We start from the raw sequence: 229,655 nt of genomic DNA on the forward strand, positions 1-229,655 counted from the left end.
TGAGGGTGCCGTCGATGGCGGCGCGAATGTACTCCGGCCGGCCATTGACCCCGCGCGCGGTCGGATTCGCCGGATCGCGGACGATGCCGAACTTGCTCGCCAGGAACACCTGGTCGCGTTTGCCGGCGATGGCCTTGCCGATCAGTTCTTCGTTGGTGTGCGGGCCGTACATGTCGGCGGTGTCGAGCAGGTCGATGCCCAGTTCCAGCGCCCGGTGCAGGGTGGCGGTGGCTTCGCGGGTGTCGACCCCGGTGGTGTAGAAATCGGTCATGCCCATGCAGCCCAGGCCGATAGCGCTGACCTGCGGACCGTTCTTGCCCAGTTGACGTGTTTGCATGAAATCAGCTCCCTGTGAATTGAGCGTTCATTGTTCGCCTCGACAGAAACGAGATAAACCGGCTAAAACTGCTATCACTGTTCACAATTTCTAAATAATCAGTCGGTGCGAAAAGCAATGGACCGTTTCAACGCCATGCGCGTGTTCACCCGAATCGTCGAGCTGGGCGGCTTTGCCAAAGCGGCGGACAGCCTGCAAATCCCCCGGGCGTCGGTGACCATTCTGATCAAGCAACTGGAAGCCCATCTGGGGGTGCAATTGCTGCAACGCACCACCCGCCAGATCAGCCTGACTCTCGATGGCGCCGCGTATTACCCGCGTTGCGTGCGCTTGCTCGCGGACCTTGAGGAAACCGAAGCGGTGTTTTCCGCCGCGCGGCACAACCCCAAAGGCTTGTTGCGCGTGGACATGCCCGGCGGGGTCGGGCGCCTGGTCGTGATTCCGGCATTGCCGCAGTTCACCGCCCGTTATCCCTTGATCGAACTGGAGATCGGCTTGAATGACCGGCCCGTCGACCTGATTCGCGAGGGTGTGGATTGCGTGCTGCGCGGTGGTGCTTCGCTGGATGATTCGCTGGTGGCGCGGCCATTGGTCATGCTCGACCAGGTCACCTGCGTCAGCCCCGGTTATCTGCAACGCCACGGCACGCCGCAGGGGCTGGCGGACCTGTCGGGGCATCAAATGGTCGAGTACGTCGCCAGCAACGGTAAACGCTACGGGCTGGAGTTTGTCGTCGATGGCCAGGTGCGAACGGTCGATCTGCCCAAGCATGTGTCGGTCAACAGCGCCGATGGTTATCTGGCAGCCTGCGAAGCCGGGTATGGGTTGGTGCAGGCGCCTTACTATCACGTGGCGCGGCGTTTGAAGGAGGGGAGTCTGGTCGAGGTGCTGAGGGAAATGCCGCCACCGGTCATGCCGTTGACGGCGCTCTATCCTCCTCACCGTCAGTTGTCGCGACGGGTGCGGGTGTTCGTCGACTGGATGGTTGAGCTGTGTTCACAACCGGGCAATGATTTTTTCAGGGATCAGTCAGGCCGCTGAAAACGCCTTAGCGATGTTGGTAGTAACCCGGTCCGCCACGGCCTTCGTAATGGTGGTCGCCGTGCCAGCCGCCGTGGGGGAAAATAATGCAGCCGCTCAGGGACAGAAGGGCGAGCAGGGGAATCAGCATTGTGATTCGACGTAACATTTGAAAATCCTCATGGTTAACGCCGTGAAGCTAAAACTCTTCATCGGCTGTAACATGAGACCCCGATCGCAGCGTCCCATCCCCGGAAAACGGTAGGGGCTTGGCATGCATCCGGATACAAGGCGGATACAATTTTCTGCTGCAGGCTTACGTTCCAGCTTTTTGTTTGAGGAAAAGGGCAATGACCCAGTCGCAACGTTTGAAATACTCGATCCTGATCTCCCTGGTGGTGCTGGGGATCATGTTTGGCCTTTCGTATTTGCAGAATGCCGGGGTCATCAGCGAAAAGCTGTTCCAGTACATCGCCATTGGCGTGGCGGTGATCGTGGTGGTGATCAATGGCGTGATGCGCCGCAAGGTCAAACCCTGAACGACGCCCGCGGGCAGGCTTATTCGCCGTGCAAAACGGCGGCAGCCTGCGGGTGCAGGCTGTAGCTCTTGTCCGGGTTCAGTACGATCACGCCTTCGCTGCACAACCGTTTCAACACTTCGCGCACACTGAGGAAGGACAGGGGAATATCCAGGTCCAGCAGCTGACTGTGCACGCCGCGCACGCCCAGGCTGCGGTCGTTTTCAGCGGCGGTCAGCAGCGCGTCGATGACTTTCAGGCGAATCAGGCTGGTGCGCAGGCCGAAGCTCTTGAGCAGAATTCTGATGCGGTCGTTGGCGTGACGTTCGGACCGTTGGCTGAACAGCCCCGAGTTTAGAGAAGTGCCCATTGGTGCAGTGCTACCGTCCGTTGGCAGTTGCGAGTTGTACATGCAAAAACTCCTTATTCAGAGCCTGAACCGGGAAGATGTGTTGGGTGCTCTTAATCTATAAGACGTATGAGCCACGCAAATCATGAAGCCCCGAATGTAGAAATTTTGTCGCCGTCACGTCACAAACCCGTCAATCCCCCGCAAAAACGGCCTCCAGCCCGCTAAATTTTTTTGGTGAAATTCGTTCCTGTAGGAGCGAGCTTGCTCGCGAAGAACCGGAGAGCGGCGCATTCATCCAGACAGTACGCGTCATCGTTGACGTTCTTCGCGAGCAAGCTCGCTCCTACCGTTTTATTCGACTCTGGAGCGAGCGTGATTATTACCAGGCAATTAACCCGATTGAGCCTTGCCGCCGTGTTGGTGGGCTTGAGTCTTGCGGCCAACGCGCTTAGCCAACCCGACCCGGCGACGGCCGATATCCGCCGCACCAGCTTCGGCGTGCCGCACATTCGGGCCGACAACGAGCGGGGCCTCGGCTACGGCATCGGCTACGCCTACGCTCAGGACAATCTGTGCCTGCTGGCGAACGAAATCACCACGGTGAACGGCGAACGTTCACGGTATTTCGGTCCGGAACAGTTCACGGTCGAAGAGCGGGAAAACCAGGTCAGCGACGTGTTTTTCAACTGGTTGAACACGCCGCAGTCCGTCTCGGCGTTCTGGCAGGCGCAGCCCCCGGAAGTCCGCGACCTCATTGACGGTTACGTGGCGGGTTACAACCGTTCGCTGGCGGAACGTCGCGCGCAAGGTTTGCCACAGCAATGCCAGGGCGAATGGGTGCGGGACATTACCGCGCAGGATCTGGTCAAGCTGACCCGGCGCCTACTGGTCGAAGGTGGCGTTGGGCAGTTTGCCGAAGCGCTGGCCGGCGCCACGCCACCCCAAGCCGCTGCTACCAACGCAGGCGCCACGGCGGCGTTCCAGGTGGCGGATACGCGTCGGCAACGCTTCGCCCTTGATCGCGGCAGCAACGCGGTCGCCGTGGGCAGCGAGCGCTCATTCAACGGGCGAGGCATGTTGCTGGCGAACCCGCATTTTCCGTGGGTCGGCGGGATGCGTTTCTACCAGATGCACCTGACCATTCCCGGCAAACTGGACGTGATGGGCGCCGCGCTGCCCGGCCTGCCGGTGATCAACATCGGTTTCAACCAGCACCTGGCCTGGACCCACACCGTGGACTCGTCCAAGCATTTCACCCTCTATCGCCTGCAACTCGATCCGAAGGATCCGACCCGCTACCTGCTCGACGGCCAGTCATTGCCGATGAAGCAGCAGACCGTCACCGTGAACGTGAAACAGCCTGACGGCCAGACCCGGGCGGTTTCCCATGTGGTCTACAGTTCGCAATTCGGCCCGATCGTGCAGTGGCCCGGCAAGCTGGACTGGGACAACCAGTTCGCCTACAGCCTTCGCGACGCCAACCTGGAAAACGACCGGGTGCTGCAGCAGTGGTACGCGATGAACCACGCGGTCAGCCTCAAGGAACTGCAGGCCTCGGTCCACAAGATCCAGGGCATCCCGTGGGTCAACACACTGGCGGCGGACGATCAGGGGCAGACGCTTTACATGAACCTGTCGGTGGTGCCGAACGTCACGACCGACAAACTGGCCCAATGCAGCGATCCGCGGATCGGACTGGAACTGATCGTGCTCGACGGTTCCAACAGCGCCTGTGCCTGGGACATCGACCCGGCGGCGGCGCAGAAGGGCATCTATGCCTCGGACAACCTGCCGCAATTGTTGCGCAAGGACTTCGTGCAGCACTCCAACGATTCGGCGTGGATGGCCAACCCGGCGCAGCCGCTGACCGGATTTTCGCCGCTGATCAGCCAGGAAGGCCAGCCGCTGGGCCTGCGTTCACGCTTTGCCCTGGATCGCCTGGGCACGTTGAACAAGGCCGGGCCGATTGCGGCGGCGGATCTGCAACGGATGGTGATGGACGACCAGGTGTATCAGGCGGCGCAAGTCATGCCGGACCTGCTGCAATTCTGCGCGCAAGACCTGGGCAGCGATGCGCCGACGCTCACGCCGCTCTGTGCGAGTCTGAAAGCATGGGATCGCAGCGCCAATCTGGACAGCGGTCTGGGCTTCGTGCATTTCCAGAATCTCATGGCGTCGTTGCAGGAAGCGCCGGATGTCTGGCGGGTCGCGTTCGATCCGAAAGACCCGCAGCACACCCCGCGCGGTCTGGCGGTTGATCGTCCGGAGGTGGCCAAGGCTTTGCGCGAGGCGATGCTGGCGTCGGTGGAGCAGGTCAACACATCTGGCCTCAAGACCGACAGTCGCTGGGGCGATATCCAGGTGGTCAGCAGTGGCGGGCAGCAGACACCGATTCACGGCGGGCCAGGCACGCTGGGCGTCTACAACGCGATTCAGAGCGTGCCGAGAAGCGATGGCAAGCGTGAAGTGGTCAGTGGCACCAGCTACCTGCAAATAGTCACCTTCGATGACAAGGGGCCGCAAGCCAAAGGGCTGCTGGCGTTCTCCTTGTCCAGCGACCCGACGTCGAAACATGCCAATGACCAGACCTTGGCGTTTTCGCAGAAACAGCTGAGCGTGTTGCCGTTCACCGAGCAGCAGATCACTGCCGATCCGCAATATCAGGTGCAGACGATCCGCGAGCAGGATGCCAAGGCAGGGAAGGTGGCCAAGCAGTAAAAGAAGTGTGTTTGAGCGATAAAGGAAGGCCGCACCCCGCAAGGGCTGCGGCCTTTCAGCTTTTTGGCGGTTGGCGCGGAATGGAGTTGAGGACCGGGTTGCCTTCCTTGTTGCGGGTCAGGTAAACCGGCAGCACGCGCGGCAGTGTGCCCACGAGATTGTTGAGTTCCTTGATGTTGTAGATCCCGCCGAGGCGGATCGCGCCGGTGCTGTTGTCGGCGACCATCACCGGCTTTTCCAGGTAGCGATTGATCAGGGGCAGGGCTTCGGACAGCGCCAGGTCATCGAGCACCAGTTTGCCGTGGCGCCACGCGAGCGAGTTGTCATTGGCGTAGGTCTGGCTGATCTGCGGCGTGAAGTCACCGTGCTTGTAGCGCGCCTGCATCGATGGCTCAAGGCGCAAGCCGTCACCTGGCAAATCTTCGTTGCTGCTGACCAGTACCGAGCCCTCGATCAGGTTCACGCGCACCTGGTCTTCGTACATCCAGACGTTGAACTTGGTCCCGGTGACCCGGATCCTGCCGTCCGCGGCCTTGACGATGAACGGGTGAGTGGCGTCGTGGCTGACACTGAAGAAGGCTTCACCCTTGTCGAGGGTGACCCGGCGCTGGTCCTTGTAATTGCTGAAGGTCAGCTCGGTGCCGAGGTTAAGTTCGACCTGACTGCCATCGCTCAGGGTGACCTGGCGAGTGGCATTGCTCGATTCGAAATGCTGATACGAATTGGGCAGCCAGCCCAGGTTCCAGCCGCTGTAGGCGGCCAGTGGCAACGCTAACGCGCACACTGCGGCGGCGATGCCGAAGCTGCGCCACGGCGTGGCAGGTTTGGCGCGAGCGATGGGTACGACATTCTCAAGGCGCGGCAGATCTTCGGCAACGTCCCAGATCTCCAGCATGGCTTCGTACTCGAACGCATGCAGCGGATCAGCGTTCAACCACTGCTCGAACGCCTGGCGCTCCTGCGCGGTGCAGTCGGTGGCGTGCAAACGCATGCACCAGTGCGCAGCGGCATCGGTGATGGCATCGTAGTCGGCTTGGGAAAGAGGGCTGTCGGTCATTGACTCATCCTGATTTCCCGCATTCTAACCTTCTGAGGAAGTGGCGAGAACAGCCGTCATGGCATTTACCCATCAAACGGCTGTTTATTTTTAACCGTCGGGCTGTCAGAAAACAGCCCGCGCTCGGTCGTCAGCATAAACGTCTTTGGCCGAAGGGCTGAGCAGACTGGGGGCCTGCGCCGGAATTTCAGTTTTTTGATGTAGACGCCACGGAGACCGGATCCAGCTGTCGGCCCATTTCACCGATCAACAATGCGAGCGAGTCGGCATTGCGCAAAATGACGTTGATCCGGACGGCGGGGTTCACGGGGTCCAGAAACGCAGTCTTGGCCTCAGCTATTGTCCGGGCGCCGGTGACCTCAAGAATTTTCTCGCTGATTCGCTCCATGCCTTCAATCTCGTCCACGTCGACCCACTCGTCCTCATTTCCGTCCCACCGTGCGAACAACTTTTCCTCAGGCGTCAACAGCGATAGCGCCTCACGCTGAAAGGTCAGCTGGTTGGATTTGAGGTTTGCCCCGAATGAAGTGAGGGAACTGATGAGGTCAGTAAAGGGCCGCCTGGCTTCAAGCGTCGCAAAATCCACAGTCTTCGAGTTGATGTGCCCGAGCTCGTGCAACACGGTGGACGCCCGTGCATGACCGCCAATGTTAAAGCCTGAGGGCACATACGAACTGTAGTGTCCGAGCTGCTGTTCAAAAAAATCTTCGGTGAAATGCACGTTCCTGCGATTGTCCTGATCCATCACGAACGCAATGATGCCGGACTCGGCATCACGGTTTCGACCCACGACAAAACGAGCGGTATCGAGCAGTTCATCGCTCGGGTCCGCCAACGCATTGCAGACGGGGAGAATCGCCTTTTTGAGTTCCTTGAGAAGGGTTTCGTCAACACTTTCGACATCGAAAAAGCGCCTCAAAAACGTATCCAGCCGTGTGCCAGGGGCGCCTTCCCCCAGTTGCACCAGGTTGTGCAGGCAGTTGGCCGCGTACTCGCGCGCGATTGCGATGGACTCCTCGATCATCAGGGCCCGGAACGGGAACAGGTTGCGAATCTGCTGCATCCCCCTGGCTTCAATGTTGATCACCCTTTGGGTTCGGAAATTGTAGACATACTGATTGCGCAGGTCCGACAAGGTCCTGCTGAAATGCACGGTGTGCACGTCCGGGTCGATCACCAATTGTCCGGAGGGTGCACTCAATAATGATGGTCCCGCCTCCTTGCCATTCTGGATCCGCCACACCAAGCCGGGTTTGGTGACGGGATAGACTTTCCCGGCGATCGGCGCGTAGCGCTTTTTGCTGATTGACTCGAGATAAGTGCCAGGCTTGGCGCTCTTTGCCAGATCTGTCAGCGCCACGCCTGTCGATTCGAAGCGCTGGAGCGACGTGCGCGCCGGCGCGGTCATGTGCATGTCTGACCATTTCGGGCTGACCACTGGCGTCGGAACCGGCTCGGCTTCGGAGGCAGCCTGGGGGGGCAGCGATTCAGCTTCCAGCGACAGTCTGCCCAGCGTCACCATTTGTACGCCACCGGCAATGAACGATTGCAGGGCGCGCTTCCAGTGGTGATCTTGCAGGGCTTCTGCGGAGGCCTTGAAATTTTTGTAGGCTTGCCACAGAAACCGGCCATACGCGAGTTTGCCGGGCAGGAGCCCGGAAATCAGTTTGATCCCCGTGCTGAACAGCGACTTGACTGCCTCCCAGTCCGGTTGGCGGGTAGCTTCGCCCTGGCTGCCGAGCAGGTGTGAAATCACGCCGGTGTTGTCACTGAACAATCGCGACAGCAAGTTGCCGCTGATCGCCTTGTTCCCCAAGGTGATTTCACTGAGCTGGCCTGCGCTGGACTTGAACAGGTTGCTGAACGTATTCCGCTCGTTGTCCGGCAAGCGGCGAACGATCAGCTCTTGCAGTGCGCCGGGTGTATTGATGGCAGCGACAAGGCTGGCCTCATCCGCAAACTCGCTGAAAATCTCACCGGTGTGATAGGGCGCATACAGTACGTGTGAACCCTTTTCTGCGGCGCCAGGACTGATCAGGTACAGGCCCGAAGCCTTGACGGCGGCGGCACCGGCTGTCTTGATCAGCTCCAGCGGTCGGACGATGGCATGCGCGCCGGCCACCGTTGCGCGGGCAATGGCATCCGGCAGATCCAGGACCTGGGTGATCAGGTCGAAGGCGTTGTGGGACAGATGTTGTTGCAGCTTCAGGGCATGGGCGTGTTGCAGCAGTTGCCAGGGCAGTTGTTTGACGAAACGCAACTTTCGCGTGGCGGTGTCGCTCCCTGTCAGGGCTTCGGTGACCTTGTTGCCAAATTCCCGAGCAATGTCCAGCGACAGTAAAAGCTGTCTGACGGCGGCCTGGTTCAGGCCTTCAGGCAGTGCTTGCGTGGTGCCGGACGCCACCTTGAATCCGGTGCCTTGCGCGATGTTGACATGGTTCAGAGCGAAACCGGTCAGGCTTTGAGCTGGCCCGGCCAGCGCCAGGTTGGGAGTGATTTCGATGACGTCGGGATCCAGTGCCTTTCCCGGGAATCGTGCAGTGAGCAACGCCTTGAGTTTTTCTCGAACGTAATCTTCGAGCGTCTGTATCCCGTGCAGGTAGTCCTTGTCGTCGGTGACGTTGTTGCGGTACTGCTCCAACAGCTCGACATGCAGTTGTTGTTCCTCGACGGGCGCCATGCCCAGCCAGGCGGGGAGAGACTGCTGGTGGCTGATCGCCTGGGCAATCTCGCTGGCTCGGCGCAGGTTGGTATCGATGAGTGTTTGCGTCAGCGCTTTCAGGGCCTTGTCCTGTTGAGCCGTTTTCAGCTTCAGCGAGCGCACTTGCTCGCAGCGAGCCAGAAACAGCTCGATGGCGGATTGCGCGAGGTGGTGCAACACGTTGCCTGTGATCAATCGCAGGGTGTTCAGCGAGTAGCGCCTGTGCAATTTGCGTTGAGCAGGGGTCAGGTTCTCCAGCAGCGCCAGGCGATGATCAGGATCCAGCAGGCGCAGGTTCAGCTGTTGCCGTGCGCTCCCGACCGTCGCGAACACTTCCAGGCCAGTCGCTGGCGTCCACAAAATGGCCCGCCCGGAATGCTGGATGTCGATACCGCCGCGCTCGGTCAACAATACGCAATTGGCCAAGGGCAACACCTGGGTCTCGCCGGAGCATTCGAGCACCAGCGAATAGGCATCCGGGTAGAACCCCCTGACGGCCGTTCGGCTTTTGCGATCTGCCCGATCATGGTTGAACACCGTATCGACAACGTGCCAGTCGGCATTTTTCAATGAGGCGCTCAGTTCGCGAAGGGCGGCTTCGCCCCGCAGGGCAACGGAAAAGGCATGGGCGAGGTTCGCTTTCATCTCCTCCAGGTACGCTCTCTGTGCTGTCAACGTGGCCACAGGTTGCGCCTCGAATTGGCTGCGCATCGGCACCTCCACCGCGCGGAACCTTTTGACATAGCCCGCGGCGGTATCCGCCAGGACTATCGAAGGATGCTTGCCTGACAGGACGGGCCGGGTGCTCCAGCGCCCCTGTACATCAATCGTCAGCAGGCTTTCGTTGATCAGCGAACGGATATCCAGGGCTTTGTCGAAAAACGCATGGATGTCCAGCGCTTCATCGCTGAAGCGGAACACCTGCAAGGTGTATTCGAGGTTTTGCTGTTGCTTGCTGATGATCGCCTCGAAAAGCGTCTTGAACACTGTGCCGGTGATCACTGAGCCGGACACCTGCGGCTGATGAAACCCGATGAAACGGTTGCGTTCTTCCAGGCTCATGAGGTCATACAGCTCATCGTCGTGACCGGCCTGCGTGGATTTTTTCTCGAGCGTGTCTTTCAGGTCCTGATAGTCCTCCAGCACCTGCAATCCCTGGGCCGGGGTGTAAAGAAAGGCTTTGGAACTGTCCTGGCTGATCATCAGCGAACCCGCCAGCTCCACGTAGTTGGGCTGATACTCCCAGAGGCGAACGGTTTCGAGGGTCAGTGTCGAAGAGGCTGTCGAGGCGGATTCAACCAGCGCTTGCAAGTCGCGGCTTTGTTCCTCGGTGATGATCCCGGATTCGCGCTTGAGCAACAGTTCGGCCCGGGCTTTTTCACGGACTGCCCGAAAGAAGAACGCGCGGCGCGTGGCACCGTCGGCGCTTGCTTCGTTCCAGAATTGTTGCAACAGCTCGCCCATTCGACTGCTCAGGTTTTGCGCCGCGGCCTTGATCGCGGTTTCCCAGGTTGTCTGGTCGTTGGTCTGTGCCGTCCTTTGCGGGTGAGAAAATTCGGGACGTTTTCCCTTTGGCCACCCTTTGTGGCGGTAATACGAGAGCAGCGCCTGGCTCAGCGACATGGAATCGGTCCAGCGCCGGGCCGCGGGGCTGCTCGCGACCGCAGTGTCGTCCACGTTGTCGGCGTAAAAAGCGACCCGTGTCTTGCGCTGGTCCAACGCTGGAAACCCGGTTTTCAACAGTCCCTCAAGCACGGTATCGAGCAGCGTCGCCAGGGTCGGCAGCTTTTGAAGCTCGTCGACCATGGCCTGGTCGTTGATGTGCTGATTGATGTTGATGACGGCACGTTGATCTTCGAATACGTCACCCTCGATCGTTTCGAAGGTCAGCGTGATGTCGGTCGCCGCTGCCAGGGTTTTGCGCGCGGACAATGAGAGAAAGGCCACGGGTTCGTCATCTTCGTTCGCATCGTCGAGCTGGCTTTTGACTTGCTCGGACAGGGCCGTGCGGCTGTCGAACTTCTTGATCCCTCCATAGGGCGTGTAAAGAATCACCCCTTGGTCATCCGGAGCAGGGCTCAACACAAAGCTGCCCGCCAGGGGGAAAGACAAGCCGTCGGCGCCGATCATGATTTTTTCGGCGTGCATCGGCGGTTTCTGTTGATTGCGCAAGGCATGACTGGACAGCTTCAGATGGGCGAACCACTCGAAGTCCTTTTTCGCCAGGCCATGTGTTTTGCCAAGCTCAGTCCAAAGGCCCGGTGAATTCAGGGCCTGGGGGAAAAACAGGGGAAGGGCAGGTGTAGACATTGTTGAATCTCGTGATCGGCAGCGCCGGAAAATTGAGATTCGAGACTAAAAGCCGCCGCCACCTCGAAGGCGGTAGATAGTTAACGCACGGACTGAGGGTGTCTGTGCGCACGGGCCCATTCCAAAGGTTGACAGGCTACGGGTCGCGCGTGGTTAATCAGCGAGTCTTCATACGCTGTTGCCCCCTCCAATAATTAGTCTGGAGCTTCAGATGTCTGCGCCACACGATCACGCGTCTCCTGTTGTCTCGCAAAACCTGTCCCTCGATGAGCTGACGGCGTTGCTTGAGAGGATCTTCCTGCGTCATGGCACCTCGGCCGATGTCGCGCGGGTGCTGGCTGAAAACTGTGCCGGCGCCGAACGCGACGGTGCTCACAGCCATGGCGTGTTTCGCATTCCCGGTTACGTGTCGACGCTCAAGAGCGGCTGGGTGAATGGCCAGGCCGTGCCGGTGGTCGAGGACGTGGCGTCGGGGTTTGTCCGGGTCGATGCCGGCAACGGTTTTGCCCAACCTGCACTGGCCGCCGCTCGCGCCTTGCTGGTGGAAAAGGCTCGCAGTGCCGGGATTGCGGTGCTGGCGATTCGTAACTCCCATCATTTCGCGGCGCTGTGGCCGGACGTCGAACCGTTTGCCTATGAAGGGCTGGTGGCGTTGAGCGTGGTCAACAGCATGACCTGCGTGGTGCCGCACGGCGCCGATCGTCCACTGTTCGGCACCAACCCGATTGCGTTCGCCGCACCGCGGGCCGACGGCGATCCGATTGTCTTTGATCTCGCCACCAGCGCCATTGCCCACGGCGATGTGCAAATCGCCGCGCGCAAGGGTGAACGTCTGCCAGCGGGCATGGGTGTGGACAGCCTCGGCCAACCGACCCAGGACCCGAAAGCGATTCTGGAAGGCGGTGCGCTGTTGCCGTTTGGCGGCCATAAGGGTTCGGCGCTGTCGATGATGGTGGAGCTGTTGGCGGCAGCGTTGACCGGCGGCAACTTCTCGTTCGAGTTCGACTGGAAGAACCATCCCGGGGCCAAGACGCCCTGGACCGGGCAACTGCTGATTGTCATCGACCCGAGCAAAGCGGCGGGGCAGAGCTTCGCCGAGCGCAGCCAGGAACTGGTGCGGCAGATGCACGGTGTGGGGCTCAAGCGTTTGCCGGGGGATCGACGTCACTCTCAGCGTGCCAAATCCAGCACCGCTGGCATCGAGCTTGATGCGGATACGCTGGCTAACCTGCGCGAATTGGCCGATTAAACACACACCCTGTAGGAGCCGGCTTGCCGGCGATGGTCGTTAACGAAAACGCGTAATGCCTGGATAAACCCGATTCGTCGGACGCCATACGTGTAGGAGCCGGCTTGCCGGCGATAGCGATCTCAATGACGCCATCGCCGGCAAACCGGCTCCTACAGTAGGTTGCATTTAGCCTGCGCTTAACGACGGCCCAACAACAAACCGACCACCAGCCCAAACCCGGCGGAAATCGCCACGGTCTGCCACGGATGACCGCCAATGTAGGTCTCGGTAGCCTCGACCGCCGGCAGGGTCCGGTCGCGAACGCTGGTGACCGAATCCCGAGCCTGCTGGAGTTTCTGGGCGATTTGCCCACGCAGCGTGTCGGCTTCTTCACCGACCAGTGACGCACTGCTCTTGAGCAGTTTTTCCGATTCCTCGATCAGCGACTGAAGCTCGCTGAATGCCTGATCCTTGATTTGGTCTTCCGCGACTTGGGCGGCGGTTTTGCGGGCCATTGGGTAACTCCTTGCAGGTGAATGGGCAGTGAACAATGGAGTCCGCGGCGACGGGAAAAGTTGCAGCGATTTTGCCTGCGGGCTCAATCCTGTAGAAAAATCCAGCGCAGGACATTTCTTCCTACAGTGTAAGATGTCGCCTATTTACGCAGCAGGTAACTCCCCATGAGCTTCAATCTGGCCGACAAACCCCTCGCCGAGCGCGCAGCGCTGGAAGACGAAAAATCCCGTCTGTTCGAACTCTGGCAGAACAACCTCGGCAAGGCCAAGGGCGAAGCTGCCCGCTTGTTCGGCGAGCGCGCCAAACGCAAGGGCAAATGGGCCGAATGGGTCCGCTCCGAACTCGACGGCATGTCGCCGCCGGAATTCGCGAACATGGTGCGCAGTGAAGTCAATCGGCTGATGGCCGCCAAGTAAGGCGCTCAGGCAAAGATTGCGACAATCGCCTCACGCACTTTCAACACCACCGGGTCGAGTTGCGCGCTGGTGCGCCAGCCCAGCTCGATCGGGTAGCGCGGCAACGCCAACGGACAGGGCAGCAGCGCCAGGCCGCAGAGCGCTGCAATACTTCGGGCGGCATGCGCCGGAATGGTCGCCACCGCCTGGCTGCCCTTGAGCAAATGCGGCAACGCCGCAAAATGCGTGGTCGACGCGCACACCCGCCGGCTCATTCCCAACGCCGCCAGCCCCTCGTCAGTGATCCCGATGAAGCCGCCCGATGACACCAGAATGTGCTCGCGGCTGACGAACTCCTCCAGTTCGATGGTTTGTTGTCCGGCGGCCAGACTCATCGGGTCAACCAGACACAGATAATCACCTTCGCCCAACACCTGACGACTAAGCAATCGTTCGGCAAACCCGCCGGCCGTGATCGCCAGGTCGATGCTGCGCTCCAGCAGTGCATGCGCGACGATCTGGCTGTGGGTCTGACGGAAGATCAGCCGCAGCTTCGGCGCACGCTGGGCGATTTCTTCGATCAGGCGCCGCCCGTAGGCAATTTCAAAATCATCCGACAACCCGAGCGTCACCGAGCGACCGTCGTACTCGTGGGCCGCCGGATTGATCATCGCCAGGCTCTGTCGGCATTTGTTCAGTGCATCGCTGACCACCGGCTTCAACTGATTGGCCTTGAGCGTCGGCGCCAGGCCTCGACCGGTACGCACGAACAATTGATCGTCATACACCTCGCGCAACCGGCGCAACGCCGCACTCACCGCCGATTGCGTCACGCCCAGACGCAACGCCGCACGGCTAGCGCTGGATTCGTCGTGCAAGGCTTCGAAGACTTTGAGCAGGTTGAGGTCGAGGGTGGCGATATTCATTTGGTTCATATCATTCAGCAGCGAGGAGGGCTTTATTCATGATCCGGTGGAGACAGAGAATGAGCAACACCTGATGTGAACGGAGTGACCGCGATGCCCAAGTCAATTGTTGCTGCACTGCAAATCGGCGCTTTGCCCGGCGGCAAGGCCGAGACCCTGGAACAGATCCTTTCCTATGAAAACGCCATCGTTGAATCTGGCGCGGCGCTGGTGGTCATGCCCGAGGCGTTGCTGGGCGGTTACCCGAAAGGCGAGGCATTCGGTACGCAACTGGGTTATCGCCTGCCGGAAGGTCGCGAGGCGTTTGCCCGCTATTTCGCCAACGCTATCGATGTGCCGGGCGTGGAAACCGAAGCCCTGGCAGGGCTGGCGGCACGCACCGGCGCCAACCTCGTCATCGGGGTCATCGAGCGCGCGGGCAGTACGTTGTATTGCACCGCGCTGTATTTCGACCCGCAGGCCGGGTTGGTGGCGAAGCATCGCAAGTTGATGCCGACCGGCACCGAACGGCTGATCTGGGGCAAGGGTGATGGCTCGACGTTGCCGGTGATCGACAGCCCGGTCGGGCGCCTCGGCGCGGTGGTGTGCTGGGAAAACATGATGCCGCTGCTGCGCACCGCGATGTACGCCAAAGGCGTGGAAGTCTGGTGCGCGCCGACGGTGGACGAGCGCGAGATGTGGCAGGTGAGCATGCGTCACATTGCCCATGAAGGCCGCTGCTTTGTGGTCAGCGCCTGTCAGGTCCAGGATTCCCCGCAAGCGCTGGGGGTGGAGATCGCCAACTGGCCGGCGGATCGGCCGCTGATTGCCGGTGGCAGTGTGATCGTCGGGCCGATGGGCGACATTCTGGCCGGCCCGCTGCGCGGCGTTGCCGGGCTGCTGACGGCGCAAATCGACACTGACGACCTGATCCGCGCGCGTTACGACTACGACGTCGTCGGCCATTACGCGCGCCCGGACGTTTTCGAGCTGACCGTGGATGAGCGCGCCAAACCCGGCGTCCTCTTCCACACATAACCCCCTTTGTAGGAGCCGGCTTGCTGCGGGCGGCGTTCCAACGATGGCGGCCTTGTATTCAATGCAAGTCTCAAGGCCGCCATCGCTGGCAAGCCAGCTCCTACAGGTTTTGGCGTTGCCACTCTTTCCGGGTAATTTCCCAGATTTCCCTGGGGAATCGTCCGCCGACAAAATCGTCCTCATCGGTGCGGATCAATCGCATGCCGGTCCGCTCCGAGAGTTTTCGCGAGCCGATATTGGGTGCGGCTTTAGGCACACGCAAAACGGTGCGATCAAGCGTTTCAAACCAGTATGCAGTCACCGCCGCACTGGCTTCACTCATCAACCCCAGGCCTTGCCATGGCGGGCCGAGCCAGAATCCGCGGTGGTTGTCCTGTTCGTCCATGAGGCTGACGTTGCCGATCAGTTGCTCCGGCGCTGACTTCAAGCGGATCGACCAGTGCCATTCCTTGCCCGCAGCCATGGCCGGCAGAGCGTGATCACGTAAATAAGTCAGCGCGCCGTCTGCGGGATACGGCCAAGGCACCAGGGCGTTCAGGTATTGCACCACTTCCCAGTGTGGAAACTGCTGCTGAATGCCTTCGGCATCGGCCAGCTCCAGCGGGCGCAGGATGAGGCGTTCGGTGTATAGCGTGGGGATGGCGTCCATGTGATGTGTCACTCCTTGAACTGAGCAGTTAGCGGATGCCGGTCATCGCTCCCGGCAAACTGAGCTTGCCGGTGTCGGTGAAGCGCATCGTGCCGAACAAGCCCCCGGCGAGTTTTCCGCGCAACACATAAGGCAGGTTGTTCAGGGTCTGAATCTCGCTCAGGCCCAGCGTCTGGCGCAACACCGAAAACGCCGAGACGCTCACCGGTACGGTCAGCACCGTCTCGGAAAAGCGCGCAATCGAGCCCGACTGATCGCTGACCCCGGACGCGAGCGGCTGGCCGTTGACCTCCAGGTCGAGGGCTACGCCGTTGTAGTCGATTGCGGTGTCATTCGGATTTTGCACGCGGATCTTCACCGCGAAACGCACTTCCATGTCCTGGCTTTGCAGCGGTTCGAAGCCGACCACGTTGATGTTCAGCGGGTCGCGATTGGGCAACAGCGCGCAGGCACTCAGGGACAGTAAAAGGAGGGAAAGGACAACGGCGTGGAGACTGCGCATGGACATGCTCTCTTGGAGAAAAGGCCGAACCGCTCGCGGCTCGGCCTTGAGCCTGCTTAGCGGTTCAACTGTGCGACCACCGCTGGCGTGGCGGGTTCACCTTTGGCCGGCACATCCGGGTTTTCCATGACCTGAAGGATCGAGGCTTCGGGATCGAAATCGTCTTCTTCCAGCTCGATGAATTCTTCGGGCAGGAAGATATTCAGCACGATAGCGCACAACGCGCCGACGGTGATCGGCGATTCGAAGATGTTGTGCAGCGCTTTCGGCAACTCGCGCAACACTTCCGGCACCGCCGCGACGCCCAGGCCCATGCCGAGGGAAATCGCCACGATCAGCATGTTGCGTCGATGCAGGCCCGCTTCGGCGAGGATCTTGATCCCGGCCACCGCCACGGTGCCGAACATCACCAGCTCGGCGCCGCCGAGCACCGGTTTCGGCATCAGTTGCAGCACCGCGCCAATCATCGGGAACAACCCCAGCACCACCAGCAGGCCGGCGATGAAAAACGCGACGTAGCGGCTGGCCACGCCGGTCAGCTGGATCACGCCGTTGTTCTGGGCGAAGGTGACCATCGGCATGCTGTTGAACACCGCTGCCATCGCCGAGTTGAGGCCGTCGGCGAGCAAGCCGGATTTGATCCGGCGAATGTAGACCGGGCCTTTGACCGGCTGCCGGGAAATCATCGAGTTGGCCGTCAGGTCGCCAGCCGCCTCCAGTGGCGACACCAGGAAAATAACCGCCACCGGCACGAACGCGACCCAGTCGAAGTTGAAACCGTACTTGAACGGCACCGGCACGCTCATCAGTGGCACGGCGGGCATGTTGCTGAAATCCACGTGGCCCATGAGCCAGGCGACGACATAACCGAAGGTCAGGCCGATCACGATGGCGCCGAGGCGCAGGAACGGCACGTCCACCCGGTTCAACACCACGATGGTGCCCAGCACGAGTGCGGCCAACGCCAGGTGACTGGCGGCGCCAAGGTCCGTCGCGCCGAAACCGCCGGCGATGTCGGTCATGGCCACCTTGATCAGCGACAGGCCCATCAAGGTGATGATGGTCCCGGTCACCACCGGGGTGATCAGCATCCGCAGCTTGCCGATGAACTGGCTCAACACCACTTCGATGAACGCGGCAAAAAAACAAACGCCGAAGATGGTCGAGAGGATTTCATCGGTGCCGCCGCCGCGCGCCTTGACCATGAAACCGGCACTGAGAATCACGCTGATGAACGAGAAGCTGGTGCCTTGCAGGCACAGCAAACCGGAACCGACCGGGCCGAACCGCCGCGCCTGGACAAAAGTGCCCAGCCCCGAGACGAACAGCGCCATGCTGATCAGGTAGGGGATTTCACTTTGCAGGCCGAGGGCGCTGCCCATGATCAGCGTCGGGGTGATGATGCCGACGAAACTGGCGAGTACGTGTTGCAGGGCGGCGAACACGGTGGCGGTCAAATGCGGGCGGTCGTCGAGGCCGTAGATCAGGTCGTTGTGGCGCGGGGCAGGGGCTTTTTCAGAGGCGGTCATGGTGGTTTGCGTGCCGAAAGGCGGGCCGGGTCAGAAAATGGAGGCGCAGGATGCCAGAAAATTCATCGACTGACACAAATCCCTGTGGGAGCGAGCCTGCTCGCGAAGCGGTGTATCAGTCGACATTTGTATCGCCTGACTCAACGCTTCGCGAGCAGGCTCGCTCCCACAGGGGACTTGCGGTGTTCTGTTCAGGTAAACGCTGCCAACAGGTCCTCTTCAAACGCTTTCTGCGCATCCCCCGGCACCTGCGCCCGATGGCGGGCGAGGTGGAAGGCCACGTCGAAACTCATATCGCTACGCCGCACCGCCCTCAGCAACCCCTTGTCTTCCCAGCTCCGCGCAAAGTGGCTGGGCAGGTAGCCGACATGTTTACCGGACAAGATGAAGGCGAGGGTGCCTTCGACCTGTTCCGAGCGCGCCGAGCACAGCTTGCCCTGGAACGGCTCGTCGCTGCGCAGGAAGCGGTAGGGGTGATCGACCCGGTCGCACGCCTGCAAGGCGTTGTCGTCCGGCGCCTCGTCGCTGAACAGCGGGTGGCCGGGGGCACAGTACAAATGCTGGGTTTCGCTGAACAGCTCGCGGTAATCGAAGGCGCTCTGCACCTGGGAGAAATAACCGATCGCCAGGTCCAGCCGCTGTTGCAGCAGCAGGCGCTCCATTTCACCGGGCATGGCGCTGATCAGCTCGATGCGCACCGACTCATCGCGCTCGCGAAAGCGCCGGATCGCATCGGCCACCTGCTGCAGGACTGATTGATCCAGCGCTTCGGAAAGCCCCAGGCGCACCTCGCCGATCAATCGACCGGCCACGCCGTTGGATTGATGGCGGAAGGCTTCAATGGATTCAAACAGTCCGCGGGTCGCGGTGAGCAGTTGTTCACCTTTGGGCGTAACACGAAATCCACCCTTGCCACGGCTGCACAACCGATAGCCGAGTCGGGTTTCGAGCCTGGCCATTTGCTGGCTGATGCTCGACTGGCTCAGGCCCAGTTCACCCTGGGCGGCGCTGAAGCCGCCGCATTCGACCACGCTGACGAACAGACGCAGCAATTGCAGATCCACATCGTGAAGCTGGCCGAGCATCAAACATTACTCCGCAATAAAGTCAGGGTAACTGACTTGGTATTTTTCCAATGTATCCGACGACGCATGCTGGGGCCACTTCCTCTGGTCAGGTGTTCGTCATGGCTCCTCTTTTCAAGCTGTGTTTACCCGCGCTGTTCCTTGCCGTCTCCGTGTCGGCCCACGCCGAGGACAAGGTCGTCAACCTTTACAGTTGGGCCGATTACGTGGCGCCGGAAACCTTGCAGCGTTTCGAGCAGGAAACCGGCATCCATGTGCGCTACGACACGTTCGATTCTTCGGAGGTTCTGGAAACCAAGCTGCTCACCGGCGGCAGCGGCTACGACGTGGTTGTGCCGTCGTCCAGCGTGCTGGCGCGCGGGTTAGCGGCCGGTGCGCTGAAGGCGATTCCCCACGAGGGCCTCAAGGGCTACGCCAACCTCGATCCGGATCTGCTGGAAAAACTCGCGGCCGTCGACCCCGGCAACCGCTACGGCGTGCCGTACACCTGGGGCACGCTGGGGCTCGGGATGAATGTGGCGGCGGTGAAAAAGCGTCTGCCGGATGCGCCGCTCAACAGTCTCGACCTGCTGTTCAAACCCGAATACGCCAGCAAGCTGAAAGACTGCGGCGTGGCGATCATCGATTCGCCGCAGGAAGTGATCGGCCTGGCGCTGCACTACCTCGGTAAAGATCCCTACAGCACCGACAAGGCTGATCTGTCAGCCGCCGAGGCGTTGTTGCATCAGTTGCAGCCGAATGTGCTGTACGTCGCCAGCGGTCGGCAGATCAACGACCTGGCCAACGGCAGCGTGTGCCTGGCGCTGACCTACAACGGTGACGCGAGCATGGCCGCCGACCAGGCGCGCAAGGCCAACAAGCCGTACGAAGTGGCGTACCGGATACCCAAGGAAGGCACGCTGGTCTGGCAGGACAACCTGGCCATTCCCAAGGACGCGCCGCATCCGGAAGCCGCGCGGGTCTTCATCGAATTCATGTTGCGCCCAGAATCCGTGGCGGCGCTGACCAATACGCTGTTCTTTGCCACCGCCAACCAGGCCGCCACGCCGCTGGTGGACGAGGCGGTACGCAGCGATCCGGACATTTACCCCCTCGCCGATGTGCGTGAGCGGCTGTACGCCGACCGCAGCATGAGCCTCAAGGACATGCGTCAGCGCACCCGCGTGTGGACCACTTTCCGTAGCCGCCAATAAACCAATAAGAAGGAGCACCTGATGGACGTCCCCGTGCAAAACGATCAGGCCATGACCCGCGACAGCCTCTACGGGACTGCCGCCGAAAGTACCTACGCCGGCATCACCAGTTTCATGCGTCGTCGTTACAGCCGCGACTTGCGCGGTGTCGACGTGGCCGTCAGCGGCGTGCCGTTCGATACCGCCACCAGCAACCGCCCCGGCGCGCGTTTCGGACCGCGCGGCATTCGGGCGGCATCGACCGGGATTGCCTGGGAGCGTCACTGGCCCTGGACATTCGACCCGTTCGACCATCTGGCAGTGATCGACTACGGCGATTGCGACTTTGATTACGGTTCGCCGCACTCGGTGCCGGAAAGTATCGAGGCCCACGCCGAGCACATTCTGAATGCCGGTTGCGCGATGCTGACGTTCGGCGGCGATCACTTCATCAGTTACCCGCTGCTCAAGGCCCACGCCCGTAAACACGGGGCACTGTCGTTGATTCACTTCGATGCACACAGCGACACCTGGCCAGACGAAGAGGGCAAGCGCGTCGACCACGGCACGATGTTCTGGCACGCGGCCAAGGAAGGTCTGGTGGACCCGTCGCGCTCGGTGCAGATCGGCTTGCGCACCACCAATGACGATCATCAGGGGTTTCAGGTGCTGGATGCGCGGCAGGTGCACCGGCGTGGGGTGGACGCGATTGTCGAGGCGATTCGGGCGCGCGTCGGCGACAACCCGGTGTACTTGACGTTCGACATCGACTGCCTCGATCCGGCCTTTGCCCCCGGCACCGGAACGCCGGTGTGTGGTGGTTTGAGCACGGTGCAGGCGCTGGAAATCCTCGGCGGGTTGCGCGGGATCAATCTGGTGGGGATGGACGTGGTGGAAGTGGCGCCGGCCTACGACAGTGCGGACATTACCTCACTGGCGGCGGCGACGTTGGCGATGGAGATGCTGTGTCTGTATGCGGCCAAGCATAAGGTCGATCAGTAATACCCCGACCCGTGTAGGAGCGAGCCTGCTCGCGATAGCGGTGTGTCAGCCGGTACAAATGTTGTCTGACACGCCGTCATCGCGAGCAGGCTCGCTCCTACAGTTTGATTGGTGTCAGGCCACTGGGATGATCGGTTGATCCAGGGCCACACCCCCGCTGAACCGCGCAGCAGACCCGGCAATGGATTCATGCGGCACACCCTTCGCCACTTCGCTGATGCCATCCAGCCGCGACACCTGCTCCGCACTCAATTGCACCTTCAACGCGCCCAGCGTCGCATCCAGCTGCTCACGGGTGCGCGAACCCAGAATCGGAATCAGCGCCGTCGTCGAGCGTTGGGCTTTTTCCCGTAGCCAGGCAATGGCCACGTGCGTCGGGCTGGCGTTCAACTCCGCTGCGACCGCGAGCAAAGTGTCGAGCAGGGCGGTTTCGCGGGCACTTTTCTCGGCGTGAATCAGCATGCCGAGTTTGGCTGCGCGGTTGTCCCCATCGTTGTTGCGGTATTTGCCCGTGAGGAACCCGCCTCCCAGCGGCGACCACAGCGTCGCAGCCAACCCCAGCGCTTCGGCCATCGGCAGTTGTTCGCGTTCGGCGGTGCGCTCGGCGAGGCTGTACTCGACCTGAATGGCGGCAATCGGCGCAAAACCGCGAACTTCCGCCAGCAGGTCGGCGCGGGCGATGCGCCAGGCCGGGAAGTTCGACAGCCCGGCGTAGTGAATCTTGCCGGCCCGCACCAGATCATCAAAACCCCGCAGGATTTCTTCCATGGGCGTGACACCGTCGCTCATGTGCGCCCAGAACAGGTCGATGTGATCAGTCTTGAGCCGTTTCAGGCTCTCTTCCACGGCGCGAACCATGTTTTTGCGGTTGTTGCCGGTGTGGGAAATGCCTGCAGCGGGCGTAGTCCCCAGGGTGTATTTGGTGGCGATGACCAGACGATCACGTTCGGCTGCGATGAACTCGCTGAGCATGCCTTCCGACTGGCCGCCCTGATAGCCGTTGGCGGTGTCGATGAAATTGCCGCCGGCTTCCACGTAGCCATCAAAGATGCGCTTGGCTTCATCGCGTTCGGCGCCATGGCCCCAACCCGTACCAAAGTTGCCGGCGCCCAGCGCCAGTTCCGAAACACGCAAGCCGGTTTTTCGGCCGAACACTTTGTAATGCATGGGATGACTCCTGAAGGAAAGACACGGCAATCGAATATAAATGTCGAGCGACATGATTAAAAGATGATGCCAGTCATTTATTTAGTCAAGATCCTTTTCAGGGATGGCAAAAGGGAAGGGCATCGCTACTGCCACTTTCTGACAGGGCGCTCTGCTAAGCTCCGGCGAATTTTCCGCACAGAGTTCGCCCATCGTGTCTCGCACCACGCGTTTACTGACTTTGCTGCAAGTACTGCGTGGCAAGAGTCGCCCGGTCACGGCGGCGACGCTTGCCAGCGAACTCGAGATCTCCGAGCGTACGCTCTACCGCGACATCGCGGAACTCACCGCACTCGGCGCGCCGATCTACGGCGAAGCGGGGATCGGCTACGTGCTGCGCAGCGGGCTGTTCCTGCCGCCGCTGATGCTCAACGCCGACGAAACCGAAGCCATCGTGCTGGGATTGCGTTATGTGGACCAGCGCGGCGACGACGTGTTGAGCAAAGCTGCGGCCAATGCGCTGGCCAAGATCGCGGCGGTCCTGGCGCCCGAAGCGTTGGATGCCTTGCACAACCCGACGGTGCTGCCGGGCCCGCCCGGTTATGGCTTTGCCCCCGACGCCGTGCCGCTGACGGTGTTCCGCCAGGCGATCCGCGAGCAGGCGAAACTGCATATCGACTATGCCGATGCCAAACAAGTCCCCAGTCAACGGCTGATCTGGCCGCTGGCGCTGGGCTTTCTCAACGAGGTGCGAATCATCGTCGCCTGGTGTGAATTGCGCGGCGCTTACCGGACGTTTCGTACCGACCGGATTGTGGCCGCGAGCGAGCAGGGCGAGCGTTATCCCGGGCGGCGAGGCGACCTGTTGCGCACCTGGCGCAAGCAGATGCAACTGGATGAAGCCGGGCGTTTCACTCCTGACAAGAACTGACACAGGCCTGTTCTAGCATGGCGGCAGAATCAATCAACAAGGAGCCGTAACCATGTCCAGTCCCGCCTCTTCACTGGCCCCCGCCATCGCCGCGTACATTGCCGCAGCCAATGCCCGTGACACCTCGAGGGTCGCCAGTTTCTTCGCCGAGGATGCCAATGTGTTCGATGAAGGCCAGCACCGGATCGGCGCCCCGGCGATCGCGCAATGGATGCAAGACACCGCCCAGCGCTATCAGCCCAGGGTCGAAGTGCTCGACGTGCAACTGCGCACCGGCAAAGTGCTGGTGCACAACCGGGTGTCCGGCTCGTTTCCCGGCAGCCCGCTGGAATTGCGCTACATGTTTCGTCTGAACGAGCAGGGCAAGATCGCCCGACTGGACATTTCACTGTAGCCGTCGTCGAGCGATGGCATACTGCCGCGCATGAATGTCGACTCCCCGTTAAGCGCCTGGCAACACGCCATTGAACAGAAGGGCTTCGTCCAGGACGAAGCCCAGGAACATGCCGTCTGGGCCCTGCAAAAATGCTACGAAGCGCTGCATGCCGGTCGCACGCCGGTAACGGGCGTTTACCTGTGGGGGCCGGTCGGGCGGGGCAAGACCTGGTTGATGGACCAGTTCTACCAAAGCCTGCAAGTCCCGGCCCGACGCCAGCACTTTCATCACTTCATGGGCTGGGTGCATCAGCGTTCGTTTCAGCTCACCGGCACCGCCGACCCGTTGAAAGCGCTGGCTCGGGAATTGAGCGAAGAAGTTCGCGTGCTCTGTTTCGATGAACTGTTCGTCAACGATATCGGCGACGCGATCATTCTCGGGCGCCTGTTTCAGGTGATGTTCGATCAGGGCGTGGTGGTTGTTTGCACCTCCAATCAGCCGCCGGACATGCTGTATGCCGATGGTTTCAACCGCGACCGCTTCGTGCCCGCCATCGAGGCGATCAAGCGGCATATGCAGGTGATTGCGGTGGACGGCGGCGAAGATCATCGTCTGCATCCCGGTGCCGGTTTGCAACGTTACTGGGTCGCCGAGCCCGGCCAGCCGGGTGCGCTGGGGGACGTGTTCAAGGCGTTGACCGCCGGGCAATCCGTCTCCAGCGAACCGATCAAGGTCGGTTACCGTTCGCTGAATGTGGTGCGAGCCAGTGAAACCGTGCTCTGGAGCCGTTACGCCGACCTCTGCGAACAACCCTTTGCCGCCATGGATTTCATGGCCCTGTGCGACACCTTCAAGGCTATTCTGTTGAGTGACGTGCCCAACCTCAGCGCACAAAAACGCGCGGGGCGAATCGCCCGTGGCACCGAAGACGGTGTTGAGCGGGTGGTGGCGGGAGATCGTGAATTGCCGCAATTGTCGGTGCATGACGACGGTGTGCGGCGTTTCATCGCGTTGGTGGACGAATGTTACGACCGCAAAGTGCCGTTGTACCTCGAGGCGCAGGTGCCGATGGAATCGCTCTACACCGAAGGCTATCTGGAATTCCCGTTCCGCCGCACCCTCAGCCGATTACAGGAAATGCAGCTGCAACGTTTCGCCGACGCTTGAATTCAAGGAGCCGTGAACATGAATCAGCCCTTGTCCCATCATTTGCTGACCATGGCCTACCAGAACGCCTGGGCCAATCATCGACTGGCCAAAGCCTGGAGCCAATTGAGTGCGCAGGAGCTGGTGGCGCCACGGGTCAGTTTCTTCCCCAGCTTGCGTGCGACGCTCAACCATATCCTGACCTGCGACTGGTTTTACGTGGATGCCCTGGAGCGGGAGTTGCGTGGCGATGCGCCGCATCCTGAGTGCTACGTGTTTTTCGCGAAAGACGAGCCCTGTAGCGACGCGGAGGAACTCAAGCACGAACAGGCCCAGGTCGACCGGCGCCTGATCGCCTATTGCGAACAGATGCGCGACGCCGACCTCGGCAAGATCGTGACGATCGCCCGTGATACACCGCAACATGACAGCCGGTTGCGCCTGCTGTCACACCTGTTCGAGCACCAGATTCATCACCGTGGGCAGGTTCACGGGATGCTCAGCGGTACGTCGATCGCGCCGCCGCAACTGGACGAATTTTTCTGTGCCGGGGAGGCGGGTTTGCGGGCCGAGGATTTTGCCGAACTGGGGTGGACCGAAGCACTGATCTGGGGCACTCCGGTTTAAAGATTGCGGGATCGATGGCACTCGCGATAGGGTCGCTGTGCCCAGCGGCGCGGTCTGCGCGCCGGGGCTATTTCAGGTGTTATCGAGGATGGAAATGGAATCCGCAGAAATTCTTGTGCTTCAGGCCAGCTACACCAACCCGGTGCATGCCGAGGCGCTACGTTTAGTGTTGAATCATTACGCCGAAGACCCGATGGGCGGCGGGCACTCCTTGCCGGCCGAGGTGCTGGAGCACCTGCCAGTGGAACTGGCCAAGCGTCCCCACGCGTTCAGCGTGCTGGCTTTCGTCGATGGTGAGCCGGCCGGGCTGGTCAATTGCTTTGAAGGGTTTTCGACGTTTGCCTGTCGCCCGTTGGTCAACGTGCACGACGTGGTCGTGTCGGAGGCGTTTCGCGGCCTGGGCCTGAGCCAGAAGATGCTGCAAAAGGTCGAGGAAATCGCCCGTCAGCGCGGCTGCTGCAAAATCACCCTGGAAGTGCTGGAAGGCAATGCCGTGGCCCAGTCGTCCTACGCCAAGTTCGGTTTCAGTGCCGGCATGTTCGATCCGGCGCACGGGCGGATGCTGTTCTGGACCAAACCCCTGTAGACGCCGCGGAAAAACTGTAGGAGCGAGCCTGCTCGCGATGGACTTCAAGGCACCGCGTTTATCCAGGAAACACGCGTTTTCGTTAACGTCCATCGCGAGCAAGCTCGCTCCTACAATGGATAGGCGTCAGCCCATCAAGGTTTGTAATGCTCGGTCACTTGCGCCGTCTGATCGTCCGGGACCCGGAGCTCGGCGGTTTGCTGGCTTTGATTCTCCTGCTGACTGAGCCGCAGGGTTTCGTAGTAGTAGCGCATGCGTTCAGCGCCGCCTTCGGCAAATGCGCTGACTGAAACGAAGGTCATCAGACCGGCAATGATCAAGGGTGTACGGTTCATGGTTCGCCTCCCACAGTGGATATCGGGTGCCTTCCATCCATGAAGCAATGTCACGGGGACATTATCTGCCGATTCCGTTAAATGGGAATTACCTGTACTTCAAACCCGTCAGCAAGAAAAAGGGGCCTGAATCGGCCCCTTAACGGTTTACTTCTGAACCACTTCCGGCGGCTTCGCCTTGGGCTTGATCAGGCTGAAGTCGATCAACGCCTTCTGCTCACGTTCATAAGGGTTGCCGATCATCAGCGGGCGCGGCTTGAAGCTGTCGCTGACCAGACTCTTGCTGCGATCGAGCTCATCGAAACTCAGGCCCGCCAGATCGGCCCAGGTGTGGATCAGGTGCGAACTGCTGTACGGCCGCCCGAGATCCGCGGCGAAGCTCCAGTCATGGCTTTCGCGCCATTTCGGCGAAGCCCAGGCCATGAACGGAATGGTGTACATCGGCGCGGTCGGCTTGGCTTCGTTACGGCCCAGAGTGTTATGGCCAGCCGAGTCGAAAACATCTTCGCCGTGGTCGGAGAGGTACAGCAGGAAGCCGTTCGGATCGGACTTGGCGTAGTCCTTGATCAGGCTCGACACCACGAAGTCGTTGTACAGCACCGCGTTGTCATAGCTGTTGTACGTCGGCAGCTGATCGTCACGCACGCCGGCCGGAACGCCGTTGCGGTCCTTGAACTTGTCGAAGGTCGAAGGGTAGCGGTACTGATAGCTCATGTGCGTGCCGAGCAAATGCACGACGATCAGTTTGCGCGGCGCCGCGTCGGCCAGGGCCTTGTTGAACGGCTCGATCACATCGCCGTCGTACTGGGCGGCGTTCTGGTTGCGGTTGTTGTTCAGGTACACCTGCTCGTCGGCCTGTTCGGAGAAGGTCGTGAGCATGGTGTTGCGTTTGGTCATGGTCTGCTGGTTGGTGATCCAGAAGGTCTTGTAGCCGGCCTGTTTCATCATGCTGACCAGGGACGGGGTCGACAGGTAAAGGTCCGGATTTTCTTCGTCGGCGAACGTCAATACCTGTTGCAACGCCTCAATGGTGTAAGGGCGCGGGGTGATGACATTATCGAAGACCGCCAGTTGGTCCTTGAGCTTGTCCAGCTCCGGCGTGGTTTCACGCGGGTAGCCGTAGAGGCTCATGCGCTGACGGTTGGTGGATTCGCCGATGACCAGCACCAGGGTGGCCGGCTGATTGGCCATCGAGTCCTTGAGGTTGTGCAGCGGCGGGATCTTGCTCGCGCTGTCGAGCATGTCCTGCATGCCGGCCAGGGTGTCGAGGTAGCGGTGATAGGCCACGGCCATCTGCCATGGCACGGCTGGCTCGATGCGAGTCTCGAATTTTTCGAAACCGCCGGCGAGGCTGCCGGTGCGCGCGGTCTGCTTGATCAGCGGATAGCCGACCACGGCCACCAGAATCGCCGTCGCCGCCACCAGTGCACGGCCACGGGGCATGTACACCGGGCGCAAGCGGGTCCACAGGAAATACGCGAACAACGTGTGGGCGAGGAACGCCGCCACCATCCACCAGGCGAAATACTGGGTCATGTATTCGCCAGCTTCAGAGATGTTCGACTCGAACATGATGAAGATGACGCTCTGGGAAAATTCCTGCTGATAAATGAAGAAATAACCCAGGCTGGCCATGGAACAGGCCCACAGCACCACGCCGATCACGGCGGACAATACGCGGGTTTGGCGGGGGAACAGCAGCATCGGCGCCAGCCAGACGGCGCTCATCACGAAGGCCTGACGGAATCCGGTGAACCCGGAAGTGCCGGTCAACTGGATCAGCAGTTGGGTAATGCCGGAAAAGTACCAGAAGAACAGGAACAGCCAGAGAAACCCGGCCCAATCAAAACCTTTCGCAGTCGAACTACTGCTGCGTCTAAACAAAGCCATTGCGCGCTCCAGCCTGAATCACACTTTCCAGCGTCGGGACAGGAAAGTCGCCGACGAACGGGCACCGCGCGGATACCGGGCGGCCATTAATGAACCGGAGTATCAACAAGGGCGTGTGAAAGTTTTGTGAGCTGGGAGTGCGGGGGAATCGTGATGACGTGTCGGAAACAGCGCAGGGCTGTTTCCGATTCTGGCGAGGGATCAGGCGTGGGGAGCGCGCAGTGTGACGGGCATTGGCTGAACCTGAATTCCTTGCGTCAACAGGCGCAATTGCTCGACTTCCTGTTTCAGCTGGTCGCGCTCGTCTTTCAACTGGCGCAATTCATCGCGACGGATCGTGACGTAAAGGGTTTGTGCTGGCCGTGCTGCTTGTACTGTGCCCATTGCTCACCTCGCAAATGGCTTGCCTCAACTGTAAATCCGCCCCGGAATCGGGTGCTGACTTACTATCGGCGCTGATTTTGATTTCTTTTGCCCCGGAAGGGAACTTTTTTATTTTTCATGGTCGTTGTGTCTTCGGCACGATTCCCGACGTTATCAATCAGGATCGGGCACAATGCCCGGAAACTTCACGCCAGCGCTCTGGACTAACCCACATTAGTCGCGTTGGGCTATAACCTTTGACACACATTTATTTGTAGTAGGGAGCATCAGCACATGCAACTCGGGATTATTGGACTGGGCCGCATGGGCGGCAATATTGCGCGGCGCCTGATGCTCAACGGGCACACCACCGTTGTTTACGACCGCAATACCGCCTTCGTCGATACCCTGGCCGCCGACGGCGCCAAGGGCGTCATCGACCTGCCGGCCCTGGTCGCCGGCCTGGCCAAGCCACGAGCGGTCTGGGTCATGCTGCCGGCCGGCGCACCGACCGAAGACACCATCGACACCCTGAGCACCTTGCTCGAAGCCGGCGATACCATCATCGACGGTGGCAACACCTTCTATAAGGACGACATCCGCCGGGCGAAAACCCTGTCGGAAAAAGGCCTGCACTACATCGACGTCGGCACTTCCGGTGGCGTCTGGGGCCTGGAACGCGGCTACTGCATGATGATCGGCGGCGAAGCCGAGGTGGTTAAACGCCTTGATCCGCTGTTCGACAGCCTGGCGCCAGGCATGGGCGACATCCCGCGCACCAAGGACCGCCAGTCGGACGACGATCGCGCCGAGCGCGGTTACATCCACGCCGGTCCCGCAGGCGCCGGCCACTTCGTGAAGATGATCCACAACGGCATCGAATACGGAATGATGCAGGCCTTCGCCGAAGGCTTCGACATCCTCAAGACCAAGTCCAGCACCCACCTGCCGGAAGACCAGCGTTTCAACCTGAACGTCGGCGATATCGCTGAAGTCTGGCGTCGCGGCAGTGTGGTTTCGTCGTGGTTGCTCGACTTGACCGCCGATGCCCTGGCTGCCGATCCGCAGCTCGATAATTTCTCCGGCTCGGTAGCGGACAGCGGCGAAGGTCAATGGACCATCGAAGCGGCCATGGAACAAGCGGTGCCGGTGCCGGTGCTGTCGAACTCGCTGTTCGCCCGCTATCGCTCGCGCGGGCAGGGCACCTTTGGCGACAAGATTCTTTCGGCCCAGCGCTTCGGCTTCGGCGGCCACGTGGAGACTTCGAAAAAATGACCCGTTTGATCCGCAACAAATCCAAGGCAGAACCCGCACCACCGACCACGCTGTTCCTGTTCGGTGCCCACGGTGACCTGGTCAAGCGCCTGCTGATGCCGGCGCTGTACAACCTGAGTCGCGACGGTCTGCTTGGGGATGGACTGCGGATCATCGGCGTTGACCACAACGCCATCACTGACGAAGCCTTTGCGCAGAAGCTCGAAGATTTTATTCGGGCCGAAGTGGCAAGCAAGGTCGGCAAGGGCGATCAAGCCCTTGATCCGGCGTTGTGGGCCAACCTGGCCAAGGGCATCAGCTACGTCCAGGGCGACTTCCTGGACGACAGCACGTATCAGGCGCTGGCGGCGAAAATCGCCGCCAGCGGCACCGGCAACGCGGTGTTCTACCTGGCCACCGCGCCACGTTTCTTCAGCGAAGTGGTGCGCCGACTTGGCGCCGCCGGTTTGCTGCAAGAGACACCGGAAGCGTTCAGAAGGGTGGTGATCGAAAAGCCGTTCGGCTCCGACCTGCACACCGCCGAGGCGTTGAACGCCTGCCTGCTCAAGGTGATGACGGAAAACCAGATCTACCGGATCGATCACTATCTGGGCAAGGAAACCGTGCAGAACATTCTGATCAGCCGGTTCTCCAACAGCCTGTTCGAAGCGTTCTGGAACAACCATTACATCGACCACGTGCAGATCACTGCCGCCGAAACCGTCGGCGTGGAAACCCGTGGCAGTTTTTATGAGCACACCGGCGCCTTGCGGGACATGGTGCCCAATCACCTGTTCCAGCTGCTGGCGATGGTGGCGATGGAACCGCCGGCCGCCTTTGGCGCCGATGCGGTGCGTGGCGAGAAAGCCAAGGTGGTGGGGGCGATTCGCCCCTGGACCACGGAAGAGGCGCGGGCCAATTCGGTGCGCGGTCAATACGCGCCCGGCGAAGTCGACGGCAAGTTGTTGCCGGGGTATCGCGAGGAAAACAACGTGGCGCCCGACAGCTCCACTGAAACCTACGTGGCGCTCAAAGTCATGATCGACAACTGGCGATGGGTCGGCGTGCCGTTCTACCTGCGCACCGGCAAGCGCATGAGCGTGCGCGACACCGAGATCGTCATCTGCTTCAAACCGGCGCCTTACGCGCAGTTCCGCGATACCGAGGTCGACGAGCTGCAACCGACCTACCTGCGGATCCAGATTCAGCCCAACGAAGGCATGTGGTTCGACCTGTTGGCCAAACGACCTGGCCCGGCGTTGAAAATGGCCAATATCGAACTGGGGTTTGCCTACAAGGATTTCTTTGAAATGCAGCCGTCCACTGGCTACGAAACCTTGATCTACGATTGCCTGACCGGCGATCAGACGCTGTTCCAGCGGGCCGACAACATCGAAAACGGCTGGCGCGCGGTGCAGCCATTCCTCGACGCCTGGCAACAGGACGCGAGCGTGCAACTTTACGCGGCCGGTGAAGACGGACCGGCAGCGGCAGAAGATCTCCTGACCCGCGATGGTCGCGTCTGGCACAGCCTCGGATGAGCGACGCCACGCAACAACCCATCCGTTTTCTTCTGAGTGACATGGACGGCACCTTGTTGCTGCCGGATCACAGCCTGAGCCAGCGTACCATCGACGCCGTGCGCTCGTTGCGCGAGGCCGGCGTGTCGTTCAGCCTTGCCACGGGCCGGCCACCGAAAGCCATGCTGCAGCAGATCGAAGCCCTGGGCGTCGACTTGCCGACCGCGGCGTTCAATGGCGGCACGATCGTCAATCCCGATGGCAGTCTGCTGGTCGCGCATTACCTGCCAGCCACGGCGGCGTTGACCACGTTGACGCTGTTTGCTGACGTGCCGGACATCGAAGTATGGGTGTTCAGCGGCGGCGACTGGCTGGTGAAAGACCCGAACGGACCGATGGTTCCGAGGGAACAACATGGCCTGGGCTATCCGCCGGTGACGGTAGAGAGTTTCGAGCCGTATCTGGAGCGCATCGACAAGATCGTCGCGACGAGCAACAACACACAGTTGCTGATCGAGCTGGAGGCGCAGTTGTTGGCCAAGATCGAGGGCCAAGCGCAGGTGTCGCGTTCGCAGCCGGTGTACCTCGACGTGACCGCGATGCTCGCCAACAAAGGAGCGGCGCTGGCGACACTGGCCGAATTCCTCGGCGTGCCGCTGGAGCAGACGGCCGCCATGGGCGATGGCGGCAATGACCCGGCGATGTTTCATTGCGCCGGGTTGTCGATCGCCATGGGGCAGGCGGAGGAGGCGGTGAAGCGTCAGGCCGACGTGGTGACGGGCGCCAACACCGAAGACGGTGCGGCGCAGGCGATCGAGCGGTACATCCTTTCCCGCTAGCAACACAAAACCAAATGTAGGAGCGAGCCTGCTCGCGATGACGGTGTGTCAGACAACTCAAGTGTTGAATGTCACACCGTCATCGCGAGGAGGCTCGCTCCTACAGTTTTAATCGGTGTTTACAGCCAGAAACTTACGGCGTACCACCCCAGCACGCCCATCACCACCGTATACGGCAACGCCATCCACACCATCCGCCCATACGACAGGCGAATCAGCGGGGCAATCGCCGACGTCAGCAGAAACAGAAACGCTGCCTGACCATTCGGTGTCGCCACGCTCGGCAGGTTGGTGCCGGTGTTGATCGCAATCGCCAGCGTCTCGAAATGCTCACGGCTCATGTGGCCGGCGACGAAGGCCCGTTTCACTTCGGTGATGTAGATGGTCGCGACAAACACGTTGTCGCTGATCGCCGACAACAAGCCGTTGGCGATGAACAGCATGCCCGGTTGCTGGTCTGTCGGTAGCGCCAGCACCCACTGGATCAGTGGCGTGAACAGCTGTTGATCGTGAATCACCGCCACCACCGCAAAAAACACCACCAACAGCGCCGTGAACGGCATGGCGTCCTTGAATGCATTGCCAATCCGGTGCTCGTCGGTGATTCCGGTGAACGCGGTGATCAGCACGATCACCATCAAGCCGATCAGACCGACCTCCGCGATGTGAAACGCCAGACCGGCAATCAAGATCAGCGCCGCCAGCCCCTGAACGATCAGTGCCGCGCGCTGGCGCGAGGTGCGTTCTGCGTTGTCTTCGGCGGCATAGTTGGCCAGCACGGTGCGCACGTTGTCCGGGAGCAGGGTGCCGTAGCCGAACCAGTGCAACTTCTCCAGAAGTACGCACGTCACCAGGCCAGCGACGAGTACCGGCAATGAAACCGGCGCGATTTTCAGAAAGAACTCAGCGAAGTGCCAACCCATTTCGTGGCCGATCAGCAGGTTCTGCGGCTCGCCGACCAATGTGCAGACACCGCCCAGTGCCGTGCCCACCGCGCCGTGCATCAGAAGGCTGCGCAGGAAGGCACGGAATTGTTCGAGGTCTTCATGATGGAGTTGGGGCAGGTGTCGATCGTCGCTGAACTCGCTGTCCTGGCGCGGATCGTTGCCCGAGGCGACGCGGTGATACACCGAGTAAAACCCCACGGCGGCGCTGATGATCACCGCTGTCACGGTCAAGGCGTCGAGAAAGGCCGAGAGAAACGCCGACAGGAAGCAGAACATCAACGCCAGCATGGCTTTGGAGCGAACCCCGAGCAGCAGGCGCGAGAACAGAAACAGCAGCAGGTCTTTCATGAAGTAGATGCCGGCCACCATGAACATCAGCAGCAGGATCACCGGGAAGTTGTGCACCAACTCGTCGTAGAGCGCCTGGGGTGTGGTCATCTTCAACAGCAGCGCTTCGACCAGCAGCAGACCGCCGGGCATCAGCGGATAGCATTTGAGCGCCATGGCGAGGGTGAAAATGAATTCCAGCACCAGCAGCCATCCGGCCGCCACCGGGCCAACGGTCCAGAGCACCAGGGCGTTGAGGATCAGGAATCCGACAATGCTGGCCTTGTACCAGCGGGGTGAATGCCCGAGAAAATTATGCGCGAACGCCTGGGCCAGTGAAGCGGACATCGGCAACTCCTTGTATTAAGAAGCGCGCAAGTTGCCGTAAGCCGCGATCAAGATCAAGCGTAGGAAAGATCGGAAGGCCTACCCCAGATACCGCGCGACAATGGCCCGGTAGTTGCCGTCCAGTGAATAACCGCAGACGACAACGCTGCCGTCGGGCTGTACCGCCACGGACGTCGCGGTATCCGGGCCGCGACTCAGGCGGGTGCGGACCCAGCCGCTGCCATCGCCATAGCTGTGATCAAACTGTCCGTCGGGCAGATGGCGGGCCCGAATGAAATCGGCCTCGATACCGCCGACCGTGGCGCCAACGGTCAGGACGCTGCCATCTGGCAGAACGTGCGCGGCGGTCCATTGGCAGCCGCTGTGGCCAATTTCCAGTAATTGCGGCTGGCCGCCGTTGCAATGAATGTCCGGTCGGCCATTGCCATGGACTTTCAGCGCCATGCACTGCATGGGGTCACGGCTGCTGCCGAAGCATTGCAAATCGCCGTTGTCCTGCTGGACGATCTGGCTGACCTGAGCGTGACGCCCCTGTGCCATGAAACTCATGAAACCGTCCACGGCAAAGCGCTCATCGAGACGGCCGTCCGGGTGATAGCGCGCGAGCAAGCCTTCTTCAGGGAAATTGATCGAACCGCCCACCAGAATCCGGCCGTCGCGTTGAACCAGCAGCGTGCTGAGCCAGGTGTTCATCAGCAAGTGTCTGACCAGTACGAAGCCACGGCTGTTGAAACTGTCATCCAGTGAGCCATCGGGATTGAGCCGAATCAGCACGCCGACGTGATCCGCCAGTTCGAAGTGATGATTGGCCAGCAGCAGGATCTTGCCGTCTTCCTGTACATGGACGTCGCAAGCTTCGGCGCCCGGTACGCCAGGCGGCAACCAGGTGTCACGCACGCCCTGGGAAAGATTGCCTGGCAGACGCACGACATAGCGTCCGTTGTTGCCGAATGAGCGAACCGGCTCACCTGATTCTTCGAACAGCGCGAGGGCAGGGAGTGTCCGGTGCGCATCTTCATAGTGCAGGCCGGCCACCAGGATGCGCCCATCGGCCAGCAAGCGGACTTTCCCGGCCATGGCCTCGAAGCCGGGCTCGAACTGGCTGATGACGCTGCCTTGTCGGCCGAAGGCGAGGTCGGCCGAGCCGTCTCCCAGCATGCGAGCCAGGCCAAAACGGCTGCCGCCCGGCGTGCCGACTTTTGCCGCGATCAACATCCGCCCGGCGGCATCGATCACGAGGTCATTGGCCATGCTGGAAAGGCTGCCGGCGAAATACACCTGGGTTTTACCCGCGCTGGCAAAGGTTTTATCGAGTGCCCCGGCGTCGCTCAACGTCGCGGGCAGGGCTAGAGCGTTCTGGACTGACATGCACGCATCTCCTTGCGAGTCGTCGGGATCCAGGAATGGGAGGTGGCGACTGGGGAGTCATTCAACGCCTGAATGGTCGACTGCACAACTGACAGAACTAACAGGCGGAGGGTCGCTGTGTGCCAGAACGATGTCTTTTCGAACCAATGAAAAGCCAGCCAATTAATTAGCGTCGTGAAAGTTCGAATAAGAGCATGTCGAAAGTGCCACTAGCCGTGCGGGCCAGCGAACTAACGATCGAGGAAAGGTGCGGATTACCGCGAAGTAATCCGCAATAAGCTTAGTGCGGCATCGACCAGGATTGCAGTGTGTAACCTTCCTGGCTCAGCTCTTTGCGGGCTTCTTCCAGAACATGTTCAAGTTGTGCAGGATCGGTATAGGCGCTGCTTGGGATCTGCTTGCGGCCGATGCAGGTATTGGTGCGGTCGATGACAGTCAGGCTGAGTTCGCCGTTGCCGTCTTGTGGGGCCCAGGCCACGCATTGAAATGGCTGGAATGCGCGGTCGGCAATCAAAAGAGCTTCGTTGATACGGAGCGGGGCGGTCATGGGGTCTTCTCTCTGTATGCCCAATCAAGTGATGTGCCGTCGGTTGGGCTTACCGTTCGGCTGGTTACTTGTACTGATGCCCGCAACCCATGAGTGGGTCACATACAATTAAAAGAAATTTCAACTTTCTTTTCTCCGTTCAGGATTCCGACGGTTTTTGAAAGCTGGATGAAAGGTTCGACCCGTTAGGTAACTACCGAAGTTTTTTTTATAACTGGATACACCCCAAGGCTATAGTCAAACGATACAAGGCAGCGTCAAATTCTTGCTAATGTTACAGCCAGATCCGCCAAATGATTGTTTTTAATAATATTTCAGATAATTTGGCGTCAAGGAACAGTCATGATCGAAACGCCTGCGTTGCGACGTCTGCTCGTAGTGGACCCTTGCGACGACTGCCATCGCCTTCTGCCAGGTCTGCGTTCTGTCGGTTGGGACGTTGATAGCTGCAAGCTTGAAAATGCCGCCGACCGAACCTGTGACGTGGGTCTGTTGCGTCTGCAGCCGTTTCATCTGGAGCGCCCCGAAGCGGTCAAAGAACTGATCACCCGCAGCGGTACGGAATGGATCGCCGTGCTCAACCAGGAAGTGTTGCGCCTGCAGAACGTCGGCGACTTCGTATGCGAGTGGTTTTTCGATTTCCACACTTTGCCGTTCGATGTGTCACGGGTCCAGGTGACGCTGGGCCGGGCGTTCGGCATGGCGCGTTTGCGCGGCCAGGGCACGGTTCATATCGATCAGCCCGAGCACGAGCTGCTCGGCGACAGCAAGTCGATACGCGAACTGCGCAAACTGCTGAGCAAACTGGCGCCCACCGAGTCTCCGGTGTTGATTCGCGGCGAGAGCGGGACCGGGAAAGAACTGGTGGCCCGCACCCTCCATCGGCAATCCCAGCGCCATAGCAAACCCTTTGTCGCGATCAATTGCGGCGCGATTCCCGAACACTTGATCCAGTCCGAGCTGTTTGGCCACGAGAAGGGCGCCTTTACCGGCGCTCACCAGCGCAAGGTCGGGCGGATCGAAGCAGCCAATGGCGGGACCCTGTTTCTCGACGAAATCGGTGATTTGCCCCTGGAGCTGCAAGCCAACCTGCTGCGTTTTCTCCAGGAAAAACACATCGAGCGGGTGGGCGGCAGTCAGCCGATTCCCGTTGATGTGCGGGTGTTGGCCGCGACCCACGTCGATCTTGAAGCGGCTATCGAGAAGAAAACCTTTCGCGAAGACCTGTATTACCGCCTGAACGTGTTGCAGGTCGCGACCGCACCCTTGCGTGAGCGTAATGGCGATCTGTCGATGCTGGCCAACCACTTTTCCCATTTCTACAGCCATGAAACCGGCCGCCGTCCGCGCAGCTTCAGCGAAGATGCCTTGATTGCGATGGGCAAGCACGACTGGCCCGGCAATGTTCGTGAGCTGGCCAACCGGGTACGCCGCGGGCTGGTACTGGCCGAGGGCCGGCAGATCGAAGCACGGGACCTGGGGTTGATCAGCCATCACACCGTGGTCGCGCCGATGGGCACGCTGGAAGATTACAAGCACCGGGCCGAGCGCCAGGCTTTGTGCGACGTGTTGAACCGGCACAGCGACAACCTGAGCGTTGCCGCCCGTGTCCTCGGCGTGTCGCGGCCAACGTTCTATCGATTACTGCACAAACACCAGATTCGTTAAGCGATTCAAACAGTGAAAAGCCCCGCTGCGATGGGCATCGCAGCGGGGCTTTTGTTTGCGGCTCAGAAGTAGTACGGGAATTTCAGGCTGAAGGAGAAGTCTGGCGCGTCGTCGGTCAGGCCGATGGCCAGGTTGGGCACGATCGTCAGGTTATCGGTGGCGGCCAGGGTCATGCCGATGTTGAAGTTGGCCGCGTTGTAGTCGCTGTTGGAGATCGATTGCCAATCACCGCCGTCAGGTTTGATCTTGCTTTTGCGGGCGAACTGATCGGTGAAGGAGAACGACATACTCATCTTCTCGTTCAGGGCGAACGCAATGCCGGCGCCGACCTGCCAGGAATCGCCGAGTTTGACGTCCCCTTTGACCTTCGAGCCGACCTGCGGGCTGATGTCGCTGAAAGAGTCCTGCACGTTGTAGGTGTAGGCCAGGGTGCCGAACAGTACGGCCGGGTCGAAGGACTTGACCAGCGAAATACCCGGGGTGATCGACCAGACACCGTTACCGGTAGGCAAGTCCTCGGGTACCGCGAGGTTGTCGTTGTTCGGGTCTTCGACCAGCTTGATGCCGTAAGGGTCCTTGCCGGTGGGTGCCTTGATACGCAAGGTAGCGACCGCGTCGGGCAGGTTGGCCGACTCATCCAGAAACTTGTAGGCAACGCCGACGTTCACATCGCCGATGGTCGGGTCACGAGTGACGGTCGCGTCCGACGTCACCGGGCCTGCGCCGCCGGCGCCTCCGGAGGAATACGTCGATTCGCGGTAAACCACGGGAACGTTAATGTCGAACTGCCAGCGTTGTGCCACGTTGTAGCGGGCGGTCAGGTCCAGCGTCCAGTTGTCGGCCTTGATGCGGTCGAGGTTGATGTTGCCGAGGAAAATCGAGTCCAGGGCCAGAAAGCCGTTGAGTGTCAGCGCACGCGTATCGTAGTGCGTGTAGGTCAGGCCGGTTTCGACGCTGAACTTGCCACCACCGAAGAAACCGCTGGCTTCGTCATACAGGTTGGAAACGCTTTGCGCGGGCTCGGAATCATCCTTGAGCGATTGGCCGTATGAACTGCCGGTGGTTCCAGGTGCACCGGCGGCCACCGTCTGACCACTCCTGACCGGTTCGGCAGGGGATTTGGTCAGACGTTTGGGGGGCGGCGTCACCGGTGTTTCTTCTACCTGGCGAACGCGCTGCTCCAGTACCATCAGCGCGTTCTGTTGTGCTTCGTAACGCTGTTTCAACTCCATGAGTTCTTGTTTTAGTGCTTCGACCTGGGGATCCGGTGCTGCGTATAGCAAGGTGGCCGGGGCCAGGCTGCTCAAACAAACGATAAGTCTGAACGTGGTAGATCGTTGCATAGGTTTGCCGTCCCTTCTGACAACATCGATGAGACTGAGCGTAGATCAATATCCGAGCGCGCGAAGACCTTTGAGCTGGTCCAGGTTGCCGTTATACGCTGCGGTTGTCGCTGCATTGTCACGCAGCACGACATTGAGGGACGTGAGGTTGCGCACCTCGTTGCTGCCACCCAGTAAAGTCGTGTTCTGCATCAGCCCACCCTGGGCCAGGCGTTGGAAAGTGCTGCCCTGATTGTTGTTGGCCACGATGTTGAGTTGTACACCCGATCCCGTCGAGGACACGCTCAGCGAGCCTGCGCCGTTGGCGCCGCCAATCGACGAGCCTGGGGCCAGAACCTGGCCCTGCTGTTGCGTTGAGGGCCCTTGATTGCCTCTTGAGACGTTGATGTCAACGTTGTTATAGGCCGTGTTGTTGTCGCCGGCAGCGCGTACCACTTGGGTGACGCCTTCGGTACTGTTGAGGCCGTTGCCGCCGGTGACGGAGCCGGTGCCTTGCTTGATGGTCGAGCTGCCGCCGGACTGGTCGATCAACGACACATAGAACTGTGGCTTGATGGTCGACTGTTGAACCTGCATCGAGGACGTGGCCCCGATCACTTCACCGTTGGCGTTTTGCCAGGTGCTTGTCATGACGATCCCGAAACTGACGATCCGTCCGGGCATGACATAACGACCTCGCAAGTTGGCCAGTTCCGAATCCTTCAGTTCAATGGGTTTAAATATTTCTGCCTGGGTTGGCAGGCTGGCGGCCAGGCAAACCACGGCCAGCCAGATTGGAGTCTTCATGGGATGCTCCCGGAGCTTCGTGCTCCCTTGTTATTAGAAGAAGTCGCTTCGGATGAATCCGAAATCCAGCAGTTCTGAGTCCTGCACCGGGCTGAAGGTGTCGAGGTGGCTCTTGGCAGTCAGTGGTACGGGAGGGTCGAGCAACGCATTGGTTTTGTCGTAGCCCTGGCCGATGACGGCGAAGATGATGCCGTTCCAGCCTTTGACAAAATCGTCGACTTTGTAGCGTTTATGGCCGAGTACCGGATCGCCGATGTAAACCCAGCCCTGATGAACTTTTTGCAAGACCACAAAGTGCTTGTAGCCACGGATATCCATCAGCACCACAACCGGAATTTTGATGTCGTTCAATGTTTCCGGTGCTACCCGGTAGCCACGGGCGCGCATGCCGAGACTTTCCACGTAGCGTTTCATGTCGAGCATGGAGAAGCCCTGGACACGGACAAGGTCGTGGTCGGAGTGGGCCAGCATGCCTTCGATGATCTGTTCTTCGTTCACGTCCAGCCAGTAGGCCTGACGCAAGATGGTTGCCAGCGCAGCGGCGCCGCAACTGAAATCGGTTTTTTGTTGCACCAGGTCGGCAAATTTGCGCTCGCGAATGCTCTGGATCGGCTTGTACACCACCGCGCCACCCGGCAGGACGGAAAGCGGCATTTGTGCGGCCTCGATCACGCTGGCAAAGCAGAGCAGAAATGCCAAGGCGATTATGCGCATGATAGGAAGCCCTCTGGTTGGGTTGAAAAAGGCCCCCGTGAGGGGGCCTCCAGAGCCAGCAATCAGAACGATTGGTTGGAAATGGCCAGCGAGTTGCTTTGTTGGTTGCCCACACCCGCAGCTACGTTGACGCCGAGGTTGCCGCTGCCGCCATTCACCGAACCACTCAGGGTTGCAGTGTTGGTCACAGGGTTAGCCCAGCCGGTTGGTGTCAGAACTTGATAGGAGTAGGTGTTGCTCAACTCCCAAGAACTGCTCTCGCTGTAGCTTTTGGTCACGTCTTTCGAAGACTCGTGCGCTTTCTCGCCAGACTTGTCGTAGGACGAATCAAACGACTTGGTGAACGAGGAATCGTAGGCTTTCGCGAACGACGAGTCGGTCGAGTTTGTGTGCTCGGTGTCGACAGACGCATTGAGCGACGCGTTAAGCGATCCTTCTGCACTCGCGCTGCGGGTGCGATCGCCATTGCCATTGTTGCGAGTGAAGCTAACGGCAGCATCTGCGGAGGCGGCCAGAGTAGCGTCTATAGAAGCGTGGCTGGTAGCGCTCGAGTCGGTGCTGTGCGAGCCACTGGCATCAACCGATTTGGACCCGCTTGCATCGAAGCTATTGGAACCGCTTGCAGACCAGCTGCTGGAAGAGCTCTTATCAACACTCAGACTGGAATCCTTGTTGAAAGAGGAACTGCCGCTTTTGGTTGTAGTAAGCGTGATCGTATCCAGGCTGTAAGTCCGATCCGCATAGTTGTTCACAACCAGGCCTGGCCCATTTTGATCGGCAGAGGCGGTGGCTGTTGCGCTACCCAGTGGCGAATTGGAGTTGGCAATCGCCATGGTGTTTTTCTGTTGGTTAAGGTCGCCACCGGCAATGTTAATACCCATGTTGCCGCTGCCGCCGTTGCCCGATCCACTCATCACAGCAGAGTTGGTAACGGAAATGTTGTCGACTTTGTTGTTGTTGCTGTACTGAGTGACTTTCGCGGTAGCAGTAGCCGTGCCGAACACGAAGCTGTTATCGAGGCTGGAGTCGGACTGAGCGTTTGCAATGGCAGCCGCGTTGTCTTGTTGGTTGCCATTGCCCGCTGCCACGTTGATGCCGACGTTGCCGCTGGCGCCTCCGGCAGAGCTGCTCATCTCAGCGTTATTCTGAGTCCCTTGGTTCAGAATGCGGTTGCCGGTACTGCTCTGCTTGTCGTTAGCATTCGCAGTAGCGTAGACAGGGATTTTCGTTGGAGGAGGGGTATGGTTGTGGCCGCCGTTATGATGGCCATTACGATTGTCTTGAGCTTGTACAGCAACAGCCATGAGCGCAGCAATTGCGAAAACCAGAGGCTTTAGTGCCATCGAAGGTTTCATGGTGATTCTCCGTACTTATTTTAGGTTAAGTGTTGTTATTACCTGTTTGGGTCAATCCGCGACCCGTATGCTCAGGGTGTTGGCCGTTCGGTTTCCCACCCCGGCACTCTGATTCAACTGAATCACCCCACGGCTAGCGGTGAAAGCCTGGTCGCTGGTAGTGACCTGGCGAAAGCCTGGTGCAGAGTCAGTCGGATCGGAGTTGTTGAGCAGCGCCACGTTCTGTTGCATGAGGACGCTGTCGTCGATGCTTTGCGGCTGGTTGCTGATGCTTATCCGCAGGGCATTGGCTTGCTGGTTGCTGGCACCCGCGCTCTGGTTCACGCCCAGTACGCCGTTGCCTTGGCTGAAAGAGTTGCCTTGGATGTTCGCGCTTGCATCCATTCTTGGATCGACCTGCGTATGCAGCCGTTGGCGGATCTGCGTGGTTGCGCTGGCTGCAGGGCCATTGGCGATGGCCCGGGCATTCGCCTGTTGCTGCTGATCGCCTGCCGCTTGGTTGACCGCGAAGTTACCGTCGTACCGTGTGCCAGAATTGTTGATGTCGGCGTTATTGATGAAGGGAGGTTGAGCAAAGGTCGATGCACTGCAAAACATCGCTGCAATCAGCAGTGAGCGATTCATCTTATTGGCCTCCCGTTATGATTTTCAAAGCACCCAGACCTTGCTGGACGTTTGAATTGACCATGTTGGAGATACCGTTACCTCCGCTCGATCGTCCGGCTGGGAGGTTGGAAAGCTGGTTTTGCGTGGTGATATTGCCGCCCAGGTTGGTGTTGCCCATCGTGACCAGGCGTGTGATACCTGCACCACTGGCGACGTTTGCGATGTCGCCGTCGTTCAGCTCGTTGGTCTGATCGATCACATATCTGGACGGGTTGGCATTGGCGGTCGTTGGGTTGGGATCGGGAATCACCGGTGCCTGCACGGCGTTTCGCACCTGGACATCACGCTTGATAATGATGATGCCGTTGTCTGCCTGGACGGGCAGGCAAACAGTTGAGCCCAGTGTGCAGCCGGTCAGCAGGAGGATATAAATGTTCTTATTGAGTTTCCCCACAGCGGCAATTCCTTCTGTAAGTGGAACGCTGGCCCTGTTAGCGTTGCGAGGTAGAGAGCAGAAGGTGTGCCGCTTTTAGCTTTTCTTTTAAAAACAATGGGTTGAATTTAATTGTCGTGACGGTCAGAAAAATTTGTAAAGCCTCTGAAACAGACCCACGCAAAAACGCCGCCTGGATAGGCGGCGTTGCTTGTCAGAGGCGCTGAGGGCGGGTTGTATCAATGGCTTAACATTTTCTTGCAGACGTGCACGAGCCGCTTTAGATCAAGGGTTTGCACAGGCGCGAGTGTTTCAGGAATGGACATTTCGGCAGGGCGGGGAGCCCTGTCAGGGGTTCAGCAAGCGAATCACGGCTTCGAATGCCGCCTCCTTGCGTTGTTTCCAGTCACCTTGCAGCACCTGGAAAGGCTGGTGGTGTCGCTCAAGCCAGTAGCGGCTGGCCTGGAAAAACGCCTGGCGTTCTGCCAATTCCGGTTGGCAACGCTGCCCGTCGTCATGCCAGGCCACGGCTTCAGGACTCAGCAACAAGTGCAGGTCGTAGTGCCTTTCCAGCAATGCTTGCTCGATCCAGGTCGGGCAGGCGCCAAACAAGGTGCGGCTCCACAGGATATTACTCAAGAGATGCGTATCGAGAATCAACAGGGGCGGTTGATTGGCTCGTGCTTCATCTTCCCAGGCAAGCTGGCCACGTGCTATCGGCGTAATGTCCTGATAGCAAGTTACACGGGCTTCGGTGTCGATGAAATGCCGAACATACTCGCCGACCAATATGCCGCCAAAATTGGCGTGAATCTCATTCGACAGCCAACTCTTGCCGCTGGACTCGGGCCCGGTGAGAACCAGGACTTTCATGTGCGCAGCGCCGGATCGGCCCGCCATTCCCGCCAGCCTTCCACGGCAATCACGGTAAATAGCGCATAGAGCCCGGCGGTCAGGTACATGCCCTTATAAATGAAGAGCCCGACGAAGATCACATCGAGGGTGATCCATAGCGGCCAGCATTGAACACGTTTTTGCGCCATCCAGACCTGCGCGACCAGGCTGAAACCCGTCAATGCGGCGTCGAGCCAAGGTTGGGCGGCATCAGTCCAGTGCGCCATGGCCGCGCCGAGCAACAGGCTGCCGAGGGCGCCGATGGCCAGGCCTGAAGCAATCGATTGTCCCTTGAGCCGGGTGACTTGCCGGCCCTTTCGCTCAGTCCCCGAGCGCGTCCACTGCCACCAGCCATAGAGTTGCAGCGCGGCGTAAATCACTTGCAGCAGCATGTCCGAATACAGCTTCACTTCAAAAAACACCCAGCTGTAAAGCGACACCATGACCAGACCGATCGGCCAGCACCAGGGGTTCTGTTTGACCGTCAACCAGACGGCAATGACACCGAGGGCGGCGGCAAACAGTTCAAGCCCGGACATGGAGGTTCCTTGGAGGAAAGCAGAGGGGGGGGCAGATTGTACCGGTTAGGCGGGCGTTTTGAAGATCAAAAGATCGCCGCGATGTGACTTTGCGGATGGCGGCTACCACCGGCGAGGGCGATCTCATGGGCGCCATCGCCGGCAAGCCGACTCCTACGGATTGGGGGTGTGTTCGGGATAGAGGGCTTACACAAAACCTGTAGGAGCAAGCTTGCTGGCGATGGCGATTTCGCGGACGCCATCGCCAGCAAGCTGGCTCTACAGGTATGCGGTCGGTGTCGGGCCGGGGTTACACGCGGAACTGCTTGAGAAGCCCGTTCAACTGCTCGCTCAAACCCTTCAACCGTACACTGGCCACGCTTGATTGTTCCGCCGCCAACGCGGTGCTGTGGGACAGGCCGGCAGCCTGGGTAACGTTCTGGTTAATGTCCTCGACCACATGCGCCTGTTGCAGCGTCGCACTGGCGATCGAGGCGTTCAGGCCGTTGAGGTTGCGCAGGGCCTGGCCAATGGCATTCAAACTCTCTCCAGCGAGGCCGGCCTGCTCGATGGTCAGCTGGGACGCGCGACTGCTGTCGCCGATGACTTTAACGGCCGCTTCCGAGTGAGTTTGCAGACGCTCGATCATCGATTGAATCTCGGCGGTGGATTTCTGCGTGCGCTGGGCCAACAGGCGGACTTCATCCGCGACCACGGCAAACCCGCGACCTTGCTCGCCAGCGCGGGCGGCCTCGATCGCAGCGTTGAGCGCCAGCAGGTTGGTTTGTTCGGCGATGGAGCGGATCACTTCCAGCACGCTGCCAATCTGCGTGCTTTCGGTAGCCAGGGTGCGAATGACCTCCACGGCCTGATCGATGGTGGAGGACAGCTTGTCGATCTGCTGCAGGCTGCTGTCAATGTTGACCTGGCCCTGTTGCGCCTGAGATTCGGCGTTGCGCATTTCGCTGGCGGCGTGCTCGGCGTTCTTCGCCACATCCTGTACGCCGTACGTCACTTCATTGATGGCGGTGGCCACCAGTTCCATTTGCTGGGATTGCTGTTGGCTGCGCTGCTGGGCCTGGGTAGCGTCGTTGCCCAGCTCGCTGGACGACTGGCCGAGGGCGCTGGCGGACACCTGCAACTCGCCGATCACCAGGCGCAGTTTGGCGGTGAAGGCATTGAAGTGGCGGGCCAGCTGCGTGACTTCATCCTGGCCGTGGGTATCGAGGCTGCGGGTCAGGTCGCTTTCGCCGCTGGCAATGTTGGCCATGGCGTTCACGGTTTCCTGGAGCGGGCGAACGATGCTGCGGGCGATCAGGATCACCAGCAACGCCATGATGGCGGCAATAAACAGCCCGACGCCGGTCGCTTTCCAGACCTGGCCCTTGAATTCGGCCTGCATGTCATCGATGTACACACCCGAACCGATCACCCAGCCCCAAGGCTCGAACAGTTTGACGTAGGAGGTTTTTTCCACCGGGTCGCTGGCGCCCGGTTTTGGCCAGCGATAGTCGATCGGGCCGGCGCCCTTGGCTTTGGCCAGGGCAACCATTTCATTGAACACCGCAAAGCCGTCTGGATCGCGGATCGCCGAAAGGTTCTGGCCATCGAGTTTCGGGTTGGCCGGGTGCATGATCATCACCGGCGTCAGGTCGTTGATCCAGAAGTAGTCGTTCTGGTCATAGCGCAGCCCGCGAACGGCGGTCAGCGCCTGTTTCTGCGCCGCTTCGCGCGTCAGGGTGCCGGCCGTTTCCAGGTCGTGGTAGTAGCTGAGGATGCCACTGGCGGTCTGCACCACGTGCTGGGTTTTCTGCGCCTTGGCGTGATACAGGTCTTCATGGATCTGCTTGAGCATCAACACGCCCAAGGTCAGGAGCATCATGACGGCCACGATCAAAATGAGCCACAAACGGCGGCTGATCGACATATTGCGCAAGCTGTTCATAACGCGGTCACTCCGGTTTCTTGTTCTTGTAATAATTGATCGCCAGCATCCAACCACACTTTGCCGATCGGGCCTATCAGACCCAGGTCCTATAACGCGGCAGCGTTATTCTGGCATGTCTGATAGGATTTCGGCCCCGCACGGAAAAACCTGAATCCACGTCGATGTTTCACGGAATTTTTACGGTTCCGTCCGGATTCTGTGCGCGCGGGACTTTTGGCTACGCTAGTCGCAGTGAACGTTTTGAAAAAATATTAACGGGGCATGCCGTCGCGCATCGCTTCTTGGGGGATTGATGGATCTTTGGACCGCGTTGCAGGCATTGATACTTGGCGTTGTAGAAGGGCTGACGGAGTTTTTGCCCATTTCCAGTACCGGACACCAGATTATTGTGGCCGACTTGCTCAACTTCGGTGGTGAGCGCGCCATGGCGTTCAACATCATTATCCAGCTCGGTGCGATTCTCGCGGTGGTGTGGGAGTTTCGGCGCAAGATCTTCGACGTGGTCGTTGGCTTGCCGACGCAGCCCGGCGCTCGACGTTTTACTGCCAACCTGTTGATTGCGTTCCTGCCGGCCGTGGTATTGGGCGTGATTTTCGCCGACCTGATCCATGAATACCTGTTCAACCCGATCACCGTGGCCACGGCCCTGGTCGTGGGCGGCATCGTGATGTTGTGGGCCGAGCGCCGCCAGCATGAGGTGCATGCCGAGACCGTCGACGAGATGACCTGGAAAGACGCCCTGAAAGTCGGCCTGGCCCAGTGCCTGGCGATGATTCCGGGCACGTCGCGTTCAGGCTCGACGATCATCGGTGGTCTGCTGTTCGGTCTGTCGCGCAAGACGGCCACCGAGTTTTCGTTTTTCCTGGCGATGCCGACCATGGTCGGTGCAGCGGTGTACTCGGGCTACAAGTACCGCAACCTGTTCGTGCCGGCGGATTTTCCGGTGTTCGCCATCGGCTTCGTTACCGCGTTCATCTTCGCGATGATTGCCGTCAGAGGCCTGCTCAAGTTCATCGCCAGCCACAGCTACGCAGCGTTTGCCTGGTATCGCATTGTCTTCGGCCTGGTCATCCTGGCCACCTGGCAATTTGGCTGGGTCGACTGGACCGCAGTGAAGCCATGAATGACGCCAGCGCGCGCAACAATCCCGGACGCAACTCCGGAGGGCGGACCCAGAATCCAAGGCTGAAACTGCTGGTGTTCGCGATCGTGTGCGCGCTGCCGTTGACCGGCTCGCTGTCGTTCTGGCTGCGCGGGATTTCGCTGATTCCGCTGGCGGCCTACGGGCTCGTCAGCGTGCTGGCGTTCTTCCTTTACTGGAGCGACAAGCACAAGGCCCGTACTGACCGCTGGCGCACCCCCGAAAACGTGTTGCACGCGGTCGAGCTCGCAGGCGGCTGGCCGGGCGCTTTGCTCGCTCAGCAGGTGTTTCGGCACAAGACGCGCAAGGTGTCGTTCCAAGTGCTGTTCTGGCTGATCGTGTTGTTGCACCAGGTGTTCTGGATCGATCAACTGTTCCTGGGGGCGAACCTGCTAGCGCTGTTCTAAAGCAGCAGGCTCACCTGGGTGCGCTTGGGCAACTTGCTCACCACCAGTTGATGGGAGCGTTGCAACAGGCCTTGCAGTTCCTCGGCGCCGAGCGGGTAGGGCGTTTCCATGATGATCCACTGGGCCCGCGCCAGGTACGGCGCCGGGTGTATGCCCGGACGGTCGCAATGCCCCAGAAACAGATCCTTGTCGACCTTGAAGGCAAGGGAATCACCGCGCAGGCCCTGCAGGGCGAACATCTTGTTCCCGGCAATCGAAAACACCCGCACGCCACCCCACTTGTAGTCTTCCCGCACACCCGGCAGCGCCAGGCAGAATTGCGCGACATCCTCTTCGCTCATGCGTCCAGCCTTCATATCAGTCGGTCCCCACAGGCATTGAATGATTCGATCAAATGGTCGAGCCAGGCACGCACCGCCGGCATTACTCCGCGCCGGTGCGGATAGACCGCTTGCAGCCAGCCACCCGGCAATGACCACTCGGGAAGCAGCTGCACCAGTGCGCCGCTTTCCAGCGCCTGTTCGCAATACATCATCGGCAGCATGGTAAAGCCCTGGCCGGCGAGGGTGCAGGCCCGGCGTACGATGAAATCGTCGATGCCCAGCCGTGCTTCGAGGGCGAGTTCATGACTTTTGCCCTGCTTGTCCAGCATGCGGATGTGTACCATGCGGTCAGCCTCGAGTGCGCCGAGTACTGGCAAGCCCTTGAGTTCTTCGGGGTGATTGATCGTCCGGCCATGAAGGAAGTCGGGGCTGGCGACCATCAACATCTGCGCCTGACGCAGGCGCCGGGTGACCAGCAACGGATCTTCATCACCCGGCTCGCGAACCCGTAGCGCGACGTCGACGCCCTCGGTCACCAGGTCGACGCGGCGGTTGACCAGCATGACCTCCAGTTGAACATGCGGGTATTTCTCGAGAAATCGGCTGATCACCGATGGCAGCATTTCATGCGCCAGGCCAACGGGGGCGGACACCCGCAAGCGACCGCGCGGCTCGCTGGACATGCTCGCCACCGCTTCGTCAGCCATCTCGGCTTCCAGCAACATGGCCTGACAATGCCGCAGGTAACGTTCACCCACGGCCGTCAGCTTCAGTTGCCGCGTCGTTCGCTGCAGCAGGCGCGCGCCCAGGCGTTCTTCCAGTTCGGCGATGCGACGCGACAGCCGCGACTTGGGAATCCCCAGCAAACGCCCGGCCGCCGCGAAACCACCGGCTTCGACCACCTTGGCGAAGTAGTACAGGTCATTAAGGTCTTGCATGGTTGAAACCCGATTGTTCTATCAGTGGGACGAACTATCGCATTGTCGCAGTCTAATCAGCTATTGGTTTCGTCTGTAGGATTGTCCCCATCAGATCGCCTCGTGGCGGTCCTCACCTGGAGATCCCACATGAAACTGCTGCATATCGATTCGAGCATTCTCGGTGACAACTCGGCTTCCCGTCAGCTGAGCGGCGAAGTCGTCAAAGCCTGGCAGGCCGCTGCACCGGCTGCCGTGGTCACTTACCGCGACCTGGCCAGCGACGCCATCAGCCACTTCTCCGCCACGACCCTGGTCGCCGCCGGCACCACCGCAGAACTGCGCAACGCTGCCCAGCAGCACGAAGCCGAGCTGAGCGCCTCCACGCTGGCCGAATTCCTCGCCGCCGATGCCGTTGTCATCGCCGCGCCGATGTACAACTTCACCATCCCGACCCAACTCAAGGCTTGGATCGACCGCATCGCCGTTGCCGGCCAGACCTTCCGCTACACCGAAGCCGGCCCTGAAGGCCTGTGCGGTGGCAAGAAAGTCGTGATCGTTTCGACTTCCGGCGGTTTGCATGCCGGTCAGGCATCCGGTGTGGCCCACGAAGAGTACTTGAAACTGCTGTTCGGCTTCCTCGGCATCACCGACATCGAATTCGTCCGTGCCGAAGGCCTGGCCTACGGCGACGAAGTGCGTAACAAAGCCATGAGCGATGCGCGTACCCAGATCAGCGAGCAACTGTTCGCCGCTGCGTAAGACTTGCGTAAAGATGTAAATCTGCTCAGGCAACACCTTAAAAAACTCTGTATTCTGATCTCGCAAGGGTCAGGTACGGAGTTTTTTGTTTCTGATCATTACTTATTGTTTCATGTTGTGGCCCAGGTTATGCAGTCGAGGGTTTAACGTCCCCGTTCTGTAACGACCTTGGTGGCCGCAATTGCTGGTACAAGGCCGCTTCCTCGCTGTATTGCAGGAGAACGGGCTTTCCGGTCAAGTAACAAAGGTGGGGCATCCCATGGTGCGTCTTTGTGCAACGTTACTGATTTGCCTGCTCAGCAGCCTGAATTCAGTGCACGCCGCGCCTGCGCCGCATCCTCACTGGAGCGTCGGCTTCCACGAAATGACCTTTCTCGATCCGCTGGACCTGCAGCCGATGCGCGCCATCGCGTTCTACCCCTCAAGCGATCGGGAACACTCCAGCAAACTCGAGGGTTACACGGTCGAGGCGGGCGAAGACACCCGCGTCGCCATTGGTCGCTTCCCGATGCTGATGCTGTCCCACGGCAACACTGGAACCCCGTTGGCCCTTCACGATCTGGCTACCTCGCTGGCGCGCAAAGGGTTTGTGGTGGTGGCGGTGATCCATCCTGGCGACAACTCCAAAGATCACAGTCGTCTGGGCACCTTGAGCAACCTGTACGGCCGGCCGATCCAGATTTCCGAAGCCATCACCGCCACCCTCGGCGACCGCATGCTTGCGCCATTCGTCAACGCCGATCAGGTGGGCGTGATCGGTTATTCAGCGGGTGGGGAAACTGCGTTGATCCTGTCCGGCGCAACACCTGACCTGGACCGTCTGCGTCGCTATTGCGAAGAGCGTCCGGACGACCGCGACGCCTGCAACACCCATGGCGAGCTGATTGTCGACCGGGATGACCTGCAACCGGTGGCGGATCCACGGGTTGGCGCCTTGTTGTTGATGGCGCCGCTGAGCCTGAAATTCGGCCGCCATACACTGGCCGACGTGCACGTACCGGTGCTGCTTTACAGTGGCGACGGCGACAAACTCGTGGCCTTCGACAAGAATGCCGCGGCACTGGCGCGCAAACTGCCGATCGCGCCGGACTTCAAGTTGCTGGCCGGGGCAGGGCACTTCGTGTTCATGGCACCGTGCAATGAAGAGCAGATCGCGGCCATGCCGGCGCTGTGCACCGATGCCGATGGCGTCGACCGCGAGGACATTCACCGCAACATGATTTCCGAGGCCGGGCGATTCTTCTCCCATGCGCTGGGTAAACCGACGCGGGCGGGGATGCAAACCGCCGATCAATAACTAATGATCGGCGATTCAACTATTTGTTACTTATTAGCCAAGGCTGCTTCCAATGTCTGGACGCGGGCGTTTAGTTCGCGAACCGACTCGATAAGAGGCGCCACCAGTTTCTGATAATCAACTTGCAGAAGGTCGCCTTCAGTGCGCACTAATTGTGGGTAGACTTTCTGAACGTCCTGAGCAATCAAACCAATGTCGGCCTGGTCATTCTTTTTCCAGTTGAATGTTACACCGTGCAGTTTCAGCAGGTTTTCCGTTGGATTTTTCAGGTGTTGAACGTTGGTTTTCAGTCGTTCATCGCTCCAGGGGCAGCAAGGGTTGCCACCACCGCCGGGATCGCCGATAGGCCAGCACACGCCGTTATGGCAGACTTCATCGGGAGGGCTCGCCTGGGCAGTAGCGTTAAGTGAAAACATTAGCGTCGGGGTGAGAAATGCTAAGAGCAAAGTGCGCAACTTGATTTTCCTGTTGTTGATTTCGATAAAAGCAGCGCGCGCATTTTGTCGAAACAGGCAGTTAAAACAACGATGGCATTTTGCATTAATCCATTCGAGATGTTGCACTTTGGTCAGGTTGCAATATTTATCTTGTTACTTGTTCAATTGATTGCGCGGGCTGCCCGTCTTGAGAGCATTAATGTCAGGCCAAGACCAGTCACCGATAACAACGCTGCACTAAAAAAAATCCATGAGTAACCGAAGTTCAGCGCCACAGCCCCCATCAACGGTCCGGCAATTGCCAGCGCCAGATCAAAAAACACCGCATAAGCGCTCAAGCCCGCACCACGGCTGGAGTTGGGCACCTGCTTGATGGCCTCGACCCCCAGCGCCGGGTAGACGAGCGACAAACCGAACCCGGCCAGGCCGGCGCCCACCAGGGCGAAGCTGGTCGAAGGGGCGAGCCACAGCAGCACCAGGCCCGCCGTTTCAATGCTCATGCAGGCAATCGCCGAGGTGAAGCCACCGAAGCGGCTGATACTCGAAATAAACAACAGTCGGGCGAGGATGAAGCAGACACCGAAGACGGTCAGGCAATAGGCCGCGCCAGTCCAGTCACGGCTGAGGTAATACAAGGTAATAAAAGTAGTCAGCGTGCCGTAGCCGATCGACGCCAGGCTGAGGCTGGCGCCGAAGGGCGCAATGCGCCCGAATACTGCCCAGAATGGCAGGCGTTCGCCGCGAACCACCGGCACCGAGGGTTTATTACGGATCAGCACCAGCGCCAGTGCGGCCAGCGCCGACAGCGCGATCCCGAGGCTGGCGAAGCCATATTCGGCCACCATCACCACACCCAGCGGCGCGCCAATGGCAATGGCGCCATAGGACGCAATGCCGTTCCAGGAGATCGAACGCGCGGTGTGTTCGGCACCCACCTGGCCCATGCACCAACTGATGGTGCCGACGCCGATCAAGCCCTGTGCGATCCCCAGCAACAGGCGACCGGCAATCAGGATCAACAGGCTTGTCAGCGGGAAGCTTTGCAGCAACGTCGACAGCAAGGTCAACGCGCCGCTCAGGACGATCCCCGACAACCCGTAAACAATCGAGCGCTTGGTGCCGATGCTGTCCGACATGCGCCCGGCCATTGGCCGGCTGAGCAGGGTGGCGAGGTATTGGGAGCCGATGGTCAGTCCTGCCACGACTGCGCTGAAACCCAGTTGCTCATGCACGTAACCCGGCAACACCGCAATCGGCAGACCGATGCACAGGAAGGCAATAAAGGTATAGAAAACGATGGAGACGATCTGCAGGGTGATCGCCATGGAGCTTTGCGGTGGCAGTTGCTGCACAGACATGAGGGCTCGTTCGCGGGCGGCGGTGGGAGAGCTGCATCATGGCGCGGGTGCAATAGAAAAGAAAGCAGGCTAACTATATCGGTGGTGTTTTTCAGGGCCTCTTCGCGAGCAGGCTCGCTCCCACACTGGAGCGCGGTCCTTTGTAGGAGCGAGCCTGCTCGCGATGGTCTTGGCATCTCAACATTCCTTGGCCATGTAATGCAAAAAGCCCCGTCACAGGGACGGGGCTTTCAGTTGCGGCAAGGCGTGTTTTAGAACACAACGCCCTGGCTACGCAGGTAGTCATCGTAGGTGCCGCTGAAGTCGATCACGCCGCTAGGGCTCAACTCGATGATGCGGGTGGCCAGGGACGATACGAACTCACGGTCGTGGCTGACGAAGATCAGCGTGCCCGGGTAGTTTTCCAGCGCCAGGTTCAGCGCTTCGATGGATTCCATGTCCAAGTGGTTGGTCGGTTCGTCCATGATCAGCACGTTCGGCTTTTGCAGGATCAGCTTGCCGAACAGCATGCGACCTTGCTCACCACCGGAGATGACCTTGACCGACTTCAGAATCTCGTCGTTGGAGAACAGCATGCGACCGAGGGTGCCGCGCACCAGTTGCTCGCCGCCCTGGGTCCACTGGCCCATCCAGTCGAACAGGTTGCAGTCGTCTTCGAAGTCGTGCGCATGGTCCTGGGCGTAGTAGCCCAGTTCCGCAGCGTCGGTCCACTTCACGGTGCCGGCGTCCGGGGTCAGTTCGTTGACCAGGGTGCGCAGCAGGGTGGTTTTACCGATACCGTTCGGGCCGATGATCGCTACACGCTCGCCAGCTTCAACCTGGAAGCTGAAGTCCTTGAACAGTGTCTTGCCGTCGAAACCTTTGGCCATGCCTTCGACGATGACTGCTTGACGGTGCAGCTTCTTGGTTTGTTCGAAACGGATGAACGGGCTCACACGGCTCGAAGGCTTGACCTCGGCCAGCTGGATCTTGTCGATCGCCTTGGCGCGGGAAGTGGCCTGCTTGGCTTTCGAGGCGTTGGCCGAGAAGCGGCTGACGAACGATTGCAGTTCCGAAATCTGTGCCTTCTTCTTGGCGTTGTCCGACAGCAATTGCTCGCGGGACTGGGTCGCCACGGTCATGTACTCGTCGTAGTTGCCCGGGAACAGGCGCAGCTCGCCGTAATCCAGGTCAGCCATGTGGGTGCACACGCTGTTCAGGAAGTGACGGTCGTGAGAGATGATGATCATCAGGCTGGAGCGCTGGGTCAGCACGTTTTCCAGCCAGCGGATGGTGTTGATGTCCAGGTGGTTGGTCGGTTCGTCGAGCAACAGCACTTCCGGATCGGAGAACAGCGCTTGAGCCAGCAATACGCGCAGTTTCCAGCCAGGGGAGACTTCGCTCATCGGGCCGAAGTGCTGCTCGATACCGATACCCAGGCCCAGCAACAGTTCACCGGCGCGGGATTCGGCGGTGTAGCCGTCCATTTCGGCGAATTCGGTTTCCAGTTCGGCCACAGCCATGCCGTCTTCTTCGGTCATTTCCGGCAGCGAGTAGATACGGTCGCGCTCGGCCTTGACCTTCCACAGCTCTTCGTGACCCATGATCACGGTGTCGATCACGGTGAATTCTTCGTAGGCGAACTGGTCCTGGCGCAATTTACCCAGGCGCACGTTCGGTTCGAGCATGACCTGACCGCCGGACGGATCGAGGTCGCCGCCGAGGATTTTCATGAACGTCGACTTGCCGCAGCCGTTGGCACCGATCAGGCCGTAGCGGTTGCCCGCGCCGAATTTGACCGAAACGTTTTCGAATAGCGGCTTGGCGCCGAACTGCATCGTGATGTTAGCTGTAGAGATCAAAGGTTTTTCCTGCGAAGCATTCAGAGTAGCTAGGGTTGCGGCAGTACCGAATCAGTACCCGGTTCCGGTTTTCCAACCACGGGAAATTCATCCCAGTCAGAAGCGGAAGGTCCATCTGGCAATAAGTGGACAGCAGCATATGGAGCGCTTGGCCCGAGTCGAAGTGCGCTGAGACGGGGTTCATTCCCGTCGTCAACCAAGGGGGGCGCGTAATGTTTGGCGGCGATTGTACTGGTCTGGCTCTTTAAACGATAGGGCGTTGAGGCCGCAAGGGTCCTTTGGCGGTATCAGCGGACAGATTTTCACATCTTCAAGTTAACTATTGGTTACAAATCGTGGCTAAAATGCCATCTCCGACCTGATGCCAGCAGGCGTGGACGCAGTTTGTTCAATTCTGACGTGTGACGATTTCCGTGAAACTCATCATTGCCGCTATTTATGTTGTCTCGATTGCGTACGTGCACCTGCGCGGTCGCGTGCGCCACAAGCTGGGCCGCCAACTGAGCGACCACTCGACGTTTCTCGCACCGATCAATTGCTTCCTTTACCTGTTTTCGAAGATTCCCAACAAGCCTTACCTTAATCCGGCCGACTTTCCCGACCTGAGCCCGTTGCAGGCTCATTGGGAAGAAATCCGTGAAGAAGGCCAGAACTTGCTGAGAGCGGGTGAGATCAAGCGTTCCAACCAGTACGACGACGTCGGCTTCAACTCGTTCTTCAAGACCGGCTGGAAGCGTTTTTACCTGAAGTGGTACGGCGACAGCCATCCTTCGGCGATGAAACTCTGCCCGCGCACTACCGAACTGGTGCAGAGCATAGGTTCGATCAAGGCCGCGATGTTCGCCGAGTTGCCACCGGGTTCGAAACTGGTGCGTCATCGCGATCCGTATGCCGGTTCCTACCGTTACCACCTGGGCCTTGAGACGCCGAACGACGCCGGTTGCTACATCAACGTCGATGGCGAGAACTATCACTGGCGCGACGGCGAAGCGGTGATGTTCGATGAAACCTTCATTCATTACGCGGAAAACACCACGGATCAGAACCGCATCATTCTGTTCTGCGACATTGAGCGGCCGATGAAGTATCGCTGGGCGGCGGCGTTCAATGGCTGGTTCAGCCGGAATGTGATGTCGGCGGCGGGTGCGCCTAATGATGTGGGCGACAAGACCGGGGGCATCAATCGGCTGTTCGCCAAAATCTACAAGATTCGTTTGCGCGGCAAGGCACTCAAGAAACGCAACCGTAAGCTTTATTACCTGGAGAAATGGGCGATATTTGGCGGCTTGCTGGCGTTTTTTGTCTGGATCTGATTTTTGTGTTGATGCTTCTTACGCCTTCGCGAGCAGGCTCGCTCCCACATTGAAGTGCATTCCAACTGTGGGAGCGAGCCTGCTCGCGAGAGGGCGTGACATTCACCGAACAAACCTGAATCAGCCACTCGACCGCTTGGTTGCTTTTTTCGCCGCCGACGCCGGTTTTGCCTTCGCGGCAGCCTTGCCAGCCGCCTTACCCCCCAAACTGCGTTTAAGCAGCTCGGTCAAATCGATAACGTCCGCAGTTTTCCGCTCCTCTTCTCCCGTCGCTGTCTCGACATCCTCGATCTTGCCCTCATTCGCCTTCTTCTCGACCAGCGCCATGATCTTGTCTTCAAAGCTGTCGCGATAATCCTCGGGGTTCCAGTCGCCGCTCATGTCCTGCACCAGCCGTTTGGCCATGTCCAGCTCACCTTTGGCCAATTCCGGTTTGGTCACTTCACTGCCCAGTTCCAGTGTGTCGAGGCTGCGCACTTCCGCCGGCCAGCGCAGCATCACCAGGACCATCGCCGAATCCAGCGGCATCAGCGCGGCCAGGTGCTGGCGAGTATGCAAAACCACGTGGGCGAGGGCGACCTTGTTGGTTTTGCTCAATGTTTCCCGTAACAACGCGTAAACCTTACCGCCCCGTTTGTCCGGCGCGAGGTAGTAGGGCGTGTCGATGTTTTGCAGGGGGATTTGCTCGCTGTCGACAAAGGAAAAGATGTCGATGGTCTGCGTGGACAGCGGGTGCGCCGATTTGATTTCCTCTTCACTGAGCACCACGTAGCGACCTTTCTCGTATTGCACACCTTTGACGATGTTCTCCTTGGTCACTTCTTTGCCGGTTACCTTGTTGACGCGCTTGTAGCCCACCGGCTCCATGCTGCGACTGTCCAGCCAGTCGAAATCCACCCCTTGGGACGACGTCGCCGAGACCAGCGCCACCGGGATATGGACCAGACCGAAACTGATTGCGCCCTTCCAGATTGCCCGTGCCATGGTCGTCTACTCGCGAGTGATGATCAGGTGACCTGCGGCCCGGCGCAAAAGTTTCAGTGGCGTGCGAGCCAGGCCTGGCGGGGGCTCAACTTCGTGTTACATGGTTTTGGTTAACAAATCCGAACCCTCGGCGTAGCGTGCTATCGAAGGCTGTATCACCTGAAGAGGCAGGCCATGAACCGATTAGCGCTTGGCATCATCGCAATGGCATTGACGGGCGTACTGAGCCAACTGGCCCAGGCCGACACCCGATTGCCCGCATTCCCGATGCTGCTGGCCCAGAGCCCGACGGGCGCCGCCAGCAATCCTTACAACAGTCCGATTCGCCGGGCAAACCCCAACAGCATGCAAGGCACGCAACCGAGCGCTCCGGCCATTCGCGGGCCCAACACCGTACCTGTTCCGCGGCCGCCAACTCTGGATAACGGTGGTATCGGCAACCGCTATCCCCAGGACCGTTCGGCACCTTCCAGCCCGCCGAAATTCATTCCCAATCCGCCCCCTCGCGACGCGGGTAGCAACAACCGTTGAGCGGCAAATCCTGCTCGCCATTCAGACGACAAAAGGAATCGTGCATGTTGCGTAAAACCCTCCTGGCCACGTTGTGTGCCAGCGCACTTATCACCGCCGCTCCGGTTTTCGCCGCGTCCACTCAAGAGCTGAACAGTGAGCAGGGCACTCTTGAGGTGACGACGATCACCAAGGGGCTGGACCATCCCTGGGCCCTGGCGTTTTTGCCGGACCGACAAGGCATGCTGATCACCGAACGGCCTGGCAACCTGCGCGTGATCAGTGCCGATGGCAAACTCTCGGCGCCGCTCAGCGGCGTGCCCAAAGTCTGGGCCAAGGACCAGGGCGGTTTGCTGGATGTGGTGTTATCGCCTGACTTCAAGCAAGACCGCACCGTGTATCTCTCTTATGCCGAGGGCGGTGGCGCGGGCGACAAGGCCGGTACCGCAGTCGGTCGCGGGCAGCTATCGGCAGATCTGACGGCAATCAATAATTTCAAGGTGATTTTCCGCCAGGAGCCCAAGCTCTCGGTCGGTAAACACTTCGGTTCGCGGTTGGTATTCGACCGTGACGGCTATCTGTTCATTACCCTCGGTGAGAACAACGACCGCTCCACCGCACAGGATCTGGACAAGTTGCAAGGCAAGGTCGTGCGCATTTACCCCGACGGCAAGGTGCCTGACGACAACCCCTTTGTCGGCCAGTCCGGCGTGCGTCCGGAAATCTGGTCCTACGGCCAGCGCAACCCGCAGGGCGCGGCGCTCAATCCGTGGACCGGCGTGCTCTGGGAGAACGAGCACGGCCCGCAAGGCGGGGACGAACTCAACATCATCGAACGCGGCAAGAATTACGGCTGGCCGCTGGCGACCCATGGCATCAACTATTCCGGCCAGCCTATTCCGGAAGCCAAGGGCAAGACTGCCGAGGGCACCATTGCGCCGCATCATGTCTGGGAAAAGTCCCCCGGCCTGAGCGGCATGGCGTTCTACGACGCGGACCGTTTCAAGTCCTGGCAGCACAACGTGTTTATTGGTGCGTTGGCGAGTCAGGAGCTTATTCGCCTGCAGTTCGACGGTGACCGGGTGGTTCATGAAGAGCGCTTGATGGGGGAACTCAATAAACGAATTCGCGATGTACGGCAGGGGCCGGATGGGTATTTGTATGTGCTGACCGATGATGACGGGACCCTGTACCGAGTCGGGTTGAAATGAATGGCATACGCCGCCATCGTCGGATCGCCGTCCAGAGCCGGCTCGCTTCCCACATGGGATTGCGCTCAAATGTGGGAGCGAGCCTGCTCGCGATGGGGCCGGATGACTCACTAAAAATGTAGGTCGCTAACCCCGACCATAAAGAATGACCGCAGCCCGAAGCTTGCCACGCCCAAAACTGCACATCTTCTCGAACTCTCCATGACTCACCGGCAAATGCTGGCAGTCCATCGGCTGACGATGCTGGCTGTGATCGACATCCGGATCGTGCAGGTACACAAACTCTTCATCGCAATCGGTGACGATCACCCAATGCGGTGATTTGGAGCGGGTCAGCCGATAACTGCTGATCAGCACCAGCGGCTGTCCGCCATCGGCGAGCAATCGAGGCAGGTCCAGTGGCCCGCCGAGCACTTGCTCCACGTCCGTGGCCTTCAGCTGTGTCGCGAACTCGTCGTGCACCAATCGCATGACATCTTTTTTATGCGCGTCGCGTACGCCATCGAGAAACAACGGCCCGGCCATGCTCACTTGCAATCGCACGCGAAACCCGCGTCGCGCAGCGGCCAGCGCCAGGCCTTGAGGGCTGCAACCGCCGTGGCCCGAGGTCATGAACACGGTGGTCGCCTCGCGCCAGATCTGCAGTTCTTCCCGGCGTTCCAGCATACGGTCCGCTTGCAACGCGCCCATCGCCATCAGCAGGCAGGCCGGGCCGCAGGTGAAGTCCGTGGTCTGTGCATACCAGGGCACATTGATGTTGCGTGAATCGCGATGCTGCAGGATGCGTTTCTCCAGGCGCAGCGCGTCGGCGTGGTCCTGGTAGTAATCGTGAATCAGCGCAAAGCGCCGATAGCCATTGCGCTCGTAAAGCGCAATCGCCGCGGGGTTGTCGATGCGCACCTCCAGCCGCAGGTACGCGCAATCATGCTCAAGGGCACAGGCTTCGATGCGTTCGAGTAATTGCTTGCCCAGCCCGCTGCCGCGTGCCTCTTCGGCGATCGCAATCGAGTACAGCCGCGCCAGCGACGTGCCACGATGAAACAGCACCACGGCGTAACCGAGCAATTGGCCGTCGCGCTCTGCCACCAGCAACTGCCCATGAGCGCGGTTGATCATCCATTGGAAGCTGCGGCTGGTCAGCCGGTCCGTGGTGAAGCATTGTTGTTCGAGTGCCAGTAACGCGGGTAAATCCTCAACTCCCGCCAAGCGAAAGACAGTATTCATATGACCGCCGTAAAAGTTGCGTAACGAAACGGGACTTTCGAAAAAGTTCGTGCTTAATAGGAAAGGTCTTGTTCTCCAACGGATCAATCACTATGTCAGCGGTACAGGGTCATTGGCGCGAATTATCCGAGCAAAGTTTGCCGGCGGCAACTTATTTAAATGACACGATTAGAACTTCCAGTCAGTTGATTATTATCGTCGAGCGCAAGGAGGATTGGGCTTCCTACTTCCCCAGCGAAGACATCGTCACGGCTCAGGAATACCTCGAGCAGACTCGCGACAACGAGCAGGGAAAACGGGTTCAGGTGATCAACCTGTGCCGCAGCTACAAGTACCTGGGGCACGGCTATTACTGCTCGCTGCTGGCCGAAGCGCGGGGGCACAAGGTCATCCCGTCGGTGCGCACCATCAGCGAACTGACCAAAAAATCCCTGTACGGCCTGGCCCTGGACGATCTGGAAAAACCGCTGGAAAAAGCCCTCAGCAATCATCTTTACAGCGACACCGAAGGCTTTACGCTGACGCTTTATTTCGGCAGGACCAATATCGAACCGTTGCAGGATCTGGCACGACAGTTATTTGAAGTGTTTCCATGCCCGATATTGTTGGTAGAGTTTCGTCGAACTAACGGTTGGCACATTGAAGGGGTAAAGTCGGGCGCGCTGCACAAGTTGCGCGAAGATCAGGAAGATCAATTCGCCAACTCTCTGGACAGTTTCAGTCGCAAGATCTGGCGCATGCCACGTTCGCGGCGCCTGGCCCGTTATGACCTGGCCATCCTGCACGATCCGCAGGAAGCCTTGCCGCCGTCCAATCCCAAGGCATTGGACAATTTCGTACGCGTCGGCAAGACATTGGGCATCGATGTCGAGCTGATCGAGCGCAAGGACTACGCGCGCATCGCCGAATACGACGGCCTGCTGATCCGTGAGACTACCAGCGTCGACAACCACACCTACCGCTTCGCCAAGAAAGCCGAGAGCGAAGGGCTGGTGGTGATGGACGATCCGGCCTCGATCCTGCGTTGCACCAACAAGGTCTACCTGACTGACCTGCTGAAAAGTCATCAGCTCGGTATGCCCGCCACCGAAATCCTCTACAAGGAGCGACCGGAAGATTTCGAGCGGGTCGGTGAGCGCCTGGGTTTCCCGCTGGTGTTGAAAATCCCCGACGGCTGTTTCTCCCGTGGCGTGATCAAGGTCGAAAGCCAGCAGGCCTTGCTCGAAGCGACCGCCGAACTGTTCGAACATTCGGTGCTGTTGCTGGCCCAGGAGTTCTTCTACACCGAGTACGACTGGCGCATCGGCGTGCTCAACCGCAAACCGATCTTCGCCTGCCAGTACTTCATGTCCAAGGGCCACTGGCAGATCTACAACCACAAGGCCAAAGGTCAGGACATCAACGGCGAATGCCGCACCCTGGCGGTACACGAAGCCCCGCGGGCGGTGGTGGAGCTGGCGGTGAAAACCGCAAACCTCATCGGCGACGGCCTCTACGGCGTCGACCTCAAGCAGTCCGGCGACAAGGTGGTGGTGATCGAAGTCAACGACAACCCGAACATGGACGCCGGCATCGAAGACGCCTACTTGCAGGACGATTTGTATTCTTTGGTGCTGGAAGAATTCGTCCGCCGCCTGGAACTGAAACGCCGCGGCCAGGCCTGGTGACCGGCCGATGATCGAGAGCTTTCAACTCACCCACGGCGCGTTGCACAAGGTCGAGCGACTGGACGCCGAGGTGATGCTGTTCAGCAACCCCGATGCGGCCGAACGCGACTTGCTGCACAGCCACTTCAAGCTCGATGAACATGCACTGGCGTCGGCGCTGGACCCGGACGAGGTGTCGCGCATCGAGTTTCACCCCGACAACCTGTTCCTGATCTGGAAACGCCCGGAAAATTATTCCGGCGCCGGCAGCCTTGCCTTCGAGGTCTCGTCCTGCGGCTTGCTGTTTTGCGCGCAGCGCTTGCTGGTGATCGCCACCGACGATTCGCCGCTGCATGGGCTCGGCACCCGACAGAAGCTGAACACGCCGCTGGATGTGTTGCTCGATTTACTGTTCAACAACATCCATCACTACCTGGGCCACCTCAAGGTGATCAAACTGGTCGCGCGGGAGTTGCAGCAGAAATTCAACGCGTCGATGCAAAACCAGCACCTGATCCAGATGTTCAACCTCAGCGAAAGCCTGATCTATTACATCAACGCGATTCACAGCAACGGCGCGGTCCTGACCCGGCTGCGCAACCACGCGGAAAAACAGCATTTCAGCGCCGAAGCCATCAGCCTGATCGACGACCTGATCATCGAGAACAACCAGTGCTACAAACAGGCGGAAATCTACTCCACAGTGTTTTCCGGGCTGATCGACGCCCGGGGCAACCTGATGAACAACAGCATGAACAACCTGCTGCGCAAACTGACGCTGATCAACGTGGTGTTTCTGCCGCTGAACCTGATCGCGAGCATCGGCGGCATGTCCGAGTTCAGCATGATGACGGCGGGGACGCCGTGGTGGGTGTCGTATCCGTTGTTTTTGACGGCGATGATGCTGGGGGCGGGCGTGATGGTGTTGGGGTTGCGGCGGTTGGCGAAGTAACTTTGGCGCCAGTGATATCGCCTTCGCGGGCAAGCCCGCTCCCACAGGGATTTGCGGCGTGGACTCAATTTGAGTCTGGCCCGAAAACCTGTGGGAGCGGGCTTGCCCGCGAAGGCAATCTCAACTCCACAGCACATTCCGAATCAGGCCGCTTGTTCCGCGTCCACTGGCTTTTTCCGATCCCGCAACCCGCGAACCACCAGATACAACAACGGCCCAATCGACACAAAAACCGCCGTAACCACCAGATAAGGCACCACCGACCACCCCGACTGTCCACGCTTGCGCGCATCCGTGACCATCCACACCCCGGCCAGCGTCGCCAGCAGGTACAGATCAATCACCACCTGCGCCGTATCAGGCCGCGACATCAGGCTGATGCCAAACTCAATCAACGATTGCTCAGCCTGCAGCATCACCGAAACGGTGTAGCCAGCAAAAGCGAGCAGGGCAATCAGGGGCAGGGCGACAGACTTCATGGTTTCCTTCCTTGGGACAATGAGCGGAATCCCGAGCCTACAGAAGCCGCCGAACATTGGCCATTGACTTGCCCTTGAAGCCCCGCTAATTTCCAGTCATGACTTCCACCGTATTGCGCTGCCAGCCAAGCATTATTACCGCCATTCCTCATTTGGCGGGCTAGCTCACGACTGCAGCACCCAACCCGCCCTAGAGGCGGGTTTTTACTTTCTGTCTCCTGGGTTCTGATCAACGTCAGGAGACGACCATGAGCAGCACGCCCGCCCAGCAAACCTTGCTTGAGCACTACGTCAAAAAGATCCTCGCCGCGCCGGTTTACGAACTGGCGGTGCGTACGCCGTTGCAAGTGGCACCGGCGCTGTCCGACGCCTTGGGTAATCAGATCCTGCTCAAGCGCGAGGATTTGCAACCGACCTTTTCCTTCAAGATCCGTGGCGCCTACAACAAGCTGGTGCAGCTCGGCGATGAACAAAAGGCGCGCGGCGTGATCACCGCTTCGGCGGGCAACCATGCCCAAGGCGTGGCGCTGGCGGCGCGGGAACTGGGGATTGCCGCAACCATCGTCATGCCAGCCACCACACCGGAATTGAAGGTGCTCGGCGTACGCAGCCGGGGCGCCGAAGCCGTGCTGCAGGGCGAGAGTTTCCCGTTTGCCCTCGAATTCGCGTTGAACCTGGCGGCGCAAACCGGCCGAACATTCGTTTCGCCCTTCGACGACCCTGATGTTATCGCGGGGCAGGGCACCGTCGCGATGGAAATCCTGCGCCAGCATCAGGGGCCGCTCGACGCGATCTTCGTGCCAGTGGGCGGTGGAGGCCTGATCGCGGGCATTGCGGCGTACGTCAAATACCTGCGGCCTGAAGTCCGCATCATCGGCGTCGAGTCGGAACATTCCGCCTGTCTGTCCGCCGCCCTACAGGCTGACGAGCGCGTCATCCTGCCGAGCGTAGGAACCTTCGCCGATGGCGTAGCCGTGGCCCAGATCGGTGCCTATGGATTCGAGGTCTGCCGGTTTTGCGTTGATGAGGTGCTGACGGTCAGCAATGACGAACTCTGCGCTGCCATCAAGAATATCTACGACGATACCCGCTCGATCACCGAGCCTTCCGGTGCGTTGGCCGTAGCGGGTATCAAGAAGTACGTGGCGCAGAACGGTGTGCGTGGCCAGACCCTGGTGGCCATCGACTCCGGCGCCAATATCAATTTCGACAGCCTGCGCCATGTCGCCGAACGCGCCGCACTGAGCGGCGCCACGGCGTGAGCAGTTCTCCAGTGCCCTGTGGGAGCGAGCCTGCTCGCGATAGCGGCGTGTCAGTTAACAGAGATGCCGTCTGACACACCGCCATCGCGAGCAGGCTCGCTCCCACAGGTTTTGTATCTGGCCTATTCCTGAACGGCTTTCTCAACCTTGCTCGACGCCGACCAGATCCGATACCGGACTTCCACATCCTTGGGCACATAAAGCACGATCGGCAGCTTGCTGTTGTAACGTAGCATGAAACCGTCACCGACCACCGGAACAAAGTCCTGCCTGCTTTTGCCATCGGGGCAGGCCATCAACGTGCTCATCGGCCCGATCACTTTCTCCAGGCGGTAGAACGGGTAGCCCCAGCCTTCAAGGTTCTTTTCCTCGAGGATGCCTCCCAGCCGCTGGCGATTGCAGTCCACGGCCAGGGTTTTGCCGGCGAGGATTTCAACCTGGAAGCTGTCTTCCGATGTTTGCGGGGCGAGGTGGATGACCTGGCGAGTAAACCCGCTCTCGGCCTTGGGGAAGGGCGCGACGTCTTCAAGTTTCGCGGCGTGGGCGAGGGTCGACAGCCCGGCGATGAGCAGTCCGACGGTGGTGTTGAGGGTGATTGAGCCCATGTTGCCTCCTTGCGGGGTGAGTTCAGCGGATACCGAATTCGTGTCTGTCGGCATTCTTGCTGGCGAGCAAGCCGAATGCAAACCCGACGCTGGGTGAATGCAAATTGCAGGGCTACGGCAGGCCATTCTTGCAAATTGCATGGGCCCATTTACTTGAAGACACACTAAACCCTTGAATTGCCGATGAGCTGCAGGGCGAAATCCGGGGCATGTTTTATGCTGTAGCTGGTCCTGAAGCTGACCAGAAAAATTCAGAGTCGGCATTGATCGCTGATTTGGCAATCTCACAATAAGGAGAGGGTCGCCATGTTTCTTTCTGCCTTGGAACTTCGCAACATCATCGAAAGCAGTTTTCTACCGAAACGTTGTCAATGCACGCTCTCACCCGACCTGTCGATGACCATCAAGGTCTATGCTGACGGTCAAACCGATCAAGTGGATCTACTGGTCACCGGCATCGATGCCAGCACACTCAACGGCTGCCGGGAAATCAACGACCTGATCGCCGAACTGCGCACCGAGATCCAGCATCGGGCAGAACTCCAGACACTGCACCCCGACCGCCAGGCGCTTTAATCCCTCTCCTGTAGGAGCGAGCTTGCTCGCGATGGACGTAAACGATAACGCGTGCTTTCTGAATCAACGCATTGTCCGAACGTTTCTCGCGAGCAAGCTCGCTCCTACAGTATCGCGTCATCAATTCTGATAACTGCACGCATCCGACATTTTGCGATACGTGATCTCGGCGGGTTTGCCCGAGGTATCGATGTACTTCATGTCAGCAGTAATGACTTTGCAGTCCAGGGTCGAAGGTTCGGTGAGCGCAACGACCTTGGCCACATGCAGCGGCATGCCGTACTCATAAGGGACAGCCTGTGAAGGCGTCGTGTCGTTGGCCTGGGCGAGACCGGCAAACCCGGTGCAGGCGAGGGCGGCGGTAACCAGCAAAGTGCGGATGTTCATGAGCGATCTCCAGTGCGACGGAAGTCAGCTCGACGTAAAGGCGTCGAGCCTGCCGCACTGGGCGTCAGAGGAACCTGAGGGCGTGCGGTCCAGTAAAGTCTTGGACCGCAGGGTTAAGCGATGGTTAACCCGGCTGAATGCCGCCTGTCGTGAGAGGCGATTCTGTCAGGCGTTTCGCTGGGGGAATAATCCGGGAAAGCTTCGGCTTCTTCCTACAGGGAGGGATGCTTTGTCGACTTTCGCGGGCTGGGTTGCAGCGATTAGTGTTTGGGCTCGCTGCAAAATCAGCGAGCAGGTTTGGTCACCTGATACCGCCCCACATGTGCCCTCAATCGCACTACGGACTTCTACGTCCTCGTATTGCGTTGAAATGGCGGCTGTGTGCGGGACGCCTAAGGGCGAGCCGATTTGGGCATTATCGGTTGACCAAGCCTGCACACAGCCGCCTCCCATCGTTTGGTCACGGTGCTGGCGATTACCAACGAATGTCCGAGTAATTACTATGCCAACGCTAAATCCATTCCCGGAACGCTACCGTTCAATCAAAACCAGCGTCACCGACTCAAACCCTCTGGTCATCGACACCGAAGCCAACCCCCAAGACATCCTCGAAGCCGCTCTCCAGCGCATCCGCGCCTCCAGCGAGTTACTGGAAACGCTCCACCTTCAATCTTTCAAAGACGGTGACATCCAGGACATCCCGAACATCACCCATGCGCTTTACCTGCTGGCCCAAGATGGATGCGACTTGTTGAAGGTTGCTCAACAACGGATGCTGAGATGGAAAGCGCCGGCCTGATTCCGTAGCTTGCAACGTGAGCCTGCCTTTCGTGGGCAGGCTTGGAATGCCTCAGTGGTTGCCAGTGTCATCGTCTATTCAAGCGCATGAATCGGCGGATCCTGATAAGACTCGTCGATTTCAATCCCGGCAGCGCGGGCCTTTTCCTCAATTTTTAATCTTGTCGCATGAAAACTTTCAATTCTGGCTGGCAATAGCTCTTTCCAATTGAGCCTGTCCGTCTTGTCTGTAATTCCATCTTTCCAGAATTCTCGCTCTGACTTGAATTCCAGGCTGATTAAATAAGTACCAGTCTTTGTAGGGTTGTCATTTGAGTCGCGGCGCCACGCTTTTAAACTCAAATATGCCCCGTTGTTATAAAAATTCCAGTAGTAGAACGGGCTGATTTTTAGCCAGTGGTCGATATCAAGGGGGTAGTGAGGGTCTAACCAAGGGTGGCTAGATACAGAGTGGCCCACAACATTGTCTGGGGATTTTATCTTGTTGGCTTGCGATCCCGAAATTCGGGGGTCTTCTACAAAATAGTAATGCTTCCAACCAGACGTTTTAATATCTTCGATTATTTGGTAGGTAAACGTCTTTTGTTGCTCGTGAGTGCTGTTGTCAGGGAGCCCGCGAAGTGTAATGTTCAGGTTTTCTATCTGATTTCCGACCCTTTCATCAACAAAAATTGTGATGTTAGTGATTTGTTTTAGATTAAGTGAGCTGGATCCGTTTTTTACCACTGCATTAGGCAGGTTTTTATCATTTGCAGACTTTTCTATTTTGTACCAGCACAGTTCGAGGTCCTTCATGCATTGTGGGGAGAATTCGTTATCGCTGGTGTCTAGTAGGTTTTTTATTGGAGAGTTGAACACTATTTCTACGGGTGTTGTGATATTGGTCATATTCGATTCGCTGTCATTACATGCTGTAAGGAGAAGACAGAAGATGATGAGCCACAGGGGTTTCATTGTGCATTATTCCAAGTGGAAATCGTGCGTATTTCTCCTTCCATATACGCTTCTCGAGTGCCCATCAATAGATGATACTGATTTGCGATGGAATCGATGAATTTCATACGGTCACTTTCATCGTATAAGTCACCCTCTGACATTTGCACTCTTAACTCTGATCTTTGACGTCGCAGGCAGTACTGAATGCAGCCACTCTTACTGGTACGAAAGACATTACGTTCAGGTGCACACTCGTCAAATTGATCTTTATATTTACTGTAAAACCAATGCCAGACAAAAATATCCTGAAATAGCCAAAAATTACCTTTGCTCAATTCGTTTTTGCCAATGCGTAAAGGCGGTTGATCGGCGAGCGGCGTCAGCTTGAGGTAGGGTTCTTTAGGAGTGAAATCCAATCTCCACTTCTGCGCGTGTTCGGTCAGGGTCATGATGCGGCCGCTAAGCGAAAGTCGCAGGTTTGTCTACTCTGCACCTGACCAATACCAAAGTGTGTCGCCCCAACTCGAACCACTGAAGCTCGGCAGGATCTCTCCTTGATTGAAGTAGCGTCGAGAGTCGGCATGAGCAGGGCTGAACCAGTAACCCGCCACGCTGCATGGCTGACCGGCTTCAAGTCGTGCTGGAGTTTTTGACGGGTTATCTTCCTGATCAAAACGCGCGTACCAACGAGCCGTGCTGTCCTCTTCGAAACCATCACCGTAGGGTGAATATGGATGCAGCTGGTCGGGGTTAGGAATACGAATCTGTTTGACTATATTGTTTACAGCGACGTAAGAGGAGGGCAGTCCATCTTCTAGCTTTCCGAGTTCCGGGTATTCACCCGCACGGATGATAAGTCCATTGTTGTACGGGATAATTTCAACATCGCCTCGTCCACTGAAAGCGTGGCGAAGTGACGATTCTCCGCCGAGAAGACCGACAAAATCTTCGCCTATGACGGTGAGCCAATTGACACCTTTGACTGTATCAAGCAATTCAATGGACGAGGCGTGAGGCATGGAGTCAACTTCCAGCCCCGAATATTGCTGAGCCAGTTGATACTCGGTCGGGATATAGCCATGGTAGTCATAAGGCAAAATGCTCGATAAGCCGCCGTAACCATGCTCTGCTTTGACTTGATTGCACAAGTAAACTGCCCAATCCTGGAACCGTGAACGGCCGTCAGGCTCTTTGAGAATGCTCCAAGGCATCACAAGTTTGATGTAGGAGCGCAGTTTATCGCCATGGATCTCAAACGAGTTCATCGCGGATAGGGAGTATTCGTCCGCTTCTGCCTCATCGGGAGCACTGCCTAAAAACAAACTGAATTCGTCATTGCCACCGCTTTTTGAAATGGTTTGTTGAGCTTTTTCAAAATTAGCGAAGGTCAGTTTTTGATGGCGGCCATACACCAGGCATTTGAGCTGAGTCTGATACTCCTCGTAAAATCGACGAAAACACGCCAAAACATTTTCTTTGGTGTCGCTTGTGTACCCGCGTTTGAAATAAAGCGTGAGGATCAGCCCCAGCCTGACGACAGGCTTTCCATCCGGCAATTCGAAGGCAAGGGCAGGTGCTTGTTGTTCCAGTTTTTCCAATGTGTTCATGTGCTTTCTCGTTTATCCGGCTGTGCCTGCCTCGATTGAGAAAAACTCATTTTAGTTGTATGAACTTGAACCCACGTTTACTTGGGACAGCATCAACGCCAGTCGCTTCGTCAGGTTGGCCTTTTTCCGAGAGATAGTCATAAACCACAAATTTTGTGGAAACCTCATTCCCGATATTTGGAATGAGTAGTCGCATGCGCGTTCGCCCCAAATACAAGTAGCTGGGCAGCGACTTTTCGGCGAAATTTATTCTCTCGATTTTATAAGTGGCTGGGTTTTTACGTATGACAGCGCCCTTTAAATAGGGTGAGCCATAATTTATAGCGAATACCAAGCTGGATTGGGCGCACTTAGCTAAAGCTACTTCTCCCAAGAAATCAGAGTCAGGCATGTCGCTGAACGCTGTCTCAATTTTATGATCAAGCTCGAGAAGTAAGCGCTGGCCCTCAGCGGTGGGTTCAGCCAGTAACGATATCTTTGTTCCATCAGCCAAGGGGCAACTGAGAATCGATTTTCTCGGTTGCACCGCATAAGCAGAAGTTCCGAACAAAACTATGATTAAACAGAACAATGCCTTGTTCACTTTAATGTATCCCTTAGTACTTGCATTGAGTCGGGGTTGGCTGCGAGTTTCTTTGCGCAAGCGCTTATTTTGTTGTAGTAAATCCCGTTGGATAGGCCACGATATTTTTTATAAGCCTCTTCTATCGAACTGGATATGTCGATCCAGTACTGCATGTATTCAGTGCCAAGTTGAATGTTTTTGGCTTCGTTGAAGATGTCGGCGCTGGCATGGAATACCTTTCCATCAGCAAATGCTGCTTTGGTTTGGTCATCAGTTGGCATGCGGCCAAGCTCTTTCTTTTTTCGATATTTGTAGACCTGTTGTACTGCCTGCATCTGCATTTGCATCAGTCCGCGAGCATTGTGCCCTTTTCCGGCGTTAGCATCGAAACGCGACTCCATGTAAATCTGACAAATGACTGTGTTGGTATCAATCGTGGACTTGTTGTTGGCTTCAACGAGTTTTCTGATTTCTTTCAATCGTAAGCTGTCATCTACCATCACTACGGCTGGCTTTTTATCAGCTACCGGCGTCAACGCTTTTTGACTCGTGGTCAAAGGTTTGTGCTTAGGCATCTCAGGCGTCCCAATTCGGATTAATGGGAGGAATGTCGTCATAAACCTCAATGACGGCCATTTCAGCCTCCGTGCTTTTGATTTTTGCTGTCCGTCCTTCTTCGTTGGTGCGTCCGGCCAGACTTTTTCCTGAAGATGTTTTGATAACGTAAGGAAAATTTCTCAACGGTAAGCCGGTGTTCTGATCGGTAATCAGAAAATCCAGGTCGTGTTCTGTTTTTTCCGAAACTGTTTTTCGCTCCAGAAGTTGGCCTGCACTGGCGATTGCGGCTGCTACTGGAATGGATGGAATTAATGCTTGTGCTCCTGTCCCCACCCCCGGCGCCCCCCCCGAGTTGGCTTTCACCTCAGCCCCACTAATCGTCACCCCACCCGCATCGACCTTGACGAAACTCCCCCCAGCCTTCGCCGTCAGTTCCATCCCGCCTTCAATCACCACCTTGTTACCCGCGTGGTAATGAATCTCCTCACCGGCCTCAACAAACTGCGCCGTGCCGACTTTGACGTGCCGGGTCACGCCGACAGTGAGGTGATCATCAGCCCGCGTTTCAGTCTTGCGATCCAGATGGGTAATTCGGTGTTCCTCTACCTTGAACTCACTGAACACCTTGGCTTCGACCGTGTCATGCCGCTCGTTGCCGATGCGGATTTTCTGGTCGTGCTCGATGTTTTCGTCCCAATCGCGCTGGGCGTGCAGGTAGATCTGTTCCGCGCCTTTTTTGTCTTCGATGCGAAATTCGTTGTAGCCCTTGCCGCCCGGTGAGCTGAGGGTCTTGAAGGTGCTGCGGGTCTTGTTGGCCGGCAGGTCGTAGGGGACGACGTTTTCCTTGTGGTACAGGCAGCCGGTGACCAGCGGCTGGTCGGGGTCGCCCTCGAGGAAGGTGACGAGCACTTCCATGCCGACGCGGGGGATGGCGATGCCGCCGTAGGCACTGCCGGCCCAGCCGGTGGCGACGCGCAGCCAGCAGCTGGTGTTGTCGTTGGCCTGGCCTTCACGGTCCCAGTGGAATTGCACTTTGACGCGGCCGTACTCGTCGCAGTGGATTTCTTCGCCGGGCGGGCCGGTGACGATGGCGGTCTGGCTGCCGAGGATTTGCGGTTTCGGATGTTCGAGGGCAGGGCGGTAGTGCGCTTCCCACGGCGTGGCGAGGAAACGGTTGCGGTAGCCCTGGTGGAAATCGTCTTTGTTCTGGGTGACATCGCTGGTGACGTTTTCGCCGAGCACTTGCGGTTGTTTGCCTTCGTGGACCACTTCCAGCAGCAGCCAGAGGTCGTTCCATTCGGCGCGCGGGTGTTCGCTCAGGGCCATGAAGTGGCCGCTGACCAGGGTTGGCTGATCACCTTTGCCTTCGGCGAGCCGGTAATCGCTGCGGTGGCGTTCGAGCGCGCGGGTGGCCAGTTGCTTGCCTCGGGCGCGGTCGGTGAAACGGCCGGGGTAGTCGTAATCTTCCAGAGCCGGTGCGAATGCGCTGGACGCGGCGCCTTCCGGCAGGATGCGCGGCTTTTCGAAGTCGTAGTCGCGGCGGCTGACGCGGGTGGTGCGGGTTTCCAGGCGCAGGTCGAAGCGCTTGATCACCGGTTTCTCGGCGGCCATGCCAGAGTCTTGCTGGTAGGCCACGGGGGCGAGTTTGCGGAACACCGTCTGATCGTCGCCGAACACCAGTTTGTGACCGCTGGACGAGTGCTGGAAGTGGAAGTGAATGCCTTCTTCTTCGCACAGACGCTGGATGAAATGCAGGTCGGATTCGTCGTACTGCACGCAGTAGACGCGCTCCGGGTAGATTGCGCTGAGCTGGAAGCTGTAGGCGTCGGCCAGGATGCCACGGGCTTCGAGGACCTGGGCGATGATCTTCGGCACGCTCAAGTGCTGGAAAATCTGCTGGTCGTGGTTGTGGCGCAGGTAGGCGAGTTGCGGCACCAGGCTGATGCTGTAGCGGGTCAGGCTTTTACCGGAATCGCCTTGCTCGATGCGATAGACCAAACCGTGGATCAGGCCTTGACCGGTGGCGCCGAAGGTCAGGCTGCCACGCTTGTGCAGCAACTCTTCGAGCTTCAGGTCGGGGCGGGCGCTGACCAGTTCGATGTCAAAACAGAACGGCTGGTTGAGGGCTTCGCGACCGACGAAACTGAGGACTTGAAGGTCAACGGAAACGCCTTCCAGCGTCAGGGAAATATGGGTTGCGTTTGCGTCCAGCATGCTTTGAATTCCGTCCTTTGGATAAGCAGGTGCGGATGGTGCAGGATTAAACGGCCTCGTTCAAGGCGCAAATGCCGTAGGCGCAGAGGGGGGCAGGTATCGGGGAATCCCTTAATGGCGCGGTTTCGGCCAGTGAATACGGGCGGTTGATCCGATGTACGCATGGGTCGGTACAGTTCGGTCCACCGAAGCGCGTGAGAACAGGCAGTCATTTTCAGACTAAAGTCGTCTGTGGTCCGTAAAAGCCCTCTGCCATCATTGCCCATCACCCCGTGTGTCCACTTCCTCCTGGCCAGTTCCTGGTCCAGGGCGAAGCTATTTCCTGGCTTATTGCGCCTTGCGCAAACGCTGCACTGTTGGAGCTTTTTCATGCGTCCCCCTTTTCAACTCATCACCGCGCGCCAGTCACTCGGCTTCGGCGCTTTAGCCCTGTGCGCGGGTTTTACCGCGCAGGTTCAGGCGAGCGGTTTTCTCGATGACACCACGGCGAAGATCGAATCGCGCACGGTGTATTTCAACCGTGATTTCCGTGATGGGCACACGTCCACCGAGCAGGGCGCGTCCAAGCGCGAGGAGTCGGCGCAGGGCTTTATTCTCAACCTGCAATCGGGTTACACCGAAGGCACCGTCGGCTTCGGCATCGATGCGTTGGGCATGCTTGGGCTCAAGCTCGATTCCAGCGCCGACAGCAGCAACAGCGGTTTGCTGCCGTCCTCGGGCCAGGACCCGCGGGGTTCGAAGGATCAATATGCCAAGCTCGGGTTGACCGCCAAAGTACGAGTGTCCGAGAGCGTGTTGAAGTACGGCGCGCTGCTGCCGGACGTGCCGCTGCTGAAGTACAACGACGGGCGTTTGCTGCCGACCATGTTCAACGGCGCGCTGCTGACGTCCAAAGAAGTGAAGGACCTGACGTTCATGGCCGCGCGCCTGGACAAGTACACCGCCCGGGATTCGACCGACGCCCAGGACATTCGCGTGCACTGCAAGAACAAGCGTTACGCCTGCAATGTCACAGCCGATCACTTCGACATGTACGGCTTTGACTACAAGATCAACGAGCGCCTGACCGCGCAGTATCACTACGCCGAGTTGGAAGACATCTACCGCCAGCATTTCGTGGGTTTGCTGGCCAGTCAGCCGCTGGGTGAGGGCGTGCTCAAGGCCGATTTGCGCGTGCTGAAGAGTGCCGACAGCGGTGCCGAACGTGCCGGCTCCATCGACAACCGCGCGCTCAGCGGCATGCTGGCCTACGCGATCAGCGGCCACACCTTCAGTGCCGGATGGCAGCGCATGAACGGCGACAATTCGATGCCGTATCTCGATGGCACCAATCCGTACCTGGTGAACTACGTGCAGGTCAACGACTTCGCCGCCGCACAGGAGCGTTCCTGGCAGTTGCGTTATGACTATGACTTCAAGGCGATCGGGATCAACGGCCTGAGTTTCCTGACCCGTTACGTGAACGGTGATCACATCAAGGTGCTGGGCAGCGATCAGGAAGGGAAGGAGTGGGAGCGCGACAGCGAGCTCAAGTACGTGGTGCAGAGCGGGACGTTCAAGGATGTGAGCGTGCGGTTGCGCAATGCGACGTATCGGACCAATTACGAGAAATTTGCGCGGGATGTGGATGAGACTCGGTTGATCGTGAGTTACAACTTTTCGGTTTTGTAGCGTCTGGTCTGACGCCTTCGCGAGCAGGCTCGCTCCTACATTGGATCTATGCCGAACCCCCACGATGTGTTCACCGAAGATCAATTGTAGGAGCGAGCCCGCTCGCGATAGGGCCTCAGCCTTAGCGCAAATCCAACTGCTGCCGATACGGCAAATCCGGCCCGGTCTTGCTACACGTCAGCGCCGCCGCCTGCACCGCAAACCGCAACATGCCATCGATCTGCTCGCGCGCCAGCGCTTGCACACCCTCGACCGAGTCCAGTTGCTGCTCGGTCAACCAGGTAATCAGCGCTGCCTGGAAGGTATCGCCCGCCCCGACAGTGTCGGCAATCTTCACCGTACAGGCCGGCACGGACCACGATCCATGCTGGCGGCTGAACACCGTCGCGCCTTCGCCGCCACGGGTCAGGAACACCACCTGGCAGCGATGCTGCAGCCAGCCTTCGATGACCCGCTGCGGATCCTGCTCGGGGTACAACAGGCTCAGGTCCTCGTCGCTGACCTTGATCAAATCCGCATGGGTCACCAATTCAGCCACCCGCGAACGCCACAGCTCGATGTTCGGTTCGGGATTGAGCCGCACGTTCGGATCGAGGCTGATCAATCGTGTGCCGCTTTCGCGCCGCACCAGGGCCAGCAAGGTGTCGGCAATCGGCTGCACCACCAGCGAGAACGAACCGATGTGCAAGCCGCGCACCTCAGGGCCCAGTTCCGGCAGATGCTCAGGTTTCAACTGCCGATCCGCGCAACCTTCGCCGCGAAAGCTGTACTGCGGCGAACCGTTGGCGCCGACGGCGACCATCGCCAGGGTGGTCGGTGCCGCGAAGTCCACCAAGTAATCCGGGCGCACGCCTTCATCCTGCAAGACCTGTTGCAAACGTCGACCGAGGTAGTCGGTCGACAGCCCGGCGAACAGCGCCGCGTCCACACCCAGGCGACGCAAACCGACCGCCACGTTGAACGGCGAACCGCCGGCGATCGCCTTGAAATTCACTTTGGAAGCCAGGCCGCTGGCGTCCTCTTCACTGAAAAAATCGAACAGCGCTTCGCCACACACCAGGTACATAGTTGTTCACTCTTTAAAGGGTTGCGACATGCTGTTGATAGCGTTCATAGGCCTGCTCAAAGGCCGCCACGTTGGCGGCGATCGGCAGGGTTTCACTGGCCAGGTCGAGCTTCACGCAGCGCTCGCACAGGTCGGCCAGGCTGTCTTCGTGCCCGTTCGCCCAGGACTTGCACCACGCCGCCTGAATCGCCGCGCCGAGGGCGGCGGCTTCGCTTTGCTCGGTGCAGATCACCGGGGTGTTCATGATGTCGGCGACGATCTGCCGCCACACCGGACTTTTCGAGCCGCCGCCGATCAGGCAGATGCGCAGGCTTTGTAAGCCATTCTGGCGCAGCAGGTCCAGTCCATAGCGCAAACCGAAGGTCGTGCCTTCGACCACGGCGCGGCACAGGTTGGCCTGGGTCAGGTTGGTCATGGTCAAGCCGAGCAGGCTGCCGGTGGCGTGGGGCAGGGCGGGAACGCGTTCGCCGTTGAGAAACGGCAGCATGCACACGCCGTCGGCCCCGATCGGCGCTTGCGCGACGAGCTCGTTGAACGATTCGATATCCAGTTTGAACAGGTCGCGAATCGCCCCGGTGGCGTTGGTCAGGTTCATGGTGCAGATCAGCGGCAACCAGCCACCGCTGGAGGAACAGAACGTGGCGACCGAGGCGTCCGGACTGACATTCGGTTGATCGTCGTAGGCGTACACCGTGCCCGAAGAACCGAGGCTCATGGTGATCGCGCCGGGCTGGATGTTGGCGGTGCCGATGGCGCCCATCATGTTGTCGCCGCCACCGCTGGACACCAGCGCCTGCGGGTTGATGCCCAGTTGTTCGGCGATAGCGGGCAGGATCGTGCCGACGGCCTGGTGGGCGTCGATCAGCTCCGGCAGCGCGGCTTGCAAACGCCCGGTGGGGTCGATGTCGCGCAGCAGCTGCAAGTCCCACTGGCGGGTGCGCACGTTGAAATAACCGGTGCCCGAGGCATCGCCGTATTCGCTGCAGCTGCGTCCGGTGAGCCAGAAATTGAGGTAGTCGTGGGGCAGCAGAATGCGTGCGATCCGGGCAAAAATCTCCGGATGCTGTTCTTTGGTCCAGAGCAGTTTGGACACGGTGTAGCCCGGCGCGATGACCACGCCGAGGCGTTCCAGCGAACCGTTTTCACCCCCCAGATGGGCCAGCAGGCGGTCGTTTTCCGGGGTGGATTCGGTGTCGCACCAGAGCTTGGCGGGGCGCAGCACGCGGTTCTGTTCGTCGAGCAGGACCAGGCCATGTTGCTGGCCGGAAACGCCGACGCCGAGGATGTCCTGACCATCGACGTTCGCCGCGATCAGTGCCCGGCGCGTGGCCGAGGTAAAGGCTTCCAGCCACTGACAGGTGTCCTGTTCGCGGCGGCCATTGGCGCCGCTGATCAAGGTGTGTGCGGCGGCGCCCTGGCCGAGGACCTTGCCGCTTACCGCATCAAGGACGATGGCTTTGGTGCCTTGGGTGCCGCAGTCGATGCCGAGGAATAATTGTTGGTTTGGCATGGTGGGTCCTTGTTTTGTGTCAGTTCTATCTCGGTGAAGCTATCGCGAGCAAGCTTGCTCCTACAGGTTTTGTGTCGATCGTTGAAATGTGGCTCGACACAACCCTGTAGGAGCAAGCTTGCTCGCGATGACGGCAGTCGTCCCAGCTCCGAGCTTAGGCCAGTACGCGCTCCAGCGTCCGCGTCACGCCCACCTCACGCAAACTGTTGCAGCACCACTCGAACGCCGCGACAAACTCCGGGCAACGCGGAATCGCTGTCCCGAAAATCTCTTCCACCCCCAGCAACCGTTGGCTGATCAACGCGTCATCGGCCACCAGCGCCTGGCAAAACGCCGCGCGCGGATCGGGAATCGAGTAGGTATCGCCGTTCTCGTCCACGCCCTTCAAGTACAACGCCCACGCCGCCACCACCAGCGCCGCGCGCCTGGTTTCCTGGCCATCAGCGATCAAGCGGTTGATCGTCGGCACGGTGAACTTGGGAAACTTCGATGAACCGTCCGAACACACGCGCTCCAGCTGATCGGCAATCGCCTGATTGGAAAAGCGTTCCACCAGGGTGTCCTGGTAATCGCTCAGGTCGATCCCCGGCACCGGCGACAGTTGTGGCGTCACATCGAGGTCCATGTAGGCGCGCATGTAGCGTACGAACAGCGGGTCGTTCATGGTCTCGTGAACGAAGCGGTAACCCTTCAGAAACCCAAGGTACGTCAGCGCCAGGTGACTGCCGTTGAGCAACTTGATCTTCATTTCTTCGTACGGCGTGACGTCGTCGGTGAACTGCACGCCGACCTTTTCCCAGGCGGGGCGGCCGTTGACGAACTTGTCTTCCAGCACCCATTGCACAAACGGTTCGCAGACCACCGGCCAGGCATCGTCGACCGCATGTTTGTCGGCCAGCTGCAGGCGATGCGCGGTGCTGGTCATGGGCGTGATGCGGTCGACCATGGCGTTGGGGAAACTGACGTTGTCGGCGATCCAGTCGTGCAGATCGGCGTCGCGCAGTGCGGCAAACGCCAGCAACGCCTTGCGGGTTACCGCGCCGTTGTGCGGCAGGTTATCGCAGGACATCAAAGTGAACGCCGGTGTGCCCACCGCGCGGCGCTTGGCCAGGGCGGCGCAGAGGAAGCCGAACACGGTTTTCGGCGCTTGCGGGTGGGCCAGGTCGTGCTGGATCTGCGGCAGGTGCGCCATGAATTCGCCGTTGCTGTCGTCGATGCAATAACCGCCCTCGGTGATGGTCAGCGAAACGATGCGAATCTCGGGGCTCGCCAGTTTGTCGATCAAGGCTTGCGCGCCGTCCTCGGCCAGCAGCATGTCGCGGATCGCGCCGATCACCCGGACCTCGGTGTCGTCGGTGTCGCCGAGCTCGAACAGGGTGAACAGGTAATCCTGTTCCTTCAGGTCGTCCCGGGCGCGGCGGTCCTCGGCGCGCAGGCCGACGCCGCAAATCGCCCAGTCCAGGCCTTCGCCGGTGTTCATCAAGGCGTCGGTGTAATACGCCTGGTGGGCGCGGTGGAAGCCGCCGACGCCAATGTGCGCGATGCCTTGGCGGGTGTCGCTCAGGGCGTAGGCGGGCAGGGCGACCTCGGGGGCGAGGCGCTGCAGGTTTTGTTTGTTCAGTTTCATCACAGGCTCTCTTGAATCAGGCCGCTGCGCGCAACGGGCGGGTCAGCGCCACGCCGTCGGCATCGAATAAATGGCAGTGTTCGGCGTTCAGGTGCAGGCTCAGGGTTTCGCCATAGCGGCTGGCCAGGTCACCGCGAACGCGCATGGTCAGCGCTTCGCCGGAAGCGGTCCGCACGTGGCAGAAGGTGTCGCTGCCCAGGCGCTCGCTGACGTCGGCGGTGACTTGCAGGGTGCAGTCGCCGCTGTGCGCCAGTTCCAGATGTTCCGGGCGAATGCCCAGGGTGATAGCGCCGCCGACGCTCAGGTTGGCGCCGGTCTGCGGCAAGCTGATGCGGGTGCCGGCATCAAGCGCCACCTCGCAGCCCTGGCTGTCGACGCGGGTGACTTTGCCCTTGAGGAAGCCCATTTTCGGCGTGCCGAGAAAACCGGCAACGAACAGGTTGGCCGGTTGGTGATACAGGTCCAGCGGCGAGCCGACCTGCTCGATTTTGCCGCCGTTCAGCACAACTACTTTGTCGGCCATGGTCATGGCTTCCACCTGGTCGTGGGTCACGTAGATCATCGTGGCTTGCAGCTCTTTATGCAGGCGCAGCAGTTCCAGGCGCATCTGTACCCGCAGCGCCGCGTCGAGGTTGGACAGCGGTTCGTCGAACAGGAAGATTTTCGGGTTGCGCACGATGGCGCGGCCGATGGCGACGCGTTGACGCTGGCCGCCGGACAGTTGTTTCGGCTTGCGCTCCAGCATCGGTCCCAGTTCAAGAATGCGTGCGGCTTCGCCGACTTTCTTCTCGACTTCGGCTTTGGGAACGCCGGCGAGGTCGAGGGCGAACGACATGTTTTTGCGCACGCTCATGTGCGGGTACAGGGCGTAGGTCTGGAACACCATCGCCAGGTCGCGCTTGGCCGGGCTGACTTCGGTGATGTCCCGACCATCGAGCTCGATGGTGCCGCCGCTGACTTCTTCGAGGCCCGCGATCAGGCGCAGCAGGGTGGACTTGCCGCAGCCGGACGGACCGACGAACACCACGAATTCCTTGTCGTTCACTTCCAGGTCGATGCCCTTGATGATGGAAAAGCCTTCGAAGCCTTTTTGCAGATTCTTGATTTTCAGGTTGGCCATGGTGGTGGGCCTCCGTATCACGTTATTCGGGTGACCCTGTAGGAGCGAGCTTGCTCGCGATGGATTCACAGGCGCCGCGTTTTTCCAGGCAGCCCGCGTTATCGTTTACGTCCATCGCGAGCAAGCTCGCTCCTACAGGAATTGCGTTAGCCGACAAACTTCATTTCACGGCACCAAACGACAGGCCGCGGACCAGTTGTTTCTGGCTGATCCAGCCGAAGATCAGGATCGGCGCGCAGGCCAGGGTCGACACGGCCGACAACTTGGCCCAGAACAGCCCTTCGGGGCTTGAGTAGGAGGCGATCAACGCAGTCAGTGGCGCGGCTTTCGACGAGGTCAGGTTCAGCGACCAGAAGGCCTCGTTCCAGCACAGGATCAGCGACAGCAACACCGTCGACGCCAGGCCGCCCTTGGCGATCGGCAGCAGCACGCGAACCATTTCCTGCCACAGCGTGGCGCCATCGAGACGTGCGGCTTCGAGGATGTCTTTCGGGATGTCCTTGAAGTAGGTGTAAATCATCCAGACCACGATCGGCAGGTTGATCAGCGTGTAGATCACGATCAGCGCAATGCGCGTATCGAGCAGGCCGAAGCTCTTGGCCAGCAGGTAGATCGGCATCAGCACGCCCACCGGCGGCAGCATCTTGGTGGAGAGCATCCACAGCAGCGTGCCTTTGGTGCGCTGGGTTTCGTAGAACGCCATCGAGTAGGCCGCCGGCACCGCGATCAGCAGGCACAACGCCGTGGCGCTGAAGGAGATCACCACCGAGTTCCAGGCGAAGCTGAAGTAGTCGCTGCGCTCGTTGATGTGCAGGTAGTTCTCCAGCGTCGGCGTGAAGATGAACTGCGGTGGCGTGGCGAACGCATCGATTTCGGTCTTGAAGCTGGTCAGCACCATCCAGAAGATCGGGAAGAAGATCAGGATCGCGATGGCCCAGGCCAGGGTGCCCAGCAGCAGGCTTTGCAGGCGACGGGATTGTTGAAGGGTCATGGCGCAGGCCTCAGGCTTTGTCTGTCAGGTTTTTGCCGATCATCCGCACCAGCACGATGGCCGCGATGTTGGCAATCACCACCGCGATCAAACCGCCGGCGGATGCCATGCCGACGTCGAACTGCACCAGCGCCTGGTTGTAGATCAGGTAGGCGAGGTTGGTCGAGGCGTAGCCGGGACCGCCGTTGGTGGTGGTGAAAATTTCGGCGAACACCGACAGCAGGAAGATGGTTTCGATCATCACCACGACCGCAATCGGCCGAGCCAGGTGCGGCAGGGTCAGGTGCCAGAAGATCGCGATGGGCCCGGCACCGTCGAGGCGCGCAGCTTCTTTCTGTTCCTGGTCGAGGGACTGCATGGCGGTCATCAGGATCAGGATCGCGAAGGGCAGCCATTGCCAGGACACAATGATGATGATCGACAGCAGCGGGTAGTGCGCCAACCAGTCCACCGGTTGCGCGCCGAACAGCTTCCAGACGTAGGCGAGGATCCCCGAGACCGGGTGGAAAATCAGGTTCTTCCAGATCAGCGCACCGACGGTGGGCATGATGAAGAACGGCGAGATCAGCATCACTCGCACGACGCCGCGACCGAGGAAATCACTGGCCTCCAGCAGTGCACTGATCAACACCCCGAGCACCACGCTGATCAGCAACACGCTGCCCACCAGCAACAGGGTGTTGGTGGCACCAGGCATGAACCCGGAGTCGGTCAGGAAGTAGGTGAAGTTCTCCAGCCCGACGAACTCGTTTTCACCCGGGTTGAGCAGGTTGTACCGGATCATCGAGAAGTAAACAGTCATGCCCAGAGGCACGATCATCCACAGCAGCAACAGCGCCACCGAAGGGCTGACCAGAAACCAGCCCGGATTGGCCAGTCGGCTTTTGCGCACCGGTTGGGGAATGTCCATTTGTGCTTTGGCAGTTGAGATATTCATGGTGAAGAACCCATTAAGAGCAGACGACGAAGAACTACTGTGGGAGCGAGCCTGCTCCGGGCGGCGTTCCGACGAAAAACGTCCGGACAACGCGTTCAATCAGACAAACAGCGTCAGCGGTGACGTCCATCGCGAGCAGGCTCGCTCCTACAGGGATTTGGGGTTACTTCGGATAACCCGCGCGCTTCATCTCACGTTCGGTGGTTTGCTGGGCGGCGGCCAGGGCCTGGTCGACCGTGGTCTGGCCGATCAGCGCTGCCGAGAACGCCTTGCCCACTTGGGTGCCAATGCCCTGGAATTCGGGAATGGTCACCAGCTGAATGCCGATGTACGGAACAGGCTTGAGGGTCGGCTTGCTCGGGTCCGCCGCTTTCAGCGATTCCAGCGTCACCTTGGCGAATGGCGCGGCGCTCATGTAGGCGTCGCTGTAGGTCGAGGCGCGGGTGCCTGGCGGCACGTTGGCGATGCCGTCTTTTTCCGCGACCAATGCGCCGTATTCCTTGGAAGTGGCCCAGGCACTGAAGGTTTTTGCTGCGTCCTTGGCTTTGGAACTGGTCGGAATCGCCAGCGCCCAGGAATAGAGCCAGGCCGAACCTTTGTCGGTGGTCTGGTGCGGTGCATAGGTGAAACCGACGTGATCGCTGACCTTGCTCTGGGTCTTGTCGGTGACGAACGAGCCGGCGACGCTGGCATCGACCCAGATCGCACACTTGCCGCTGTTGAACAGCGCCAGGTTTTCGTTGAAGCCATTGCTCGACGCGCCCGGCGGGCCGGACTTCTTCATGGTGTCGACGTAGAAGTTCAGCGCGTTTTTCCACTCGGGGCCGGTGAATTCCGGCTGCCACTTCTCATCGAACCAGCGCGCGCCATAGGCGTTGGCAACCGTGGTGATCAGCGCCATGTTCTCGCCCCAGCCGGCCTTGCCGCGCAGGCAGATGCCGTACTGTTCTTTATCCTTGTTGGTGAGCTTGCTGGCGAATTCGCCGATCTGTTCCCAGGTCGGGCGCTCGGGCATGGTCAGACCGGCGTCCTTGAACAGGTCGGTGCGGTAATAGGTGATGGAACTTTCGGCGTAGAACGGCAGGGCGTATAGCGAACCTTTGACGGAAAGGCCTTCGCGCACCGAAGGAAACACGTCGTCGAGGTCATAGGAGGCCGGCAGATCCTTCATCGGTTCCAGCCAGCCCTTGGCACCCCAAAGTGCGGCTTCGTACATGCCGATGGTCAAGACGTCGAACTGTCCGCCCTGAGTGGCGATGTCGGTGGTCAGGCGCTGACGCAGGACGTTTTCTTCGAGCACCACCCAGTTGAGCTTGATGTCCGGGTGCTCGGCCTCGAAGGTTTTCGAGAGCTTTTGCATGCGGATCATGTCGCTGTTGTTGACGGTGGCGATGGTCAGGGTCTGAGCGCCGAGGCTGACGCTGCTGAGGGTCATGCAGGTGAGGGCTAGCAGAGCTTTTACAGAAGGTTGCATCGAGCACTCCTTTTCTGCACCCGGGTGGGGACAGAAGGACAGTTATTGTTTTTGTGTCTTCCGCGAGAGGAAGAATGTGCGCTGATTACAGCCTTCAATTGGCGATGAAACAAATCATTCATCGCACTTGAATCGATACTTTTTTGCACTCGTGTTGCGGATGGGCAATGCAGGGATAGGCGTTACAGGGGTGAACGGACATCGGTTTTGTACAGGTCTTGGGTTGTAAACACCGTCAATGTGGGAGTGAGCCTGCTCGCGATAGCGGTGCGTCAGGTAAATTTCCTTGGCTGACACACCGCTATCGCGAGCAGGCTCACTCCTACAGTGTTTTGCGTTTATCCGAGGTTTTGCTCAGTCAACCGCTGCACCGCCAACCGCCGATAGTGCGACGGCGTCATGCCTTTCAATTGCTGAAAGCGCCGGTTGAAGTTGGAAATATTGTTGAAACCCGACTCGAAGCACACATCCGTCACCGGCTTGTCGCCATCGGCCAGCAACTCGCAGGATTTGCTGATGCGCAGCCGGTTGACGAACTCGATGAAGCAGCGCCCGGTGGCCTGCTTGAACACGCGGCTGAAATACGTCGGCTTCATGCCCAGGTGCTCGGCGACTTCCTCCAGCGGCAGTTCGCGGGCGTAGTGGGCGAAGATGTAATCCACCGCGCGGTTGGTCCGGTCGACGTTGTGCTCGTCCGACAATTGCGGTGTGGTCGCACCGGACAGCAACTGGTAGTCATCGGACGCGGCGAGCAGCTCCAGCAGAATGAAAAAGTGCCCGAGCCGGGTCACGCCTTTGGTGTCGGCGATGCGCTGCATCAGGGTCATGGCCTGGCGGATCGTGCGTTTGCAGCGAAATTCGATACCGTACTGGGCGCGCTCCAGCAGGGGCGCGAGGGTCTTGAGTTCGGCGAACACCTGATGGCCGCTCTCGAACAACTCATCGGTGAAGTTGACCAGCATGTCGCGCTTGGGCACCACTTCGTCTTCGGCCACCTGGCTGATCCAGTTATGGGGCAGGTTGGGGCCGGTGAGGAACAGGGTTTCCGGATAGAAATTGCCGATGTAGTCGCCGATGAACACCTTGCCGGAGCTGGCGACGATCAGGTGCAGTTCGTATTCCTTGTGGAAATGCCAGCGCACCAGCGGGCAGGGGAAGCCGTGCTGGCGATAAATGATGGACAAACCGTTGTGGTCATCCATCAGTTCATAGGAAGGGTCGGTCACACGGGCGGTTCGGGTCATGTCGGGGGCGCTTTTCTTGTTATCGCGCCTTGATCATGCCTCTTTCCTGGCTCCCAATGCCAGCGCACAGGACATGCGGGTGGTTTTAATCCGCAGCGGCTGATGGATTGCGGTTCTTCGCTTCAATCCATTGCGCCATGTACTGGGTACTTTTGTGCTGGTGATGGCGCAGCATGCTGCCGGTGAAGTTATCTCGCCGAATCTGCGCCAGATGCTGCCGGCTATGCACCAGTTTTTCGATCAGGGCCTCGCCGTGCACCGATTGCCGGTAACGCTCGGCCAACAGGCTCAGCCCTTGCGCCTGGGCGTCAAGCCAGCGCGGCTTGTCGCTGTAAAGCTGCGCGGCTTGATCAGCAAAGTCCTCGGCGGTGCGGGTCACGGCGCCAGGCCAGGGTTCTTCGCCGTGCATGGCTTCGGCGCCCATCGGCGTGGTGACATTCGGCGTGCCGCACAACATGGCATCGACGATTTTGCCCTTGATGCCCGCACCGAAACGCAACGGTGCCAGGCACACCCGCGCGGCCGACATCACTTGCAGTGCATCTTCCGCCCAGTTCATCACATGGAACCCTTGGGCCGCATTGTGCAGGGCCGTCGCCTTGGGCGGCGTGTAAGCACCATATATATGCAGTTGCGCCGCCGGCAGTTGCGCGCGAATCAGTGGCCAGATGGTGGTCTTGAGCCAAAGCACCGCGTCCCAGTTGGGCGCGTGGCGAAAGTTGCCGATATGGATAAAGTGCGCGCGGTTCTCGAACTGCGCGGGCGCAGCGTCGGGCAAGTCGACCATCAACGGGCACCAGTGCAACAGGTTGCGCGGCACCTTGAACTGCTCGACCAGCAGCTCGATTTCCACTTCGGAAATCATCAGGTTCACGTCGCAGCGATACAGCGCCGCGATCTCCCGTTTGGCCAGGTCAGTGTCGGCCATGAGCTCGAATTCTTCACGCAGTGCCGGCGCAAACAGGCTGCTGAAGTCATTGTTGTCGTCACTGGCCTTCAGGCGATCCTTGAGCCGCTGATGCCGGGCATGGCGCAGGCTTTGCAAATCCTGGGTGCCCAGTACGCGCAGGGCCTGGGGGCATTGCTTTTCCACGCGCCAGCCGAATTGTTCTTCCATCATGAATTGTTCGAACAGCACGATATCCGGTGCCAGTTCGCTGACGAAAAGGTCGAAACTGCTGTTGTTCAGTTCGATCGGCACTTCACGGATGCCCAGCGCCGTCAGGTCTTCCTGGTGTTCGCCAGCACCGGCGGGGCTGCTGAAGGTCACGTCCCAGCCTTGTTGCAGGAACGTCCCGAGCAATTGCATGACATAGCCGCCGGCCGCGGAAGACCGGGGCTCGGGCCAGACATAACCGATGACCAGGACTTTGGTGGCGCGGGGCTGACTCATGCGGGGCCATTCCTTGAAGCGGGGCGGGATAAAAGCGGGGCGCAATTAAACCACAGCCGGGGGCGATTCCCCGAACCCGTACTGCGAAGGTCAGGCGTTGTCGAGAATGCCTTTGACCTTGTCCCGCAGTTGGTCGATGGAGAAGGGTTTACCGATCACATGCATGCCGGCAGGCACATCGATGCTCTCGGCATAACCGCTGGCGAACAGGATGGGCAATTCAGGGCGAACCAGGCGTGCCTGGGTCGCCAGTTCACGACCATCCATCACCGGTAGGCCGACGTCGGTCATCATCAAGTCGATGTATTGATCTTCGTCGTTGAGAAACGCCAGCGCCTGTTCGCAGCCGTCAGCCTCCAGCACCTTGAATTCCAGCTCCTCGAGGACATCGACGATCAGCATGCGCACGATGTCGTCGTCTTCGACGACCAGGATGATGGATTGTTCGGCGGACATAATAGTGTTCTCAACAGTTGAATTCGCGGGGGGCGGTCGATCAAAAACGCCGGGCTCTAGCATGAGTAAGTTACGGAACCCGACAAGTTCCCAGCCGCACGATAAAAAAGAATAGCCGTACAACGGCCGGCAAGGATAACCGCTCCTGTGCGCAGGAGTAGCTGTATGTAGGAGTTTGCGCGAAAACCCGTCAGAAAATTGGATCAAACCGGCCCGTTTGGGGCAAACTCCTTGCTTTTCAACAGTTCGACAAGGCCTCCCCATGACCACTGCGTCTTCGGTAGATGAGCAACGATTCCGCAAACTCCTGAGCCGCAACGTCAGCCTGCCGCTGGGCGTAGGCGTGCTCAGTGCGGTGTTCTTTGTCTCGCTGATCACTTATCTGCTGTCGGTGATCCAGTGGGTGGAGCACACCGACCGGGTGATCAATAACGCCAATGAAGCCGTGAAGCTGACCGTTGATCTGGAAACCGGCATGCGCGGCTACCTGCTCAGTGGCGACGAGAAATTCCTCGAACCCTATGAGACTGCCCGTCCGAGAATCAAGGTCGCGGTCAATACCTTGCTCGAACTGACCGCGGACAACCCCGTGCAGACCGATCGCTTGCGGCGTCTCGAGGCCTTGCAAAATGAATGGGCCACCTACGCGCAGAGCATGATCGACCTGCAACGCACCAGCGGCGATTATCGCGGCGCGGTCAAGGCCGGTCGCGGCAAACGCCTGACCGACGAGATCCGCAAGCAGTTCGAAGACGTGATCGACATGGAGCAGCAGTTGCGCGCCACGCGCAACGAAGAAGTGCGCCGCACCACGATCTGGAGCATCAGCCTTTACCTGGTGTTTATCCTCGGCATCAGCGCCTTGCTGGCCTACATCGGCCGTCGGGATCTGCTCAACCTTTCGCAAAGCTACAGCGCCAACCTTTCCGCCCAACTGGCCAGTGCCAACCGCCTGGAACAGCAGGCGTGGCTGCGCAACGGTCAGACGGAACTCGCCGAACAGGTGCTGGGGCAGCTTTCGTTGAATCTGCTGGGCCGCAACATTCTGCAGTTTTGCGCGCAGTACCTCGGCACGGCGGTGGCGGCCGTTTATGTGCGTGAGGAGCACGGCGGTCTCAAGCGCATTGCCGCTTACGGCTTTTCCCGCGAGCAGGAAGAACGTGATCAACAGATTTACAGCGATGAAGGGATTGTTGGCCAGGTGGCGCAACAGGCACGTCTGATCCGCCTGGACAACGTCCCGAGCGATTACTTCAAGGTGACTTCGGGCCTGGGCGAAGGCCTGCCGCACAGCGTGCTGGTGGTGCCGACCAGCGACGACGATCGGGTCAACGGCGTGATCGAGCTGGGCTTCCTGCGTCCGCTGGAAGATCGCGATATCGAACTGCTGCAACTGATCGCCGGCAACATCGGCACCTCCATCGAAGCCGCGCGTTATCGCCAGCGCTTGCAGGAAGTGCTGGCCGAAACCCAGCAGCTCAATGAAGAACTGCAGGTCCAGCAGGAAGAACTCAAGACCGCCAACGAAGAGCTGGAAGAGCAGTCGCGGATCCTCAAGGAGTCCCAGGCGAACCTGGAAACCCAGCAGGTCGAGCTGGAACAGACCAACGAGCAGCTCGCCGAGCAGGCACAGATCCTCGCCGATCAGCGCGATGCCATGGACCTGAAGAACACCGAGCTCAATCAGGCCCAGACCCAGCTTGAGGAGCGCGCTGAAGAGTTGCAGCGTTCCAGCAAGTACAAGTCCGAATTCCTCGCCAACATGTCCCACGAACTGCGCACCCCGCTGAACAGCTCGTTGATCCTGGCCAAGCTGCTGGCGGAAAACCCTCAGGAAAACCTCAGCGCCGAGCAGGTCAAGTTCGCCGAGTCGATCTATTCGGCCGGTAACGACCTGCTGAACCTGATCAACGACATTCTCGATATCTCCAAGGTCGAGGCCGGCAAGCTTGAGATGCGCCCGGAAAACACCAGCGTCGCGCGCCTGGTGGACGGTTTGCGCGGGATGTTCCAGCCGATGGCCACGGACAAGAAGCTGGACTTCCAGGTCGACCTGCAGCCCGGCGCGCCGATGATGATCTATACCGACCGCCAGCGCCTGGAGCAGGTGATCAAGAACCTGCTGTCCAACGCGGTGAAGTTCACCGAGCAGGGTTCGGTCAGCCTGACCGTGGCCAGTCAGCCGAACGATGGCATCGCGTTCATCGTTCGCGATTCCGGGATTGGCATTGCGGTCGATCAGCAGGAAAGCATTTTCGAAGCGTTCCGCCAGGCGGATGGCACCACCAACCGGCGCTACGGCGGCACCGGGCTGGGCTTGTCGATTTCCCGTGATCTGGCGGCCTTGCTCGGTGGCTCCATCAGCGTCACCAGCGAGCCGGGGCAGGGCAGTGCGTTCACCCTGGTCCTGCCGCAGCACTACGTTGAACAGAACGAAGAATCGGGCGAACCGATGCAAGCCTCGCCGGTGACGATGGCGCCGCGAGTGGCGCCCGCCGCCCTGATGCCGCTGATCGCCGAGGTAGACATTCCGCGTTTCGACGACGACCGCAGCAAGGCGCCGTTTACGACGCGCTGCATCCTGGTGGTGGAAGACGAGCCGAATTTTGCGCACATCCTCTACGACCTGGCGCATGAACTGGGTTATCACTGCCTGGTGGCCCACGGCGCCGATGAAGGTTACGACCTGGCCAAGGAATACATTCCCGACGCGATCCTGCTGGACATGCGCCTGCCGGATCACTCGGGCCTGACCGTGCTGCAACGCCTCAAGGAACACGCGGAAACCCGGCACATTCCGGTGCACGTGATTTCGGTCGAAGACCGCGTCGAAGCCGCGATGCACATGGGCGCGATCGGTTATGCGGTCAAGCCGACCACCCGCGAAGAGCTCAAGGACGTGTTCGCCCGCCTCGAAGCCAAGCTGACCCAGAAGGTCAAGCGCGTGCTGCTGGTCGAGGACGACGATCTGCAGCGTGACAGCATTGCCCGGCTGATCGGCGACGATGACATCGAGATCACCGCGGTCGGCCTCGCGCAGGACGCGCTGGACCTGCTGCGCACGACGATTTTCGACTGCATGATCATCGACCTCAAACTGCCCGACATGCTCGGCAACGACCTGCTCAAGCGCATGTCCACCGAGGACATCTGCTCGTTCCCGCCAGTGATCGTCTACACCGGGCGCAACCTGACCCGGGACGAAGAGGCCGAGCTGCGCAAGTATTCGCGCTCGATCATCATCAAGGGCGCTCGCTCGCCAGAGCGTTTGCTGGACGAGGTCACACTCTTTCTGCACAAAGTCGAATCGCGGTTGTCCCATGAACGGCAGACGATGCTCAAGACCGCGCGCAGCCGCGACAAGGTCTTCGAGGGTCGCAAGGTGCTGCTGGTGGACGACGATGTGCGCAACATCTTCGCCCTCACCAGCGCGCTGGAGCACAAGGGGGCAGTCGTGGTCATTGGCCGGAACGGCCGTGAGGCGATTGAAAAACTTAATGAAGTCGAGGACATCGATCTGGTGTTGATGGACGTGATGATGCCGGAGATGGACGGTTTTGAAGCCACCATCGAGATCCGCAAGGACCCGCGCTGGCGCAAGCTGCCGATCATTGCGGTGACGGCCAAGGCCATGAAGGACGATCAGGAGCGCTGCCTGCAGGCCGGCTCCAACGATTACCTGGCCAAGCCCATTGACCTGGATCGCCTGTTCTCGCTGATTCGCGTGTGGTTACCGAAGATGGAACGCATTTAGTGGAACGCAATTATTCAGTGGAGCGCAGTAGCGAAATCGAGTTGCGGTTGTTGATCGAGGCGATTTACCTCAAATACAGCTATGACTTTCGCGATTACTCCGGCGCGTCGATCAAGCGCCGCGTCAATCACGCGCTGAGCCAGTTCGAGTGCGCGACCATTTCGGCGCTCCAGGAAAAAGTGCTGCACGACCCGACGGCGTTCATGCAGTTGCTGCAATTGCTGACGATCCCGGTCAGCGAGATGTTCCGCGACCCGTCGCACTTCCTCGCCATCCGCCAGGAAGTGGTGCCGCTGCTCAAGACCTATCCCTCGATCAAGATCTGGATCGCCGGTTGCAGCACCGGTGAAGAGGTCTATTCGATGGCGATCCTGTTGCGCGAAGAAGGCTTGCTCGATCGCACCATCATCTACGCGACCGACATCAATCCGCGTTCGCTGGAGAAGGCCAAGCAGGGGATTTTCTCCATGGAGAATGTCCGCGCCTACACTTCCAATTATCAGCAGGCCGGTGGCCAGCGTTCCTTCGCCGACTACTACACGGCCGCCTATGGCTACGCGATTTTCGACAAGAGCCTGTGCGAGAACGTGACCTTCGCCGACCACAGTCTGGCGACCGACAGTGTCTTTTCAGAGACTCAATTAATTTCGTGTCGTAACGTTTTGATTTATTTCAATAAAAATCTTCAAGATAGAGCCTTCGGGTTGTTCCATGAATCCCTTTGCCATCGGGGCTTCCTGGTGCTGGGCAGCAAGGAAACCCCGGATTTTTCGGCCTTCGGCAACCAGTTCGAGCCGTTGGTCAAACAAGAACGGATCTACCGTAAATCATGAACAGTGCAGCGGATTTGCCTTCTGTGGAGGCGGTCGTGATCGGAGCTTCGGCCGGTGGCGTGGAGGCGTTGCTGAGCATTCTCAGCCCTCTGCGCGAAGGTTTTGTGCTGCCGATCATCGTAGTGTTGCACCTGCCGGATGAGCGTCGCAGCCAGCTGGCCGAGGTGTTTGCCCGCAGGGTCGCCATGCGCGTGGTCGAGGCCCATGACAAAACGCTGATCGAACCCGGCACCCTGTATTTCGCCACGCCGGGCTATCACTTGTCGGTGGAGCAGGACCGCAGCTTTTCCCTCAGCCTGGAAGACCGCGTGCATTATTCGCGGCCCGCCATCGATTTCCTGTTCGAGTCGGCTGCCGATGTTTACGGCCCGTCCCTGGCGGCGGTGTTGTTGACCGGCGCCAATCGCGATGGCGCAAGCGGCATGGCCCGGGTCAAGGATCGCGGCGGCCTGACGATCGTCCAGGACCCGGACGAAGCCCAGGTCGCCACCATGCCCCTGGCGGCGCTGGATTCTCACCAGCCTGACCATGTTCTCCCCATACGCGGCATCGGCCGTCTGCTTGTCGAGCTGGAACGAATAGCATGCTAAGTAACATCCAAGCCAAACTGCTGATCGTCGACGATCTGCCGGAGAACCTGCTGGCGCTCGAAGCGCTGATCAAGCGCGAAGACCGCATGGTCTACAAGGCCCTGTCCGCTGACGAAGCCTTGTCGCTGCTGCTGCAACACGAGTTCGCCATGGCCATTCTCGACGTGCAGATGCCCGGCATGAACGGTTTCGAGCTGGCCGAACTGATGCGCGGTACCGAGAAAACCAAGAACATCCCGATTGTCTTCGTCAGTGCCGCCGGCCGTGAGTTGAACTATGCGTTCAAGGGCTATGAAAGCGGCGCCGTGGACTTCCTGCACAAACCGCTGGATATCCACGCGGTCAAGAGCAAGGTCAATGTGTTCGTCGACCTGTACCGCCAGAGCAAGGCCATGAAGCAACAGGTCGAAGCGCTGGAGCAAAGCCGTCGGGAGCAGGAAGCGTTGCTGCAGCAGTTGCAGAGCACTCAACGGGAACTGGAGCAGGCGGTGCGCATGCGCGATGACTTCATGTCCATCGTCGCCCATGAGGTGCGCACGCCGCTCAATGGCCTGATACTCGAAACCCAGCTGCGCAAGATGCACCTGGCCCGGGACAACGCCGCCGCGTTTACCCTGGACAAGATGCACGCGATGGTCGATCGCGACGAACGGCAGATCAAAAGCCTGATCCGCCTGATCGAAGACATGCTGGATGTGTCGCGGATTCGCACCGGCAAGTTGTCGATCCGACCGACACGCTTCGATCTGTCGGCGCTGGTGCGTAACTTGTTACAGAATTTCGCGCCGCAGATCGATGCCGCCGAATCGTCGGTGACCCTCGATGCCGAGCAACCGGTGCTGGGCAGCTGGGACGAATTTCGTATTGAACAGGTGGTTTCAAACCTGTTGACCAACGCCTTGCGTTACGGCGCCAAGAGCCCGATCAGCGTGAAGGTGTACAGTGAGGGCCAGCAGGCGCTGGTGGAAGTGCGCGATCAGGGGATCGGTATCGATCAGGAAAACCAGAAGCGGATTTTCCAGCAGTTTGAACGGGTGTCGGCCAAGCAAGTCGTCGCGGGGCTGGGCCTGGGGTTGTTTATTTCAGAACAGATTGTGACCGCCCATGGCGGTTCCATAACCGTCGAGAGCCGGATTGGCGAAGGCGCCTTGTTTCGCGTTTGTCTGCCGCTGTAGGAAAACAGCCGAATAAACGCAACCTCTGATCGACCCCGGGGTCGTATCAGCAGCTATTGACCGAACAAAGGCTTCCCATGAGTGAAGATGCACAAGACGTCGTATTGATCGTCGAAGATGACCCCTCGATTCTGATGGTGCTGTCGGCCTATCTGTCGGGTGAGGGCTACCGGGTGCTGCAGGCCGAAAACGGCGAGCAGGCCTTCGAGATCCTGGCGAGCAAGCCGCACCTGGACATGATGATCACCGATTTTCGCCTGCCGGGCGGAATCTCCGGCGTGCAGATCGCCGAACCCGCCGTGAAGCTGCGACCGGAACTCAAGGTGATCTTCATCAGCGGTTACCCGCAGGAAATCCGCGAGACCGACAGCCCGATCACGCGCAAGGCGCCGATTTTGGGTAAACCGTTCGATCTCGATGTGTTGCAGGAATTGATGCAGGACATGCTCTCCTGAACCACCGCTACCCCTGTAGGAGCCAGCTTGCTGGCGATGTTCTCCGGAACGCCGCGTTTTTCCTGTAAGCCAGCGTTATCGTTGACGACTATCGCCAGCAAGCTGGCTCCTACAGTGCCCGCGTCGTTTTGTAGATTTCAGATTCGGATCATCTCCCGCACCTTCGCCGTCAACAGGTCAAAGGTAAACGGCTTGGTGATCATCTGCATGCCCGGGTCGAGGAAGCCGCCGCGAACCGCCGCGTGTTCGGCATAACCGGTGATGAACAACACCTTGAGATCAGGCCGGTACTGCCGGCCGATTTCCGCCAATTGCCGGCCATTCATGCCGGGCAACCCGACGTCGCTGATCATCAGGTCAATACGCTGTGCGGAATCGAGGATCGGCACCGCGCCATCGGCATCGCCGGCCTCGACGAAGGCATACCCCAATTCGCTCAGCACCGTGCTGACCAGCACCCGCACCGCCGGGTCATCCTCGACGATCAGCACCGTTTCGCCATTCTGCGCGAACAACGGATGTGGCGCGTCGGCCGGACTCTCCTCAGGCACATCGCCGCCGAAGCGCGGCAGGTACAGACTAACTGTCGTGCCTTTGCCGACTTCGCTGTCGATGGCGACATGACCACGTGATTGCTTGCTGAAGCCATAGATCATCGACAACCCGAGGCCGGTGCCCTGGCCGATCGGTTTGGTGGTGAAGAAGGGGTCGAACGCGCGATTGATCGTGCTTTGCGGCATGCCGCAGCCGTTATCCGCGACGCTCAACACCACATAATCGCCGGGGTCGAGGTTGCTGTAGGCCTCGGTGAAACTGGCGTCCAGATGCTGGTTGCGGGTGTTGACCACCAGTTTTCCGCCGTTGGGCATCGCATCCCGGGCGTTGATCACCAGGTTGAGCAGGGCGCTCTCCAGTTGGTTGGGGTCCGCCTCGGCCACCCACAATTGCTCGTTGAGTTGCATGTCCAGGTGAATGCTTTCGTTGATGCTGCGTTGTAGCAATTCGCCCATGGACGTCACCAGCGTGTTCATTTCCACCGGTTTTGAATCCAGCGACTGCCGACGCGAAAAGGCCAGCAGGCGGTGGGTCAAACCCGCCGCGCGGTTGGCCGAAGTGACGCCCAGGTCAATCAGGCTGTCGAGGTCTTCCGTGCGACCACGGGCGAGGCGTCGACGCAACAGCTCCAGGCTGCCGATGATTCCGGTCAGCATGTTGTTGAAGTCATGGGCGATGCCGCCGGTGAGTTGGCCGACCGCTTCCATTTTCTGCGATTGACGCAGCACTTCTTCGTTGTGGCGCAACTGTGCGGTGCGTTCCTCGACCTGTTGTTCCAAGGTTTCGAGGGTGATTTGCAAACGCTGTTCGCTTTGACTCAGGTCGATCAGCCGGTCCCTGGCTTCGTACTGTCGTCGGCGCCCGCGCAACGCGGTGGTCACCAGGCTGATCAGTGTCACGGGATGGAAAGGGCGCTCAAGGAAGGTGACGTTGCCCAGCTGCGTGCCGATGCGTGACGCGGGATTCAGTTCGGGGCCGCCATGGTAGGTCATCAGCACAATCGGCAAGTCGGACCATGCCGGTTGCCGATCGATCAGGCCGGACAACGGTTCGATGTCGCCGGCCAGCAACGCCTCGGATGAGATCAACAGCAGCCCGGCGCCTTGCTCCAGCTCCTCGCACAGACCCATCAGGTCGCGCGTAATGACGCCGTCGTAACCCGCTTCGTTGAGCATCATCAAGGCAATCTGGCTGTCCCGTCCCAGCGGCGCGAGAATGATCGCGCGCTCGGACGTTGCCTTCATGACCGTCACGGGGTGTCGTCCTCGAGCAACGGATTACTCGCGCCCAGGTAAGTCGGTACACCACGTAGAACGCCCTGGAACGCGTCCAGTGGTTCGCCGATGGTCATGCCCTGCGAGCTGATGCGGTATTCGCGAATGGTCGATTCATGGCTGCCGGTACGTTTCTTGATAATGGAGATGGCTCGGCGAACCTTGCCCAATGCTTCGAAGTAGCGCAGCAGGATCACCGTGTCGGCCAGGTAGGTAATGTCCACCGGCGCCTGCATGTCACCGACCAGCCCGTGCTGGGCGACGGTCATGAAAGTCGCGGCGCCGCGGCGGTTGAGGTACAGCAACAGCTCATGCATGTGCAGCACCAGGGCGTTTTCTTCCGGCATCGCGGCCTGGTAGCCGTTGATGCTGTCGATGACCACGGTTTTGATCTGACGCTCATCGACGCAGCGGCGAACCCGGTGCGAGAACTCGCCGGGGGACAGTTCGGCGGCATCCACTTGTTCGATCAGCAGGTTGCCGGTGTCTTGCAGGGCCTGGAGGTCGATGCCCATGTTCTTCATGCGCTCGAACAGCAAACCCAATTCTTCATCGAAAATGAACAGCGCGGCTTTTTCACCACGGGCTACGGCGGCGGCGGCGAAGATCATTGAGATCAGCGATTTGCCGGTGCCGGCCGGACCCAGGATCAGCGTGCTGGAGCCGGTCTCTATACCGCCACCGAGCAATGCATCCATTTCCTTGATGCCGCTGGTCAACTGTCGGCGCACATAGCCGCCGCGGTGTTCGGCGGCCACCAAGCGTGGGAACACATGCACGCCGTCGCCCATGATGGTGAAGTCATGGAAACCGCCGCGGTATTTCTGGCCGCGGTACTTCACCACGCGGATGCGTCGGCGTTCGGCGCCATAGTTGGGGGTCAGTTCTTCGAGGCGGATCACGCCGTGGGCCACGCTGTGCACGGTTTTGTCGAGGGATTCGGTGGTCAGGTCGTCCAGCAGCACTACGGTGGCGTCATAGCGCACGAAGTAATGTTTGATCGCGAGGATCTGCCGGCGATAACGCAGCGAGCTTTGCGCCAACAGACGAATCTCGGACAAGCTGTCGAGCACGACGCGGGTCGGCTTGACCCGCTCGACCACTTCGAAAATCTGTTTGGTGGCTTCGCCCAGTTCAAGGTCCGAGGAATACAGGAGGCTTTGCTGGTGCTCGGCGTTGAGCAGGCTTTCCGGCGGTGTCAGCTCGAAGATGTGGATGTTTTCATCCAGTTCCCAACCGTGGGACAGCGCCCCTTGACGTAACTCGCGCTCGGTTTCGGACAGGGTGATGTACAACGAGCGTTCGCCGGCTCTGGCGCCGGCCAACAGAAAATGCAAAGCAACGGTGGTTTTGCCGGTACCGGGTTCACCCTCCAGTAAAAACACATGACCGCGGGATAATCCACCGGCCAGGATGTCATCCAGACCTTCGATGCCGGTGGCGGCTTTTGCACTGAACAACTCGTTAGATGTAGACAAAAAATGCCCTCTCATGACTAGGGGAAGCGAGGCAGCAGGCCTGAAGTGCCTGAATGGACTGCCTGATCACTTGACCGTTGGCCGTGGCGGGGGTTCCGAGATTTGTATGGCAATCTGATTTTGCGGCGGAGAGGCTCTGAATATTGCACCGTTCAGGCGGGCCTGACGCCGGCAAGCCCAAATAACTGTAGGAGCGAGCCTGCTCGCGAAAAGCGCCCAGAAAACGCGTTCATTCAGACGACCCGCGTCATCGTTGACGTCCATCGCCAGCAAGCTGGCTCCTACAGGATCGAGGTGATCGCTCATCTGACGGTCGACACAAATTGTGTAGGAGCCGGCTTGCTGGCGATAAGGCCGCGAGATCAACGACGCTCTAAAGCCCTTGCTGCAATGCCGGATCATCGGGGTTGAGCTGTTCGAGCTGGGCCAGCAGGATCTGCACGTTCTGCAGTTGGCCGCTTTCTTTCCAATAGTTGATCAACAGCACCCGGGCCTTGCGGTCGGCGGGGTGGCGCTGGACGATTTCCTGCAACTGTTTCTGCGCCGCTTCCAGCTCCTGCTCGCCGTGCAAGGTGGTCGCCAGGTCGTAGCGGTAATCCTTGTTGTCCGGGTCAAGCTCCACGGCTTTGGACAGGCCGAGCAGGGCGAACTCGCTTTGGCCGTGATGCAGCAACCACATCCCCAGGGCGTGTTGCAGGTAAGCGGAGTCAGGTTGGGCTTTCAGCTGTTTGGCCAGCAGCAGTCGGGCTGCTTCGCTCTGGCCCTGCTTGTCCAGCACTTCAATCTGCATCACCAGCGCGGGGAGATTGTCCGGGGCCAGGCGCAAGGTGTGTTCAAGCGCCTGTTGCGCGGCCGTGTACTCGCCGTTGTGCAGGTGCAGCCGCGCCAGTTGGTACTGGTTTTCCGCGCTTTCAGGCGCTTGGGTGAGGAGTTGCTCCCAAGCGTCGATGGCCTGCTGCAGCGGGCCGAAGTACAAACCCAGATCGTCCGGTGACAGCCCCAGCAAGGCGTTCACTGCCGCGAGCCGGACACTTTGCTCGCTGTCATCCAGCAGAGGACCCAGCAACAGACTGCGCTGACCGCTGGGCACCAGACCGCTGATGCTTTTGATGGCAGCGATGCGCACTTCTGGCGCCGGGTGTTGCAGGTCGGCATCCGCCAGTTTCAGGGCCACGGAACTGGGATAGTTGGGCAGTTCCGCATGCAGCCAGACCCGGCGCTTGGGGGAAATGTCGGGACGGCCCAATTGCTGATACAAAACCCGCGCCGCGCCCGGTTGACCGGTCCGCGCCTGGGTCAGGGCTTCGCTGTAGCCGCGCCTGATCGCTTCCGGCACCACGGGCGTCGTACTGCGCAGGAAAAACCAGGCAGCGCCAATGACGAGCAGGACGCAGAGGCTGATGATCAGGTAGCGGCGGGACTGGGGCATGCAGGAATCCGGAGCTGGCAGGCTTTTGCAAGGTTGCCAGCTTCGGTCAGGCCGGGCCGTGAGTCAAACCGGGGTTTGCCAAAAGACGTTCAAACGCCGTCAATCAAGGAGTTCCGGTCGGTCACGGAACTGCTCCAAGGCCTGCGGATTGGCCAGCGCGTCGGTGTTTTTCACCTTTTCACCATGCACCACGTTCCGGACCGCCAACTCGACCACTTTGCCGCTGATGGTCCGTGGAATGTCCGTCACCGCGACAATCCTCGCCGGCACATGCCGTGGCGTGGTGTTGGCGCGGATGACCTGGCGAATCTGCTGTTGCAGCGCATCGTCGAGTTCGACGCCATCGCACAAGCGCACAAACAGCACCACCCGCACGTCATCCTGCCATTGTTGACCGATGGCCACGCTGTCGAGCACCTGCGGGACTTTTTCCACCTGACGGTAGATCTCCGCGGTGCCGATGCGCACGCCGCCGGGGTTGAGCACGGCGTCCGAACGCCCGTGGATCATCATCCCGCCATGCACCAATTGTTCGGCGTAATCACCCTGGGCCCAGACCCCGGGGAATTGGCTGAAGTAGGAAGCGCGCAGCTTTTCCCCGTTCGGGTCGTTCCATAGGCCGATGGGCATCGCCGGAAAGTGCCGGGCGCAGACCAGCTCGCCTTTCTCACCGATCACCGCGGTGCCGGCGTCGTTCCACACCTCGACCGCCATGCCCAGGCTCTTGCCCTGGATTTCGCCGCGACGCACCGGCAGCCACGGGTTGCCGTTGACGAAGCAGGACACGATGTCGGTGCCGCCGGACATCGACGCCAGGCACAGGTCGGCCTTAACGTCGCGGTAGACGTAGTCGTAACTTTGCGGCGACAGCGCCGAGCCGGTGCATAGCAGCGTTTTCAGGCTGCCGAGGTCGTGAGTCTGCCGAGGTTTCACCCCAGCGCTTTCCAGTGTTGCCAGGTACTTCGGACTGGTGCCGAACACGCTGATGCGCTCGTCGTCGATCAGGTCGATCAAGCGCTCGGGGTCGGGATGAAACGGCGAGCCGTCATACAGCACCACGGCGCTGTCCACCGCCAGGGCCGACACCAGCCAGTTCCACATCATCCAGCCGCAGGTGGTGTAGTAAAACAGCCGGTCGGCGGGGCCGAGATCACAATGCAGGCCGTGTTCCTTGACGTGTTGCAGCAGTACGCCGCCCGTGCTGTGGATGATGCATTTAGGCACGCCGGTGGTGCCGCTGGAATAGAGGATGTACAGCGGATGAGCGAAGGGCACGGCGACAAAATCCGGTTCGCCGCCGGGTTCATAGAACCGGTCCCACAGCGTCACGTCGGCGTGGGTGTGAAACTCTTCGGTGCGCGCGTCCGGCCGAGCGTACGGCACGACAATCAACTGTTGCAGCGACGGCAGGCGTTCGAGGATTTCGTTGACCTTGGCGCGCTGATCGATGTCTTTGCCGGCGTAGCGGTAACCGGCGCAGGTCACCAGCACTTTCGGTTCGATCTGGCCAAAACGGTCGATCACCCCTTGGGTGCCGAAGTCCGGCGACGAACACGACCAGATCGCCCCGAGGCTGGTGGTCGCGAGCATGGCCACCAGGGTTTGCCAGGTATTGGGCATGCACGCGGCGACGCGATCACCGAGGCCGACACCGGCGACAATCAGGCTGTTTTGAAAACCGGCGACGTGTTCGGCCAGTTCAGCCCAGGTGAGTTGTTCGCGCTGGCCGTTTTCGCCGATCGCGATTACGGCCACCGCATCGTCACGACGGCGCAGCAGGTGTTCGGCGAAGTTCAGGGTGGCGCCGGGAAACCACTGGGCGCAGGGCATGTGCTCGCCTTCGAGCAGCACCGCATCCGGTTGCGTATGGAAGCGGATGTCGAAGAAATCGACGATGGCTTGCCAGAAATCCGGCCGCTGATCGATGGACCATTGGTGCAGGTCGGCATAGTCCTCGACGTGGAGGTGATGACGCTGATTGATGAAGCGCCGGAAGGCCTCCATGCGGGTCTTGGCGATGCGCTTGGCGTCGGGTTGCCAGAGGATGTCGGACATGGTTTGCCTCTTCTTTTATCTTCGGGTCCAATCGCCAGCAGGCTCGCTCCCACCGTTGACGGCGTTGCAATGTGGGAGCGAGCCTGCTCGCGATGAACGATAACGCGGTCTACCGCCCAATCATTGCGCCAGCCACCCGCCATCAATATTCCACGCCGCACCGCGCACCTGGCTGCCGGCCTCGCTGCACAGGAACAGCACCAGCTCACCCAGCTGCGGCGGCGTCACGAACTCCAGCGACGGCTGCTTCTCGGCCAGCAGATCATGCTGCGCCTGTTGCGGGTCGATCCCGGTGGCGATGCGGTCATCGATCTGCTTCTGCACCAGCGGCGTCAGCACCCAGCCCGGGCAAATGGCGTTACAGGTGACATTGGTGGTAGCGGTTTCCAGGCCGACCACCTTGGTCAGGCCGATCACCCCGTGCTTGGCCGCGACGTAAGCCGCCTTGCCCACCGAGCCGACCTGGCCGTGCACCGAAGCGATGTTGATGACCCGGCCCCAGCCTTTCTGACGCATGCCCGGCAAGCTCAAGCGCGTGCTGTGAAACACCGACGACAGGTTGATCGCGATGATCGAATCCCAGCGCTCCACGGGAAAGTCTTCCAGCGCCGCCACGTGCTGAATGCCGGCGTTATTGACCAGAATGTCCACGCCGCCGAACTCGCGCTCGGCGTAGGCGATCATGTCGGCAATCTGCGCCGGGTCACTGACATCGGCCGGGTGATGGCCGACTTTGCCGCCGTACTGTGCTACCTCGGCGATGACAGCGGAGGCATCGCCGAAACCATTGAGGATCAGGTTGGCGCCGGCCTTGGCCAGACTGAGGGCGATGCCCAGGCCGATGCCGCTGGTGGAACCGGTGACCAGCGCGGTCTTGCCGGAAAGAGTCGTCATGAATACCTCACACAATGCCAGTGGCGTAGAAAGTACCGATCACCACAAAAACCGCCAGGGTCTTGATCAGCGTAATACAGAAAATGTCTTTATAGGCTTCGCGGTGGGTCAGGCCGGTCACCGCCAGCAAGGTGATGACCGCGCCGTTATGCGGCAGGGTGTCCATGCCGCCACTCGCCATCGCAGCCACCCGGTGCAGCACTTCCAGGGGAATGTTGGCGGCATGGGCGGCGGCGATGAAATCATTGGCCATGGCCGCCAGCGCGATGCTCATGCCGCCCGACGCCGAGCCGGTGATGCCGGCCAGCAGGGTCACGGTGATCGCTTCGTTGACCAGCGGATTGGGGATGCTTTTGAGCCAGTCGGCCAGCACCAGGAAACCCGGCAACGAGGCGATCACCGCACCAAAACCATATTCCGACGCGGTGTTCATCGCCGCCAACAGCGCACCGCTGACCGCGCTTTTGCTGCCTTCGGCGAGCTTGCTGCGAATCGCCTGGAAACCGAACACCAGCACCATGATGATGCCGACCAGCAACGCCGCCTGAACCGCCCAGATCGCCGTGAGCTTGGCAATTTCGGTGGTCACCGGCGCAGCCATGCCCGGCAGCGCGAGGCTGTGGGTCTTGCCGTACCACTGGGGAATCCACTGGGTGAACAGCAGGTTCATGATGCCGACGGCCAGCAGCGGCGACAGGGCAATCCACGGGTTTGGCAGCTTGATGTCGGCGGCGGTCTCCGGCTCGTTGCGCAACTCGGTGCCGTAACCTTCACCCGCGCGCAGGGCTTTGTTGCGCTGGCGCTGGAGGAACAGCATGCCGGCGCAGAACACGAAAATCGTGCCGATCACGCCCAGCCACGGTGCCGCCCAGGCGGTGGTGTTGAAGAAGGTGCTGGGGATGATGTTCTGGATTTGCGGGGTGCCAGGCAGGGCGTCCATGGTGAACGAGAACGCGCCGAGGGCGATGGTCGCCGGAATCAGGCGTTTGGGGATGTTGCTCTGGCGGAACATTTCAGCAGCAAACGGGTAGACCGCAAACACCACCACGAACAGCGACACGCCGCCGTAAGTCAGCAGGGCGCAGACCAGCACGATCACCAGCATTGCCTGACGCGTGCCGAGCAGGCGAATCGCTGCGGCCACGATGGAACGCGAAAAGCCCGACAGCTCGATCAGCTTGCCGAACACCGCACCGAGCAGGAACACCGGGAAATACAGTTTGATGAAACCGACCATTTTTTCCATGAACACCCCGGTGAAAGCAGGGGCGACGGCGGATGGGTCGGTGAGCAGGACGGCGCCGAGGGCGGCAATCGGGGCAAAAAGGATAACGCTGTAGCCACGGTAGGCCGCGAGCATCAGCAGCGCGAGGGCTGCCAAGGCAATGATCACACTCATGGTGTGTCTCCTGGATTGTTATTTTTGTGGGGTGAAGCGTGTGGGGAGGGGCTTTAGCGAGAACTGTGCCAATGCGGCAACATGTTGAAATATAAGGATATTTTTTTGGTTTTTGGATGCGGATGTGTAGATTTGTCTCTGTTTTGAGATTTTTGGTGGTTTTGGGGGCGCCATCGCCGGCAAGCCGGCTCCTACAATGGATCGCATGCACGACACAAACCCTGTAGGAGCCGGCTTGCCGGCGATGAGCGCGCAGCGCTCAAAAATACGTCTTCAAACAGAGATCGATGTCTCTTTATGGAGACTCTGCAATCCCCAACGCCACCATTTTCTTGTACAACGTCGACCGCCCCAGCCCCAATCGCGCCGCCGCTTCAACCACCTTGCCCCCACATTGCGTGAGCACCGATTCAATCAACTGCCGGTCAAAACGCTCCCGCGCCTCGCTGAACGTCTCATGGGCCACCGGCTCGATCATCAGCGGCGCCGCACGCTCAACCGGGGTGAAGGTGCCAATCGCCGCACGGATGTCCCCTGCATTGAGCATCAGGTCATCACTGAGCAACGCCGCGCGTTCCAGTACGTTGCGCAGTTCGCGAATGTTCCCCGGCCAGGCGTGTTGACCGAGCAGCGCCAGCGCTTCGTGGTTCAGTTCGTGCTGACTGCGCAGCTCTTCAAGAATGGCTTCACTGAGTGCCGGCAGATCATCGAGACGATCACGCAGCGGCGGCACCTGGATCGGCAGCACGTTGAGGCGGTAATACAGGTCGGCGCGAAACTCACCGCGTTTGATCGCCGCTTCGAGGTCGGTCGAGGTCGCGGCGATCACGCGCACATCGCTCTGGATCACTTCATTGGAACCGACCGGTTCAAATTCCTTCTCCTGTAGTACCCGCAGCAGCTTGCTTTGCAGCGGCAAGGGCATGTCGCCGATTTCATCGAGGAACAGCGTGCCACCCTGGGCGATCTGCAGTTTGCCGACGCGACCCTTGCGATCCGCGCCGGTAAATGCGCCCGGTGCGGTGCCGAAGAACTCCGCTTCCAGCAGCGCTTCGGGAATCGCCGCGCTGTTGATGCTGACGAAGGCCTTGTGAGCGCGGGGTGATGCGCTGTGAATCGCCTGGGCCAACAACTCCTTGCCGGTGCCGGTTTCGCCGAGCAGCAACACCGGCGAATCCGCGCTGGCACTGCGCCGGGCGCGGCGTTTGACTTCGAGGCTGGCCGCGCTGGTGCCGATAAAGTGGGCGAAGTTGTATTTGGTCTGCCGTGCCCGCAGCAGCGAACGAGTGGAGGCGAGTTCTTCCTGCATGCTCATGTAGCGCTTGAGCATCGGCGACAGGCTGCGCAACTCGTCGAACAGGGCAAAGCCGATGGCGCCGATCACCACGCCGGCATCGTCATGAATCGGCAGGCGCATGACCACCAGCGGTTCCTTGGGGGTGTCCTGCATGTCCAGCAGAATCGGCCGGCCGGTACGCACCACCTCGCGCAGCAGGCTGCCGGGGATCACGCTTTCGCAGGCCTTGCCGATCGCCACTTCAGCCGATTCCAGACCGAAACGCCGGGCATAGCGCTCGTTCATCCAGACGATGTTGGCGTCGCGATCGACAATCACCGTGCCTTCACTCGACTGCTCGATGATTTCGAACAGCGAACGGATCGCCAACAGGCGAACGCGCTGGTAATCCTTGAGGCTTTCGGTGGTGTTCATGTTGGCTGATCCTGATTGTGTATTGCTTGGTCCGGCCTCTTCGCGGGCAAGCCCGCTCCCACAGGATTTGGGGATGCCGCCGAATTTGAGCACGACGCAAAAACCTGTGGGAGCGGGCTTGCCCGCGAAGGCCGCGACGCGGTTCTATGCCTACCGCGGATGCGCCGCCGCCAACAGCTCCTTGGTATACGGATGCTGCGGCGATTCAAACACATCGTGGCTGGCGCCGCTTTCCACCACTTTGCCGTCCTTGATCACGATCATGTCATGCGCCAGGGCACGCACCACCGCCAGGTCGTGGCTGATGAACAGGTACGTCAGGCCGTGTTTTTCCTGAAGCTGGCGGAGCAGGGCGACCACTTGTTTTTGCACGGTGCGGTCCAGCGCCGAGGTCGGTTCGTCCAGCAGAATCAGCGCCGGTTTCAGCACCAGCGCCCGGGCAATGGCGATGCGTTGGCGCTGGCCACCGGAGAATTCGTGAGGGTGGCGATGACGGCTTTGCGGGTCGAGGCCGACTTCCTGCAGGGCGCGAATCACTTCGGCCTTGCACTGGTCCTCCGTCAACTGGCTATGCACCTCAAGCCCTTCACTGATGATCTGCGCCACGGACATGCGCGGGCTGAGGCTGCCGAACGGGTCCTGGAACACCACCTGCATTTTCTTGCGCCATGGCCGCAGTTGCTTTTGCGTCAGGCCGTCCAGTGCCTCGCCCTGGAAGCGAATACTGCCTTCGGAATCGAGCAGGCGCAGGATCGCCTGGCCCAGCGTCGACTTGCCCGAGCCAGACTCACCGACTATCCCCAGCGTCTTGCCGCGCTGCACGTTCAGACTGATGCCGTCCACCGCATGCAGGTAGGTTTTGCGCTGGAACAGTCCGCCGCCAAGGGCGAAGCGCACGGACAGGTTGTCCACTTCCAGCACATTCTCGCGTTCATCCCGAGCGAGGGCTTCACCCTCCGGTTCGGCGTTCAGCAGCACGCAGCTGTAAGGATGTTTAGGTTCGGTGAACAACGTCTCGCAAGGCGCCTGCTCGACGATTTCCCCGGCCTTCATCACACACACGCGCTGGGCGATGCTGCGCACCAGATTGAGGTCGTGGCTGATCAGCAGCAGCGACATACCGAGCCGCTGTTGCAAGGACTTGAGCAGCAGCAGGATCTTGCGCTGCACCGTCACGTCCAGCGCGGTGGTCGGTTCGTCGGCGATCAGCAATTCCGGTTCACAAGCCAGGGCCATGGCGATCATCACCCGTTGCCGCTGGCCGCCGGAGAGTTGATGCGGATAGGCCTTGAGCCGCTCCTTGGGTTTCTGGATGCCCACTAGATGCAGCAACTCAAGAATCCGCGCTTGGGCAGGTTTACCGGTCAGGCCTTTGTGCAGCAGCAAGGTTTCGCCGATCTGCTTTTCAATGCTGTGCAGCGGGTTGAGCGAGGTCATCGGCTCTTGAAAGATCATCGCGATCCGGTTGCCGCGCAGCTCCCGCAGCACCTTCGACGAAGCGCCGAGCAGTTCCTTGCCGCGATAGCGGATGCTGCCGGTGGATTGGGTGTCGGTCTCGGGCAGCAGTTGCAGGATCGAGTGCGCGGTCACCGACTTGCCGGAGCCCGACTCGCCGACCAGCGCCAGGCATTCGCCGGGGCGGATGTCCAGGCACAGGTTGCGCACCACGGTCTGGCCGTTGAAGGCCACGTTGAGGTCACGAATTTCAATCAGGTTACTCATATCAACGTCCGCTCAATCAAAATCGTGGGTCAAGACCGGGGATCGAAGGCATCACGCAACGCCTCACCGATAAACACCAGCAGCGAAAGAATCAGTGCCAGGGTGAAAAACGCCGTCAACCCCAGCCACGGCGCCTGCAGGTTCTGCTTGCCCTGGCCGATCAGCTCGCCCAGGGACGCGCTGCCGGCGGGCATGCCGAAGCCGAGGAAATCCAGGGCCGTGAGCGTCGAGATCGCACCGGTCAGAATGAACGGCAGGTAGCTCAGTGTGGCGTTCATCGCGTTGGGCAGAATGTGCCGCACGATGACTTTGCGGTCGGTCAGGCCCAGCGCGCGTGCGGCCTTGACGTATTCCAGGTTGCGCCCCCGCAGGAACTCGGCGCGCACCACGTCCACCAGCGCCAGCCATGAAAACAGCGCCATGATCCCCAGCAGCCACCAGAAATTCGGCTCGACGAAACCCGACAGGATGATCAGCAGGTACAGCACCGGCAATCCCGACCAGACTTCCAGCAAACGCTGGCCGATCAGGTCGACCCAACCGCCGTAATAACCTTGCAGGGCACCGGCGGCGATGCCGATCAGCGCACTGACAAAGGTCAGCATCAACGCAAAGAGAATTGACACCCGGGCGCCGAAAATCACCCGGGCCAACACGTCGCGGGCCTGGTCGTCGGTGCCCAGCCAGTTGACGTTCGACGGCGGGCTCGGCGCCGGTTTGTTGAGGTCGTAGTTGGGCGTGTCGTCGCTGAACGGGATCGGCGGAAACAGCAGCCAACCGCCGTCCTTCTTGATCAGCTTCTGCACATAGTCACTGCGATAGTCGGCCTGGAACGGCAACTGTCCGCCGAATTCCTGTTCGGTGTAGCGCTTGAACACCGGGAAGTACAACGAGCCCTGATAGCTGACCACCAGTGGTTTGTCATTGGCGATCAGTTCGCCGCCGAGACTCAGCAGGAACAGGCCGATGAACAGCCACAGCGACCACCAGCCACGGCGGTTTTTCTTGAAACGCTCGAAACGACGACGCGCCAACGGCGAAAGCTTGAACATCAGGCGTTCCTCGCGACGAAGTCGATGCGCGGGTCGACCAGCGTGTAGCACAGGTCGCCCACCAGTTTTATCAGCAGGCCGAACAGCGTGAAGATGAACAGCGAGCCGAACACCACCGGGTAGTCACGGGACACCGCGGCTTCGTAACTCATGCGGCCCAGGCCGTCGAGGGAGAAGATCACCTCGATCAGCAGCGAGCCGGCGAAAAACACGCTGATAAATGCCTGGGGAATACCCGACACCACCAACAGCATGGCGTTGCGGAACACGTGGCCGTACAGCACGCGGCGTTCGCTCATGCCTTTGGCGCGGGCGGTGACCACGTACTGCCGGGTGATTTCATTGAGGAAGGAGTTCTTGGTCAGGATGGTCAGCGTGGCGAAGCCGCCGATCACCAGCGCCGTCACCGGCAATACCAGGTGCCAGAAATAATCGGCGATCTTGCCGACGGTGGACAGCGAGTCGAAGTTGTCCGAGACCAGGCCGCGCACCGGGAACCAGTTCAGCGACGTGCCGCCGGCGAACACCACGATCAGGAACATCGCGAACAGGAACGCCGGCATCGCATAGCCGATGATAATCGCGGTGCTGCTCCAGATATCGAAGTGACTGCCATGGTGCACGGCTTTGCGGATGCCCAGCGGTATCGACACCAGATAGGTAATCAGCGTCGCCCAGAGCCCGAGGGAAATGGTCACCGGCATCTTTTCCAGGATCAGGTCGGTGACCGTGGCACCGCGGAAAAAGCTTTTACCGAAGTCCAGCCGCGCGTAACTGGTGAGCATCAGCCACAGGCGTTCGTGGGCCGGCTTGTCGAAGCCGTACTGTTTTTCGATTTCCTTGATCAGCTGCGGGTCGAGGCCACGACTGGCCCGTGAACTGCCGCTCATGACTTCGCTGGAACCGCCGCCGACACTGGCGCCGCCGATGCCTTGCAAATGGGCGATCGCCTGTTCCACCGGGCCACCCGGCGCGGCCTGGACGATGACGAAGTTGACCAGAAGAATGATCACCAGCGTCGGAATGATCAGCAGCAGGCGCCGCAGAATGTAAGCCCACATCAGCGCGGCCCTCCGGGTCTGCCGCGCTTGATCAGCTCGGCGGTCATCTGCTGGTTGGTCAGCGGCGTGGTGCTCACTTCCCACCAGCTTTCGATGGCTTCGTCATTGGCGGCTTGCACGCTGGGAATGCCGAAGCGGTTCCACCACACGGTCGAACTGCCCGGCGGGTAATAGTTGGGAATCCAGTAGTAGTTCCATTGCAGCACCCGGTCCAGGGCATGGGCGTAGCGCAACATGTCCGCCTGGGTGGTGGCGCGAACCAGGCCATTGACCAGCGTATCGACCGCCGGGTTCTTCAGCACCATGTAGTTGTTCGAGCCCGGATCGTTGGCCGCCGCCGAACCGAAATAGTTGTTCAGTTCGTTGCCCGGCGAGGTCGTGACCGGGTAACCCGTGACGATCATGTCGTAATCCCGCGACATCAGGCGATTGACGTACTGCGAGGAGTCGATGCGGCGAATGTTCAGGTCGATGCCGATCTGCTTCAGCGTGCGTTTGTACGGCAGGAGCAAACGGTCCATACCGTTCTGGCTGACCAGGAACGTGAAGCTCAGCGGCTTGCCGTCGGCATTCACCAGTTGATCGCCGTCGGGTTTCCATCCGGCCTGCTCCAGCAAGTCCAGCGCCTGCAGTTGCTTGTCACGGATCACGCCGCTGCCATCGGTTTTCGGTGCTTCGAAGACTTTGGTGAACACCTCGTCCGGGATCTGGCCGCGCAAGGGTTCGAGAATCGCCAACTCGCCGGCGTCGGGCAGGCTGCGGGCAGCCAGGTCGGTGTTGGAGAAGAAGCTCTGCTGACGAATGTAGAGGTTGCGCATCATCTGCCGGTTGCTCCATTCGAAGTCCCAGAGCATGACCAGCGCCTGGCGCACGCGGCGATCCTGGAACAACGGATTTTGCAGGTTGAACACGAAGCCTTGCGCCGACTGCGGCGCGTTCTGCGCCAGATGCGCCTTTTGCAGGCGACCGTCACTGAGGGCCGGGCTGTCATAACCGATGGAATAGCCGGTGGCGGAGAATTCGCGGTTGTAGTCGTAGGCGCCGCCGCGCAAGACCTGGCGCGCCACGTCGGTATCGCCAAAGTACTCGATGCTGAAGCGGTCGAAATTGTACAGGCCTCGGCTGACCGGCAAATCCTTGCCCCACCAGTCGGGGTTGCGCTCGAAGGTGATGCTGCGCCCGGAGTCGACCTTGCTCACTTTATAAGGGCCGCTGCCCAGAGGCGGCTCGTAACCACCGCCGCCAGCGAAGTCGCGGGTCTTCCACCAGTGCTCGGGAAACACCGGCAAGGTTGCAATGTCGAGGGGCAGGGTGCGGTTCTCGTTGCTCTTGAAGTCGAAACGCACCGTCAGCGGGGATTCCACTTCGACGCCTTTGACGTCGGCGAACTGGGTGCGATAACGCAGGCTGCCCTGGGTCATCAGCAGGTCGAAGGTGTATCGCACGTCTTCGGCAGTGATGGGCTTGCCATCGGCAAAACGGGCCTTGGGGTTGAGATAGAAACGCAGCGACAGACCGTCGTCCGAACGCTCCATCTTCTGCGCCACCAGGCCGTACACGGTGTAAGGCTCATCCAGCGAACGCTGGGCCAGCGGCGAATAGATCAAACCGTCGATCTGCGTCACGCCGATGCCTTTGTCTATATAAGGCAGGACATGATCGAAGTGGCCGATCTCGATCGCCGATCGGCGCATGGTCCCACCCTTGGGGGCTTGCGGGTTGGTGTAGGCAAAGTGACTGAAGCCGGCAGGGTATTTCGCCGGTTCGCCGTAGACCGTCAGCGCGTGTTGCGGTGCCGCGTTCACACCGGCGGCGCCCAACAACAGGGCCACGGCAGTGAACAACAAAGTAGGGAAAGCCAGTCGCATTGTCAGCCTTAGAGCCGGGTGGTCGATAACCGCAATTTGTACGCTAGCGGCGCGTCCCTCGCCAGCCGTATCACGCATCCGAAACACGACGGCCCACCAAAAGGCGGGCCGTTGTGTGCATAGCTTCGCGAATGGATCAGTCCTGACGACTGGTCACTTCCAGCAAATGGTAACCAAACTGGGTTTTCACCGGCCCTTGCACGACGTTGATCGGTGCGCTGAATACCACGGTGTCGAACTCCTTGACCATCTGGCCTGGACCGAACGAACCCAGGTCGCCGCCCTGACGGCTGGACGGGCAGGTGGAGTTGGCTTTGGCAACTTCGGCGAAATCGGCGCCGCCTTCGATCTGGGCCTTGAGTTCGTTGCACTTGGCTTCGCTGGCAACCAGGATGTGACGGGCAGTGGCTTTGGCCATGGAAAAATACTCCTTTGAATGTTCTGTAAAGTGCTGAGCCTACCGGATTCAGTGGCTCATTTCTTCTCTAAGTTCCTTCCAGTGCTTACAAACCGGCCTTGCGCAGGCGTTCGGCGTGCTGGACGTACAGGCTTATCGGGTCGATGCCTTTGCGAACCCGGCCAGCTGTCTGGTTGATGCTGTCCAGATGATCCAGAGGATAGTCGGAGCGGATCACTTTGCCCAAATGGGAGCTGAAGCGCCCGACCATGCCGTCGTTCTGCTCGGCTTCAGTGGCGAAATAGCGGGAAAACGCTCGGGAAAACCCGTGCAGCGGATCGAGTGCATTGATGCCTTCGTCCAGAAGGTTTCCCTGCAACGTGCCGCTCCAGGAGTAGTAACGAACCCCGTTGACCAGTTCGCGGCCCTTGCCGCCCCAGGTTTTTGGCAGGCCTTGGGGGTACTTTTCATTAAAAGCGTAAACGCCCTTGGTGGTCAGCGCATCGAGTGCGGCGATGGCATTTTGTGGCAAACCGGGATGGCCGCTGAGCAACGACAGAAAATCGGCAAACAATGTGGCAACCGTCTCGGCCGCCTTTTCCGGGAGGCGACCTGGGGTCAGTGCCTTGCGCAGGAAATCGGCCAGTTCCGAGCCATGGTTCGGTCCGCTGACGGAGGTTACCGACGCAATGATCTCTGGCGTTGTCGCGGCCGCGTAACGTGCAGCCAGGGCTCCCTGGCTGTGTCCGATCAGATTGACCTTTTCCGCACCGGTGCCCTCCAGCACCCGTTCGATCTGTGCCAGAAGCTGTTCACCCCGTGCTTCGTTGGTGTGGGTAGCGGACAGTTGAGGTATGAACACCCTGGCACCGTTGCTGCGCAGTGCTTGCCTGATGTCATCGAAGAGTCCAAAGGGGCCGATTCGCTCGAAACCGAACAGGCCGTGAACCAGCAGGATGGGATAGAGAGTGCTTGCATTCCGTTGCATGTTCGTACCTTTTCGCGGGAGTTCATGAATGTGGCGAGCCCACTCTAAAACACTCCGGCGCCCGGGCGATGTATGAAAAAGCCGCTGTAAATGGGCGAAAACGGAATAGAAAAAGTATGAATATGCGAATCAGCAGGAGGCCTTTTTCGGAATGTCCGGCCATCCTTTGATCGGAGGTAGCGCAGAGTCCTGCAATGGCCTACCTCCTGGACGTCATTTACCTTTCAACTCCGCGCCGCTCGCAACTGCTCAGCCGCCTGACGCAACAACACCTCGGTCCCGTCCCACCCCAGGCAACCATCCGTTACCGAAACCCCATACCGCAGCGTCGGACTCAACGGCTGGCAACCCTCGAACAAATGACTCTCGATCATCATGCCGATCAACGAATGGTCACCTTGCAAACGCTGCTCAAGCACGTCGTTGAACACGGCCGGTTGACGCAGCGGGTCCTTGCCGCTGTTGGCGTGGCTGCAATCGACCATGATCCGCGTCGGGATTTTCAGTTTCGCCAAATCACTGTTCACCCGGGCAACGCTGTCGCGGTCGTAGTTCGGTCCGCGATGTCCGCCGCGCAGGACCAGGTGGGTATCGGGATTGCCTGGCGTCTGGATGATCGCCGGATGCCCCTGGCTGTCGACACCGAAATGCCGGTGCGGATGGGCGGCTGAGCGCATGGCGTCGCTGGCCACACCAACACCGCCGTCGGTGCCGTTCTTGAAACCGACCGGCATGTTCAGGCCGCTGGCCATTTCCCGGTGGATCTGCGATTCGGTGGTGCGAGCGCCGATTGCAACCCAGCTGAGCAGGTCGTCGAAGTAGCCGGCGGCCATCGGTTGCAACAGTTCGGTGGCGACCGGCAAGCCCAGTTCGAGCATCTCGCGCATCAGTTCACGGGACAGGGTCAGGCCGCCGGCCATGTCATCGCTGCCATCCAGGTGCGGATCGTAGGCGAGGCCTTTCCAGCCGACCGTGGTACGGGGCTTTTCGACGTAGGCACGCATCACCAGCAGCATTTCATCGCTGACTTCAGCGGCGAGGCGGGCGAGGTTGCCGGCGTATTCGAGGGCGGATTGGGGGTCGTGAATCGAGCAAGGCCCGACGATCACCAGCAAACGGGAGTCTTCACCGTTGAGGATCGCGCGGACGGCGTCGCGATGGGCGGCGACCTGGCGGGTCAGGGCGTTCGTGAGGGGCAATTGCTGTTTGAGTTGCAACGAGCTGGGCAGACGCAGGGTCAGCGCTTCGTTGGCAGGGCTCAGGGTGGACAGCGGCAGAGCAGAGACGGACGAGTTCATATTCAAGCTTCCTGGGCGGATGGCGGGTTCGTTCCCGCGCGCTCGGCCCTACTGGGGTGTTCGACAATTGGCCGGATTGGCTTCGAGTGTGTGCTTGCCACCAGTGGGTGACCGATCGGAGGCGGCAGGCTGTCCCGAGCGGAGGCTGCTAAATCGCCAGGCGGTAAAACGGTCGTAACGGTAATAAGTGGCGTAGTTCATGTCGTGAATCCTCAAGTTGTCCGGTGTGTTGCTGAAAAATGGGAGGGCTGAAAAAACAAAACCCCCGGTCGGGAAGCCGACCGGGGGTTGAGAAATCTCTGGTGGCGACCCGTTTAAAGTGGGCGCCGTGTGGGTATCAGGCGCGCCAGTGGCTAAACCAATACCCAAAATAAAAGCTGACCGGAGCACAAACACTGTTCGCCCGGGCAGCCGCAACCGAGCGCGGGGCGCTGGCGGTACGAAGCTGTGAGAGGGCGTTGAACATGGTCTGTCTCCGATGAATGCGCCGAGCTTACTAGAGGCCGGTACGCGGATTCAATCAGAAATTGCTATCGATGGCCGACAGCGATTTCTATCGCTTGAGTGCGACGAAGGTTGTGACACACTCCGGCCTCAATCAACAACAGGGACGAAACATGACGCCACTGACCATCGCCGCTGCTCAATCGATCTCCATCGCCGGTGATCTGGCCGCCAATATTGCCTGGCATCAATGCTTCATGCGGGTGGCGGCGGAGCAGGGTGTGCAGTTGCTGGTGTTTCCTGAACTGTCGCTGACCGGTTACGAGCGCGGGTTGGCGGCTGAATTGGCGATTGCGCCAGAAGCCGCCGTATTGCAGCCGTTGCGGGATTTCGCACGGGAAGTTGGCGTGACGACGGTAGTCGGTATGCCGATACGCTTGTCAGAGGATTCGCCGGTGCTGATCGGGGCGCTGGTGTTGGGCGTCGACGGATCGCTCGGGGTCTACAGCAAGCAGCACCTGCATCCGGGGGAGGAGGTGGCGTTTGCACCGGGAACCGGCGGCTCGACCCTGACGATCAGCGACGATACGGTCGCCTTGGCGGTGTGCGCCGATTTTTCCCACGCCAGCCATGCCGCCGCAGCGGCAGGACAGGGCGCTGATCTGTACGCCGCGGGCGTGTTGATCACGGAAAACGGCTACGCCCCGGACACCGCATTATTGCAGGGCTATGCCGTCACCCACTCGATGGCGGTGCTGATGGCCAACCATGGCGGTGCGACGGGGGGCTGGGAGTCTGCAGGGCGCAGCGCTATCTGGGCGTCGGGCGGTTCGCTGATCGCTGCCGCACCGGGTATTGGCAATCTGCTGGTCATTGCTCGCCGCGATGCCGACGGCTGGACGGGGCAAACAGTCGCCGTCGCGGAGGTCTGATGGGGTTCGAATTACGCCTGGCGACGGCGCAGGACCTCGACTTCGCGCGGGATCTGACCTGTAAGACCATGTTGCGCTACTACATTCAGCACGATTTGCTGTGGCAGGACGAAGCGTTCGATGTCGCCTGGGCCGGACACGAAAGCTGGATGATTGTTCGCGATGATGTTCGGCTGGGTTATTTCAGCCTGAGCCGGGACGCCAGGGCCTTGTATATCCGCGAATTGCACGTGCTTGAAGCATTTCAGGGGCAGGGCGCCGGTTCCTGGGCGATCGATCAGGTATTGGCGATGACGAGCAAGGAGCGGCGACCGGCCTTGCGTTTGACGGTTTTTGAAAATAATCCGGCGAAAGCGCTGTATGAAAGAAAGGGCCTGAAGGTGGTCGGCGCCGACGAGTGTTTCCTCAGAATGCAGCGCGATGTCGAGGCCTCGTATCGCTGAAACACGCTCAAGACAAGCCTTTCAAGATGTATTGAAACTTTTTATATGACGCTTGCCGCTAGGTCTGCCAGTTGCTTTTTGCTAAGGTGTCGGCAACTCAATAAGACCATATCGCGAGGTGTCTGCTTGATTAGGGTGCTGGTGGTCGACGACCATGATCTCGTTCGTACAGGCATTACACGAATGTTGGCTGACATCGATGGCCTGCAAGTGGTCGGCCAGGCTGAGTCCGGGGAGGAATCCCTGCTCAAGGCGCGTGAGTTGAAACCCGATGTGGTGTTGATGGACGTCAAGATGCCCGGTATCGGTGGGCTTGAGGCCACTCGCAAACTGTTGCGCAGTCATCCCGACATCAAGGTGGTCGCGGTCACCGTGTGCGAGGAAGACCCGTTCCCTACGCGGTTGTTGCAAGCCGGTGCGGCGGGTTACCTGACCAAGGGCGCCGGGCTGCCGGAAATGGTCCAGGCCATCCGCCTCGTGTTTGCCGGGCAACGCTACATCAGCCCGCAGATTGCCCAGCAACTGGCGATCAAATCCTTTCAGCCGACCAATGACTCGCCGTTCGACGCCCTGTCGGAACGGGAAATCCAGATTGCGCTGATGATTGTCGGCTGCCAGAAGGTGCAGATCATTTCCGACAAGTTGTGCCTGTCGCCCAAAACCGTGAACACCTACCGTTACCGAATTTTCGAAAAGCTTTCGATCAGCAGCGATGTCGAGTTGACGCTGTTGGCGGTTCGTCACGGCATGGTTGATGCCAGCCTCTGAAAATGACTGAAACCTTCGATCCAAGCGCGTTCCTGTCGACGGTCAGCGGACGCCCCGGCGTCTACCGCATGTTCGACAGCGAGGCGCGACTGCTTTACGTCGGCAAGGCCAAGAACCTCAAGAATCGCCTGTCGAGCTACTTCCGCAAGTCCGGTCTCGCGCCGAAAACCGCTGCGCTGGTGGCGCGGATAGCCCAGGTCGAAACGACGATCACGGCCAACGAAACCGAAGCCTTGTTGCTCGAGCAGACGCTGATCAAGGAATGGCGTCCGCCCTACAACATTCTGCTGCGCGACGACAAATCCTACCCCTACGTGTTTCTCTCGGATGGCCCGTTTCCACGCCTGAGCATTCATCGCGGGGCGAAAAAGGCCAAGGGCAAATACTTCGGTCCTTATCCCAGCGCCGGTGCGATTCGCGAAAGCCTGAGCCTGCTGCAGAAAACCTTTTTTGTTCGCCAGTGCGAAGACAGCTACTACAAGAACCGTACGCGGCCATGCCTGCAATACCAGATCAAACGCTGCAAGGCCCCCTGTGTCGGCCTGGTGGAGCCCGATGTGTACGCCGAAGATGTGCGGCACTCGGTGATGTTTCTCGAAGGCCGCAGCAACGCGCTGACCGACGAGTTGTCCGCGGGCATGGAAGAGGCGGCGATCAACCTTGAGTTCGAGCGTGCGGCCGAATTGCGCGATCAGATCTCCTTGCTGCGCCGGGTTCAGGATCAGCAGAGCATGGAAGGCGGCACGGGGGATGTGGACGTCATCGCTGCGTTCGTCAACCCGGGCGGTGCCTGCGTTCACCTGATCAGCGTGCGCGGTGGCCGGGTGCTGGGAAGCAAGAACTTCTTCCCGCAGGTGGGTATTGAAGAAGACGTTTCCGAAGTCATGGCCGCGTTTCTCGGTCAATACTTCGTCAGCAGTCCGGAACGCGACTTGCCGAGCGAGTTGATCGTTAACGTGGTTCACGAAGATTTCCCGACGTTGATCGCGGCCATCGATGAGCTGCGTGGTCGCGAACTGACCATCAGCCACCGGGTTCGCGGGACGCGGGCACGCTGGCAACAATTGGCCGTGACCAATGCCGAGCAGGCGCTGGGTGCGCGCCTGGCCAACCGCCAACACGTCGCTGCGCGTTTCGATGCCCTGGCCGACGTGCTGAAACTGGATGAGCCGCCGCAGCGCCTGGAGTGTTACGACATCAGCCACTCCAGCGGCGAAGCGACCGTGGCGTCCTGTGTGGTGTTTGGTCCGGAAGGTCCGATCAAGTCCGATTACCGTCGCTACAACATTGAAGGCGTTACGCCGGGTGATGACTACGCCGCGATGCACCAGGCCCTGACCCGGCGCTTCAGTAAACTGAAGGACGGGGAGGGCAAACTGCCGGATATCCTGCTGGTGGATGGCGGCAAGGGCCAGCTGTCCATGGCGCGCGACGTGCTCAATGAACTCGCGGTACCCGACCTGATCCTGCTGGGCGTGGCCAAGGGCGCAACCCGCAAGGCCGGTTTCGAAACCCTCTACCTAAACGATGCCGCACACGAATTCACCTTGCGCGGTGATTCCCCGGCACTGCATTTGATCCAGCAGATCCGTGACGAAGCTCACCGTTTCGCAATTACCGGGCACCGCGCCCGGCGTGGCAAAACGCGCCGTACGTCTACACTGGAGGGCGTCGCCGGGGTTGGGCCGACACGTCGGCGTGATTTGTTGAAACATTTTGGTGGATTGCAGGAGCTGTCTCGTGCCAGCATCGAAGAGATCGCCAAAGCACCCGGGATCAGTAAAAAGCTCGCAGAGTTGATTTATGCAAATCTGCACAGCGAGTAGAATGCCCCCTCACCTCGTAGCCAGTTGTGCCGATGAATATCCCTAATCTGATTACCGTTCTACGCGTCCTGCTCATTCCGATCTTCATTTTACTGTTCTACCTGCCTTACCAATGGAGCTACCTGGCATCCGCTTCGGTCTTCGCGTTTGCCGCCGCCACTGACTGGCTGGACGGTTACCTGGCGCGCCGTCTGGAGCAAAGCACGCCGTTCGGGGCATTCCTCGATCCGGTGGCGGACAAGCTGATGGTCGCCGTGGCGCTGGTGCTGCTGGTGCAGGAACATGGCAACCTGTGGCTCACGCTGCCGGCGGCCGTGATCATCGGTCGTGAAATTGTGGTTTCGGCGCTGCGAGAGTGGATGGCCGAGCTCGGTGCTCGTGCTCATGTTGCCGTGTCGAACCTGGGCAAATGGAAAACCGCTGCGCAGATGCTGGCGCTGGTGATCCTGCTGGCCAATCCGTCCGACTTCACCTTCTGGGTTCTGGTCGGTTATGCCTTGCTGATGATCTCCGCGGGCCTGACGTTGTGGTCCATGGTTCAGTATCTGCGGGCTGCCTGGCCGCATTTGAAGACCGACGTAGAAAAGAAATAAACTTTTTTGAATCAAGGGGTTGACGGGGCTTCTGGATTCTATAGAATGCGCCACACCAAGACGCGGGAATAGCTCAGTTGGTAGAGCACGACCTTGCCAAGGTCGGGGTCGCGAGTTCGAGTCTCGTTTCCCGCTCCAAATATCGATGTACAGAGTTCTAATGAAATCTGTAGATCACTAAAAAAGAGGCTTCGGCCTCTTTTTTCGTTTCTGCGAATTAATGATTCTGTTTGATTGAAAAAGGCCCGAAAGGGCCTTTTTTTTGCGCGTGTCCTGTGGTTTTTCCTTCGCTCACGAAGGGCGGTAATCAACCCATGACAGGCTTTCGATGCAGTGCAGAGTTTATTCGTGGTGCGGCTCGCCAAGGAACGTGAGTGAGCTGAACAAACTCTGCTTGTCTACCGGCGCGCCCTTGGGCATCGGCAGTGTGAATTGCGCGGCAATGATGTTCAGGCCTTCGTTGCGCACCTTGATGCGTGCGCGTCCTTCCTTGTCAGTCTTGCCACTGATTTCATGGGGGGCATTGCGGTAGTCGCCAACGAGTTCGATATCGGTGGCGGGTTTGCCGTCAACCAGCACTTGCACTTCCAGCTCCTTGCCAACACCGATCTTCGTCGGATCGCTTTGAGGGATGATCGCCAAACGCAGCATGTCCAGTTTCGGCAGGCGGGCGCCTTCCTGATAGATCGCCAGACTGAACTTGAAACTATGGGTTGAGGCGATGGCGTCTTTCACCTGGGTACGGTCTTGATTGACCCAGCGCTTGTCCGGAGTCTGCGACCAGGGACCGTTGTCCAGTTCCACAGCCACGACTGCCGGCGGACTGAGCGGTTGTAGGCGGGCGTGGTCCGCCAGGCGCTGGACGGTCACGGGGATCATTTTGCCGGTCACGTCATACGCCCATCCGCCTTTGATTTTCTCGGCTTTGAACGCATTGTCTTCGGCGCCATGGCCGTACACCACCTCGATATTGCCACGGCGTTCCTCGGTCCAAAGGCCGTGGGCGCTGGCCTGTGTGGACGCAACGAGCGCGAGTACGGCGGCGATTTTAAGTGAAGATTGCATGGTGATTCCTTTCGATCAGAGGTTGAGCGTCAGGCTGACGCTGAGGTTGCGTGGTTCGCCCGGCATGACCCAGACGCTGTTATAGGCGCGTTCGTAATACTTGCGATTGAACAGGTTGTTGAGGTTCAGCCCGACCGTGATTTCTTCACTGGCCTTGTAATGGGCGAGCAGGTCGAGGGTGCTGTATGAGGGGAGGGTGAACGTGCTGCCAGCCTGGCCTGATCGCTCGCCCACGTAGCTCACGGCGGCGCCGATGTCTGAGCCCCGCAGATTCCCGTTTTGGAATTCGTGGACGGCCATCAGGCTGCCGCTGTTACGGGCGATACCGAGCAGATCACTGCCTTCGGGAATGGACGCATCGCCTTTGGTGACCTCTGCGTCGATGTAGGCATAAGCGCCAATGACGCGCAGGGCATCGGTGATCTGGCCGCTGAACTGCAGATCCAGGCCCTGGCTGCGGGCTTTGCCGGCCGCAACGCTGTCGCCAAGGGCGTCGGTGGTGATGACGTTTTCCTTGTCGATCTGGAACAGGGCAATCGTCGCGCCGATGCGACTGTCGAAGAGGTCAAGTTTCAGTCCGCTCTCGTAGCCCAGACCTTTCTCGGGTTTGTACACCTGTCCCTGAGTGCCAAGGGTATTGGGCTTGAACGAGGTGGATGCATTGGCAAACACGCCGACCTGCGGTGTCAGTTGATAGAGCAGGCCGATGCGTGGGGTGGCGACGTCCTTTGCCTGGCGGCTACTGATGCTGGTGGTCCGGTTCAGCGAGGTCTGTTCGACACGTTCCAGGCGCACGCCGATCAAACCACGCAGGCGGTCGGTAAAGGCGATCTGGTCCTGGAGGTTGAGGGCGTAGCTCTCGGTATGCTCGTAGAAATTGTTGGTGCGGGTCAGGGCCGGTTTCGGCTGACCGTAAACCGGGTTATAGATATCCAGGCCATAGCTGCGCAGCGTGGCGCTCTGAGGATACTTCTGACTGTTGCGGTAGTTCTCGTACTCCAGCCCTATCAGTGTCTGGTGCCGCCAACCGGCGAGCTCCAGGTCTCCGTGAAGTTCGGCCTGAGTGATGTTGTCGTTCCACTCGAAATCCCGTTCTCGATAGAAGCGGGTGAGGGTCGTGCCAACCAGCGCTTGGGGTTCCGAGCTCGCGCCGCTGAGCGTGCCTTGGGTGTAGTGATTGGCCAGGCGCAGTTTCCAATCGTCGCTCAGGAAGTGCTCCAGGGCCAGGTCGATAGTCTGGTTATCGTTGCGGATTTCGCCATCGTTGGGTTCGCCCATGAAGGTCGAGCGCTTGACCGATCCCAACTCGCCCTGGACGGCGGGAATGCCTCGGTCGAAAACCGTTTCGGTACGGGAAAATTCGGTGTCCAGCATCAATCGGGTATCTGGCGAAATCTGCCAGCTCAATGACGGGCTCACGATGCTTCGTTCACTGCCAACGTAGTCGCGAAAGCTGCCGTTGTCCTCGATGGCGAAGTTGACCCGGGCCAGCACGTTGCCTTCGCTGTCGAGTGGCGTATTGACGTCCAGATTGCTCCGATAGCGATCCCAGGTGCCAGCGCTGAAACCCAGCGTGCTGAAGGCTTCTCGCTGAGGGCGTTTGGTGACGAGGTTGACCAGGCCGCCAGGGTCGCCGCGACCGTAGAGGCTGGCAGCCGGCCCTTTGAGTACTTCGATGCGCTCGATGTTCGACGTATCGGGTGAGCTGTAGCTGCCACGGTTGATGGCGAAGCCGTTCTTGTAGAGCTCTCCCGTGGTGAAGCCGCGCACGCTGTAGTTGAGAAACGTCAGGCCGCCGAAGTTGTTCTGCCGCGATACACCGCCGGCGAAATCCAGGGCGCGGTCGATGCGGGTGGTATTAAGGTCCTTGATCACTTGGGCGGGTACGACTTCGATGCTCTGCGGCGTGTCGCGGATGTCTGTGTCGGTGCGGGTGGCTGTGCTCGAACGGGTGGCGCGATAGCCACGCACGGGGCCATCGGCACGTTCCTCGACGAAGGCGTCAGTGATCGAGAGTTCGTCCAGTACCAGGCTTTCTGCCGCTGATAGCGGTTGTTCAAACAGTCCGAGCGTGAGTCCTGCCAGCAGCGGCGCATAGTGCTTCAAAGTGATCTCTCCATAAATGATGTAATAACATAACATTTAAATGAATGAGAGGCACTTCTTGTGCTTTAGCACGCGGGAGCTTGAAGGTGCTCGCCTGCAACCTGAAACGAGTCAAGTACCCAAGGTCAGAATGTACCTGCGGCAAGCGACCTGTCGGCTGTTATTGCCGGTATGGCGCCAGCGCCAATATCCGGCGCCTGGTCGCTGAGGAGGGCGGTTTTCTCTAGGATTCCGATGTCTAGAACGACGATGTTCCCAAGCATGTGCTGAGAGGGAAGGGGGTAGGTCTGCGCAATATCGCCCCCGTTGCAACGGACTGCTCGGGGGCTCGCACTAACGACGATAGTAACGGTGATCGTCCTGATAACGGTGCCGCTCGGCCCGATCGTGGTGGCGCTCCCAATAGCGATGGCGCTCGGCTTCCCGGCGGGCCTGTTCTCTGCGCCACTGATCCCGACGCCACTGATCTCTGCGCCAATCATCTCTACGATCGTGCCAGCGGCCATCACGCCAGTATCGGTCGTCATGGGCAAGCAACGGCCCTGGCTGCTCACCGGCCACACTGGCTAGGCTCGGCCAAGGGTTGCCGGCGGCCTGGGCTGGGGGTTGTACGGCTGGGACTTCAGTTGAGAAAGCAGGGGTTGAAACCTTCATCTGTGTGGCTGATGCCGAGCCCGCTACCGCGAACGCGAACAGGCCGAAGAAAACCATCCGTGGGATAGGGAGTTTCATGAGCGAAGACAACCTCTGGCTGACAATTAGACGTGTGGCGGTAAACATGCGGGGGCGTGCTTACCGAACGGATGTGCCTATCCACATAGACCGATAATCAGGGAAAAGTTCTAAGCAGCCGTTGTTTAAACAGGCAACGGTCTCAGTGTTCGACCACGTTTGAAGCGTCCTTTCCCGATGTCCGTTTCTGGCCGGTTGGGACGGCCGTTGCCTCCGGAACTTCAGGTTGTTGGCCCGGTCAATAGCCGCCCTTTATTGGAAATGCCGAGCAGCGCTGTGGCCTGCTTTACGGCCGTGCCGTCCGAGTTCAGTCGAGTCCGCCTCCTGATGCCAACCAAGCGTTTTCTGCCTAGCTTCATCCTGGTGTTCTGCGCTGTCGCGTCGTTTTGTTCGGTGGCTGCCGAGCGCAGAGCATCCGCGCAAAGCAACAGCGCCTCGACCACCCTGATCGAAACGGCGTCGCGACAGTATGAAAATGGCCAGCTGGACCAGGCCGCCGCCACGCTGGAGCGTGCCCTGCATATCCAGCCGAACAATCCCGCGACCCTGCATTACCTCGGTGTATTACGCCTTCAGCAGGGGCAATACCAGCAGGCTGAAACCTTGGCGGCGCGCTCGAACATGCGGGTTGGCCGCAACGTCGAGTTGCGCAACCGCAACTTCCAATTGATCCAGGCGGCGCAGAAGGCCCAATCTTCGGGGACCCCGCCTAATGCCGGCGAGGATCTGGTTGCGGTACAGAGGGGGCTGCAAGAGGAAACGCAAAAGCGCCGGGAAGCGGAGCTGGCGGTTGTAGAGCAGTCCGCTTCGGACACTGGGCCAGACGTTGGCAACTTCACTCGCGCAGAGGCAGACCGGGTTTCGGATGTACCGATGGCTGGCGGAAACGTGCCCGCAGGACAACTGCAGATGGTTGACGTCGATTCAGGGCGGGCGTACGCCGAGGTTGAGATTCCCCGCGGCCATATGCCGCCTCCTGGCAAATGCCGAATCTGGTTTCCTGATCGTCCACCCGGGCATCAACCTGCACCCGGCAAATGCAAGAAGCTAAAACATCGGGTTCCTTTGGGTGCCTATCTGGTGCGCGGCTGAGTTTCGGCTGTTCTCCTGCGTTCCACGTCACCCCTCTCGCTGATTGCTACGCTGGCCGTGCTGAATAGACGCTCACCGGTCATGGAACGAAGGCGAGGACAGCTGTCCTCGCCACAGGCCGGTTGTTCAATCGATCCGCAGTCCGCTCGCTTTATCAAACACGTGCAATTGCTCGCAACGCCCGCGCAGGATCACCTGTTCGCCCAGTGCCAGGCTGTCACGGCGTGACAGCGAGGCGACCATCTGAGCCTCGCACGAGCGTCCGTAGACGTGGCTGTCAGCACCGGTCGGCTCGATCAGTTCAACGCTGAATGGTAGCGAGAACGTCGTGCCTTCCACAGGCGCTAGGGTGACGTGCTCGGGCCGGATACCCACCACCACGGGGGTCGACGGCGGCAGATCTATGTGCCGACCGAGAGCGATACGGTGTTCGCCGATGCGCACGAAGGACAATGCACCTTCATGCTCAAGCGAGCCTTCGATCAGGTTCATCGCCGGTGAGCCGATGAAGGTCGCGACGAACAGGTTGGCCGGTCGGTCGTAGACTTCGATGGGGGCGCCGACTTGCTCGATGCGACCGGCGTTCATCACCACGATCAGGTCGGACATGGTCATGGCTTCCATCTGATCGTGCGTCACATAGATGGCAGTAGTGCCCAGCCGACGTTGCAGGGTGCGGATCTCGATGCGCATCTGCACCCGCAGCTTGGCGTCGAGGTTCGATAACGGTTCGTCGAACAGAAACACCTGGGGCTGGCGCACGATGGCGCGGCCCATGGCGACGCGCTGGCGCTGGCCGCCGGACAACGCCTTGGGGTAGCGATCCAGGTAAGGCGCGAGCCCGAGCAGGGCCGCGGTTTCACGCACGGCCTTGTCGATGCGCTCGGGGGATTCCTTGCGCAAATGCAGGCTGAAACCCATGTTCTGCGCCACCGTCATGTGCGGGTACAACGCGTAATTCTGGAACACCATGGCGATGTCCCGGTCCTTGGGCGAGAGGTCGTTGATGACGCGCCCGTTGAGTTCGATGCTCCCGGAGCTGACTGTTTCCAGCCCGGCGATCATCCGCAGTAACGTGGATTTGCCGCAGCCGGACGCCCCTACCAACGAGACAAACTGGCCATCGGCGATGGCCAGGTCGATGCCGTGCAGCACCGGGATCGTGCCGTAGTTTTTACGAAGTTGCTGGATGTTGACCGTCGCCATAACAAAAAAACCACCTGTGTCGAAGCAGCGATTCAGGAAAGGCGCACAACCTTGGTCAGGTGGCGCGGTGCGGTGCTGTCCAGGTGTTTGTGCTGGGCCAGGCGCTCGCCGAACAGTTGCAAGGCGGGAAGAATCGTCAGGCTGCGATCCAGGCCCTGCTGGGCGACATCGATCGACACGTCGCCGGGACCGCCGAAGCCGATCACCCGCGCGCCTTTGGCTTGCAGTTCGGCGCACAGCTGGCTTTCTTCTTCAAGGCTTTGCGGGCTGTAGATAAGCACCACGCAGGTTTTGTCGTCGACCAGGCTGACCGGCCCGTGACGGTATTCCAGCGGGTGGAACACCTGGGTGTAGGTCAGGCTCATTTCTTGCAATTTCAACGCACCTTCGCTGGCCAGGCCGTAGTAAGCGCCGCCGCCGAGGTACACAAAATGCGAGCGCGAGAGCAGGGCGCTGTTGAGTTGGCTGTCCAGCGAACGCATGGCGTGTTCGGCGCTGGCAGCAATCGTCGGGTCGAGGCTGACGCCGGCCAGGCGCAGACCGAGCAGCAGCATCAGGCTCGCCGAGCTGCTCATCACAATGCCTTCCAGTGCATGGGTCGGGGCGAACAGCACTTGATCGCTGTCCCGGGCCAGGCTGCTGTCGCTTTCACAAGTGATGCCCAGTGTCTCCAGGCCACGGGCACGGCTGGCTTCCACGGCTTGTACGGTTTCGGTGGACTCGCCGCTGCGCGACAGAGCGATCACCTTCACGTCGGTGGTGTCGGCCAGGTAGGCCTCGGGGCGCCGGGCCCATTCACCACCGGGTACTGCGATGGCGCGTTTGCCGTGGAGGTTGAACGCGCTGGCGACGCTTTGTGCCAGGTAATACGACGTGCCGCAACCCACGACTACCGTGGTGCTGGCGCTGAAGTCGGGCAGCGGCTGAGTCAGTGCCGCCGCCCAGAATGGGAATTGCTCGACGATGACTTGTTCAGTGATGTTCATGCAGACAGTCCTTGAAGAGAGGGATTATTTGGTCGCGCCGGCAATCAGCCCGCGCACCAGGAAACGGTTGAGGAAAATCACCAGCAGCACCGGCGGCAACATCGCGATCACGCCCGCGGCATTCATCAAGCCGTAGTCGACGTAGTTGCGGGTGACGAACTCGGGAATCAGCACGGTCAGCGACTTGGTGGCCAACGATGGCGAGAACACCAGCGGCACCATGAACTGGCCCCAGGCACTCAGGAAGGTCAGGATCGCCGTGGCGATCAGCCCCGGTGCCGCCAACGGCAAAACAATGCGAATCAGCGTATAGGTGCGGCCAGCACCGTCCAGCCACGCGGCTTCTTCCAGCGACACCGGCAACGACTGGTAGACGCTGCGCATCAGCCACAGGGCCAGGGGCAGAAACGCCGAGACGTAGATCAGCGTCACGCCGAGGTAGGTGTCGATCAGGTGCAGGCTGATCATCAAGCGGTACAGCGGAATCATCACCGTGTAGGCCGGTACCGCCATGCTCGCCACCACCAGTGCGAACAACAGGTCGCGACCGGGGAAGCGCAGACGCACGAAGGCGTAGCCGCCGAACGCCGCGGCGACCAACGTCAGCAGCGTCGCTGCCACCGAGGTCACCAGGCTGTTGATGAAGGCCTTGGAAAACTGCGGCCACACCGATTGCACTTCATTGCCCTGGGAGGAACTGCTGGCGCCAAACAACTTGGCGAAATGCTCAAGGGTCGGGTGTTGCGGCCACAGATGGAGCTGGCCGCTGAGCATCTCGTTCGGTTCGGTGAAACTGGTGATCACCGACCAGTACACCGGACCCAGCGACCACAGAATCAGCGTCAGCACCGCGAGGGCGAACCCGGCCTTGCTCAGGCCTTCGAGTAAATATCTGCGCATCAGTCGAACCTCGTTTCGCGGTAGACCTTGAGCACGTAGACCATCGACACCAACAGTGAGGCGAGCATCGCCAGGACCGAGAGCGCCATGCCGTAGGAGAACTTCAGGTTCTGGAACGCCGACATGTACACCTGGATGATCAGGCTGCGGGTATCCAGGCTCGCGCCGTTCAGAATCCAGGCTTCATCAAACAGGTTGAAGGCGAACACCGTTGACTGGCTGAGGGCGATGGCCAGGCCACCGGCGATCAGCGGCAGGGTGATCATGCGGAAGCACTTGATGCGCCCGGCACCGTCAAGCTTGGCGGCTTCGTACAAGTCGCCGGGAATGGCCTGCAACGCCGCCAGCAAAATGATTGCGGTGAGCGGCAGCATGCGCCAGACGTGCACCAGGGAAATCAGCAGCAATGCGGTGTGGTGATCGTTGAACCACACCTGGTTTTCGCTGATCAACCCGATGCCCTTGAGCAGGTTGTTCAACACGCCGTAGCTGGGGTTGTAAATCCACAGCCACACCAGCGCGTTGACCACCGGCGGCAGGCACCAGGGCAACACCAGAATCGCCAGCAGCCACTGCCGGCCGTAACGCACCTTGTTCAACAGCAGGGCAGCGGCCAGGCCGCCGAGGGTTTCCAGCACCACCGCCAGAACCACGTAGACCAGGGTGTTCCAGGTGGCGTGCTGAACGTTACTGTCGGTCACCAGGTTCTGGTAGTTGAGCAGACCCACGAAAGGCGTGCCGGGGCGCATCGGGTCAATCCGGTACAGGCTGTCGAGCACCGTGGTCACCAGCGGCACGAACACCAGGCTGGCCATCACCAGGATGATCGGCAGCACGTAAGCCAGACCGAGCCAGGTTTCACCCGGCGTGGGACGCAAACGCTCCCTGATCGAGGCTAATGTCATCACGGCTGCATCGCGCTCTTGGCTTCTTCGGCAATTTGCGCCACGGCCTGGGCCACGGTCAGTTGCCCCTTGGCGGCCTGGTTCAGCGCACCCGAGACGGCGCTGGTGAACTGCGGATACCAGACTGGCGTGCCTTGCTTGAACAACGGATCGACCAGCCCGGCCTGTTGCAGGATCACGTCGCCGCTCTTGAGCTTGCCCTCGCTATTGAGTTGTTTGAGCACGCTGGTGCGGGTTGGCAGGTTGCCGAGGGTTTTGTAGCTCTCGATCTGGTTCTCAGGCTTGATAAACCAGTTGATGAAGGTGGTGCCACCTTCCTTGTTTTTCGCCGTGGTCGGGATACCCATGGCTTCCGGCAAACCGATGGTGCGGGCGGTGCCGGTGGTGGTCAGCATCAATGCCGCCGCGACATGCTCGGCTACCTGAGACTTGCTCGGGTCACTGTAGACCGCCACGTTGCCCGCCCAGCCGGCGAGGTCAAACGAGGCATCGCCTTTTTTGAACAGCTCCTGCACTTCGACGTCCTTGAGGCCGGTGGCTGCCGGGCTGATCAAGCCTTGCTTGAGCGCCTCGACCTCGAACGCCATGGCGCGGTAGCCGGCTGAATCAGGCTTGATGAATTGCGGTTCGAGCTTGTCGTTGAACAATTCGCCGCCAAAGACTTTGGTCAGCAGGTACCAGGCTGTGGCGCTGCCTTCGCTGGCGGACAGGGGCAGGGCGATGGGGTATTGCGTGATGTTCTTCGCCTTGATCGCCTTGGCATCGGCCAGCAGTTGATCCGGTGTGGTCGGCGCTGCGGTGATCCCGGCACGGTTGAGGTGGTCACGGTTATAGATCAACACACGAAAGTCGTTGGCGTAGGGCACCGCCAGCAGCTTGCCGTCGAACATGAAGAACTTCGCCGAAGGAATGTCGGCCAGGGTCGCCGCATCCACTGCATCGTTGAGCGGTTGGTACCAGTTCGCGGCGCCGAACTGACCGACCCACGACCAGTCCACTTCGGTGGTGTCCGCCGGCGGGCTACCGGCGATCATCGAGGTGGCGACTTTGGTCAGGATCTGATCCCAGCCCAGGGTCTGCGTGTCCAGCGTGACGCCCGTCTCACTGCCGAGGCGGTCGGTCATGGCCTTGGGCAACGTGCCCCACGGCGGTAGCAAAACTTCAGTCACGCTGGCCGCACTGGCCAGGGGTGCAAAAACCGGGACCGTAAACGACAGCGGCAACAGTGCGAGCGAAGCGAGCAAATGGCGTCGGAGCATGGCAAGACCTCTACGTCGGGAATGGGAGGTTGATGGCAGTGCAAGAGGGCTAAAGGTTGTGGGACAGTTGTTCTATCCAGTGCTGGTCGGGGTTCCATCCCGCGAGATGCGCGGCGCGCCACAGGGCGCCACCGATAGGCGGCAGGCGTGGGGTGCACGCTGCGCGGCCGATGCGACGGCTGATGCCATCGATCATTTGCGGGTTGGCGAAGACACCGCCCGCATAACTCCAGGTCGCCGGTCCGCTCAGGCCAAGTCGGCTCCAGGCGGCGGTGATGTGTTCGGCCAGGTGTGCGGCGGCTTCGTCAAGCACGCGGATGGCGGCAGGGTCGCCGGCCATGGCCCAGGCCGACACGCCTTCGGCCAGGGCGGCGATCTCGGCCCGACGGTTGGCGAGGCCGTAGACCCAGCCGGCCAATTGCTCAGCAGCCAGGCCCAAATGATCGAGCAGGGCCCGGGTCAATGCCGGGTAAGCATCGCGGCCGTCGAGGCTGCGGCTGGCGAGGATCAACGCCTGGCAGCCGATCCAGTAAGCGCTGCCTTCGTCGCCGAACACATCGCCCCAGCCACCGACGCGCACTTGCTCGGCGCCCGGCTCGTTGCGACTGGCCCAGGCCATGGAACCGGTACCGGCCAGAATCAACACGCCGGCGCCTTGCCCGGCGAATGCGCCGTCGAAGGCGATGCGCACATCGTTTTCCACGACCACCGGGCAGGGCAGTGCTTGTTGCGCGGCGTCGCGCTGGGCAATTGAGCACTCGGCCAACTCGCCATGCAGCGGGAGCCCGAGTACCGCAGCGGCCAGCGGCCATTTGGCAGGGACTTGCATCAGTGCGTGCAACTGGGCGGACCATTGCGGATTGGCCGTCGGGTCGAGCCCGGCCGCTACCTCAAGGTGCAGCACTCGACCCTGGCGGTCGGCAACCGCCACCCGGGTTTTCGAGCCGCCGCTGTCCAGGCCCAGCACGCAGTCGATCATGCCGGCATGTCCTGGGCGGCGATCCCTTGGCTGGAGGCTTGCAGCGTGGCGCAGCCTTGCTCGCGCAAACGTGCCCACCAACTGGCCGAGAGTTGTTCATCGCTGATCACCGTCAGGGCGTTGTCCAGCGGCGCCACGCGGTAGGTCAGGCGCTGGTCGAACTTGCTTGAATCCACCAGCAGCAAAGTTTTGGCGGCGCGGGCCAGCATCTTTTGATTGAGTTGCGCTTCGCTGGCGTCGAGGCTGTAGATGCAGGCATCCGGCGCGATGGCACCGGCCCCCAGAAACAGTTGATCGAACCACAGGTTTTCGATCATCGCTTCAGCGAGGGCGCCGACCATCGAAGCATTTTCCGCTCGCAGCTGGCCGCCAAGCAGGACGATTTTGATGCCAGGGGTGTTCATCAACACCTGTGCCGTGTTCAGGCAATTGGTGAACACGGACAGCGGCAAGGGGTTCAGGCGCAGGCGGCGGGCCAGTTGCAACACTGTGGTCCCTGCGTCGAGGAAGATGGTCGAGCCCGGTGCAATCTGCTCGTAGGCCACTTCGGCGATGGCGCGCTTGGCAAACAGGTTCTGGTTTTCCCGCAGGTCGAAGGCCACCTCGACCCCGGCACTCTTGGCAATGCGCGCACCGCCGTGGGTGCGGTGGATGGTGCCGTCGGCTTCCAGGCTCAGCAGGTCGCGGCGCACGGTGGCCAGCGAGGCGTCGGCCACTTCGGCGATGGTCTGAATGGTGCTTTCGCCGTGACTGTAGAGGTGCTGACAGATGAGGGAAAGGCGCTCGTCTTTGGTCACTGTAATTGCTCGTTAGTGATTCATTGAAATGAAATATAAAGCTAAAAAAATCACTGTCAATCAAATTTATGATTGATTTTGATCGTTTCGCTCTCGTAAGGTGATCTCCCACGTCATCGAGAGGCACCGGTCATGCAAGGTCATTATCTTCAAAAACTGGCAGGTGCCCATGCGCAAGGTCGCGTCATGGGCATTACTTCGGTGTGCTCGGCACATGCGCTGGTCATCGAGGCGGCGTTGCGCAACGGTCTGGCGGGTAACGCGCCGGTGCTGATCGAGGCGACGTGCAACCAGGTCAACCACGAAGGCGGCTACACCGGGATGAAGCCCGCGGACTTCCGCCGTTTCGTGCTGGAGATCGCCGAGCGGGTTGGTTTTGATCCGCAGCGCTTGATCCTCGGCGGCGATCACCTGGGGCCGAACCCTTGGCGGCATCTGCCGGCGGGCATCGCGATGCGCAATGCCGAACGCATGCTCGAAGCCTATGCCCGCGCGGGCTTCAGCAAGATCCATCTCGACGCCAGCATGGCCTGCATGGGCGAGACCGACCCGCTGGACGGCGCGTTGGTGGCGGAACGCGCCGCGCGCCTGGCGGCCGTGGTCGAGCGAACGGTCAATGACGCCGGTTTGCCCGCGCCGTTCTATGTGATCGGTACAGAAGTTCCGGTACCGGGCGGCGCTTCGGAGAAGGTCGAGGACCTGGAAGTGACCTCGGCGCAATCGGCTCGCGAAACCATCGAATTGCATCGCCAGGCCTTCATCCAGCAAGGGCTCGATGGCGTTTTCTCCCGCGTCATCGGTCTGGTGGTCCAGCCTGGCGTCGAATTCGGCAACGAGAACGTAGTGGTCTATCAGCCGGAAAAAGCCCGGCAGTTGAGTGCCATTCTCCAAGACGAGCCGCAACTTGTTTTCGAGGCGCACTCCACCGACTACCAGCCAGTATCGGCGCTGACGCATCTGGTCCGCGACGGCTTCGCCATTCTCAAAGTCGGCCCCGGCCTGACCTTCGCTCTTCGCGAGGCGCTCTACGCACTGGACCACATCGCCGCCGCATTGCGCTCGGTGCCCGAGCAAGAAAGCCTGCGCAAAACCATGGAAACGCTAATGCTCGCCGAACCTCATTACTGGGACGGCTATTATCATGGCGATGATGATGCGCTGCGCGTGCAACGGCACTTCAGCTACAGCGACCGGATCCGCTATTACTGGCCGTTCGCAGCGGCAAGCCGCGCGGTCGAGGAGATGTTTCAGGCTTTCGGCGATGAGCCGATTCCCGAGACACTGGTGAGTCAGTATCTGCCGCAGTTGTACCCGAGAGTGACGAGCGGGCAGGGTGATGGATCGGCCAGGGCTCTTGTACTCGCCGCGATCGGGCAGGTCCTGAACCAGTATGGGGAGGCTTGCGGAGCGTAACGCCGGGACCCCGTTCCAAATAATTGCACGTCGCTCATCACGAGAGGCAAATGCCCCCTCCTTGGAATTGCCGCGATGGGAGGCGTGCCCGTTTTAAATGACCGAAGCTTATCGAAAGGGGCAACAGAATGTCCCTTTTTGATCCTAGGTTGTCTGCTTAAGATCTTATGATCTGCCCCTGATCCCATTAGTATCGCCCCCATGCAAAACGTCGACGCAGGCCGCGCATTCACCTAGGCGCGGTCTTGGGCGGAGTGTCGCCCGAGATAAACCGCCGAAGACATTGCATGAACATTTCTCGCTCCGAATAACAATAAAAGAGAGGATTTATGCGCGATTCAGGGTCATTCAAGTGGTTGCTGTTGGGCACGTCGTTCATCTGCCTTCCTGCCATGGCGGAAGGTGTTTTCGACGACGCCAAAGTCAGCGCCAACTTCAGGAACTACTACATCAATCGTAACTTCACCGAAAGCGCCTATCCCCAGGCCAAGGCCGGGGAGTGGACGCAGAGCGTGATCATGGATGTCCGTTCCGGCTTCACCTCGGGCACTGTGGGTTTTGGCCTTGATGCGCTGGGCCTGTATTCACAGAAGCTGGATGGCGGCAAAGGCACGACGAACACTCAGTTGCTGCCGGTGCACGACGATGGTCGGCCGGCGGATGATTTCGGGCGTCTTGCGCTGGCGGCGAAGGTCCGCTTCGCCAATACCCAGGCGCGAATCGGTGAGTGGTCGGTGTCGTTGCCGGTGATTCGGTCTGACGATGGTCGATCATTGCCGCAGACGTTTCGTGGTGCGCAGATCACCTCCAAGGACCTTGAGCACTTCACCTTTTATGGCGGGCAGTTCCGCGGCAACAGTCCACGCAATGACGCGAGCATGGAGCGGATGTCGATGTTCAATCGGCCCGGTGTGACCTCCGATCGTTTCAATTTTTCCGGCGTGGAATACACCTTCAATGACAATCGAAGCCAGGTCGGTGCCTGGTACGCGCAACTGGAGGATATCTATCACCAGCGCTACTTCAACTTCACTCACAGCCAACCGGTCGGGGCATGGGTTTTGGGGGCGAACCTGGGGTATTTCGGCGGTGAAGACGACGGCAAGAAGCTCGCCGGCGCGCTGGATAACAAGACCTACTCGGCCTTGCTGTCCGCCCGTTACCTGGCGAGTACCTTTTACGTCGGCTTGCAGAAAGTCGATGGCGATAACTGGATGCGCCTCAATGGTACGAGCGGCGCGACCCTGGCCAACGACAGTTTCAGCAACAGTTACGACTTCGCTGACGAACGTTCCTGGCAGGTTCGGCATGACTTCGATTTTGTTGCCCTGGGCGTGCCCGGACTGACATTGATGAACCGTTACATCAGCGGCTCCAACGTACACAGCGGTGGCTTCACCGATGGCAAGGAGTGGGGGCGCGAATCCGAGTTGACCTATGTCGTGCAGAGCGGCTCGTTGAAGAACCTGTCGCTGCGCTGGCGCAACTCGGTGATCAAGCGCGATTTCAGCCTCGCGGATTTCAACGAGAACCGGCTGATCCTGAGCTATCCGGTCTCGATTCTCTAAGGTCCGCCGCTTGAGGTTGACGGACCATCCCTGGGTCCGTCGACCTCAGCCCTGGCGATAATCCTTGGTCGTCTTGCCCGTCCAGCGCTTGAACGCCCGACGGAAGTTGGTCGGTTCGGAAAAGCCCAGCAGCAAGGCGATATCGTCGGTGCTCATGATCGTGGTCTTGAGGTATTCGATAGCCAGCGAGCAGCGCACGTCGTCGGTAATCGCCACGAAAGAAGTGTCTTCCTCAAGCAATTTGCGGCGCAGGCTGCGGGTGGTCATGTGCAGCCGTTCCGCGACCATTTCCATGCTCGGGAAATCCCCCGGCGTCTGCATCATCATCTGATACACCTCGCCGGAAATCCCCGCGGATACCTTGGCCTGGCCGATCAACCGATCACAGGTTTCCTGCAAGACGGTCGCGGTCAGGCGATGGGCCAGGTGGGGTTTCTGATCGAGGATTGCGCTGTCGTAATGCAGTTCGCATTGGTCGTGATCGAAGATGCACGGACAACCCAGGTACTGCGAGTAGATCTCGGCGTGTGCCGGGGCCGGGTAAGAAAAGCAGGCTTTGGTCGGCGGGCAGCTTTGGCCGAACACGTCTTGCAGATGGGTGACGTGCTGGGTGAATTGCTGCTCGATCCAGAACTGCTTGATGTCGGGTGACGGGCTGGGATTGGCGGCATCCGGGAACGTCCACACGGCCTCGTTTTCGTACTCGTGCCATTCGATGGTCAAGGTTGGCGTCGCCAGGGAATGGTATTTCACCCCGAGGCGGAAGTAGTCGCGCAGTGACAGGCAAGACATGAGCGCGTAGCCGTACATGCCATACGCAGAGAGGTGGAGGCGGGCGCCCGTCTTGAACGGCGTGGCCGGGTCCTGGGACAGCGACACCGCATTGCCGCACACCGCCGCGTACTGGCGCACCGAAGTCAGGGCCGTCGCATCGTAAATCTGGTCTTCGTCGACGCCGCTGCCTTTCAAGCTGTCGGCCGGGGCGATGCCTTGTTCACTGAGGACTTCCACCAGGGCGGCGATTTTGTACGGGGCATAGATGCGCTCATTGAACAGCGGCATTTTCGGTGGCATCGGCTGACTCCGGTAAGTGTCCCTTAGGGATTCATTGTTGTCCGGTAATGATCTTACTGGCCAGCGGGAAATTCAATAAGCTTCATCCCATCAGCAGCGGCCGTCAGGCCAACAGCGCACAGCGCAGCTGCCAAGTCCGATAACAACAAGGGTCACCGTCATGAGTCAGCCGAACCGCAAAGTCATCATTTCCTGCGCGATTACCGGAGCGACGCACACGCCATCGATGTCCGAATACCTGCCGCTCACCCCGGCCGAGATCGAGCGGCAATCGATTGAAGCGGCGCAAGCCGGCGCCGCCATCCTGCACCTGCATGCCCGCGATCCTCTTGACGGCCGGCCGACCCCGGACCCGGCGGTGTTCAGTCAGTTCGTCCCGGCGATTGCCCAGGCCACTGATGCGATCATCAACATCACCACCGGCGGAAGCACCCGGATGACCCTGGCGCAGCGCCTGGCTTATCCGCTGATTGCCAAGCCGGAATTGTGTTCGTTGAACATGGGTTCGATGAATTTTTCGATCCATCCGATCGCCCGAAAAATCTCCAGCTGGAACCACGAGTGGGAGCGAGAGCACATCGAAGGCATGGAAGACGTTGTGTTCAAGAACACCTTCAAGGACATCAAGGCGATCATGCTGGAGCTGGGCGAATACGGCACGCGTTTCGAGTTTGAGTGCTACGACGTCGGCCATCTCTACAACCTGGCCTACTTCGTCGAGCAGGGGCTGGTCAAACCACCGCTGTTTATCCAGTCGTGCTTCGGCATCCTTGGTGGCCTGGGCGCCGATCCGGAAAACCTGACGATCATGCGTAGCACTGCCGACCGTCTGTTCGGGCGGCACAACTACGAGTTTTCCATCCTCGGCGCCGGTCGCCACCAGCTGTCCTTCGTGACCATGGGCGCGATCATGGGCGGCAATGTGCGGGTCGGCCTGGAAGACAGCATCTACCTGGCCAAAGGCGTGAAAGCCAAGACCAACGCGGAGCAGGTACGTAAGATCCGCCACATTCTCGAAGAGTTGTCCTATGAAATCGCCACGCCCGATGAAGCCCGGCAGATGCTCGGCCTCAAAGGTAAAAACAACGTCCACCTGTAACCGGTTTGCTTGAGCCCAAAAAAATAACAAGAAGAGGTTTCACCATGACGATCATGCTCAGTACCGAACAGACGCACTGGCTCGCCACCCGGCGAGCCATGGCGCGCCTGATTCCATTGATGTGCGCCATCTACTTCATGTCTTACCTGGACCGCACCAACGTCGCGCTGGCCAAAGCGGCCCTGAGCACCGACCTGGGCATCGGCGCCGCCGCCTATGGCTTGGGCGCGGGGATATTCTTCCTCGGTTATGCGCTGTTGGAAGTGCCCAGCAACCTGTTGGCGCACCGTATCGGGCCGCGTCGCTGGATCGCCCGGATTGCCGTGACCTGGGGCGCGTTATCCTCGGCGATGATGTTTGTCCAGGGCGAGTGGTCGTTCTACCTGCTGCGGGTACTCTTGGGCATCGCCGAAGCGGGGCTGTTTCCGGCGTTGATGTACATGGTTACCCTATGGTTTGCGCCTAAGGATCGCGCCATCGCCATCGGCTGGATTTACCTGGCGCCGGCCCTGGCCCTGGTGATCGGCAATCCCATCGGCGGCGCGTTGATGAAGATGGACGGTATCGGTGGCTTGCATGGCTGGCAGTGGATGTTCCTCCTCGAAGGCCTGCCCAGCATCGTGGTCGGGATCATTCTGTGGTTCAAGTTGCCGGAGCGTCCTAGTGATGCGCGCTGGTTGTCCAAGGCCGAGGCCGACTCGCTGGAAGCCCATGCGCTGCTGCCTGGCCACGCCACTTCCCACGAGTATTCCGGGCACTGGGTCAAAGCACTGACGCGGCCCACGACGATCCTGATCGGCTTGATTTACTTCCTGAACCAGGTGGCGTTTGTCGGGCTGGTGTTTTTCACGCCGTCGATCATCCAACAGATGCAGATCACATCACCGCTGACCGTAGGCCTGCTGTCCAGTAGCGTCGGCATCGGCTTTCTCGCCGGGGTGCTGGTGCTGCCGAGGATTCACCGCAGGATTGCCCGCGACTGCTACTGCCTGGGCTTGTTTACCTGTGGCTTGATCGCCAGTTCGGTGGCATTCACCCTGATCGATGACGCCTCGGCGCGCATTGCCCTGTTCACGGCGACCGCGTTCTTCGCCGGCGGCGTATTGCCGATCTACTGGGCCATCGCCATGAAACGCCTGCAAGGCATTCAGGCCGCCGCCGGACTGGCGTTCATCAACACCATCGGCCTGCTGGGCGGCTTTGCCGGACCGTACCTGTTCGGATTGGCGGAAAAGGCTTCGGGCCTGAGTTCATCGGGTTTTTACGTGATTGTCAGCGCCGCGGTCCTGGGCTTGCTGTTGGTGCCGCTGCTGGCCAGAGCGATCAATGCCGAGCCAAGCCCGCTGCAGGCGAACTGAATAAGAGGAAGGGTTATGAAGATTGTTGATTTGCTGACACCACCGGCGAATTTGAAAGTGGTCATCAGCGGTGGCGCCGCGGGCATCGGAGCCGTGATCGCCAAAGCCTTTTATGAAGTCGGTGCGCAGGTCTACATCGGCGATATCAACGCCAGTGCGGTCGAGCACATGAAGCGCGAGTACCCCGGCCTGCACGGCGGTGTGGTGGATGTCGGCAATCAGGCGCAGGTCAATCGCATCATGGACGAAGCCACCGGCCTGCTCGGCGGCCTCGACGTACTGGTCAACAACGCCGGGATTGCCGGGCCGACCGGCAACGTCGAGGACCTGGACGCGCCCGCGTGGGAACAGACGGTGTCGACCAACCTCAACAGCCAGTTCTACTTTCTGAGCAAAGCGGTGCCGTTCCTGAAGCAGTCGAAGCAGAACCCGCACATCATCGCCATGTCGTCGGTGGCCGGTCGCTTGGGGTACCCGTTCCGGACGCCCTATGCCTCAACCAAGTGGGCGATTGTCGGCCTGATGAAGTCCCTGGCCGCTGAACTGGGCCCCGACAACATCCGGGTCAACGCCATCCTGCCGGGTGTGGTGGCGGGGGAGCGAATGGATCGGGTCATCGACGCCCGTGCCCAGACGCTGGGTATCGACTTCGAATCCATGCGTGATCAGTACCTGAATAAAATCTCGTTGCGCCGAATGGTAACGATGGAAGATGTTGCCGCGATGGCGTTATTTCTGTCGTCGCCGGCAGCCGCCAACATCAGTGGCCAGGCCATCAGCGTCGACGGGAATGTCGAGTATCTCTGACCACGTATGACGCTGGTTTTTTTGTTGACGATGGATTCGGGCCACGCCGCGAGAGAAATCTCGCGGCGACCGATGATCATGTTTCATTCCCTTCGTTTGGGGCGCTGCCCCTGCATTTTTTGGTCACCTTCAGACTTCGTTAAGAATTGGCTTTGATACTGCTCCCCAATTGATCCGGGGAGGTGTTTTTCAATGTCCGATTTCAACTGGAATGTTCAGTTGCCGCTGTATTTCGGCCAAGCCGAAACGCCACAGATGAATCTCGCCAGAGCCTTGCCCGGCGATGCGCAGCGGTCTGTCTTCGAAGGCTTCATTCAGCAACGTTTTCGCAAGGCTCATGGCGCCGACATCCGTCATTTCATGCCAGAACTGTTTGGCATGAGCGATACGTCCGGTGCCCTGTGCGCGGTGGCCGGCGTGCGGCTGGCCGGTGCGCAAACGCTGTTTCTGGAAGGTTATCTGGATGAACCGATTGATCCGCTGATCAGCGCCGCGGCGGACCGGGTCGTAGACCGATCGGCCATCGTAGAAGTCGGCAATCTGGCAGCCGCCGATACGGGCAGTGCACGGATGAGCATCATCGCGATGACCTACGTGCTCGCCATGGGCGGTCTGGAGTGGGTGGCGTTCACCGGCAACATTGGCCTGGTCAACAGCTTTCATCGGCTCGGTTTGAAGCCGGTGACCTTGTGTGCCGCAGACCCTGCGCGTCTGGGCGAGGACCGCCACGCGTGGGGCAGCTACTACGAAAGTAAACCTTGGGTGCACGTCGGCAACATTCGCTCCGGGTTCATCCATTTACGCAATATCGGTCTGTTCAGCCGCCTAGGGTTGCCGTCGTCGATCGAGGGTTGCTGCCATGTCGCCTGACCTCGAGCGTTTCAGGCAGGTGCTGCGCCATCACGCCGAGCACAATACCGGCAGCGTTGCCTTGTGGGGCGATCAGCTGCAACTCGACTACGCCACGCTGTACGCCGAAGTGACGTACCGCCAGCAACGGCTGCGCGATGAGCACGTCAAGGTGGTTGTGCTGGCGCTGGACAATGGCGTCGAGGCGATGCTCTGGGACTTGGCTGCACTCTTCGAGGGCCTGACTTGTGTGACGTTGCCGCCGTTCTTCAGCCCGACGCAGCGCAGTCACTGCCTGGCGCAGAGCCACGCCGAAAGGGTGATCGCCGAGCCGCAACTGGCCGCCGAACTGCAAGCGGCCGGCTACGAAAAAAACGCTGAATTCTGGTGTCGCACGTTCAGTGGCTCGAACCGGATGCCCGAAGGGACCGCCAAACTGACCTTCACTTCCGGCACTACCGGGACACCCAAAGGCGTGTGCTTGAGTGCCGAGAGCATCCTGCGAGTCGCCCAGGAACTGGATCAGGCCAGTCGCAGCACCCATCCGCAGCATCATCTGGCACTGCTGCCGCTCGCGATTTTGCTGGAAAACATCGGTTGTTATGCCGCGTTGTACGCCGGCGCGACCTTGAGCCTGCCCAGCCAGAAAACCCTGGGGATCCAGGGCGCCAGCGGGGTGGATATGCCACAACTGCTCGGCTGCCTGGCCAGTCGATCCCCGCAGAGTCTGATCCTGGTGCCGCAATTGCTGCTGATGCTGGTCAGCGCTGCCGAACAGAAAGCCTTCGATCCAACGCCACTGCGTTTTGCCGCCGTCGGCGGTGCCCGGGTGTCCGAAGCGTTGTTGCATCGTGCGCAACGGGCAGGCGTGCCGGTTTATGAAGGTTACGGGCTGTCGGAGTGTGCGTCGGTGGTGTGCCTCAATACGCCGCAAGCCCGCCGTCCTGGCAGCGTCGGCCGGCCCTTGCCCCACGTGCAGATTCGCCTGGCCGACGACGGCGAAGTGCTGATCAAGGGCTCGACCCTGCTCGGTTACCTGGGCGAGGCGCCACACGCCGATGAGTGGTGGCCCAGCGGTGATCTTGGTGAGTTCGACCCAGAGGGGTTTCTCTATCTCAAGGGCCGTAAAAAACATCAGTTCGTCACCAGTTTCGGGCGCAACGTCAACCCTGAGTGGGTCGAGGCCGAACTGACCCAGCGCCGTCACATCGCCCAGGCCTTCGTCTACGGCGAAGCCATGCCGGGCAACCATGCATTGCTCTGGCCGCAACGTGCCGACTGCTCGGACGAGCAATTGGCCGCCGCCGTGGCCGAAGCCAACGAGGCGTTACCCGATTACGCCCAAGTCCATCACTGGATCCGCCTGGAACAACCCTTCACCGCCACCAATGGTCTGCTGACAGCCAATGGTCGGCCGCGCCGCGACGCCATCGTCGAGCGTTACCGGGCGCAACTGACCGAAACCGCATTGTCCGAGGAACCCGCATCATGAGCTTTTTCGACACGCTGCAAGAGGCTACTCACCAGGAACGCAGCACGCTGTTCAATCTGCCGATCATTCTTGATGCCCTTGAAGGCAAGGTCAGCCTGGACAGCTACCGGGCCTTTCTGGCGCAGGCCTATTACCACGTACGCCATACCGTGCCGTTGATGATGGCCTGCGGCGCACGTTTGCCTTCTCGCCTGGAGTGGCTGCGCGAAGCGGTGTGCGAATACATCGAGGATGAATACGGCCACGAACACTGGGTGCTCGATGACATCGAGGCCTGTGGGGGCGACAAGGAGGCCGTGCGCGACGGTCAGCCGTCGTTGCCCATCGAATTGATGGTCAGCTTTCTCTACGACCTGATTGCCCGGGGCAACCCGGTGGGGCTGTTCGGCATGGTCAATGTGCTGGAAGGCACCAGCATCGCCCTGGCCACCCACGCCGCCGGCAGCATTCGCGACCGCCTGGACTTGCCGGAAAGCGCCTTCAGCTACCTCAGTTCCCATGGCTCGCTGGACATCGAGCATATGCAGACTTACCGCCGACTGATGAACACACTGGATGACCCGGGCGATCAGGCCGCCGTCATTCACGCTTCCAAAGTCGTGTACCGGCTCTACACCGACATGTTCCGTGGCCTGCCACGAGACGGGGAGACCCAGCATGCGCCTGTCTGAGGCTCGCGTGGTACTGACCGGTGCCAGCGGTGGCATTGGCCTGGCGATCACCACCGCTCTGTGCGCCAGTGGCGCCAGGGTGTTGGCCGTGGCCCGGCATCGGGAGGCGCTGGAGCCTTTGCTCGAACGCTATCGAGAAACGCTTTTCTGGGTCGGTGCCGACCTGACCCTGGAAGCCGACCGCCGCAAAGTGCTGGCCGCCGCCGAAGCCTTTGGCGGGCTCAACCTGCTGATCAACGCCGCCGGGGTCAACCACTTCGCCATGCTCGAACAGCTGGATGACGCCGGAATCAATGCGATGCTGGCCGTGAACATCAGCGCCCCGATCTGCCTGACCAAAACCTTGCTGCCGCTGCTCAAGCTGGCCGACAGCGCCATGGTGGTGAATGTCGGTTCGACCTACGGCTCGATTGGCTATGCCGGCTACGCCAGTTATTGCGCGAGCAAGTTTGCCTTGCGCGGGTTTTCCGAGGCGTTGCGCCGGGAGTTGGCGGACACCCGGGTCGGCGTGTTGTACGTCGCACCGCGTGCCACTCGAACGAGTATGAACAGCCCCGCTGCACAAGCCTTGAATGACGCGCTCAAATCCAGCGTCGATGACCCACAGACCGTCGCCTCGGCGGTGATCCACGCCATTGCCGGCGACCGCCGTGATGTGTATCTGGGTTGGCCGGAACGCTTTTTCGTGCGCCTCAACAGCCTGTTGCCCAACCTGGTGGACCGTGGTTTGCGCAAGCAATTGCCGCTGATTCGCCGCCTGAGTCAAAAGCCAAACAACGAGAATCTCAAGCCATGAACAAGTTCGCCGCGTGTTTACTGCTGGGTGTCTTGAGCCCGAGCGTCTGGGCCCTGGACGCCGCCGACCAGCAGCGTCTCACTGGTATCCAGCAGAGTTGGGCGCATATTCAGTACGACCTGCCCGAGGGCCAACGCACCGCCGCCTTCGAAAAACTCGCGACCCAGACGGCAGCGTTTACCCAGGAGCGCCAATCGGTGGCCGAGGCCTGGATCTGGTCCGGCATCGTCACCAGTAGTTGGGCCGGTGCTCAAGGGGGACTCGGGGCGCTGAGCAAGGTCAAGGACGCGAAGGCGGATCTGGAAAAAGCTCTGTCCCTGGACCCCAAGGCTCTGCAAGGCTCGGCCTATACCAGTCTTGGTGCGCTGTATGACCGCGTGCCGGGCTGGCCGATCGGTTTCGGTGACGCGGACAAGGCCGAACAATTGCTCAAGCTCGCCTTGCAGATCAACCCCAATGGCATCGACAGCCTGTACTTCTGGGGGGATCACCTCTACCGTCAAAAGCGCTACGCTGAGGCCAAGGCTGCGCTGCAAAAAGCGTTGCTTGCAGCTCCTCGGCCCGGTCGGGAAACCGCCGATGCCGGGCGTCGCAAAGAGATCGAAGCGCTGCTGGTGGACGTGAACAAGAAACTCGGCTGACAGGGGTCTTTGTGCGTTTATTACTGATAGAGGATGACGTGGCCCTGGGCGAAGGCATTTATCAGGCGCTGGGTCGAGAAGGCTATACCGTCGACTGGTTACAGGACGGCAGCAGCGCGTTGCATGCGTTGCTCAGCGAAACCTTCGATCTGACGGTCCTCGACCTCGGCCTGCCGCGCATGGACGGGCTGGAAGTGCTGCGGCGCCTGCGCGACAGCGGTTCGAACCTTCCGGTGCTGATTCTCACGGCCCGGGACGCCACCGAAGATCGCATCGCCGGGCTGGATGCCGGGGCCGACGACTATCTGATCAAGCCTTTTGACCTCGCCGAACTGAAAGCTCGTTTGCGCGCCCTGTTGCGCCGCAGCGCCGGTCGCGCGCAAGTGCTCATCGAACATGCCGGCATCAGCCTGAACCCCGGCAATCAGCAAGTCAGCTATAACGGCACGCCAGTGGTCCTGACTCCCAAGGAATATCAACTGTTGCACGAACTGCTGTCGCCTCCGGGGCGGATCATGACCCGCGATCATTTGATGCAGTTGCTCTACGGCTGGAACGAGGAGGCTGAAAGCAACACGCTGGAAGTGCACATCCATCACCTGCGCAAGAAATTTTCCAGCGACCTGATCCGCACCATTCGCGGCGTTGGTTATTTGGTGGAGGAGCGTCGGTGACGTCGATCCGCCGTCGGACCCTCACGCTGATCATCGGCCTGATGCTCGCAGGGCTTGGCGTGATCAGCGCGTTGAATCTGTACGACAGCCAGCATGAAATCGCCGAAGTCTACGATGCCCAACTCGCGCAAAACGCGCGCTTGCTGCAGGGCGTGCTGCGCATGCCGCTGGCCAGCAAGGAACACAGCGCGTTGTATCAGGCGTTCAACAAGGCGTTAGGCGAAGCGGAACCCAGGGTTGACGGTCACCCCTATGAGCGCAAGATTGCCTTTCAGGTCTGGAATCGCCAGGGTGAAGTGCTGGTGCACACGGCCAGCGCTCCCTCTTTCACGGTGGCCCCGTCGACACCCGGATTCAGCGATGTCGTGGATCTGAAAAATCGCCACTGGCGCGCGTTTCTGCTCGAAGACAAACAGAATGACCTGCGAATCTGGGTCGGTGAACGGGACGACGTACGAGCGGACCTGGTCGGCCGGATCGTGCGCCACACCCTGTGGCCCAATGTGATCGGCAGCCTGATGCTCGCGGCGCTGGTCTGGCTGGCGATCGGTTGGGGGCTCAAGCCGCTGGCGAACATGGCGGCGACCTTGCGCGCACGGCACAGCGGCTCCCTGGAACCGTTGCAACTGTCGCCTCTGCCCAGCGAGCTGGAACCCATGCAAGCGGCGCTCAATCGCATGCTTGCGCAGATCCAGGAGGTGTTGGGACGCGAGCGGCGCTTCATCGCCGACGCCGCCCATGAGATGCGTACGCCGCTGGCGGTGCTCAGGGTGCATGCGCAGAACCTGATGGAGGCGGGGAGCGACGAGGAGCGTCGCGTATCGCTTGAGCACTTGATCGCCGGCGTCGATCGCACCAGCCGGCTGGTTAATCAACTGCTCACGATGGCGCGGATCGAACCGCAAGCCGCTATTTTGCCGCCAGAAAGCATTGATCTGGCGGCCACGGTCCGCGACAGCCTGATTCAGTTGACGCCCTGGTTGTTGAGGAAAAATCTGGAACTGGTGTTCGAGGCCAGCGACGAAACCAGTCGGGCAAGAGTTGATCCGGCCGCCATCGATATTGCCTTGAACAACCTGGTGACCAACGCGGCGAATTACTCGCCTGCGCATGGGTTGATCACGGTAAGGCTGGCGAAAACAGAGAAGGGTTACGAACTGTCAGTGGAGGACGAGGGGCCGGGTGTCCGCGAGGAGGATCGCGAGAGGGTGTTCGAACGGTTCTACAGTCGTGGAAATGACCAGGGCGCTGGATTGGGCCTGACCATCGTTCAGGCCATTGCCGATCGCCTGGGCGGGCGGGTCAGACTGGAAAATCGTGAACAGGGGGGGCTGCGTGCGACGCTGGAAATTCGTCGCTTTTAACGCCACCGCTTACTGATGACCGTGTAAAAAAACCTTCTTGTGACCGCGCGTACTGCGCTCCCGGATGAGCGCAGTCTCCATCACACCGGGCCGGTTCAGCGGCGTCCGGTTCGGGTGCTCACATCCACCCACACGGCCAGCACGAGAATGCTGCCTTTGACGATCATCTGCCAGTAACTGTCGACGTCGAGCATGGACATGCCGTTGTCCAGGCTGGTGATGACCAGCGCGCCGAGGAGGGCGCCGTAGACGGTGCCGGAACCGCCGCGCATGGAGGTGCCACCGATAAAGCAGGCGGCGATGGCGTCGAGTTCGCCCATGCTGCCGGCCGAGGGTGAACCGGCGGCGAGGCGCGCGGTGTTGACCACGCCGGCGAGGGCGCACATCACGCCCATGATCCCGAAAATCCACAGCTTCACGGCCTGTACATTGATACCCGACAGGCGCGTCGCTTCCATATTGCTGCCCACTGAATAGACGCGTCGGCCAAACACAGTCTGGCTGGTCACGTAGCTGAACACGCCCAGCAGTACCAGCAGAAGCAGCACCGGCACGGGGATGCCGTCATAACTGTTGAGCGTCTGGACGAAGGCCGCCAGCACGGCGCCGATCAGCACCACGCGCGAGATGTCACGCACCAGAGAGTGTGCGGCCAGGCCGTGGAGGGCGCGGTTGCGTCGTTGTTTCCAGGTCAGGAACAGGGTCAGCGCGAACAGCAGAACGCCCAGGCCTGTGCCGACGGTATGCGGCAAGTAACCCTGGCCAACGTAAACCAGCTCCGGTGATACCGGGGCGATGGTCGTGCCGCCGGTAATCCCCAGCAAAATGCCGCGAAAAGCCAGCATGCCGCCCAGCCCCACGATGAAGGACGGAATGCGCAGGTAGGCGGTCATGTAGCCGTTGGCGAGGCCGATCAGCAGTCCGCACAGCGCGACAAGGCTCAGGTTCGCCAGCAAAGGGATGTGGTAGACCACGTCGAGAATCGCCGCCAGTCCACCGAGCAGTCCCAGCAGTGAACCGACCGACAAATCGATCTCGCCGCTGATGATGACCAGCACCATGCCGCAGGCAAGAATCCCGGTGATGGACATCTGCCGCAGCAGGTTGGACAGGTTGCGCGGCGTTAGAAATCCGCCCTCGGTCTGCCAGCTGAAGAACAGCCAGATAACGGCCACGGCGATCACCAGCGCGAGCATTTTGTAGCGGGTGAAGAGTTGTTTGACCTGATTCATTTACGCGGTCTTCCGATCATTATTGTTATGGCTATCCGATTGGTTGAGTGCAGCGGCGAGCACCTGTTCCTGGGTGAGTCCGTGGTTGATGAAGTCGCCACGCAATTGGCCTTCGCCAATCACCAGCACGCGGTCGGAAACGCCGAGCACTTCGGCCAGTTCCGAAGACACCATGATGATTGACACCCCTTCGGCCGCCAGCGCCCCCATCAACTTGTAGATTTCGTACTTGGCGCCGACATCCACGCCGCGTGTGGGTTCGTCGAGAATCAGTACCCGGGGCTTGGTCAGCAGCATCTTGGCCAAAACGGCCTTTTGCTGATTGCCGCCCGAAAGGCTGGTGATCGGCAGGAACGGGCTGGCGGTTTTGAGGTGCAGGCGCGAGATTTCCCGGCCAATGCTGCCCAGTTCGGCTTCGGCATCGATGCGGGTCAGTTTCGAGTAGCTGTCCAGCACGGCCAGGGTGATGTTCTGGCCGACGCCCAGGTCCGGAATGATGCCCTGGCGCTTGCGGTCCTCGGGCACCAGGCCCAGGCCGGCCTGGATGGACTTGAGCGGCGTGCCCGTGTCGATGCGTTGCCCGTCCAGCCAGACTTCGCCTTCGTGGCGACCGGGGTAGGCGCCGAACAGCGCGGTCACCAGTTCGGTGCGACCGGCGCCGACCAGCCCGGCGATGCCCAGGATTTCTCCGCGTTTGAGGACGAACGAAATATCGTCGACGCGTTTGCGTTTGGGGGCGTCGACGTCGTAGCAGGTGATGTGGCGGGCCTCGAAAATCACCTCGCCAATCGCGTGAGGTTCGGTGGGGTAGAGGTTGCTCATTTCCCGGCCGACCATCTGGGTGATGATCTGCGGGATGTCCATGTCTGCCATCGCCGTCGTGGCGATGTGTTTGCCGTCGCGGATCACTGAAATGGTGTCGCACACGGCGGCCACTTCATCGAGTTTGTGGGAGATGTAGACGCAGGCTACGCCCTTGGCCTTGAGGTCGCGGATGATGTCGAGCAACACCTCGATTTCCGAGCGGGTCAGGGCCGACGAAGGTTCGTCCAGGATCAGCAGGCGTGCTTTCTTGTTCAGGGCCTTGGCGATTTCCACCAGTTGCTGATAGCCACCGCCGTACTGCGAAACCGGCAGCGATACGTTCATGTCCGGCACTTTCAGTTCACGCATCAGCGCTTCGGCGCGCTGGATCATCGCCGGGTAATTCATGCGGCCGCCCGGCAGCGTCAGCTCATGGCCCATGAAGATGTTTTCGGCGACCGACAGGTCGGGCACCAGCGTCAGTTCCTGGTGAATGATGACGATACCGGCGGCTTCGCTGTCGCTGATCGACCGCGCCCGGAGCGGTTGACCGTCCCAGAAAATCTCACCGTCCCAGGTGCCATGGGGATACACCGCCGAGAGGATCTTCATCAGCGTAGACTTGCCGGCACCATTCTCGCCGCACAGCCCGACGCATTCCCCCGGCCTGACCCTGATGTCGATGCCGTTGAGCGCTTTGACACCGCCAAAGGTTTTGACGATCCCGTTCATTTGCAGCAGGTATTCGGACATGGCAGAAACTCATGAGCAGCAGGTACGAGTTCGCTCCCTGTAGGAGCGAGCCTGCTCGCGAAAAACACCAGGACAGCGCGGGCATTCAGACAACCCACGTCACCGTTGGCGTTTTTCGCGAGCAAGCTCGCTCCTAAAAGAGAGCATTACGGGATGATCACTTCCCGGCAATCTGCGCCTTGGTGTAGAACCCGTCCTGTTCCAGCAAGTCGATGTTGTCCTTGGTCAACGGCGTCGGCGTGAGCAGGATGGTGTCGACTTTTTTGCTGCCGTTGTCGTACTGCGAGCTGTAGGCGGGCTTCTCGTTGCGTGCCAGTTGCACCGACAGCTTGGCGGCCTCGGAGGCGATGAGTTTCAGCGGCTTGTACACGGTCATGGTTTGGGTGCCATCGATCACTCGCTTGACCGCTGCCAGGTCCGCGTCCTGCCCGGAGATCGGCACCTTGCCGGCCAGTTTCTGCGCGGCGAGTGCCTGGATGGCGCCGCCTGCCGTGGCGTCGTTGGAGGCGACGATGCCATCGATCTTGTTGTCGTTGCGGGCCAGCGCATTCTCAACAATGTTCAGCGCTTCGGTGGGGTTCCATTCCTTGACCCACTGCTGGCCGACGACTTTGATATCGCCCTTGTCGATGGCCGGTTGCAGGACTTTCATCTGGCCTTCACGCAGGACTTTCGCGTTGTTGTCGGTAGGCGCGCCACCGAGCAGGAAATAGTTACCCTTCGGCGCGGCCTTCAGCACGCCGCTGGCCTGCATCTCGCCGACCTTTTCGTTATCGAAGGAAATGTAGGCGTCGATATCGGCGTTGAGAATCAGGCGGTCATAAGACACCACCTTGATCCCGGCCTTCTTTGCTTCGGCGACGGCGTTGGTCAGTACGGTGGCGTTGAACGGTACGATGACGATCACATCGACGCCCCGGGAAATGAGGTTTTCGATTTGCGAAATCTGCTTTTGCTCGTTGGCGTCAGCCGACTGCACGAAGACTTTGGCGTCGAGCTTTTCCGCCGCCGCGACAAAATAATCGCGATCACGTGACCAGCGCTCGAGTCGCAGGTCATCAATCGAGAAACCGATTTTCGGATGGGCAGAATCGGCCATCGCCGGCAGCGACAGCAAAGCCAGAGCGCCGGCCAGTAGCGTGCGTTTTGCGTTCTTCATGGTGGTGCGTCCTTTTATTGTTGTTTGAAAGACACTGCCTGACGATGAGTATCGGGCTGGGGTAGAACTGTAGAGAGTCGGCAGGCGCAGCGGACTACAGATTTGTCGCGCGAATGTCACAGCGTTGCTGCGCCGCAGGCTCCGGGGGCGATCAGGTATAGATGAACCGGTTGACGACGTTTTCGAGCATCTCCTGCCTGCCGCTCACGGCCTGTGGATTCAGCTCGTTGGCGAAGGCGTGGTCGGCCAATGACTCAAGGCTGAACTCACCCGCCAGCACTGCCTGCCCGAACGGTCGTTGCCAGCCGGAGTAGCGCTGATCCTTGAGCTGCTGGAGCCGGTCGTTCTGCACCATGGCCGCCGCCCGTTCCAGGGACAGCGCGAGGACGTCCATGGCGCCGATGTGGCCATGGAACAGGTCGATCTCGTCGAGGCTCTGGCGGCGAACCTTGGAGTCGAAGTTGTATCCGCCATTCCTGAAACCGCCGGCCTTGAGAATTTCATAGGTGACCAGGGTCATTTCTTCGACGCTGTTGGGGAACTGATCGGTGTCCCAGCCGTTTTGCGGATCGCCGCGGTTGGCATCGATGCTGCCGAAAATCCCCAGCGACACGGCCGTCGCCACTTCGTGATGGAAACTGTGGCCGGCGAGGGTGGCGTGGTTGGCCTCGATGTTGACCTTGATTTCGTTCTCCAGGCCGAACTGCTGGAGAAAGCCGAAAACGGTGGCGCTGTCGTAATCGTACTGGTGCTTGGTGGGCTCCTGGGGCTTGGGCTCGATCAGCAGGTCGCCTTTGAAACCAATCTTGTATTTGTGCTCGACGACCATGCGCATAAAGCGCCCCAGTTGCTCGCGTTCACGCTTCAAGTCGGTGTTGAGCAGCGTTTCGTAGCCTTCACGACCGCCCCACAGCACGTAGTTGGAGCCTTTCAGGCGTTGGGTGGCGTTCATGGCGCTGAACACCTGGGCGGCAGCGAAGGCGAACACTTCGGGGTCCGGGTTGCTGGCGGCGCCTGCGGCAAAACGCGGGTTGCTGAAGCAGTTGGCGGTTCCCCACAGCAGTTTGATCCCGCTGCTTTCCTGATGCTGTTCCAGATGGTCAATCATTTGCGCGAAGTGGTTGCGGTACTCCCTCAGCGAGTTGCCTTCCGGTGCGACATCGGTGTCGTGGAAGCAGTAGTAGTCGATGCCCAGTTTGGAGAAGAACTCGAACGCGGCCTCGGCCTTGCCGATGGCCAGTTCCATGGGGTCGCCGGCGTGTTGCCACGGGCGCTTGAAGGTGCCGGCACCAAACACATCGGAGCCGGGCCAGACGAAGGTGTGCCAATAGCAGGCGGCCATGCGCAAGTGTTCGCGCATGGGTTTGCCGAGGATGATTTTGTCGGCGTCGTAGTGGCGGAAGGCGAGGGGAGAATCGCTGGCAGGGCCCTCGTAGCGGATCTTGTCGACATCGGGGAAGTACGGCATGGCAATGTCCTTGTTGTTCTTGGCGGTGTCTCGATACTAACAACGGCTCCACGCCTGCTGATTACGAAACTCACCAACAGAGGGTGCGATTTTGCGTATTGAGATTCGCCGTTCCCACGCCTAGTCTGTGCAAACCGCCTCGGTGACAACGGGCCCCGGAACAAGAATAAAAACCATGAAAACTGTACCGCCGGTTCACCGCATAGCCCTGCTGTTCAACGGCAGCAAAATCTACGATCGCGGCATCATCAGCGGCATCGGCAACTACCTGAGCAGTACGCGTGCCTCCTGGGATCTGTTTCTGGAGGAAGATTTTCTCTGCCGTTTGAAAGGGATCGAACGCTGGCAGGGTGACGGAATCATTGCCGACTTCGACGACCCGCTGATTGGCGAAGCGCTGGCCGGCATCGAGATGCCCGTGGTGGCGGTGGGGGGCTCCTATCAGGATGAGCGCGCGTACCCGAAAGGAATTCCGTACGTCGCTACCGATAACGACGCGTTGATCACGCTGGCTTACGAGCATCTGATCGAAGCGGGCCTGACGCGTTTTGCCTGCTTCAGCCTGCCTGAGGCGCAGGCCAATCGCTGGGCTCAGGAACGGGAAAAATCCTTTCGACGACTGATGCAGCGCGACGGCCTGCATGCCGAGGTCTATCGCGGCATGGGCACCAGCGCGCCGCTCTGGGACAGCGCCGTCGAACAGCAGATCGCCTGGTTGCAAAGCCTGCCCAAGCCCATCGGCATCATCGCCGTGAGTGACGCCCGCGCCCGGCAGTTGCTGCAAGCCTGCCTGACCGCCGGGATCGCCGTGCCGGAACAGGTGGCGTTGATCGGCATCGACAACGATCCCCTGACGCGTAGCCTGACCCGGGTTCCGCTGAGTTCGGTTATCCAGGGCACCGAAACCATGGGCCGTACCGCCGCGCAGTTGCTCCACCAGATGCTGCACGGCATGCCGTCCACCGGCACGCACATTCTGATCCCACCGGATGCGATCAACGTGCAGGTGTCGAGTCTGCACCAGCCTTTGGGCAACCCCCATGTCATGCGCGCGCTGCTGTTCATCCGCCAATATGCTTGCCAGGGCATCAAGACGGCGCAGGTGGCGGCTTATGTCGGGGTGTCGCGCTCATCGCTGGAGGCGCACTTTCGCAACGTGCGGGGCTGCAGCGTGCACGACGAGATCCTGCGTTTCAAACTGGGAGCGGCCACCCACGGGCTGCAGAATACCCAATCAGCGATCGCCGACATTGCGCGCAATTGCGGCTTCAAATCTGCGCAGTACCTGCACACGGTGTTCCGTCGCGAATTCGGCTGTACGCCTCGGGAGTATCAGCAGGGCGCCCGGGGCAACTGATACGAACGGCCTTGCCCGCATAGGTCAGGTGCGATAACGGTGAAGCCGGGGGCGAGGTTGTTCGCCCCCGACTGGCGTGCCTGGAAGAGGATCAGAGTTTCGGCAACTGCCCGATGCGTCCCATCATTTCAGTGACGATCTGCAGGTCCAGCAGGAACTGGTCGACGGTCTTGAACTCGTTGTCGGTATGACCGGTGTACTTGACCTCCGGCCGGGCCAGACCGAATTGCACGCCGTTGGGCAGTTCATGGACCGAGGTAGCCCCGGCCGACGTGCCGTACTTGTGTTCCATGCCGAGGTTTTCAGTGGACACGGCCAGCAGGGCCTTGACCCATTCGCCCTCGGGATTGCGGTACATCGGCTCAGCGATCGAGTAATCGAAGGTCGCCGCAACCTTGGTCTTCTTGCTCCAGGCACTGATCTTGTCAGCGATTTCTGCCTTGAGCGCTTCCGGCGATTTGCCCTTCGGTACACGCAAATTGACGGCGAGCTTGAAGGTTTTGTCGTCCCCACCGACAAACGTCAGCGAAGTGGTCAGCGGCCCCATGAAGTCATCTGCAAAGCCCACGCCCAATTTTCCGCCCAGGTAATCCAGGCCCCAATTGTCGGCGGCGTAGCGCGCGGCGTCGGTGATGTGGTTGTGCTTGAGCGCGACTTTGCCGTCGAGGCTGTTGATGAACACCAGCATCCGCGCGACCGGGTTGACGCCCGATTCCGGCTCGGAGGAGTGGGCGGAAACGCCGGTCACCGTCAGCTTGACGTCTTTGCCGTCAGGCTTGGCGGTCACGCTGAAGTTGCCGCCATTGCGCTTGGCAAACTCGGTGCCGGCTTTCTGCAGCTGGGCGGCGAGTTCGGCTGGCTTGTCCGTCAGCAGGGTGGCGACCGATGCCGATGGAATCTGGTTGGTCGCCAGGCCGCCGGTCATCGAAACGATTTCAGCGCCTTTGCCGTCACCTTTGCGCTTGGCGAAACTGGCCATGACGGTGCCGTAGCCTTTTTCGGCAATCACCACCGGGTAGCCGCCATCCAGCGCCAGGTTGTAGTTCGGCGTCGGGTTGTGTTCGAAGTAGTAGGGGATGGCGTCGCCGGTGGTTTCCTCGGTGGTGTCCACCAGCAGCTTGAAATGCCTCGCCAGCGGCAACTTCTCTTCCTTGATGACCTTCATGGCGTAGAGCGCCACGACGATGCCGTTCTTGTCGTCCTCGGTGCCCCGGCCATACATGCGGTCGCCGATCAGGGTGACCTTGAACGGGTCGAGGCGGGTGCCGTCTTGCAGGACCCAGTTTTCCGGCGTCACGGGCACCACGTCGGCGTGGGCGTGAATGCCGACGACTTCATCGCTGCTGCCTTCGAGCGTGATTTCGTAGACGCGGTTGTCGACATTGCGAAAGGTCAGGTTGAAGGCCTGGGCGAGGCTTTTAATCTTGTCCGCGATCTTGATGAATTCCGGGTTGTCGTGCTGGGCGACGCCTTCTACCTGGAAGGTCGGAATGGCCACCAGTTCGCGCAAGGTTTCGGTCGCGGCGCTGCCGTACTTCACCCGGGTATAGAGCCCCAGCAGGCGGTGAATCTCGTTCTGTTGGTCGGCGGTCAGGCTCTTGTTGTCGAGGAAGGTGCTGATGGCCGAGCCGAGATCATCGCTTTTGGCGAGGTCGCTCTTGGCCAGGCTCGTCAGGAACTGACGAAAATCCGTGACCGGCGTTTCGTTGAACGTCTTGAGGATCGCCGCGCTTTGCTGTGGGGTGATGTTGGCGTGGGCGGCGGTGGTGAATGACGAAAGGCTGGCCAGGATCAGGGTTGTTGCGGCCAGTTGCTTGAGTGAAAAGTCCATTGTTGTAGGCATTCCTTCGCAGGTGTCTGATTAATGAAACAAAACGTTTCAACCTTAGCATTGTAGGAGCGAGCCTGCTCGCGATGGTCCATAACGAAAACGCGTGTTGTCTGGTCAAACGCGGTGTTCTGAAGTTCATCGCGAGCAGGCTCGCTCCTACAGGGGAGGGTGTGTATTTTTCAAAATGTGTACGGATTAAAAAAGAATTGGAAGTGTTATAGGGTAACAATATAAGGTGCCCGGCAATCTGTTCTGCGGGACACGTTTATTCACCCTGGCGTTGCGAAACCTCCATGACCCTTGCACTTCCTCGCTCCACTCATACGGCCGTCGGCCGACTGCATTCCATCGACGCGTTGAGGGGCATGGTGATTCTGTTCATGCTGCTCGACCACGTCCGCGAGACCTTTTTCCTGCACCGGCAGGTCACCGATCCCATGGACATTGCCACCACCGAACCGGCGCTGTTTTTCAGCCGAACGCTCGCTCATCTGTGCGCACCGGTCTTTGTGCTGCTCACCGGTCTGTCGGCCTGGTTGTACGGCGAGAAATACGCCGGCAAGGCCGACGTCTGCGGGTTTCTGTTCAAACGCGGTCTGTTTCTGGTGGTGCTGGAATTCACCCTGGTGAACTTCGCCTGGACGTTCCAGCTGCCGCCGACGGTCATTTATATGCAGGTGATCTGGGCCATCGGCTTGAGCATGATTGCGCTGTCGCTGATGGTCTGGCTGCCGCGATCGGTGTTGCTACTCCTGAGCGTGGCGATCATCGCTGGCCACAACCTGCTGGACTCGCTGCATTTCCCGATCGAGTCGGCGATGCATGTGCCCTGGGCCATTGCCCATGATCGCGGCTGGATCGAAGTGGCCGAAGGGTTTCGGTTGCGCACGTCCTATCCAGTGTTGCCGTGGATCGGTGTGATCGGCCTGGGTTACGCCATGGGGCCGTGGTTCGGGCGAGCGGCGGATGCCAGCGTGCGTCAACGCACATTGATGATCTGTGGCATTGCCGGGCTGGCGGGATTCATGGCGCTGCGGCTGCTCAACGGTTACGGCGAGAAGCCCTGGCAGGTCGGCGATAGCGCAGTGCAAACGCTGATGAGCTTCTTCAACATCACCAAATACCCGCCGTCGCTGCTGTTTATTACGCTGACCCTGAGTGTCGGATGCTTGTTGCTCCTGTGGTTTGAACGCTTGCAACAGAGCCGCTGGCTGCGGCCGCTGACCGTCTTCGGATCGGCGCCGATGTTCTTTTACCTGGCGCACCTGTACGTGCTGAAGATTTTGTATGTCCTCGCGGTGGCGTTGTTCGGATTGAATCAGGGGCAATGGTTTGGCTTCAGCTCGATCGGGGCAGTCTGGGTAACGGCCATCTTTCTGGCGATTGCGCTGTTCCCGCCCGTTCAGTGGTTCTCCGGGTTGAAGGCACGGCGTCGCGACATTGCCTGGCTCAAATATTTCTGATGCCCATGCACTTTTATAAAGCCGTGAAACGTGTCGCTGCACTATGCGAAGGCAAAACGCCGAGTGAGTGCGGCGACATAACCCCGATCCAGCGACCCACAGCGGTACTTTTAGGATCTGGCACAAACACTGCAACACACCGGACAAGCCCACCCTGATTGCAGTCGAGTGGGCAGCCCTCCGGTCAACGACGATCGATTCGCGGGCAACATCGGTGGATCAGGCATAGACGTCTGGTGCTAACACCGCAAAAGAACAGGCAAAGACGCCTGGAACCGCAAGGTTTCAGGCGTTTTTTTTTGCTTTTTGAACCGTATTAGCCGGGTGCTTCCTATGAATTCCAATGTTGCCGCGTTGAACAAATTGCAAACGCTGATCGTGATTGGCAATGGCATGGTCGGCCATCATTGCGTCGAACAACTGATCGAGCGAGGCGCGCTTGCGCAGTATCACGTGCACGTTTTCAGCGAGGAGCCGACGCGTGCCTATGACCGCGTGCACCTTTCCGAATACTTCACCGGTCGCGATGCCGAATCCCTGGCCCTCGGCGAAGCTTCGCTGTACCAGACACCGGGCGTCACCCTGCATTTGGGCGTACCGGTCCTGGAAATCGACCGCGCCGGTCGCCAGGTGATCACCGCCCAGGGTGGCGTGCCTTACGACAAATTGATCCTGGCGACCGGGTCGTATCCGTTCGTGCCGCCGATTGAAGGCGCGGAGGGCGATTCGCGCCTGGTGTATCGCACCCTTGAAGACCTCGACGCCATCCGCGCCGCCGCTGCCAATGCGCGACGTGGCGTGGTGGTCGGCGGTGGCTTGCTGGGCCTGGAAGCCGCCAATGCACTGAAGAGCCTGGGCCTGGAAGCGCACGTCGTGGAATTCGCCCCGCGCCTGATGCCGGTGCAACTGGATGACATGGGCGGGCTTGCGCTGAAATCGCAGATCGAACGGCTGGGCGTCGGTGTGCACCTGTCCCGCGCCACGCAGTCGATCAGTGCCGGCGAGGACTACCGCTATCGCATGAACTTCGCCAACGAAGAGTTTCTCGAAGCCGACCTGATCGTGTTTTCCGCCGGGATCCGCGCGCAAGACACGCTGGGTCGCCAGTGCGCGCTGGACATCGGTCCGCGCGGTGGTGTGGTGATCAACGACGAATGCCAGACCAGCGACCCGGACATCTACGCCATCGGCGAATGCGCTTCGTGGAATGGCAGCCTGTTCGGCCTGGTCGCGCCGGGCTATCAGATGGCGCGCGGTGTGGCGACACTGCTGTGCAGCGGTGGCGCAGAACCGTTTCTCGGTGCCGACATGTCGACCAAACTGAAACTGCTGGGCGTTGATGTCGGCTCCATCGGCGACGCGCACGGCCACACACCGGGCGCACGCAGCTATCAGTTCATCGACGAAACCACCGCGAGCTATCGCCGCCTGGTGGTGGACGCTTCGGGCAAGCACGTGATCGGCGCGGTGCTGGTCGGCGACAACAGCTATTACGACACGCTGCTGCAATACATGCAGAACGCCATCGCCTTGCCGGCGGAACCGGCCAGCCTGATTCTGCCTTCGTCCGAAGGCGCACCGACCCTGGGCCCTGGCGCGTTGCCTGATACCGCCACGGTCTGTTCGTGCCACAACGTCAACAAGGGTGCCATCTGCTCGGCCATCGACGGCGGTTGCACCGACCTCGGCCTGCTCAAGGCGCAGACCAAGGCGTGCACCGGTTGCGGCGGTTGCGCCGGTTTGCTCAAGCAAGTCTTCGAACACGAACTGATCGCCCGTGGCGTCAGCGTCGACAAGAGCCTGTGCGAACACTTCGCTTACACGCGTCAGGAGTTGTATGCGCTGGTGCGGGTAGAAGGGGTGATCACCTTCGAAGAACTGCTGGCCAAACATGGTCGTGGCCACACCGGTTGCGACGTCTGCAAACCTGCCGTGGGTTCGATCCTCGCCTCCTGCTGGAACCAGCCGATCATGGACGCGTCGCTGGTGCCGTTGCAGGACACCAACGACACCTTCATGGCCAACATGCAGAAAAACGGCACCTACTCGGTGGTGCCGCGCATTCCCGGCGGCGAAATCACCGCCGACAAACTGATCGCCATTGGCGTGGTCGCGAAGAAATACGACCTCTACACCAAAATCACCGGCGGCCAGCGTATCGATCTGTTCGGTGCGCAATTGCATGAGTTGCCGGACATCTGGGCTGAACTGATCGAAGCCGGTTTCGAAACCGGGCACGCCTATGGCAAATCGACCCGGACGGTGAAGTCCTGTGTCGGCAGCACCTGGTGCCGTTACGGCGTGCAGGACAGCGTGCAAATGGCCCTGACCATCGAGGACCGCTACAAGGGTTTGCGCTCGCCGCACAAGCTCAAGTTCGCCGTGTCCGGTTGCACCCGTGAATGCGCCGAAGCCCAGAGCAAAGACGTCGGCGTGATCGCCACCGAGAAAGGCTGGAACCTCTACATCGCCGGCAACGGCGGCATGCGCCCACGCCACGCCGAACTGTTCGCCACCGACCTCGACGACGACACCCTGATCCGCTACATCGACCGTTTCCTGATGTTCTACATTCGTACCGCCGACAAACTGCAGCGCACCTCGGTGTGGCGCGAAACCCTGGAGGGCGGTCTCGACTACCTGAAGGACGTGATCATCCACGACAGCCTCGGGTTTGGCGCGGAACTTGAATCGCAGATGCAGCTGGTGGTCGATCGCTACGAGTGCGAGTGGGCCAACGCCCTCAAGGATCCGGAAAAACTCAAGCGCTTCCGTACCTTCGTCAACGACAAACGCCCGGACCCGGACATCCACTTTGTCCAGGAGCGCGGTCAGCGCCGGCCGATCATGGCGGCCGAACTCAACCTGATTCCTGTTATCGAGGAGATTGCCTGATGAGCCAGTCCAACACCCAACGCATCAACGTCGTGGCCCACACTGACGCGTGGCAGTCCGTGTGCGCGCAACAGGATCTGGTCAAGGATTCCGGCGTCGTCGTGTGGCTCGACGGTGCGCAAGTGGCGCTGTTCTATTTGCCGGGCGCCGAGGGCCGCACCCTCTACGCCATCGACAACCACGACCCGCAATCCGGGGCGAACGTCATTGGTCGCGGATTGGTCGGTAGCCTCAAGGGCGATCTGGTGGTGGCGTCGCCGATCTACAAACAGCACTTCCGGCTGGAAGACGGCAGTTGCCTGGAATATCCGCAACAGCGTTTGCGTGTATGGCCGGTGCGGCTGAACGGTGACGTAGTGGAAATCGGCGTGGCGTAACGGGGCTACCGGGAAATGATCCCGTGATCGATCGCGTATTTGACCAGCGCCGCCGGCTTATCGATGTTGAGCTTGCGGCGGATGCTCAGGCGATGGGTTTCCACGGTGCGCACGCTGATGTCCAGGTCGCGGGCCATTTCCTTGTTGTTCATGCCTTGCGCCATCTTGTACAGCACCTGGCTTTCACGGGGTGTCAGCTCGTTGTCGGTGCTTTTATCGGCAATCAGCCGCTGGGCGATTTCGGCGCTGTAGAACGTACCGCCGCTGGCAATCGCCTCGATGGCCGCAATGATTTCCCGTGACGGCGCGTTCTTCAGCACATAGCCGCTGGCACCCGAACGCACTGATTCGCTGACGTATTCGTAATTGTCGTACATGCTCAGCACCAGCACTTTCAGGGCGGGATACTGACTGCGCAGCAGCCGGGTCAACTCCAGGCCGTTGATGTCCTTGAGGCTGATATCGACCAGCAGCAGGTCCGGCTGACAACGCCCGACCATCTCGATGGCGTCCGCGCCATTCTCGGCTTCACCCACCACTTCCAGCGGGGCCATGACGGACAGCAGCGCCTTGATCCCGTCGCGGACCAGGGAATGATCGTCGACCAGGGCAACGCGAATCGGGGAGGGCAGGTTCATCACGGGCATTCACTCTTATGGTCGGGTCAGCGTTTTGCGCCGGGTATTTTCATCGGCAGCAGCACGTCCAGTTCACTTCTTCCCGGCTCCGATATCAGCTCGAACCGGCCACCAAAATGCTCGACGCGCTCGCGGATATTACGCAAGCCGATCCCGGCATGGCGACGTTCGACCTGGGCGACGTTGAAGCCAACGCCGTCATCGATAACCGTCAAGCGTATGGATTCTTCGGAGCCGTGCAGGCTGATGGAAACGTTTTTCGCCTGAGCGTGGCGCTCGATATTGGTCAGGCCTTCCTGCACGATGCGGAACAGCGAAACCGCCGCGCCATCGACCAGATGGCAGTCGAATTCGTTGTCGTTGTACGTCACCGTCAGGCCGCTGCGTTGCTCGAATTCTTCGGCGAGCTGGCCGATGGCGGCGGACAGGCCCAGGGTGTCGAGCAGCGACGAGCGCAGGTCGTGCGAGAGGCTGCGAACCTCGCCGATCGCTTCGCCGAGGCGCTCGGTGGCCTCTCGTAAAATGCTCAAGCCTTTGTCTTGCCCGTTCTCCAGCACATGGCTGGCCAGTTCGAACTGGAACTTGATCGAGACCAGGACCTGGCTGATGCCGTCGTGCAGTTCCCGGGAAACCCGCGAGCGCTCTTCCTCCTGCAGGCTGACGATGCGCTGGGTCAGGCGTTGCAGTTTCTTGTCGGCCAGACGGTGTTCGCTGACGTTCAGGGTCATGCCGCTGGCGAACACGAACAGCACCGCCACCAGCGCCACGGCGGCAATCGCCAGCATGGTTTTGCGGATGCCCTGGGCCACTTCGTCACGGGCCTGCTGGGTGGCGCGCTCGACGTCCTCCAGGTAGATGCCGGTGCCGAGCATCCAGCCCCAGTGATCCAGCATCACCACGTAGGCGAGTTTGTCGGTCACCTGGCCGGAGGAGGGCTTGTTCCAGGCGTAGCGCTGAAAGCCTTCGCCGGACTGCGCACTTTTGAGCAATGCCTGGATCACCGGCAAGCCGTGCGGGTCCTTCATGTCCCACAAATACTGACCCACCAGGTCGGATTGTCGCGCGTGCATCAGGCTGCGGCCCTCGCGGTCGTACACGAAGAAATAGCCGTTGATGCCAAAGCTGAGCTTGCGCAGTTCCTCCAGCACTTGCTGCTGGGCGCGCGCATCGCCGTGGCCGTCGTCGTACAGCGGGGCGATCAGGCTCTGCGCCATTTCCACGTAGTTTTTCAGCTCGGCGCGCTTGCTGGCCAGGATGCTGTCTTCGATCAGTTGCGCCTGTTGATCGCCCAGTTGCCGGTTCAGGGAAATTACCAGCGCACAGATGACGGCGATCGCCAGCACCAGCGGCAGAATCCCGAGCGCGACGATTTTGTGTTTGAGCTGCATCTGGGCTCCTGATGACTTTGTAGGAGCGAGCCTGCTCGCGATGGTCGTCAACGAAAACGCGGGTTACTAGAAAAGACGCGTTGTTCTTGAGTCCATCGCGAGCAGGCTCGCTCCTACAGAGGGCGGTGTTGGGCGAAGGCCGGCATCATATGCCAAAGATACGCGCGTCCAGTAGCGCTGCTGGACGGAATGACCTGCGGTGGTGGGCAAACGCAAATCCCTGTGGGAGCGAGCCTGCTCGCGAAAGCGGTGTATCAGGCGACATCGACGTTGAATGAACGATTGCAATCGCGAGCAGGCTCGCTCCCACAGGGGGAGTGCATTTCAGCCGGTAGATTGGGGGTATCTACGTAGAACTACGTAGAGAGCGCGTACGTAGTTACGCGGATTTATTTGTGGACGGCATGCGCGGATATTGGGCCAGCTCCGCACAGCGGACACAATTATAAAAATTACCGCCGCAGTCACGAGCTGTCGGCAGGAGACCCTCTATGCCCCGTCTGGCTAAACACCTCGCCTGGTTTGCCGTGGCTGTTCTTGGAGCGTTTGCGCTGAGTGTCGTGGCCTTGCGCCGCGGCGAAGCGATCAACGCCCTCTGGATCGTAGTCGCAGCCGTCGCCATCTACCTCGTTGCCTATCGCTATTACAGCCTGTTCATCGCCAACAAAGTGATGCAACTCGATCCCAACCGAGCCACGCCCGCCGTGCTCAACAACGATGGTCTGGACTACGTACCGACCAACAAACACGTGCTCTTCGGTCACCATTTCGCGGCCATCGCCGGCGCAGGTCCGCTGGTCGGTCCGGTTCTGGCGGCGCAGATGGGCTATTTGCCCGGCACGCTGTGGCTGATTGCCGGCGTGGTGCTGGCTGGTGCGGTTCAGGACTTCATGGTCCTGTTCATGTCCACCCGCCGCAACGGCCGCTCCCTGGGCGACATGGTCCGCGAAGAAATGGGTCGCATCCCCGGCACCATCGCGCTGTTCGGCTGCTTCCTGATCATGATCATCATCCTCGCGGTGCTGGCGCTGATCGTGGTCAAAGCCCTGGCCGAAAGCCCTTGGGGCATGTTCACCGTGATGGCGACCATCCCGATCGCGATGTTCATGGGCATCTACATGCGCTACATCCGTCCGGGCCGCATCGGTGAAATCTCGATCATCGGCGTGTTCCTGCTGCTGGGCTCGATCTGGCTGGGCGGGCAGATTGCCGCTGACCCGGTATGGGCCAAAGCCTTCACCTTCACCGGTGTGCAGATCACCTGGATGCTGATCGGTTACGGTTTCGTGGCTGCCGTGCTTCCGGTATGGCTGATTCTGGCACCCCGTGACTACCTCTCTACCTTCCTGAAAATCGGCACCATCATTGCGCTGGCGATCGGCATTCTGGTGACCATGCCCGAGCTGAGAATGCCGGCACTGACCCAGTTCATCGATGGCACCGGTCCGGTGTGGAAGGGCGGTATGTTCCCGTTCCTGTTCATCACCATTGCCTGTGGCGCGGTATCGGGTTTCCACTCGTTGATCGCTTCCGGCACCACGCCGAAGCTGCTCGCCAGTGAAGGTCATGCCCGCTACATCGGTTACGGCGGCATGCTGATGGAGTCTTTCGTGGCGATCATGGCCATGGTTGCGGCATCGGTGATCGATCCGGGCGTGTACTTCGCCATGAACAGCCCTGCGGCCATTGTGGGCTCCGATGCTGTTTCGGTTGCTCAGACGGTTAGCAGCTGGGGCTTTGCGATTACCCCGGAGGCGTTGCAAGCCGTGGCCAAGGACATCGGTGAAACCACCATCCTGGCCCGTGCCGGCGGTGCGCCGACCCTGGCGGTCGGTATCGCGCAGATCCTGCACCAGGTTCTGCCGGGTGAAAACACCATGGCGTTCTGGTACCACTTCGCGATCCTGTTCGAAGCGCTGTTCATCCTGACCGCAGTGGATGCCGGTACCCGTGCCGGTCGTTTCATGCTCCAGGATTTGCTCGGCTCCTTTGTGCCGGCGCTGAAACGCACCGAATCCTGGACTGCCAACCTGATCGCCACCGCCGGCTGTGTGGCGATGTGGGGTTACTTGCTCTATCAAGGCGTGATCGACCCGCTGGGTGGCATCAACACCTTGTGGCCGCTGTTCGGCATCTCCAACCAGATGCTGGCCGGTATCGCGCTGATGCTCGCGACCGTTGTGCTGATCAAGATGAAGCGCCAGCGTTATGTCTGGGTGACCATGCTGCCTGCGGTCTGGCTGCTGATCTGCACCACCACCGCCGGTTTCATCAAACTGTTCGACGCCAGCCCGGCGATCGGTTTCCTCGCGCTGGCGAAGAAGTACAGTGACGCATTGGCCAACGGCCAGGTGCTGGCTCCGGCGAAGAACATCGACCAGATGCAGCACGTGATCTACAACGCGTACACCAACGCAACGCTCACGGCACTGTTCCTGCTGGTGGTCTTCAGCATCCTGTTCTTTGCGCTCAAGGTCGGCATCGCCGCGTGGGGCACCAAGGAACGCACGGATAAAGAAGCGCCATTCCAGGCCATTCCGGACGCTTGATCGAGGATTTGCCGCATGTTCAATGACCTGAGTCGCCTCGGTAAATACCTCGGTCAGGCCGCGCGCCTGATGGTCGGCATGCCCGATTACGACACTTACGTCGAGCACATGCAGACCAAGCACCCGGACAAACCGGTGATGAGTTACGAGGTGTTCTTCCGGGAACGCCAGGAAGCTCGTTACGGCAGCAAGGCCGGGCCGAAGTGTTGTTGATTCGCTGATCGACCATGATGTAAAGCAAAACCCCGTAGGAGCGAGCCTGCTCACGAAAGCGGTGTATCAGTCGACATTAATGTTGTCTGGCACGACCTCTTCGCGAGCAGGCTCGCTCCCACAAGGATTATTGTCCTGCGCATCTATCGTGTTCGCTGGAGATCCCCTGTAGGAGCCGGCTTGCTGGCGATGGCGGAGTATCAGGCACCATCACTGTCGGCTGTGCCGACCAGCTTTACGGCAACTCCTCCCATGCGACCAGGCTCAAGCCGGACTTCTCAGCATGTTCGCGCAGTTGTTCACCGTTTCGCTGGGCGTCATCCTCCCCATACAAAAGACCCACGCCCGCGTGCAGGCAGGCGTAGTACCACGCATCTTCGTCGCTCATGTGTGAGTCCGGCTGGACAAACTTTTGGCGTGAATCTTTCAAACGGTAAGTGATTTCAAAATGCCGGGCGCGCATCAGCCAATTTCTCCAGGTGATGCCGCTCCGACATTAGTGGCTTAGTGCCAGTTCCCTTTATTTTTCGGCTTACGGACAAGCGCCAGCTTTTTGATGTCGTGGGTCGATGCCAAAACGCTTGGGATCAAGGCTCTGCACCTGCACTCAGCGCCGGTCCAGCCACACCGTCTGCGCGTTGCAGAATTCCCGCACGCCAAAGTGCGAAAGCTCGCGACCAAAACCGCTCTTTTTCACACCGCCGAAGGTGACGCGCGGATCGGAAGCGCAGTAGCCATTGATGAACACACCACCGGTTTCCAGTTCGCCGGCCATCTGTTGGGCGCGCGCCACGTCGCCGGTGTAGATGGTCGCGGCAAGGCCGAACTCACTGTCATTCGCCAGTTCCAGCGCGTGAGCGGCATCCCGTGCGGTGATGATCGAAGCGACCGGGCCAAACAGTTCCTGCTTGAACGAAGTCATCTGGTCGGTGACATCCGCAAAAACCGTCGGCTCGTAGAAGTTGCCCGGACCTTCAGCTTTCCTGCCACCCAGCAACAATGTCGCGCCTTCTTCCAGGGTGTCGCGCACTTGTTGGTCCAGTTCATCACGCAGATCGAAGCGAGCCATCGGGCCGATGTACGTGGTGGCGGCCAGCGGATCACCGACCACCAGCTGGCGTGTGGCTTCGACGAATTTGCGTGTGAATTCCTCGACGATGCCTTGCTCGACAATCAGGCGCTTGGCCGCTGCGCAGACTTGCCCGGTGTTTTGATAGCGGCCAATCACGGCAGCTTTTACGGCGTCGTCGAGGTCGGCGTCGTTGAGCACGATAAAAGGATCGGAACCGCCCAGTTCCAGTACGCATTTTTTCAACGCTGCACCGGCCTGAGCGCCGATGGCCATGCCGGCCCGCACGCTGCCGGTGAGGGTCACCGCAGCAATGCGTGGGTCTTTGATCGCTGCGGAAACACCCTCCGGCGTAACGTTGATGACTTCGAACACGCCTTCAGGGAATTCTGCCTGCTTGAACGCGTCCAGCAGCAGGTAAGCGCTGCCCATCACGTTCGGTGCATGCTTGAGTACGTAGGTGTTGCCGGCAAGCAGTACCGGAACGGCGCCGCGCAGGACTTGCCAGATCGGGAAGTTCCACGGCATCACCGCGAGAATCGGGCCGAGCGGGCGGTATTCAATGCGCGCTTTGCCGCCCTCAACCAGCGTCGGTTCCGCGTTGAGCATGGCGGGGCCGTGTTCGGCGTACCACTCGCAGAGCTGCGCGCACTTTTCGATTTCGCCACGGGCTTGGGTGATCGGCTTACCCATCTCCAGGGTGATCATGGTTGCCATCGCTTCGGCGTTGTTGCGCAGGGCGTTGGCCAAGGCGATCAGCCGTTGCGAGCGTTGCGTAACCGGAGTGCCGCGCCAGCCGCGGAACCCGGCCGCAGCGCGGGACAGAGCGGTTTGCAGCGCTGCATCGGATTCAAAAGGGTAGTGACCGATCTGCTCGCCGTTGGCGGGATTGATCGAAATGGCATGGGTGAGGCTGGATACGAGGGTCATGGCACCGTCCTGCAAGGTGGGGATGCGCTCAGGTTACGGTGGTGTTTGTTTTCTGGAAACTGAATAATACTGACCATATCATTCACGTTTGGAGAACGACTTGGATCTGGTTCAGCTCGAAATATTCAAAGCGGTTGCCGAGCACGGCAGCATCAGCGTGGCCGCCCAGCACATCCATCGGGTGCCATCGAACCTGACGACGCGGATCAAGCAGCTGGAACTGGACCTCGGCGTGGACCTGTTTATCCGCGAGAAAAGCCGGCTGCGACTGTCACCGGCCGGCTGGAGTTTTCTCGACTATGCCCGGCGCATTCTCGACCTGGTCCAGGAAGCGCGCGCGACAGTTGCCGGGGAAGAGCCACAAGGCTCGTTTCCCCTGGGATCGCTGGAGAGTACGGCGGCGGTGCGGATTCCTGAGCTGTTGGCCGCCTATAACCAGAAGTACGCCAAGGTCGAACTGGACCTGTCCACCGGACCGTCCGGCACCATGATCGACGGCGTGCTTTCGGGGCGATTGGCCGCTGCGTTTGTCGACGGGCCGGTGCTGCACCCGGCACTGGAGGGCGTGCCGGCATTCGAGGAAGAGATGGTGTTGATCGCGCCGATCCACCATTCGCCAATTCACCGTGCTCAGGACGTGAACGGCGAAAACATCTACGCCTTTCGCTCCAACTGCTCTTACCGTCACCACTTTGAAAGCTGGTTCGCCAAGGATGCCGCGGTGCCCGGCAAGATTTTCGAAATGGAGTCCTATCACGGCATGCTGGCCTGCGTCAGCTCCGGGGCCGGGCTGGCACTGATGCCACGCAGCATGCTCGAAAGCATGCCGGGTTGTGTCACCGTGAGTGTGTGGCCGCTGTCCGAGTCTTTCCGCTATTTGCGGACCTGGCTGGTGTGGCGCCGGGGAACGGTGTCGCAAAGTCTGACCATGTTCGTGCGCTTGCTCGAAGAGCGGTGTGCGGCGTCGGAACGGCTGACTGAAACGGCAGCCGTGTGATCGGCGTCAAGCCGGAATCACGCTGCTTCGCGCAAGAGTTTCACGTACTTGTAGACCGTGGCTCGACCCATCGACAGGACGTTGGCGATGTAATCCGAAGCACTGCGTCCTTCAAAAGCGCCTTCGGCGAACAAGGCCTCCACCAGCAATCGTTTGTCGTTGCGGGTCAGCCCTGGCAGTGACAGGTTGTGTTCCTTGAGCCAGGCGTGCAGGAAGGTGTTGATACGTTCCTGCCAGTCATCGCGGAACAGGGCGTCAGGCTGCGGCAACAGTCGGCTGGGCTCGAAGAAACTGTTCAATGCTTCCCGTGCCATTTCCAGAACAGTGAAATTCATATTGATGCAGAGGAGGACCTCCGGCTCGTCATCGTCATTTCTCAACACGCTGGTGATGGAGCGTATTTTCTGCCCGTTCCAGTTGAGTTTTTCGTAGGGGCCGAGATTGCTGACGGTCGCGAAGTCGCCGGGCAACTCATGCAGGGCAGAATCATCCCCCAGCTGCCGTTTTGAAATGTTATTGGCGATATGAACGATTTTTTGCGTCTTTACGTCGTGAAGGATGACTTCCGCGTGGGGGAAGTAAAGCAACGCAATGCCGTCGGCGATGGTCTTGTAGTCGTTAAGTTTTTTCATGCTGGGGCAAATCGCAAGAGAGTCCGTCAGGGGCACAAATGTAGCAGTTACGTTGTTTGACTACGAGCCGCGCGCGTGGCGTCAAACCCAAACGAAAATGCCGACGGCGTTACCGTCGGCATCTTGCATCCGTCCATGCCATGTCGCTCGACAATGGCATGCAGGATGGGATCAAAACTCGGCGAGGAACTGCGAAACCTTCTCCAGGCCTTCCTTCAGGACCGAAAGATTGTTGGCATAACCAATACGCACATAACCTTCGATGTCCAAGGCGCTGCCTGGCGTGAACATGACGCCTTTGCTTTCCAGCAGCTTGACGCACAAGTCACGGGAGGACAGGTCCAGGTCGATTTTCAGCAGGGCAGTGGTGCCCGATTTCGGTTTGACGTACGAGACCTTGGGTTCTTTCGCGACCCACTGATCCAGGTACTCAAGGTTGGTGCGGGTAATAGCGATGTTGCGGGCTAGGATCTTGTCCTTGTTTTCCAGGGCAATGCAGGCGAAATGGTCATCCAGCATGCCGACGCTGATGGTGTTGTAGTCGCGGTGAATCGAGACACGGTGAATCAGCTCGGTGGGCGCCACGATCCAGCCCAGGCGCAGGCCGGCCAGCGAGAAGGCCTTGGACATACTGGCGGTGCTGATGCCTTTTTCATAAAGATCCGCGATCGACACCGTGAAGCCGCTGCCTTCCTGGTCAATCCCGCGATAAACCTCATCACTGAGCAGGTAAGCCCCGGCCGCACGGGCAATCGTCACGATTTCCTCAAGCAGGGCCTGATCCATCAACGACCCGGTCGGGTTGTTCGGGTTGTTGATGGCGATCACTTTGGTGTTCGACCTGACCAGCTTTTTCAGTTCTTCCAGATCAGGCAGAAACGCATTTTCCTCACGCAGCTTGAGGATCGAGACGTCGGCACCGTAACTCTCGGGAATCGAGTAGTGCTGTTGATAGGTCGGCGCCACGGAAATAACGTGGTCACCGGGCTCAACGAGGGTCTCATACACCAGCGCGTTCGCACCGATGGCACCGTGGGTGATGATGACGTTGGCCTTGCTCTGCCTGGCGTAAAGCGCCGCCACATTGTTGCGCAGGCGATCGGTACCTTCGATAGCGCCGTAGGTCATTTTCAAAGGCAACAGCTCGGCGAGGATGCTGTCTTTTTTGCCCGCCATCTCCAGCAATTGCTCGATGGTCAGGGACTCGACGCAGGTTTCTGCCAGGTTATACAGGCAATCGTTTTCGTAGGCGTTCATCCAGATTTCAACGCCAAACTCTTTGATCTTCATGTGCGTACCTTTTGTTTTGATGTGTCGATTAACAAGCGGTGATCAACGTTGTGTCAGCGCTTTATAGATTTCCAGGGACACTGCAACGTCCTCCAGCCCGAGACCGATTGAACGGAAGAACACGTGACGGTCATAGCGAGGCAGCGGCGCTTCGCCGCTGGCCAGTTCTGCCAGGTCACCCAGCAGATCCCGGGGTGACCAGCATTCGCGTTCCGCGGCGATGACCATCTCTCCCGCGGCCAGTGGCGTGGTGTGGCGGTAGTCGCAATAGACGTCCATTTTCGGCAGCTCTTGCGGGGCAATTTCATGGGCGCGATACGCATTGGTGCTGATTGAAGTGATGAGCGTTGGCTGCCCCAGAATTTCAGTCTGCAGAACGGGTTTTGGCGACGACGTACACAACATCACCACGTCGGCATTGGAGACCGCTTTCGATTGCAGTTCGCAGAGCGTAATGCGTGGATCGATGGCCAGAATCGACTCCCGTTGTTCGTCGCTCATGGACGGGATGTCCAGGGAATAGATCGAGATTTTTTCCCACGGCCGCAGGCCTTTCACGAACTCGACATGCCGCAGTGCGATGGGGCCGCTGCCAATCACCGCCAGTCGCTTGCTGTCTTTGGGCGCGAGGTGGTCGATGGCCAACGCAGTGGTTGCCGCAGTACGCAGGGTTGTCAGCAGACCCGCGTCTGCCAGCAGAAGCGGCGTACCGGTTTCCATGGACATCAGCATGGACCAGGCGGTGACGAGTGGCTTGCCGTCGGTCTTGATGTACGGCGACGTTTTAATCCCGTAGACCTTTTCTTCGCTCATGACCCCCAGGTAGTTGATGAAGTCGCCCTGTCCATTGGGAAACTCCACCAGTTGCTGTGGTGGTTGCACGGCGTTGCCGGCGGACAGCGACTGGAACAGGCGGCGCATTGCGGCCAATACGTCCAGTTGCGGGAGCAATGCTTTGACATCCGACTCCTGGACGACAAGAGGGGCTTGCAGGGTGGTGGGCATGGTTGACGCTCTCTAAGGCAGCTATGGAAAGGGACTGATATCAGCGGTTACTTGCCATACACGTCGAAGTCGAAATACTTCGCGTTGATGGCCTGGTAAATCCCTTTCTCGCGCAATGCCTTGATGGCGTCATTGAAGCCTTGTACATGCGCTGCATCACCTTTGCGCAGAGCGATGCCGATGCCGTCGCCGAAGTACTTCGGATCGGTCAATTGTGGGCCCGCGAAAGCAAATCCCTGGCCGGCAGGCAGCTTGAGAAACGACTCGCTGAGGATGATCTGGTCCGCGACGGTCCCATCCAGTCGGCCGGAATTCATGTCCAGGTAGATCTCGTTTTGCGAGGTGTAGCGCACGATTTCCGCACCCTTGGGCGCGAGGACTTCAGTGGCGAAGCGGTCGTGGATGCTGGAGCGTTGCACGCCGATGCGCTTGCCGCTCAATCCGGCAAGGTCATCGCCGATTTGCGTTCCGCTTTTCATCGCCAGTCGAGCGGGGCTCTGGTAGTACTTGTCGGTGAAATCGACCGATTTCTTGCGCTCCTCGGTGATCGACATCGACGACAGAATCGCATCGACTTTTTTGACTTTCAACGCGGGAATCAGGCCGTCGTATTCCTGCTCGACCCATTGGCATTTGACCTGCATTTCTGCGCACAGCGCGTTGCCGATGTCGTAGTCGAAACCGGTGATTTCGCCGGTGGGAGACTTGGACGCGAAGGGCGGGTAGGCCGCTTCTATACCGATTTTCAGCGGTTGATCTGCTGCGTGGGCCATGGACATCGAGAGAGCGAGCGTCAGACCACTGAACACTGCGGACATTTTCATTTTTACGTGCCTCAGATTGATTGTCGGTGTTGTTGGTGAAGCCGCAAACGCAGCTCGCCAAGGCAGTTTGAAAATTGAGTCGTCGTTACGGGTTGATAGGTTTTTTACCTACTCTGGTTGTTAGAAAGCGTGCATGAGTTGGCCGGGAATGCGCCCGGGAAGTGGCTCGGTTCCCGCCGCCATGCCGATGCGCTGGCCGGTCCGGACCAGCCTGATGTGGTGGCGGGCAACGAGAACTCCGTTCACCGGGCTCGACAGCGGAATGCGCGGCGTACCGAGTTGCATGTCCAACGGCAGGATTTCAGCGATGATTTCGCCGCGCCGTATGGTTGCACCGAGCGCTTTTTTCCAGGCAACGATGCCGGTGCCGGTTGCTTCCAGATGGGCGACACCTTCCAACGGGTAGACGATCACCTGGTCCGGTTCGATGGGGTGCTCGCAGGCGCCTTCTTCCCGGATCAAACCTTCGGCGCAGAGAAAACGCAGCAGGCCCAACGCATCCTGTTCAGCGATATCGTCCTCGACATCCGCTTGACCGCGCAGCTCGACGGTCGCGGAGAAACCGAGGTGTTCAGTGTCCACGAATCCTTTGGCATACAGCGTCTTCCAGGCTTTGGCATAGGCCTCGTCCAGCGGGAAACCGCCGGCTTCATCCTCGAGAAACACCGCCTCGACGCCCATGCTGGTCGCCAGGCGGAGTGCGCGTTCGCGCTGATTGAGGTTGGCGTAGATGTGCAGAATGCTGGAGGTGTCGCAGTGCAGATCGATGAAAAGGTCGTGCTGCAACGCCTCCTGCAATAACAGGTATTTGTTGGCGGCGACGGTTTCGGCAGGCATCGAATCCCCGAGCGCGGACAGCATCAGCGCCTTCATTGCCGACGTGTCGTTATGGGCGGGGCGCGTCATGGTCAGCACGGACTCCAGCCTGGCAACGATGTTCGGGAAGTTGCGGTTGAAGTTCTCACCATTGGCCAGGTTGAAGCGTCCAGGCAGTTGGCCAAAGACCTGTTGCCCCATGCCGACCGGATTGGCGAAAGGCCTGACCACAATCCGCCCCTCAATCCGGCCTTGTTTTTCCAGCGCTTGCAAATGAACCAGCAGGTGCTGGATGACCAACAGTCCCGGGTGTTCGTCGGCATGCAACCCGGCCTGGATGTAGGCACTGCGCTGGCCCGAACCGCCACTGAATGTGTGTTTGCACAGCTTGTGCACGACGCCTGGCGTTTGCGAGGGGAGGCTGGTTTCGGTGGTGTGGGCCATGAATGCGATTACCTGTGCGTGTGATATTTGTCCGTGGTGGACAATAAGTCTCTGATGGTCAATAGGCTGTTGGTCGCTTGAGGGAGGAAAAGTGATGATCGGTGGGGGGCTTTTTTCAGGAGGAGCGGCGAGGGAAATCTAACCGGGACTGTTGATGATCCAAGTCGAGGGCAGGGGCGGGTATTTGGATTTTGGGGTGTCTGGTCGGCAGGACGTTGGAGACAGAGGGGGAGCGGGCAGGGAGTTTTACGAGACTTGCCTGAGATCTTCAGCTTCGGTTTGGGGCGAGCTCAATATTCATTGGCAGGTGCCGATATTCTCTGATCCCTATATCTACGGAGCGGCAACGCATGGACGTCAGCAATACCCAAGGTGAGTATCAGAAACCCAAAAACCTGGCCGGTTTGGGGCGTCGATGGGGAGGACAGATGATTGACTCCATGATTACTGTCTTTCTCTTTATCTTCGTAGGAAGGTTGGCCGCTTTTATTGGCTTGCCGTCTAGTGTGGTCGGCGCGCTCGCGCTCGGCTCAGGCGTGGTGTATTACCTGTTTTCCGATGCAATGCCAAACGGCCAAAGCCTTGGCAAAAAGTTGTTGGGCATGTCAGTGATCGATGAGCGCAGCTACCTCAGTTGTAATCTCTACCAATCTTTCATACGAAACATCACGACGCCGTTTCTGAGCTTTTTTGACTGGATCTTCATTTTTTTTGGCTCACGGAAACGCTTGGGCGACATGCTCGCCTCTACGATTGTGGTCCGATCCAAGTAAGGGTAAATGCTGCAGTCATCTTCTTCAGGACGAGATGAGTCATGCGGATTTTGAAAACCGTCTTCTACTGCAAACAAAGAAGGATTCACATGAAGCTAAACATTATTACGTTGGGCCTGCTCGCCACCCTGGCAGGCTGCACAACCGCAGGCCCATACGTCACCAACATTTCGAGTGACGGTCGTAACGGTTTGAACATCGAGAAGTGCGCAGTGAAGATGAATGCATTCATGGGGACCGTTAGTACCGCAGAGTGCACCACACAAAATCTGCAGCTAAGTCGCGGTAACTGAAATCGGTTCGACGATTTTGTCTTCGGGCTCTCCGGGGTCGTTTACAAGCGCCCGGAGACTCCGGGCGCGTAAAGACCGCGACGCCGGAGGGCACCAAGAATGCGTTATGGGTAGGTGATTTCTACCCTGACCAAGGGAAGGTTGTTCGCATCGTATGCACAGCGATAGGACTCCCCAGCACTTAGCTTGGGCAGCAATTCGCATTTAAGTGTGTAAGTAATGCCACCATCTGACGCCGAAAATCCCTTCGTCGCTTCCTGCGGGGAGAGAGAGCCTACCAAGCCGTGTTGGCCAGCCAATCTGATCACCGGCCCTCCGGCTATTTCGTACTTCTGTGTTTGGGAACACAGCCGGCCCTGTATGAATTTCCCGTCGATGGTATTGCTTCCATCTGTACAGAATCGAACCTGAAGCCAGTTGTCGAGCACGACCGCTTGTGTAGCGACCTCTGTTTTAGGGGCCGGCGGCGGGCCACTTTGGCAGGCAACTGTGAGTAATGAAGCAGAAAATATACCTACGAATCTCAGGGCAGTTTTCAATGGCCATTTCCTTTGCTTGGCATTGATAGTGAGCATTTTTGGCAGGAGCCGCAGGGGAGTGCGGCATGCCGTAGTCATTGCATACCATCGAAGATGATTTTTGCGCTTACCAGTTTCTGATCGTTGATGGTGAGTGCGCAGAAGCTTTCGGGCGATGTTTAAGTTGTGGCACCTGGCTCTGCAGCCGATAAAAACCAAACCCCAGAAACGACAAAGCCCTGAATAATCAGGGCTTTGTCGTATCAAATATGGCGGAGGCGATGGGATTCGAACTCATGGACCTGTTACAGTCGACGGTTTTCAAGACCGTTGCCTTAAACCACTCGGCCACACCTCCGTTTGCGTTGCGGGCGCCATAATACCTGAATGAAACACACTGTCAAACTCTCTGCATAGCTTGTTACAGAGCGTCTGTTATGATCTTTGCGACTGAACGTTTCAAACCAACAGGAGTGTCGCCATGCGCGAACAGGATTACGCAGTTAATAACAGCGTGCAGGCTGAGCAGCTAGAGGTTAGCCGCGTCCTGCGCAACACATACGGCTTGCTGGCTCTCACCCTCGCATTCAGCGGCGTGATGGCGTTTGTTGCTCAGCAGATGCGTGTCGGCTACCCGAATATCTTCGTGGTGCTGATCGGTTTCTACGGCCTTTTCTTCCTGACCAACAAACTCCGCGATTCCGCATGGGGCCTGGTGTCGGCGTTTGCCTTGACCGGTTTCATGGGTTTCCTGCTCGGCCCGATCCTCAACCGCTACCTGGGTATGCAGGGCGGCGCGGAAGTCGTGAGTTCGGCTTTCGCGATGACGGCACTGGTGTTCGGCGGCCTGTCGGCCTACGTGCTGATCACCCGTAAGGACATGAGTTTCCTCGGCGGCTTCATCACCGCAGGTTTCTTCGTGTTGCTGGGCGCGACGCTGGCGAGCTTCTTCTTCCAGATCAGCGGTCTGCAACTGGCGATCAGCGCAGGTTTCGTGCTGTTCTCGTCGGTCTGCATTCTGTTCCAGACCAGCGCCATCATTCACGGCGGCGAGCGTAACTACATCATGGCGACCATCAGCCTGTATGTATCGATCTACAACCTGTTCATCAGCTTGTTGCAGATCTTCGGCATCATGAGCCGCGATGATTAATCGCCGCTCTTGAGTAAAAAACCCGCTTCGGCGGGTTTTTTCTTGCCTGCGATTTGAGCGAAAGCCTCACGCCATCGGCGGCAAGCGGCGCTTTACCGGGGTTTTCTTGACGATCGCGGTGTTGGTTTCGGCGTGGGTGTTGAGGCGGTCGAGCAGGGTGTCCAGCTGTTCCATCGAGCGCACGTGCAGGCGGGCGATGAAGCAGTCATCGCCGGTCACCTTGTCGCATTCGGTGAATTCGGGAATGGCCTGGATCTGCCGTTCCACTTCCTGCAACTGACCTGGCAACGGCCGGATGCGCACGATGGCCTGGAGTTGATAGCCAAAGCATTTAGGGTCAATCTCGACGGTGTAGCCCTTGAGCACACCGCGCTCTTCCAAACGACGCAAACGCTCGGCGACGCTGGGCGAGGACAGGCCGCTGAGGTTCGCCAGGGCCTTCAGCGAACGCCGTGAGTCTTCCATCAGGGCCGTGATCAGCGCTTGGTCGATATCGTCAGTCATGTCAGAACACCCATTAGGCAATTATTCATAACTGCCTTGATAAAAAAGGCAGAACCCGAGTTTAGCCTGCTTTTTGCGCTGGAGAAGCCCCCGGGTGGATTGGCATACTTTGGGCTCAAACACAGGAGTCTGATGATGGACAAAACACTTCGTCACGGGTCATTCGAAATGACCGCCGCCATGCTGATTTCCGGGACCATCGGCTGGTTCGTGCTGGTGTCCGGGCAACCGGTGCTGGACGTGGTGTTCTGGCGTTGCGTGTTCGGCGCCGGCACCTTGTTGCTGATCTGCGCGGCCTTCGGCTTTCTACGCCCCGGCATTCTGACCCGCACTACCTTTCTGCTGGCGGTGCTCAGCGGCGTGGCGATTGTCGGCAACTGGGTGCTGCTGTTTGCGTCTTACTCCCGCGCCTCGATCTCGATTGGCACCGCGGTGTACAACGTTCAGCCGTTCATGCTGGTCGGCTTGGCCGCGCTGTTCCTCAACGAAAAAATCACCCTGCAGAAACTGTTCTGGCTGGGCATTTCGTTCCTCGGCATGCTGGCGATTGTCAGTGCGCACGGTGAGCAGGGCGAGGGCGGCAGTGATTACCTGACGGGCATTGCGCTGGCGCTGGGGGCGGCGTTCCTGTACGCGGTGGCAGCATTGATCATCAAGCGCCTGACCGGCACGCCACCGCACTTGATCGCGCTGATTCAGGTCAGCACCGGTGTTCTGTTGCTCGCGCCATTCGCGCACTTTTCGGCATTGCCGCAGGCACCGAGCGCATGGGCCAGCCTGGTGACCCTCGGGATCGTTCACACCGGCGTGATGTACGTGCTGCTGTACGGCGCGATTCAAAAGCTGCCGACGGCATTGACCGGTGCGTTGTCGTTCATCTACCCGATCGCGGCGATCTTCGTTGATTGGTTTGCCTTCGGTCATCGCCTCGAAACGCTGCAATGGATCGGTGTCGCCGCCATTCTGCTGGCCGCCGCCGGTATGCAGCAGGGCTGGAGCCTGAAGTTTCGGCGCACCGTTGCGCAGTAATCAGATGTTCCAGCGCGGCGCAGTCTTGGCCAGGCGCTGGCGCATCTCGTCGATGTTGCGGGTCATCTGCCGGACCAATAAACGGTAGCCGTCCAGGGCGGTGTAGACCGGCGCATCCAGGCTTGAATCGGCGGGCAATTCGACAGGCCGGCTCAACCGCTGGGTCGCGCCGGTTTTCAGGGCCCGCGCCATCCCCACCAGTTGCACCCGAATCAGCCGGTGCTCCGCTTTCAACGCCGATTGCAGATGCGCCATGGCGTCCGGATCGTTGGCATCCGGCCGGGTGTTGCCGAGGATTTCCAGGGTGCTGACGCACATGCGCAAATGCCGCTGGATCGCATCGAGTTCGGTCATGGAGATCTTCACTTCCTTGGACACCGACGGCATCAGCGAGCGCAACTGCACCATCACCGCGTTGAGGCGGTTCATCAGCTTCACGTGTTCGTCATCGGTAACGGGTTGGCCATTGATGATGCGCCCGTAAATCGTCGCGCAATCGCGCAGCGCATCAGCCAGGTTGTAGCGCCAGGAATAGACCGCGTACAGCGGCAGCGCGAAGGAAAACGCCAGGGCCAGGGCAATGCCGATCAGGATGTCCACGCCGCGCCACAGCCCGTCGGTCACCGGATTATCGCCATGCCCGGCGACGATAAACACGGTGATCGCCGACAGCAGCGCCGTGTAACCACCCTTGCCGATGGCATGGTACGAGAAAAATCCGCAAACCACCGACATTGCAAAATAGGTCAGCCACGGCATCCCGAGCCAGGCCTGCTGCGCCACCAGCAACAGGCCGACACCGGCGCCAATCAAGGTGCCGATGGCGCGCTCGGCGGCTTTTTTGCCGATGTTGCCGTGGTGCTGCAAACCGCCGATCACCACCAGCATCGTCACCGAGGCCCACTCACCGTGGGGCAGGTTGATGCCGGTGGTCAGCAGGATCGTCGCCAGCAACCCCAGGGATACACGCACCGCGTGAATCAATCTGGCGTGGCGATAGCGCCGGTACGGGTCCAGTAACGGACGCAGCAACCGGCGCATTAGCGGTGGCAGTCTTTGGGCTCTGAATGTACTCAGGCTGGTGTTCCTCAGAAGATGTAATCGGTGGTCAGGAAGCTCGAACTGCGGCCGCTGATGATCTCGCTGATGAGGTCCTTGTTGGTCTCCTGGAACTTGGTCGCCACCAGTGTGCGAATCGAAAACACCCGCAGCGCGTCATGCACCGACAATGTGCCTTCGGCCGAGTTCTTGCGGCCGTTGAATGGATAGGTGTCCGGCCCGCGCTGGCACTGGGCGTTGAGGTTGATCCGCCCGACCTGGTTGGCGAAGGTGTCCACCAGCCGCCCGACCGCCACCGGGTTGGTGCCGAAGATGCTCAGTTGCTGGCCGAAGTCCGATTCCAGGACGTAATCGATCACCGTGTCCAGATGCCGGTAAGGCACGATCGGCACCACCGGGCCGAACTGCTCTTCCTGATACACGCGCATCTGCGGCGTCACCGGATACAGCACGGCTGGATAGAAGAAGGACGCGCGGGTTTCACCGCCATTGGGGTTGACCACGCGGGCGCCTTTGCTCACGGCATCCTCGACCAGCCCGTGCAGATAATCGACCTTGCCCGATTCCGGCAACGGCGTCAGCGCCACGCCACTTTCCCACGGCATGCCGGGTTTGAGGCTGGCGAGTTTGGCGTTGAACTTGTCGATGAAGGCCTCGACCACGTCTTCGTGGACGAAGAGGATTTTCAGCGCGGTGCAGCGTTGGCCATTGAAGGACAACGAACCGGTGACCGCTTCGTTCACGGCATTGTCCAGGTCCACCTCCGGCAACACGATGCCGGGGTTCTTCGCATCCAGGCCCAGCGCGGCGCGCAAACGGTGCGGTTTCGGGTGGAGTTTCTTCAGGTCGCTGGCCGCCTTGTTGGTGCCGATGAACGCGAAGATGTCGATCTTGCCGCTGGCCATCAGCGCGCTGACGGTCTCGCGGCCGCTGCCGTAGATCACGTTGATGACGCCCGCCGGGAAGCTGTCGCGGAACGCTTCCAGCAGCGGACGAATCAGCAGCACCCCGAGTTTGGCCGGTTTGAACACCACGGTGTTGCCCATGATCAGTGCCGGAATCAGCGTGGTGAAGGTTTCGTTCAGTGGGTAGTTGTAAGGCCCCATGCACAGCGCCACGCCGAGCGGAACGCGACGGATCTGGCCCAGCGTGTCCTGTTCCAGCTCGAAACGGCTCGAGCGACGGTCGAGTTCCTTGAGCGCGTTGATGGTGTCGACGATGTAGTCGCAGGTGCGATCGAACTCTTTTTCCGAGTCCTTGAGGTTCTTGCCGATCTCCCACATCAGCAGCTTGACCACGGCTTCGCGCTGTTCGCGCATGCGCCCGAGGAAAGTTTCAACGTGCTGGATGCGTTCGGCCACACGCATGGTCGGCCACAAACCCTGGCCGCGGTCATAGGCGCGGACGGCGGCGTCGAGGGCGGTGAGGGCGGTCTCGGCATCGAGCAGCGGCGTGCTGCCGAGGATCACTTGCTGGTCGCCGTTTTCGCCGGTCAGGTACACCGGGCTGCGGACCTGGGCGAGGGGGCCGGACCAGGTTTGCAACTGGCCATCGACCAGGTATTCACGTTGCTCGGTCGGGCTGTCGAGGCGGTATTTTTCCGGGATGTCGCTGGAGTCGGGAAACAGGTTGCCAAGGATAGATGCTGTGGTCATGTCGCTACTCCATGTGAGGTCAGCCGTGCGCGGGTGGCTTGCCGTTCAGATTCACTTCAAAGGTTATACGCCTTATTGCCCCGGTTTTTTAAGTGCCGATTTGATCAATCCGCGATCTTTTGACCTGAGGACACACAACGGCCAGCGCTGCGGGTAAACTTCGCGCTCTTTCTTAAGGAGTTCATATGAGTTACTACCAGCCGGGCATTCTCGCCACCCCAGTACCGCCTCAAGCCCGTCATATGTTCTTCGCGCTGGAATCCGTCGATGCACTGCCGGCCGCGCTCGACCAATTGATGCAGCTGGTGGACGGGAAGTCGGCGGTGGTCGGTTTCGGTGAATCCCTGGTCAAGGCCCTCCATGGCCAGATCGAAGGCCTGCGGCCTTTTCCGGCGCTGACCGGCGTCGGTGTCGACAACCCGTCGACCCAGCATGCGTTGTGGTGCTGGCTGCATGGCGTCGACCGTGGCGAGTTGCTCAATCGCGCTACCGCCATTGAAGCCGCGCTGGCGCCGGCCTTGCGTCTGGTGCAGATGAACGAAACCTTTCGCCACCTGAGCGGCCACGACCTGACCGGTTATGAAGACGGCACAGAAAACCCGCACGACGAGGCCGCCGTGGCTGCCGCGCTGGTGGGCGAGGGCGCTGAGGGTGTGGTCGGTGGCAGCTTCGCCGCGATCCAGCAATGGCAGCATGACCTGAAAGGTTTCCACGCGTTGGCGTCCGATGAAAAGGACAACATCATGGGCCGCCGCCTGAGCGACAACGAAGAAATCGATGACGCGCCGATCTCCGCCCATGTCAAACGCACCGCCCAGGAAAGCTTCGCCCCGGAAGCGTTCGTCGTGCGCCGTTCGATGCCGTGGATCGAAGGTGATCGCGCCGGATTGATGTTCCTGGCGTTCGGGTTTTCCCTGGATGCCTTCGAAGCGCAACTGCGCCGTATGAGCGGTCTGGAAGATGGCATTACTGACGGTCTGTACCGCATCAGCCGGCCGATCACTGGTGGCTATTACTGGTGCCCGCCGCTGAAGGATGGGCATCTGGATTTGCGTGCACTGCGCGTCGGCTGATCTGTAGGCGCCTGCGGTGGTGTGACTGACACACCGCATCGCCAGCAAGCCGGCTCCTACAGGATCTACGCCAACCAAACATTCTCGGCTCGCACACGGAATTGTAGGAGCCGGCTTGCCGGCGATGGCGTCCGTGAAATCGCTATCGCCAGCAAGCTGGCTCCTACAGGATCTGCGCCAACCGAACATCCTCGGTACGCCCACGGACTTGTAGGAGCCGGCTTGCTGCGGGCGGCGTTCCGACGATCCAGGCGACGCGGTGCATCCGATTACACCGCGATCCTCGAATCTAACCTTATTCTCAAACAGTATTTCTCAACCCCGTCATTAGAACTCTAAGATCACGTCATAACTCGTTATAACAAGTGATCCCAGATGACCGATAACGTTCTCTCCCTCAGCAGCGTTCCGCTGCACACCCAGCTCCGGGATGTGCTGCGCGCCCGTATCCTCGACGGCGAATACCCGCAAGACAGCCAGATGCCGTCCGAAAGCGAGCTCGGCACGCTGTTCAAAGTCAGTCGCATCACCGTGCGCCAGGCCTTGGGCGATCTGCAAAAAGAAGGGCTGATCTTCAAGATTCACGGCAAGGGCACCTTCGTCGCCAAGCCGAAAACCTTCCAGAACGTCAGCACCCTGCAAGGTCTTGCCGAGTCCATGACCGGCCGCGGCTATGAGGTGATCAACCGCCTGCGCAGCTTCAAGTTCATCCCTGCCGACAAACTCGTCGCCGAGCGTTTGCAGGTGGCCGAAGGCGAGACCGTGGCGCAGATCAAGCGGGTTCGCCTGATCAACCGCGAGCCGATTTCACTGGAAATCACTTACCTGCCCAAAGCCATCGGCGAGCGGCTGGAGAAGGCCGATCTGGTTACCCGCGACATCTTCCTGATCCTCGAAAACGACTGCGGCCTGGCCCTCGGTCATGCCGACCTAGCCATCGACGCCGTGCTCGCCGACAGCGACCTGACCCAGGCGCTCAACGTCGAAGCCGGCTCGCCGATCATGCGCATCGAGCGCCTGACCCACGATGCCAACGGCCAGCCCGTGGACTTCGAACACCTTTACTACCGCGGCGATGCGTTCCAGTACCGCCTGCGGATCGACCGGCAAAAAGGGGCGCAGGCATGACCCGAACGACTCTTGAACAGGAATACGACATCGTCGTGATCGGCGGTGGCACCGCCGGCCCCATGGCGGCGATCAAGGCCAAGGAACGCAACCGCGATCTGCGCGTGTTGCTGATCGACAAGGCCAACGTCAAGCGCAGCGGCGCGATCAGCATGGGCATGGACGGCCTGAACAACGCGATCATTCCCGGCCACTCGACGCCGGAGCAGTACACCAAGGAAATCACCATCGCCAACGACGGCATCGTCAACCAGGCGGCGGTGTACGCCTACGCGACCCACAGCTTCGAAACCATCGAGCAACTGGACCGCTGGGGCGTCAAGTTCGAGAAGGACGAAACCGGCGACTACGCGGTGAAGAAGGTCCACCACATGGGCGCCTACGTGCTGCCGATGCCGGAAGGGCACGACATCAAGAAAGTCCTGTACCGCCAGTTGAAACGGGCGCGGGTCAGCATCACCAATCGCGTGGTGTGCACGCGCTTGCTGTTGGACGAAGAGGGCGCGGTCAACGGCCTGATGGGCTTCGACTGCCGCACCGCCGACTTCCACGTGATCAAGGCGAAAGCGGTGATCCTCGCGTGCGGGGCCGCCGGGCGCCTGGGTTTGCCATCCTCGGGTTACCTGATGGGCACCTACGAAAACCCGACCAATGCCGGCGACGGTTACGCCATGGCCTATCACGCCGGGGCGGAACTGGCGAACCTCGAATGCTTCCAGATCAACCCGCTGATCAAGGATTACAACGGTCCGGCCTGCGCCTATGTGACCGGTCCGCTGGGCGGCTACACCGCCAACAACAAGGGCGAACGCTTCATCGAATGCGACTACTGGAGCGGCCAGATGATGTGGGAGTTCCACCAGGAACTCGAAAGCGGCAACGGCCCGGTGTTCCTCAAACTCGATCACCTGGCCGAGGAAACCATCCAGAACATCGAGGAGATCCTGCACAGCAACGAACGCCCGAGTCGCGGCCAGTTCCACGCCAATCGCGGCACCGATTACCGCACGCAGATGGTCGAGATGCACATCTCGGAAATCGGTTTCTGCAGCGGGCATTCGGCGTCGGGTGTGTGGGTCAACGAGAAGGCCGAAACTTCGGTCAAGGGCTTGTACTCGGCGGGTGACATGGCCGCCGTGCCGCACAACTACATGCTCGGTGCGTTCACTTACGGCTGGTTTGCCGGCACCAACGCGGCGGATTTTGTCGCCGGGCGCGAATTTTCAGCGGTCGATACCCAGCAGATCGAAACCGAGAAAGCCCGGGTCTACGCGCCACTGGACCGCGAACACGGTCTGCCGCCGGCCCAGGTCGAATACAAGCTGCGCCGCTTCGTGAACGATTACCTGCAACCGCCGAAAGTGACCAAGAAGATGCAGATCGGCCTGCAGCGTTTCAGTGATATCCAGCGCGACCTCGATCAGATCAAGGCCCACAACGCCCACGAACTGATGCGCGCCATGGAAGTCAGCATGATCCGCGACTGCGCCGAAATGGCCGCCCGTGCGTCGTTGTTCCGCGCCGAAAGTCGCTGGGGGCTTTACCACTATCGGGTTGACCACCCGCAGCGCAACGACAGCGACTGGTTCTGCCATTGCCACTTGAAGAAAGATGAAAACGGCCAGATGAGCAGTTTCAAGAAAGCCGTCGAGCCTTACATCATCCCGCTGGATGCCGAAGAAATGCAGGCCTACGACCGGCTGCGTGTCGGTGCCTTTGCGGCCTGAGCCTGACCCTAAGAGAGACCGCCCCATGGCCTATCAACCCCAGGAAATCTTCTTCCGTTCCAACGCGCCCGTCACGGTCGACGAGGACCTGTGCATCGCCCACAAGGGCTGCACCGTGTGCGTCGACGTCTGCCCGATGGACCTGCTGGCGATCAACCCGGCCACGCAAAAGGCCTACATGGCCTTTGACGAATGCTGGTACTGCATGCCGTGCGAAAAGGACTGCCCGACCGGGGCCGTGAAAGTCGAAATCCCGTACCTGTTGCGCTGAAACCCAATCCCTGTAGGAGTGAGCCTGCTCGCGATCGCAGTGGGTCAGACAAGGAAATGTTGGATGTGCCGTCGCCATCGCGAGCAGGCTCACTCCTACATTGGATTTGTGACAAACCCAAAAAAGCTACCCGGAAACACCGGACGCTGTATTGAAAAACACCCCTCGTTTCCCACCACGCCCTGATCGTGGCGGAGACGAACATCCTATAAATGATTCGAGGGGATTCACCATGTTATTGCGTACAACATTGGCCGGTCTGGTACTGGCGTCGTTCACCCTGTCGGCCTCCGCCGAAACCATCCGCATCGCCATCGGCACCCAGGACACCACGATCAACTGCGCCGCCGGCGGCCTGTTGATTCGCGAGTTGGGGCTGCTGGACAAATACCTGCCCCACGACGGCCAATACAAGGATGCGAAATACGAGGTGGAGTGGAAGAACTTCACGAGCGGCGCGCCCCTGACCAACGAGATGGTCGCCGGCAAACTCGACTTCGGCGCCATGGCTGATTTCCCCGGTTCGTTCAACGGCGTTGCGTTCGAAACCGCGGGCAAACACAGCCTGTTCATCAGCGTGTTGTCGGGCAGCATCAAGGGCAGCGGCAACGGCATCGTGGTGCCGAGCGCGTCGGGCGTGCAGTCGTTGGCCGAATTGAAGGGCAAGACCATTTCCGTGCCGTTCGCCTCCACCGCGCACGGCATGTTGCTACGTGCCGTGGCCGCACAAGGCTGGGACCCGCTCAAGGACGTGAACATCATCGCCCAGCCGCCGGAAGTCGCCGGTTCCGCGTTGCAGGCCGGGAAGATCGACGCCCACGCCGACTTCGTGCCGTTCGCCGAACTGTTCCCGAGCCGTGGTTTCGCCCGCAAGATCTATGACGGTTCCCAGGCGGACGCGCCGACGTTCCATGGCGCGCTGGTCGATCAGGCCTATGCGAAAAAGTACCCGGAAATCGTCGTTGCCTACCTGCGCGCCAGCATCGAAGCCAACCAGTTGCTCACCGCCGAACCGGAGAAGTACAGCGAGTTGATCGCCAAGGTCACCGGCGTCGATGCCGAGGTCAATTACCTGTTCTACGGTCCGCTCGGCGTGCAGACCCGCGACCTGAGCTGGAAGCCGGAATACCGCCAGGCGGTCGGCACGGCCATCGACACCCTCAAGCTGTTGAAGAAGGCGGATCGTGGTCTCGACCTCAACACCTTCATCGACGACCAGTACATCCGCGCCGCTTTCAAAGCCTCGAACCTGGACTACACCGCGCAGTTGGCCAACTACGCACCGACACCGCTTAAAGGGGTGGATGCGGCAAGCGGTAAAGCCATCACCGATTTCAGCCATGTGGCCGAGATCTGGGTGCGCGGCGAGCCGAAAGTCCGGCAGTACACCACGGCGGAAGCGGCGTTCACTGCGTTGGCCGGGCTGAAGGCAGAAGGCAAAAACATCCGCGCGGTGTATGCCCAGGCGAGTGACAGCGGAATCAAATTGTTGGCGGATCAGGCGTGGTTTGCCAGTGATGCGAAAGGGCGCTTGAGCGCGTTCCTGCTCAAGGGCCAGGCCCAGCAGTTCGCCACGGCCCAGGGCGGCAAAGTCCTTGACTTCACCGACGCCACGACCCAGGCGGTAGCTACCCGCTAAACCCAGAACACCGCTCCCCTTGTAGGAGCCAGCTTGCTGGCGATGGAGTGTCAGTCGACATCTTCTTGGCTGACACACCATCGCCAGCAAGCTGGCTCCTACAGGGTTCTCGGTTGAGAGGAAGAATTGTGTTCGGATCATATTTACGCTGGATTCCAAGAGCAGCCTCGATTCTGCTCTGCCTTTTATTCTGGCAACTCGCCGCCAGCCACCACTGGAACCTCGGCCTGGTCACGTTCGCCAACGTCCCGACCCCGGTGGCGGTGATCGAAGCGGCGTTGGGCCTCGGTGACTCCGGCAAACTCGCCCAGCACCTGAGCAGCAGCCTCAGCCGGGTGTTCGCCGGTTACCTCGCGGCGCTGGTCATCGGCATTGCCCTGGGCCTGGCCATCGGCCGCTCGAAATGGGCGGAAGATTTGCTGTTGCCGCCACTGGAAGTGTTGCGCCCGATCCCGGCCGTCGCGTGGATTCCCCTGGCGATCCTGATGTTCCCGTCGTCCGAGCTGTCGATGGTCTTCATCACGTTCACCGGCGCGTTGTTCCCGATCCTGCTCAACACCGTGCACGGCGTCGAAGGCGTCGACCCGCGCTTGATCGCCTCGGCGAAAAGCCTCGGGGCAGGGCGGCGGGCGATTCTGCTGGAAGTGATTCTGCCCGGCGCGGCACCGAGCATCATCACCGGCCTCGCCATCGGCATGGGCACGTCGTGGTTCTGCCTGGTGACGGCGGAAATGATCTCCGGCCAGTACGGCATCGGCTATTACACCTGGGAGTCCTACACCATCCAGAACTACGCCGACATCGTCGTCGGCATGTTGTTGATCGGCGTCCTGGGCATGGGCAGCAGTCTGCTGATCAAACGGCTCGGCGGGTTGTTCACGCCGTGGCACCGACCACGAGGGAAAGCCTGATGAGCGTTTATCAACACCCGGAAGGGCGAATCGAGATTCGCGGCTTGTCGATCAGCCTGGGCGAGGGCAGCGCCGCGTTCGAAGCCGTGCAGGGCCTCGACTGCCAGATCGAACCGGGGCAGTTCGTGTGCATTCTCGGGCCGTCCGGTTGCGGCAAATCCACCTTGCTGGGCGCGCTGGCCGGGCACCTGCAAGCCCGCGCCGGCACCTTGAACGTGGACGGTGCCGCCATCTCGGGGCCCTCGCCGCAACGGGGCATGGTGTTCCAGCACCACACGCTTTTCCCTTGGCGCACGGTGCGCGACAACGTGGCGTTCGGCCTGAAAATGCGTGGCATCGGCAAAGCGGAGCGACACAAGGCCGCCGATGAAATCCTCGCGCTGGTCGGCCTCGAAGGGTTTGCCGATCGCTGGCCGGATCAGCTCTCCGGCGGCATGCAGCAACGGGTGGAGATCGCCCGGGTGCTGGTCAATCGTCCGCGTCTGTTGCTGATGGACGAACCGTTCGGCGCCCTTGATGCGCTCACTCGATTGAACATGCAGGAACTGCTGCTGGACATCTGGACGCGGATTCGCACCACCGTGGTGTTCGTCACCCATGACATCGACGAGGCGCTGTTCCTCGCCGACCGGTTGCTGGTGATGAGCTCGCGTCCCGGGCGGATCATCGAAGACCTGCGCCTCGACTTCCCTCGGCCTCGCACCACCGAACTGGTGACCAGCCACGAGTTCTCCCGCCTGAAGCGTCATTGCCTCGAATTACTGCGTCACGAAGACGGTCGGCAGCTACCGCGCCTGAACCCTCTCGGACTTCCTCCTGAAAACAAACTGCCGCGATTTGCCCTATGACCTCACTATTCGATGTAACCGACAACGACGACATTCTTGCCCTGCAACCGCGCCTGACCGATGAAGACCCCGGTGTGCGGCGGATAGCCCTGATCGAACTGGCCGACCTCGAAGAGCCGGACGGCTTGTTGTGGCTGGTCGATCGACTGGCCGAAGACCCGACCGAAGAAGTCCGCGCCGAAGCCGCGCGTTTGCTCGAAGCCTGGGAGGACGAACCGGTGGTCGAGGCGCTGTGCCAGGCGCTGACCGATCCCTCGCCGGCGGTTCAGGCCGCTGCCGCGCAGAGTTTGAGCCTGCTCAAGAGCGAGGCGGCGGGCCGGGTGATTCTGCCGTGGACCGGGCATGCCGACATCAGCGTGCGCATTGCCGCGTTCAGGGCGCTGCGCGAATTGCGTTTCCCCGGCGCCGCCGCACCGGCCGCCGTGGCATTGAACGATGCCGATGCCAGCGTGCGCCGCGAGGCGGTGGGCGTGCTCGGCTGGCTGAAACAACTCGATGCGCTGCCTGCGTTGGCGCGTCTGGCCAGCGACGACCCGGACACCGAAGTGCGCCGCGCGGCCACCGGCGCGCTTGGGCTGGCGTCCGACGCGCAGGTGCTGCCGGCGTTGCGCCAGGCCTTGCAGGACCAGGCCTGGCAAGTGCGCGAAGAAGCGGCCACCACGCTGGGCAAGGTCGGGCACACCGACGCCGGCCCGGCTTTGGTCGAAGCCCTGACTGATGACTACTGGCAAGTACGCCTGCGCGCGACCCGCAGCCTCGGCCGCTTGCGCTTCGTTCCGGCGCTGGACGCGTTGATCGAAACCCTTGGCCATCGCATCAGCAATCTGCGCAAGGAAGCCGCGCTGGCCCTGGGCGAACTGAACGATAAAGGCGCCATCGCTCCCTTGCAGGCCGCCCAGGACGATGGCGATCCGGAAGTGCGCAAAGCCGTGCGCATCGCCTTGAGCCAGTTGCAATGAACCCGCTGGCGATCGGCAATTCCCGGAGCAAACAGCAACTGCGCTTGAACTGGCCGGACGGCCGCGAGCAGTTGCTTGGGCATGCCGAGTTGCGCCGCCAGTGCCCGTGTTCGCAATGCCGGGCGTTTCGTTTGCAAGGCCTGACGCCCAGGGTCGATGACCGGGTTTGCGTCGTCGAAGTGAACGCCCAGGGCTACGGCCTGCAATTGGTGTTCAGCGACGGCCACGAACGCGGCATCTACCCGTGGCCCTACCTCGCAGGAATGACCCCAGCCCCGTAGGCGCCCGGCTTGCCGGCGATAGCGATTCCAAAAACGCCATCGCCGGCAAGCCGTGCTCCTACAGATCTGCGTGCCCCCCAATCCCAAGCCATCCCCCGCACTGTAGGAGCCGGCTTGCTGGCGATAGCGATTCCGAAGACGCCATCGCCGGCAAGCCGGACTCCTACGGATCTGCGTGAACCCCCAATCCCAAACCACCCCCGCACTGTAGGAGCCGGCTTGCCGGCGATGGCGATTCCGAAGACGCCATCGCCAGCAAGCCGGCTCCTACGGGATCTGCGTGAACCCCCAATTCCCAAACAATCCCCGTACTGTAGGAGCCAGCTTGCTGGCGATGGCGATTTCGAGGACGCCATCGCCGGCAAGCCAGCTCCTACAGGGATCGAGGTGGGTCAGAAGGATTTGCTGACACTCGCCACCACCGTGGCGCTGCACACGTCGTCAAACCCCCAATTACTCGCGCACTGGCTTTTCGACAGGTCGGTGTCGATGTAGCTCAGGCCCAGCATGACGCCCGCCAGTTCATGGCTCAGTTTGACTTCCCATTCGTGGTACGCGTCTTCGGCATGGCCCGAGGTCGAATACAGGTGCGGGTCCTTGAAATCCATGTAGCCGTATCGCAGTTTCAGGCCCGTGTCGTAAGGCAACTGCGTTTCGTACCCTACGTAGCTGTACAGCGAGTTCTGCTCGCTATCGATGCCCGGCGCATCGTCAGAGTAAAAGGCGCCGAGTTTCACCCCGTAGGCACTGAGAATGGCGTAGGTCTCGCTCTGATTGAACTGGCTCTCTTTCGGGTAGGCGTATTTCAGGTAGCCGAGGTCGAGGCTGATTGCATCGGTCGCCTGCCAGAGCCAACCGGCGTAGTAGTCGACTTCCTGACGGGTTTTCAGGCCGCCGCCGAAATCGACGTTCGAACTCCAGGCGCCCAGGTACAGGCCGCTGCTGTGAGTCAGGGTCAGACCGGCCTGCACGGCAGGATCGTTCTGGGTTTGCGAAATGCCGCGAGTGCGGTAATCGCTCGCCAGGGTCAGGTCGACCGGTACCGCGAAGTCATCATTCAAAGGTATCGCCTGGCTGCACAGGGGCAGCGCGCTCAAGGAGCCGAGGGCGAACAACGTGAAAGCTTTCATGAGCAAAATCCCGATATTGTGGTTGTTATGGGCAGTTTTTGACGGCAAGGCTGCGCCGTGTCCCGGCGACAATCGCGGGAACGGGCAGCGGGTTCAGGGTGATTTTTCTTAGAGGGCGGGGGCGTAGACTTCGCGGCCGGCGAACCAGGTCTGCAGCACTTGCGTGTCGTGCAGGGCCTTGTTGTCGACGCTGAACACGTCGCGGTCCAGCACGATGAAATCGGCTTGCTTACCGGGGCTCAGCGATCCGATCTGTTGTTCCAGGCCAATGGTGCGCGCGGCGTTCAGGGTGTAGGCGTAGAACATGGTTTCCCGGTCCAGGCGTTCGTCGGCATTGAGCACGCCCAGCGGGCCGACGCGCGTGATGGCCTGGGCCATGGCGTTCCACGGGTTCGGTGAAGACACCGGCCAGTCACTGGCGCCGGCAATCGTCGCGCCCTGTTTGAGCAGCGAATGCGCCGGGTATTGATAGCGGAAGGCGAGGGCGCTGACGTAGGGCTTGATCATGTCCAGCGTGTAGTCATCGGCCGTCGCCCACAGCAGCTGCATCGACGCGATGACGTTGAGCGGCTTGAACCGCGCGAACTCCTTCGGGTTGACCATTTGCAGGTGGGTGATCGAATGCGTCACACCGCTCTGGCGATCCTTGCGCGCCTGAGCAATGCCGTTCAGCGACTCACGCACCGCGCGGTCGCCGATGGCGTGAATGTGCACCAGCCAGCCACGCTGGTCGATGGCGCTGACCAGCTCGCCAAAATGCTGGGGATCGATCAGCAGTTCGCCCTGTTTGTGCGAGTTGCTGTACGGATCGATCATCGCCGCGCTCTGCGCCGGGTATTCGATCACGCCGTCGGCGAAGATCTTGATGCCGGGCAGGGTCAGGTTGGGGATGCCCTGGAACTGCTGGCGCACCTTGTCCAGCGTATCGAGATCGGCGGGTACGCTTTTCGGATTGGCCACCAGCAGCGCGGCGACGTGGGCGCTCATGCCACCGCTCTCGGAAAGCGCTTTGTAGGCAGGCAGCACGCCGACGGTTTTCTCCGTGGGTTTGAGCGCGAACACCGGCTCGCCGGGGGCGGCGTTGGCGGCGGGGTCCATCCAGGCCGTGATGCCGAGGCTGTTGTTGTAGCGCACCGCCGATTGCGCGGCCTTGAGCATGTCGGCGGCGCTCGGCACCGGCATTTTCGAGGCAACGCGGTCCCAACCGGCATCCACCAGAAAACCGTTCGGGCTGCCATCGGTGAGTTTGCCAAGGGTGTCCTGCTCGGCTGCCGGCAGGTTTTTCAGGAGTTCGGCGTCAATGCCGGCGCGCGCCAGCATCACGTTGTTGGCCCAGGCGGTGTGGTGATCGCTGCCGGTGAACACCACTGGCACGTCGGCCCATTCGCCGCTATTGAACTTCTTGCCGAAGGCTTCGGCCTGTGCCCAATAGGCCGAACTCATGCCGGCCACGCTCAGCACGTCGCCATGCTTCGCCTTGCCGTCGTCACGCCAGCCTTTGAGGCGTTTTTCCAGTTCGTCGAGGTCGACCACTTCGTCTTCCATGTTGGCCGAGACCATTTCCAGGCCACCGAAAATCGCGTGGGAATGGCTGTCGATCAGGCCGGGCATCAGCGCCTTGCCGCCGAGATCGATCACCCTGGTCGTTGACTCGATCAAGGCCTTGACCTGCGCATCGGTGCCGACTTTCAACACCTTGCCGTTCTCGACGGCCAGGGCCTGGACCTTCGGTTGGGCGCGGTCGGCGGTGAAAATCTTGCCATTGAGCAGCACCAGATCGGCCGCCGCCATGGCTTCCATCGAGGCAAAACTCACGGTGGCCATCAACAGATTCGGGATGAATCTTTTCATTGAATGTTTCCTTGTTATTGCGTCTGATGGCCAGATTAGTGGCTGCCTTGGCGCAGCAGAACGCCTCGCTGACGAAAAACGTTTTTGCCTGAATGGAAAAAGAATGGACAAGTTGGGTGCATTGAAAATGTTCGTGGTGACCGCGCAACTGGGCAGTTTCAGCCGCGCCGCCGAGCAGTTGGGCAAGACGCCGTCGGCCCTGACCAAAGCGGTCAATCACCTGGAAGCCGAGCTCGGCGCGCGTTTGTTCGAACGCAGTACACGACGGATTCTGCTGACCGAGTCCGGGCGGCTCTACCTGGAAACTGCGCGCCAGGTGTTGCAGCGGCTGGATGAGGCCGGCGAGGAAATCGAGCAGTTGCAGCATGGTTTGCGCGGCACCCTGAAAATCACCGCGCCGCTGGCTTATGGGCAGGCGTTTCTGGATCAGGTCTGCGGCGGTTTTCTCGAGCAGTACCCGCAGATCGATCTGCAAGTGGACCTGTGCGACGAGTTCGTCAATTTGCTGGAAAGTGGCTACGACCTCGCGTTGCGCGAAGGTCATGACGATTTGCCGGGGTTGATCGCCCGTGTCGTCGGCAGCAATCGCCTGGCGTTGTGCGCGAGCCCGGGGTATCTGGCGCGCAAGGCGCAGCCGGTGACGCCGCAAACCCTGGATGACCACGAATGGTTGCTGTATCGCCATCCGCTGCTCAGTCGCGAATTCTGGTGGGCCGAGCGAGACGGGCAACGCTTGAGCCTGCCGCAACCGCCGTCGCCGCGTCTGCGCAGCGACAATTACGACCTGCTGCTGGCCAATGCGCTGGCCGGGCGCGGTGTGCTGCACACGCCGTTGTGGAGTGCCGCGCCGTACATCGCCGACGGGCGGCTGGTGCGGGTGATGGCCGATTACGACATCGACCCCGACAGCTTTGGCCCGCACATTCTGGCGGTGTACCCGAGCCATCGGCGGGCGACGGCCAAGGTTGTGGCGTTTATCGATTACATCGCTGAATTCCTGGCAGCACGTGGCTTGGGGGATGATGCGCGTTAACTTGGCTATATATGGCCCTTGCAGGAGATTCTATGTTGCACCGTGACTGGTGAGGGTTGTGGACTCAGTACATATCCATTGCTGCGGTAACGGCTTCTATTGGTTTCGCCCTTACGGCGAGTCACTTGGAATAGCCCCAAGTAACCAAGGGCTCTTGCCCCTTTCGTCCGGTGCCTCGCCTAGGCTCGGCATTCCCTCGCTCCGGTCCTGCTCCGTGGGCCCGCCGCCATCGGCCATCCATGGCCGGGGGCGGCTAACCCGGCATCCATGCCGGGTTGCCCACTGCGCAGAACCTGCGCTCGGCCTCCCCATGGGGCAAGAAAATCAACAGCGCGCGAGGCGGCCTGATAGCCGACCTGGCTCTCTGGTGGTCCGCGTTGTCCTTCTTTGTTTCGAACACTCATTCCGGACTTGTACACCAATCCCCTGTAGGAGCCGGCTTGCTGCGGGCGGCGTTCCGACGATAGCGTCATTTCAGGCGATAAATGTGTCGACTGACCCACCGCCATCGCCAGCAAGCCGGCTCCTACAGGGGATTGGGTCACACGGTCAAAATTGTAGGAGCCAGCTTGCTGGCGATGGACGTTAACGATGACGCGGGCTGCCTGAATAAACGCGTCGCCTGGGCGTTTTTCGCGAGCAAGCTCGCTCCTACAGGGGCTTGCCAGGAAAACCCCAAAAGAGTACAAATGTACTCCATGACGACTTTAACTCCCCGCCGTACCGCCATCCTGACCTTCATCCGCGATCGAATCGCGGAGCACGGCCAGTCCCCGAGCCTCGCTGAAATCAGCGAGGCCTTTGGTTTTGCCTCCCGCAGCGTGGCGCGCAAGCATGTGCTGGCGCTGACCGAAGCCGGTTTCATCGAGGTCAATCCGCATCAGGCCCGGGGCATTCGTCTGCTCGGGCAACCGGTGCGGCCCGAACTGCTGGACATTCCGGTACTCGGTCGGGTCGCGGCGGGTGCACCGATCGGTGCCGATGCCGAGGTCCACAGCCGTCTGCTGCTCGACCCGTCGATCTTCTCCCGGGTGCCGGATTACATGCTGCGGGTGAAGGGCGACTCGATGATCGAGGACGGCATTCTCGACGGCGACCTGGTGGGCGTGCACCGCAACCCCGAAGCGCTGAATGGCCAGATCGTCGTGGCGCGACTCGACGGTGAGGTCACCATCAAACGCTTCGAGCGGGTCGGCGATGCGGTGCGCCTGTTGCCACGCAACCCGGCCTATCAGCCGATCATCGTGCACCCCGATCAGGACCTCGCGATCGAAGGGGTGTTCTGCGGCCTGGTGAGGCAAGGGTGATGGGGGCCGTCGTTGCGCTGGATACGCTGTTCAATGGCGGCCAGGTCTGGAAGGGCCGGCCTGCGCCACCGCCCGTCAGCCCACAACCCACCGGGCATGCCGCGCTGGATGCGGCGTTGCCCAGCGGCGGCTGGCCGGAAGCGGCGCTGAGCGAAATCCTCCTGGCCGGGCAGGGCGTCGGCGAGTTGCAACTGGTGTGGCCGACGCTGGCACGGCTGTCGGCGGCGGGCGAGCGCATCGTGCTGGTGGCGCCGCCCTACGTGCCGTATCCCCAGGCGTGGCAGAACGCCGGGGTCGATCTGCGTCAGCTGTCGATCATCCAGGCCAGCGAGCGCGATGCGCTGTGGGCGGCGGAACAATGCCTGCGTTCGGGCAGTTGCGGCGCGGTGCTGTGCTGGCCGCACAAGGCCGATGATCGGGCGCTGCGGCGCTTGCAGGTGGCGGCGGAAACCGGCTCGACCCTGGCGTTTGCCTACCGTTCGATCGATGAAGCGATCAACCCTTCGCCCGCGGCCCTGCGCATCGCCATCGATGCCAGGCCTGCGCAATTGCGCGTGCTCAAGTGCCGGGGCGGGCTCGTCCGTTCGGCACCGATTGCCTTTCCTGTGGGGCATTGAGGTTGCCATGCGTTGGGTGTGCATTCTCTTTCCGCAATTGGCGCTGGACGCGGTACTGCGTCAGCGCGCCGACCCCGATGAGCCGCTGGCGCTGCTGACCGGCCCGGCACAGCGTCGGGTGTTGCAGGCGGTCAACGCTTCGGCGCGGGCATTGGGCTTGCGCCCCGGCCAGTCGATGACCGCCGCCCAGGCCTTGAGCAAAGGCTTTGTCACGGCGGAATACGACGCGGCCGAGATCGAGCATTGGCAGCAATTTCTCGCCGCGTGGGCCTACCGCTTCAGCTCCCAGGTCAGCGTGCATTACCCGCGTGCGGTGGTGTTTGAAATCGAATCCAGCCTGGGCCTGTTCGGTGACTGGCCGCAACTGGAAGCGCGATTGCGCACCGAACTTGGCGAGCTGGGGTTTCGTCACCGCATCGTTGCCGCGCCGAACCCGGTGGCGGCGCGGATTCTGGCCAACGCCTATGACGGTCTGGTCGTACCCGACGAGCAAGCCTTGCAGCATCATCTGGGGCAATTGCCCATCGACCGGATCGGGCTGGAGACCAGCGTCGCCACAGCGCTGTCGCGCATGGGGTTGCGTACCTTGAGCCAGGTGCAGGCGTTGCCCCGGCAGAGTCTGGCCCGGCGTTTCGAGTCCGAGGTGCTCAAGCACCTGGATGCTCTGCTGGGCACGCGGCGGCTGGCACTGGCGTTCTACCTGCCGCCGGACCGGTTCGACGTGCGCATCGAGCTCAATTTCGACGTGCAGTCCCATCAGGCGCTGCTGTTTCCTCTGCGCCGGTTGACCGGCGACCTGTCGGCGTTCCTCTGCGGTCGTGACAGCGGCGTGCAGCGTTTTGACCTGCACCTGGAACACGCCGGCTTGCCGGACAGCGTGATCAAGGTCGGCCTGCTCAGTGCCGAGCGCGATCCGGCGATGCTCTTCGAACTGGCGCGCGGCAGGCTGGAGCAGGTTCAGGTCGAGGCGCCGGTGCGCGGTTTTCGCCTGCGTGCCGAAGACTTGCCGGCCTTCGTTCCGCAGTATCAGGAACTGTTCGACGATCGTCCGCAGCAGTCCTTGCCCTGGGAGCAATTGCGCGAGCGTCTGCGCGCACGGCTGGGGGATGACGCGGTGCAGGGCTTGCGGTTCCAGGCCGATCACCGGCCGGAGTGCGCGTGGCAGGCCAGTGCCGACAACCAGCGTTGCGCCGCCCTGCCGGGCGTGCAGCGTCCGGGCTGGTTGCTGACGCAGCCGCAGGCGATTCACGAAGGCTCGACCCGCATTCTCATGGGGCCGGAACGCATCGAGTCCGGCTGGTGGGACGGCGACGACGTCCGTCGCGATTACTACCTGATCGAAACCCGATCCGGCCAACAGGGTTGGGCCTATCGTGCGGTCGGCGAGGGCGGCCCGTTGTGGTTGCAGGGCTGGTTCGCATGAGCATTGACTATGCCGAGCTGCACTGCCTGTCGAACTTCAGTTTCCAGCGCGGTGCATCCAGTGCGCTTGAGCTGTTTCAGCGGGCGAAAAAACAGGGTTATCAGGCGCTGGCGATCACCGATGAGTGCACCCTGGCCGGCATCGTCCGCGCCTGGCAGGCGGCCAAATCCGTCGAGCTGCCGCTGATCATCGGCAGCGAAGTGCGCATCGATAACGGCCCGAAACTGGTGCTGCTGGTGGAGAACCTTGAAGGCTATCAACACCTGTGCCGGCTGATTACCCGGGCGCGGCGGCGCACGCAGAAAGGCCAGTACCAAGTGCTGCGGGAGGATTTCAGCGAGCCGTTGCCGGGGCTTTTGGCGTTGTGGGTGCCGGATGTGCTGGATGACTTTGCCAGCGGCCACTGGCTGAAGCAGGCCTTCGCCGAGCGTCTATGGCTGGCGGTCCAGCTACATCGTGGCCAGGACGATACCGGGCGATTGAACGCCTTGCTGACCTTGGCGAGGGAGTTGCGGATTCCACCAGTCGCCAGCGGCGATGTGCACATGCACACCCGAGGCCGACGCGCCTTGCAGGACACCATGACCGCCATCCGTCATCACGTGCCGGTGGCCGAGGCCGGGTTGCGCCTGCACCCCAATGGCGAGCGGCATCTGCGCAGCCTCGATGCTTTGCAGGCGATCTACCCGCAGGCGCTGCTCGATGAAACCCTGAACATCGCCCGGCGCTGCACCTTTGATCTTGGCCAGCTGCGTTATCAATATCCCCGCGAGTTGGTGCCGGAGGGGCAGACGGCCACGTCGTGGCTGCGTCATCTGACCGAAGAGGGGATCGCCTGGCGCTGGCCACAAGGCCCGAAACCCGAGGTGCTCAAGCAGATCGACAAGGAATTGGGGTTGATCGCCGAACTGGGTTACGAGAGTTATTTCCTGACGGTTCACGACATTGTCCGGTTTGCCCGTGATCAGCACATTCTTTGTCAGGGCCGTGGCTCAGCGGCCAACTCGGCGGTGTGTTTTGCCTTGGGCATCACGGAAATCGATCCGGATCGCACCACGCTGTTGTTCGAGCGCTTCCTTTCAAAGGAGCGCAACGAGCCGCCGGACATTGATGTGGATTTCGAACACGAACGCCGCGAAGAAGTCTTGCAGTACGTGTTCCAGCGTTATGGCCGGGCCCGCGCGGCGTTGACCGCCGTGGTCAGCACGTATCACTCGGCGGGGGCGGTGCGCGATGTGGCCAAGGCCCTGGGTTTGCCGCCGGATCAGATTAATGCGCTGGCAGACTGCTGTGGTCACTGGAGTGATGAAACACCGCCCGTGGAGCGCTTGCGTGAAGGCGGCTTCGATCCCGATAGCGCGGTGTTGCGCCGGGTGCTGAGCCTGACCGGGCAACTGATCGGCTTCCCCCGGCACCTGTCCCAGCACCCCGGTGGTTTCGTCATTTCCGAACAACCGCTGGACAGCCTGGTGCCGGTGGAAAATGCCGCCATGGCCGAGCGCACCATCATTCAATGGGACAAGGACGATCTGGACGCGGTCGGTTTGCTCAAGGTCGATATTCTTGCGCTGGGCATGCTCAGCGCGATTCGTCGTTGCTTCGATCTGCTGCGCCGTCATCGCGATCTGGATTTGAGCCTGGCGACGGTGCCCGCCGAAGACTCGCAAACCTACGACATGATTGGCCGGGCCGACACCATCGGCGTGTTCCAGATCGAGTCTCGTGCACAAATGTCGATGCTGCCGAGGCTTAAGCCGCGAAAATTCTATGACCTGGTGATCGAGGTGGCGATCGTCCGGCCGGGGCCCATCCAGGGCGGCATGGTGCACCCGTACCTGCGCCGGCGAAACAAGCAAGAGCCCGAGACCTACCCGTCTCCTGAGCTGGAAACCGTGCTCAAGCGTACGCTTGGCGTGCCGTTGTTCCAGGAGCAGGTCATGCAAATCGCCATCGTTGCCGCCGACTACAGCCCCGGCGAAGCCGATCAACTGCGCCGTTCCATGGCCGCCTGGAAACGTCACGGGGGCCTTGAGCCCCACAAGGATCGCCTGGCCGCCGGCATGAAGAAAAACGGTTACACGCCGGAGTTCGCCGCGCAGATTTTCGAGCAGATCAAAGGCTTTGGCAGCTACGGTTTTCCCGAGTCCCACGCCGCCAGTTTTGCCTTGCTGACCTACGCCAGTTGCTGGTTGAAATGCCACGAGCCGGCCGCCTTTGCCTGTGCGCTGATCAACAGCTGGCCCATGGGTTTCTACAGCCCGGACCAGATTCTCCAGGACGCACGCCGGCATCATCTGCAGATCCGCCCGGTGGACGTGCGTGCCAGCGACTGGGATTGCAGCCTCGAACCGATCATCGGCGCGCAGCCGGCGATTCGCATGGGGTTGCGGATGATCAAGGGCTTTCGCGAGGACGATGCCCGGCGGATCGAAACCGCAAGGTCACAGGGTGCGTTTATCGACATTGCCGACCTCGGCGAACGGGCGCGACTCGATGCCCGTGCGCAGGAGCAACTGGCCGATGCCGGCGCCTTGCGTGGGCTGGCCGGTGACCGGCATCGGGCGCGCTGGGAAGTGGCGGGGGTGCAGAAACAACTGGGGCTGTTCGCCGGTTTGCCGAGCCAGGAAGAGGTGGCGGTGTCGTTGCCCAAACCCACGGTCGGCGAAGACCTGCTGGCCGATTACAACAGCCTCGGCACCACCCTCGGCCCGCATCCGCTGGCCTTGTTGCGCAGTGAATTGAAAGCCCGGCGTTGCCGCAGTTCGAAGGAATTGCTGGAGGTCGAGCATGGCCGACCGGTCAGCGTCGCCGGGCTGGTGACCGGTCGACAACGTCCAGGCACCGCCAGTGGCGTGACCTTCGTCACCCTTGAAGACGAATTCGGCAACGTCAACGTGGTGGTCTGGCGCGACCTGGCGGATCGGCAACGGCAGGTATTGGTTGGCTCACAGTTGCTCAAGGTCGATGGGCGCTGGGAAAAGGAAGGCGAGGTACGTCACCTGATTGCCGGGCGTTTGAGTGACCTGAGCGAGTTGCTGGACGGAATCAACGTACGCAGCCGGGATTTCCACTGAAGTAAACACACACCTGTAGGAGCGAGCCTGCTCGCGATGGACGGAAGGACACCGAGTTAATCCTGACACTCCGCGTTTTCGTTAACGTCCATCGCGAGCAGGCTCGCTCCTACAGGGGGGATGCCACTTTATTTGGTGGCTGGCCAAAACCGCTCGCCGCCGCCCGGTGCATCCGTCCAGGCCTGCAACGACCGGGTGGGCAGGTCGAAATAATCCCGGGTACGCGCATAGCCATGCCCGCCCATCCGCCCGATCGCATCCAGCCCCAACTGGTCGATGTACAGGGTTTTCGGGTCGATCAGCTCGTCCCGCACATGGGCCATCAGCACTTCGCCAAAGATGATCTCCCGCGATTGTCCGATGGACAGCGCCATCATCCGCCGGCATTCAAGCGCCACGGGCGCTTCGCCAATACGCGGGCATTTGACCGTGGTGCCGGGAATGGCCGTGAGGCCGGCGGCGGTCAGCTCGTCGAAACCGGGCGCGAAGGGCACGGCGCAGACGTTCATCGCTTCCACCAGCGCATCGCTGACGATATTGACGGTGAATTCCTGATTGAGCTGGATATTGCGGGTGGTGTCCTTGGGGCTCTGGTCGCCGTAGTTTTCCACGCCCAGCGCGAGAATCGGCGGGTCGGCGGACAGCGCATTGAAGAAGCTGAACGGCGCGGCGTTGATCCGGCCTTCGCCATCAATCGTGGTGACCAGCGCGATGGGCCGAGGCACCACGCTGCCGATCAGAATCTTGTATTTGTCCCGGGCACTCAGGGTGCTGAAGTCGAAGCTTTGCATGGGCAGAAATCTCTAGGGAAGGGGATCAATTGCGCTCAGCGGCGCTTGTGCGCTGTAGTCATCGGCGAACGGAATGGCCGGTTTGAACAGGGTTTTCCAGTCCGGCTGGCCAAAGGCCCGATCGCTGTGGCTGCGCATCAGTGTTTCGAATTGTTGTTGGGCCTGGCGTTGCAGGGCGGAGTAATCGACGCCCCGGACCTGGCCGTCCTCCATCACGCAGCGGCCATCGATGTAGCTGGCAATGCAGTCGTCACCACGACCGGCCAGCACCAGGTTTTTCAGCGGGTCGAACAGGGGCCCCAGATGCAGGCCGCGAAGGCTGAACACCGTGATGTCGGCCTTGCACCCCGGTGCCAGACGCCCGATATCCTCACGCCCCAGCGCCTTGGCGCCGCCGAGGGTGGCGGCGTTGTACAGGCCCAGCGTGCTGGTCAAGGCCGGGCCGCCCTCCATCAGGCGTGCGATGTTCAAACCCTGACGCATGTTTTCCAGCAGGTCCGCCGGCCAGGTGTCGGTGCCCAAGGCAAAGTTGATGCCCTTGGCCCGATAGCGCCCGAACGAGTTCAGCGCTTCGCCATCCCGGGCAAACACCACCGGGCAATGCACCAGGCTCGCGCCACCATTCACCACACGTTGCAGGTCTTGATCGCCGTGGGTGTAAATGCCGTGGGGCAGCAGGCTGCGCGGGGTCAGCAGGTCCAGCTGTTCCAGCCAGGCCAGCGGTGAAACACCGCGCAGTTGCTCGACCATCGCCACTTCGCCGAGCCCCTGGCAGCAATGCAAACGCATTGGCGCGTTCAGCTCACGGCTCAGCGCGGCGGTGCGTTGCAGCAAAGCCGGGGTGCAGGTCTGGATGCGATCCGGCAGCAGCGCGCCACGAATCAGGCCGTCATGCGCGCCGTCGAAGTCCTCGAAAAACCGCACGGCTGCATCGAGTCCGGCCAAACCCCGGGCTTCATCCCAGTGATGGCCGAGTTGCCCATCGGCGCGCCAGTAACTCATGCCGCTCATGTAGCAAGGGCCGAGGTAAGTCCGCAGCCCCAGTTCGGCCGCCACGCCGGCCACCGCAGCAAATTCGTCGTAAGTCTCGGCCCATGCGCGGTAGTACATCGAGGTGATCGGCATGGCGGTGGTGATGCCATTGCGGATCAGCTGCGTGAAGGCGTAGCGGTATTTGAAAACTTCGTCCTCGGCGCTGTAACTCTCCCGGGGCCCGGCCGCCAGATAGTCTTCGGACCACAGGCGACCCATGTCGCGCTCATCGCCGTTGTCCAGCGTGAGCACCGTGGAATCGAGGTCGCCGAGGGCATCCATGTCGATGAAGCCGGGGCCTATCAGCGCGTTGCCGTAATCGATCCATTGGTCAACCGGGCCCGGATAATCACGCCCGACAAACACGATGCGCGAGCCCTCGAACACCACTTCGCCGTCACGCCAGAGCACATGCTGCGTGCCGTCGAAACCCACCACGCAGCTGCTTTTCAAACCGATCCGTTTCACAAGCGGCTTTCCAGCAAGCGACCACCCGTAGCAATCAATTCACCGCGCCGAAACACCTGTCGCAGCGGCCGCGAAACCACCGCTTCACCCAGCGTCTGCACCGGCATCAACAGAAAGTCCGCCGGCTGACCGAGTTCAACCCCGTAATCCTCGCAACCCAACGCCAGCGCGCCGTTCACCGTTGCCGCTGAAAACGCTGCCGCCAGTTCCTCGTCCTTGTTCAAGTCGAAGCGGAACGCCAGCAACATCGCCCGTTCCAGCATGTCGCCGTTGCCCATGGGCGACCAGGCATCACGGATGCCGTCCGAGCCCAGGCACACGTTCACCCCGGCCTCGCGTAAAGCCAGGAACGGCGGCACCGCGCAATCGGCAGGGGCCGAGCTCATCAGCGAAATGCCCAGGGCTGCGAGCCGTTCGGCCACCGGTTTGACCTGGCTCCACGGCAACATGCCCAGGCAATAGGCATGGCTGATCATCACCCGGCCATGGCGCCCGTAATGCTCGGTGTAATCGGCGATCAGGGCGATTTGCCAAAGGCCCAGTTCGCCCTTGTCGTGCAGGTGAATGTCGACGCCACGGTCGAATTCGCTGGCCAGTTTGAACACGAAATCCAGTTGGGCGACGGGGTCGTTGTCGATGCCGCAGGGGTCGAGGCCACCGACGTTTTCCACGCCCAGGGCCATGGCTTCGCGCATCAGTTCGGCGGTGCCGGGGCGGCTGATCAGGCCGGTTTGCGGGAACACCACCAGTTGCAGGTCGATCAGGTCGCGGTAACGTTCGCGCAGTTGTTGCATGGCTTCGACATGGCGCAGGCCGAAATCCGGGTCGATGTCGACGTGGCAACGCAGGGTCAGGGAACCACGGGCGATGCAGTTTTCCAGCAGGGCACCGGCGCGTTCGGCGATGGGGCTGTCGATTTCACGCAGCACACGGCGCTCGTTGGCGATGTAATCCTTGAGCGTCGGCCCGGCGCTGTTCGGGCGCCAGGGCTGGCCCCAGAGGGTTTTGTCGAGGTGGACGTGGCTTTCCACCAGGGCCGGGGTGAGGAGCTGGTTCTGGCCGTCGATGTCGGTGGCGTTCAGTGGCGCCGATGAAGCCGGGCGGCGTTGGGTGAACAGGCCGTTTTCGATCAGCAGGTCTTCGGCGGTTGAACCGTAGGGGCGCACGTTGCGCAGCCAGCGGGGTTGATTCATTGCATACCTCGAATGTTGTGGTGTTCAGGCGGGCCTCATCGCGAGCAGGCTCGCTCCCACAGTGGTTTTGTGATGAACAGAACTATGTGAACAACCCAATACCTTGTGGGAGCGAGCCTGCTCGCGATGGCCGCGACGCGGTCTCGGATCAGCCCTTGAGCTTCGCCCAGATCCGGTCCTGCAGCTCCCGCGCCTTGTTGCTGCACTCTTTCTCGGGACGCAGGCGCGAGGCGAATTCCTCGGGCATGTTGATCGCATCCATGACCCGCCATTTGGCGTCGATCAGCTTGTCGCTCTGGATGCCGTTGTCGTAGGCGATGGCGTTGGACACGGCGGCGGCGTTTTCCGGTTTCATCATCCAGTCGATGAAGATCTTCGCGTTGCCGGGGTGCGGGGCGCTTTTCGGCACGGCGAAGTTGTCCTGGAACATCGCCAGGCCTTCACGCGGGTACACGTACTTGATGGTGCTCTTCTGCAAGGTCGCCCGGGCGGTCGAGCCGTTCCAGTTCTGCATCATGATCACCTCACCCGAGGCCATGCGGTCGACGGTGTTGTCCGAGCTGTACATCTTCAGGAACGGTTTCTGCTTTTGCAGCAGCTCCAGAATGCGCTTGGCGTCCTGCGGGCTTTCGCTGCACTCGTCGACGTTCAGGTAATGGCTGGCGGCGTTGATCACGCTGCTGGAAGTGTCGAGCGCGGCGAGTTGGCCTTGCAGCTCCTTGCGCGGTTCGAAGAACTCTTTCCAGGAGTCGTCGAGCTTGCCGCCAGGCACCCGCGCACTGTCATAGGAAAATCCGGTGGTGCCCCACAGGTACGGCGCCGAGAACTTGCGGCCGGGGTCGAAACTCGGGTCGCGGAACGCGGATTTGACGTACTGGAAGTTGGGCAGGGTGGATGCGTCGATTTCCAGCAGCAGGTCCTGGTTGATCAGGGTGCGCATGATCGACTGCGACGGCACGATCACGTCATACGCGGCACCGCCGGCCTGCAACTTGGCCAGCAGGGTTTCGTTGCTGTCATAGCCGTCCATGGTGACCTTGATCCCGGTCTCCTTTTCGAACTTGGCCAGCAGGTCCACCGGGTAGTAATCGGTCCAGTTGTAGAAGAACAGTTCCTTGGGCTCGGCGGCCTGTGCGGTGAAAACGGTAAAGCAACTGAGGGCCAGACCGGCGACGCCGTAACCAATATTTTTCAGTTTCATTCAAGAACGCTCCAGGCTCATTGTTGTTTGCCGCGCTGTCCCAGCCAGAAGGCCAGCACCACCAGCACGATGGAAATCACCAGCATCAGGGTCGAGATCGCATTGATCTCCGGCGTCACGCCGGCCTTGATCGCGGAGAAGATGTACACCGGCAAGGTCGTCGAACCGGGGCCGGCCACAAAGAAGGTCATGATGAAATCGTCGAGGCTGACCACGAATGCCAGCACCGACCCGGACAACACCGCCGGCCACAGCAGCGGCAGCGTCACCCGGCGAAACACCTGCCACGGGTTGGCGTACAGGTCGTTGGCCGCCTCCAGCAGGCTTTTGTCGAGGTCGTTGAGCCGCGCGCGGATCGGCAGGTAAGCGAAGGGAATGCAGAAGCCGATGTGCGCGACGATCACCGTCAGCAAACCGAGCTTGATCCCCAGCGCCATGAACAACAGCAGGGTGGCCACAGCGGTGACGATCTCCGGCAGGATCAGCGGCAGGTTGATCCCGCCTTCGACCATCTTCTGCCCGTAGAACGGCCGGTAAGTCGCCAGCGCCGCGAGCAGCGCAATGGCCGTGGCGCAGACCGTGGCGATGCTGGCGACGATGATCGAGTTCAGCGCGGCGGTCTGGATCGACGGGTTGGCCAGAATCCGCCCGTACCAGGCGAACGAGAACTCGGTCCACACGGTTGCCGAGCGGTTGGCGTTGAAGCTGTAGGCGATCAGAACGAAGATCGGCACGTACAGGTACGCGAGGATCAGCAGGCTGACTTCTCGGGTCAGCGGCAGTTTTTTCAGGTGCAGGGCAATCATGCGGTAGCTCCCCGACGAAGGGTTTTGGCGGCGCTGCGGCTATACAGGGCGTAGAGCACCAGGGACAGCAGCAGGATTCCCAGCAGCAGGAACGACAGCGAACTGCCCAGCGGCCAGTTGCGCGCGGTGCCGAACTGTTGCTGGATCAGGTTGCCGATCATCAGCGTCTTGCCGCCGCCGAGAATCGCCGGGGTGATGAAGGCGCCGAGGCTCGGCACGAACACCAGCAGCGCGCCGGCAATCACACCGGGCATCGACAGCGGCAAAATGATGCGCTTCAGCGCATGCCAGCGATTGGCGCCGAGGTCGTACGCCGCTTCCACCAGACGCCAGTCGAGTTTCTCCAGGGTCGAGTAGATCGGCAGAATCATGAACGGCAGGAAGCTGTAGACCAGCCCGACGCTGACCGCGAAGTCGTTGTAGAGCAACGTGATGCCGCCGGCCTGAGGGAACAAAGCGTTGAGACTCTGGGCGAGCCAGCCGTGTTCGCGCAGGATGATCAGCCACGCGTAGTTGCGGATCAGCAGGTTGGTCCAGAACGGAATGGTGATCAGCAATACCATGAGGTTGCGCCGACGCGGGCTCAGGCTCGACATCCACAACGCCACCGGGAAGCCGAACAGGAAACACAACAGGGTCGTGCCACCGGCCTGGAACACCGAGCGCAACAGCGCCTGGGCGTAGACCCAGTTCAGTTCCAGTTCACCGTCGAAACCTTCCTGGAAAAACAGTTGCACGTAGCTTTGCAATTGCCAGTTGGCCTGCCAGTCGACGCCGCCATACACGTTGCGCGGCAACAGGCTGATGTAGCCCATGATGCCGAGCGGGATGGCGATCAGCGTCAGCAAAGTCAGAACCACCGGGCTGAGCAGCAGCGCGCGGTTGAGGGCGGGAGAAGTGCTGCTGACGCTCATCTCAGGCCTCCATCAACAGACAGGCGTGGGGCGGCAGATTGACCGCGACCCGATCACCGACCACCCGGCCACGGTTCAGGCCTTCGTTGTTTTCGCGCAGCATGACTTTGACGTCGTTGTTCAAACGGCACTGGTAAAGGGTCGCGGTGCCGACGTACAGCACCGCTTCGATGACGCCGCGCAGGTGGTGCGGTTGCTCCGGTTCGACCAGTTGCGAACGTTCCGGGCGGAAGGCCAGTTGCACTTTGCTGCCGTCGAAGCCTTGGGCCGGGCAGGGGATTTCCACCGGCATGCCGCTGGGGACGAAGAGTTTTTCGTTCTGCTGGCCGCGCTTGAGGTGACCGGGCAGGAAGTTGATGTCGCCGATGAACTGGGCGACGAACTGATGCTGCGGCCGTTCGTAGATGTCGTTGGGGGTGCCGATCTGCAGGATCTTGCCGGCGGACATCACCGCAATGCGGTCGGACAGGGTCAGGGCTTCTTCCTGATCGTGGGTCACGAAAATGAAGGTGATCCCGGCTTCCTTCTGCACGCGCTTGAGTTCGACCTGCATTTCCTTGCGCAACTTGAGGTCCAGCGCCGACAGCGGTTCATCCAGCAACAGCACTTTCGGTTTCGGCGCCAATGCCCGCGCCAGCGCCACGCGCTGCTGTTGGCCACCGGACAATTCTGCGGGTTTGCGCCGGGCGAGGTGCTGCATCTGCACCAGCGCCAGCATCTCATCGACACGCTGGGCAATTTGCTTGGCATCAAGACCCTGCATCTCGAGGCCGAAGGCGATATTCTGCGCGACACTCATGTGCGGAAACAGCGCGTAGCTCTGGAAGACGGTGTTGACCCGGCGCTTGAACGGCGGCAAGTCATTGACCGGTTCGCCAGCGAGGCGGATCTCGCCATCGCTGACATGCTCGAAACCGGCGATGGTGCGCAGCAAGGTGGTTTTGCCGCAGCCGGACGGGCCGAGCAGGGTGAAGAATTCGTTGTCGGCAATGTCGACTGACACGTTGTCGAGAGCTGGAGCCAGCCCCGGGTCATCGGAATACCGCTTTGAGACGTTACGCACTTCGATAGCTATTGGTTGACCCATAATGGTGCAATCCTCTAATTATTGTATGCAATATCTGGATGCAATCTAGAAATAACCGGATTAATCTGCTTGTGCAACCCCCTTTTTCTAAGGCTGCTCATCGCCTGGGGCCGGTTGTCTAGCGCTGGAAGGAGGATTCAAATGACCGAGAAGAAACTCGAAACCACGGTCGACCGCGTCTACCAAGGGGTTTACGAGGCGATCAGCAAGCGTTCGCTGCGCCCCGGCATGAAGCTTGGCGAAGCGTCATTGGCCGAGCTTTTTAATGTCAGCCGGACGTCGGTTCGTGCCGCGCTCAAGCAATTGGAGGCCGACGGACTGGTCACCACCGAGCCCAATAAAGGTGCGTCGGTGTCGCTGCCCAGCGACGAAGAGATCCGTTCGCTGTTCGAAACCCGGCGGCTGGTTGAGATCGGCATCGTCAGCGAGCTTTGTCGCCGACGGGATACCGCAGTGACCCGCGATTTGCGCGATCACCTGTTGCTGGAGGACGAAGCCCACCGCAACGGCGATCATGAACGGCTGATTCATCTGCTCGGCGAGTTCCACATCAAACTCGCGCGCAGCCTGAACAACCCGGTGTTGCTGGACTGGTTCCAGAAGTTGATTTCCCGCGCTTCTCTATACGCTGCTGCGCTGGATGACGACAGCCACGAAGCCTGCCGCGACGATGAGCATTTGCGCCTGATCGAGTACATCGAGGCCGGTAACCAGAGCGCTGCGATCGAGCTGACCTGCATCCATTTGAACGGCATCGAGAAGGCGATCCTGGACGTCGCCGCCACGTTGAAAACTGGCTACCATCCGCTGAAACACTTGATCGAGGTTTGACCGCAAAACTTAAGCCTGACGTAAGTCCTGTGGAAGCGAGCCTGCTCGCGAAGCGGTGTGTCAGTCGACATCAATGTTGACGTTGCCGACGCCTTCGCGAGCAGGCTCGCTCCCACAGGGGTCGTTGTTTGCCATAGGTCCCGCGAGATTCAGCTATACCTCTATGAAACCATTGGCGACCACGACGCTCGAAACAACCGGGTGCCAATTACGGGATGCAGAGCCAGTCGATGCAGTTTCTAGACGATAGCCACGGGTGTGCCGGATGGAACGGCGAAATGGCCGGACGCATTCGTGCGTTCGACTGGAGCCGCACCGAACTGGGCAGCATCGACACCTGGCCCGCCAGCCTTTGCAGCGCGGTGCAACTGCTGCTCGCCTCGCCATTACCGATGGTGATGTTGTGGGGGCGCCTCGGGTACATGATCTACAACGATGCGTATTCGTCGTTCGCCGGCGGCCGCCATCCTTATCTGTTGGGTTCCCCGGTGGAGCTGGGCTGGCCTGAAGTCGCCGACTTCAACCGGCATGTGGTCGATACCTGCCTGGCCGGCGGCACCCTGTCTTATCACAACAAAGAACTGGTGCTGCTGCGCGACGGCGTTCCTGAAGATGTCTGGCTGGACCTCTATTACAGCCCGGTCCCCAATGACCAGGGGGTTCCGGCCGGGGTCATGGCGATGGTGGTCGAAACCACCGACCACGTGATTTCCGAACGCCGACGTCAGGAAGCCGAGGACGCTTATCACGCCGACAATGAACGGGTGCGCCTTGCGCTGAATGCCGGCGCCTTGCTTGGCTCGTTCGTCTGGGACATCAAGGGCAACCGGCTGTCCGGCGATGAGCGTTTTGCCCGCACGTTTTCCTATCCCGAGGGGCATAACCTCGGCGACTTGCCAACGGAGTTCGCCGAAGCGCGGATTCACCCCGATGACCGCAGCTGGGTCAACGAGCAGGTCAGCCGTTCGGTGTCCACCGGCGAACCCTTCAACGCCGAATACCGGATCCAGCGTCCCGACGGCAGTTACCTGTGGGTGCAGGCCAGCGGTTGCTGCGAGTTCGACGAGAAGGGTGAGCCGTTCCGTTTCCCCGGTGTGCTGATCGATATCCACGAGCGCAAAAGCGCCGAAGAGTCCTTGCTCAAGTTCACCCGCAATCTGGAGCAGCGCGTCGCCGACGAAGTCGAAGCGCGGCTGGCGGCGGAAGAGCAGTTGCGTCAGTCCCAGAAGCTCGAAGCCATCGGCAGCCTCACGGGTGGCGTCGCTCATGACTTCAATAACCTGCTGCAAGTGATCGCCGGCAATCTGCATTTGCTGGCGCGGCATGAGCGGGACAATGCCAACGTCCAGCGTCGGGTCTCGGCGTCGATTGCGGCGGTGGAGCGGGGCGCGAAGCTGTCTTCGCAACTGCTCGCGTTCGCCCGCCGTCAGCCGCTGTCGCCGGCGGTGTGCGATCCACGGCAGATTTTCGAGGGTCTGGGCGAGCTGCTGCAACGGGCGTTGGGGGAAACCATCCAGATCGATGTGCGCCTGCCCAAGGCGTCGTGGAACATCAACGTCGATCGCAACCAGCTGGAAAACGCCATCCTCAACCTGGCGATCAATGCCCGCGACGCCATGCAGGGTGAGGGGACCATCGAGCTGAGCGCCGAGAACGTCGCACTCGACCGGCATTTCTGTGCAGGCAAGGGCATCGTCGCCGGTGATTATGTGCGCGTGGCCGTGGCCGATACCGGGGTCGGCATGCCGCCGCAGGTGCTCGCCCAGGCGTTCGAACCGTTTTTCACCACCAAGGCCGATGGCCAGGGCACGGGGCTGGGGCTGAGCATGGTGTTCGGTTTCGTCAAACAGAGTGGCGGACACATCGAGATGTCCAGCGTCGAGGGGCAGGGCACGCGGGTGAAACTGTATTTCCCGCGCAGCCTGCGCCCGTTGCCCAGTGAAACGCCGGCCCATGACCCACAGCAACGCGGCGGCCACGAAACCATCCTGGTGGTCGAGGACAATGAAGCCGTGCGCGGTTCGGTGGTGGAGTTGCTGAACGAGGAAGGCTATCGGGTGCTGACCGCCGCCAACGGTGATGCGGCCATGCAGATGTTGCTGGAGGGGGTGACGGTGCAGCTGATTTTCACGGATGTGGTCATGCCTGGCCTGATCAAAAGCTCCGACCTGGCCGCCTGGGCCAAAGTGCAGACGCCGCCGGTGGCGGTGCTGTTCACCTCGGGCCATACCCGTGACATTATCTCGCGCAACCACCAGCTCAGCCCCGACACTTTTTTGCTGAGCAAACCCTACAGCCCGGAAGCGCTGACCCGGATGGTCCGCAGCGTATTGAACGGCTGAACCCACAACCGATTGGCTGAACACCGATCCCCTGTAGGAGCCGGCTTGCCGGCGATGGCGTCCTCCCAGCCTCTAAAGATGTTGGCTGACACGCCGCTATCGCCGGCAAGCCGGCTCCTACAGTGGGTCGCGTAGATTTTTGGTAATGCGTTCACTCTTCGAATTTTCTGATCAAGGCTATCCATGACTTCCAAGCGCACCCCCAATCCTCCTTCCGGCATGGTCAGAGTGCGCGGTGCCCGTGAACACAACCTCAAGAACATCGACGTCGACATCCCACGCGATGCCCTGGTGGTGTTCACCGGTGTCTCCGGTTCAGGCAAATCGTCCCTGGCGTTTTCGACCCTGTACGCCGAAGCGCAACGGCGCTATTTCGAATCCGTGGCGCCGTATGCGCGGCGCCTGATCGATCAGGTCGGCGTGCCGGACGTCGATTCCATCGAAGGCCTGCCGCCGGCCGTGGCCTTGCAACAACAACGGGGCACACCGAGCACACGCTCTTCGGTGGGCAGCGTGACCACGTTGTCGAGCCTGATCCGCATGCTCTATTCCCGCGCCGGCAGCTATCCGCCGGGGCAGCCGATGCTGTACGCCGAAGACTTTTCACCGAACACGCCCCAGGGCGCGTGCCCGGAGTGTCATGGCCTGGGCCGGGTGTATGAAGTCACCGAAGCGCTGATGGTCCCGGACCCGAGCCTGACCATTCGCCAGCGCGCTGTCGCCTCCTGGCCCACCGCGTGGCAGGGCCAGAACCTGCGGGACATCCTCGTGACCATGGGTTACGACGTCGATAAACCCTGGCGCGACCTGCCGAAAAAGCTCCGTGACTGGATTCTCTTCACCGAAGAAACCCCGACCGTTCCGGTGTACGCCGGTCTCACCCCCGAAGAAACCAAAGTCGCGCTCAAGCGCAATATGGAGCCGAGTTACCAGGGCACGTTCACCGGCGCCCGGCGCTACATCCTGCATACGTTCACCCACTCGCAAAGCGCGCTGATGAAGAAGCGCGTCTCGCAATTCATGCTCGGCAGCCCTTGCCCGCTGTGCGAGGGCAAGCGCCTCAAACGTGAAGCGTTGTCGGTGACGTTTGCCGGTTACGACATCGGCGAGCTGTCGCAGATGCCGTTGCTGCAAGTGGCCGAAGTACTGAAGCCGGTGGCCGCCCACAGCTATCTCGAACAGGCCGATGAGGCGGGCGAGGTCTTGAGCCACGATCAGACCCGCGAGGCCCGTGAGCAAAGGGTGGCCCACGGCGCCAGCGGTCATGCCAACGCCCCTGACGTACGCCACACGCCGAACCTGTCGGTGGAAAAGCGCCTGGCCGCGCAGCGGATCGCCCAGGATTTGCTGGAGCGGGTCAGCACCCTGACCGATCTCGGGCTCGGTTACCTGGCGCTGGAGCGCAGCACGCCGACGCTGTCGTCCGGCGAGTTGCAGCGCCTGCGACTGGCGACGCAATTGGGTTCGCAGCTGTTCGGGGTGATTTACGTGCTGGACGAGCCGTCGGCCGGCCTGCACCCGGCGGATGGCGAGGCGCTGTTTGAAGCCTTGCAGCGCCTGAAAGCGGCGGGCAACACCTTGTTTGTGGTCGAGCACGACCTGGAAACCATGCGCCGCGCCGACTGGCTGATCGATGTCGGCCCGGCGGCAGGCGAGCATGGCGGGCGGATCCTTTACAGCGGACCGCCTCAGGGCCTGGCCGGGGTGACGAACTCGCAGACCCGCGCTTACCTGTTCGCCGATCAGGTCACCGCACCGCGCGTCAGCCGCAAGCCGACTGACTGGCTGCGCCTGGAAGGCATCACCCGCAACAACCTGAATAACCTCAGCGTGGAGTTTCCACTGGGCTGTTTCACCGCGGTGACCGGCGTTTCGGGCTCCGGCAAATCCAGCCTGGTCAGCCAGGCGTTGCTGGAACTGGTGGGCGCGCATCTCGGGCGGGCGGGGGGTGACAGCGACGCGCAGGAACTGAGCCTTGAAGACGATGCGCCGCAAGTCAGCGGTGGCCAGGTCAGTGCGGGGCTGGAGTCGATCAAGCGTCTGGTGCAGGTGGATCAGAAGCCGATCGGTCGTACCCCGCGCTCGAACCTGGCGACATACACCGGGTTGTTCGACAACGTGCGCAAGCTCTACGCCGCGACCCCCGAGGCGCAGGCGGCGGGCTACGACGCCGGGCAGTTTTCTTTCAACGTCGCAAAAGGGCGTTGCCAGACCTGCGAAGGCGAAGGTTTTGTCAGCGTCGAATTGCTGTTCATGCCCAGCGTCTACGCGCCATGTCCGACCTGCCACGGCGCGCGTTACAACCCCGAGACGCTGGCGATCGGCTGGCAGGGTCTGAACATTGCGCAGGTGTTGCAGTTGACGGTGGACGAAGCGGTCGAGGTGTTCGTCGAGCAGCCGGGCATTCGTCGTTCGCTGGAGGTGCTGCGGGATATCGGCCTGGGTTATCTGCGCCTTGGCCAGCCTGCGACGGAGTTGTCCGGCGGCGAAGCCCAGCGGATCAAGCTCGCCACCGAACTGCAACGCAACCAGCGTGGGGCGACTTTGTATGTCCTCGACGAGCCCACCACTGGGTTGCACCCACGGGATGTCGACCGCTTGCTCGAACAGCTGAACACGCTGGTGACGGCGGGGCACACGGTGATTGTCGTCGAGCATGAAATGCGCGTGGTCGCGCAGAGTGACTGGGTGATCGACATCGGGCCGGGCGCCGGGGATCAGGGCGGTAGGATTGTTGTGGCGGGTACGCCGCAGAAAGTCGCGAGCAGTAAAAAGAGCCGAACGGCCCCATTCCTCGCGAAAACCCTGAAACCGTAAACGAACCCACCGACGCCATCGCCGGCAAGCCGGCTCCTACAAAACCGAGGTAACCCGCGAGCCTTCGGACGGCCCCGGATGTGTAGGAGCCAGCTTGCCGGCGATGGCGATTTCACTGACGCCATCGCCGGCAAACCGGCTCCTACAAAACCGAGGTAACCCGCGAGCCTTCAGACGGCCCTGGATGTGTAGGAGCCAGCTTGCTGGCGATGGCGATTTCACGGACGCCATCGCCGGTAAACCAAGCGCATATCGGCGCGTCAGACGCCATCGAGGGTGCGGCGCACCTTGTCCAGCAGTTCGCTGATCTGGAACGGCTTGATCAACATGTCCATGCCATCGCCCAGGAACACCTGGCGATTGACGGCGTTTTCCGCGTAACCGGTCATGAACAGGATCGGCAAGCCTGCGCGCCAGCCTCTGGCGACATCCGCCAATTCCCGCCCGTTCATACGCGGCAGGCCGACGTCGGTGAGCATCAGGTTGATGGACGGATCATTTTGCAGGCGTTCAAGCGCCGCTTCGATGTCCCCCACCTGCGTGCAACGATAGCCGGCATCCGCCAGCACTTCGGCCACGAACATGCGCACCGACGGCATGTCCTCGACTATCAGCACATGCTCACCTGAGCCTTGCGGGTCGACGACCTCAGGTTCCACGACAACGCTGGTTGGATCAGCGCTGGCGGGCAGCATGATGGTCACTTCGGTGCCGCGCCGGGCCACGCTGCGGATGTGCGCATCGCCCCCGGATTGCCGGGCGAACCCGTAAATGCTCGACAGCCCTAGCCCGGTGCCCTGGCCCAGCGGTTTGGTGGTGAAAAACGGGTCGAACACCTTGTCGATCACGTTGTGTTCAATGCCGGTGCCGTCGTCGCGCACCGACAGCGCGACGTACGCCCCGTCCGCCAGTTTCAGATCACCGTGTGAATACGCCGCATACGTGCTGACCCAGATATTGCCACCCTGAGGCAGCGCATCCCGCGCGTTGATCACCAGGTTCAGCACGGCACTTTCCAGCTGAATCGGGTCGACCAGGGCAATGGCCGCCTTCGACGTCAATTCGAGCTTCAGCGCAATGTGTTCGCCGATGGTGCGTACCAGCAACTCTTCCAGCGATCGGATGTGTTCGTTGATGTCCACCGGCCGGGTATCGAGCGGTTGCTGGCGAGCGAAGGCCAGCAGGCGATGGGTCAGCGACGCGGCGCTCAGGGCCGAATTCTGTGCCGCCTCGGCGTAAAACCGGACCTTGTCGGTGCGTCCGTCAGCCACGCGTTTCTGAATCAGTTCCAGACTGGTGATGATCCCGGTCAGCAGGTTGTTGAAGTCATGGGCGATACCGCCGGTGAGCTTGCCCAGCGCGTCCATTTTCTGCACTTGCAGCAACTGCGCTTCGGTGCGCACCCGTTCGGCAATTTCATGCTCCAGCTGCGACGTCGCATCGTCGAGACGGGCCAGGTGCGAGCGTTCGCGGTGGCGATGCTCGGTGACGTCCTCGACGAACACCAGGCTCAGCTCCGGCGTGCGATAGGGCGAAATCTGCCATTCGGTTTCTCGCTCATCACCCTCGACGCGCATGTTCAGCGTGCCTTTCCAGCGCTCGCCGGCGCTCAGGCGCAGGCGCAATTCGTCGAGGACCGCTTCCTGCTGCTCGGCAAAACACTCGCGCAAAGTGTCCGGCTCGCGATTGTCCTGAATCAGCCGGGCGAACGCGTGGTTGCATTCGTGCACCTTGAAGTGCGCGTCCAGCACCGCGATGGGCGCCGAGACGTTGACGAAAATCTCACGGAATCGCGCCTCGCTTTCACGCAGGGCATTTTCGGTATCGCGGACTCGCAGCAAGGTGCGCAGGGTCGCCAGCAATACATCCGGGTCCACGGGGTGGATCAGGTAAGCGTCGGCCCCGGCATTGAGGCCGGTGATGATGTCGCCGGTCTGGATTGATGCCGCCGAGACGTGGATCACCGGGAGCAGGGCGGTGGCCGCCTCGGAGCGCAGTTTGCGCACGATGTCGAAACCGCTCATGTCCGGCAGGTTGACGTCGAGGATCAGCGCGTCAATCGATTCGCTGTCGATCAGCGCGAGCCCGTCACCGCCGGTCCCGGCCTCAAGCACGACGTAGTCATGCCGTTCCAGGCGTCGGCGCAGGGCGTAGCGCGTGGCGACGTTGTCATCGACGATCAGCAGGCGAATATCACGTTTCATCAGCGGGCTCCATGGCGATGGCCAGCGGGATGATCACGAAGAAGGTCGAACCGACCCCCGGTGTACTCTCGACCCCGACATCGCCGCCCAGCAGTGCCGCGAAGCGTTTGCACAAGGACAGACCCAGTCCGGTGCCGCGCAAGCGTTTCTGCAGGGGCGAGTCGACCTGGGAAAAGTCTTCGAACAATGCGCCATGCAGCTCGGCAGCGATACCGATTCCGGTATCGGTCACCGCAAAGCGCACCCGGTCGCCGTCCTCCAGCCGCGCGGAAACGCGGATTTCGCCGCGGGTGGTGAACTTCAGCGAGTTGGAAATGAAGTTACGCAGGATTTGCGCGAGTTTCTTGTCGTCGGTGTACAACCTCGGCAAACCCACGGGTTCCTCGAAAATCAGGTCCACGGCGGTGGCGTCGACAATCGGGCGAAACATGCCGCGCAGGGCGGCAAACAGGTCGAACATGTCGAACCAGGCCGGCGAGATGGTGATGCGCCCGGCTTCGATTTTTGCCAGGTCCAGCAGATCGTCGACCATGTCGCTCAGCTCACGCGCAGCGGTGCTGACGAACGCCACCTGCTTGTGTTGTTCCGGGCTCAACGGGCCATCGAGTTCATCGCTCAGCAGGCTGGCGATGCTGAGGATCGAGCCGAGCGGGGTGCGGAACTCATGGCTCATGTACGACAGGAAACGGCTTTTCAGGTCCGAGGCCTGGCGCAATTGTTCGGCCTGGGTGTCGAGCTCGGCGTACAGCGCCAGAACGCCCTGGTTGGTTTCGTCCAGCTCTTCGCGCAGGGCATTGGCTTCGCCTTGCAACTGTGCGATCAGGGCGGCCTGTTCGTCCATCTGACTCAGGGGTGTCTCAGCCATGGGCTGTCTCCAGGGCAATGACCAACACCGTGACATCGTCCCGCCCACGGCAGAAATCGCGGTGCAGAATGGCGGCGATCACGGCGGGATGGCGATGCACCAGGCCTTGGTAATCTTGCAGGCTCCAACGGGATTGCAGGCCGTCGCTGTACATGATCAACAGATGTCCATTCACGTGAGCATAGTCAAAGGGTTGCGCCTTCCGGTATTGGCCGCCGACGATGCCGGGGTGGGAGGCCAGGCCACGGGATCTGTCCGGGGCGATCAGGCAGGCGCCGATGTTGCCGATGCCGACGAATCTGAGCGCGTCGGCGTTGCTGTCGAACTGCGCGATGGCCACCGCACCGCCTCGGGTGCCGGTCATCGACAGATGCATGTCTTCCAGCAACACCACCGGTGAATCGAACGGCGAATGCGCAAAGGTTTTTTCACCGGCGCGGGCCGCTTTCTCGGCCTCTTCGCCGTGCCCCAGACCGTCGATCACCAGCGCGCTGATGCGCGGACCGTCGAACGCCAGGTGCCAGACATCGCCACAGGCCGGATCGTGGTGCAACGAGTGCTGGCTGACGCCGATGCGGCGGTCCGGTGCCTTGTCGCTGCGAGGATAAAGCCGCGCCAACAGCACGGTGCCCCTCGCATCGGTATAGGCATCGAACACCTCGGTCTGGCGCGACACGGCACCGAGCCCGATGCCCTGGGTACCACGGGTGGAAAACCCGTCCGTCAAGCAGGCCTGCAAATCAAAACCCTTGGCGCGATCGACGGCGAGCATTTCGATCCCGGAACCGGATGTGCGGGGCAATAACCGCAGATGCAGTTCACCGTGGGTGGCGTGCTTGAGAATGTTGCTGGCCAGTTCGGTGGCCACGAGGGCCACACGCCCGGCATCGGATGCGTCGAAGCCGTTTTTTTCCGCCAGTTGCTGGGCCGTGCGGCGGGCGTGGCCGATCTGACTGCTGTCTTCGATGGTTAACACTTGCGTCATCGAACCGCCAATGTTCATGTCCATCGGGTGATCGTTATGCGCGTGCCTTTGCCTGGCGCCGTGTCGAGTTCGAACTCTTCCACCAGGCGCTTGGCACCGGTCAAGCCGAGGCCCAGGCCGCTGCCGGAGGTCCAGCCGTCGGTCATCGCCAGTTTGATGTCGGGAATGCCCGGGCCTTCGTCGCGAAACACCAGGCGCAAACCGGTGCGCGAGTTTTCATCGAGGATCTGCCAGTCCATGTCGCCGCCACCGCCATACACCATGGTGTTGCGCGCCAGCTCGCTGACGGCGGTCACCAGTTTGGTCAGGTCAATGAGGCGCATGCCGCATTCGGTCGCCAGTTTGCGTGCCATTTGCCGGGCCAGCACCACGTCCTGCTCGATTTGAATGGGTTGGCTGCCACTGCTGCGCACGGTCATTGTTCGCGTACTCGGTCCTGCAGCAGTTTCATCCCGCGCTCGACATTCAACGCGGTGCTGACGCCCGGCAGGGTCAGGCCGAGTTCCACCAGAGTGATGGCGACCGCGGGCTGCATGCCGACCAGGACGGTCTGGGCGTCCATGATTTTCGACAGCCCGGAAATGGTGCCGATCATCCGGCCGATGAACGAGTCGACCATGTCCAGCGCCGAGATGTCGATCAACACGCCCCGGGCGGAGGTCCGACTGATGCGCTCGGACAGGTCATCTTGCAGCGTCAGGGCCAACTGGTCATGCATGTCGACCTGAATGGTCACCAGCAGGAAGTCGCCCATCTGCAAAATCGGAATACGCTCCATGGGCTCATTCCGCCTTTTTGACGGTCAGGCCCAGCCGGGTCAGGGCCAGTTTCAGCGCATCGGCCAGGTTGGCCTTGGTGACCACGCCTTGCAGGTCCAGCCCCAGGTGCACGATGGTCTGGGCGATCTGCGGACGCACGCCGCTGATGATGCAATCGGCACCCATCAGGCGAATGGCGGTCACGGTTTTCAGCAGGTGCTGGGCAACCAGGGTATCGACGGTCGGCACGCCGGTAATGTCGATGATGGCGATTTCCGAACCGGTGTCGACGATGCGCTGCAACAGCGACTCCATCACCACCTGGGTCCGTTGCGAATCCAGCGTGCCGATCATTGGCAGCGCGAGGACGCCATCCCAGAGCTTGACCACCGGGGTCGACAATTCCAGCAACTCTTCCTGCTGACGCTTGATCACCGCTTCGCGGGATTTCTGGAAGGTGCGGATGGTGTGCATGCCCAATGCATCGAGCAGTTCGGAAATCTCCCAAAGCTGTTCGGCCAGCAGCGCAGGGTTGTCCTGGTAATGATTCTGCAGCAGTGCAAACAGTGGACCTTTCAGCGCGAAGATGAAGCTGGCGGTCTGCTGCGAATCCTGACCAAGGAGGGCGCGGCTGTGGGAGAGCTTTTCGAGGAACACGCGAATGTCGTCCCAGCCTGGCGCGGCTACGTTCTGGGTGTTGCCGTTTTCAAGCCCAGTGACGATCAGTTTAAGAAAGTCACTCGTCTGTTGCTTCAAGTCCAGTTCTTTGATGTTGCGCGAGGCGCCGCTGGCTTCGAGGCCGTTGATCCATTCGCTGAGCAGTTGCGTCTGTTTGTTTTTAATCGCATCCAGCGTGGTGGTTTGCAGTGCTGCCATGTGTCTTGACTCCCTGAAAAGTGTGCACCGATTCCCCGAAAATCGACCGGCGCAAGTCAGTGACATTTCTCGTATGAAATAGTTGTTCGCTGTGCGCAGGATATTTTCATCCGGCGCACATGGACTCTAGTTGGCGCTGCTCGAGGCTGCGATTTTTTGAGTGTGACCAGAAACCACACAGGCACAAAAAAGCCGCATGACGGGATGCGGCTTTCGTGATGAGGCGGACTACTTGCTCGGATGGGCGGCCTGCAGTTTTTTCGCCATCTCCAGGTGTTTCTCCAGTGCCGGCAGCATTTTTTGCGCAAAACCTTTCAGTTCGGTAGCGCCTTTGACTCTGTCATCGGTCACCGTGCCGGCTTCTTTCTTGAACAGTTCGATGGTTTCTTCATGGGCCTTCACCTGATTGTTGGCGTAGGCCGCGTCGAACGATTCATCACGCAGGTCGAGGATCTTTTCTTTGGCCTGTTTCACCAGCGTCGTGCTGTCCGGCACTTCAATGTCGTGTTTCTTCGCGATGGCGGCCAGTTCGTCGTTAGCCTTGGAGTGATCGGTGATCATCATGTTGGCAAACGACTTGATATCGGCCGACGCGCTTTTTTCAAGGGCCAGCTTGCTGGTTTCGACTTCGGCGATGCCACCGGCGGCCGCGTTGTCGACGAAGTCATTGGAAGTGGCAGCAAATGCCGCGCCCATGCTGGTGCTCAAGGCGACGGCCAAAGCGAGGTGGCGCAGGGTGAATCCGTCCATTGGTCATTCTCCGCAACAGGTTTTCATGGGCAATCGGATGATCGTTATCCTGTGGAGGCCGACGGGCGGACAAAGGTTTGATCGGGTTTGCAACCGGGCGACGAACGGACACCGCTGGTCTGATAGGCGGTCGACAGAACCCATAAACCGAGGCCATTCTGATAGTTGGTGAACGCAATCAATCGCGTTTGCTGCCGATCAACAAACGGAGGTGTTCCATGCCGGTGACTCATGATCTTCTTCAGGACCTGAAAATATCAAAGGAAGAGATCCAGCAAAAACGCACCAAGGATCCGTTACTGGATTCGCTGATCAACAAGTATTCGCAGGCGGATGCCGAAGTGGTGAAGGCGGAGCAAGCCAAATCCAGCGATGACGCAGTGAAGAAGCTCAAGGAGACGCGCTTGTTGGTCAAGGACAAGATCGTCAAACAACTACAGACACCGTCCTGAGGTGTCGCACCAGCCACCGACCACCGGTGACTGAAAAATTGGAACGGCGATAAATCCCGGCACCTCGAATGATCAGAGTCCGATTTTACGGCTCCATGCGAGGTGCCCCATGACCCACCCCAGATTTCCGAGCGAAGAGCAGGGCGGCTACGACCCTATCCCCACGCATCCCGAGCCCTTGAGCCCGGGGCGCAGTACCGTCAACCCCGAGGATGAACCGGGTATCGATGAATTGCCGAACAATGAAGGTGCCATTCCCCTGGAGCAGGACGACGGCACCGACCTCGACCCTGAGCGCGTGCGGGAAGAAACCGATAACGCTGAGCGCGATGGCGAGCCCGATCCCCGATAAATTGCGCGGCATCGAACCTGTAGGAGCCACTTGCTGGCGATGGCGATCTCGCAGACGCCATCGCCAGCAAGCTGGCTCCTACAAGGTTAATTCGGGGACAGCGCAGTGCTCAGCGGCAATCGCACCATGTGCCTGGCCTTCAAAGACCCGAAATACAGCCAATCACCATATTCACGCACCGTGGTGATCGGCGAGTAATTGTCGCTGCTGCCGTCCTGCAGATTGGCGATCACCTTGCCCTCGACATCCAGCCCCAGCGCAAACCCGCGTTTCTCCACCGGTTTGGGCAGGACGGTCATTGCCCGCACGATCACCTTGCGCACGAAGGGATGCGCCGCCGTGGCGTCGAGCAGGGCGTTGCGCGGCGCGTACAACGCCACCCAGAAACGGTCCCGGCCATTGAACGCCAGGTTGTCCGGCAGCCCCGGCAGGTTGTCGATGAACAGATCATGCGTCCCGGCTTTCGGCCCGCTCAGCCAGTAGCGGCTGATCCGGTACGCCCCGGTTTCGTTGACCAGCACAAAGGCGTCGTCCGGCCCCAGGGTCACGCCGTTGGCAAACTCCAGTTTATCCAGCAGCACCGTGGTCTTGCCGGTCTGGAAGTCATAGCGCAACAGACGGCCATCGCCGCCATGCTCGATGATCGCCTCGCCGTCGTGACCGTAGCCGAAGCGGCTGGAAGCATCGCTGAAGTAGGCGTAGTGCCCGGATTTATCGATGGCCACATCGTCGGTGAAACCAAACGGCACGCCGTTCGCCGCCGTGGTCAGCGCGACCAGCCGCCCCTGGGCATCCAGCGACAGCAAGCCCTTGACCGCGTCGGCGATCACCAGCAAACCGTTGGGATGGCGAGCGAGGCCCAGAGGCCGTCCGCCGGTATCCGCCAGAACCTTGGTGACCTTGCCGTCGAGGCTGGTGCGAATCAGCCGGCCATCATGCAGGCCGGTAATGAGTACGTCGCTCTCCAGCAGCAACGCTTCCGGCCCGTCGATATCGTCAGCGCCCACACGCTTTACGCCTTTGAGGCGCTGATTGTCGGCGTAGATTCCGCTGGTAAGAGACGGCGCTGGCGGTGGTGTCCAGGCCACGGGTTGCACCTTGGTCGGCATCAGCAGCAGGAACGCGGCAATGGCCGCGATGACCAGCAACACAACATGGCGAAACCTCACGCGGTGACTCCCGTCGTCAGGTGTTTGTGCGCCATTTCGCGCAAGGCCTGCATCGAGTCGGCGGACTCACGGTCAATACGTCGTTTCAACAACACGTGGTTGGCAATTCGCATTCCCAGGCCGCTGAACTGGTATTCCAGAGTGCGGACAAACCGAGTTTCATCCCCCTCGGCCTCGCATTCATAGGTCACCACCAATGACAGGCCGTGATCGCCCTGGGCACGCGCGCTCCAGCGGCGACCGGGCAAGTATTCATTGACCACCCAGCTCAGATGACCGTCGCGCCCACCGGCCCGAATGTCCTCCTCGAAGCGCGAACCGGCATGCAGCGGACCTGCCGGGCCTTCGACCTTGAGCGACGACGGGTGCCACTCCGGCCAACGGGTCACGGTGCTGGCGTAGGCGAGCACGTTGATCGGGTTGCCGGTGATGTTGATGTGATGCTGCATGCGGGTCATGGGCGTACTCGTCGGATACAGGTAGGTCGGCTCGGGCTCCCAATAGAGGGTGCCGAACAGGTAGTCCATCAGCGGGAAAACGATGTTGAAATTGCGTTCCTGCATCAGTTCGCGCCGATGATGCAGCTCGTGCAGGCGGCGCATCTGACGGATCCACGGCCAGCGTGCCACCGGGTTCGACGGCGGCAGGTGCTCGCAGGCATGGAACACTTCATAGGTCAGGTAACCGAGCACCAGGCAGCCGCCGACCAGTCCGGCGACGTTCGCATCCACTAGCCGCAGCAGCCACCAGACGGGCAGGGTGATGAGCAGCGTGTGCACCACGATCAACCAGGCGGGAAACAGGATCACCCGCCAGTCCCGGGCACTGTCGTAGCTCATGCTGCCGGGCGCGAAAAAACTGTGATGGTCACCGGCATGGCGGGTATAGAACATCCGCGCGAAGCTTTTTTTGTGATGCCCCAGATGGCGATGAACCATGTACACGCCGAAATTGAAAAACAACAACGTCAGGGGCACCGCCAGCCATTCCAGCGGCAGCACCTGATGCACAGTACTCCAGAAGGTGGCGATGGCCAGCACGCCGAACAGCAGCACAAAGGCGCCATGCAGCCAAGGGTTGTAGTGGGGATGGATATCAGCTCGATAGCGCGTGCGAAATGCCTCGGTGGTCTGCCTCACTGCATTCACCTGTATTTATTGTTGTCCCAGCAGATTAGACGATTGCGCCGTTTTCGGCGGGCCGGAGCCAGAGGACACAAACGCCATGTTCCGGTGTAAAACGCACTCAGGTCAGCGGGTTCCAGCGCTGTGACCAGTCATCGTCGGAGCGGATGACTTCGCGCAGCAGGTCAAAGGCGCGTTGCAGGGTCGTCGAATCGCGATCACGGGAATACACCAGATAAGTCGGGTAGCTGAATTCCGGGGCTTTCGGCACTTGTTCCAGCACACCGCTTTCCAGGTAGCTGTGCACCACCCGGGTCCGGAAATAACCACTGCCGCCGTTTTCCAGAATGTATTGCAGGGCCAGCGGACCGAGGTTGAAGCTCATCGCGGCCTTGGCTTTTTCGGGTAACGCGGCATCGTGCTGCCGACGGAAATCCGGGCCCCAGTCGATGTACACGTACGGGTCCGGTTTTCCGGCGAGGCGCACCAGAATCAGTTTTTCTTCGAGCACCTGCTCGACCTGCAATCGTGGCCAGTACTCGGGCTGATAGACCAGCGCCGCATCCAGTACTCCCAGCTCCAGTTGGCGCAGCAGGTTTTCGCCGTCGCGGATTTCCATGCGCAAAGCGTGGCTGGGAATCTTCTCGCGCAGTTCACCGGCCCAGCTGAGCATCAACGGGTTGCACAAACTGACCTCGCCGCCGATGTGCAGCACGTCGTGGTAACCCTCGGGCAATGGCAAGTCCCGGCGTGCAGCTTCCCAGGTTTCGACCAACTGGTTGGCGTACACCACAAACGCTTCGCCGTTCGGCGTCAGGCGCGCACCGGCGCGGTTGCGCACGAACAACGTGCTGCCCAACTGGCTTTCGAGTTTCTGCACCCGCGCAGTGATCGCGGTCTGGGTGACGTGGAGTTTTTCCGCAGCGGCGGCGAGGCTGCCGTGGCGGACGATTTCCAGAAAGGTGCGGGCGAGGTCGATGTCCATGGGAAGGCCGGAGCAAAAGGTGCAGGCATTGTAAGAGCAGACGCCTCCTCCCGATACGCCCACGATCTGTAGGCGCCGGCCCACGGTGCATTGTAGGAGCCGGCTTGCTGGCGATCCAGGCACCGCGGTGTATCAGCCAAACCTCGATCTGTAGGAGCCGGCTTGCTGGCGATAGCGGTGGCCCTGTTGAAAGGTTAGTCGCCTGACCAGACGCCATCGCCGGCAAGCCGGCTCCTACAGGTCATGCGTCAGGCGCTGATAGCGTTCAAAACGCAAAACACGAACAGCCAAACGCGCCCCAGAACCCCTGGAAATCACTGACCGGCGCCGACGACAATCGCGCCCGTTCATGGCTGTGCGCATGCACCGCGCAAGCGCCGACACACTGATGAACCTGCGCCGTCAGCGGTGCCAGCGGTTTCCAGTGGCCGGGCACGTTCACCACCGGTGACCATTCCGGCACCACCGGCACGGGGGGCGGGCCGAGTTTTTCGAATTCGGCGGTACCGTAGACGATCTTGCCATCGACAATGGTCAGCACCGACTCGATCCATTTGACCGCTTCGTCCTCGATGTGGAAATAGTCCGCCGACAGCGCGATAAGGTCCGCCAGTTGTCCGACCTTGATCTGGCCTTTCTTGCCTTGCTCCGAGGAAAACCAGGCGCTGCCATGGGTGAACAGTTCCAGCGCGGTGTCGCGGCTCAAGCCCTGCGGATACAGCTCCAGACCACCGACGGTGCGCCCGCTGACCAGCCAGTACAGGGAAGTCCAGGGGTTGTAGCTCGACACCCGCGTGGCGTCGGTGCCCGCGCCGACGGGAACGCCTTCGGCGAGCATGCGCGCGATCGGCGGTGTGTGCTCGGCAGCCTTGGCGCCGTAGCGATCAACAAAATACTCGCCCTGGAACGCCATGCGATCCTGGATTGCAATGCCGCCGCCCAGGGCTTTCACCCGTTCAATGTTCTGCGGGGTGATGGTTTCGGCGTGGTCGAAAAACCACGGCAAGCCATCGAACGGGATGTCGCGATTGACCTTCTCGAACACATCGAGCATGCGGCTGATGGACTCGTTGTACGTGGCGTGCAAACGGAATGGCCAGCGCTGTTCGACGAGGTGGCGCACCACCGGTTCGAGTTCCTGTTCCATGGTTTGCGGCAGGTCCGGCCGTGGTTCGAGGAAGTCCTCGAAATCCGCTGCCGAGAACACCAGCATTTCCCCGGCACCGTTGTGCCTCAGGAAGTCATCACCCTGGCCGTAGTGGGAGCTGCCGGTCCAGTGCTTGAAGTCGGTCAGTTCTTCCTTGGGTTTCTGGGTGAACAGGTTGTAGGCGATGCGCACCGTCAGTTGCTGGTCCTTGGCCAGTTGCTGGATGACTTGATAGTCGTCCGGATAGTTCTGGTAACCGCCGCCGGCATCGATGGCGCTGGTGACGCCGAGACGGTTGAGTTCACGCATGAACTGGCGGGTCGAATTGACCTGGTATTCCAGCGGTAACTTCGGTCCCTTGGCCAGGGTCGAGTAGAGAATCATCGCGTTGGGACGGGCGATCAGCATGCCGGTCGGGTCGCCATTGGCGTCACGCTGGATTTCACCGCCCGGCGGGTTCGGCGTGTCGCGGGTGTAGCCGACCACTTTCAACGCGGCGCGGTTGAGCAGGGCGCGGTCATACAGGTGCAGCACGAACACCGGGGTGTCCGGCGCCGCTTTGTTCAGTTCATCAAGGGTCGGCAGGCGTTTTTCGGCGAACTGGAATTCGTTCCAGCCACCGACCACCCGCACCCATTGCGGCGTGGGCGTGCGGTCGGCCTGCTGCTTGAGCAGGCGCAGCGCATCGACCAGCGACGGTACGCCTTCCCAGCGCAGTTCGAGGTTGTAATTGAGGCCGCCACGAATCAGGTGCAAGTGCGAGTCATTGAGACCGGGAATCACCGTGCGGCCGTGCAAGTCGATAATTTGTGTGCCGGGGCCTTGCAGCGCCATGGCCTGGGCGTCGCTGCCGACCACCACGAAGCGTCCGTCCTTGATCGCGACGGCGCTGGCCTGGGGTTTCTTGCGATCGACTGTGTGCAGGCGTCCGTTGTACAGAATGAGGTCGGCCGGAGTGTCAGGCATGGTTTTACTCCCTGCGAATAGCGGACTGATCCAGGCGCCGACGGCACCCGCCGAAAGACCTTGCAGTACACGTCGACGGTTGAATCCGTCGTGGTCGTCAGGTGGGTTCATGGCGGTGTTCTCCGCTTGGTTCTTTTTGCAGAAGAAGGGGACAGAACAGCCGATGTCTGACGCATGCGGCCACAAGGAATATAGACCGCAAATTCATGGAGGGCGGTTTTCGCAAGGGCGAAAACGACGAATCCCGCCACAAGGGGCGGGATTCGCGTGCAGCCAGAGAGGCTCCCGAGCGCGGGAGCCGCCGTCTTAGCTTGGGAACAGCTCGGACAGTTTCATCGCCAGCATCATGTCGCCTTCAGCGCGCAGTTTGCCGCCCATGAACGCTTGCATGCCGTCGGTCGAACCGTCAACGATGCCTTCCAGGGTTTCGCCGTCCATCACCAGAGTGACCTGGGCGTCAGGGTTTTCGCCTTCTTGCAGCTCGCAGGTGCTGTCTTTGACGATCAGCGAGAAGTTCTTGGTGTCGTCGATGCGGAAACCGAAGACCAGGTCCAGACCGGCAGCAGCGGCTGGGTTGAACTTGGCTTTCATTGCTTGTACGGCATCAGCTACGGAGGTCATGGTTCGATCCTTTCTTGGGTAATTAGAGCTGGGTGGTTACAGCCAGGGTCACAATAATCCGGACTCAGCGAAACGTGATGAGTTCCGGGGCTTTCAACAGTTGCAGGTGCGCATGACTGTTGAAAGAAGCCAGTGCCACCTCGCGACCACGAAACTTCAGCTGGTTGAGCGAGGTGTTGACGATTTGCCAGTTCAATTCAAAGGCCTGTCGGGCAGGCATTTGCGTAATGAGGTGGAGCAGGGCCGTGATGGTGCCGCCGGAGGTGAACACGGCGATTTTCTGGGTGTTGTCGGCGCTCTCGAGGATCCGGTGCAAACCGGCCTGAACCCGCTCGACGAAGCCCAGCCAGCTTTCCAGGCCCGGGGTGTCATACGTGCCGGTCAGCCAGCGTTCGATGATCAGGGCGAAAATGCGCTGGAACTCGGCACGGTTTTGCGCGGCGTTGCGCAGGATGTCCAGCGCTTCGGGCTCATCGTCCAGCATCGCCGGCAGCAACGCGCGGATGACCGCATCGGCATCGAATTCGTTGAAGGCGGAATCGGTTTCCACGACCGGTACCGGCAGGCCCACGGCGGCGAACTGTTCCAGTGCGCTGCTGGCGGTGTGCTGCTGGCGGCGCAGGTCGCCCGAGAGGCAGCGATCAAAGCTGAGGCCCAGGCTGGCGAGGTGCTGGCCGAGGACTTCAGCCTGGCGAACACCGGTCGGCGACAGGACGTCGTAATCGTCTGCACCGAAGGAGGCCTGGCCATGTCGAATCAAATAGATACTGCCCACGTCCGCGTCATCCCGGTACGTTGAAGGTTCGGCGAGGTTATGAGGATGGCGGTGAGCTGTCAATGAAAAAACATACGCTTGTTTGAAATGCCCGTTACAGGGCTGTTGCCAGAGGTTTCACGGCTGGTCGCCGGGCCGGTGCATGGGTATGCTGGTGGTATCCCGCGCGTTCGAGCAGCGCATCGTACTGAAGGAGTCCCTGTGGAGTTTCTGTCCGAATATGCCAGTTTCCTGGCTAAAACCGTGACACTGGTGATCGCCATTCTGGTGGTCCTCGCCAGTTTTGCGGCGTTGCGCAGCAAGGGTCGTCGCAAGTCGGCCGGTCAGTTGCAAGTCAGCAAACTCAATGATTTCTACAAAGGGCTGCGCGAGCGCCTGGAGCAGACCTTGCTCGACAAGGATCAGCTCAAGGCCTTGCGCAAGGTCGAGGCCAAGTCCGATAAAAAGCAAAAGAAAAAGCCCGAGCCTAAATCCCGGGTGTTCGTCCTGGATTTCGATGGCGACATCAAGGCCTCGGCCACTGAAAGCCTGCGCCACGAGATCACGGCGTTGCTGACACTGGCGACGCCAAAAGATGAAGTGGTGCTGCGTCTGGAAAGCGGCGGCGGCATGGTCCACAGCTACGGCCTGGCGTCCTCGCAACTGGCGCGTATCCGTGACGCCGGCGTCCCGTTGACCGTGTGCATCGACAAGGTCGCGGCCAGCGGCGGCTACATGATGGCGTGCATCGGCGAGAAGATCATCAGCGCGCCGTTCGCCATCCTTGGCTCGATCGGCGTGGTCGCGCAGTTGCCCAACGTCAACCGTTTGCTGAGAAAACACGACATCGACTTCGAAGTGCTCACCGCCGGCGAATACAAGCGCACCCTGACCGTGTTTGGCGAAAACACCGAGAAGGGCCGCGAGAAGTTTCAGGAAGACCTCGACGTCACCCATCAGCTATTCAAGAACTTCGTGTCCCGCTATCGCCCGCAACTGGCCATCGATGAAGTGGCCACTGGTGAAATCTGGCTCGGGGTTGCCGCGCTGGACAAGCAACTGGTGGACGAACTCAAGACGAGCGATGAATACCTCGCTGAACGCGCGAAGAAATCCGAGCTGTACCACCTGCACTACGCCGAACGCAAAAGCCTGCAGGAACGCATTGGCATGGCGGCCAGCGGCTCGGTCGATCGCGTATTGCTGACCTGGTGGAGCCGGTTGACCCAGCAACGCTTCTGGTGACATACGACGCCTGATCGTCATGACCCATAAAAAACCGTGGATCTTTCCACGGTTTTTTTTGCTCTGCAAAACGTCTGGCCGTCAGCAGCGAACTTTCCCTACGTGGCTGTCGATCACTCCGATAGGGCCGAGCGGCCCGATTGGGTAGGGTGGTGGTCCTGAACTGACTGCAAAGGAATGCATCATGAATACGGATTCTCAAGACCCGGTTGCGCCCCCGCACCCGGCTTCACCGCTACGAATGCGCGATGAGCTGAAGACGGCGGTGGACACTGCATTGCCGCAAACTCCCGGCCAGTTTGGCGAACGCCTGATCAAGGAAAAGTGGGGCGCGGACATCGACCCGCAGACTGCCATGTTGGTGACTCTCGATTACGACTACAGGGGCCACCCGACACACAACGGCATTCACCAAGGGCAAATCGGAAGTTCGCGCTCGCTGCTGCAAACGCTGCTTACCGATTACCAGACCGTGGGTGACGGTCGCTTCGGTGAAACCGCGTTTGGTTTGTACGCGCCACCCGATGTCGGGCCCGCTGTTCGCCTTGTCGAGCATGTCGATGAGTTCGCCGATCACGGCAGCGGCAATCACCGTACTTACGAAGGCATCTATCGCCAGACGACACCGCAAACCTATGGTCCAGAGACACAGCTCAAGCTGCGACCCGCCGATTTCAAGAAGTGGGTCTGGGAGCTGGATCTGAAGTATTTGTATGAAAACTACCTGGACAAGGCCTGGCCGTCGGACGAAGTGCTGCTGGCATCCAGCCCCTACGCATTAAGAACCTCGGTCAAGGCCGCTTTTGTCATGACGGCGTGGCTGCAGCGCCAGGAAAACTGCCTGTCGACAAAAGGTCTGGATCTCGCCATGCGGGCGGCAGGGCTCCGGTCTGATCAGACATGGGATGGGCTGACGATCGACCAACTACGCGCAAGAACGCATTTGCCGGCCAGCGTCGAAGCAGGCCGTCTGAAACTTTATCGTTACACGGCGAGGGATATCTGGTGCTACCGGGACCGATCCAGTGACCGTGTGTTGCTCTACATCCCCGGCAACTCCTCGCCGCTGCATGAATTCGCCGACAGGGCAGCGCTGCGTCAATGGCTCGTCGATCAGGGCAAGGTCACCGAAACGAAGCAGGCACTGGCCGCACACTTCGTTGACGAGGATCGTGTGGACGGGACGTTCCATGCCGGCGTGCTCACTGCGTTCGATGGCATGGCCATTTTCCCGCGCCAGCATCACTTGACCAAGGAGTCGGGCTTTTTCAATGACGATGGTTATTGGGACCCGGCGGACTACATCGGCGTCGACCTGGCGTCCTCGAACACTGATCCGTTTGCCCAACTGGTGTTAACCATGAAGCAGGCGGCTGTCGCCAGCAACCAGACCATTCGCGATGATGCTGACGTCAATCGCGACAACCTGAGCGCCTTCGTCGAGCCGATTGTCGAGTGGGTCAACCAGTTTGGTCCGCTGGCGTTGTTTGTGCCCGGAGGCGAGGGGCTGCTGGTCCTTGCTGGCCTGATCGACGCCGGGTATGGCATCGATCAGGCCGTTAGCGGTGAGACCGCCAGTCAACGCTCGCAGGGGGTGACTCGAACCGTGTTTGGTTTGCTCAATGCGCTGCCGTTGGCCAATGGCGTGGGTTCGCTTGGCAAGGACGGTGAGGAGTTGGCGGCGCTGACCGAGGTGGAGCACGATAGCGGCGGATCAACCGGGACTGTCAAGGCACCGGACCCTGCGCACATGCTGCCGCTGCCAACGCGGGTGGAGCTTCTACGAGGAATTGGCGCTCCGGCTGGCACTTTCAGCGATGAAGTGCTGGCTCAGATCGGCAAGGTCAGCACCGTCGACGACGACATGCTGCGGCTGATGCAGTCGGGGCGCGCGCCGACGCCGTTGCTGGGGGACACCATCGATCGCTTCAGAATCGATCAGGACGTCACGGCGCGGGGTGATCCTTCGACCGCGCAGGCCGAATTCAATCGTCGTTATCAGGTACTCCAGCAGTCGGAGCACGAATGGGTCCGTCTGTTCCAAAAGACCTACCCCGATCTACCCAAAACAGCCGTAGAGCAGATGCTGGATCGGTATGGCGTTGATGTTCAGGCCAATCCCGACCCTGAGCAGGCCAGAGAGCTGTTCAAACAACTGGACGGCAAGGCGCGCCAGTATCAGCAACATGTGCGCCTCAATCGTGCTTATGAGGGCCTCTATCTGCGGTCAGTCACCAGCGCCGATTCGGACACGCTGGCCTTGCATTCGCTTGCCAACCTGCCGGGATGGCCCAAAGGATTGTGTATCGAAGTGCTCGACGGTTCGCCCGGGGGGCGGGTGCTTGATCGCAGCGGGCTCGTCGATGCACCCGCTACGTTGCGTCTGATCAAGGTGCAGTATCGCTATCAGCCTTACAGCCTGTCAGCACCTACGGCCGCGGCGACTGATTTTTATGAGGCGGTCGCCAGTGTCCTGTCCAATGAAGAACGCTCGGCTCTGCAGCTGCTGTCGGCCGATCCTGGTGCTGAACTGAAGATAAAAATCAGCGATCACGCACTGGCGCGTGCTGAGCTGATTGCCGGGTTGGGCAGAATGAAGTCGGGGCTTGCCTTTGAGGCTCAGGGTCTCAGGGGGGGTGGTTTTCCGGGTACGCCTCAGGGCGAAGCGCTGACACAGGCAGTAAAAAGGGTGCATCTCAGGGAGGTCTACCCCGAGATCACGGATGCTGACGCCGACGTTGAGCTGGCGCGGATGGGCAGCCGTTACCCGGCCCATATTGGCCAGTTGAACATCCAGCTTCAGCAGTTGATCGCGGACATGAACAACTGGGTTGATCGGGTGGCACTAGACATCAACGATATGGATGTCCCGCTCCTGGGCCCCAATGATCCTGAAGCGGCCGGTATGAACGCTGCGCAATTGGCCGCGCACAACGCAGAATTGATCCAGGAGGCGATGACGCATGAGATGCAAGGCCGAATGGAACTGGCTGACGAAATTGTGTCCATCTGGCGAAAGCGTCCACCACAGCCACACAGCCGATACGCCGGCAACCATGTCACAGGTTTTACCATGGACCTGGACCATGAAAGTTTTCATCGATTACCCGCGTTCAACGTTCGACTGAACGATGTTGTCGGTTTGAACATGCACAACTTTCAAATGAATGTGATTTCCAGCCTGGATGAGTTTCTTGAGGCATTTCCCAATGTGCAGACTCTGGATCTTTCAGAGGTTGACTTGCGGTTTGACCTTGCGAACGGGCAGCAGGACAGCGAATTACCCGTCATGATTCCCGAATTGAAGCGCCTCACTTCATTGAACATGCGAGATACACATCTGAAGTTGAGTGAGCTCAATGCCGGAAAGTTGAGTGAACTGACCAACCTTCAATCTCTGGATATGAGCGATAACCCATTGGGTGAACCACCCTTGGTGATGGGTATGGATCAGTTGCGATACCTGAATCTGGAAGATACGGGGATCACCCGATGTCCGACTGGAATTCTGGAACGGCCGTATTTGACGATGCTGAACCTGAGAGGCAATCAGATCAGTCGGGTGCCGCAGGCTGTACTGAACCAGGCTGTCGCCAGGGATCGAGTACTCCTCTGGAACAACCCGATTTCTGACGAGGACACTCTGCAGCGATTGGTCGCGCATCGGGAGCAAACCGGCATCAACTTGTGGTTGAGCACGGCAGGCAATAACTATGGAGACCCGGCAGTCTGGTTGGAAGGTATTGATCCAGACCTGCGGAATGGCCGGTTACAGATTTGGCAATGGCTGTCACTCAGGCCTCGCGGCGGGCGATTTTTAGGGACGATCAACACCTTGACGCTCACCGCGGATTTTCAGATCAATTATCTGGATCTTCAGGCACGTGTATGGCGCTTGCTGACTGAAGCAGATGAGTCAAATGAACTGTGGGAGCGTTTGACCGTGGATGTGCCGTTACCGGCAGGTGCGTTCGATAACCCGTTCGCGGCGTTCGCGGCACTTGAGAATCGGGCCCGGCTTTACCACGATTGGGTCGCTTTGGGGCGGCCGTTTCCGGCAGGAGATCACTAAGCTCTCTGTAGGAGCGAGCCTGCTCGCGAAGGAGTGTCAGACACATCGGTGTCGATTGATACTCCATCGCGAGCAGGCTCGCTCCTACAGGGAAAGCAGCGTTTTAGCGACGACGGAACAGCGGCAGCGGTTCGTCGGTGGCGGCCTGATAGGTCACCGAGAAGTCCTTGAGACCTTCAAGGGCTTCGTGCGGGTCTTTGTCGGCCCGTACTGCAAACGCATCGAAACCGCAGCGATGCATGTAGAACAGCTGGTCGCGCAGCACATCGCCAATTGCCCGCAGTTCGCCTTTGAAACCGTAACGGTCGCGCAGCAAACGGGCATTGGAGTAGTTGCGGCCATCGGTGAACGCCGGGAAGTTCAAGGCGATCACCTGGAAGCTCGCGACGTCTTCACCGATTTCCTCGGCTTCTTCGTCAGCGTCCAGCCACACGCCCAGGCCGCCATCGCGGGCCAGGAGCATGCGGCTGTGTTCGCGCCACAGCTGCAACGGAACGATGTAGTCGTCGCAGTTGGTGATCTCGTCGATGTTGAAATCCTTGGGCAGCAGGTGCCAGGTTTCGTCGACGACTGCGTTGTTCTTAATGATTCGCTGCATAGACGCGTTCCTTGAAGAGGTCGATGCCGATACGTTGATAGGTGTCGATGAAACGCTCGTCTTCGGTACGTTGTTCGATGTACACGTCGATCAGCTTCTCGATCACGTCAGGCATGGCGTCCTGGGCAAAGGAAGGGCCGAGGATCTTGCCCAGGCTGGCGTCACGGCTGGCGCTGCCACCCAGGGACACCTGGTAGAACTCTTCGCCTTTCTTGTCCACCCCGAGGATGCCGATGTGGCCGACGTGGTGGTGACCACAGGCGTTCATGCAGCCGGAGATGTTCAGGTCCAGTTCACCGATGTCGAACAGGTAGTCCAGGTCGTCGAAACGGCGCTGGATCGATTCGGCGATCGGGATCGACTTGGCGTTGGCCAGCGAGCAGAAATCACCGCCAGGGCAGCAGATGATGTCGGTCAGCAAACCGATGTTCGGCGTGGCGAAGCCTTTCTCGCGTAGCTCGCCCCACATCTCGAACAGTCGGGACTGCTCGACATCGGCCAGGATGATGTTCTGTTCGTGGGACGTACGCAGTTGACCGAAGCTATAGCGATCGGCCAGGTCGGCCACGGCATCCAGCTGCTTGTCGGTGAGGTCGCCCGGCGCAACGCCGGTTGGCTTCAGGGACAGGGTCACGGCGACATAACCCGGCTTCTTGTGTGCCAGGGTATTGCGCGTACGCCAGCGGGCGAAGCCCGGATGTTCCTTGTCGAGTTCGGCCAGCGCAGCGCTCTGGTTTTCCAGGGCCTTGTAGTCCGGGTCGACGAAGTGCTTGGCGACCCGATGCACTTCGGCTTCGGTCAGCGTGGTCTGGCCACCGCGAAGGTGTTCCATTTCCGCATCGACTTTCTGCGCGAAGACTTCAGGCGTCAGGGCCTTGACCAGAATCTTGATCCGCGCCTTGTACTTGTTGTCACGACGGCCATAGCGGTTGTAGACCCGCAGGATGGCATCGAGGTAGCTCAACAGGTGTTGCCACGGCAGGAATTCATTGATGAACGCGCCGACCACCGGGGTACGGCCGAGACCACCACCGACCAGCACACGGAAGCCCAGTTCGCCAGCGGCGTTGTGCACCGGCTCGAGGCCGATGTCATGGACTTCGATGGCGGCACGGTCGGACGTCGAACCGTTGATGGCGATCTTGAATTTACGCGGCAGGTAGGCGAATTCCGGGTGGAACGTGGTCCACTGACGAACGATCTCGCACCATGGGCGCGGGTCGATCAGTTCGTCGGCGGCGACACCGGCAAACTGGTCGGTGGTGACGTTGCGCAGGCAGTTGCCGCTGGTCTGGATCGCGTGCATCTGCACGGTGGCCAGCTCGGCCAGGATGTCCGGGATGTCTTCCAGCGCCGGCCAGTTGAACTGCACGTTCTGGCGG

General features: G+C 60.3%; 202 protein-coding genes, 2 tRNA genes and 1 pseudogene (2 of these 205 cut by a window edge). 85 read left to right on the forward strand and 120 right to left on the reverse strand.

The features are described 5' to 3' along the window. Window positions 1-337 carry the 5' portion of an aldo/keto reductase gene (locus tag ACF6ZU_RS25700; RefSeq protein ID WP_392888195.1) on the reverse strand. The gene continues 659 nt to the left of window position 1, outside the view, so the window shows 337 of its 996 coding nt (coding positions 1-337); the start codon lies at window positions 335-337; its stop codon lies beyond the left edge, outside the window. A gap of 117 nt (window positions 338-454) precedes the next feature. Between ACF6ZU_RS25700 and ACF6ZU_RS25705 the strand changes: the two genes are divergently transcribed. After that, a complete protein-coding gene (locus tag ACF6ZU_RS25705) occupies window positions 455-1,378 on the forward strand; it encodes a LysR family transcriptional regulator (protein WP_392888196.1) in 924 nt (307 codons plus the stop codon). Between the two features lie 7 nt (window positions 1,379-1,385). On the opposite strand, the gene ACF6ZU_RS25710 is transcribed toward ACF6ZU_RS25705, so the two are convergent. After that, window positions 1,386-1,526 carry a hypothetical protein gene (locus ACF6ZU_RS25710; RefSeq protein ID WP_392888198.1) on the reverse strand — a complete coding sequence of 47 codons (141 nt, stop codon included), beginning with the start codon at window positions 1,524-1,526 and terminating at the stop codon, window positions 1,386-1,388. Between the two features lie 181 nt (window positions 1,527-1,707). On the opposite strand from ACF6ZU_RS25710, the gene ACF6ZU_RS25715 reads away from it, so the two are divergent. After that, window positions 1,708-1,896, forward strand: coding sequence for a hypothetical protein (locus tag ACF6ZU_RS25715; RefSeq protein WP_008024801.1), 189 nt, complete (start codon window positions 1,708-1,710; stop codon window positions 1,894-1,896). 19 nt (window positions 1,897-1,915) lie between these two features. On the opposite strand, the gene ACF6ZU_RS25720 is transcribed toward ACF6ZU_RS25715, so the two are convergent. Then, complete coding sequence (locus ACF6ZU_RS25720; protein ID WP_392888201.1) at window positions 1,916-2,287, reverse strand: fe2+ zn2+ uptake regulation protein; 372 nt, start codon at window positions 2,285-2,287, stop codon at window positions 1,916-1,918. A gap of 312 nt (window positions 2,288-2,599) precedes the next feature. Between ACF6ZU_RS25720 and ACF6ZU_RS25725 the strand changes: the two genes are divergently transcribed. Then, complete coding sequence (locus ACF6ZU_RS25725; RefSeq protein ID WP_392888203.1) at window positions 2,600-4,945, forward strand: acylase; 2,346 nt, start codon at window positions 2,600-2,602, stop codon at window positions 4,943-4,945. A 55-nt stretch (window positions 4,946-5,000) separates the two neighbouring features. Here ACF6ZU_RS25725 and ACF6ZU_RS25730 read toward each other — a convergent pair whose 3' ends face one another. Both ACF6ZU_RS25730 and ACF6ZU_RS25735 read right to left on the reverse strand, forming a co-directional pair. Then, window positions 5,001-6,002: a FecR family protein gene (locus ACF6ZU_RS25730; protein WP_392888205.1), complete on the reverse strand. Its 1,002-nt coding sequence runs from the start codon at window positions 6,000-6,002 to the stop codon at window positions 5,001-5,003. A 187-nt stretch (window positions 6,003-6,189) separates the two neighbouring features. After that, window positions 6,190-11,013 (reverse strand): dermonecrotic toxin domain-containing protein, encoded by a 4,824-nt coding sequence (locus ACF6ZU_RS25735; RefSeq protein WP_392888207.1) that lies wholly within the window; start codon window positions 11,011-11,013, stop codon window positions 6,190-6,192. A 211-nt stretch (window positions 11,014-11,224) separates the two neighbouring features. Here ACF6ZU_RS25735 and ACF6ZU_RS25740 point away from each other — a divergent pair, with 211 nt between their 5' ends. Continuing rightward, on the forward strand, window positions 11,225-12,262 hold the full coding sequence (locus tag ACF6ZU_RS25740) for an Ldh family oxidoreductase (protein WP_392888209.1): 1,038 nt from the start codon (window positions 11,225-11,227) through the stop codon (window positions 12,260-12,262). A 179-nt stretch (window positions 12,263-12,441) separates the two neighbouring features. Here ACF6ZU_RS25740 and ACF6ZU_RS25745 read toward each other — a convergent pair whose 3' ends face one another. Further along, on the reverse strand, window positions 12,442-12,759 hold the full coding sequence (locus ACF6ZU_RS25745) for a YqjD family protein (protein WP_392888210.1): 318 nt from the start codon (window positions 12,757-12,759) through the stop codon (window positions 12,442-12,444). Window positions 12,760-12,924: 165 nt separating this feature from the next. On the opposite strand from ACF6ZU_RS25745, the gene ACF6ZU_RS25750 reads away from it, so the two are divergent. Beyond that, the gene (locus tag ACF6ZU_RS25750; protein WP_007937833.1) at window positions 12,925-13,176 is read left to right on the forward strand and encodes a hypothetical protein; all 252 of its coding nucleotides are present in this window, start codon (window positions 12,925-12,927) and stop codon (window positions 13,174-13,176) included. 5 nt (window positions 13,177-13,181) lie between these two features. On the opposite strand, the gene ACF6ZU_RS25755 is transcribed toward ACF6ZU_RS25750, so the two are convergent. Next, window positions 13,182-14,090: a LysR family transcriptional regulator gene (locus ACF6ZU_RS25755; RefSeq protein WP_392888212.1), complete on the reverse strand. Its 909-nt coding sequence runs from the start codon at window positions 14,088-14,090 to the stop codon at window positions 13,182-13,184. An 84-nt stretch (window positions 14,091-14,174) separates the two neighbouring features. Between ACF6ZU_RS25755 and ACF6ZU_RS25760 the strand changes: the two genes are divergently transcribed. Beyond that, a complete protein-coding gene (locus ACF6ZU_RS25760; protein WP_392888214.1) occupies window positions 14,175-15,098 on the forward strand; it encodes a carbon-nitrogen hydrolase family protein in 924 nt (307 codons plus the stop codon). Window positions 15,099-15,198: 100 nt separating this feature from the next. Here the strand turns inward: ACF6ZU_RS25760 and ACF6ZU_RS25765 are convergent, their stop codons facing one another. The 4 genes from ACF6ZU_RS25765 to ACF6ZU_RS25780 all read right to left on the reverse strand — a co-directional run bounded on the left by ACF6ZU_RS25765 (window position 15,199) and on the right by ACF6ZU_RS25780 (window position 18,863). Beyond that, window positions 15,199-15,747, reverse strand: a complete 549-nt coding sequence (locus ACF6ZU_RS25765) for a GNAT family N-acetyltransferase (protein ID WP_392888215.1) — start codon at window positions 15,745-15,747, stop codon at window positions 15,199-15,201. Between the two features lie 28 nt (window positions 15,748-15,775). Next, window positions 15,776-16,249 (reverse strand): LEA type 2 family protein, encoded by a 474-nt coding sequence (locus ACF6ZU_RS25770; protein ID WP_392888217.1) that lies wholly within the window; start codon window positions 16,247-16,249, stop codon window positions 15,776-15,778. A gap of 56 nt (window positions 16,250-16,305) precedes the next feature. Continuing rightward, window positions 16,306-17,778 (reverse strand): nucleobase:cation symporter-2 family protein, encoded by a 1,473-nt coding sequence (locus ACF6ZU_RS25775; protein ID WP_392888218.1) that lies wholly within the window; start codon window positions 17,776-17,778, stop codon window positions 16,306-16,308. 191 nt (window positions 17,779-17,969) lie between these two features. Beyond that, window positions 17,970-18,863, reverse strand: a complete 894-nt coding sequence (locus ACF6ZU_RS25780; protein ID WP_392888220.1) for a LysR family transcriptional regulator — start codon at window positions 18,861-18,863, stop codon at window positions 17,970-17,972. A gap of 101 nt (window positions 18,864-18,964) precedes the next feature. Here ACF6ZU_RS25780 and ACF6ZU_RS25785 point away from each other — a divergent pair, with 101 nt between their 5' ends. Together ACF6ZU_RS25785 and speB are read left to right on the forward strand one after the other, a co-directional pair. Next, entirely contained in the window at window positions 18,965-20,056 is a 1,092-nt protein-coding gene (locus ACF6ZU_RS25785; protein WP_392888221.1) for a polyamine ABC transporter substrate-binding protein, read from the forward strand. A 21-nt stretch (window positions 20,057-20,077) separates the two neighbouring features. Then, the gene (speB, locus tag ACF6ZU_RS25790; RefSeq protein WP_392888223.1) at window positions 20,078-21,037 is read left to right on the forward strand and encodes an agmatinase; all 960 of its coding nucleotides are present in this window, start codon (window positions 20,078-20,080) and stop codon (window positions 21,035-21,037) included. 114 nt (window positions 21,038-21,151) lie between these two features. On the opposite strand, the gene ACF6ZU_RS25795 is transcribed toward speB, so the two are convergent. Continuing rightward, entirely contained in the window at window positions 21,152-22,204 is a 1,053-nt protein-coding gene (locus tag ACF6ZU_RS25795) for an aldo/keto reductase (RefSeq protein ID WP_392888225.1), read from the reverse strand. 193 nt (window positions 22,205-22,397) lie between these two features. Here ACF6ZU_RS25795 and ACF6ZU_RS25800 point away from each other — a divergent pair, with 193 nt between their 5' ends. From ACF6ZU_RS25800 to ACF6ZU_RS25820, 5 genes are all read left to right on the forward strand, one after another. Then, entirely contained in the window at window positions 22,398-23,114 is a 717-nt protein-coding gene (locus tag ACF6ZU_RS25800) for a helix-turn-helix transcriptional regulator (RefSeq protein ID WP_392888226.1), read from the forward strand. Between the two features lie 52 nt (window positions 23,115-23,166). Then, entirely contained in the window at window positions 23,167-23,508 is a 342-nt protein-coding gene (locus tag ACF6ZU_RS25805; RefSeq protein WP_392888229.1) for a nuclear transport factor 2 family protein, read from the forward strand. A 30-nt stretch (window positions 23,509-23,538) separates the two neighbouring features. Beyond that, window positions 23,539-24,657: a cell division protein ZapE gene (gene zapE / locus ACF6ZU_RS25810; protein WP_392888230.1), complete on the forward strand. Its 1,119-nt coding sequence runs from the start codon at window positions 23,539-23,541 to the stop codon at window positions 24,655-24,657. A gap of 18 nt (window positions 24,658-24,675) precedes the next feature. Then, the gene (locus ACF6ZU_RS25815; protein WP_392888232.1) at window positions 24,676-25,263 is read left to right on the forward strand and encodes a DinB family protein; all 588 of its coding nucleotides are present in this window, start codon (window positions 24,676-24,678) and stop codon (window positions 25,261-25,263) included. A 94-nt stretch (window positions 25,264-25,357) separates the two neighbouring features. Next, window positions 25,358-25,849 (forward strand): GNAT family N-acetyltransferase, encoded by a 492-nt coding sequence (locus tag ACF6ZU_RS25820; protein ID WP_392888233.1) that lies wholly within the window; start codon window positions 25,358-25,360, stop codon window positions 25,847-25,849. 134 nt (window positions 25,850-25,983) lie between these two features. On the opposite strand, the gene ACF6ZU_RS25825 is transcribed toward ACF6ZU_RS25820, so the two are convergent. The 3 genes from ACF6ZU_RS25825 to ACF6ZU_RS25835 all read right to left on the reverse strand — a co-directional run bounded on the left by ACF6ZU_RS25825 (window position 25,984) and on the right by ACF6ZU_RS25835 (window position 28,458). Then, window positions 25,984-26,184, reverse strand: a complete 201-nt coding sequence (locus ACF6ZU_RS25825; RefSeq protein WP_392888235.1) for a hypothetical protein — start codon at window positions 26,182-26,184, stop codon at window positions 25,984-25,986. Between the two features lie 147 nt (window positions 26,185-26,331). Continuing rightward, window positions 26,332-28,074, reverse strand: coding sequence for a phosphoethanolamine transferase CptA (locus ACF6ZU_RS25830; protein WP_392888236.1), 1,743 nt, complete (start codon window positions 28,072-28,074; stop codon window positions 26,332-26,334). 201 nt (window positions 28,075-28,275) lie between these two features. Then, window positions 28,276-28,458, reverse strand: a complete 183-nt coding sequence (locus ACF6ZU_RS25835; RefSeq protein ID WP_392888239.1) for a DUF6026 family protein — start codon at window positions 28,456-28,458, stop codon at window positions 28,276-28,278. 273 nt (window positions 28,459-28,731) lie between these two features. Here ACF6ZU_RS25835 and gnd point away from each other — a divergent pair, with 273 nt between their 5' ends. The 3 genes from gnd to ACF6ZU_RS25850 are packed head-to-tail and all read left to right on the forward strand — an operon-like array spanning window position 28,732 to window position 32,050. Further along, entirely contained in the window at window positions 28,732-29,712 is a 981-nt protein-coding gene (gene gnd, locus ACF6ZU_RS25840) for a phosphogluconate dehydrogenase (NAD(+)-dependent, decarboxylating) (RefSeq protein ID WP_392888240.1), read from the forward strand. Beyond that, on the forward strand, window positions 29,709-31,232 hold the full coding sequence (gene zwf, locus ACF6ZU_RS25845) for a glucose-6-phosphate dehydrogenase (RefSeq protein ID WP_392888243.1): 1,524 nt from the start codon (window positions 29,709-29,711) through the stop codon (window positions 31,230-31,232). Before gnd ends, zwf begins: the two co-directional genes overlap by 4 nt. Continuing rightward, window positions 31,229-32,050: an HAD family hydrolase gene (locus ACF6ZU_RS25850; RefSeq protein WP_392888246.1), complete on the forward strand. Its 822-nt coding sequence runs from the start codon at window positions 31,229-31,231 to the stop codon at window positions 32,048-32,050. Before zwf ends, ACF6ZU_RS25850 begins: the two co-directional genes overlap by 4 nt. A 119-nt stretch (window positions 32,051-32,169) precedes the next feature. Here ACF6ZU_RS25850 and nhaB read toward each other — a convergent pair whose 3' ends face one another. From nhaB to ACF6ZU_RS25865, 3 genes are all read right to left on the reverse strand, one after another. Then, the gene (nhaB, locus tag ACF6ZU_RS25855) at window positions 32,170-33,672 is read right to left on the reverse strand and encodes a sodium/proton antiporter NhaB (RefSeq protein WP_392888248.1); all 1,503 of its coding nucleotides are present in this window, start codon (window positions 33,670-33,672) and stop codon (window positions 32,170-32,172) included. A gap of 78 nt (window positions 33,673-33,750) precedes the next feature. Further along, window positions 33,751-35,040, reverse strand: a complete 1,290-nt coding sequence (locus ACF6ZU_RS25860; RefSeq protein WP_392888251.1) for a hypothetical protein — start codon at window positions 35,038-35,040, stop codon at window positions 33,751-33,753. 280 nt (window positions 35,041-35,320) lie between these two features. Then, window positions 35,321-35,587: a hypothetical protein gene (locus tag ACF6ZU_RS25865; RefSeq protein ID WP_392888253.1), complete on the reverse strand. Its 267-nt coding sequence runs from the start codon at window positions 35,585-35,587 to the stop codon at window positions 35,321-35,323. 342 nt (window positions 35,588-35,929) lie between these two features. Here ACF6ZU_RS25865 and ACF6ZU_RS25870 point away from each other — a divergent pair, with 342 nt between their 5' ends. Beyond that, window positions 35,930-37,255 carry a sigma 54-interacting transcriptional regulator gene (locus tag ACF6ZU_RS25870; RefSeq protein WP_392888255.1) on the forward strand — a complete coding sequence of 442 codons (1,326 nt, stop codon included), beginning with the start codon at window positions 35,930-35,932 and terminating at the stop codon, window positions 37,253-37,255. Window positions 37,256-37,317: 62 nt separating this feature from the next. Here the strand turns inward: ACF6ZU_RS25870 and ACF6ZU_RS25875 are convergent, their stop codons facing one another. The 9 genes from ACF6ZU_RS25875 to ACF6ZU_RS25915 all read right to left on the reverse strand — a co-directional run bounded on the left by ACF6ZU_RS25875 (window position 37,318) and on the right by ACF6ZU_RS25915 (window position 45,849). After that, window positions 37,318-38,598 carry a hypothetical protein gene (locus tag ACF6ZU_RS25875; protein WP_392888257.1) on the reverse strand — a complete coding sequence of 427 codons (1,281 nt, stop codon included), beginning with the start codon at window positions 38,596-38,598 and terminating at the stop codon, window positions 37,318-37,320. Between the two features lie 45 nt (window positions 38,599-38,643). After that, window positions 38,644-39,384 carry a hypothetical protein gene (locus ACF6ZU_RS25880; RefSeq protein ID WP_392888259.1) on the reverse strand — a complete coding sequence of 247 codons (741 nt, stop codon included), beginning with the start codon at window positions 39,382-39,384 and terminating at the stop codon, window positions 38,644-38,646. Between the two features lie 33 nt (window positions 39,385-39,417). Further along, window positions 39,418-40,098 (reverse strand): C39 family peptidase, encoded by a 681-nt coding sequence (locus ACF6ZU_RS25885; protein WP_392888261.1) that lies wholly within the window; start codon window positions 40,096-40,098, stop codon window positions 39,418-39,420. A gap of 62 nt (window positions 40,099-40,160) precedes the next feature. Then, window positions 40,161-41,453, reverse strand: a complete 1,293-nt coding sequence (locus ACF6ZU_RS25890; RefSeq protein WP_392888263.1) for a heme utilization protein — start codon at window positions 41,451-41,453, stop codon at window positions 40,161-40,163. Window positions 41,454-41,504: 51 nt separating this feature from the next. Beyond that, complete coding sequence (locus ACF6ZU_RS25895; protein WP_392888265.1) at window positions 41,505-42,077, reverse strand: adhesin; 573 nt, start codon at window positions 42,075-42,077, stop codon at window positions 41,505-41,507. Window position 42,078: 1 nt separating this feature from the next. Beyond that, entirely contained in the window at window positions 42,079-42,513 is a 435-nt protein-coding gene (locus tag ACF6ZU_RS25900) for a hypothetical protein (RefSeq protein ID WP_392888267.1), read from the reverse strand. 327 nt (window positions 42,514-42,840) lie between these two features. Beyond that, a complete protein-coding gene (locus tag ACF6ZU_RS25905) occupies window positions 42,841-43,365 on the reverse strand; it encodes an AAA family ATPase (protein ID WP_392888269.1) in 525 nt (174 codons plus the stop codon). After that, window positions 43,362-43,925 (reverse strand): nicotinamide riboside transporter PnuC, encoded by a 564-nt coding sequence (gene pnuC / locus ACF6ZU_RS25910; RefSeq protein WP_392888271.1) that lies wholly within the window; start codon window positions 43,923-43,925, stop codon window positions 43,362-43,364. The genes ACF6ZU_RS25905 and pnuC overlap by 4 nt, the downstream gene beginning before the upstream one ends. A gap of 289 nt (window positions 43,926-44,214) precedes the next feature. Then, entirely contained in the window at window positions 44,215-45,849 is a 1,635-nt protein-coding gene (locus tag ACF6ZU_RS25915; protein WP_392888273.1) for a methyl-accepting chemotaxis protein, read from the reverse strand. 295 nt (window positions 45,850-46,144) lie between these two features. Here ACF6ZU_RS25915 and ACF6ZU_RS25920 point away from each other — a divergent pair, with 295 nt between their 5' ends. Further along, window positions 46,145-46,975, forward strand: a complete 831-nt coding sequence (locus ACF6ZU_RS25920) for an undecaprenyl-diphosphate phosphatase (RefSeq protein ID WP_392888275.1) — start codon at window positions 46,145-46,147, stop codon at window positions 46,973-46,975. After that, window positions 46,972-47,400 carry a DUF1294 domain-containing protein gene (locus ACF6ZU_RS25925; protein WP_392888277.1) on the forward strand — a complete coding sequence of 143 codons (429 nt, stop codon included), beginning with the start codon at window positions 46,972-46,974 and terminating at the stop codon, window positions 47,398-47,400. The genes ACF6ZU_RS25920 and ACF6ZU_RS25925 overlap by 4 nt, the downstream gene beginning before the upstream one ends. Here the strand turns inward: ACF6ZU_RS25925 and ACF6ZU_RS25930 are convergent. Both ACF6ZU_RS25930 and ACF6ZU_RS25935 read right to left on the reverse strand, forming a co-directional pair. Continuing rightward, entirely contained in the window at window positions 47,397-47,756 is a 360-nt protein-coding gene (locus ACF6ZU_RS25930; protein WP_392888280.1) for an MmcQ/YjbR family DNA-binding protein, read from the reverse strand. The two genes, ACF6ZU_RS25925 and ACF6ZU_RS25930, sit on opposite strands and share 4 nt — an antisense overlap. After that, window positions 47,753-48,661, reverse strand: coding sequence for a LysR substrate-binding domain-containing protein (locus tag ACF6ZU_RS25935; protein WP_392888282.1), 909 nt, complete (start codon window positions 48,659-48,661; stop codon window positions 47,753-47,755). The genes ACF6ZU_RS25930 and ACF6ZU_RS25935 overlap by 4 nt, the downstream gene beginning before the upstream one ends. A 129-nt stretch (window positions 48,662-48,790) precedes the next feature. Here ACF6ZU_RS25935 and ACF6ZU_RS25940 point away from each other — a divergent pair, with 129 nt between their 5' ends. Further along, window positions 48,791-49,402 (forward strand): FMN-dependent NADH-azoreductase, encoded by a 612-nt coding sequence (locus tag ACF6ZU_RS25940; protein WP_392888284.1) that lies wholly within the window; start codon window positions 48,791-48,793, stop codon window positions 49,400-49,402. A gap of 259 nt (window positions 49,403-49,661) precedes the next feature. Beyond that, window positions 49,662-50,699, forward strand: coding sequence for an alpha/beta hydrolase family protein (locus ACF6ZU_RS25945; protein ID WP_392888286.1), 1,038 nt, complete (start codon window positions 49,662-49,664; stop codon window positions 50,697-50,699). Window positions 50,700-50,725: 26 nt separating this feature from the next. On the opposite strand, the gene ACF6ZU_RS25950 is transcribed toward ACF6ZU_RS25945, so the two are convergent. From ACF6ZU_RS25950 to ACF6ZU_RS25960, 3 genes are all read right to left on the reverse strand, one after another. After that, on the reverse strand, window positions 50,726-51,262 hold the full coding sequence (locus tag ACF6ZU_RS25950; RefSeq protein WP_392888288.1) for a tail fiber domain-containing protein: 537 nt from the start codon (window positions 51,260-51,262) through the stop codon (window positions 50,726-50,728). A gap of 35 nt (window positions 51,263-51,297) precedes the next feature. Continuing rightward, a complete protein-coding gene (locus ACF6ZU_RS25955) occupies window positions 51,298-52,494 on the reverse strand; it encodes an MFS transporter (RefSeq protein ID WP_392888289.1) in 1,197 nt (398 codons plus the stop codon). 251 nt (window positions 52,495-52,745) lie between these two features. Next, window positions 52,746-54,335, reverse strand: coding sequence for an ABC-F family ATPase (locus ACF6ZU_RS25960; protein ID WP_392888291.1), 1,590 nt, complete (start codon window positions 54,333-54,335; stop codon window positions 52,746-52,748). A 413-nt stretch (window positions 54,336-54,748) separates the two neighbouring features. Here ACF6ZU_RS25960 and lpxO point away from each other — a divergent pair, with 413 nt between their 5' ends. Further along, window positions 54,749-55,648 carry a lipid A hydroxylase LpxO gene (lpxO, locus tag ACF6ZU_RS25965; RefSeq protein ID WP_392888292.1) on the forward strand — a complete coding sequence of 300 codons (900 nt, stop codon included), beginning with the start codon at window positions 54,749-54,751 and terminating at the stop codon, window positions 55,646-55,648. 120 nt (window positions 55,649-55,768) lie between these two features. On the opposite strand, the gene ACF6ZU_RS25970 is transcribed toward lpxO, so the two are convergent. After that, window positions 55,769-56,632: a Ku protein gene (locus tag ACF6ZU_RS25970; protein WP_392888293.1), complete on the reverse strand. Its 864-nt coding sequence runs from the start codon at window positions 56,630-56,632 to the stop codon at window positions 55,769-55,771. Window positions 56,633-56,806: 174 nt separating this feature from the next. Between ACF6ZU_RS25970 and ACF6ZU_RS25975 the strand changes: the two genes are divergently transcribed. Both ACF6ZU_RS25975 and ACF6ZU_RS25980 read left to right on the forward strand, forming a co-directional pair. Next, the gene (locus ACF6ZU_RS25975; RefSeq protein ID WP_392888294.1) at window positions 56,807-57,163 is read left to right on the forward strand and encodes a hypothetical protein; all 357 of its coding nucleotides are present in this window, start codon (window positions 56,807-56,809) and stop codon (window positions 57,161-57,163) included. Window positions 57,164-57,207: 44 nt separating this feature from the next. Further along, window positions 57,208-58,353 (forward strand): PQQ-dependent sugar dehydrogenase, encoded by a 1,146-nt coding sequence (locus tag ACF6ZU_RS25980; RefSeq protein ID WP_392888296.1) that lies wholly within the window; start codon window positions 57,208-57,210, stop codon window positions 58,351-58,353. 126 nt (window positions 58,354-58,479) lie between these two features. Here the strand turns inward: ACF6ZU_RS25980 and rimI are convergent, their stop codons facing one another. Further along, entirely contained in the window at window positions 58,480-59,577 is a 1,098-nt protein-coding gene (gene rimI, locus ACF6ZU_RS25985; protein WP_392888297.1) for a ribosomal protein S18-alanine N-acetyltransferase, read from the reverse strand. 92 nt (window positions 59,578-59,669) lie between these two features. Between rimI and ACF6ZU_RS25990 the strand changes: the two genes are divergently transcribed. After that, window positions 59,670-61,244 (forward strand): RimK family protein, encoded by a 1,575-nt coding sequence (locus tag ACF6ZU_RS25990; protein WP_392888299.1) that lies wholly within the window; start codon window positions 59,670-59,672, stop codon window positions 61,242-61,244. Between the two features lie 7 nt (window positions 61,245-61,251). Next, on the forward strand, window positions 61,252-62,175 hold the full coding sequence (locus tag ACF6ZU_RS25995) for a magnesium transporter CorA family protein (RefSeq protein ID WP_392888301.1): 924 nt from the start codon (window positions 61,252-61,254) through the stop codon (window positions 62,173-62,175). 143 nt (window positions 62,176-62,318) lie between these two features. Here ACF6ZU_RS25995 and ACF6ZU_RS26000 read toward each other — a convergent pair whose 3' ends face one another. Further along, window positions 62,319-62,654 carry a DUF2834 domain-containing protein gene (locus tag ACF6ZU_RS26000; RefSeq protein ID WP_392888302.1) on the reverse strand — a complete coding sequence of 112 codons (336 nt, stop codon included), beginning with the start codon at window positions 62,652-62,654 and terminating at the stop codon, window positions 62,319-62,321. Between the two features lie 248 nt (window positions 62,655-62,902). Between ACF6ZU_RS26000 and ilvA the strand changes: the two are divergent. Next, window positions 62,903-63,898: pseudogene (gene ilvA, locus ACF6ZU_RS26005) on the forward strand (threonine ammonia-lyase, biosynthetic); the annotation flags it as partial. Window positions 63,899-64,038: 140 nt separating this feature from the next. On the opposite strand, the gene eco reads toward ilvA, so the two are convergent. Further along, window positions 64,039-64,521: a serine protease inhibitor ecotin gene (eco, locus tag ACF6ZU_RS26010; protein ID WP_392888305.1), complete on the reverse strand. Its 483-nt coding sequence runs from the start codon at window positions 64,519-64,521 to the stop codon at window positions 64,039-64,041. Between the two features lie 306 nt (window positions 64,522-64,827). Here eco and ACF6ZU_RS26015 point away from each other — a divergent pair, with 306 nt between their 5' ends. Next, the gene (locus ACF6ZU_RS26015; protein ID WP_392888307.1) at window positions 64,828-65,097 is read left to right on the forward strand and encodes a DUF1652 domain-containing protein; all 270 of its coding nucleotides are present in this window, start codon (window positions 64,828-64,830) and stop codon (window positions 65,095-65,097) included. Window positions 65,098-65,217: 120 nt separating this feature from the next. On the opposite strand, the gene ACF6ZU_RS26020 is transcribed toward ACF6ZU_RS26015, so the two are convergent. After that, window positions 65,218-65,484, reverse strand: coding sequence for a DUF2790 domain-containing protein (locus ACF6ZU_RS26020; RefSeq protein WP_392888308.1), 267 nt, complete (start codon window positions 65,482-65,484; stop codon window positions 65,218-65,220). Between the two features lie 502 nt (window positions 65,485-65,986). Between ACF6ZU_RS26020 and ACF6ZU_RS26025 the strand changes: the two genes are divergently transcribed. Further along, window positions 65,987-66,283: a hypothetical protein gene (locus ACF6ZU_RS26025; RefSeq protein ID WP_392888310.1), complete on the forward strand. Its 297-nt coding sequence runs from the start codon at window positions 65,987-65,989 to the stop codon at window positions 66,281-66,283. A 74-nt stretch (window positions 66,284-66,357) separates the two neighbouring features. Here the strand turns inward: ACF6ZU_RS26025 and ACF6ZU_RS26030 are convergent, their stop codons facing one another. From ACF6ZU_RS26030 to tssI, 6 genes are read right to left on the reverse strand one after another with little or no spacing between them, the layout of a single operon-like run. Next, complete coding sequence (locus ACF6ZU_RS26030; RefSeq protein ID WP_392888311.1) at window positions 66,358-67,236, reverse strand: hypothetical protein; 879 nt, start codon at window positions 67,234-67,236, stop codon at window positions 66,358-66,360. Beyond that, entirely contained in the window at window positions 67,233-67,667 is a 435-nt protein-coding gene (locus tag ACF6ZU_RS26035) for a DUF2515 family protein (RefSeq protein WP_392888313.1), read from the reverse strand. Before ACF6ZU_RS26035 ends, ACF6ZU_RS26030 begins: the two co-directional genes overlap by 4 nt. A 33-nt stretch (window positions 67,668-67,700) precedes the next feature. Beyond that, entirely contained in the window at window positions 67,701-68,825 is a 1,125-nt protein-coding gene (locus tag ACF6ZU_RS26040; protein ID WP_392888315.1) for a type VI immunity family protein, read from the reverse strand. Between the two features lie 46 nt (window positions 68,826-68,871). Further along, the gene (locus ACF6ZU_RS26045) at window positions 68,872-69,408 is read right to left on the reverse strand and encodes a hypothetical protein (RefSeq protein WP_392888317.1); all 537 of its coding nucleotides are present in this window, start codon (window positions 69,406-69,408) and stop codon (window positions 68,872-68,874) included. Then, window positions 69,405-69,965, reverse strand: a complete 561-nt coding sequence (locus ACF6ZU_RS26050) for a transglycosylase SLT domain-containing protein (protein WP_392888319.1) — start codon at window positions 69,963-69,965, stop codon at window positions 69,405-69,407. The genes ACF6ZU_RS26045 and ACF6ZU_RS26050 overlap by 4 nt, the downstream gene beginning before the upstream one ends. A 1-nt stretch (window position 69,966) precedes the next feature. Then, on the reverse strand, window positions 69,967-72,162 hold the full coding sequence (tssI, locus tag ACF6ZU_RS26055) for a type VI secretion system tip protein TssI/VgrG (RefSeq protein ID WP_392888321.1): 2,196 nt from the start codon (window positions 72,160-72,162) through the stop codon (window positions 69,967-69,969). A 369-nt stretch (window positions 72,163-72,531) separates the two neighbouring features. On the opposite strand from tssI, the gene ACF6ZU_RS26060 reads away from it, so the two are divergent. Further along, the gene (locus ACF6ZU_RS26060; RefSeq protein ID WP_392888322.1) at window positions 72,532-73,833 is read left to right on the forward strand and encodes an OprD family porin; all 1,302 of its coding nucleotides are present in this window, start codon (window positions 72,532-72,534) and stop codon (window positions 73,831-73,833) included. 121 nt (window positions 73,834-73,954) lie between these two features. Here ACF6ZU_RS26060 and ACF6ZU_RS26065 read toward each other — a convergent pair whose 3' ends face one another. The 10 genes from ACF6ZU_RS26065 to ACF6ZU_RS26110 form a co-directional block, all read right to left on the reverse strand. Beyond that, window positions 73,955-74,899, reverse strand: a complete 945-nt coding sequence (locus tag ACF6ZU_RS26065) for a carbohydrate kinase (RefSeq protein ID WP_392888323.1) — start codon at window positions 74,897-74,899, stop codon at window positions 73,955-73,957. Between the two features lie 13 nt (window positions 74,900-74,912). After that, window positions 74,913-76,409 (reverse strand): xylulokinase, encoded by a 1,497-nt coding sequence (xylB, locus tag ACF6ZU_RS26070; protein ID WP_392888325.1) that lies wholly within the window; start codon window positions 76,407-76,409, stop codon window positions 74,913-74,915. Between the two features lie 154 nt (window positions 76,410-76,563). After that, window positions 76,564-78,036, reverse strand: coding sequence for a mannitol dehydrogenase family protein (locus ACF6ZU_RS26075; RefSeq protein ID WP_392888327.1), 1,473 nt, complete (start codon window positions 78,034-78,036; stop codon window positions 76,564-76,566). Between the two features lie 16 nt (window positions 78,037-78,052). Continuing rightward, on the reverse strand, window positions 78,053-79,156 hold the full coding sequence (locus ACF6ZU_RS26080) for an ABC transporter ATP-binding protein (protein WP_392888329.1): 1,104 nt from the start codon (window positions 79,154-79,156) through the stop codon (window positions 78,053-78,055). Window positions 79,157-79,316: 160 nt separating this feature from the next. Next, a complete protein-coding gene (locus tag ACF6ZU_RS26085) occupies window positions 79,317-80,147 on the reverse strand; it encodes a carbohydrate ABC transporter permease (protein ID WP_007936731.1) in 831 nt (276 codons plus the stop codon). 10 nt (window positions 80,148-80,157) lie between these two features. Then, on the reverse strand, window positions 80,158-81,057 hold the full coding sequence (locus ACF6ZU_RS26090; protein WP_008026555.1) for a carbohydrate ABC transporter permease: 900 nt from the start codon (window positions 81,055-81,057) through the stop codon (window positions 80,158-80,160). Between the two features lie 190 nt (window positions 81,058-81,247). Then, the gene (locus ACF6ZU_RS26095; protein WP_392888331.1) at window positions 81,248-82,558 is read right to left on the reverse strand and encodes an ABC transporter substrate-binding protein; all 1,311 of its coding nucleotides are present in this window, start codon (window positions 82,556-82,558) and stop codon (window positions 81,248-81,250) included. A 338-nt stretch (window positions 82,559-82,896) separates the two neighbouring features. Further along, a complete protein-coding gene (locus ACF6ZU_RS26100) occupies window positions 82,897-83,802 on the reverse strand; it encodes an AraC family transcriptional regulator (RefSeq protein WP_392888333.1) in 906 nt (301 codons plus the stop codon). 85 nt (window positions 83,803-83,887) lie between these two features. Continuing rightward, complete coding sequence (locus ACF6ZU_RS26105; protein ID WP_392888335.1) at window positions 83,888-85,195, reverse strand: glycosyltransferase; 1,308 nt, start codon at window positions 85,193-85,195, stop codon at window positions 83,888-83,890. A 90-nt stretch (window positions 85,196-85,285) separates the two neighbouring features. Next, complete coding sequence (locus ACF6ZU_RS26110; RefSeq protein ID WP_392888336.1) at window positions 85,286-85,651, reverse strand: response regulator; 366 nt, start codon at window positions 85,649-85,651, stop codon at window positions 85,286-85,288. A gap of 262 nt (window positions 85,652-85,913) precedes the next feature. On the opposite strand from ACF6ZU_RS26110, the gene ACF6ZU_RS26115 reads away from it, so the two are divergent. The 5 genes from ACF6ZU_RS26115 to ACF6ZU_RS26135 all read left to right on the forward strand — a co-directional run bounded on the left by ACF6ZU_RS26115 (window position 85,914) and on the right by ACF6ZU_RS26135 (window position 92,458). Next, the gene (locus ACF6ZU_RS26115; RefSeq protein WP_392888337.1) at window positions 85,914-89,405 is read left to right on the forward strand and encodes a response regulator; all 3,492 of its coding nucleotides are present in this window, start codon (window positions 85,914-85,916) and stop codon (window positions 89,403-89,405) included. Continuing rightward, the gene (locus ACF6ZU_RS26120; RefSeq protein ID WP_392888338.1) at window positions 89,405-90,238 is read left to right on the forward strand and encodes a CheR family methyltransferase; all 834 of its coding nucleotides are present in this window, start codon (window positions 89,405-89,407) and stop codon (window positions 90,236-90,238) included. The genes ACF6ZU_RS26115 and ACF6ZU_RS26120 overlap by 1 nt, the downstream gene beginning before the upstream one ends. After that, entirely contained in the window at window positions 90,235-90,828 is a 594-nt protein-coding gene (locus ACF6ZU_RS26125) for a chemotaxis protein CheB (protein ID WP_392888340.1), read from the forward strand. Before ACF6ZU_RS26120 ends, ACF6ZU_RS26125 begins: the two co-directional genes overlap by 4 nt. After that, window positions 90,822-92,003 (forward strand): ATP-binding protein, encoded by a 1,182-nt coding sequence (locus ACF6ZU_RS26130; RefSeq protein WP_392888341.1) that lies wholly within the window; start codon window positions 90,822-90,824, stop codon window positions 92,001-92,003. The genes ACF6ZU_RS26125 and ACF6ZU_RS26130 overlap by 7 nt, the downstream gene beginning before the upstream one ends. Window positions 92,004-92,080: 77 nt before the next feature. Further along, window positions 92,081-92,458 (forward strand): response regulator, encoded by a 378-nt coding sequence (locus tag ACF6ZU_RS26135; protein ID WP_010460444.1) that lies wholly within the window; start codon window positions 92,081-92,083, stop codon window positions 92,456-92,458. A 137-nt stretch (window positions 92,459-92,595) separates the two neighbouring features. On the opposite strand, the gene ACF6ZU_RS26140 is transcribed toward ACF6ZU_RS26135, so the two are convergent. The 14 genes from ACF6ZU_RS26140 to ACF6ZU_RS26205 all read right to left on the reverse strand — a co-directional run bounded on the left by ACF6ZU_RS26140 (window position 92,596) and on the right by ACF6ZU_RS26205 (window position 111,639). Further along, a complete protein-coding gene (locus tag ACF6ZU_RS26140) occupies window positions 92,596-94,257 on the reverse strand; it encodes an ATP-binding protein (protein ID WP_392893934.1) in 1,662 nt (553 codons plus the stop codon). Window positions 94,258-94,262: 5 nt separating this feature from the next. Continuing rightward, window positions 94,263-95,765, reverse strand: a complete 1,503-nt coding sequence (locus tag ACF6ZU_RS26145; RefSeq protein WP_392888345.1) for an ATPase domain-containing protein — start codon at window positions 95,763-95,765, stop codon at window positions 94,263-94,265. A gap of 373 nt (window positions 95,766-96,138) precedes the next feature. Then, the gene (locus ACF6ZU_RS26150; protein ID WP_392888348.1) at window positions 96,139-97,194 is read right to left on the reverse strand and encodes a tetratricopeptide repeat protein; all 1,056 of its coding nucleotides are present in this window, start codon (window positions 97,192-97,194) and stop codon (window positions 96,139-96,141) included. Window positions 97,195-97,293: 99 nt separating this feature from the next. Continuing rightward, window positions 97,294-99,249: an acetoacetate--CoA ligase gene (locus ACF6ZU_RS26155; RefSeq protein WP_392888350.1), complete on the reverse strand. Its 1,956-nt coding sequence runs from the start codon at window positions 99,247-99,249 to the stop codon at window positions 97,294-97,296. A gap of 120 nt (window positions 99,250-99,369) precedes the next feature. After that, on the reverse strand, window positions 99,370-100,143 hold the full coding sequence (locus ACF6ZU_RS26160) for a 3-hydroxybutyrate dehydrogenase (RefSeq protein WP_392888352.1): 774 nt from the start codon (window positions 100,141-100,143) through the stop codon (window positions 99,370-99,372). A gap of 7 nt (window positions 100,144-100,150) precedes the next feature. Continuing rightward, window positions 100,151-101,542: a GntP family permease gene (locus ACF6ZU_RS26165; protein ID WP_392888354.1), complete on the reverse strand. Its 1,392-nt coding sequence runs from the start codon at window positions 101,540-101,542 to the stop codon at window positions 100,151-100,153. Window positions 101,543-101,837: 295 nt separating this feature from the next. Next, the gene (locus ACF6ZU_RS26170; RefSeq protein ID WP_392888355.1) at window positions 101,838-103,253 is read right to left on the reverse strand and encodes a sigma-54 interaction domain-containing protein; all 1,416 of its coding nucleotides are present in this window, start codon (window positions 103,251-103,253) and stop codon (window positions 101,838-101,840) included. Window positions 103,254-103,403: 150 nt separating this feature from the next. Continuing rightward, a complete protein-coding gene (locus ACF6ZU_RS26175; protein ID WP_392888357.1) occupies window positions 103,404-104,975 on the reverse strand; it encodes an ABC transporter ATP-binding protein in 1,572 nt (523 codons plus the stop codon). A 29-nt stretch (window positions 104,976-105,004) separates the two neighbouring features. Next, complete coding sequence (locus ACF6ZU_RS26180) at window positions 105,005-106,027, reverse strand: ABC transporter permease (protein ID WP_253428624.1); 1,023 nt, start codon at window positions 106,025-106,027, stop codon at window positions 105,005-105,007. Beyond that, entirely contained in the window at window positions 106,027-107,088 is a 1,062-nt protein-coding gene (locus ACF6ZU_RS26185; protein ID WP_392888360.1) for a microcin C ABC transporter permease YejB, read from the reverse strand. Before ACF6ZU_RS26185 ends, ACF6ZU_RS26180 begins: the two co-directional genes overlap by 1 nt. After that, window positions 107,088-108,956, reverse strand: coding sequence for an extracellular solute-binding protein (locus ACF6ZU_RS26190; RefSeq protein WP_392888363.1), 1,869 nt, complete (start codon window positions 108,954-108,956; stop codon window positions 107,088-107,090). Before ACF6ZU_RS26190 ends, ACF6ZU_RS26185 begins: the two co-directional genes overlap by 1 nt. A 136-nt stretch (window positions 108,957-109,092) precedes the next feature. Beyond that, entirely contained in the window at window positions 109,093-109,374 is a 282-nt protein-coding gene (locus tag ACF6ZU_RS26195) for a peptidylprolyl isomerase (RefSeq protein WP_008150918.1), read from the reverse strand. A gap of 85 nt (window positions 109,375-109,459) precedes the next feature. Further along, the gene (locus ACF6ZU_RS26200) at window positions 109,460-110,341 is read right to left on the reverse strand and encodes an esterase/lipase family protein (protein WP_392888366.1); all 882 of its coding nucleotides are present in this window, start codon (window positions 110,339-110,341) and stop codon (window positions 109,460-109,462) included. Between the two features lie 224 nt (window positions 110,342-110,565). Continuing rightward, a complete protein-coding gene (locus ACF6ZU_RS26205; RefSeq protein ID WP_392888369.1) occupies window positions 110,566-111,639 on the reverse strand; it encodes a 3-deoxy-7-phosphoheptulonate synthase in 1,074 nt (357 codons plus the stop codon). Window positions 111,640-112,256: 617 nt separating this feature from the next. Here ACF6ZU_RS26205 and ACF6ZU_RS26210 point away from each other — a divergent pair. From ACF6ZU_RS26210 to ACF6ZU_RS26235, 6 genes are all read left to right on the forward strand, one after another. Next, the gene (locus ACF6ZU_RS26210) at window positions 112,257-113,015 is read left to right on the forward strand and encodes a carbon-nitrogen hydrolase family protein (protein WP_392888371.1); all 759 of its coding nucleotides are present in this window, start codon (window positions 112,257-112,259) and stop codon (window positions 113,013-113,015) included. Then, window positions 113,015-113,458, forward strand: a complete 444-nt coding sequence (locus tag ACF6ZU_RS26215) for a GNAT family N-acetyltransferase (protein ID WP_392888373.1) — start codon at window positions 113,015-113,017, stop codon at window positions 113,456-113,458. The genes ACF6ZU_RS26210 and ACF6ZU_RS26215 overlap by 1 nt, the downstream gene beginning before the upstream one ends. A 126-nt stretch (window positions 113,459-113,584) precedes the next feature. Further along, the gene (gene uvrY / locus ACF6ZU_RS26220; RefSeq protein WP_008015884.1) at window positions 113,585-114,226 is read left to right on the forward strand and encodes a UvrY/SirA/GacA family response regulator transcription factor; all 642 of its coding nucleotides are present in this window, start codon (window positions 113,585-113,587) and stop codon (window positions 114,224-114,226) included. A 2-nt stretch (window positions 114,227-114,228) separates the two neighbouring features. Next, window positions 114,229-116,052, forward strand: a complete 1,824-nt coding sequence (gene uvrC / locus ACF6ZU_RS26225) for an excinuclease ABC subunit UvrC (RefSeq protein ID WP_392888377.1) — start codon at window positions 114,229-114,231, stop codon at window positions 116,050-116,052. A gap of 32 nt (window positions 116,053-116,084) precedes the next feature. Then, window positions 116,085-116,645, forward strand: a complete 561-nt coding sequence (gene pgsA / locus ACF6ZU_RS26230; RefSeq protein WP_084320164.1) for a CDP-diacylglycerol--glycerol-3-phosphate 3-phosphatidyltransferase — start codon at window positions 116,085-116,087, stop codon at window positions 116,643-116,645. A 62-nt stretch (window positions 116,646-116,707) separates the two neighbouring features. Next, window positions 116,708-116,783: transfer RNA gene (locus ACF6ZU_RS26235), tRNA-Gly, on the forward strand. Window positions 116,784-116,987: 204 nt separating this feature from the next. On the opposite strand, the gene ACF6ZU_RS26240 is transcribed toward ACF6ZU_RS26235, so the two are convergent. The 3 genes from ACF6ZU_RS26240 to ACF6ZU_RS26250 form a co-directional block, all read right to left on the reverse strand. Continuing rightward, the gene (locus ACF6ZU_RS26240) at window positions 116,988-117,710 is read right to left on the reverse strand and encodes a DUF4198 domain-containing protein (protein WP_392888381.1); all 723 of its coding nucleotides are present in this window, start codon (window positions 117,708-117,710) and stop codon (window positions 116,988-116,990) included. A gap of 15 nt (window positions 117,711-117,725) precedes the next feature. Further along, a complete protein-coding gene (locus ACF6ZU_RS26245) occupies window positions 117,726-119,816 on the reverse strand; it encodes a TonB-dependent siderophore receptor (RefSeq protein ID WP_392888383.1) in 2,091 nt (696 codons plus the stop codon). 333 nt (window positions 119,817-120,149) lie between these two features. Then, window positions 120,150-120,548: a hypothetical protein gene (locus ACF6ZU_RS26250; protein WP_392888385.1), complete on the reverse strand. Its 399-nt coding sequence runs from the start codon at window positions 120,546-120,548 to the stop codon at window positions 120,150-120,152. Window positions 120,549-120,875: 327 nt separating this feature from the next. Between ACF6ZU_RS26250 and ACF6ZU_RS26255 the strand changes: the two genes are divergently transcribed. Then, window positions 120,876-121,640, forward strand: a complete 765-nt coding sequence (locus ACF6ZU_RS26255) for a tetratricopeptide repeat protein (protein ID WP_392893936.1) — start codon at window positions 120,876-120,878, stop codon at window positions 121,638-121,640. 126 nt (window positions 121,641-121,766) lie between these two features. On the opposite strand, the gene ACF6ZU_RS26260 is transcribed toward ACF6ZU_RS26255, so the two are convergent. Genes ACF6ZU_RS26260 through ACF6ZU_RS26290 form a run of 7 tightly spaced genes read right to left on the reverse strand, consistent with a single transcriptional unit; the run spans window position 121,767 to window position 128,672 of the window. Beyond that, window positions 121,767-122,846: an ABC transporter ATP-binding protein gene (locus ACF6ZU_RS26260; protein WP_392888387.1), complete on the reverse strand. Its 1,080-nt coding sequence runs from the start codon at window positions 122,844-122,846 to the stop codon at window positions 121,767-121,769. 32 nt (window positions 122,847-122,878) lie between these two features. Further along, window positions 122,879-123,832, reverse strand: a complete 954-nt coding sequence (locus ACF6ZU_RS26265) for an SIS domain-containing protein (RefSeq protein ID WP_392888390.1) — start codon at window positions 123,830-123,832, stop codon at window positions 122,879-122,881. A 24-nt stretch (window positions 123,833-123,856) separates the two neighbouring features. After that, complete coding sequence (locus ACF6ZU_RS26270; protein WP_392888392.1) at window positions 123,857-124,732, reverse strand: carbohydrate ABC transporter permease; 876 nt, start codon at window positions 124,730-124,732, stop codon at window positions 123,857-123,859. Beyond that, complete coding sequence (locus ACF6ZU_RS26275) at window positions 124,732-125,637, reverse strand: carbohydrate ABC transporter permease (protein ID WP_392893938.1); 906 nt, start codon at window positions 125,635-125,637, stop codon at window positions 124,732-124,734. The genes ACF6ZU_RS26270 and ACF6ZU_RS26275 overlap by 1 nt, the downstream gene beginning before the upstream one ends. Continuing rightward, a complete protein-coding gene (locus ACF6ZU_RS26280; RefSeq protein WP_392888395.1) occupies window positions 125,637-126,896 on the reverse strand; it encodes an extracellular solute-binding protein in 1,260 nt (419 codons plus the stop codon). Before ACF6ZU_RS26280 ends, ACF6ZU_RS26275 begins: the two co-directional genes overlap by 1 nt. A gap of 49 nt (window positions 126,897-126,945) precedes the next feature. Then, window positions 126,946-127,875, reverse strand: coding sequence for an N-acetylglucosamine kinase (locus ACF6ZU_RS26285; protein ID WP_392888398.1), 930 nt, complete (start codon window positions 127,873-127,875; stop codon window positions 126,946-126,948). Beyond that, on the reverse strand, window positions 127,872-128,672 hold the full coding sequence (locus ACF6ZU_RS26290; protein ID WP_392888400.1) for a DeoR/GlpR family DNA-binding transcription regulator: 801 nt from the start codon (window positions 128,670-128,672) through the stop codon (window positions 127,872-127,874). The genes ACF6ZU_RS26285 and ACF6ZU_RS26290 overlap by 4 nt, the downstream gene beginning before the upstream one ends. Before the next feature lie 132 nt (window positions 128,673-128,804). On the opposite strand from ACF6ZU_RS26290, the gene ACF6ZU_RS26295 reads away from it, so the two are divergent. Both ACF6ZU_RS26295 and ACF6ZU_RS26300 read left to right on the forward strand, forming a co-directional pair. Beyond that, on the forward strand, window positions 128,805-130,085 hold the full coding sequence (locus tag ACF6ZU_RS26295) for a D-tagatose-bisphosphate aldolase, class II, non-catalytic subunit (protein WP_392888402.1): 1,281 nt from the start codon (window positions 128,805-128,807) through the stop codon (window positions 130,083-130,085). A 329-nt stretch (window positions 130,086-130,414) separates the two neighbouring features. Then, on the forward strand, window positions 130,415-131,653 hold the full coding sequence (locus tag ACF6ZU_RS26300) for an OprD family porin (RefSeq protein ID WP_392888405.1): 1,239 nt from the start codon (window positions 130,415-130,417) through the stop codon (window positions 131,651-131,653). A 45-nt stretch (window positions 131,654-131,698) separates the two neighbouring features. On the opposite strand, the gene ACF6ZU_RS26305 is transcribed toward ACF6ZU_RS26300, so the two are convergent. Next, window positions 131,699-132,727 carry an AraC family transcriptional regulator gene (locus ACF6ZU_RS26305; RefSeq protein ID WP_392888407.1) on the reverse strand — a complete coding sequence of 343 codons (1,029 nt, stop codon included), beginning with the start codon at window positions 132,725-132,727 and terminating at the stop codon, window positions 131,699-131,701. A 160-nt stretch (window positions 132,728-132,887) separates the two neighbouring features. Between ACF6ZU_RS26305 and ACF6ZU_RS26310 the strand changes: the two genes are divergently transcribed. From ACF6ZU_RS26310 to ACF6ZU_RS26355, 10 genes are all read left to right on the forward strand, one after another. After that, a complete protein-coding gene (locus ACF6ZU_RS26310) occupies window positions 132,888-133,826 on the forward strand; it encodes a 3-keto-5-aminohexanoate cleavage protein (protein WP_392888409.1) in 939 nt (312 codons plus the stop codon). Window positions 133,827-133,870: 44 nt separating this feature from the next. Beyond that, on the forward strand, window positions 133,871-135,184 hold the full coding sequence (locus ACF6ZU_RS26315) for an MFS transporter (protein ID WP_392888411.1): 1,314 nt from the start codon (window positions 133,871-133,873) through the stop codon (window positions 135,182-135,184). Between the two features lie 15 nt (window positions 135,185-135,199). Next, a complete protein-coding gene (locus ACF6ZU_RS26320) occupies window positions 135,200-135,991 on the forward strand; it encodes an SDR family oxidoreductase (protein ID WP_392888413.1) in 792 nt (263 codons plus the stop codon). Between the two features lie 192 nt (window positions 135,992-136,183). Further along, window positions 136,184-136,861 carry a thermostable hemolysin gene (locus ACF6ZU_RS26325; protein ID WP_392888415.1) on the forward strand — a complete coding sequence of 226 codons (678 nt, stop codon included), beginning with the start codon at window positions 136,184-136,186 and terminating at the stop codon, window positions 136,859-136,861. Further along, complete coding sequence (locus ACF6ZU_RS26330) at window positions 136,851-138,332, forward strand: AMP-binding protein (protein ID WP_392888417.1); 1,482 nt, start codon at window positions 136,851-136,853, stop codon at window positions 138,330-138,332. The genes ACF6ZU_RS26325 and ACF6ZU_RS26330 overlap by 11 nt, the downstream gene beginning before the upstream one ends. Beyond that, window positions 138,329-139,003: a TenA family transcriptional regulator gene (locus tag ACF6ZU_RS26335; protein WP_392888419.1), complete on the forward strand. Its 675-nt coding sequence runs from the start codon at window positions 138,329-138,331 to the stop codon at window positions 139,001-139,003. The genes ACF6ZU_RS26330 and ACF6ZU_RS26335 overlap by 4 nt, the downstream gene beginning before the upstream one ends. After that, entirely contained in the window at window positions 138,990-139,799 is an 810-nt protein-coding gene (locus ACF6ZU_RS26340) for an SDR family oxidoreductase (RefSeq protein ID WP_392888421.1), read from the forward strand. Before ACF6ZU_RS26335 ends, ACF6ZU_RS26340 begins: the two co-directional genes overlap by 14 nt. Continuing rightward, window positions 139,796-140,440 (forward strand): tetratricopeptide repeat protein, encoded by a 645-nt coding sequence (locus ACF6ZU_RS26345; RefSeq protein ID WP_392888423.1) that lies wholly within the window; start codon window positions 139,796-139,798, stop codon window positions 140,438-140,440. The genes ACF6ZU_RS26340 and ACF6ZU_RS26345 overlap by 4 nt, the downstream gene beginning before the upstream one ends. 11 nt (window positions 140,441-140,451) lie before the next feature. Continuing rightward, complete coding sequence (locus ACF6ZU_RS26350) at window positions 140,452-141,114, forward strand: response regulator (protein ID WP_392888424.1); 663 nt, start codon at window positions 140,452-140,454, stop codon at window positions 141,112-141,114. After that, a complete protein-coding gene (locus tag ACF6ZU_RS26355) occupies window positions 141,111-142,478 on the forward strand; it encodes an ATP-binding protein (RefSeq protein WP_392888426.1) in 1,368 nt (455 codons plus the stop codon). Before ACF6ZU_RS26350 ends, ACF6ZU_RS26355 begins: the two co-directional genes overlap by 4 nt. 95 nt (window positions 142,479-142,573) lie before the next feature. Here ACF6ZU_RS26355 and ACF6ZU_RS26360 read toward each other — a convergent pair whose 3' ends face one another. The 4 genes from ACF6ZU_RS26360 to xylA all read right to left on the reverse strand — a co-directional run bounded on the left by ACF6ZU_RS26360 (window position 142,574) and on the right by xylA (window position 147,894). Next, the gene (locus ACF6ZU_RS26360) at window positions 142,574-143,710 is read right to left on the reverse strand and encodes a sugar ABC transporter permease (protein ID WP_392888428.1); all 1,137 of its coding nucleotides are present in this window, start codon (window positions 143,708-143,710) and stop codon (window positions 142,574-142,576) included. Further along, window positions 143,711-145,267, reverse strand: a complete 1,557-nt coding sequence (xylG, locus tag ACF6ZU_RS26365) for a D-xylose ABC transporter ATP-binding protein (RefSeq protein ID WP_392888430.1) — start codon at window positions 145,265-145,267, stop codon at window positions 143,711-143,713. A gap of 157 nt (window positions 145,268-145,424) precedes the next feature. After that, window positions 145,425-146,426, reverse strand: a complete 1,002-nt coding sequence (gene xylF, locus ACF6ZU_RS26370; RefSeq protein ID WP_392888432.1) for a D-xylose ABC transporter substrate-binding protein — start codon at window positions 146,424-146,426, stop codon at window positions 145,425-145,427. Between the two features lie 151 nt (window positions 146,427-146,577). Then, entirely contained in the window at window positions 146,578-147,894 is a 1,317-nt protein-coding gene (gene xylA / locus ACF6ZU_RS26375) for a xylose isomerase (RefSeq protein WP_392888434.1), read from the reverse strand. Between the two features lie 175 nt (window positions 147,895-148,069). Between xylA and ACF6ZU_RS26380 the strand changes: the two genes are divergently transcribed. Continuing rightward, entirely contained in the window at window positions 148,070-149,251 is a 1,182-nt protein-coding gene (locus ACF6ZU_RS26380; RefSeq protein ID WP_392888436.1) for a XylR family transcriptional regulator, read from the forward strand. A 91-nt stretch (window positions 149,252-149,342) separates the two neighbouring features. Here the strand turns inward: ACF6ZU_RS26380 and ACF6ZU_RS26385 are convergent, their stop codons facing one another. Continuing rightward, window positions 149,343-151,082: a dipeptidase gene (locus ACF6ZU_RS26385; protein ID WP_392888438.1), complete on the reverse strand. Its 1,740-nt coding sequence runs from the start codon at window positions 151,080-151,082 to the stop codon at window positions 149,343-149,345. A 293-nt stretch (window positions 151,083-151,375) separates the two neighbouring features. Between ACF6ZU_RS26385 and ACF6ZU_RS26390 the strand changes: the two genes are divergently transcribed. The 3 genes from ACF6ZU_RS26390 (at window position 151,376) to nirD (ending at window position 155,817) form a co-directional block, all read left to right on the forward strand. Further along, the gene (locus ACF6ZU_RS26390) at window positions 151,376-152,545 is read left to right on the forward strand and encodes a DUF1624 domain-containing protein (RefSeq protein WP_392888440.1); all 1,170 of its coding nucleotides are present in this window, start codon (window positions 151,376-151,378) and stop codon (window positions 152,543-152,545) included. A 333-nt stretch (window positions 152,546-152,878) separates the two neighbouring features. Then, a complete protein-coding gene (gene nirB, locus ACF6ZU_RS26395; protein ID WP_392888441.1) occupies window positions 152,879-155,440 on the forward strand; it encodes a nitrite reductase large subunit NirB in 2,562 nt (853 codons plus the stop codon). Next, complete coding sequence (gene nirD / locus ACF6ZU_RS26400; protein WP_392888443.1) at window positions 155,440-155,817, forward strand: nitrite reductase small subunit NirD; 378 nt, start codon at window positions 155,440-155,442, stop codon at window positions 155,815-155,817. The genes nirB and nirD overlap by 1 nt, the downstream gene beginning before the upstream one ends. Before the next feature lie 5 nt (window positions 155,818-155,822). Here nirD and ACF6ZU_RS26405 read toward each other — a convergent pair whose 3' ends face one another. Beyond that, window positions 155,823-156,455 carry a response regulator gene (locus tag ACF6ZU_RS26405; RefSeq protein WP_392888444.1) on the reverse strand — a complete coding sequence of 211 codons (633 nt, stop codon included), beginning with the start codon at window positions 156,453-156,455 and terminating at the stop codon, window positions 155,823-155,825. Window positions 156,456-156,481: 26 nt separating this feature from the next. Continuing rightward, window positions 156,482-157,843 carry a cache domain-containing protein gene (locus ACF6ZU_RS26410; RefSeq protein WP_392888446.1) on the reverse strand — a complete coding sequence of 454 codons (1,362 nt, stop codon included), beginning with the start codon at window positions 157,841-157,843 and terminating at the stop codon, window positions 156,482-156,484. A 491-nt stretch (window positions 157,844-158,334) separates the two neighbouring features. Between ACF6ZU_RS26410 and ACF6ZU_RS26415 the strand changes: the two genes are divergently transcribed. Both ACF6ZU_RS26415 and ACF6ZU_RS26420 read left to right on the forward strand, forming a co-directional pair. Then, entirely contained in the window at window positions 158,335-160,392 is a 2,058-nt protein-coding gene (locus ACF6ZU_RS26415) for a carbon starvation CstA family protein (RefSeq protein ID WP_392888448.1), read from the forward strand. Between the two features lie 15 nt (window positions 160,393-160,407). Then, on the forward strand, window positions 160,408-160,605 hold the full coding sequence (locus ACF6ZU_RS26420; protein WP_007900300.1) for a YbdD/YjiX family protein: 198 nt from the start codon (window positions 160,408-160,410) through the stop codon (window positions 160,603-160,605). A 235-nt stretch (window positions 160,606-160,840) separates the two neighbouring features. Here the strand turns inward: ACF6ZU_RS26420 and ACF6ZU_RS26425 are convergent, their stop codons facing one another. After that, window positions 160,841-161,068, reverse strand: a complete 228-nt coding sequence (locus ACF6ZU_RS26425) for a DUF6555 family protein (protein ID WP_392888451.1) — start codon at window positions 161,066-161,068, stop codon at window positions 160,841-160,843. 144 nt (window positions 161,069-161,212) lie between these two features. Next, on the reverse strand, window positions 161,213-162,604 hold the full coding sequence (locus ACF6ZU_RS26430) for an aldehyde dehydrogenase family protein (RefSeq protein WP_392888453.1): 1,392 nt from the start codon (window positions 162,602-162,604) through the stop codon (window positions 161,213-161,215). A 100-nt stretch (window positions 162,605-162,704) separates the two neighbouring features. Between ACF6ZU_RS26430 and ACF6ZU_RS26435 the strand changes: the two genes are divergently transcribed. Next, a complete protein-coding gene (locus ACF6ZU_RS26435; RefSeq protein WP_392888455.1) occupies window positions 162,705-163,601 on the forward strand; it encodes a LysR family transcriptional regulator in 897 nt (298 codons plus the stop codon). A 17-nt stretch (window positions 163,602-163,618) separates the two neighbouring features. Here the strand turns inward: ACF6ZU_RS26435 and ACF6ZU_RS26440 are convergent, their stop codons facing one another. From ACF6ZU_RS26440 to ACF6ZU_RS26460, 5 genes are all read right to left on the reverse strand, one after another. After that, a complete protein-coding gene (locus tag ACF6ZU_RS26440; RefSeq protein ID WP_392888457.1) occupies window positions 163,619-164,233 on the reverse strand; it encodes a transcriptional regulator in 615 nt (204 codons plus the stop codon). 171 nt (window positions 164,234-164,404) lie between these two features. Next, the gene (locus tag ACF6ZU_RS26445; RefSeq protein ID WP_392888459.1) at window positions 164,405-165,523 is read right to left on the reverse strand and encodes an aminotransferase; all 1,119 of its coding nucleotides are present in this window, start codon (window positions 165,521-165,523) and stop codon (window positions 164,405-164,407) included. Between the two features lie 42 nt (window positions 165,524-165,565). Then, window positions 165,566-166,528 (reverse strand): ornithine cyclodeaminase family protein, encoded by a 963-nt coding sequence (locus ACF6ZU_RS26450; protein WP_392888461.1) that lies wholly within the window; start codon window positions 166,526-166,528, stop codon window positions 165,566-165,568. A gap of 47 nt (window positions 166,529-166,575) precedes the next feature. Beyond that, complete coding sequence (locus ACF6ZU_RS26455) at window positions 166,576-167,346, reverse strand: ABC transporter substrate-binding protein (RefSeq protein WP_392893939.1); 771 nt, start codon at window positions 167,344-167,346, stop codon at window positions 166,576-166,578. Window positions 167,347-167,472: 126 nt separating this feature from the next. Beyond that, a complete protein-coding gene (locus ACF6ZU_RS26460) occupies window positions 167,473-168,612 on the reverse strand; it encodes a succinylglutamate desuccinylase/aspartoacylase family protein (protein ID WP_392888462.1) in 1,140 nt (379 codons plus the stop codon). 350 nt (window positions 168,613-168,962) lie between these two features. Between ACF6ZU_RS26460 and ACF6ZU_RS26465 the strand changes: the two genes are divergently transcribed. Further along, on the forward strand, window positions 168,963-169,385 hold the full coding sequence (locus ACF6ZU_RS26465; RefSeq protein ID WP_392888463.1) for an RDD family protein: 423 nt from the start codon (window positions 168,963-168,965) through the stop codon (window positions 169,383-169,385). A gap of 1,081 nt (window positions 169,386-170,466) precedes the next feature. Here the strand turns inward: ACF6ZU_RS26465 and ACF6ZU_RS26470 are convergent. Continuing rightward, window positions 170,467-170,554 (reverse strand) — tRNA-Ser (locus ACF6ZU_RS26470). Window positions 170,555-170,677: 123 nt separating this feature from the next. Here ACF6ZU_RS26470 and ACF6ZU_RS26475 point away from each other — a divergent pair. Beyond that, complete coding sequence (locus ACF6ZU_RS26475) at window positions 170,678-171,349, forward strand: Bax inhibitor-1/YccA family protein (protein WP_008081508.1); 672 nt, start codon at window positions 170,678-170,680, stop codon at window positions 171,347-171,349. Window positions 171,350-171,415: 66 nt separating this feature from the next. Here ACF6ZU_RS26475 and ACF6ZU_RS26480 read toward each other — a convergent pair whose 3' ends face one another. Then, a complete protein-coding gene (locus ACF6ZU_RS26480; protein WP_392888466.1) occupies window positions 171,416-171,853 on the reverse strand; it encodes an Lrp/AsnC family transcriptional regulator in 438 nt (145 codons plus the stop codon). Between the two features lie 135 nt (window positions 171,854-171,988). On the opposite strand from ACF6ZU_RS26480, the gene ACF6ZU_RS26485 reads away from it, so the two are divergent. Next, complete coding sequence (locus ACF6ZU_RS26485; RefSeq protein WP_392888468.1) at window positions 171,989-172,882, forward strand: DMT family transporter; 894 nt, start codon at window positions 171,989-171,991, stop codon at window positions 172,880-172,882. Here ACF6ZU_RS26485 and ACF6ZU_RS26490 read toward each other — a convergent pair whose 3' ends face one another. Together ACF6ZU_RS26490 and ACF6ZU_RS26495 are read right to left on the reverse strand one after the other, a co-directional pair. Then, window positions 172,883-173,923, reverse strand: coding sequence for an FUSC family protein (locus ACF6ZU_RS26490; RefSeq protein ID WP_392888469.1), 1,041 nt, complete (start codon window positions 173,921-173,923; stop codon window positions 172,883-172,885). Window positions 173,924-173,970: 47 nt separating this feature from the next. After that, complete coding sequence (locus ACF6ZU_RS26495; RefSeq protein ID WP_392888470.1) at window positions 173,971-175,596, reverse strand: NADP-dependent glyceraldehyde-3-phosphate dehydrogenase; 1,626 nt, start codon at window positions 175,594-175,596, stop codon at window positions 173,971-173,973. Window positions 175,597-175,781: 185 nt separating this feature from the next. Here ACF6ZU_RS26495 and ACF6ZU_RS26500 point away from each other — a divergent pair, with 185 nt between their 5' ends. The 9 genes from ACF6ZU_RS26500 to ACF6ZU_RS26540 all read left to right on the forward strand — a co-directional run bounded on the left by ACF6ZU_RS26500 (window position 175,782) and on the right by ACF6ZU_RS26540 (window position 184,433). Continuing rightward, window positions 175,782-176,669: a Dyp-type peroxidase gene (locus tag ACF6ZU_RS26500; RefSeq protein ID WP_392888472.1), complete on the forward strand. Its 888-nt coding sequence runs from the start codon at window positions 175,782-175,784 to the stop codon at window positions 176,667-176,669. Between the two features lie 375 nt (window positions 176,670-177,044). Beyond that, complete coding sequence (locus ACF6ZU_RS26505) at window positions 177,045-177,797, forward strand: GntR family transcriptional regulator (protein ID WP_392888474.1); 753 nt, start codon at window positions 177,045-177,047, stop codon at window positions 177,795-177,797. Next, window positions 177,794-179,524 (forward strand): fumarate reductase/succinate dehydrogenase flavoprotein subunit, encoded by a 1,731-nt coding sequence (locus tag ACF6ZU_RS26510; protein ID WP_392888476.1) that lies wholly within the window; start codon window positions 177,794-177,796, stop codon window positions 179,522-179,524. The genes ACF6ZU_RS26505 and ACF6ZU_RS26510 overlap by 4 nt, the downstream gene beginning before the upstream one ends. A 25-nt stretch (window positions 179,525-179,549) precedes the next feature. Further along, window positions 179,550-179,795 carry a ferredoxin family protein gene (locus tag ACF6ZU_RS26515; protein WP_007946457.1) on the forward strand — a complete coding sequence of 82 codons (246 nt, stop codon included), beginning with the start codon at window positions 179,550-179,552 and terminating at the stop codon, window positions 179,793-179,795. Between the two features lie 232 nt (window positions 179,796-180,027). Beyond that, on the forward strand, window positions 180,028-181,434 hold the full coding sequence (locus ACF6ZU_RS26520) for an ABC transporter substrate-binding protein (RefSeq protein WP_392888479.1): 1,407 nt from the start codon (window positions 180,028-180,030) through the stop codon (window positions 181,432-181,434). Between the two features lie 128 nt (window positions 181,435-181,562). Then, window positions 181,563-182,345: an ABC transporter permease gene (locus ACF6ZU_RS26525; RefSeq protein WP_392888480.1), complete on the forward strand. Its 783-nt coding sequence runs from the start codon at window positions 181,563-181,565 to the stop codon at window positions 182,343-182,345. Beyond that, window positions 182,345-183,193, forward strand: a complete 849-nt coding sequence (locus ACF6ZU_RS26530) for an ABC transporter ATP-binding protein (RefSeq protein WP_392888481.1) — start codon at window positions 182,345-182,347, stop codon at window positions 183,191-183,193. The genes ACF6ZU_RS26525 and ACF6ZU_RS26530 overlap by 1 nt, the downstream gene beginning before the upstream one ends. Next, window positions 183,190-184,152 (forward strand): HEAT repeat domain-containing protein, encoded by a 963-nt coding sequence (locus ACF6ZU_RS26535; RefSeq protein WP_392888482.1) that lies wholly within the window; start codon window positions 183,190-183,192, stop codon window positions 184,150-184,152. Before ACF6ZU_RS26530 ends, ACF6ZU_RS26535 begins: the two co-directional genes overlap by 4 nt. Next, entirely contained in the window at window positions 184,149-184,433 is a 285-nt protein-coding gene (locus ACF6ZU_RS26540) for a DUF971 domain-containing protein (RefSeq protein ID WP_392888483.1), read from the forward strand. The genes ACF6ZU_RS26535 and ACF6ZU_RS26540 overlap by 4 nt, the downstream gene beginning before the upstream one ends. 392 nt (window positions 184,434-184,825) lie before the next feature. Here ACF6ZU_RS26540 and ACF6ZU_RS26545 read toward each other — a convergent pair whose 3' ends face one another. Next, a complete protein-coding gene (locus ACF6ZU_RS26545; protein WP_392888485.1) occupies window positions 184,826-185,563 on the reverse strand; it encodes a TorF family putative porin in 738 nt (245 codons plus the stop codon). 108 nt (window positions 185,564-185,671) lie between these two features. Beyond that, window positions 185,672-187,414, reverse strand: coding sequence for an amidohydrolase (locus ACF6ZU_RS26550; RefSeq protein ID WP_392888487.1), 1,743 nt, complete (start codon window positions 187,412-187,414; stop codon window positions 185,672-185,674). A 103-nt stretch (window positions 187,415-187,517) separates the two neighbouring features. Here ACF6ZU_RS26550 and ACF6ZU_RS26555 point away from each other — a divergent pair, with 103 nt between their 5' ends. From ACF6ZU_RS26555 to ACF6ZU_RS26575, 5 genes are all read left to right on the forward strand, one after another. After that, on the forward strand, window positions 187,518-188,447 hold the full coding sequence (locus ACF6ZU_RS26555) for a LysR substrate-binding domain-containing protein (protein ID WP_392888489.1): 930 nt from the start codon (window positions 187,518-187,520) through the stop codon (window positions 188,445-188,447). Between the two features lie 689 nt (window positions 188,448-189,136). After that, window positions 189,137-189,754, forward strand: a complete 618-nt coding sequence (lexA, locus tag ACF6ZU_RS26560) for a transcriptional repressor LexA (RefSeq protein ID WP_392893941.1) — start codon at window positions 189,137-189,139, stop codon at window positions 189,752-189,754. Continuing rightward, window positions 189,754-190,371: a translesion DNA synthesis-associated protein ImuA gene (gene imuA / locus ACF6ZU_RS26565; RefSeq protein ID WP_392888490.1), complete on the forward strand. Its 618-nt coding sequence runs from the start codon at window positions 189,754-189,756 to the stop codon at window positions 190,369-190,371. The genes lexA and imuA overlap by 1 nt, the downstream gene beginning before the upstream one ends. 7 nt (window positions 190,372-190,378) lie before the next feature. Then, entirely contained in the window at window positions 190,379-191,794 is a 1,416-nt protein-coding gene (locus tag ACF6ZU_RS26570; RefSeq protein WP_392888492.1) for a Y-family DNA polymerase, read from the forward strand. Beyond that, window positions 191,770-194,868: an error-prone DNA polymerase gene (locus ACF6ZU_RS26575; protein ID WP_392888494.1), complete on the forward strand. Its 3,099-nt coding sequence runs from the start codon at window positions 191,770-191,772 to the stop codon at window positions 194,866-194,868. The genes ACF6ZU_RS26570 and ACF6ZU_RS26575 overlap by 25 nt, the downstream gene beginning before the upstream one ends. Before the next feature lie 128 nt (window positions 194,869-194,996). Here the strand turns inward: ACF6ZU_RS26575 and ACF6ZU_RS26580 are convergent, their stop codons facing one another. The 7 genes from ACF6ZU_RS26580 to ACF6ZU_RS26610 all read right to left on the reverse strand — a co-directional run bounded on the left by ACF6ZU_RS26580 (window position 194,997) and on the right by ACF6ZU_RS26610 (window position 202,360). After that, entirely contained in the window at window positions 194,997-195,659 is a 663-nt protein-coding gene (locus ACF6ZU_RS26580) for a flavin reductase family protein (protein ID WP_392888495.1), read from the reverse strand. Window positions 195,660-195,671: 12 nt separating this feature from the next. Next, window positions 195,672-197,159: an amidohydrolase family protein gene (locus ACF6ZU_RS26585; protein WP_392888497.1), complete on the reverse strand. Its 1,488-nt coding sequence runs from the start codon at window positions 197,157-197,159 to the stop codon at window positions 195,672-195,674. Then, on the reverse strand, window positions 197,156-198,352 hold the full coding sequence (locus ACF6ZU_RS26590) for an amidohydrolase family protein (RefSeq protein WP_392888499.1): 1,197 nt from the start codon (window positions 198,350-198,352) through the stop codon (window positions 197,156-197,158). The genes ACF6ZU_RS26585 and ACF6ZU_RS26590 overlap by 4 nt, the downstream gene beginning before the upstream one ends. Before the next feature lie 148 nt (window positions 198,353-198,500). After that, window positions 198,501-199,553 (reverse strand): extracellular solute-binding protein, encoded by a 1,053-nt coding sequence (locus ACF6ZU_RS26595; protein ID WP_392888500.1) that lies wholly within the window; start codon window positions 199,551-199,553, stop codon window positions 198,501-198,503. Window positions 199,554-199,570: 17 nt separating this feature from the next. Then, on the reverse strand, window positions 199,571-200,359 hold the full coding sequence (locus tag ACF6ZU_RS26600) for an ABC transporter permease (RefSeq protein ID WP_084323457.1): 789 nt from the start codon (window positions 200,357-200,359) through the stop codon (window positions 199,571-199,573). Further along, entirely contained in the window at window positions 200,356-201,273 is a 918-nt protein-coding gene (locus ACF6ZU_RS26605; RefSeq protein WP_392888503.1) for an ABC transporter permease, read from the reverse strand. The genes ACF6ZU_RS26600 and ACF6ZU_RS26605 overlap by 4 nt, the downstream gene beginning before the upstream one ends. A 1-nt stretch (window position 201,274) precedes the next feature. Next, window positions 201,275-202,360: an ABC transporter ATP-binding protein gene (locus ACF6ZU_RS26610; protein WP_392888505.1), complete on the reverse strand. Its 1,086-nt coding sequence runs from the start codon at window positions 202,358-202,360 to the stop codon at window positions 201,275-201,277. Window positions 202,361-202,501: 141 nt separating this feature from the next. Here ACF6ZU_RS26610 and ACF6ZU_RS26615 point away from each other — a divergent pair, with 141 nt between their 5' ends. The 3 genes from ACF6ZU_RS26615 to uvrA all read left to right on the forward strand — a co-directional run bounded on the left by ACF6ZU_RS26615 (window position 202,502) and on the right by uvrA (window position 208,350). After that, window positions 202,502-203,191 (forward strand): GntR family transcriptional regulator, encoded by a 690-nt coding sequence (locus ACF6ZU_RS26615; protein WP_392888507.1) that lies wholly within the window; start codon window positions 202,502-202,504, stop codon window positions 203,189-203,191. Between the two features lie 230 nt (window positions 203,192-203,421). Beyond that, window positions 203,422-205,533 (forward strand): ATP-binding protein, encoded by a 2,112-nt coding sequence (locus tag ACF6ZU_RS26620; protein ID WP_392888509.1) that lies wholly within the window; start codon window positions 203,422-203,424, stop codon window positions 205,531-205,533. 183 nt (window positions 205,534-205,716) lie between these two features. Then, window positions 205,717-208,350, forward strand: coding sequence for an excinuclease ABC subunit UvrA (gene uvrA, locus ACF6ZU_RS26625; protein WP_392888511.1), 2,634 nt, complete (start codon window positions 205,717-205,719; stop codon window positions 208,348-208,350). Between the two features lie 260 nt (window positions 208,351-208,610). Here uvrA and ACF6ZU_RS26630 read toward each other — a convergent pair whose 3' ends face one another. The 7 genes from ACF6ZU_RS26630 to ACF6ZU_RS26660 all read right to left on the reverse strand — a co-directional run bounded on the left by ACF6ZU_RS26630 (window position 208,611) and on the right by ACF6ZU_RS26660 (window position 214,788). After that, entirely contained in the window at window positions 208,611-210,554 is a 1,944-nt protein-coding gene (locus ACF6ZU_RS26630) for a response regulator (RefSeq protein ID WP_392888513.1), read from the reverse strand. Continuing rightward, the gene (locus ACF6ZU_RS26635) at window positions 210,544-211,419 is read right to left on the reverse strand and encodes a sensor histidine kinase (RefSeq protein WP_392888515.1); all 876 of its coding nucleotides are present in this window, start codon (window positions 211,417-211,419) and stop codon (window positions 210,544-210,546) included. The genes ACF6ZU_RS26630 and ACF6ZU_RS26635 overlap by 11 nt, the downstream gene beginning before the upstream one ends. Beyond that, window positions 211,412-212,422, reverse strand: coding sequence for an ATP-binding protein (locus ACF6ZU_RS26640; RefSeq protein ID WP_392893943.1), 1,011 nt, complete (start codon window positions 212,420-212,422; stop codon window positions 211,412-211,414). The genes ACF6ZU_RS26635 and ACF6ZU_RS26640 overlap by 8 nt, the downstream gene beginning before the upstream one ends. Next, window positions 212,419-212,823, reverse strand: coding sequence for an anti-sigma regulatory factor (locus ACF6ZU_RS26645; RefSeq protein WP_392888516.1), 405 nt, complete (start codon window positions 212,821-212,823; stop codon window positions 212,419-212,421). The genes ACF6ZU_RS26640 and ACF6ZU_RS26645 overlap by 4 nt, the downstream gene beginning before the upstream one ends. After that, a complete protein-coding gene (locus ACF6ZU_RS26650) occupies window positions 212,820-213,182 on the reverse strand; it encodes an STAS domain-containing protein (RefSeq protein ID WP_217870352.1) in 363 nt (120 codons plus the stop codon). Before ACF6ZU_RS26650 ends, ACF6ZU_RS26645 begins: the two co-directional genes overlap by 4 nt. Before the next feature lie 4 nt (window positions 213,183-213,186). Next, entirely contained in the window at window positions 213,187-214,038 is an 852-nt protein-coding gene (locus ACF6ZU_RS26655) for an STAS domain-containing protein (protein ID WP_392888518.1), read from the reverse strand. A 228-nt stretch (window positions 214,039-214,266) separates the two neighbouring features. Next, the gene (locus ACF6ZU_RS26660) at window positions 214,267-214,788 is read right to left on the reverse strand and encodes a DUF4142 domain-containing protein (RefSeq protein ID WP_392888519.1); all 522 of its coding nucleotides are present in this window, start codon (window positions 214,786-214,788) and stop codon (window positions 214,267-214,269) included. Between the two features lie 218 nt (window positions 214,789-215,006). Between ACF6ZU_RS26660 and ACF6ZU_RS26665 the strand changes: the two genes are divergently transcribed. Continuing rightward, window positions 215,007-215,240 carry a DUF465 domain-containing protein gene (locus ACF6ZU_RS26665; protein ID WP_392888521.1) on the forward strand — a complete coding sequence of 78 codons (234 nt, stop codon included), beginning with the start codon at window positions 215,007-215,009 and terminating at the stop codon, window positions 215,238-215,240. Between the two features lie 109 nt (window positions 215,241-215,349). Continuing rightward, complete coding sequence (locus ACF6ZU_RS26670; RefSeq protein ID WP_392888523.1) at window positions 215,350-215,592, forward strand: hypothetical protein; 243 nt, start codon at window positions 215,350-215,352, stop codon at window positions 215,590-215,592. A gap of 86 nt (window positions 215,593-215,678) precedes the next feature. On the opposite strand, the gene ACF6ZU_RS26675 is transcribed toward ACF6ZU_RS26670, so the two are convergent. The 6 genes from ACF6ZU_RS26675 to ACF6ZU_RS26700 form a co-directional block, all read right to left on the reverse strand. Continuing rightward, window positions 215,679-216,761 (reverse strand): SMP-30/gluconolactonase/LRE family protein, encoded by a 1,083-nt coding sequence (locus ACF6ZU_RS26675; RefSeq protein WP_392888524.1) that lies wholly within the window; start codon window positions 216,759-216,761, stop codon window positions 215,679-215,681. Then, the gene (locus tag ACF6ZU_RS26680) at window positions 216,758-217,900 is read right to left on the reverse strand and encodes an SRPBCC family protein (protein WP_392888526.1); all 1,143 of its coding nucleotides are present in this window, start codon (window positions 217,898-217,900) and stop codon (window positions 216,758-216,760) included. Before ACF6ZU_RS26680 ends, ACF6ZU_RS26675 begins: the two co-directional genes overlap by 4 nt. 106 nt (window positions 217,901-218,006) lie before the next feature. Beyond that, window positions 218,007-218,870: a LysR family transcriptional regulator gene (locus ACF6ZU_RS26685; RefSeq protein ID WP_392888528.1), complete on the reverse strand. Its 864-nt coding sequence runs from the start codon at window positions 218,868-218,870 to the stop codon at window positions 218,007-218,009. A 265-nt stretch (window positions 218,871-219,135) separates the two neighbouring features. Next, window positions 219,136-220,983, reverse strand: a complete 1,848-nt coding sequence (locus ACF6ZU_RS26690) for an amidohydrolase (RefSeq protein WP_392888530.1) — start codon at window positions 220,981-220,983, stop codon at window positions 219,136-219,138. A 306-nt stretch (window positions 220,984-221,289) separates the two neighbouring features. Beyond that, window positions 221,290-221,604 (reverse strand): SCP2 sterol-binding domain-containing protein, encoded by a 315-nt coding sequence (locus ACF6ZU_RS26695; protein WP_008015934.1) that lies wholly within the window; start codon window positions 221,602-221,604, stop codon window positions 221,290-221,292. Window positions 221,605-221,668: 64 nt separating this feature from the next. Beyond that, a complete protein-coding gene (locus ACF6ZU_RS26700) occupies window positions 221,669-222,379 on the reverse strand; it encodes a histidine phosphatase family protein (protein WP_392888532.1) in 711 nt (236 codons plus the stop codon). 201 nt (window positions 222,380-222,580) lie between these two features. On the opposite strand from ACF6ZU_RS26700, the gene sohB reads away from it, so the two are divergent. Further along, on the forward strand, window positions 222,581-223,603 hold the full coding sequence (gene sohB / locus ACF6ZU_RS26705; RefSeq protein ID WP_392888534.1) for a protease SohB: 1,023 nt from the start codon (window positions 222,581-222,583) through the stop codon (window positions 223,601-223,603). Between the two features lie 184 nt (window positions 223,604-223,787). After that, entirely contained in the window at window positions 223,788-227,675 is a 3,888-nt protein-coding gene (locus ACF6ZU_RS26710; RefSeq protein WP_392888536.1) for a leucine-rich repeat domain-containing protein, read from the forward strand. 103 nt (window positions 227,676-227,778) lie between these two features. Here ACF6ZU_RS26710 and ACF6ZU_RS26715 read toward each other — a convergent pair whose 3' ends face one another. Both ACF6ZU_RS26715 and ACF6ZU_RS26720 read right to left on the reverse strand, forming a co-directional pair. After that, a complete protein-coding gene (locus ACF6ZU_RS26715; protein ID WP_392888537.1) occupies window positions 227,779-228,273 on the reverse strand; it encodes a DUF934 domain-containing protein in 495 nt (164 codons plus the stop codon). Next, window positions 228,257-229,655: the 3' portion of a nitrite/sulfite reductase gene (locus ACF6ZU_RS26720; protein WP_392888539.1), read on the reverse strand. It continues 260 nt past the right edge of the window; the window shows 1,399 of its 1,659 coding nt (coding positions 261-1,659); the start codon falls outside the window, past its right edge; its stop codon occupies window positions 228,257-228,259. The genes ACF6ZU_RS26715 and ACF6ZU_RS26720 overlap by 17 nt, the downstream gene beginning before the upstream one ends.

The sequence above is a fragment of the Pseudomonas migulae genome, assembly GCF_043225285.1.
Taxonomy (GTDB): Bacteria; Pseudomonadota; Gammaproteobacteria; order Pseudomonadales; family Pseudomonadaceae; genus Aquipseudomonas; species Aquipseudomonas migulae_C.

Coding starts and splice junctions, on each gene's coding strand:
- ACF6ZU_RS25705 (WP_392888196.1), top strand. CDS start 455: ATGGACCGTTTCAACGCCATGCGCGTGTTCACCCGAATCGTCGAGCTG.
- ACF6ZU_RS25710 (WP_392888198.1), bottom strand. CDS start 1,526: ATGTTACGTCGAATCACAATGCTGATTCCCCTGCTCGCCCTTCTGTCC.
- ACF6ZU_RS25715 (WP_008024801.1), top strand. CDS start 1,708: ATGACCCAGTCGCAACGTTTGAAATACTCGATCCTGATCTCCCTGGTG.
- ACF6ZU_RS25720 (WP_392888201.1), bottom strand. CDS start 2,287: ATGTACAACTCGCAACTGCCAACGGACGGTAGCACTGCACCAATGGGC.
- ACF6ZU_RS25730 (WP_392888205.1), bottom strand. CDS start 6,002: ATGACCGACAGCCCTCTTTCCCAAGCCGACTACGATGCCATCACCGAT.
- ACF6ZU_RS25735 (WP_392888207.1), bottom strand. CDS start 11,013: ATGTCTACACCTGCCCTTCCCCTGTTTTTCCCCCAGGCCCTGAATTCA.
- ACF6ZU_RS25740 (WP_392888209.1), top strand. CDS start 11,225: ATGTCTGCGCCACACGATCACGCGTCTCCTGTTGTCTCGCAAAACCTG.
- ACF6ZU_RS25745 (WP_392888210.1), bottom strand. CDS start 12,759: ATGGCCCGCAAAACCGCCGCCCAAGTCGCGGAAGACCAAATCAAGGAT.
- ACF6ZU_RS25750 (WP_007937833.1), top strand. CDS start 12,925: ATGAGCTTCAATCTGGCCGACAAACCCCTCGCCGAGCGCGCAGCGCTG.
- ACF6ZU_RS25755 (WP_392888212.1), bottom strand. CDS start 14,090: ATGAACCAAATGAATATCGCCACCCTCGACCTCAACCTGCTCAAAGTC.
- ACF6ZU_RS25760 (WP_392888214.1), top strand. CDS start 14,175: ATGCCCAAGTCAATTGTTGCTGCACTGCAAATCGGCGCTTTGCCCGGC.
- ACF6ZU_RS25765 (WP_392888215.1), bottom strand. CDS start 15,747: ATGGACGCCATCCCCACGCTATACACCGAACGCCTCATCCTGCGCCCG.
- ACF6ZU_RS25770 (WP_392888217.1), bottom strand. CDS start 16,249: ATGCGCAGTCTCCACGCCGTTGTCCTTTCCCTCCTTTTACTGTCCCTG.
- ACF6ZU_RS25775 (WP_392888218.1), bottom strand. CDS start 17,778: ATGACCGCCTCTGAAAAAGCCCCTGCCCCGCGCCACAACGACCTGATC.
- ACF6ZU_RS25780 (WP_392888220.1), bottom strand. CDS start 18,863: ATGCTCGGCCAGCTTCACGATGTGGATCTGCAATTGCTGCGTCTGTTC.
- ACF6ZU_RS25785 (WP_392888221.1), top strand. CDS start 18,965: ATGGCTCCTCTTTTCAAGCTGTGTTTACCCGCGCTGTTCCTTGCCGTC.
- speB (WP_392888223.1), top strand. CDS start 20,078: ATGGACGTCCCCGTGCAAAACGATCAGGCCATGACCCGCGACAGCCTC.
- ACF6ZU_RS25795 (WP_392888225.1), bottom strand. CDS start 22,204: ATGCATTACAAAGTGTTCGGCCGAAAAACCGGCTTGCGTGTTTCGGAA.
- ACF6ZU_RS25805 (WP_392888229.1), top strand. CDS start 23,167: ATGTCCAGTCCCGCCTCTTCACTGGCCCCCGCCATCGCCGCGTACATT.
- zapE (WP_392888230.1), top strand. CDS start 23,539: ATGAATGTCGACTCCCCGTTAAGCGCCTGGCAACACGCCATTGAACAG.
- ACF6ZU_RS25815 (WP_392888232.1), top strand. CDS start 24,676: ATGAATCAGCCCTTGTCCCATCATTTGCTGACCATGGCCTACCAGAAC.
- ACF6ZU_RS25820 (WP_392888233.1), top strand. CDS start 25,358: ATGGAATCCGCAGAAATTCTTGTGCTTCAGGCCAGCTACACCAACCCG.
- ACF6ZU_RS25825 (WP_392888235.1), bottom strand. CDS start 26,184: ATGAACCGTACACCCTTGATCATTGCCGGTCTGATGACCTTCGTTTCA.
- ACF6ZU_RS25830 (WP_392888236.1), bottom strand. CDS start 28,074: ATGGCTTTGTTTAGACGCAGCAGTAGTTCGACTGCGAAAGGTTTTGAT.
- ACF6ZU_RS25835 (WP_392888239.1), bottom strand. CDS start 28,458: ATGGGCACAGTACAAGCAGCACGGCCAGCACAAACCCTTTACGTCACG.
- gnd (WP_392888240.1), top strand. CDS start 28,732: ATGCAACTCGGGATTATTGGACTGGGCCGCATGGGCGGCAATATTGCG.
- zwf (WP_392888243.1), top strand. CDS start 29,709: ATGACCCGTTTGATCCGCAACAAATCCAAGGCAGAACCCGCACCACCG.
- ACF6ZU_RS25850 (WP_392888246.1), top strand. CDS start 31,229: ATGAGCGACGCCACGCAACAACCCATCCGTTTTCTTCTGAGTGACATG.
- nhaB (WP_392888248.1), bottom strand. CDS start 33,672: ATGTCCGCTTCACTGGCCCAGGCGTTCGCGCATAATTTTCTCGGGCAT.
- ACF6ZU_RS25860 (WP_392888251.1), bottom strand. CDS start 35,040: ATGTCAGTCCAGAACGCTCTAGCCCTGCCCGCGACGTTGAGCGACGCC.
- ACF6ZU_RS25865 (WP_392888253.1), bottom strand. CDS start 35,587: ATGACCGCCCCGCTCCGTATCAACGAAGCTCTTTTGATTGCCGACCGC.
- ACF6ZU_RS25870 (WP_392888255.1), top strand. CDS start 35,930: ATGATCGAAACGCCTGCGTTGCGACGTCTGCTCGTAGTGGACCCTTGC.
- ACF6ZU_RS25875 (WP_392888257.1), bottom strand. CDS start 38,598: ATGCAACGATCTACCACGTTCAGACTTATCGTTTGTTTGAGCAGCCTG.
- ACF6ZU_RS25880 (WP_392888259.1), bottom strand. CDS start 39,384: ATGAAGACTCCAATCTGGCTGGCCGTGGTTTGCCTGGCCGCCAGCCTG.
- ACF6ZU_RS25885 (WP_392888261.1), bottom strand. CDS start 40,098: ATGCGCATAATCGCCTTGGCATTTCTGCTCTGCTTTGCCAGCGTGATC.
- ACF6ZU_RS25890 (WP_392888263.1), bottom strand. CDS start 41,453: ATGAAACCTTCGATGGCACTAAAGCCTCTGGTTTTCGCAATTGCTGCG.
- ACF6ZU_RS25895 (WP_392888265.1), bottom strand. CDS start 42,077: ATGAATCGCTCACTGCTGATTGCAGCGATGTTTTGCAGTGCATCGACC.
- ACF6ZU_RS25905 (WP_392888269.1), bottom strand. CDS start 43,365: ATGAAAGTCCTGGTTCTCACCGGGCCCGAGTCCAGCGGCAAGAGTTGG.
- pnuC (WP_392888271.1), bottom strand. CDS start 43,925: ATGTCCGGGCTTGAACTGTTTGCCGCCGCCCTCGGTGTCATTGCCGTC.
- ACF6ZU_RS25915 (WP_392888273.1), bottom strand. CDS start 45,849: ATGAACAGCTTGCGCAATATGTCGATCAGCCGCCGTTTGTGGCTCATT.
- ACF6ZU_RS25920 (WP_392888275.1), top strand. CDS start 46,145: ATGGATCTTTGGACCGCGTTGCAGGCATTGATACTTGGCGTTGTAGAA.
- ACF6ZU_RS25925 (WP_392888277.1), top strand. CDS start 46,972: ATGAATGACGCCAGCGCGCGCAACAATCCCGGACGCAACTCCGGAGGG.
- ACF6ZU_RS25930 (WP_392888280.1), bottom strand. CDS start 47,756: ATGAAGGCTGGACGCATGAGCGAAGAGGATGTCGCGCAATTCTGCCTG.
- ACF6ZU_RS25935 (WP_392888282.1), bottom strand. CDS start 48,661: ATGCAAGACCTTAATGACCTGTACTACTTCGCCAAGGTGGTCGAAGCC.
- ACF6ZU_RS25940 (WP_392888284.1), top strand. CDS start 48,791: ATGAAACTGCTGCATATCGATTCGAGCATTCTCGGTGACAACTCGGCT.
- ACF6ZU_RS25945 (WP_392888286.1), top strand. CDS start 49,662: ATGGTGCGTCTTTGTGCAACGTTACTGATTTGCCTGCTCAGCAGCCTG.
- ACF6ZU_RS25955 (WP_392888289.1), bottom strand. CDS start 52,494: ATGTCTGTGCAGCAACTGCCACCGCAAAGCTCCATGGCGATCACCCTG.
- ACF6ZU_RS25970 (WP_392888293.1), bottom strand. CDS start 56,632: ATGGCACGGGCAATCTGGAAGGGCGCAATCAGTTTCGGTCTGGTCCAT.
- ACF6ZU_RS25975 (WP_392888294.1), top strand. CDS start 56,807: ATGAACCGATTAGCGCTTGGCATCATCGCAATGGCATTGACGGGCGTA.
- ACF6ZU_RS25980 (WP_392888296.1), top strand. CDS start 57,208: ATGTTGCGTAAAACCCTCCTGGCCACGTTGTGTGCCAGCGCACTTATC.
- rimI (WP_392888297.1), bottom strand. CDS start 59,577: ATGAATACTGTCTTTCGCTTGGCGGGAGTTGAGGATTTACCCGCGTTA.
- ACF6ZU_RS25990 (WP_392888299.1), top strand. CDS start 59,670: ATGTCAGCGGTACAGGGTCATTGGCGCGAATTATCCGAGCAAAGTTTG.
- ACF6ZU_RS25995 (WP_392888301.1), top strand. CDS start 61,252: ATGATCGAGAGCTTTCAACTCACCCACGGCGCGTTGCACAAGGTCGAG.
- ACF6ZU_RS26000 (WP_392888302.1), bottom strand. CDS start 62,654: ATGAAGTCTGTCGCCCTGCCCCTGATTGCCCTGCTCGCTTTTGCTGGC.
- eco (WP_392888305.1), bottom strand. CDS start 64,521: ATGGGCTCAATCACCCTCAACACCACCGTCGGACTGCTCATCGCCGGG.
- ACF6ZU_RS26015 (WP_392888307.1), top strand. CDS start 64,828: ATGTTTCTTTCTGCCTTGGAACTTCGCAACATCATCGAAAGCAGTTTT.
- ACF6ZU_RS26020 (WP_392888308.1), bottom strand. CDS start 65,484: ATGAACATCCGCACTTTGCTGGTTACCGCCGCCCTCGCCTGCACCGGG.
- ACF6ZU_RS26025 (WP_392888310.1), top strand. CDS start 65,987: ATGCCAACGCTAAATCCATTCCCGGAACGCTACCGTTCAATCAAAACC.
- ACF6ZU_RS26030 (WP_392888311.1), bottom strand. CDS start 67,236: ATGAAACCCCTGTGGCTCATCATCTTCTGTCTTCTCCTTACAGCATGT.
- ACF6ZU_RS26035 (WP_392888313.1), bottom strand. CDS start 67,667: ATGACCCTGACCGAACACGCGCAGAAGTGGAGATTGGATTTCACTCCT.
- ACF6ZU_RS26040 (WP_392888315.1), bottom strand. CDS start 68,825: ATGAACACATTGGAAAAACTGGAACAACAAGCACCTGCCCTTGCCTTC.
- ACF6ZU_RS26050 (WP_392888319.1), bottom strand. CDS start 69,965: ATGCCTAAGCACAAACCTTTGACCACGAGTCAAAAAGCGTTGACGCCG.
- tssI (WP_392888321.1), bottom strand. CDS start 72,162: ATGCTGGACGCAAACGCAACCCATATTTCCCTGACGCTGGAAGGCGTT.
- ACF6ZU_RS26060 (WP_392888322.1), top strand. CDS start 72,532: ATGCGTCCCCCTTTTCAACTCATCACCGCGCGCCAGTCACTCGGCTTC.
- ACF6ZU_RS26065 (WP_392888323.1), bottom strand. CDS start 74,899: ATGTACCTGGTGTGTGGCGAAGCGCTGTTCGATTTTTTCAGTGAAGAG.
- xylB (WP_392888325.1), bottom strand. CDS start 76,409: ATGCCAAACCAACAATTATTCCTCGGCATCGACTGCGGCACCCAAGGC.
- ACF6ZU_RS26075 (WP_392888327.1), bottom strand. CDS start 78,036: ATGAAACTGAACAAACAAAACCTGCAGCGCCTCGCCCCCGAGGTCGCC.
- ACF6ZU_RS26080 (WP_392888329.1), bottom strand. CDS start 79,156: ATGGCCAACCTGAAAATCAAGAATCTGCAAAAAGGCTTCGAAGGCTTT.
- ACF6ZU_RS26085 (WP_007936731.1), bottom strand. CDS start 80,147: ATGACCCTTCAACAATCCCGTCGCCTGCAAAGCCTGCTGCTGGGCACC.
- ACF6ZU_RS26090 (WP_008026555.1), bottom strand. CDS start 81,057: ATGGACATTCCCCAACCGGTGCGCAAAAGCCGACTGGCCAATCCGGGC.
- ACF6ZU_RS26095 (WP_392888331.1), bottom strand. CDS start 82,558: ATGCAACCTTCTGTAAAAGCTCTGCTAGCCCTCACCTGCATGACCCTC.
- ACF6ZU_RS26100 (WP_392888333.1), bottom strand. CDS start 83,802: ATGACCCGAACCGCCCGTGTGACCGACCCTTCCTATGAACTGATGGAT.
- ACF6ZU_RS26105 (WP_392888335.1), bottom strand. CDS start 85,195: ATGAGTCAGCCCCGCGCCACCAAAGTCCTGGTCATCGGTTATGTCTGG.
- ACF6ZU_RS26110 (WP_392888336.1), bottom strand. CDS start 85,651: ATGTCCGCCGAACAATCCATCATCCTGGTCGTCGAAGACGACGACATC.
- ACF6ZU_RS26115 (WP_392888337.1), top strand. CDS start 85,914: ATGACCACTGCGTCTTCGGTAGATGAGCAACGATTCCGCAAACTCCTG.
- ACF6ZU_RS26125 (WP_392888340.1), top strand. CDS start 90,235: ATGAACAGTGCAGCGGATTTGCCTTCTGTGGAGGCGGTCGTGATCGGA.
- ACF6ZU_RS26130 (WP_392888341.1), top strand. CDS start 90,822: ATGCTAAGTAACATCCAAGCCAAACTGCTGATCGTCGACGATCTGCCG.
- ACF6ZU_RS26135 (WP_010460444.1), top strand. CDS start 92,081: ATGAGTGAAGATGCACAAGACGTCGTATTGATCGTCGAAGATGACCCC.
- ACF6ZU_RS26140 (WP_392893934.1), bottom strand. CDS start 94,257: ATGAAGGCAACGTCCGAGCGCGCGATCATTCTCGCGCCGCTGGGACGG.
- ACF6ZU_RS26150 (WP_392888348.1), bottom strand. CDS start 97,194: ATGCCCCAGTCCCGCCGCTACCTGATCATCAGCCTCTGCGTCCTGCTC.
- ACF6ZU_RS26155 (WP_392888350.1), bottom strand. CDS start 99,249: ATGTCCGACATCCTCTGGCAACCCGACGCCAAGCGCATCGCCAAGACC.
- ACF6ZU_RS26160 (WP_392888352.1), bottom strand. CDS start 100,143: ATGACGACTCTTTCCGGCAAGACCGCGCTGGTCACCGGTTCCACCAGC.
- ACF6ZU_RS26165 (WP_392888354.1), bottom strand. CDS start 101,542: ATGAGTGTGATCATTGCCTTGGCAGCCCTCGCGCTGCTGATGCTCGCG.
- ACF6ZU_RS26170 (WP_392888355.1), bottom strand. CDS start 103,253: ATGAACACCACCGAAAGCCTCAAGGATTACCAGCGCGTTCGCCTGTTG.
- ACF6ZU_RS26175 (WP_392888357.1), bottom strand. CDS start 104,975: ATGAGTAACCTGATTGAAATTCGTGACCTCAACGTGGCCTTCAACGGC.
- ACF6ZU_RS26180 (WP_253428624.1), bottom strand. CDS start 106,027: ATGTTCAAGCTTTCGCCGTTGGCGCGTCGTCGTTTCGAGCGTTTCAAG.
- ACF6ZU_RS26185 (WP_392888360.1), bottom strand. CDS start 107,088: ATGTGGGCTTACATTCTGCGGCGCCTGCTGCTGATCATTCCGACGCTG.
- ACF6ZU_RS26190 (WP_392888363.1), bottom strand. CDS start 108,956: ATGCGACTGGCTTTCCCTACTTTGTTGTTCACTGCCGTGGCCCTGTTG.
- ACF6ZU_RS26195 (WP_008150918.1), bottom strand. CDS start 109,374: ATGGCCAAAGCCACTGCCCGTCACATCCTGGTTGCCAGCGAAGCCAAG.
- ACF6ZU_RS26200 (WP_392888366.1), bottom strand. CDS start 110,341: ATGCAACGGAATGCAAGCACTCTCTATCCCATCCTGCTGGTTCACGGC.
- ACF6ZU_RS26205 (WP_392888369.1), bottom strand. CDS start 111,639: ATGAACTCGTCCGTCTCTGCTCTGCCGCTGTCCACCCTGAGCCCTGCC.
- ACF6ZU_RS26210 (WP_392888371.1), top strand. CDS start 112,257: ATGACGCCACTGACCATCGCCGCTGCTCAATCGATCTCCATCGCCGGT.
- ACF6ZU_RS26215 (WP_392888373.1), top strand. CDS start 113,015: ATGGGGTTCGAATTACGCCTGGCGACGGCGCAGGACCTCGACTTCGCG.
- uvrC (WP_392888377.1), top strand. CDS start 114,229: ATGACTGAAACCTTCGATCCAAGCGCGTTCCTGTCGACGGTCAGCGGA.
- pgsA (WP_084320164.1), top strand. CDS start 116,085: ATGAATATCCCTAATCTGATTACCGTTCTACGCGTCCTGCTCATTCCG.
- ACF6ZU_RS26240 (WP_392888381.1), bottom strand. CDS start 117,710: ATGCAATCTTCACTTAAAATCGCCGCCGTACTCGCGCTCGTTGCGTCC.
- ACF6ZU_RS26250 (WP_392888385.1), bottom strand. CDS start 120,548: ATGAAACTCCCTATCCCACGGATGGTTTTCTTCGGCCTGTTCGCGTTC.
- ACF6ZU_RS26255 (WP_392893936.1), top strand. CDS start 120,876: ATGCCAACCAAGCGTTTTCTGCCTAGCTTCATCCTGGTGTTCTGCGCT.
- ACF6ZU_RS26260 (WP_392888387.1), bottom strand. CDS start 122,846: ATGGCGACGGTCAACATCCAGCAACTTCGTAAAAACTACGGCACGATC.
- ACF6ZU_RS26265 (WP_392888390.1), bottom strand. CDS start 123,832: ATGAACATCACTGAACAAGTCATCGTCGAGCAATTCCCATTCTGGGCG.
- ACF6ZU_RS26270 (WP_392888392.1), bottom strand. CDS start 124,732: ATGCGCAGATATTTACTCGAAGGCCTGAGCAAGGCCGGGTTCGCCCTC.
- ACF6ZU_RS26275 (WP_392893938.1), bottom strand. CDS start 125,637: ATGACATTAGCCTCGATCAGGGAGCGTTTGCGTCCCACGCCGGGTGAA.
- ACF6ZU_RS26280 (WP_392888395.1), bottom strand. CDS start 126,896: ATGCTCCGACGCCATTTGCTCGCTTCGCTCGCACTGTTGCCGCTGTCG.
- ACF6ZU_RS26285 (WP_392888398.1), bottom strand. CDS start 127,875: ATGATCGACTGCGTGCTGGGCCTGGACAGCGGCGGCTCGAAAACCCGG.
- ACF6ZU_RS26295 (WP_392888402.1), top strand. CDS start 128,805: ATGCAAGGTCATTATCTTCAAAAACTGGCAGGTGCCCATGCGCAAGGT.
- ACF6ZU_RS26300 (WP_392888405.1), top strand. CDS start 130,415: ATGCGCGATTCAGGGTCATTCAAGTGGTTGCTGTTGGGCACGTCGTTC.
- ACF6ZU_RS26305 (WP_392888407.1), bottom strand. CDS start 132,727: ATGCCACCGAAAATGCCGCTGTTCAATGAGCGCATCTATGCCCCGTAC.
- ACF6ZU_RS26310 (WP_392888409.1), top strand. CDS start 132,888: ATGAGTCAGCCGAACCGCAAAGTCATCATTTCCTGCGCGATTACCGGA.
- ACF6ZU_RS26315 (WP_392888411.1), top strand. CDS start 133,871: ATGACGATCATGCTCAGTACCGAACAGACGCACTGGCTCGCCACCCGG.
- ACF6ZU_RS26320 (WP_392888413.1), top strand. CDS start 135,200: ATGAAGATTGTTGATTTGCTGACACCACCGGCGAATTTGAAAGTGGTC.
- ACF6ZU_RS26325 (WP_392888415.1), top strand. CDS start 136,184: ATGTCCGATTTCAACTGGAATGTTCAGTTGCCGCTGTATTTCGGCCAA.
- ACF6ZU_RS26330 (WP_392888417.1), top strand. CDS start 136,851: ATGTCGCCTGACCTCGAGCGTTTCAGGCAGGTGCTGCGCCATCACGCC.
- ACF6ZU_RS26335 (WP_392888419.1), top strand. CDS start 138,329: ATGAGCTTTTTCGACACGCTGCAAGAGGCTACTCACCAGGAACGCAGC.
- ACF6ZU_RS26340 (WP_392888421.1), top strand. CDS start 138,990: ATGCGCCTGTCTGAGGCTCGCGTGGTACTGACCGGTGCCAGCGGTGGC.
- ACF6ZU_RS26345 (WP_392888423.1), top strand. CDS start 139,796: ATGAACAAGTTCGCCGCGTGTTTACTGCTGGGTGTCTTGAGCCCGAGC.
- ACF6ZU_RS26360 (WP_392888428.1), bottom strand. CDS start 143,710: ATGAATCAGGTCAAACAACTCTTCACCCGCTACAAAATGCTCGCGCTG.
- xylG (WP_392888430.1), bottom strand. CDS start 145,267: ATGTCCGAATACCTGCTGCAAATGAACGGGATCGTCAAAACCTTTGGC.
- xylF (WP_392888432.1), bottom strand. CDS start 146,426: ATGAAGAACGCAAAACGCACGCTACTGGCCGGCGCTCTGGCTTTGCTG.
- xylA (WP_392888434.1), bottom strand. CDS start 147,894: ATGCCGTACTTCCCCGATGTCGACAAGATCCGCTACGAGGGCCCTGCC.
- ACF6ZU_RS26380 (WP_392888436.1), top strand. CDS start 148,070: ATGAAAACTGTACCGCCGGTTCACCGCATAGCCCTGCTGTTCAACGGC.
- ACF6ZU_RS26385 (WP_392888438.1), bottom strand. CDS start 151,082: ATGGACTTTTCACTCAAGCAACTGGCCGCAACAACCCTGATCCTGGCC.
- ACF6ZU_RS26390 (WP_392888440.1), top strand. CDS start 151,376: ATGACCCTTGCACTTCCTCGCTCCACTCATACGGCCGTCGGCCGACTG.
- nirB (WP_392888441.1), top strand. CDS start 152,879: ATGAATTCCAATGTTGCCGCGTTGAACAAATTGCAAACGCTGATCGTG.
- nirD (WP_392888443.1), top strand. CDS start 155,440: ATGAGCCAGTCCAACACCCAACGCATCAACGTCGTGGCCCACACTGAC.
- ACF6ZU_RS26405 (WP_392888444.1), bottom strand. CDS start 156,455: ATGAACCTGCCCTCCCCGATTCGCGTTGCCCTGGTCGACGATCATTCC.
- ACF6ZU_RS26410 (WP_392888446.1), bottom strand. CDS start 157,843: ATGCAGCTCAAACACAAAATCGTCGCGCTCGGGATTCTGCCGCTGGTG.
- ACF6ZU_RS26415 (WP_392888448.1), top strand. CDS start 158,335: ATGCCCCGTCTGGCTAAACACCTCGCCTGGTTTGCCGTGGCTGTTCTT.
- ACF6ZU_RS26420 (WP_007900300.1), top strand. CDS start 160,408: ATGTTCAATGACCTGAGTCGCCTCGGTAAATACCTCGGTCAGGCCGCG.
- ACF6ZU_RS26425 (WP_392888451.1), bottom strand. CDS start 161,068: ATGCGCGCCCGGCATTTTGAAATCACTTACCGTTTGAAAGATTCACGC.
- ACF6ZU_RS26430 (WP_392888453.1), bottom strand. CDS start 162,604: ATGACCCTCGTATCCAGCCTCACCCATGCCATTTCGATCAATCCCGCC.
- ACF6ZU_RS26440 (WP_392888457.1), bottom strand. CDS start 164,233: ATGAAAAAACTTAACGACTACAAGACCATCGCCGACGGCATTGCGTTG.
- ACF6ZU_RS26445 (WP_392888459.1), bottom strand. CDS start 165,523: ATGAAGATCAAAGAGTTTGGCGTTGAAATCTGGATGAACGCCTACGAA.
- ACF6ZU_RS26450 (WP_392888461.1), bottom strand. CDS start 166,528: ATGCCCACCACCCTGCAAGCCCCTCTTGTCGTCCAGGAGTCGGATGTC.
- ACF6ZU_RS26455 (WP_392893939.1), bottom strand. CDS start 167,346: ATGTCCGCAGTGTTCAGTGGTCTGACGCTCGCTCTCTCGATGTCCATG.
- ACF6ZU_RS26460 (WP_392888462.1), bottom strand. CDS start 168,612: ATGGCCCACACCACCGAAACCAGCCTCCCCTCGCAAACGCCAGGCGTC.
- ACF6ZU_RS26465 (WP_392888463.1), top strand. CDS start 168,963: ATGGACGTCAGCAATACCCAAGGTGAGTATCAGAAACCCAAAAACCTG.
- ACF6ZU_RS26475 (WP_008081508.1), top strand. CDS start 170,678: ATGCGCGAACAGGATTACGCAGTTAATAACAGCGTGCAGGCTGAGCAG.
- ACF6ZU_RS26480 (WP_392888466.1), bottom strand. CDS start 171,853: ATGACTGACGATATCGACCAAGCGCTGATCACGGCCCTGATGGAAGAC.
- ACF6ZU_RS26485 (WP_392888468.1), top strand. CDS start 171,989: ATGGACAAAACACTTCGTCACGGGTCATTCGAAATGACCGCCGCCATG.
- ACF6ZU_RS26490 (WP_392888469.1), bottom strand. CDS start 173,923: ATGCGCCGGTTGCTGCGTCCGTTACTGGACCCGTACCGGCGCTATCGC.
- ACF6ZU_RS26495 (WP_392888470.1), bottom strand. CDS start 175,596: ATGACCACAGCATCTATCCTTGGCAACCTGTTTCCCGACTCCAGCGAC.
- ACF6ZU_RS26500 (WP_392888472.1), top strand. CDS start 175,782: ATGAGTTACTACCAGCCGGGCATTCTCGCCACCCCAGTACCGCCTCAA.
- ACF6ZU_RS26505 (WP_392888474.1), top strand. CDS start 177,045: ATGACCGATAACGTTCTCTCCCTCAGCAGCGTTCCGCTGCACACCCAG.
- ACF6ZU_RS26510 (WP_392888476.1), top strand. CDS start 177,794: ATGACCCGAACGACTCTTGAACAGGAATACGACATCGTCGTGATCGGC.
- ACF6ZU_RS26515 (WP_007946457.1), top strand. CDS start 179,550: ATGGCCTATCAACCCCAGGAAATCTTCTTCCGTTCCAACGCGCCCGTC.
- ACF6ZU_RS26520 (WP_392888479.1), top strand. CDS start 180,028: ATGTTATTGCGTACAACATTGGCCGGTCTGGTACTGGCGTCGTTCACC.
- ACF6ZU_RS26530 (WP_392888481.1), top strand. CDS start 182,345: ATGAGCGTTTATCAACACCCGGAAGGGCGAATCGAGATTCGCGGCTTG.
- ACF6ZU_RS26535 (WP_392888482.1), top strand. CDS start 183,190: ATGACCTCACTATTCGATGTAACCGACAACGACGACATTCTTGCCCTG.
- ACF6ZU_RS26540 (WP_392888483.1), top strand. CDS start 184,149: ATGAACCCGCTGGCGATCGGCAATTCCCGGAGCAAACAGCAACTGCGC.
- ACF6ZU_RS26545 (WP_392888485.1), bottom strand. CDS start 185,563: ATGAAAGCTTTCACGTTGTTCGCCCTCGGCTCCTTGAGCGCGCTGCCC.
- ACF6ZU_RS26550 (WP_392888487.1), bottom strand. CDS start 187,414: ATGAAAAGATTCATCCCGAATCTGTTGATGGCCACCGTGAGTTTTGCC.
- ACF6ZU_RS26555 (WP_392888489.1), top strand. CDS start 187,518: ATGGACAAGTTGGGTGCATTGAAAATGTTCGTGGTGACCGCGCAACTG.
- lexA (WP_392893941.1), top strand. CDS start 189,137: ATGTACTCCATGACGACTTTAACTCCCCGCCGTACCGCCATCCTGACC.
- imuA (WP_392888490.1), top strand. CDS start 189,754: ATGGGGGCCGTCGTTGCGCTGGATACGCTGTTCAATGGCGGCCAGGTC.
- ACF6ZU_RS26570 (WP_392888492.1), top strand. CDS start 190,379: ATGCGTTGGGTGTGCATTCTCTTTCCGCAATTGGCGCTGGACGCGGTA.
- ACF6ZU_RS26580 (WP_392888495.1), bottom strand. CDS start 195,659: ATGCAAAGCTTCGACTTCAGCACCCTGAGTGCCCGGGACAAATACAAG.
- ACF6ZU_RS26590 (WP_392888499.1), bottom strand. CDS start 198,352: ATGAATCAACCCCGCTGGCTGCGCAACGTGCGCCCCTACGGTTCAACC.
- ACF6ZU_RS26595 (WP_392888500.1), bottom strand. CDS start 199,553: ATGAAACTGAAAAATATTGGTTACGGCGTCGCCGGTCTGGCCCTCAGT.
- ACF6ZU_RS26600 (WP_084323457.1), bottom strand. CDS start 200,359: ATGATTGCCCTGCACCTGAAAAAACTGCCGCTGACCCGAGAAGTCAGC.
- ACF6ZU_RS26605 (WP_392888503.1), bottom strand. CDS start 201,273: ATGAGCGTCAGCAGCACTTCTCCCGCCCTCAACCGCGCGCTGCTGCTC.
- ACF6ZU_RS26610 (WP_392888505.1), bottom strand. CDS start 202,360: ATGGGTCAACCAATAGCTATCGAAGTGCGTAACGTCTCAAAGCGGTAT.
- ACF6ZU_RS26615 (WP_392888507.1), top strand. CDS start 202,502: ATGACCGAGAAGAAACTCGAAACCACGGTCGACCGCGTCTACCAAGGG.
- ACF6ZU_RS26620 (WP_392888509.1), top strand. CDS start 203,422: ATGCAGTTTCTAGACGATAGCCACGGGTGTGCCGGATGGAACGGCGAA.
- uvrA (WP_392888511.1), top strand. CDS start 205,717: ATGACTTCCAAGCGCACCCCCAATCCTCCTTCCGGCATGGTCAGAGTG.
- ACF6ZU_RS26630 (WP_392888513.1), bottom strand. CDS start 210,554: ATGAAACGTGATATTCGCCTGCTGATCGTCGATGACAACGTCGCCACG.
- ACF6ZU_RS26635 (WP_392888515.1), bottom strand. CDS start 211,419: ATGGCTGAGACACCCCTGAGTCAGATGGACGAACAGGCCGCCCTGATC.
- ACF6ZU_RS26640 (WP_392893943.1), bottom strand. CDS start 212,422: ATGAACATTGGCGGTTCGATGACGCAAGTGTTAACCATCGAAGACAGC.
- ACF6ZU_RS26645 (WP_392888516.1), bottom strand. CDS start 212,823: ATGACCGTGCGCAGCAGTGGCAGCCAACCCATTCAAATCGAGCAGGAC.
- ACF6ZU_RS26650 (WP_217870352.1), bottom strand. CDS start 213,182: ATGGAGCGTATTCCGATTTTGCAGATGGGCGACTTCCTGCTGGTGACC.
- ACF6ZU_RS26655 (WP_392888518.1), bottom strand. CDS start 214,038: ATGGCAGCACTGCAAACCACCACGCTGGATGCGATTAAAAACAAACAG.
- ACF6ZU_RS26660 (WP_392888519.1), bottom strand. CDS start 214,788: ATGGACGGATTCACCCTGCGCCACCTCGCTTTGGCCGTCGCCTTGAGC.
- ACF6ZU_RS26665 (WP_392888521.1), top strand. CDS start 215,007: ATGCCGGTGACTCATGATCTTCTTCAGGACCTGAAAATATCAAAGGAA.
- ACF6ZU_RS26670 (WP_392888523.1), top strand. CDS start 215,350: ATGACCCACCCCAGATTTCCGAGCGAAGAGCAGGGCGGCTACGACCCT.
- ACF6ZU_RS26685 (WP_392888528.1), bottom strand. CDS start 218,870: ATGGACATCGACCTCGCCCGCACCTTTCTGGAAATCGTCCGCCACGGC.
- ACF6ZU_RS26690 (WP_392888530.1), bottom strand. CDS start 220,983: ATGCCTGACACTCCGGCCGACCTCATTCTGTACAACGGACGCCTGCAC.
- ACF6ZU_RS26695 (WP_008015934.1), bottom strand. CDS start 221,604: ATGACCTCCGTAGCTGATGCCGTACAAGCAATGAAAGCCAAGTTCAAC.
- ACF6ZU_RS26710 (WP_392888536.1), top strand. CDS start 223,788: ATGAATACGGATTCTCAAGACCCGGTTGCGCCCCCGCACCCGGCTTCA.
- ACF6ZU_RS26715 (WP_392888537.1), bottom strand. CDS start 228,273: ATGCAGCGAATCATTAAGAACAACGCAGTCGTCGACGAAACCTGGCAC.